Genomic DNA, 229,429 nt, shown 5'->3' on the forward strand with positions numbered 1-229,429 from the left:
TGCAGATCGGCGAACGCGACGAGGGCGGCCAGGTCGGGCAGGTGGTCGTCGCCGCGCCAGACCTCGGCAGTGGTGTTGACCAGCTCGGTCGCGACCCCAGCCGCCCAGACGTAATCGTCCAATGCCACTTGCATCCTTGACGAACCTCTCGCTACCTTCGACTAAAAGCGACTTTACCCCTTACGCATGCGAGCCGGTGGGCGGGGCGGGGGAGGGCGGTGATGCCGTCGCCCATGCCGCCCCCTGCCGTGGCTTCATCCAGGAGACCGCCCATGTCAGAGCTGGAGATCGATGCCCTCGTCTTTGACGTGCTCGGCACGCTCGTCGACGAACGCGCCGGTATCCGCGCCGGTATCCGCGAACTCGCCCCGTCAGCCCAGTCGCTCGACGATTCCAGGATCGAGCGACTCCTGTCGCTGTGGCAGCAGCACATCGACCGCGAGCAGCGTCGCGTCCTCGACGGCGACCGCCCGTACCTCACCAGCGACGCCCTCGACCAGGAGGCCGCCCGGCTCGTCGCCGACGCCGCCGGAGTCGACGACCCGGCCGCCGTAGCGGCGCTGGCCCTGTCCGGCCGCCGGCTCCCGCCGTGGCCCGACACGGTGGCGGGGCTCGCTCGACTCGCCGAACGGTTCCCGCTGATCGGGCTCTCCAACGCGAGCCGTACGGCACTGCTGGGACTCAACGCCCACGCCGGACTGCGCTGGCACCAGGCCCTGTCCGTCGAAGACGCCCGGACCTACAAGCCCGACCCGGCCGTCTACCAATTGGCCGTCACCGTTTCCGGACGACCGCCGGAGCGGCTGCTGATGGTCGCCGCCCACGCCTGGGACCTGCGTGGAGCGCAGCGCCTCGGCCTGCGCACCGCCTACGTCGCCCGTCCCGTAGGCGACCCGCCCACCGCCTCGGACCGCTTCGACGTGCACGCGGACGACCTGGCCGACCTGGCCGACCAACTCGACAAGCTCCAGGGCGCTTGATCCATGACGGGGCTCAGGCGATACCCCGCTTCGCGCGCTCGGCATCGATGAGCTCTTCCATGAGCTCCTCAGGATCCACCATCCATTCGGGATCGTAGAGGTCGTCATGGTCCTGCCCGCTGAGAGGGAGCCCCAACTCGGCCAGCCGGGCGGACAGTTGGGAGAATGCGGACGGGGCGTCGTCGGGCTCGTCGTGGTAATGGGCTCTGTCCGCGGCACACGCTTCGGCCAGCGTGCTGCCCGCCATGCTCCAGTACGAGAACTCGGTGTCCAGCTCGATGACGGGCCAAGGACCGTCCGTGGGCTCGTCGGGGTGCAGCCAATAGCCGATCCAGCCCTTGCCGCCTTCCGCGACGAGCTTGACGTACTTGGCCATCTCGGCGGCTCCGGCGTTGATGGCCTGCATCTCGGGGTCGGCGCGTTCCTTTTCGCTGAGATAGCTGGTGTCGAGGAGCGGATGGAGCTGATCGGATTCGAAGAACTTGAGGTCGAGAAGGGCACGGAATTCGGTGCGGTTCTCCCACTGCGCCACCAGCATCGTGCGCAGGTCGTCGGGGATCGGACGGCCGTCCAGCCGCTCACGGGAGAACGTCGCGAGCCGTTCTTCGAACATGGTCCCTCTTCACTCGTTCACTCGTCGAAGCAAGCTGATCCGATGACCTTAAGGGCACCCTCGGACAACTGACCTTCACGCCGTGAGGAGTGCTCAGTCCCGGAACGAACCGTCCTCCCTGCGCGAGTGCCGCGACAGCAGGTGCTTGCACTGCGGGCAGTGCCGCCTGAACCCCTTCTTGATCAGATAGCTGATGCCGATCGTCACCACATGCATCAGCCCCACCGCCGCGTTCTGGAACAGCCGCCCCAGCCACGACCTCGTACACGTCTCACAGTCCCGGCAACCGTCCGCCATGGCACGTTCCCCCCACTCGTCATCCGTTGTGCTCGTGCTGACCCGCTCTGTAGAACCAGTGTGCGCAACGGAGAACGCCGCCCGGGCGCCAACTGCCGCCCCACCGCCGGGTTGTGACCGCCCCAGATCGCGCCCAGCACACAGTTGTGACATCCCGGATCACTTCGGACGGCCCGCCCGTACATCCATGCCGTGCACACCAAATTCCGCACCATGCACGCCCCTTGACGTGGACGCGTCGCTACGCGTCACTGATAGGAACCTTTCCTATCAGTCTGTCCGGAGGAAACCCTGTGGCGCCCATCCCCCGCAGACCGCGCCGAGCGGTCGGTGCCTTCCTGGCCGCGGCCACCGCGGCCTTAACCATCACGCTGCCGAACATCAGCGCGGCCCAGCCCTCCGACGCGAAGGCCGCCGCCGCATCCGTGCGGTACGAGGCCGAGTCCGCGGTCATCTCCGAGGGCGCGGCCGAGTCCAACCACGCCGGCTACTCCGGCACCGGATTCGTCAACTTCGACGTCGTCACGGGCGCCTACGTCGAATTCACCGTCGACGCGGCACAAGCCGGCCCCGCCCGGCTCGACTTCCGCTACGCCAGCGCCTCCGCCGACCGCCCGCTCGACATCGCCGTCAACGGCGGCACCGTCGCCGACGACCTCTCCTTCCCGGCGACCGGCGCCTGGACCACCTGGAAGACGGTCAGCGTGAACGCCACGCTCAAGGCCGGCGGCAACACGGTCCGCGCGACCACCTCCGGCGCCGACGGCCCCAACCTCGACAAACTGACCGTCACCCCGACCGGCCCCGCCGACACCGAGCGGCCCACCGCCCCCGCGAATCTGCGCAAGGACAAGGAGCCGACGGCCACCACCGTCTCGCTGGCCTGGGACGCGGCCACCGACAACGTCGGCGTCACCGGCTACGACATCTATCAGCACGGCCAGTTGATGAAGAAGGTCGGCGCGGACGTCCTCGCGGCGACCGTCGAGAACCTCGACCCCGAGACCTCGTACGACTGGACCGTCTTCGCGCGGGACGCGGCCGGGAACGCCTCCGAGGCATCCAACGCCGTCACCATCGCGACCCTGCCCGCACCGCCCGACACCGAGCCGCCGACGGCCCCGGCCAACCTGACCTCCCCCTCGAAGACGGCCACGACCGTCGATCTGGGCTGGTCCGCGTCGAGCGACAACGTCAAAGTCACGGGCTACGAGATCTACCGCGACGGCGTGCTGTCCGGCACCTCGGAGACCACCTCCACCAGCGTCGCGGGCCTGACCCCGAACACCGCGTACGCCTTCAAGGTCAGGGCGTACGACCTCAAGGGCAACAAGTCCCCCTTCACGCCCGAGATCACGGTGACCACCTCCGGAAGCCAGCCGGGCGGCACCCCCGACCCCGGCACGGTCAGCACCATCGCGAGCGGCGTGGACGTGGCCTGGGGCCTGGGCTTCCTGCCCGACGGCACCGGCATCTTCACCGAGCGCAACACCTTCAACGTCTACAAGCTGACCAAGTCCGGCACGAAGACCCTGGTCGGCAAGGTGCCCAACTCCCAGACCACCGGCGGCGAGGGCGGTCTGCTGGGCCTCGAGATCTCCCCGACCTTCGCCACCGACCACTACCTCTACTTCGTGCACACCTCCAGTGAGGGCAACCGCATCGCCCGGATGACGCTGGAGAACAACACCCTCAGCGGCTACAAGGTGCTGCTCCAGGGCATGGAGAAGAGCCGCTTCCACAACGGCGGACGACTGCGTTTCGGCCCCGACGGCAAGCTGTACGCCTCCATGGGCGACGCCCAGACCGAGTCGCGGGCGCAGGACCGGAACTCGCTCAACGGCAAGATCCTCAGGATCAACCCCGACGGCTCGATCCCGTCCGACAACCCCTTCGGCAACGCCGTCTGGTCGCTGGGCCACCGCAACCCGCAGGGCCTGGACTTCGACTCCAAGGGCCGCCTGTGGGAGTCCGAGTTCGGCAACAGCGTCATGGACGAGGTCAACCTCATCCAGAAGGGCGGCAACTACGGCTGGCCCAACTGCGAGGGCACCAGCGGCGACTGCTCGGACTCCGACTACATCGCGCCGAAGAAGACCTGGTCGACCTCCTCGGCCTCACCCAGCGGGCTGACGATCATCAATGACCATGTCTTCGTCGCCACCACCGTGGGGAAGCGCGTCTACCGGATGCGCATCGACTCCTCCGCCAACCTCGTCGAGCAGAAGACGTACTTCCAGGGGACCTACGACCGGCTGCGTACGGTCGAGGTCGACCACGACGGCGACATCTGGCTCACCACCTCCACCGACAAGGACGGCACCGACGGCAACGACCGCATCCTGCGGATCGACATCGTCTACTCGGACGACGGCACCGCCGGTGAGTTCAAGCTGAGCAGCAGCGCCTTCAAGGACAACGCGACCATCCCGGAGCGCCACACCTGCGCCGGCGACGGAACCGCGGGCCAGGACCCCTCACCGCCGCTCGCCTGGGGCGCCGGAACCACCGGCGCACGCGGCTGGGCCATCGTCTTCGCCGACGTCGCGAACAGCGGCAACAAGCTCCACTGGGCGATCTGGGACATCCCGGCGGCCAAGCTCTCCCTGCCCGAGGCGCTGGGATCCGGATTCAACGTCCCCGGCCAGGACGGCGCCAAACAGAAGGCCATGGGCAGCGGCGCCAACGCCCAGCAGTACTTCGGCCCCTGCCCCGGCGGTTCGACCCATCCGTACACCTTCACGCTCTACGCCCTGAACAGCGCGACCGTGCCCGGGATCAACTCCGGCTCGTCGATGGCCCAGATCGAGACGGCGATCAAGAACGCGAGCACGGCGAACGTGAAACTGCGCGGCAACTCGGACGCGGGAACGTAGGTATTGGGGTGAGGCAGAGGTGGCCGGAGGGCCCGGACGTGGTCCGGTCCTCTCCGGCCCCTCGGCGCCGCAGCCGTGGCATGCCTGACACCTCATGTGTCATCCTTGAGATGATGGACAGTCAGTGACGCCGGGGCTACGGAGGGGATTGATGACCCGTCTTTGGGAGGCTGACCCGTCGGCGTTATTCGCCAAGCGTCTGGGAAAGTCGGCTGCAGAGCTTGGGAACTCTGAGGACGAAGAAAAGTGCCCGGATATCTGGCAGCTTGACAATGGTGATATCGCTGTCATTGGCCGTGACCTTACTGCCGTCTATGTCTCACGTTTACCCACTGGTGTGTCCATTGGGGCCGACGAGCGACTGGTTGTCATTCCCGGAAACATGCTCAGTGCGGCGAAGGTAGATATTCCCGATGCTTGACCTTCGCGCCCCGACGCTCCCGGCCAGCCAAGGCGAACCACTCGATGACGACGCCTACGTCACTGATTTCCGGGCGCGACGCAAGGCTATCCGTAATGGCGAGTCCTGGAAATTGGAACGGCTGCAGCACTTCGAAGAGGAGGGCAGTCTTGCCAGGGACGCGCTCCGTCGAGGCGACTGGGACGAAGCGCTCCGGCTCTTCGAAGCGAGGCGTGAGGCCACACAGAAGGCGGCTGAAGAGGACCGGCGGAACGGCTCCCCGTTCCATCGCTTGCGCGTGGTGGAAGAGCCGCTGACGCCATACATGCAATGGGAGCTGCACTCGCTTCACGTCCGCGCGGAGGTCGGGCACCCTACCCGTGTGCTGCCCGCGAAGGAAGTCGCCGCCGCTGAGACCGATTACCTTCTGCCCGAGTTCGTCATCCTCGACAATCTCACCCTTTATGAGATTCTCTACACCGAGACCGGAGCCTTCGAGAGCGCCCGCCGTTTCACCGACCCCGAGATCGTAAAACCTTGGGTGACCTACGTGAAACAGGCTTGGGCTGTAGCGGAGGATATCCGGACCTACTTCGAGCGCGCGGTGGTACACCTTCCGCCGCCCCCGGCGGCATGAGCGGAGCAGAATCCAACGCCCCGGCCGGAGACGAGGGAAGTCGCCCACAAGGCTCTCAGAATGACTTGTCAGGGTCGTCTCGGGACGTCGTACAGGCCGGCAACGTCTCGGGCGGCATCAACTTTTACCAGCGGATGCCGGGGGAGTCGGCCAGCCTCATACCGCGACAGCTCCCGGCGGATGTGCACGCCTTTGTCAACCGCACCGACGAACTGCATCAGCTTGATGCGATCCTGACCAGCTCAAGCGGCGACCGACTGGTTGTCTCGATCCATGTAGTGGCCGGCACGGCAGGTGCGGGGAAGACCTCGCTGGTGCTGCACTGGGCTCACCAAGTCAAGGACCGCTTTCCCGACGGTCAGCTCTTCGTCAATCTGCGTGGCTACGACCCCGGCGAACCCGTCACCGCGGACCAGGCACTACGCCGATTCTTGCGCGCGCTCGGCGTGCCTGCCGACCAAATCCCCCAGGACGTCGATGATGCCGCCGCTTTGTACCGCTCCCTGCTCGCCGAGCGACGCGTCCTGATTCTGCTCGACAACGCCGCCACGGTCAGCCAGGTGCGGCCGCTCCTCCCCGGGAGTGGTAACAGCCTGGTAGTGGTGACCAGCCGTAACCGGCTCGCCGGCCTCACCGTACGAGACGGGGCTCGCCGTCTGATGCTCGGCACGCTTCCCGAGCCTGAGGCGATTGCCTTACTGCGCGCGGTCACCAGCGGCTATCGGCCTGGAGACGATGAGGAAAAGCTGACTGAACTGGCCCGTCTGTGCGCTCGGCTGCCACTCGCCTTACGTATCGCGGCAGAGCGCGCTGCCAGTCATCCTCATATGAGGATCGACGATCTCATCTCTGACTTGCGGGACGAGTCGGCGTTGTGGGACGCGCTCAGTACCGGGATTGATGAGGAAGCGGAAGCGGTCCATTCGGTCTTCGCGTGGTCCTATCGCGCCTTGCCGGTATCCTCCGCGCGGCTCTTCCGCCTGCTGGGGATTCATCCGGGCCCCGAGTTCAGTCTCCATGCGGCTGCCGCTCTCTGTGAGCACAGCCTTAGCCGGACGAGGCAGCTTCTGGACGATCTCGTGAGCGCTCACCTGCTGGAACAGATCGCACCGGACCGACCGATTCCAGTTCCACGACTTACTGCGCGCCTTCGCCACTGGCCAGGCGCAGAGCGATGAGCCAGTAGAGCAACGGAACGCGGCCCTGCGCCGTGTCCTGGACTGGTATCTGCATACTGCTGACGCGGCGCAGAGTTGGCTCAGACCTTCCGAGGAGCATTCCCCCCTGGCGGCATCGACAGCTTCCGTGCCTCCCCTGGTCTTCGCCGATTACGACGCGGCGGCGGACTGGGCGGACCGCGAACACACGACTCTGCTCCGTTTGGTTCCGGCCGCCGTATCGGACGGGATCGACACTCTCGCCTGGCGCCTGGCCGAGGTGCTGTGGATTGCCCGCTACCCGTCAGCGCCAGACAGTGACTGGATCGACCCGATGCGTGCCGGTCTGGCGGCAGCCGAACGGGCGGACGAACCGGGCGCCCAAATCCGATTGGTCAACTACCTGGGCATGGCCTACCGGAAATACCGCCGCCTCGACGAGGGCATGGAATGTCACCGACGGGCCAGGGAACTCGCGCACAGGGCAGCCATGCCCCTCGAAGAGGCGCGCTCGCTGAATCTCATCGGCCTGATTCACCTTGAGAGCCGCCAACTTGACCCGGCCGCTGACCACTTTGAGCGCGCCGCTGCGATCTTCCGTGACGCGGATGAACCCCGCAGAGTGGCTATGGCCCTGTCCAACATCGCCAGCAGCCGTCTCGATGCGGGCCGCCTGCCCGAGGCCGAGGAGGCCGCCGAACAGGGGCTCGCCGCCCACCGAGCCCTGAACAATGAAAGAAGCGTGGGCAATGCCTTGTATATCGTCGCCGAGCTCCGCCGCGAGCAGGGCGAACTCACAGCGGCACGACATGCGATCGACGAGGCCCTCGACATCGCGCTCAACCTCAGGAGTCACGTCCTGGAAGGCTTTTGGCTGCTCACTCTGGGCGACATCCAGCGTGTCGCTGGGCAATACGGCGACGCGCTGATCTCGTACCAGCGGTCCGCCAAACTCCATCGCCGTCTCGGCGACCGCAGCCGAGAAGCCCTCGCTTGGCGGGGCACCGGGCAGACCTTTGCGGCGATGGACCGCTACGACGAGGCCACTGCGTTTCATCGTCAGGCCGCTGCCGTGCACGGACAGCTCGGCGATGCGTGGCAGCACGCCTTGGAACTCGACCACCTGGCCGCCGTCGTGGATATGGCGGACCCCCAAGCGGCCCGCGTCCACTGGGCCGAGGCCCTGTCCCACCTGGTCACGTACGCCGACCCCCGGGCCGTGGCCGTGCGGTCTCGCATTGAGGGGCATCTGGCCGATCCTCCAGCGTAGCTACTGTCATTCGGTGAGCGGTTCGCGCAGTTCGAACCAGATGTGCTTGCTGGTGGGGCGCAGCCCGTGCTCCCAGGTGACGCCCCACGCGTAGGCCAGCTCCTGCATCAGGAACAGCCCCCGGCCGCCCTCCTCGTCGGGCGCCGCGTCGCGGGGGTACGGGTGGCGGTCCGGGGAGCCGTCGCGTACGGCGATCGTCGCGATGCGGTCGCGGACGAGGGTGTCGATGTGGATCAGTTGGGTGTTCGTGTGCCGGTTGACGTTCGTCACGGCCTCGGAGACCAGGAGTTTCGCCGTGTCCGCGAGGTCGTGCAGGTCGTTGGCCTGGAGGAGGGCGGCGATGGCGTCCCGGCAGACCCTGGGGCTCTTGGGGGAGTTGGGGGCGCTGAACCGGTAGGCGTACGGGGGTTCGGCGGTTTCAGGCATGGTGGTGCTCCCAACGCGGTGCGTGATTGGTTCGATGCGCTGCGCTATCAGGACCATAGAGCATCTGAGTGCACGTGTGCACTACGCTTCCGGTAACCGTTAACTGAGTGGACGTGACTGAAGGGGAGGGTGTTGGTGTCACCCAGGTCAGGCCCGACCGCGAGGCAGCGGCGCCTCGGTACGGAACTGCGCAAGATGCGCGAGCACGCCGGAATGACCGTGGCCCGCGCCGGCGAGGAGCTGGGCGCGGATCGCACTCGGATCAGCAACATGGAGGCAGGCCGCCTCGGCATGAGCGAGGAGCGAGTGAGGACGCTGGCGGCGATCTACTCGTGCGCGGACCAGGCGTGCGTTGACGCGTTGGCGGCCATGGCCGTGGAACGGGTGCACGGCTGGTGGGAGGAGTACCGGGGCAAGCTGCCCGCAGGCGCGCTCGATCTGGCCGAACTGGAACACCACGCGGTGAACCTGAGGACGATGCAGCCGATGCACATCCCGGGGCTGCTGCAGACGGAGGACTATGCCAGAGCCGTGTTCGCTACGGCGGTACCCGATCTCACCGCGGCCGAGCACCGTCGCAGGCTGTCCCACCGGCTGAAGCGTCGGGACGTACTGGACAGGGACAATCCGCCGCAATGCACCTTCCTCGTCCATGAGGCCGCGTTGCGGATGCGGTTCGGCGGCGCCAAGGTGGCCCGTGGCCAGTTGGAGTACCTGCTGGAGGCGTCCGAGCGCGACAACGTGACCGTGCGCGTGATTCCATTCGCGGCCGGAGGTTTTCCCGGCGCGGGGGCTTCCGTACTCTATGCGGCTGGACCGGTGCCGCAGCTGGACACCGTTCAGCTCGACGTGGCGACCGGAGTCGCTTTGGTGGACGCGGAAACGCTCGTTGCCAACTACAGGGAAGTCCTGGACCGGACGCAGGGGCTGTCACTCAGCCCTGAGGACACGCGCGACTTCGTTCGCGACATCGCGCAACAGCTCTGAAGGCATGGAGATGTCTGACATACAACACTGGCGGAAGTCCTCGTACTCAGGTGACGCTGCCAACAACTGCGTCGAGCTGGCTCAGGTCCCGGACGCCGCCGCGATACTCCTCCGCGAGAGCGACGAGCCGCAGACCGTGATCGCCACCACCCCCGCCGCCCTCCGGGCGCTCACCCGGGCCGCCCGGGCCGGGCGGTTCGATCATCTGTCCCGCTAGGGGACAATGGGCGCCATGAGTCTGTTCCGCGACGACGGCATCGTGCTGCGCACCCAGAAGCTGGGGGAGGCGGACCGGATCATCACCCTGCTCACCCGCAACAACGGCCGCGTCCGCGCCGTCGCGCGAGGCGTGCGGCGGACGAAGTCGAAGTTCGGCGCGCGGCTCGAACCGTTCAGCCACGTCGACGTGCAGTTCTTCGCCCGCGGTGGTGGCGAGCTGATCGGGCGCGGGCTGCCGCTGTGCACGCAGAGTGAGACGATCGCGCCGTACGGTGGGGCGATCGTCACCGATTACGCCCGCTACACCGCCGGTACGGCCATGCTGGAGACGGCCGAGCGGTTCACCGATCACGAGGGCGAGCCCGCCGTACAGCAGTATCTGCTGCTCGTCGGCGCCCTGCGCACCCTGGCCGCCGGGGAGCACGAGCCGCATCTCGTCCTGGACGCGTTTCTGCTCCGCTCCCTCGCGGTCAACGGTTACGCACCGAGTTTCGATGACTGCGCCAAGTGCGGGATGCCCGGTCCGAACCGGTTCTTCTCGGTTGGCGCGGGCGGGGTCATCTGCGGAGAGTGCCGGGTGCCCGGAAGCGTCGTACCCTCGGCGGAGTCGCTGACGCTGCTGGGTGCGCTGCTGACCGGGGACTGGGAGACGGCGGACGCGTGTGAGGTGCGGCATGCCCGGGAGGGCAGCGGGCTCGTGGCGGCGTATTTGTCCTGGCACCTGGAGCGGGGACTTCGGTCGCTGCGGTACGTAGAGAAGTAGCAGCAGAAGCAGTAGCACAGAGAGCAAGAGCTGAGGGAGACGTGGCAGGCATGGCAGGACGCGGGTTTCTGGGCCGACAGCGGCGCGAGTACCGGACCCCGGAGCCGCACCCGTCCGGCGCCCGGCCGCCGAAGATCCCCGGTGAGCTGGTGCCGCAGCACGTGGCGTGCGTGATGGACGGGAACGGCCGCTGGGCCAAGGAGCGCGGGCTGCCGCGCACCGAGGGGCACAAGGTCGGCGAGGGCGTCGTGCTGGACGTGCTCAAGGGCTGCCTCGAGATGGGCGTGAAGAACCTCTCCCTCTACGCCTTCTCGACCGAGAACTGGAAGCGCTCGCCCGACGAGGTGCGCTTCCTGATGAACTTCAACCGCGATGTCATCCGCCGCCGCCGCGACGAGATGGACGCGATGGGCGTACGGATCCGCTGGGCGGGCCGGATGCCGAAGCTGTGGAAGTCGGTGGCGCAGGAGCTCCAGGTCGCTCAGGAGCAGACCAAGGACAACGACGCCATGACGATGTACTTCTGCATGAACTACGGCGGCCGGGCGGAGATCGCGGACGCGGCGAAGGCGCTGGCGGAGGACGTCCGGTCGGGTCGGCTCGATCCGTCGAAGGTGAACGAGAAGACGTTCGCGAAGTACCTCTACTACCCGGACATGCCGGATGTGGATCTCTTCCTGCGCCCTTCGGGCGAGCAGCGGACGTCCAACTACCTGATCTGGCAGAGCGCGTACGCCGAGATGGTGTACCAGGACGTGCTGTGGCCGGACTTCGACCGCCGCGACCTGTGGCGGGCGTGCCTGGAGTACGCCTCGCGGGACCGCCGCTTCGGCGGGGCGATCCCGAACGAGGACCAGTTGAAGAAGGACGACTCCCCGTCCGAGTAAGCGCGTAGGCGGCGTGAGCGGCGGCCGCTTGGTCCGCCGCCGCCACGCCTGTTCCGCCGCCATGCCTATTCCGCCGCCACGATGCGCTCCACCGCGGCCGCCACCAGCCGGTCACGCTCAGCCTCCGTGAAGACGTCCGGCAAGGTGAGCTGCTCGACGATCAGCCAGTTCAGAGCCAGTATCAGCAGCTTGACGGCAATGGCGTCGCCGGGGAGCCCCGACGCCTCGTGGTAGGCGACGTTGGCATCGACGTCGGCCCGCACCCGCTCGGTGAGGACCTTACGGAGCGCGGGGCGGCGGGTGGCCTCGAGGCGGAGCTCCAGCAGGGCCAGATAGCCGGTGCGGAACGAGGCCACGCGGCCGACGAGTTCACGCATCAGCTCCACGTAGGTCTCCCGGTCGCGGCCTGCCGCCCGCTGGCGGGCGATCGTGGCCTCGTCGGGCTGGAGCCGCTCATAGACACGGGCGCCGGCCTGGGTGAGCAGATCGTCGCGGTTGGCGAAGTAGTTGGATGCCGTACCGGCGGGGACGGCGGCCTCGGTGTCCACCGCCCGGAAGGTCAGGCCGCGTGCGCCTTCCCTGGCCAACACCTCGATCGCAGCGTCGACGAGTGCGGCGCGCCGCTCGTCGTTCCGTCTCACCATTGACACCACTCCGTCTGTAGTACTACGCTCAAACCACTTCAGTCAGAGTACTACAGGTGGAGCTGCCAACGATGCGAAAGCTCGTGTACTACGTCGCCGTCACGCTCGATGGCCGCATCGCCGGCCCCGGCGGCGAGTACGACTTCTTCCCCGGTGGCGACGAACAGCAGTCCGCCGCCTACTCGGCCTGGACCAACACACTGTTTCCCGAGACGGTCCCGACCGCCCACCGCGCCATGGTCGGCCTGACCGACGCGCCCAACCGCCACTTCGACACCGTCATCATGGGCCTCGGCACCTACCGCCCCGCCCTGGACGCGGGGATCGGCAGCCCCTACGCGCATCTGCGCCAGTACGTGGTGTCCAGCACCCTCAAGCCGGACATCGACCCGGCCGTCACCGTCGTCCCGGGCGACCCGCTCGCCCTCGTACGCGAGCTCAAGCGGGAGGAGGGCGCGGGGCTGGACGTATGGCTCTGCGGCGGTGGCAAGCTGGCGGGTGCCCTCCTGCCCGAGGTCGACGAACTGGTGATCAAGAACTACCCGGTCGTCGCCGGTGCCGGGGTCCCGGCCTTCGACGGCGCCTTCGACCCCACCGTCTTCGACGTCGCCGAGCGCACCGCCTTCCCCAACGGCGTCACCCTCACCCACCTCACGCGCCGCTAGCCATGGCGCTCAGCGCTCTTTACTCGTTGTAGGGCCCACATTGAACGGTCCATGATGATCGCCGCCCTAGCCTGGAAGCTTTGCACGGCAAACGCTCAACGGGGGGAGGCGTCGCATGGGGAGCGGCAGCAGCGGCGGCGGGCACGGCGGCGGCAAGGTCCTGGACATCAAGGTGGCGGACATCAAGTCCGTCGCGCCCACCTTCCACCACCAGTCGGTGAAGCTGAGTGAGGCGCTGACCAAGCTGATCACGACGCTGGACGGCTATGGGGAGGCGTGGGGGGACGACAAGCCCGGTAAGGACTTCGGCAAGCAGTACAAGCCGAACCAGAAGCACATCGAGTCGGCGGCCGGCATTCTCGTTCTCGGGCTGACCAGCATCTATGAGGCGATGAACGACATGGCCGACGGTCATGTCGACAACGACAAGCTCATCGAGGGCATGTTCACCAAGGCCAAGCACGGCTCCGGCCATGATCAGGGTCCGGGCGCGGGCGGCCATCGGTGAGTTTCGGCAGCGAGATCGAGGAGAAGGCCAAGGCCCTCCTCATGAAGCTCGGCATGTGGTGGCCGGACGCCAACTCCGGCACTCTGCGCCACGCGGCCGACGCCTGGCGGACGTTCGCCGACAGCGTGGACGATGTGCGGGTCGCGACCGACAAGGCGGCCACGACGCTCATCCACCACAACAAGGGCGAGGCGATCGACGCCTTCGAGACCTTCTGGGGGCGTTACGCCAAGGGCAAGGACGAGGGCTGGCTGAGCAACCTCGCCAAGTCCGCCCGGAACATGGCCAAGGCGCTGGACAAGTTCGCCGACACCGTCGATGACGCGATCGAGAAGCTGTGGACGCAGATCAGCATCGATGCCGTCGCGCTCGTCGGCGGTGGACTGCTGACCATCGTCACCGGGGGTGCCTCCGACGGGGTGGCGGCGGAGATCATCGCCATGGCCGCCGGTCTGGGCGTCGCCGTGGAGGAAGCGGTCGCTGTCATCGCCGCGGAGATGCTGACGGGCGCGGTCTTCACCAGCGTGCTGTCGGTGACGATCGACGCGGCGGTGGCTCAGCCGGTGAAGATCGCCCTGGGGCAGCAGAAGGGCTTCAGCCTGGACGAGGTCAACCAGGCCGAGCCACGTACAACGCGCTGTGCCTGCCGCTGGAGGTCACCGAGCCGGGCGGCGGGACGTGGCGCCACACGTACGACGACACGGGCAACCTGACCGCCACCACCGACCCGACGGGGTCGACCACCACCTACGCCTACACCGACCGGGGCCACCTCGCCCAGGTGATGGACGCACTGGGCCGCACCCGCCGCATCGCATGTGACCCGGCGGGACTGCCGGTGGCGGTCACGGACCCGCTGGGCCACACCACGAGCGTCCGCCGGGACACCTTCGGCCGGGTCGTCGAGGCGACGGACCCCCTGGGCCACACCACCCGTATGGGCTGGACGACCGAGGGCAAACCGGCGTGGCGGGAGGAACCGGACGGGGCACGGGAGACCTGGACCTGGGACGGCGAGGGCAACCTCCTCACCCACACGGACCCGGCGGGCCACACCACCCACCAGACCTCCACCCACTTCGACGTCCCCGCCAGCCGCACCGAGCCGGACGGCGCGACGTACGCCTTCGCCTACGACACCGAGCTGCGCCTGACCGAGGTCACCAACCCCCAGGGCCTGACCTGGACCTACACCTACGACCCGGCGGGCCGTGTCACCTCCGAGACTGACTTCAACGGCCGCACCCTCGCCTACACCCACGATGCGGCCGGCGACCTGCTGACCCGGACCAACGGCGCGGGCGAAACGATGCGTTTCACCCGGGACGCGCTGGGCCGTGCCGTCGAGCAGCGGGACGACGCGGGCGAGACCACGACCTTCGCCTACAACGCTGTCGGCCAACTGGCCCAAGCGACCAACGCGGACGCCGAGCTGACCATCGAACGCGATGCGCTGGGGCGCGTCCTGTCAGAAACGGTCAACGGCCGCACGACGACGTACGCGTACGACGCCGAGGGCCGTCGGACCCAGCGCACAACTCCCAGCGGCATCGTGAGCGAGTGGACGTACGACGCGGCAGGCCGCCCTACGTGCCTCGACAACGGCTCGGGAACCCTCTCCTTCACGTACGACGCGGCGGGACGGGAAACCGAACGCCGCCTGGGCGAGGGCGTGACCCTGACCCAGACCTGGGACAAGGCAGACCGCCTCACCACACAGACCCTCACCCGCGAACCGGGGGAGGCAGACCGCATCCTCCAACACCGGGCGTACGCCTACCGCCCGGACGGCTACCTCACCGAGATCCGCGAACTCACCTCGGGCACCCGCCGCTTCGACCTGGATCCGGTAGGCCGCGTGACGGGGGTCCACGCCCACGGCTGGACCGAGACGTACGCCTACGACACGGCAGGCAACCTCACCCACGCAACGGCCCCCGCGCACGCGTCACCCGGCGACCGGGAGTTCTCGGGGACGATCATCCACCGAGCGGGCCGCACGACGTACGAACATGACCCCCAGGGCCGCCTGACCCGCCGCACCCGGAAATTGTTGAACGGCCAGACCCGCACCTGGACCTACACCTGGAACGCCGAAGACCGCCTCACCGACGCGACGACGCCCGACGGCGACCACTGGCACTACACCCATGACCCGCTGGGCCGTCGCATATCCAAACAACGCCTGGCCGAGGACGGCACGGTCGCCGAATCGGTGGACTTCACGTGGGAAGACACCCGCCTGGCGGACAATCCACCCCCGAGGGCAAGCACACCACCTGGGACTACGTCCCAGACACCCACCGCCCCCTCACCCAAACCGACCACACCCCGCTGATCCGGGAGCCGGGCGCATCCCTCATCGAGAAATTCACGGGCGCGGACAACCCCGAAACGCACCCCCGCTTCCACGCCATCATCACGGACCTGGTCGGCACCCCAACAGAACTGGTCACCCCTGACGGAGACCTGTCCTGGCAACACCGCACCACCCTCTGGGGCACCCACTTCCCCTCCCGGGCGAGCACCTCAACGGTCGACTGCCCCCTCCGCTTCCCCGGCCAATACGCCGACCCCGAAACGGGCCTGCACTACAACTACTTCCGCCACTACGACCCGGAAACGGCCCACTACGTCACCCCGGACCCCCTGGGCCTCGATCCCGTCCCCAACCACCACGCCTATGTCGCCAATCCATTCGTGTGGCTTGATGCGCTTGGTTTGAAGTGTGGCATTGACCTGTCACAGGCCACTCCATACAGAGGACGGTTCCCGCAGACGGCAAACCCTGGCGAGGTCCTGGTCCGCCGCAAAGAGGATGGAAGCGTAACCGCATATGCTGTCTATGATGCTGACGGCAAGCCGGTGAAGCGTGTTGACATATCGGCGGACTCGAAGCCTCACAACGGTGTACCGCCACCACATGTGGTCGAGATGAAGAAGCATGTGAATCCGAAGACTGGTGAGGTGTATTACAACTGGGACAAGAACTCGACGCGGCCGGCCAGGCCAGACGAAATACCGCTCCCGGAGTGAAAATGGAGTGTCGTGAAACCTGAAGAGTACCCAGAAGTTCGATCCTGGATCGAAAGTCTTACCGGGGCTCCTGACTTTGTGGACTTCCTTACGCACAATTGCAGTGTCGGTATGTGGCTTGCCTTCTCCCGTCTAGTGAACCCTGAGTTCATTGAGATTCATGGCTGCATCCTCTGGGAGCGTAAATATAATCAGAACAGGTTCGAGGAATGGTGGCAACATCTGGACGGAAATGTTTACGCCATCGAGAATACGCTGAATCGGTTTGTCGTGGCCGATGTGGTTCCGTGTGAGGAGTCTCCCGAGAACGACAGTGCGCTCGCCGACATAGCCGATGCCATTGCTGGATCCTGGGATCATGTCCTGGCTCGCACTTTTCCAGATCGTGCTTTCAAGGTCCATGTCCTTTCTACCGACGACGGGCCAACGATCGTTTTCCATCAGGCGGGCGGCTGAACAACAGAGATCCGCGCTGCGGAAGTCCAGCTCCCGCAGCGCGGATTGACGACAGCGGCGAGGATGCGTCCGGTACGTCACCCCGAATCGCCGAAGTCAGTACCCGGCTTCCTCGACGCCCGCCCGGGCACCCCATGCCCGCGAAGCGGCGACAGCACCCACCGCCGTCGCGGCCAGCGCGGCGCTGACCCACACCGCCCCCCGGTAGTCGCCCGTCGTCTCCGTCGCGACGCCTGCGGCCAACGGGCCCAGGAAGGCACCCGTGTTCAGCGCGACCGTGGCGAACGAGCCGCCCAGCGAAGGGGCCTGGGAGGCCGTGTGCATGACGCGGGTGACGAGGGTTGAGCCGATGCCGAACGACAGGCCGCCCTGGAGTATCGTCGCGATGAAGAGCGGGGCCGTATAGGGGCTGGCCAGCGCCAGCAAAGCCCAGCCCACGGGCAGGGCGCACATGGCCAGGAACAGGCCCCTCCCGAACCCGCCGTCGGCCTTACGGCCGGCCGTGGTGACCCCCACGAAGGCGCCCACCCCGAACGCGGCGAGAAGGGCGGGGACGGCGGCCCCGGGGAGGTGGGTGATGTCCGTGGCGATGACGGCCAGGTAGGCGAAGGTCGCGAACGTCGCCCCGTTGACCACGGCCGCGAGGGCCATGGCCCACTGCACCGGGCGCGACGCCACCACACGCGCTTCCCGCCTGATCGACACATCCTCCCGACCAGCCGCGTCGGCGGGTGCCTGGCGGAAGACCAGAGCCAGCGCGGGCAGGCACAGGGCCGCCACGGCCCAGAACGCGGAACGCCAGCCGCACCACTCCCCGAGCAACGCCCCCGCGGGGACACCCGCGACGCACGACAGCGTGACCCCGGACAGCAGAACGGCGGTGGCCCTGGCGTGCTGCGCCGTCGGTACGAGGGCGGTCGCGACGGACATCGCGACCGCCAGGAAACCGGCGTTGGCGATCGCGGCGACGATACGAGTACCGAAGAGCACGGCGAAGTCCGTCGTCACCGCGCCGATCACATGCACAACCACGAACGCCGTCAGAAAGCCCGCCAGCGCCCTCCGCCGTGGCCATTGCGCGCTCAGCGCGGCCATCACCGGGGCGCCGACGATCATCCCGATCGCGTACGCGGACGTCAGGCTCGCCGCGGCTCCCACCGACACGGAGAGGTCTTGGGCGATGCCTGGTACGAGACCGGACAGCATGAACTCGGATGTTCCTTGCGCGAAGACAGCGAGCGCGAGGACGTAAAGGAAAACAGGCAAGAGGTCGACTCCAGCGAAGAGCGGATGCGGGCAAGAACAGCCGCGTGCTGGATGTCGGACTACGCCATGACGAGCCATGAATACGTCATGACTACGACGAGCCCGAGACGGAACCAGACACACGGAGTCGTGTCCGGTCGCTGGAAGCGAGATCGACCCAAACCAAAAGTCAGGTCAGCGGTTCAGACAACTGCTCGCCGCCGAACGACCGGCGGCTCCGTTCTGTCTGATTCAGGGCTCGTCATGTCGGGCACCGTATCCACAACCCCCGACAGAGATCAATCGGAGCGGGGCGGGGGCCAATCCCGCGAAGGGGAGATCAACCCTGCGAAGCCTTCGTCGCCGCGCAGTCGCCGCAGGTGCCGAAGATCTCGATCGTGTGGGCCACGTCCACGAAGCCGTGCTCGGCGGCGATCGCGTCGGCCCACTTCTCGACGGCGGGGCCCTCCACCTCCACCGCCTTGCCGCAGGCGCGGCAGACCAGGTGGTGGTGGTGCTCCTCGCTGTTGCAGCGGCGGTAGACCGCCTCGCCCTCCGTGGTGCGGAGGACGTCGACCTCGCCGGCGTCGGCGAGGGACTGGAGGGTGCGGTAGACGGTGGTCAGGCCCACCGAGTCGCCTCGGTGCTTGAGCATGTCGTGGAGCTCCTGCGCACTGCGGAACTCGTCCACCTCGTCCAGTGCTGCCGCCACCGCGGCGCGCTGCCTGGTGGACCGGCCGCGTACTGGGGGACCCGCGGTCACCACGGCTGCCTCCTCAACCTCACATGCTCCGTCGCTCTCGGGGCTCTCTCCGCGCCCACTGCGTCTTCTGCCCGGCCATTGTGCCAGTTATCGCTCGGGGGGCGGACGAGAGCGACAGACTGAGCGACGGAGCGAGCGGTGGACCGTGCGAGTGCGTGGACTCTACGAGTACATCGTCGTTAGTCGCTATACGAGTACATCGTCCCTCACCGTGCACCCTTCCCCGGCCGCGGCCACCCGTTGAGCGCGTCTTTTCGCCAGGGGCGCGGCCAGGGCCGTGATCACGGCGAAGACTCCGATGGCGAGGACGACGATGCTCGCGCCGGGCGGGACGTTCTTGTAGAAGGAGAAGACCGTGCCGGACAGGGTCACCACGACGCCGATGGTGATCGCCAGCGCGAGCGTCATCGCGAAGCCCCGGGTGGCCTGCTGGGCGGCGGCGACCGGGACCACCATCAGGGCGCTGACCAGGAGCAGGCCCACGACGCGCATGGCGACGGTGACCGTGACGGCCGCGGTGACGGCCAGCAGCAGGTTGAGCGTGCGCACCGGGAGGCCGGTCACCCGGGCGAACTCCTCGTCCTGGCACACCGCGAAGAGCTGGCGGCGCAGCCCCAAGGTGATCAGTACGACGAATGCGGCGAGGAGGGAGATCGCGACGACGTCCTCGGGGGAGACCGTGGTGATCGAGCCGAAGAGATAGGTGGTGAGGTTGGCGTTGGAGCCGGTCGGCGAGAGGTTGATCAGCAGCACACCGCCCGCCATCCCGCCGTAGAAGAGCATCGCGAGCGCGAGATCGCCGCGGGTCTTGCCGTACCAGCGGATCAGCTCCATGGCGATCGCGCCGAGGGCGGATACGGCGACGGCGGTCCACACGGGGTTGGCGCCGGTCAGGAAGCCGAGGGCGACGCCGGTAAGGGCGACATGGCCGATCCCGTCGCCCATGATCGCCTGGCGGCGCTGGACGAGGTAGATGCCGACGGCGGGCGCGGTGATGCCCACCAGGACGGCGGCGAGCAGGGCCCGCTGCATAAAGGCGTAGTCGAGGATCTCGAGCATCTCAGGTCAGCAACCCTGTCCGGATCGGTTCGGCGTCGGGCGCCGCATGGGGATGGACGTGATCGTGGCCGGGCAGCGCGTGCTGGCCCACGGCCTTGGGCGGCGGTCCGTCGTGGACCACGCAGCCGTCGCGGAGCACCACCGCGCGGTCGATCAGTGGCTCCAGCGGGCCGAGCTCATGGAGGACGAGGAGGACCGTGGCACCGGCGGCGACCTGCTCGCGGAGGGTGCCCGCGAGGATCTCCTGGCTGGCGAGGTCGACCCCGGCCATCGGCTCGTCCATGATCAGCAGTTCCGGTTCGCCCGCGAGGGCGCGGGCGATCAGCACGCGCTGGTGCTGACCGCCGGAGAGGGCGCTCACCGGGTCCCGGGCGCGGTCGGCCATGCCGACGAGCTCCAGGGCCCGCTGAACGGCCGCCCGGTCCGCCTTGCGCGGCGGGCCGAACCGGCGCCGGGCCAGCCGGCCCGCCGAGACGACCTCGCGCACGGTCGCGGGGACGCCGCTGGCGGCGGTGGTGCGCTGCGGTACGTACCCGATCCGGGCCCAGTCGCGGAAACGGCGGCGGGGGGTGCCGAAGAGGGCCAGCTCACCGCCGGTGAGCGGCACCTGGCCGACGATGGACCGTACGGCGGTGGACTTGCCGGAGCCGTTGGCGCCGAGCAGCGCCACGACCTCGCCGCGGCGGACGGTCAGATCGATACCGCGCAGCACGGGGCGGCCACCGAGGGTGGCGGTGGCGCCGCGCAGGGATATGGGGTCGGCGGCCGGGTCCGCGGTCCGAGCCGGATGTGTGGGTGCCTTGGGCCCCGGATGCGGGGGCGCGGTCGGGGCTATGTCCGGCTCCTCGGTTTCCATGGGTTCCTCGGTCGCCATCGTTTCCTCGACCTCCGTGGGGTGGTCCGTCACTTGGTGCCCAGTGCCTTCTGCAGGGCCTTCAGGTTGGATCGCATGACCTGGATGTAGTCGTCACCCTTGGACTTGTCGCCGATGCCCTCGATGGGATCGAGCACATCGGTCCGCAGATGGAGATCGCCCGCCAGCGTCTTCGCCGTCCGGTCGCTCACGAGGGTTTCGAAGAAGACGGTGTTGACCTTGTCCTTCTTGGCGACGCCGTGCAGCCCCTTGATCCGGGCCGGGCTGGGCTCGGATTCGGGGTCGAGGCCGGAGATCGCCTCCTGCCGCAGGCCGTAGCGCTCGGCGAGATAGCCGAAGGCGGCGTGGGTGGTGATGAAGGTGTCCGAAGAACGGTCCTTCAAACCGTTCCGGAAGTCCTGATCGAGTGTGGTCAGCTCCTTGACCAGGGCGGTGGTGTTCTTCTTGTACGTCGTGGCGTGATCGGGGTCGGCCGTCTCCAGCGCCTTGCCGACGCCCTTGGCGACCTGGGCGTAGCGCACCGGGTCCAGCCAGATGTGGGGGTCGGCGGCGGCGTCGCCGGAGTGGGCGTGGCCCTCGTGCCCTTCCTCGCCCTCGCTCCCGTGGCCGCCTTCGCCCGCGTCCGCGCTCCCGTGGTCATGGTCGCCCTCGACCTCGGTGCCGTGGTCCTCCATCGTGGTGTACGAGGCGGCGTCGGCGACGTGCTTCGGCTCGGCCTGTCCGATGGCCCGGTCGACGGAGGGCTGGAGCCCCTTGAGGTAGACCACCAGACCGGCCTTGCTGAGATCGGCGGTCTGCCGGGGGCTTATCTCCAGATCGTGCGGCTCGACGCCGGGCTTGGTCAGGGAGGACACATGGATGGCGTTCCCGCCGATCCGCTGGGCGAGGAACTGCAGGGGGTAGAACGACGCCACCACGTCCAGCTTGCCGTCCGTCCTTCCGTCGCCAACGTTGGAGGAGCAGGCTGTGAGGGTGGTCAGACCCAGTGCGGCGGCTCCGACGAGGGCGGTCGTGGGCCTGAGGCGGCGTATGTTCATGACTCTCATTTTCAACAAAGATGGAAACGATTGTCAACAACTGTCCTCTTGTTGATCGCTTCGACTACCGATTTGATCCGGGGGGTGCCGCCGCCGGTAACCTGAAGCATTCGCTTCGTCGTCAGTGTCGTCATCAATGAAGAGAGCACCGTGGCCGCCGACAAGATCGACACCATCGTCAGCCTCAGCAAGCGCCGTGGCTTCGTCTACCCGTGCAGCGAGATCTACGGCGGCCAGCGAGCCGCCTGGGACTACGGACCGCTCGGTGTGGAGCTGAAGGAGAACATCAAGCGGCAGTGGTGGCGTTCCATGGTCACCTCTCGTGACGACGTCGTCGGACTCGACTCGTCCGTGATCCTGGCCCGTGAGGTGTGGGAGGCGTCCGGCCACGTCGCCACCTTCACGGACCCGCTCACCGAGTGCACCTCCTGCCACAAGCGGTTCCGCGCCGACCACCTGGAGGAGGCGTACGAGGCCAAGCACGGCCGGCTCCCCGAGAACGGCCTGGCCGACGTCAACTGCCCGCACTGCGGCAACAAGGGCAGCTTCACCGAGCCCAAGCAGTTCTCCGGGCTGCTCGCCACCCACCTCGGCCCGACCCAGGACTCCGGCTCGATCGCCTATCTGCGCCCCGAGACCGCCCAGGGCATCTTCACCAACTTCCTCGCCGTCCAGCAGACCTCGCGCCGGAAGCCGCCGTTCGGTATCGCGCAGGTCGGCAAGTCGTTCCGCAACGAGATCACGCCGGGAAACTTCATCTTCCGGACGCGTGAATTCGAGCAGATGGAGATGGAGTTCTTCGTCAAGCCGGGCGAGGACGAGACGTGGCACGAGTACTGGATGGAGCAGCGCTGGAACTGGTACCGGGACCTCGGTCTCCAAGAGGCGAACATCCGGTGGTACGAGCACCCGAAGGAGAAGCTCTCCCACTACTCCAAGCGCACCGCTGACATCGAGTACCGCTTCAGCTTCGGCGGCTCGGAGTGGGGCGAGCTGGAGGGCCTGGCCAACCGCACCGACTTCGACCTGAAGGCGCACTCGGCGGCGTCCGGCCAGGACCTGTCGTACTTCGACCAGGAGGCCGGCGAGCGCTGGACTCCCTATGTCATCGAGCCGGCGGCGGGCGTGGGCCGCGCGATGCTGGCCTTCATGCTCGACGCGTACGTCGAGGACGAGGCGCCCAACGCCAAGGGCAAGATGGAGAAGCGCACCGTGATGCGGCTCGACCCGCGCCTGGCGCCGGTCAAGGTCGCGGTGCTGCCGCTGTCCCGCAACCCGCAGCTCTCGCCGAAGGCCAAGGGGCTCGCGGCGGACCTGCGCAAGCACTGGAACATCGAGTTCGACGACGCGGGCGCGATCGGCCGCCGCTACCGTCGCCAGGACGAGATCGGCACGCCCTTCTGCGTCACCGTGGACTTCGACACCCTCGACGACAACGCCGTGACCGTGCGCGAGCGCGACACGATGAAGCAGGAGCGGGTCTCCCTCGACCAGATCCAGTCCTACCTGGGCGGCCGTCTGATCGGCTGCTGACCTGGCCCGGGCCATCGCGCCCGGACCACGGGCACCGGACACATACCCGACGACGGGCTCCGGCGCCACGGACGCGATGTCCGTGGCGCCGGGGCCCGTCGGTTCGGCAGAACGGGGGGTTCACCAATCGTGCGAGGCGTGACACATCACATCACCGCCACCCGCGAGGACGGCACGGTCTTCGAGGTGAGCTACGGCTACGGTCCGGGGCAGCGGCGGCTGCTCGGCTGCCGGCACTGCGACTGGCAGGAGCGGATCACCTACGGCGGCGCCCGCCACAAGGGACTCGACCACCTCGCCCAGGCGCACGGAGCCCTCGGCTCCCCGCGGATGACGGCCGACGCGGCGGCGCGGCGGCAGGTCCTCCTGATCATGCTGGCCTGTTTCGCGGCGGCCGCGCTCATTCTGTGGTGGGCCGCCTCGCAGGGGTGAGCCGCGGGTTGTCGCGGACGGTCCGCTGTCCCCGGCCGAGCGCCAGTGCCGTGCACAGCGCCGCCAGCGGCAGCTCCGCGCAGGCCGCCATCGCGACCGCCACCGCCAGTTCCCCGCCCGGCGCGGCGGTCACCGTGTCGAACCACGCGTCCACCACGAGCAGCGCTCCCGTCGCCGCCGCGGTCAGGCGGTGGCGGTCGTCGCCGCGTCGGCGCAGCGCGGCGGTGGAGAGCAGCCCGAGCGCCTCGAGGGCGTCCAGGCCCACCCAGGCGGCGTTCCAGTGGCCGACCTGGGCCGTGGACGGCACCGTCCGGGCCAGTACGTACAGCCAGGGGACCAGCGCCGCCCCCGAGGCCAGCAGCACCGACTCCGGCCGTATCAGCCGCCCGCGCCGGGCGTGCCGCAGGAGCCGCGCACGCCGTACGGGCCGCGCACGCCGCAGGCGTGCGGATGGCGCTGTCCGTACGGTCGCCGGGCCGGTGGCCGGAGCGGTGGCCCGCGCGGCGGCCGGAGTGGCGGCTGGAGGGGTGGCGTACAGGGCGGTCATGGGGCGGATCTCCTTCCGGGCCCGCTCGTTGCCGGGCATGCCATCAGCCTTGTCGGCGCCGCCTCCGGTGTCGGTCACACCAGTTGCCGACTTGGGGTGGCACTAGATGCACCCCGATTACGGGCATGTGGTCCAGCGCGTGGCCGATCGGGACCGCTCTAAGGTCGTCGTATGAGCCTCCTCACCGCGATACGCCCCGCGTTCGGGCGTTCGCTGCACAGGCTGCGGCGCGACGCCCGGTTCGGCGTCGCGGGCATCGCGGTGCAGTTCGTGGCCTGGGCGGTGCCGATGAGCGTGCCGTGGCTGATCTACGACGACGCCTCGTCGCTGATGGACGTCCTGCTCGCGCTCACCATCCCGCTCGTCGCCCCGGCCGTGGCCACGCCGCTGCTGACGCGCGTGCAGCGGCGGCGGTTCGCGGCGTTGCTCGACATCGAGATCACCGGGCCCAAGAGGGCCCCGCGGCAACTGTGGTACCACCTGTTGGCCGGACCGGCGGTCGCCTGGGGAGGGGTGCTGGCCGTCACGATGGCCCTCGTCGGTCTCGCGGCCGCCACTGTGTACATCTGGATATGGGGCGTCCCGCTGTCCTGGCGGGTCGAACATGTCGGGTACTCGACCAAGGCCGCCTATGTCACGGCGGGCGGCCTGATCCTGCTGGCCCTCGCCTACGCGCTCATCGGTGCCCTCACGCGGCTCGACACCCGCGCCGCCACCACGCTGCTGGGCCCCGTCCCCGCCAAGGAGCTGGAACGGCGGGTCGAGGACCTGACCGAGAGCCGTGCGGGGGCGGTCGACGCGGCAGACGCCGAGCGCCGCCGTATCGAACGCGATCTGCACGACGGCGCTCAGCAGCGGCTGGTGTCCATGGCGGTCAACCTGGGGCTGGCGAAGGCCACTCTCAAGGATTTGCCGGACGAGGCGCGGCAGGTCATCGAGGAGGCGCACCGCGAGGCCAAGGGCGCCATCGAGGAGCTGAGCAGCCTGGTGCGCGGTCTGCACCCGGCCGTCCTCGACGAACTCGGCCTGGACGCCGCCCTCTCCGGCATCGCGGCGCGCGCCCCCCTGCCGGTGCGGCTGCATGTCCACGTGCCGGAGCGAGCCGCCCCGACCGTCGAGGCCGTCGCGTACTTCGTCGTGTCCGAGGCGCTCGCCAACGTCGCCAAGCACGCTCGGGCGGAGCGGGCCGACGTCACGGTCGTCCGCGCCGGGGGCACGCTGCGGATCGTCGTCGAGGACGACGGGGTGGGCGGCGCCGACCCCGCGCGGGGCAGCGGCCTCGGCGGGCTCGCCCAACGGGCGGGCTCGGTGGACGGCACCTTCGGCATCAGCAGCCCCCGCGGGGGCCCGACCGTCATCACTGTGGAGCTGCCGTGCGCGCTGTGATCGCCGAGGACTCGGTTCTGCTGCGGATCGGCCTGGTCAAGGTCGTACAGACCGCGGGCTTCGAGGTCGTGGCGGAGGCGGAGGACGCCGAGGGGCTGCTGGCGGCGGTCGAGGAACACCGTCCGGACATCGCGGTCGTGGACGTCCGGATGCCGCCGGGCTTCACGGACGAGGGCGTCCGGGCGGCGCTGCTGATCCGGCGGCAGTGGCCGGACACGGCCGTACTGCTGCTGTCGCAGTACGTCGAGGAGCGGTACGCGGCTGACCTGCTGACGTCCCACACCAGCGGGATCGGCTATCTGCTCAAGCAGCGGGTCGCGGATGTGGAGGAGTTCATCGACGCGCTGCGCCGGGTGGCGGGCGGCGGCACCGCCCTGGACCCGCAGGTCGTGGCCCAGTTGCTGGTGCGGCGGCACAGCGATCCGCTGGACCGGCTGACCTCGCGCGAGCGGGACGTACTGGAGCTGATGGCCGGCGGGCGGTCGAACGCGGGGATCGCCGGGGCGCTGGTGGTCAGCGAGAGCGCGGTGGCCAAGCACATCAACTCCATCTTCGGGAAGCTGGACCTGCCGGTCGCCGAGGCGGACCACCGCAGGGTGCTGGCCGTACTGCGGTTCCTGGGCGTGGGCTGAGGGGCCCCGGGCGCGGGCACCGGGCGCGGCACATCCCCAAAGGCTCCTCGCCGGGATCCCCGCGCTCGACCGCCCACCGGCCATCACCTCCTACGGCCGCCTACGCCACCGCGCGCGGCAGGCGCAGGCTCAGCAGCAAGGTCAGCGCGATCGCCGCAAGCTGGGCCGCGAGCGTGATGACCAGTGCGTCACCCATGCCCATCGAAGGCTCCAGGGACAGGAAGAGCGTGCCGAGCGTCGCCACGCCCAGTGCCAGCGCGGACTGCTGGGTGGTGACCATCACGCCGCTTCCCACCCCGGCCCGATCGTTCGGCACATCGGCGAGCACGATCCGGATCAGCACCGGAAGCTGCAGCCCCTGCCCGAACCCGGCCAGTGCGACTCCCGGCAGCAGCCCGGCCAGCGACAGACCCTGCCAGTCGCGCCATACGGCCAGCATCAGCACCGCGATGCCCACGGCCTGGATCAGCCCGCCCGCGGTCACTACACGGCTGCCGTACCGGCCCACCAGGCGCGGCCCCATCAGCGAGGCCACGAAGAACGTCGTGGCCATCGGCGCCAGCGCCAGTCCGGCCTCGACCGGTCCGTACCGCAGCCCCTGCTGCAGTGCGACCGCGATGACGAACATGAAGCCACCGAAGCCGATCGAGAACGGCACCACCATCGGCAGCCCGCGCCGCAGCCCGTTCAGCGCGAAAAGGCTCGGCGGCAGCAGCGGCGTCCGGCCGGCCCGGTCGGCGCGCCGCTCCACGACGTAGAACGCGGCGGCCACGAGGGGGAACGCGCCCAGCGTCAGCCAGGTCCACAGCGGCCAGCCCGCCGCCCGGCCCTCGGTCAGCGGCACCATCAGCGTGATCAGCGACAGCGCCAGCAGTACGGTGCCCGGCACGTCCACCGGCGCGGGCCGCTCCGAACGGGTCTCGGGGACCGTACGGACCGCGAGGATCAGGCCGATCACCGCGACCGGCACATTGACCAGGAAGACCGCGCGCCACCCGGTGCCCGCGATGTCCGCGGCCACCAGCACACCGCCCAGGATCTGGCCCGCCACCATGGACAGACCGGCCGTCGCGCCGTACATGCTGAGCGCGCGGGCGCGGCGCGTACCGCTGGTCGAGGAGTGGATCGTGGCCAGCACCTGGGGCAGCATCAGCGCCGCCGAGGCGCCCTGCGCCACCCGGGCGCCCACCAGGCTCCAGGCGTCCGGCGCGAGCCCGCAGGCCAGCGAGGTCAGCCCGAAGGCCGCCATCCCGGCGAGGAAGAGCCTGCGGCGTCCGAAGGTGTCGCCCAGCCGGCCGCCGAGGACCAGCAGTACCGCGTACGCCACGCCGTATCCGGCGACGACGAGCTCCAGTACGGCCGGACCGGCGTGGAGATCGTGGTCCATGGTGGGCAGGGCCACGTTGACGATGAAGAAGTCGATCAGCGGCAGCGCCGCGCCCAGCAGCACGGTGAACAGCCCGAGGGGGCTCAGCGCGGGGCCGGAGGAGGTGTGGGTCCGCCCGGTGGTCTTCCCGCCAGTGCTCTTCGCGCCGCTGACCTTCCCGCCGGTCGTCTTCGCTGCGTCCGGGGCGGGGGTTCTCGTTCGTATCGTGGAAATCTGCGTTTCGGTCACGCTTACGAAGATCCTGGGTCGCTCAGGCTGGTACCAGAGTGTCTTTATCCTGGTACAAGAAGTACCTGGCAACCGGCTGAGCCCTTCAGGCACCCTGGAGCCATGACCACGATGGTGCGGGAAGCCACGGCCGGTGCCACGACGGGTGCCACGGCCGAGAGCAGGAGCGCGGGGGCCGAGATACGGCGCCGGGAGCGAGCCGCAGGGCGCGCCGGTGTCGAAAGCGACGAGGAGCAGGGAGCGAGGAACGAGCGACCGTCGACGAGGAGTGTCGACACCGGATCAAAGCGCCTGGAGGCGAGCGACCCAAGAAGGGGCGAGCTGGCCGCGTTTCTGCGCAGTCGGCGGGAGCGGATCACCCCTGAGCAGGTGGGGCTGCCCCGGGGCCGCCGCCGGCGCACCCCCGGTCTGCGCCGCGAGGAGGTCGCGCAGCTCTCGACCGTCGGCGTGACCTGGTACACGTGGCTGGAGCAGGGCCGCGACATCCATGTCTCGGCGCAGGTCCTCGATGCCATCGCCCGCGCGCTGATCCTGGACCGCAGCGAGCGGGCCCATCTCTTCGCGCTCGCCGGGACCGTCGACCCGAGCCCGGCGAGCGAGTGCACGGGCGTTCCGCAGTCCCTGCGGCGCATGCTGGAGCAGTTGGAGCCGTTCCCCGCCTGCGTCCAGAACAGCCGCTTCGACCTGCTCGCCTACAACCGCACCTACCGGCTGATGATGTGCGACCTGGACCAGGTGCCACCGGAGGACCGCAACTGCCTGTGGCTGGCCTTCACCCATGACGAGTGGCGTTCGAGCCTGGTGGACCGGGACGAGACGATCCGGCTCATGGCGGCCAAGTTCCGTGCCGTCATGGCCGAGCATGTCGCCGAGCCCGCCTGGAAGGCGATGGTGAAGCGGCTGGAGGACGCCTCCGCGGAGTTCCGGGAGATCTGGGCGCGGCATGAGGTGGTCCGGCCCGGCGACAAGATCAAGGTCTACCGCCAGTCGCAGGTGGGCATCCTCCGGCTGGCCTCCACCAGCCTGTGGACCGGCCCGAGGCAGGGCCCCAAGCTGCTCACCTACACCCCGGCGGACGCGGAGACGCATGAGCGCCTGGAGCGGCTGCACGCCATGGGGCTCGCGGAGGGGGCCGGGGCGGGGGCGGAGGCCGCGCCGACGGCGGAGGTCGCCCGGGCGGCAGCAGTCTGACCCGACCGACGGCCCTGGGGCGGCCTCCTTACGGACCGGCCCCAGGGCCGTCGTTACGGACCGGCCCCAGGGCCGTCGTTACGCACCGACCCCAGCGCCGTCGTACGCATCACGCCTCGGCGTCGTCACACATCACGCCATGACGCCCCTCACGCCTTCGCGTTCGCCGATGCCCGTCCCGTCGGCGTGCTCTCTTCGAGCAGCGTGGCCGCGCGCCGGGTCGTCTTCTCGGCCCAGCGGCCCGTGGTCACGATCCCCAGCAGCAGGATGACGGCACCGCATCCGGCGATGATCCACCAGGCCGGACGGGCGGCGTCCACGAACGCGGCAGTGGCCGCGGGCGAGGCGGCGTGCCCCATCTGGCCCGCCGCCGCCGAGGCGGCGCCCGCCGCCAGCACCGCGCCGATGACCGCGACACCGAGCGACTGGCCCACCTGGCGGCTGGTGGAGGCGACGGCCGCGGCGACTCCGGCCTGGGAGCGGGGCATCCCGGAGACCGCCGTGTTGGTGATGGGCGCGTTGACCATGCCGAAGCCGAGGCCGAACATCGCATAGCCGAGCAGCAGCCCGATATCGGTCGTCTGGACGTCGAAAACGGCGAACATCACCCCGCTGGCCGTTATGGCCACCCCGGCCACCAGCATCGACGGGCGGGGCCCGCGGGCGCCCACCAGCCGCCCGGACAGCGGTGCGCAGACGAAGCACATGAACGCCATGGGCAGCATCCACAGCCCGGCGTGCAGCGCGTCGAGCCCTCGCACGTCCTGCAGATAGAGCGTGTTCATGAAGAGATAGCCGCCGAGCGCCGCGAAGGCGCACACCGCGACGACCGTCGCCCCGCTGAATGGCGCGCTGTGGAAGAACCGCACATCGATCAGCGGTTCCGCACGTCGTAGCTCGTAGCGGATCAGCGCGATGAGCCCCATGGCGGCGATGGCCGCGAAGGTCACGATGAGCGGCGAGTCCCAGCCGAGTTCGGGCGCCTCGATGATCGCGTAGGTGATGGTGCCCAGCACCGCGACGACGAGCAACTGGCCGACGGGGTCGGCCCGGCGCGGCTTGGGGGCACGCGACTCCGGTACGTAGCGGGCGGTGAGGAGCAGCGCCGCGATCCCGACCGGAAGGTTTATCCAGAAGATCGAGCGCCAGCCGACGGACTCCACCAGCACTCCGCCGACGATCGGCCCGGCCGCCATGCTGATGCCGACGACCCCGCCCCAGACCCCGATGGCGCGGGCCCGCTCCTTGGGCTCGGTGAAGACATTGGTGATGATCGACATGGCGACGGGGTTCAGCATCGAACCGCCGATCGCCTGCACCATGCGGAAGATGACCAGCGTCTCCAGGTTGGGCGCGAGGCTGCACAGCCCCGACCCGAGGGTGAAGATCACCAGCCCGGTCTGGAAGGTGCGCTTGCGTCCCACCCGGTCGGCCGTCGACCCCGAGAGCATCAAAAGCGCGGCGAGGACCAGGGTGTACGCGTCGATCGTCCACTGCATCCCGGAGACGGAGGCGTGCAGATCGCTTCGGATCGAGGGCAGGGCGACGTTGAGGACGGTGTTGTCGAGGCTGACGAGCAGCAGGCTCATGCAGCAAATCGCCAGCACGAGCATGCGCCGCCGATGGCTGAGCTCACGCATGGTTGAACGCTACATCGATACTGTCGGTGCGGCGGTCATCACCGCCCTGTCGGTCCCTCTGGCGGGTGCGGGACAATAAGAGATCGGCCCGTCCTCTCCACCGTAGTACGCACAAGGAAGCTGACCCCATGACGCAGACGCCGCAGCCGCCGCAGACTCCGCATCAGCCGCGGACGCGGCTGCGGATCGGACCGCATATGGTCCAGCCGCCGGTCGTGCTCGCACCGATGGCTGGGATCACCAACGCTCCGTTCCGCACCCTGTGCAGGGAGTTCTCCGGCGGTAAGGGGCTGTTTGTCAGCGAGATGATCACCACCCGGGCGCTGGTGGAGCGGGACGCCAAGACGATGCGGCTGATCCACTTCGACGGCAGCGAGAAGCCGCGCTCCATCCAGCTCTACGGGGTGGACCCGATGACCGTCGGCAAGGCCGTCCAGATGATCGTGTCCGAGGATCTCGCCGACCATATCGACCTCAACTTCGGCTGCCCGGTGCCCAAGGTGACCCGTAAGGGCGGCGGCTCGGCGCTTCCGTACAAGCGGCATCTGCTGCGCTCGATCCTGCGCGAGGCCGTGACCGCCGCGGGCCCGCTGCCGGTCACCATGAAGATGCGCAAGGGCATCGACGACGACCACATCACCTTCCTCGACGCGGGCCGGATCGCGGTCGAGGAGGGCGTGACCGCGATCGCCCTGCACGGCCGCACCGCGGCCCAGCACTACGGCGGCACCGCCGACTGGGACGCGATCGCCCGCCTGAAGGAGGCCGTCCCGGAGATCCCGGTGCTGGGCAACGGCGACATCTGGTCGGCCGACGACGCGGTCCGGATGATGCGCGAGACGGGCTGTGACGGCGTGGTCGTGGGGCGCGGCTGCCTCGGGCGGCCCTGGCTCTTCGGCGACCTGGTGGCCGCGTTCGAGCCCGGCCAGGAGGGGCCGGTGGACGGCTCCGAGGTGCCGGTGCCGGGCTACGAGGTGCCCGGCTACGAGGCGCCCGGCTCCGAGGCACCCGGCTACGCGCGGCCGACGCTCAAGGAGGTCGCGGCCGTGATGCGCCGCCACGCCGAGCTGCTCGCCGAGTGGCTGGAGGACGAGGAGCGCGGCGTGATCGACTTCCGTAAGCATGTCGCCTGGTACACCAAGGGCTTCTCGGTCGGCTCGGAGATGCGCAAGCGACTGGCGATCACCTCGTCCCTCGCCGAGCTGGACGCCCTGCTGGCCGAGCTGGACCTGGACCAGGAGTGGCCCCCCGGCGCCGACGGCCCGCGCGGCCGCACCTCGGGCCGCAACCGCGTGGTGCTGCCCGACGGCTGGCTGGACGACCCGTACGACTGCGCGGGGGTCGGCGCGGACGCGGAGCTGGACACCTCGGGCGGCTGAACCCCGCCAATCCAGCCTCCAGCAGTCCCGTAGTCCCGTAGTCCCGTAGTCCCGTAGTCCGGGGGTCACACGGGGTCATCACGGGTTAAAGTGATGGGCTCGTGGTCGCGGTGGGATCTGGACGATCTGGGGGGATCGGTGACAAGCGTCGTCTTCGTCCACGGCACGGGGGTCCGGGCCAAGTCGTACGAGAAGAGCTTCGCGCGGGTCGTGAGCGGCCTGGGGCGGGTGAGAGCCGAGGTCAGGGTCGCCCCCTGCTTCTGGGGCGAGGAGCACGGAGCCTCGCTGGGGCTCGGCGGGGCGTCGATCCCGGTGCGGACGAAGCACCGCGGCGTCGGCGGCGACGAGCTGCTGGACGAGGACGATCCGCTGGCCGTATGGGCGCTGCTGGAGGTGGATCCGCTCGCCGAGCTGCGGGAGTTCGCGGCGGCGGCGAAGGCGCGGCGCGGTGGAGGCGCGCGGGCCGGTTTCGCCCCCGGCCGTCAGGACCCCTGGCAGGTCGTCGCCGATACGGCGCGCGGGCTGAGCCTGGAGGCGGTGACCGGCGGCGGGGGGAGCCTGGACGAGTTGGTGTCCGACCTCGCGCCGCACCTCGGCACGGCCGGTGGCCGCGTCGCCCAGGAGATCTCCCGCGCTCTGGGCGGTACGCCGCCCGCCGACGGCATCGAGGCGATCGCGGCCCGCGCCGTGTACGCCCTGGCCGTCCAGCGGGCCGAGGGCCCGCACGGCGACGATGAGCCGCTCGCGGTGGACGGCGCCGACCGGGACACCGTCGTCGGCGCGCTCACCGATCAGCTCGGTGGCGCCGGCCGGGGCGGATTCGCGGCCCGTGCCGCGAAGGGCGTCGCCGTACGGGCGCTCAACTCCTACCTCTCGCCGCTGTCTTCACTGGCCCATACCTTCCGTGGCGGGATCACCAAGGGATCCGTCCCGGCCAGTGGCGACATCCTCCGCTACCAGGTGCGCGGCGCCGGGGTGCGTGCCGCGATCCGGGAGGCCGTGCGCGCTGAGATCGCGTCAGGGGGCGGCCCGGTGGTGCTGCTCGCCCACAGCCTCGGCGGTATCGCCTGCGTCGATCTGCTCGCCGAGCCCGATCCGCCCGCCGGGGTGGACCTGCTGGTGACGGTCGGCTCGCAGGCGCCGTTCCTCTACGAGCTGGACGCGCTCACCGCGCTGCGCCGCGGCGAGTCGCTGCCCGCCGGCTTCCCCCGCTGGATCAATGTCTACGACGAGCAGGATCTGCTCGGTTTCGTCGGGGAGAAGGTCTTCCCCGACCGGGTCATCGATCTGCGCGTCAACACCCGCCAGCCCTTCCCGCGCGCCCACACCTCGTACTTCGCCCACCAGCGGCTGTACGAACTGCTGGCCCCGGAGCTGCCGAAGTGACAGCGGTGGAGCACGACTGGCGCCGCACCCATGCCGTGATCGTGGCGGTCGAGCGGTACAACGGCAGCGACGCCCTGAACCTCGACGGCCCGGTGCACGACGCCATCGGCATGCGGAAGTGGCTGACCGGGCGGGGCGTACCGCCGGAGAACATCCGGTTACTGGCCTCGCCCATGGAGCACAACAGGGCGGCCCTGGAGGCGGAGCACCCTGGCTACCGCCCGGCGGAGCGCGCCGATGTGCGCAAGGTCTTCCGGGACGGGCTGCGCGAGATCGACGGCGAGTGGCTGTGGATCTACTGGGCCGGGCACGGAGTGCAGGCACCGGGCGGCCGGTGGAGCCTGCTGTATCCGGAGACCTCCGACACCGACCTCCAGGGGCTGGACGCCGACAGCCTGATGGACCTGGTGCGCACCGACCATGTGCACTGGGACGGAGCGGACCGGGTCACCGTGGTCATCGACGCCTGCCGGCGGGCCCTTCCCCTCGACATCCACGAGCTGGCCGACGTCCCGCAGCCGCTCACCAACGTGACCCAGACCAGATCCGAGCGGCCGGTCTTCTGGATGCGGGCCTGCCAGGCCGGGGCCGTCGCCATGGAGCAGGGCGGCGCCGGGCGCTTCACCTCCGCACTGCTGCGGCAGCTTGAGACGGCGGGCGCGGATGGGGCGGGGCTGGATCTGGACCGGGTCTGGAAGGGCGTACAGGACGAGTTCGCCCAGGTGCGTGCGACCGGGAGCAGTCGGCAGTACCCGACGATGCACGTCATCAACTGGGAGCAGGAGGAGCGGACGGTCCGGCTCGGCCCGCCCGCCCCGCCCCTCGACCCGGAGAAGCGGCGGTTCCGGGAGATGTTGGTCCTGGAGGCGTCCGGGCTGCTCGGGGCGGATGCGGCCGGATCGGCGGGGAGGGTCGCGGCCCGGCTGTGCGAGCAGTTCACCACCGCCCCGCCCGCCACGACGCCGCCCTCGGCCGAGGAACTGGTCGACTGGGCGCTGGAGAACCCGCACGGCACCATCACCCTCCTCGCCGAACTGAGCGCCCACGCCCCGGTCCGTACCGAGATCCGCAAGGCCTGCCATGTGCTGCAGGACCAGTGGCTGACCCGCGCCGAGTACACGGAGCTGGTCGCGCTGCTGGGGCGGCTGGACGAGCGGGGCCGGTACGACGTCGCCGAGGAGGCCCGCGCGCTGTTCGGCCTCGTCGATCTGTCGTGCCACGATCCGGCCGTGCTCGCCGACGCGCTGGAGGAGCTGATTCCCAAACCGGATCAGCTTCCCCAACTGCTCAGGGTCGTGGAGCGCTTCGCGGCCGTCGATGAGGGGGCGGTCGCGGCCGATCTGCGCGCCTGGTCGCTGCGGTGTGCCGAACGGCTGGGGCTGAAGGGCCAGTTGATGGAGCGGCGCGGCGAGGCCGAGGAGTACGCCGAGGGCGTCAAGGCCGCCGGTCTCGCACAGGATCAGCGCGTCCAGATCCGGCTCCACCCGTCCAACGGCTCAGGGCAGCGGCGTGCGTACGAGGTGTGGACGCGGCGCGGTGAGGACGTCACCTCCCTGGCCAAGGTGGACACCCCCGCCTCCCTGGAGGAGATACAGCGCGGCATCGATGAGCTCCTGAGGACACATGCCCGCACGCGGGACACCCTCGTGGAGTTCTTCGTGGCCCCCACCGACCTCGAACTGGCCGTGCACCGCTGGCAGCTCGACGCCGATGGGCCCCTGGAGCGCTCGCTCGGTACGGACTACCCGGTCGTGGTGCGCTGCACCGAACTCCGGGACAACCAGCGGCACGTCTGGAAGCAGCGGTGGGAGAGGGTCGACTCGGCGGGCACCGAGGATCTGGAGTGGCTGCCCGCTCACCTGGACACCTTCAAACAGGTCCACGGCGTCCTCCAGGGGCAGGAGGACGCTCCGGGCGTGGTGCTGACCACCCCCTTGCGGGCCCGGTCGGACGTCTTCAACGCCTGCCTGTTCGACGGAGTGCCCGTCCTCATATGGCATGGCGAGGCGGAAGCCGCCGCCGCGCGGGCCGAGTTGACGGCCCTGCTCGGCACCGAACGGCTGCGGTCCCTGCCCCAGCATCTGCGCAAGCTCCGGTCGGCGAGCGAGGCCGACGAAAGCCACCACGGCCGCCATATGGCGCTCCTGTGGGACGATCCGCACCGCCCGCTCCCCGACCAACTCGACCTGTCCGCACCCTGAGGAGAGACGAAGAAGATGGCACAGGACTGGAGGCTCTTCCAGGGCGGCGACACCGAGCCCCACGAGGTGGAGACCTGGCCCGCCGCCCCGCCGTGGCGGCGCTTCGGCGACGACGCGCGGCGCCGGGATCAGGAGCGGCCGCTGCCGTATCTGATCTCCGACGAGGACCGCGACGTCGTCAACATGGCGCTGCATCTGCACCGCCCGCTGCTGGTCACCGGCCGCCCCGGGACCGGCAAGTCGACCCTGGCCCACGCCATCGCCCGCGAGCTCAAGCTGGGCGAGGTGCTGCACTGGCCGGTCAACAGCCGCTCCACGCTCACCGAGGGCCTCTACTCGTACGACGCGGTGGGCCGGCTGCGCGAAGCCTCCCTCAAGCGGCGCGCCGACGAGACCGCCGAAGCCGAACCGGACATCGGCGACTATCTGCGGCTCGGCGCGCTCGGCACCGCGCTCCTCCCGGTGGCCAAGCCACGGGTTCTGCTCGTGGACGAGCTCGACAAGGGCGATGTCGACCTGCCCAATGACCTCCTTACGGTCTTCGAGGAGGGCGAGTTCGAGATTCCGGAACTGGCCCGGCTGGGGGAGGGCACGGGGATCCACGTGCAGTTCGCCGGCTCCCGGGACAAGGTCGAGATCACCGGCGGCTGGGTCAGTTGCCGCGTCTTCCCCGTCGTCGTCATCACCAGCAACGGCGAGCGCGAGTTCCCCCCGGCGTTTCTGCGCCGCTGCGTCCGGCTCGACCTCAAGCAGCCCGATGAGCAACAGCTCCAGAGAATCGTCACCATGCATCTGGGTGAGGAGATCGGCGCCCGGGCCCAGGAGCTGATCGCCGACTTCGTGGCCCGGCGCAACGAGCGGGAGCTGGCCACCGATCAACTCCTCAACGCGGTCCGGCTGCGGTCCTCCGGGGTGCGGGTCGACCAGGACGTCCTCGACAAGCTGTTCCGTTCGCTGAACGAAGTCGACGCGTAATGATCGAGCGGCTGTGCGCCCTGCTGGAGGACGCGGGCGTCGAGCTCTCCGAGGAGGAGCTGCGCGACGTCCTGTGGTTCGCCGCGACCACGGCCCCGGCGCGGAGCGAGGAAGGGGAACCCACGCCGTCCCCGGGTTCCGCCGGTCCCACCTCCGGCGCGGCCGACGGCGACGACGACGGTAAGGGCGACCAGCGGCAGCCCGCCGGGCCACCCACCGAAGGCGATCCCGAGCCCGGCCCCCTCGCCCCCGCCGGGCTCTACGCCCCTGGCGCCGCCCGCCCCGCCGCGGCCCGCCAGGCGCGCGCCGTCGGCGTCCGGGGCGTCCGGGCGCTCCCCGCGGCGCGCGGGCTCTCCCGCGCGCTGCGGCCGCTGCGGCGGAGCGTGCCGTCCCGCACGTCCTTCTGCGTCGATGAGACCGCCACCGCCGAGTGGATCGCCGAAACCGGTCTGCCGGACGTGGTGCTGCGCCCCCGCCCGGAGCGCTGGCTGAGCGTCGCGCTCATCGTGGACGACGGCCCGTCGATGGTCCTGTGGCAGCAGCTCGCCGCCGAGGTGCGCGGACTGCTGGAGCGGCAGGGCGCCTTCCGTTCCGTACGGACCTACGGCCTGGACAGCGCCCAGGACGCCGCACCGGTGCTCAGGGCGCGCCCGTACGCCCCCGGCGCCCCGCGCCGCACCGCGCGCCAGCTCACCGACACCTCCGGCCGCACCGTGATGCTGGTCCTCTCGGACGGGGTGGGCCCGGGTTGGCGCGGCGGCGCGATTCCGCGGCTGCTGCGCCGCTGGGCCCGCCACTCGCCGGTGGCGGTCCTCCAGCCGCTGCCCGCGCGGATGTGGCCGGAGCGCGGAATGCCCACGCAGCGGCTGCTGGTCGACTCCGGCGGCCGGGAGGGCAGCCCGGGCCGCGCGCTGTCCGTGCGCCATCCGGTGCTGCCGCGCGGCCTGGTGTCGTACGAGGGCAAGACGCCGGTGCCCGTGCTGGAGCTGGCCGAGGGCGAGCTGGGCGCGTGGGCGGCGCTCACCGGTACGGGCGGCAGCGGCGCGCCGCTGCCGGTGATGCTGCTCGACGGGGCGGAGAAGCCGGTGGCCGCGCGGGCCACGGCCCATGCCCCCGAGCCGACGGCCGAGGAGCGGTTGCGCCGCTTCAGGGGCGCCGCCTCGCCCGAGGCCCGGCGCCTGGCCGGGGCGCTGGCCACCGTCCATCCGCTGACGCTGCCGGTGATGCGGCTGATCCACCAGGCGGGCGCGGGGCGCGGGGAGCGGTTCCACCCGGCGCAGTTGGCCGAGGTGTTCCTGGGCGGGCTGCTGCGGAGGCGGGAGGGCGGCGCGGAGGAGTACGAGTTCCACCTCGGGGTCGCGGATCTGCTGCTGGACGCGGTCCGGACGTCGGACGCGCTGGAGACGGCGGCGCAGGTCACCGAGTTCCTGCTGCACCGCCAGGGCAGCGGCCCCGAGTTCCGCGCCCGGCTCTCCGGCGACCATGGGGACTCCCGCGTCGCCGAGGAGGCCCGCCCGTTCGCGGCGGCGTCCCCGGAGCTGCTGCAGCGGCTGGGGCTGCTGGAGGAGGGCCCGGACGACCCGGCGCCGCCGCCGGAGGTGCCCGAACGGCAGCCGGTGGCACCGGCCACCGCCGTCCCGCCTCGCTCCTACACCTCCGAGGAGGTTCAGCCGCCGGTGATGGCGGTGGTGCGGCGGATCGCGGCGGACGACGGGCTGCCGAAGTCGGTGCGTGACTACGTCGACAAAATGCTGGCCGAAGCCGACGAGCGCAACGAGGAAACCGGCTGGTGGGGAGTGCGGACCCTGCCCGATGTGGCCGAGCAGCTCATCGACGCCGGGTGGGCGGAGCACGTGGCCGAACTGCGGGAGGTGGCGCGGGAGCAGATCGAGGGGCTCAGGTCCCGGGACGACCTCGAATCCCGCAACCTCCGCGGGCATCTGGCCATCACCCTGAACAAGCTCGGGGAGCACGACGAGGCGGAGCGCGAGCTGCGCGCGGTGGTCGCGATCTCGGGGAGGGTGCACGGCGTGGAGGCCGACTACACGCTCTTCGCCCGCGGCTACCTCGTCGACCTGCTGAGCGACGCCGGGCGGGCGGACGCGGCGGAGGAGGAGTGCCGCACGCTGATCGAGGCGTGGGAGCGGCGGGACGACGACTCCCGGTCGCATGTCGAGGCCAAGCGCTTCAGGCGCGGGCGCCTGCTGCTGGACCTCGGGCGGGTGGCGGAGGCCGAGGAGGAAATCCGGGTCTCGCTGTCCATGGCGCGGGAACTGCACGGGCCCACGAACCACGAGACCGTCAACGCACGTGCCTGGCTGACCACCGCGCTGCGGCGGCAGAACCGGCTCGACGAGGCGGAGGCCGAGATGCGGTCGGCGGCCGAGGACTGCGCGGCGTCGGCGGAGTCGGAGGTGGACCCGGCCCTGATGACGGCGCTCTTCACGCTCGGCGACATCCTGGACCTCGGGCAGCGTCACGAAGAGGCGGAGTCGCTGTGGCACGACCTGGTCGACAGGACGTCGGCGGCTCTGAGCCCCACCCACTGGCGGGTGCGCCGGGCGCGCCGCAACCGCATCGACCGCTTGCGCAGCCTGCGGCAGTACACCGAGGCGGAGTCGGAGGCCGACGCGCTGGTGGCGGAGACGTTCGCCGCCGTCGGGGAGCGGCACGATGAGGCGTTGACCGCCCTGCGGATGCGAGCGCTGGTCCTGGACGATCAGGGGCGGCACGACGAGGCGCAGGCGGCCTACCGCGACCTTCTGGAACGGCAGACGGCCGTGCTCGGGGCCGAGCATCCCAGCGCTCTCACCACCCGGCACCATCTGGCGGTCAGCATAGGGATGGCCGGACGGCACGAGGAGGCGCTGGAGGCGTACACCCAGGTGCTCCAGGACCGGATCCGCATCGTGGGACCGGAGGCCCCGGGGACGCTGGTGGAGCGCTACAGCCGCGCCGGGGTCCTGTCGAGCCTCGGGCGCGTGGAGGAGGCCGAGCAGGAGTACCGCCTGACCATGGAGGGGGAGGCCCGGGTGCTGGGGCCGGACGACCCGAGCGCCCTGCTGACCCTCGTCCAACTGGCCGCTCTGCTGCGTGACCAGAAGCGTTACGAGGAGTCCGAATCCTTGTACCGCCGGGTGGCCGAGGGGCGCACGCGATCCATGGGAGCCGAGGCCAAGGAGACGCTGGCCGCCCGGCACAGCCTGGGCAATGTGCTCAACAAGATGGGCCGGTTCGCGGAGGCCGAGACGGAGATCCGGGAAACGCTCACGGCCCGGCAGCGCGTCCTGGGACCGGAGCATGCCAACACTCTGTGGACCCGGCACAACCTCGGCACCACGCTCAAGGGCCTCGGCCGCCTCGACGAGGCCGAGGCCGAGTGGCGGGCCGTGCTGGAGATCGGCGAGCGCGCCCTGGGCGAGGAGCACAACTGCACCGTCAAGACCCGCGAGGCCCTGGCCGGGCTGCGGGGGCCGGAGGACGACCTGCGGGGGGCGGAGGACGACCCGCTGTCCTGATGGGAACGGGCAGGCGTCCTGAGGGGGGATCCGCCCGCCGCCCCCCTCGGGCGGCGAGCAGGGCTTCCCGTTCCCGCTGGGCGCGCCGTGGCGAAATATGGCGCGATCCGATCGTCAGGCTGTTCCTCAGCACGCGCCGGGCACCGCTCGCCAGTTCGGTCGGCGCGGGCCGTGCGCTGGCTGGGGGCTCGGCCACCCCTCCTGGCGTGTCGCTCATCTGAGCAGCACCCCTCTCGTTGTATCCAAAAGGCGAGACAATGGGCTCTGACAAGGCGTGATTCTCGCCACTCTGATCGGGGCGTCGCTCATATGAGCAGTGATCGAGGGGTAATCCGGCGGTCCTCCGCTGCGCTCACCTCTCCAATGCGTGGCACTCAGTGCCACCCTATTGATGTTCGACACCTCGAACCAACGGTTACGTATAGTGAAATTCCAAGCGTCCGCCACGGGCGGAGGGTGGGTGTGTGTTCGAGACTTGAAGGCACTTCAAGCGAGTCTCGATCGGGCGCCGTACTTTCGAACACGTGGCAGGCGGGTGGTTACGGCCGTATGACGGTGGAGTGGACCTGCTCAGGGGCCTTTGATCTGGGTACGCTCCCCGCCGTCAGGGCAGCCGAGCCGAGGAGATCGAGTCCCGTGCCGGAAACACAAGATCAGCAGAAGTTCGTTTACGACTTCACCGAGGGCAACAAGGATCTCAAGGACCTGCTCGGCGGTAAGGGAGCCAATCTCGCCGAGATGACCAATCTCGGTCTCCCCGTGCCACCGGGCTTCACCATTACCACCGAGGCATGCAAGGTCTACCTCGACAGCGGTGAGGAACCCGCGGCCCTGCGCGACGAGGTGAGTGCGCACCTCGACGCCCTCGAAGCGAAGATGGGTAAGAAACTCGGCCAGGCGGACGACCCCCTCCTCGTATCCGTACGCTCCGGCGCCAAGTTCTCGATGCCCGGCATGATGGACACCGTCCTCAACATCGGCCTCTCGGACCAGTCCGTGGCCGGGCTCGCCGCGCAGGCGGGTGACGACCGGTTCGCCTGGGACTCCTACCGGCGCCTCATCCAGATGTTCGGCAAGACCGTGCTCGGCGTGGACGGCGACCTCTTCGAGGAGGCCATCGACGACGCCAAGCAGGCCAAGGGCGTCACGGTGGACGTCGACCTCGACGCCGCGGACCTGAAGAAGCTGGTCGGCGAGTTCAAGAACATCGTCGCCAAGGAGACCGGCCGGGGCTTCCCGCAGGAGCCGCGCGAGCAGATGGACCTCGCCGTACGGGCCGTGTTCGACTCCTGGAACGGCGACCGCGCCAAGCTCTACCGCCGCCAGGAGCGCATCCCCCACGACCTCGGCACCGCGGTCAACATCTGCTCCATGGTCTTCGGCAACCTCGGCCCCGACTCGGGCACCGGCGTCGCCTTCACCCGCGACCCGGCCAGCGGCCACCAGGGCGTCTACGGCGACTACCTGCAGAACGCCCAGGGCGAGGACGTGGTCGCGGGCATCCGCAACACGGTCCCGCTGGCCGACCTCGAGCGGATCGACCAGCAGTCCTACGGCCAGCTCATGCAGATCATGGAAACCCTCGAGACGCACTACAAGGACCTGTGCGACATCGAGTTCACCATCGAGCGCGGCAAGCTGTGGATGCTGCAGACCCGGGTCGGCAAGCGCACCGCCGGTGCCGCCTTCCGCATCGCCACCCAGCTCGTCGACCAGGGGCTCATCGACGAGGCCGAGGCGCTGCACCGGGTCACCGGGGCGCAGCTCGCGCAGCTCATGTTCCCGCGCTTCGACGACGAGGTGGCCTCCGGCGACACTGTCCAGAAGATCGGGCGGGGCATCGCCGCGTCCCCCGGCGCCGCCGTCGGCAAGGCCGTCTTCGACTCGTACACCGCCGTCAAGTGGTCGCGCTCGGGCGAGAAGGTCATCCTGATCCGCCGCGAGACCAACCCCGACGACCTCGACGGCATGATCGCCGCGGAGGGCATTCTGACCTCGCGCGGCGGCAAGACCTCACACGCCGCCGTCGTCGCCCGCGGCATGGGCAAGACCTGTGTGTGCGGCGCCGAGGAGCTCGAAGTCGACACCAAGCGGCGCCGGATGACGGTGCCCGGCCGGGACGGCAAGGACGGCATCGTCATCGAGGAGGGCGACGTCGTCTCGATCGACGGCTCCTCCGGCAAGGTCTACCTCGGCGAGGTCCCCGTGGTGCCCTCGCCGGTCGTGGAGTACTTCGAGGGCCGCATGCACGCGGGCGCCGACGACGCGGACGAACTGGTGGGCGCGGTGCACCGGATCATGGCGTACGCCGACCGGGTGCGCCGGCTGCGCGTACGGGCCAACGCGGACAACGCCGAGGACGCCGCCCGCGCCCGGCGGTTCGGCGCCCAGGGCATCGGGCTGTGCCGCACCGAGCACATGTTCCTCGGCGAGCGGCGCGAGATGGTCGAGCGGCTGATCCTCGCCCACACCGACGAGGAGCGGGACACGGCGCTCGATGGGCTGCTGCCGCTGCAGCGGGACGACTTCGTCGAGCTCTTCGAGGCGATGGACGGGCTGCCCGTCACCGTCCGGCTGCTCGACCCGCCGCTGCACGAGTTCCTGCCCGACATCACCGAGCTGTCGGTGCGCGTCGCGCTCGCCGAGTCCCGCAAGGACCACAACGAGAACGATCTGCGACTGCTGCAGGCCGTGCACCGGCTCCATGAGCAGAACCCGATGCTGGGCCTGCGCGGCGTGCGGCTCGGCCTGGTCATCCCCGGCCTGTTCGCCATGCAGGTACGCGCCATCGCCGAGGCCGCCGCCGAGCGCCGCAACGCGAAGGCCGACCCGCGGGCCGAGATCATGATTCCGCTGGTCGGCACGGTCCAGGAGCTGGAGATCGTCCGCGAGGAGGCCGAGCGGGTCATCGCGGAGGTCGAGCAGGCCCACGGCGTGGACCTCAAGCTCACCCTCGGCACCATGATCGAGCTGCCGCGCGCCGCGCTGACCGCCGCCCAGATCGCCGAGTCCGCCGACTTCTTCTCCTTCGGCACCAACGACCTCACCCAGACCGTCTGGGGCTTCTCCCGCGACGACGTCGAGGCCAGTTTCTTCACCGCCTACCTGGAGAAGGGCATCTTCGGCGTCAGCCCGTTCGAGACCATCGACAAGGACGGCGTCGGCGCCCTCGTCCGCGACGCCGCCCAAGCCGGCCGCGCCACCCGCCCCGACCTCAAGCTGGGCATCTGCGGTGAGCACGGCGGCGACCCGGAGTCCGTCCACTTCTTCCACGAGGTGGGCCTGGACTACGTCTCCTGCTCCCCGTTCCGCATCCCCGTGGCCCGCCTGGAGGCGGGCCGAGCGGCGGCGAACGGCCGGTAGGCCACCAGCCGATAAGGCCACCGGAGCCGGCGCCGGGAAACACCCACCCTCATCCCCGACAGCGGCTCCGGATCTCAAAGGGGGCGGCACCTTGTGCGGAGGTGCCGCCCCCTCTTTTGCTACCTGCTGACATGTGGCAGATGTGGTTGTGTCGCCATGCGTCAGGAGCGGTAGAACCGTTCGGTCGGCCGCCACGGTTCGGGCAGTGGGGGCAGCTTGTCGAACGAGGGGAGGGGGACCCGCTCGGCCCGGGACGTCGCGTCATCGCCGATCTCGCCGGTGGCAGCCGTAAGGTCCTCGGCGACTCCGGCCGGGGCCCACTGGTGCCCGTCCCACTCCTGGATGCCGCGAGGAGCGTCCGGGTCAACGTGGGAACCCTGCTCCGGCTGGTCGCCGAGCGGGGTGATCCGCCGCTCCCCGCGCGTGGGGCGACGCCGGTCACGGCGTGCCGCCCACTCCTCAAGGGACTCGTCGTCCATGCGGGACGCTCCGTTCTCGTCGGCTCCGCCCAGTCTGCCGCGTCGGCACGGTGGCCGGGAACCGGCCGCCTGACTCACAGCGTTGTCGCCCGGCCCCCGCGCGACAGGATCGCGGTGAGCGGCAGGCCCGGGCGGGCGGCCCGTACGGCGGGGGCTGCCGACGTTGCCTCATGCCGCACCTGCTGACCGGGCCTGCCGCGTGGCCGCCTCGTAGGCGCCTAGCAGCCGCTCGCCGGTTTCGCACTCGGCGCCGGGGGTGCGGCAGGCCGGGCAGCCCGCGGCGTGTTCGATGGCGGCACGCCAGGCTTCGTCGGAGAACGGGTCGGTGGTCTGCTCGGCGGCTGTCATCGGGTTCTGCCCTGGTCGAGGGTTCGGCGCATGGCGGCGGCCTGGGTTACCGCGTCGCGCGGGTAGTCCCGGGCGTGGGTGGGGCAGGCGTAGATGGTGGCGCCGGCGACGCTGCCGCTGTGCTCCATCGTTACCGGGACCGGTTCGTCGGTGGGTAACTGGCAGCGGTAGCAGAGCTGGCGGCCTTCCGGGACGGGGCCGAGTACGTCCTCGGTGGCCTGGCGCAGGGCGGGGGCCAGGTGGTCGGGGTCGGTGAGATACCGGTCGGGGCCGAGCGGGATCCGCCAGTACGTTTGGTGCTCGGGCCCCCATGTGGCTGGCGGTACGCCAAGGAGGGTGCTTTCGTCCGCGAGTTCGGTGAGCACGCGGAGCTGGCGCATGCACCAGCTCCGGGCGGCGCCGATGCCGATCAGCCAGTAGGTCTTGTCGTAGGTGCCGTCCTGGATCACGGCTCCGGACCGGCTGCCGAGCAGCTCCAGTGCGCGGTCCGCGACGGCGGTGGGCGCGGAGACTGCGTCCCACCATCTGCCCACCGGTAACGGCTCGATGTCCTCGGTGTTCGGCGGTGTCCACGGCAGGTTTCTGGTCGTCGTCATGGTCGGCTCCGTGCACGGTCTGTGTTCTGACCGTCACATCGTGCCGACCGGCAAGGTCCTCAGTGTTCCCAGATACGGAACAATGGGGCGCCTCGGCGCTGCTACATGCCCACCCACGCGGCCAACGACGACAGAGACTCAGGCGCCCGCCGCTGACGGCGCACCAGGACGCCGATGGTCTCGCGCACCAGCGGGTGATAGCGGGCCTGCTGCGGCGCTACCTTCCGTGCCCGTACCAGGAACCGCTCGGCAGGTTCCGTCTTGCCCATCTGCGCGTAGGCACGGGCCATCTCGATGTAGTACCGGCCGACCCGCATACGCGGGTGCGTCTCCGGGAAGTGCAGCTTCTTGGACAGCTTCACCGCTTCGCCGAGCTCACCGAGCTCCACGCTCGTCGCGACGTCGAAGTGCCGCACATTCGTCAGGCCGAACGACGACCAGTAGACGTCCGGCACATCCCGGCCGATCTTCTTGGCCATCTCGCGTGCCAGGCCCATGTACCCGGTGACGGCGTCAGCGTCCTTGGCTTGGGCTGCCGCGATAGCCGACGCGAGATGCAGGCTGCCGGTCACCGCGAGCGCCTTCACGGACTCGGGCTGATCGACCTGGCCGATGAGCCGATGGCCGCGCGTGATGACCTGTAGCGACATCTGGTTGTTCCCGCGTCGGAGCAGCATGCTCGACCGCTTGTTCAGGCGGATGGCGAGCAGCAGCGGGTCCTGTGCCTGCTCGGCCATCCACCCCATGCGCTCCAATGCGATGGTGGCAAGGTCGTGGTAGCCGACCCGGTAGGCGAACTCGTATGCGACCCAGTAGCACCAGCTCAGCGATGAGGCCGCGCGCCGGTAGTTCTCACCTGGCGACAGCAGGCTGATCATGGTGGTGAGTTCGCCGAGCAGGCCAGGCAGCTTCGATCCGATGTCCTTGTACTCGGTGGCGGAGGCCCCGGCGCACAGCGCCCGCACATCGCTCTCCACCTGGTCGATGGGCCGGGGGGTGATGTGGGGGTCCGGCCCGAGGTCGTACATGTCGAGCGCCTCGGACAGTGGGGAGATCAGGCGGTCGAGATGGTCCTGTCGCAACTCGGAGGTGTACGGCTGGCCGTTGAGCACAGCGATGTCCACCTGAAGGACCCGGGCGACGGCGGCTACGACGGAGGGTGTGGCCGGAGCCAGGCCGCGCTCGACCTTGGCGATGGTGCCGCGGGAGAGGAACGAACGTTGCGCGAGTGCGGTCTGGGTGAGTTGACGCAGTTTCCGATAGTCCGCGATGCGTGCGCCGGTGTGTTCCTCGATGCTCTGCGGCATGCTGAACTCCGTTCTGGCCTCGACACTCAGAACGGTACCCGCGACCCGCTTCGCCGGTACGGCTGATCCGCCCCCATTTCGGTGAGGGGCGTCGCGCCTCCTTGACACGACGGGACCGACGCGGGTGCGTCTCGCCCGTCACCGACGTCTCCGCACAGCGCAGCGTCATCGCGACCGCGGAACTTAAAGGGGGCGGCACCTTGTGCGGAGGTGCCGCCCCCTCTCACTCCCCCCACGGGAGCTGTTGCCGCGCGCATCGGCTACGTGCGGCAACACAAGTGCCCAGTCGCCGTAACGTACTCGTCACCCCCCACGGGAACGAGCAATCTGGCTCTGAGCACCGCCTGTTGAATTCCGGACAGCCCCTGGAAGTGTTTACCGGCGGCCCCCGGTTTTCCTGGAGAACAGCTTTCCTCTTCCGGCCTCCGCGCCGCTCCCCGTTTCACATCTGGCCAAAAGGGCGTGGTGACTGACCGTGCCAGCGTGCATACTCATCGGTGATCGGGGGGCGGTCGTAATGTCACGTGTGGGGGTCTGGTGCTCCGTGTTCATTTCAGTGAACTCGATCTGGCCCGGCTGCGGATGGCGGTCCGACCGGACGCGCTCTGGGAAACCGTTTTAAGTTTCCATCGGCTGCGGGAGAACCGGGCGGAGTCCGTATACGGAAAATGGCGTTCGGAGGCGCGAAACCGACTCAACGGCGAAGCGCGGCTGCTCGCGCCGCTCATTCCCTCGCGCGGCTATTTCCCGGACTTCCTGACCCCCGCCGAAGGGGTAATCGGTTGCGACGCCGCGATGTCCGCGCTGCGCGCCATCCCGGGGGAGCGGCTGAACGCGGAGCTCGCCGGGCTTCCGGCGGCCCGGGCGCTTCCGGGGTGGATACGGGATCTGGGGGAGGGCGAACGAAAGCCGCTGGACCGGCTGATCAGCACGCTGCGCGCCTACCACCAGGCCGCCGTCGCGCCGTACTGGCCGCATATACAGGCCCGGATCGAGGCCGACCGGGTGGCCCGGGGCCGTGCCCTGCTGGACGGGGGCGCCGATGGGCTGCTGGCCTCGCTGCCGGCGACGATGCGGTGGCGGGCGCCCGTGCTGGAGGTCGACTATCCGGTGGACCGCGATCTGCGGCTGCACGGGCGGGGGTTGCTGCTCCTGCCGTCGTTCTTCTGCCGGGGGACGCCGGTGACGTTCCGGAACCCGGATCTGACGCCCGTACTGGTCTACCCCGTCGAACACGCCCCGTGCGGCCTGCCGCTCCGCCCCGGGCAGCGGCCCGCCATCGCGTCGAGGCCCGGGGCCGGGGCCGGGTCGGCATCCGCGTCCGGGGCCGGGTCCGCCCGGACGCTCGGCAAGCTGGTCGGGCAGACCCGCTCGGCGGTGCTGCTGGAGGTCGGCGGCGGCTGTACGACCAGTGAACTCGCCCGCAGGGTGGGCGTATCGCTGGCCTCGGCCAGTCAGCACGCAAGTGTGCTGCGCGAGGCGGGCCTGGTACACACCCTGCGTCAGGGCAGTGCCGTCCTGCACACGCTGACGCCGCTGGGCGCGGCGCTGCTGCGCGGCGGGGCCCCCGGAGAGCGCGTCTTCGGCTCACCGGCGCAGCTCCCGCCGGTCGCCACGAGCGGGCGGGGGGCGTCCGGGCGCGGATGAGGCTTTCCGGCCCGACCGTACGGTGGGCTGTGCTCGGTGGGCTCAGGGGTGGTAGAGACCGGCCCGGAAGGTGAACGAGACGAGTTGCGCCCGATCACGTGCGCCGACCTTCGTCATGGCCCGCACCGCATGCGTCTTCACGGTGAACGGCGACACGGACATCTGGGCCGCGATCTCCTCGTTGCCGAGACCGCTTGCGACGAGAACGACCACGTCCCGCTCCCTGGGTGTCAGAGCGTCGAAGCGTCGCAGCAGTTCCTGGTCGATCACCGGGGGCGGACTGTCGGTCATATGACCGATGAGCGCGGCCGTCGCGGCGGCCGACAGCGCACCGCCACCGCGGACGACCTCACTGATTCCGGCGACGAGTTCAGCAGGGCTCACGGTCTTGCTCAGGAAGCCGTTGGCGCCCGCGCGAAGGGCGGCGAGAACGATGTCGTCCTGGTCAAAGGTGGTCAGCACGATCACCCGCAGCTCTTCGGGTGGGTGCTCTTTGCGGATCCGGCGGGTGGCTTCGACACCGTCGATGCCGGGCATCCGGATGTCCATCAAGACCAGGTCGACGGGGTGGTCCCGGAGGAAGGGGAGGACCTGGAGTCCATCGGAGAGATCACCCGTGACCACCAGACTCGGGTCGAGCGCAAGCATCGTTCGGATGCCGGCTCTCATGTCGTCCTGGTCGTCGACGATCAGAATCCGGGTCATCAGACGACGGCTCCCAGGGGGCTGAACTCCGCACGCACCCGGAATCGTCCGTCGTCACTGTCGATCGTCAGCCGCCCGCTGGAGGACTCGACGCGCTCGCGCATCCCGATGAGTCCGAGTCCGCTGCCGGAGCCGGTGCCGGTGCCGGTGCCGGTGCCGGTGCCGGTGCCGGTGCCGGAGTCTGTGCCCGAGCCCGAGCCGGAGCCGCGGAGTGAATGACCGACACGGTTCTCCACGGTGACGCAGATCCTGCCCTCGCGCTCGCGCACATCCACCGTTGCCGTCCCCTCCCCATGCCGGTAGGCATTCGTGAGTGCTTCCTGAACGACCCGGTAGACCGTCACGCCGACGCTGGGCTCCACGAAACCGGCGGGGATGTCGATGGAGGGTTGGACGTCGAGACCGATGCTCTCGAAAGAGGCGATCAGTCCTTCCAGGCCGCTCAGCGACGGAGTCGGCCGGAGCGCCTCGCCGTCGGAAGTGTCGTCTCCGACGCGGAGGAGCGCGAGGATCCGTTGCGTCTCGACGACGACGGTGCGAGCGCTGGACCTGGCCGAGACGAGGGCCTGCCGGGACGATTCGGCGTCCTCGGGCAGCCCGATTTCCGCGGCACCGAGATGCAGGCTCAGCATCGCCACCTGGTGGCCGATGACGTCGTGGAGGTCTCGGGCGATGCGGAGTCGTTCTTCGGTCACTCGTCGAGTGGCTTCGATCTCACGGGTGGCGATGGCGCTTTCGGCCCGCTCCTCCAAGATCCACCAGTGGTCTCGATGGATGCGGAGCGCGGCCCCTGTCGCACCTCCCGCTATGGCCGAGAAGAGGGCGGCGGCTCCCACGATCGCGCCGCCACGAAATCCTCCCAACGACATGAACGCCCCCAGGAAGAACGCCGCCACGATGCTGGTTCCGGCCAGCGGCTGCTTTCCCCTGAGAGTGACCGAGAACAGCACGAGCACTGCCATCATCCACACCGACAGGGGGTCCTGGCCCACCGCTGTGACGGCGAAGGACGCCGCGCTCGTGACGACCAGTCCTGCCCATGGCTTCCACCATGAGAGGGCGACACCGCCACCGGCGAGGAGGACCGAGAGGGCCGTCGGCCCATCCGAGCCCCTCACTATCACTGCCACGATCTGACCCGTGAAGACCAGCGCGGCCACCGCATAGGCGGCTCGGTGCAGCGCCTCGGGGCGGCGGACCCACAGGGGTGCTGCGGGCCCGTCCGGACTGTTCTGCGCCTTGACCATGCCCTGATTCTCGTTCACGTGTGCCGCGGCCGTGTACTTCGAACGATGTAGACGCCGAACCTGATTCGGCCGGTGGAGACGGCAGAACTCATTCGATCGAAGCGGATGGCAGAACTACTTCGTTCGAAGTACGTGGCCCTTCCCGAGACCGCTGAGACTCCTCATCGAGGCGACCGTCTCACATCATCACGATCACAACGGGACACCCGATGACTCAGACCACCGTAACTCCGACCACGACCACGACCACGACCACGACGGCGCCCTCCGGGCTCCGATCGCTCTACCTGATCCGAGTTGCCTTTTCCCTGATCTGGGTGGCACTCGTCCTCACGACCTCCGCCTCGCTCGTGTCGAGGGACAGGCCCACAGTGATCGCGGCCGTGCTGCTCATCAGCTACCCCCTGTGGGACGTCATCGCCACGCTCCTCGAGCGGCGGATGGCCGCCACCGGCTCCACGAACCGCGTCAGTACGATCAACGTGGCTCTCGGCCTCGCCACCACCACCGGAATGATCATCGCCGTCTTCTCCACCATCGGGACGGCCCTTCTCGTGTTCGGCATCTGGGCGCTCCTTTCCGGAGCGATCCAGCTCGTCGTGGCGATCCGACGCCGGCGCACCGTCGGCGCCCAGTGGCCCATGGTCATCAGCGGCGGACAGTCCGTCCTCGCCGGTGCCACCGTCGCCGCCACGTCCGCCTCGGCGACGAGCGGCCTGTCCACCGTCGCCGGATACTCGGCCTTCGGCGCCTTCTGGTTCCTTGTCTCCGTCATCGCCCTGAGCGTCCGCGGGCGACGCGACGCCGCCGCTCACAGCCGCTTGGCGTAGCCCCACTCCTGAGGGAGGCAGGGGAACACGCCGTTCAAGGTCAGCTAGGCTTTTCGGCCCTCGGCCATCGCGTGGTCCTCCGCCGTCCCCGGTGTGGCCCCGGTGGCGAGTTCGCCCGTGGCCACCTTGCTGTTCCGGCGGCCCCAGCACAGGTAGATCAGCAGTCCGGCCGCCATCCAGCCCAGGAACCGGGCCCAGGTGATCAGCGGCAGATTGCCCACCAGGAGCAGACACAGCAGCACCGCGACGGCGGGCACGACCGGCACCCACGGGGTGCGGAAGCCGCGCCGCAGGTCGGGGCGGGAGCGGCGCAGGTAGACCACGCCGACGCAGACGACGATGAAGGAGGTCAGCATGCCGATGTTGCCCAGCTCGGCGAGGTCCCCGATGGGCAGCACCGCCGTCATGAACGCGACCAGCAGCCCGAGGGTCCAGGTGATCCGGCGCGGGCTGCGGGTGACCGGGTGGACGTGGGAGAACCACTCGGGCAGCAGCCGGTCGCGGCTCATCGCGAGGAAGACCCGGCTCTGCCCCAGCAGCATGATCATTACGACCGTGGTCAGCCCGCAGATCGCGCCGATGCCCACGATCCGCACCGCCCAGTCCGCGCCCGCCGCCTTGAGGGCGCCGGTGATGGGGGCGGCGTTGTCCAGCTTGGAGTAGTGCTGCATCCCGGTCACGGTCAGGGCGACGGCGACGTAGAGCACGGCGCAGACGGCGACGGTGGACAGCAGCGCGATGGGCAGGGTGCGCTGCGGGCGCTTGGCCTCCTCGGCGTTGCTGGCCATGATGTCGAAGCCGGAGTACGCGCCGAAGATGATCGCGCCACCGGTCAGGATCCCGGCCATGCCGAACGTGGCGTCCGCGCCCACTCCGGCCCAGCCCAGCAGCGGCTGCTCCCACATGTCGCCGTTGCCGCCCACCGGTTGGGACGCCGGGATGAACGGCGACCAGTTGGCCGCGTCGATATGCGTCACCCCGATCGCGAGGAAGATGACGATGGCCACGAGCTTCACCATCGTCATCACCGTGTTGATCCGGGAGGTGGTGCGCACCCCGGAGGCCAGGACGGCGGTGAGCACCAGGATGACCAGCACGGCCGGGATGTTGACGGCGGCGTCCGGGCCGGAGACGGAGGCCGGGAGGTGGATATCGAAGGTCGCCAGGAAGTCGGTGACGTACTGCGACCAGCCACTGGCCACCGCGCCCGCGCCCATCGTCATGTCGAGGATGAGGTCCCAGCCGATGAGCCAGGCCACCAGTTCCCCGAGCGAGACGTAGGCGAAGGTGTAGGCGCTGCCCGCCACCGGGACGGTGCTGGCGAACTCCATGTAGCACAGCGCGACCAGGGCCGTGGCCACCGCGCCGATGCTGTAGGAGATCGCGATGCTCGGCCCGGCGTAGTTCGCGGCCGCGGTGCCGGTCAGCACGAAGATGCCCGCGCCGATGGTGACGCCGATGCCCATGAGGGTGAGCTGGAGCGGGCCCAGGGCGCGGGCCAGCCGCGTCTCGGGGCTCGCGGCGTCCTCGATGGTCGCTTCGATGGATTTGTTGCGCATGGCGGTGGTCACTCCTTCGCTGGGCCCGTGCGTAAGCGCTCCGCGGGAAGTGCCGCGAGGTGCGGTCGTTCATCCGCGGCTGTGTCGTGGCTGGTCGCGCAGTTCCCCGCGCCCCTTCGGGGCGCACCCGAACCGCACCGGACTTCATCGAGGCCGCTTAGGCCCTGAGCACTCCGGGGAGGCGCTCGGCCAGTCGCTCGTAGTCGGAGACGGTGTTGTAGAGATGGGCCGAGAGCCGCAGGAAGCCCCGCCCGTCCCACGAGGTGATCGCGGTCTCGCAGCCGGTGTCGGCCGCGATCGCGCGCTGCAGCACATGGGAGGCTTCGTGGTCGGCGGCGAAACCGGCGGGCAGCGGGACCAGCCGCATCGCCGGGGCCTCGCTGCCCCCGACGGCCGTCAGGTCCGCGCCCAGGGCGTCGGCCAGCAGCCCCTGGGCCACCTCGGCCAGCTTGGACATCCGCTCGCGGGCGGCGTCCCAGCCGTACGTCTCCTCGATGAACTCCAGCGAGCGCGGCGCCGCGAGCCAGGCGGTGAGGTCCAAGGTGCCCTGGACGTCGAAGCGCTGCGGGAACGGGTCCGGGGTGCCCCAGGAGTCGGTGAGCGGCCACAGGTCCTGGGCGTCGGGGCCGCGCGCGACCAGCGCCGCCGTACCGCGCGGCGCACAGCACCACTTGTGCAGATTGCCGACCCAGAAGTCGGCCGCCCCGGCCAGGCCGACCGGATCGGCCAGCATGCCGGGCGCGTGCGCGCCGTCGACCAGCACCTTCGCCCCGACGGCGTGGGCGAGCCGGGCGATCTCCGCCACGGGGAAGAGCCGGGCGGTGGCGGAGGTGATCTGGTCGACGACCACCAGCGCGGTGGCCTCGCTCAGCGCCCCCTCGACGGCGGCCGCGATCTCCTCGGCGGTCGCCTCCAGCGGGATGTGCAGCGTCCGCACCCGGGCCCCGGCCCGCTCGGCGGCCCGTGCCGTGCCCATCGCCACCGCGCCGTAGGTGTGATCGGTCAGCAGCACCTCGGCGCCGGGCGGTAGCGTCAGGCAGCCCAATACGGTGCTCACTCCGGCGCTGGCGTTGGCCACCAGGGCGGTGTGATCCGCGGGGACCCGCAGAAACCGCGCCACGGCGGCCCGCGCCCGGCCCACCCGCTCGGGCAGCTCGCGGAACCACGCGTCCGGGTTGGTCTCCATCTCCTCGCGCAGCGCCCGCTGGGCGTCCTGAACGGTGCGCGGCACGGCGCCGAACGAACCGTGGTTGAGATGGACGACCGAGGGATCGAGCGTCCAGTGCGACGGGGCGGCGGCCATGGGTCCCTTCCTGGTTGACTGGGGGGAGGTGAGCGAGTGGTCCGACGTGAGCGAGTGGTCCGACGAGTTGTCCGATGACTTCGTCGAGCTTCCGGGAACCGTAGAGGGATCGCGCCGGTCTGACCAGGCCCTTGACGTAAAATGGGCGTAACGAAGTCGACCGGTAGCGTGGAGTCATCTAATGACTCGGCCGGGTGGTCAGGAATGGCTGGCCATGAATGGATGGCCAGAAACGGGTGGTCAGGAAGGGGTGGCCGGATGGCCGCGACCGATGAGGCGGCGGACGGGCTGCGCGCCATGATCGCCAAGGGTGAGCTGGCGCCCGGCCGGCAGCTCCCCGCCGAGCCCGAGCTCTGCGCGCGGCTCGGCGTCTCGCGCGGCTCGCTGCGCGAGGCCGTGCGCTCGCTCGCGGCCCTCGGGATGCTGGAGTCCCGCCACGGCGCCGGCACCTTCGTATCGGCGCTGCGCCCCGGGCAGATGCTGGCCGGGTTCGCCGCCACCGTGGATGTCCTGCCGCTCGATGGGCTGCTGGAGCTGTTCGACGTACGCCGCCCCCTGGAGGCCCAGGCCGCCGCGCTGGCCGCCGCCCGCGCCGATGAGCAGGTTCTCGCCCGGCTGCGCGAGGTGCAGAAGCGGCTGGCCGCCTCCGAGGACGAGGCGGAACGGCATGCGCTGGACCGGGAGTTCCACTCCACCCTCTGCCAGGCCGGCGGCAATGAGGCGCTGGCCGCCCTCGCCGATGTGCTGCGCGCTCGGGGCAGTCACTACAGCATTTACGGGGCCCCCGAGGCCGACACCATCCGGCTGGCCAGCGACCTCGGCCATGAGGCCCTGATCAACGCCGTGGCCGCCCGCGATCCGGCGGCCGCCGCCGCGGCCGCCACCTCGCATCTGTCCCAGACCGAGGTCTGGCTGCGGCGGTACGGCCCGTCCCCGGACGGCGGCCCGGCCCACTGACCAGCGTCTAGTCGTCGATACCGCTGCGCTCGACGCCCGCGACGATATGCCGCTGGAGGACGAGAAAGACCACCAGCAGCGGCACGATCGACACCGCCGCCGCCACGAACAGCTCATGGATGTTGACGGTCTGGGCGGTGGTGAACGTCGACAGCGCCACCTGCACCGTCCACGCGTCCCGGTCCTGGCCGATGACCAGCGGCCACAGGAAGGAGTTCCAGGCGCCGATGAAGACGATCGTGCCGACCGCCGCGAAGACCGGCCGGGAGTTCGGCACCACGACCCGCCAGTACGTACGCCAGTAGCCCAGACCGTCCACCCGCGCCGCGTCCTCCAGCTCCCTCGGAAAGCCCAGGAAGTACTGGCGGAAGATGAACGCCGCGACCGCGCTGAACAGCGTCGGCACCACCAGACCGCGCAGGGTGGACACCCAGCCGAGCGAGCTGACCAGCACAAAGCTGGGCACGAAGGTGACCGCCGCCGGGACCATCAAGGTGCCCAGGATCCAGTAGAAGACCACATTGGCGTAGGCGTACGGGATGCGGGCCAGGCCGTATCCGGCGAGCGAGGCCAGCAGCAGGGTGCCCACGGTGGTGAGGACCGCGATCAGCGAGGAGTTGAGCAGTGCGTGCGCCATCGGCACGTTGGGGTCGTCGAACAACTCGCGGATGTTGGACCAGTGCAGCTCGCTGGGGAAGAACCGCCACTCCGGCGAGGTGATGTCCGCCTCGCTCGACAGACCGTTGCGCACCAGGAGGTAGAAGGGGATCAGGAAGAGCAGCGCGAGTGCGAGCAGCAGCACCAGCCGCACGGCGCGCCCCACGCCGACGAGGGCGTCCCGGACATCGCGCGTGTTCGGGGGGACGCCGGGGCGAGTGCTCGGGGAAGCGCTACGGGGAGTGCGCATCAGTCCTCCTTCCGGCCCAGGCCGAACCAGCGGGCCTGCACCACCGTCACCACGGCGATGATCAGCGCCAGGATCACCGCGCCCGCACTGCCCAGGCCCAGGTTCTGCCCCTGGCCCAGCGCCGTGTAGTAGAGGTAGACCAGCGGCGGACGGGCGTAGGGCGGATAGCCGCGCGAGTCCGACAGCAGGTTGTAGAACTCGTCGAACGCCTGGAACGCGTTGATCACCAGCAGCAGTACCACCGCGACCGAGGTCGCCCGCAACTGCGGAAAGGTGATGTACCGGAACACCTGCCACCCCGGCCGCGCCCCGTCCACGGCCGCCGCCTCGTAGAGCCGAGGCGAGATGCGCTGCAGCCCGGCGAGGAACAGCACCATGTAGAACCCGGCCTGCAGCCACAGCCGTACGGTCACGATGACCAGCCAGTACCAGGGCGGGTCTGTGGTCGACAGCCAGGCGATCTGATCGGCGCCGAACCAGTCCAGCACGGTGTTGGCCAGTCCGAAGCGCACCCCGTTGAAGATCGACATCTTCCAGATCAGCGCCGCCACCACATACGAGCACGCCACCGGCAGGAAGAACACCGACCGGAAGAACGCCTGCGCCCAGCGCAGCCGGTTGACCATCAGCGCGAGCGCGAGCGAGAGCACATAGGTCGCCGGGACGATGAACGCCGTGAAGACCAGGAAGGTCACCAGGCTGCCGGTGAACGCGTCGTCGCCCAGCATCGCCGTGTAGTTGTCGAAGCCGACGAAGTCCGTGGGCGAGACGGTGTTGTGCGCGTCGAAGAAGCTGAGATACACGCTCCAGGCCAGCGGGACATAGGTGAAGAGGGTCAGCCCCAGAACGAAGGGGCCGACGAATATCCAGAACCACAGATGGCGGTTCTGCGGGCCCAGCAGCTTGCGTGTCAGTTCGGTGGTCCGCACCCCCCGCATCAGTTCTTCTTCTGCACGCGCCGCAGCTCGGCCTCGGTCTTGCGGACCACCGACCGCAGCTCGCCGTCCGGGTCGGCGCCGCCCTTGATGATCCGGCTCAGCGCGTCCTGATAGGCCGTCCTGCTCGCCGAGGTCCACAGCAGCGGCTCGGCGTGGCCGTGGTCGGTGACGTAGCGCACCGCCTCACCGGCCGCGCCCTGCCGCAGCTTGGCCGCCTTCGTGGCCAGCGAGATCCGGGCGGGGATGTGGAAGCCGTAGCGGAGCGCGAAGTCCTCCTGGTAGTTGGTCCGCTCCACCCACAGCCACTTCACATACGCCTTCGCCACCGCCTTGTGCCGGGACCGGGCGCTGACCGCCGCCCCGTACGCGCCGACCGGCACCGCCGGCGCGCCGTGCGCCCCGTCCTGCGGGAACGGCAGCACCCCGAAGTCGTCCCCCAGCGCCTTCTTCACCTGCGGCAGCGCCCACAGCCCGGACCACTGCATGGCGGTGAGCCCCTGGGTGAACGCGGCCGGATCCGACCAGTCGGAGGGCGCCCCGAGCAGCAGCGACTTCTCGGCGTAGAGCTGACGCAGCTTGCCGAGCGTCCGGGCGGCGGCCGGGTCGTCGAAGCCGACCTTGCCGTCCTCGGTGACCAGCGTGAGCCCGGCGGCGTTGAGCGGGGTGCCGCCGAGGACGCCGGGCCCGCCGTCATTGCCCAGGAAGAGCCCCTTGACGTCCCTGGTGGTGAGCTTCTTCGCCGCGTCGATCAGCGCGTCGAGGGTGCGGGGCGGCTCCACCCCGGCGTCCTCCAGCATGCTTCTGCGGTAGTAGAGCAACTGGGTGTCGATGACCTGCGGAATGGCCCAGATCTTGCCCTGATACGTCTTCGGGGCGAGCACGGCCGGGTTGAAGTCGTCCTTGGCCTCGCTGAGGAGATCGGTGAGGTCCACCACCTGACCGCCCTGGATCTGGTCCAGCGTCGGGCCGTTGACCTCGAAGACATCCGGGCCGGACTTCGTGAGCAGCGCGGCGGCGGTCTGCTGGTCGTAGGCGCCCGGCCGCCACTGCACCTGGACGTTGGCCCGGTCGAACGCGTCGGCGTAGCGCCTGACGGCCTGTTCGGTGCCGGGCTCGCCGTACTGGTGGTACCACTGCTCGATCACGGGCTGGCCGGCGTGGTCATCGCCGTCCCGCCCGGTGTTCGACCCGCAGGCGGAGGCCAGCGCCCCCGTCAGGGCCAGCCCTCCGCTAGCACCCAGCAGCCTTCGGCGGCTCATGGACATTGGCGTGCGCCCCCTCGTCTCCCGGTCTCCGTACGACCCAACGATCAACGATGGAGGCGGATTACGACAGAGGTGTTGCGAAGGGATGTCACTTTTCGGTACCGGAATGTGACGCTGAGTCGACGTGGGGGGTGGAGGGTGGGGGCTGGAGCGGGGCGGGGCGTGCTAGTTGTCGGCGTCGAGATCGTCGAAGACGCGCTGGGCGGTGGCGAAGGCCGAGTTGGCCGCCGGGACACCGCAGTAGATCGCCGACTGCAGCAGCACCTCGCCGATCTCCTCCCGGGTCAGCCCGTTGGTGAGCGCCGCCCGGATGTGCATGGCCAGCTCGGCGTCATGGCCGTGGGCGATCAGCGCGGTGAGGGTGATACAGCTCCGGGTCCGCCGGTCCAGACCGTCGCCGGTCCAGATCTCGCCCCATGCGTAGCGGGTGATGAAGTCCTGGAAGCGGGCGGTGAACGAGGTCGTCCGGGCGACCGCGCGGTCCACATGCGCGTCCCCGAGGACGGCACGGCGTACCGCCATCCCGGCGGCGTGGCGGGAGGCGTCGTCGTGAGGCGTGTCGGCGTTGTGCGCCAGGTGCGCCAGCAGCGCCGCCGTCACCGGCTCCGGCCGCTCGACCCCCGCCAGATGGGCCGCCCCGGCGATCTCCAGCAGGCTCGCACCGGGCACCGCGTCCGCGATCCGGCGGGCGTGCGCGGGCGGGGTCGCGGGGTCGTCGCGACCGGCCACGACGAGGGTGGGCGCCGCGATCTTCTCCAGGTCGGCCGTCATGTCGTACGCCGCGAGAACGTCGCAGCAGGCGGCGTAGCCCGCACGGTCCGTGGCGCGCAGGTCCTCGATCAGCGCGGCGCCGACGGGCGATTGGGCGAAGCGGTGCGAGAACCACGTGCCCGGACGGCTCGCCACCATCGCCTCCGTCCCCTCGGCCCGCACCAGCGCGGCCCGCTCACGCCAGACGGCGGGGTCCCCGAAACGGGCCGAGGAGCAGACGACGGAGAGGCGGCTGACCCGGTCGGGGTGGTGGGCGGCGAGATGCAGCCCCACCGCGCCCCCGATCGAGATGCCCGCGTACGCGAACCGCTCCCACCCCTGATCGTCGGCGAGCCGCAGCACGAGGGCGGCGAGCGCGTCGATGGTGGCGGAGCCGTCGGCGGGCAGCAGCGCGGCGGGGGAGCCGCCGTGGCCTGGCAAATCCCAGCGCAGCACGCGGTGTTCGCGGGCGAGCGCGGGAAGCTGCGGCTCCCAGACGGCGAGGGAGGTGCCGATGGAGGGGCCGAGGATGAGAGGTGGGGCGGTGGCGGGCCCGGCGAGGTCGTGGTGAGGTCGGTTGTCGGTCACGTGGTGCTCCGGTCGGTGGGTGTGTGCGGGGGCGTGGGCGGCTGCGGCGGGGCGTTCTCCCCACCCCGCCCCTTCCCGAAGCTGGGGCTGCGCCCCAGCCCCCGCTTCAGGGGCTCCGCCCCTGGACCCCGGGGCGGAGGGGCGTCTTCTAGCCCCTCCGGCGATTGAGGAGCGGGGGTCCGGGGGCGGAGCCCCCGAAGTGGGGGGGCTGGGGGCGCAGCACCCAGTTTCGGGAAGGGGCGGGGTGGGGAACTTGCCGCCCGGGGACGTTAGGCATAACGCCCAAGCGCACGGTCGACCAGGGCCGGGGCCGCACCCACGTACGTGCCCGGGTCCGTCAGCTCGCGCAGACGGTCCGGCGGCAGCGCACCCGCCAGTGCCTCCGCCAGCCCCACGCCCCCTTCCGCGACACGCCGTGACGCCTCGGTCAGCAGTTCCTTCGCACGGGCGCGGCCGACCACCTCCGCAAGCTCGGCCGCGATCCGCTCGCTCACGATCAGACCGCCCGTCAGCCGCAGATGATCCGCCATCCGGTCGGGAAACACCTTCAGACCGGACGTCAGCTCCGCCGCGTCCCGGGCGGAGCCCCCCGCGAGCCGCAGCAACTCCCGTAGCGTCTGCCACTCGGCGTGCCAGGCCCCGCCCGGCCGTTCGTCCTCCGCGGCCAGCGCGCCCAGCAGGGTCGCGGCGAGCCCCGGGGCCTGACGGGCCGCGGCGGCCATCAGCGTGGCGCGCACGGGGTTCGACTTGTGCGGCATCGCGGACGATCCGCCACCCGCGCCCTCGGCCACCTCGCCGATCTCCGTCCGCGAGAGCACCAGCACATCCGCCGCCACCTTCCCCAGCGCCCCCACGGTGAAGGCGAGCGCGGAGCCCAGGTCGGCGACGGGGGTGCGCAGGGTGTGCCACGGGAGGTCGGGCTCGGCCAGCCCGGTCGCCTCGGCGAAGCGCGCCAGCAGCTCGATCCCTGCCCCGAAGGCGGCCAACGTGCCTGCCGCGCCGCCCAGTTGGGCGGGTGGCCGCAGCGGCGCCAGCCGGTCACGGGCGTCCAGGACCAGCGCCCGCCAGCCCGCCGCCTTCAGCCCGAAGGTGGTGGGCACCGCGTGCTGGGTGAGGGTACGGCCGGGCATCGGGGTGTCGCGATGCGCGGCGGCGAGCCGCGCCAGCTCCGCCGCCGTACGGTCCAGGTCGGCCACGATCAGCGGCAGCGCCCTGGCGGCCACCAGCATCGTGGCCGTGTCCACGATGTCCTGGCTGGTCGCGCCCCGGTGGACATACGGCGCGGCCTCGCCGTCCGTATGGGCCACCGCCGCCGTGAGATCGGCGACCAGCGGAATGACCGGGTTGCCCCCGGAGCGGGCGCGCAGCGCCAGATCGCGTACGTCGTACAGCTCGACGCGGGCCGCGCCCGCCACCGCCTCCGCCGCCCCGGCCGGTGCGACCACTCGCGCCAGCGCGGCCTCCGCGTCCAGCATGGCCTGCACAAACGCGGTGTCGCCCGTGGCGGTCTCCACCGCCGACCCGGCCCGCACCGGGGACAGCAGCCCCACGTCATGGCTGTCCGAATGACGAGAACTACCGGAACTCAAGGAAGACCGTCTCCCCTTCGCCCTGCAAACGGATGTCGAAGCGATACGTCCCCAGCGGGGATCCCGCCGTCGCCACCAGCGTCGCGCGGCGCGCCGGATCCAGCGAGGCGAGCAGCGGGTCGGCGGCGTTGGCCTCGGCGTTCCCGGGGAAGTACACGCGGGTGAAGAGGTGGTGCAGCAGCCCCCGGGCGAGGACGCACACGCTGATGTACGGGGCGGCGGGCGCGGCCGGGCCGCCCGGCGGCAGCGTGCGGGCCGTCCAGTGGCCGTCCGCGTCGGTGGCGATCCGGCCGAAACCGGTGAAGTCCACGCCGTTGCGCCCGAGGAAGCCGCCGGTCACCGGGTCGCGCCGCATGGACCCGCCCGCGCCGGTGAGGGAGCCGTCCGGGCCGGCCTGCCACAGCTCGATCAGCGCGTCCGGGACGGGCGCTCCCTCGCCGTCGTAGACGTAGCCGTGGAGCGTGATGGCGTCGGGGTGGCCCGCGGGGGCCATCTCGCCGCCGTCGGGGAAGGGCAGGGCGTAGCCGTAGAAGGGGCCCACGGTGTGGGACGGGGTGGGTGCGAGCCCCTGCTCGGGTACGAGCCTCTCGGCCATCAGCGGCCCTCCTCGATCCAGGTGGCGGACGGCCCGTCCAGCACGATGTCCCAGCGGTAGCCCAGCGACCACTCCGGCTGCGACAGCGCGTGGTCGTATGCCGCGACCAGCCGCCCCCGCGCCGACGGGTCCGTCACCGACTGCAGGATCGGGTCGTAGCCGAAGAGCGGATCGCCGGGGAAGTACATCTGGGTGACCAGGCGCTGGGTGAACGCCGAGCCGAAGACGGAGAAGTGCAGATGCGCGGGGCGCCACGCGTTCTCGTGGTTGCGCCACGGATAGGCGCCCGGCTTGATGGTGGTGAAGCGGTACGAACCGTCGTCGCCGGTCAACGTCCGCCCCACACCGGTGAAGTTGGGGTCGAGCGGCGCGGGGTGCTGATCGCGCAGATGGGCGTAGCGGCCCGACGCGTTGGCTTGCCACAGCTCGATGAGCTGGCCCCGGACGGGGCGGCCCCGGCTGTCCAGGAGCCGTCCGGAGACGGTGATGCGCTCGCCGAGCGGTTCGCCCTGGTGCTGTGCCGTGAGGTCGTTGTCGATCGCGGTGATGTCGGTGTGGCCGAAGACGGGGGTGTGCAGCTCCACGGTCTCCGGGTCGCCGTGGACCGCGACCAGCGGCTGTTTGGGGTGGCGCAGCACACTGCTGCGGTACGGGGGGAAGTCGCGCGGCGGATGGTCGGCGGCGGGGGCTCCTTCGGCGCGCGCCGTGTCGTACGACTCCCGTATGTGCGCGAGTTCGCGGTCGATGTCGGACTGGGTGAGAGCCATGTCTGCTGTCAGCCTTACCTTTCCGGCCTTACCAGCCGTGCCGTTCCGGTCCGGATTACCTCTCCAGGACGAGGGCCAGGCCCTGTCCGACGCCGATGCACAAGGTGGCCAGGCCCGTCCCCGAGCCGCGGGCGGCGAGCTGATGGGCGACGGCCCCGGCGAGCCGGGCCCCGGAGGCGCCGAGCGGGTGGCCGATGGCGATGGCGCCGCCGCGCGGGTTGACGATCGCGGGGTCGAAGCCGGGGTCCTGGGCGGACCATTCGGCGAGGCAGCCCAGCACCTGCGCGGCGAACGCCTCGTTGAGTTCGAGCGTGGCCAGGTCGGCGAAGGAGCGGCCCGCCTTGGCGAGGGCGCGGCGTACGGCCTCGACCGGGCCGAGCCCGAAGTACTGCGGCTCGATACCGGTGACGGCGGAGGCGCCGATCCGGGCCAGGGGTTCGCGTCCGGTGGCCTTCAGCCCCTCCTCGTCGACGAGGAGCAGCGCGGCCGCGCCGTCGTTGAGGGGCGAGGAGTTGCCCGCGGTGACGGTGCCGCCGGGCTTGCGGAAGGCGGGCTTGAGCTTGGCCAGGGCCTCGGTCGAGGTGGTGTCGCGGATGGACTCGTCGCGGACGAGGTCGCTGTCCGGATACGGCAGCACCTCGGCGTCGTACGCCCCCTCCTTCCACGCCCGCGCCGCCTTCTCATGGCTGCCGAACGCGAACGCGTCCTGCGCCTCGCGGGTGATGCCGTGCTTGTCGGCGATCAGTTCGGCGCCCTCGCCGAGGGCGACGGTCCACTCCGGCGGCATGTCCGGGTTGGTCATCCGCCAGCCCAGGGTCGTGGAGTACAGCTGCTGATGCCCGGCGGGGAAGGCGCGCTCGGGCTTGGGCAGCACCCAGGGGGCGCGGCTCATCGACTCCACCCCGCCCGCGAGGGCGATATGCGCGTCGCCGACCGCGATCGCGCGGGCGGCCTGCAGCACCGCCTCCAGGCCCGAGGCGCACAGCCGGTTGACGGTCGCGCCGGGCACGGTGACGGGCAGCCCGGCCAGCAGCACGGCCATACGGGCGACATCGCGGTTGTCCTCGCCCGCGCCGTTGGCGTTGCCGAAGTACACGTCGTCGATGCGTGCCGGGTCGAGGCCGGGGGTGCGGGCGAGCAGGCCGCGCACCACATGGGCGGCCAGGTCGTCGGGGCGTACTCCGGCCAGCGCGCCGCCGTATTTGCCGACGGGGGTGCGGACGGCGTCGACGATATAGACGTCACGCAGGGGGGTCATCGGGTCTCCTTCCCGGGCTTCCCGGCGGCTGCGGGCTTCTCGGCTGCTCCGGGCGCTCCGGCCGCTCCGGGCTTCCCGGCCGCTCCGGCCGCTCCGGGCTTCCCGGCCGCTCCGGCCGCTCCGGGCTTCCCTGCGGCCTTGAGGGCGCGCAGCGCCGCCAGCTCATCGGGGGTGGGTGGCTGGGTGGTGCCCACGGTGTCGGCGACGGCCAGCTCCCAGCCGGTGGCGGCCCGCACCTGCTCCACGGTGACGCCCGGGTGCAGTTCGGTCAGCACCAGCTCGGCGGTGGCCGGGTCGGGGCGGAGCACCCCGAGGTCGGTGATCACGGCGACGGGGCCGGCGCCCGGCATGCCGAGCTTCTTACGGTCGCCGGGGCCGCTGCCGTGGCCCAGGGTCGTCACGAAGTCCAGCCTTTGCACGAAGTTGCGGGTGGAGTGGCGCAGCACCATCAGCACCTTGCCGCAGTTGGAGGCGATCTCGGGGGCGCCGCCCGCGCCGGGGAGGCGGCCCTCGGGCTTGTCCGGGCCGCGGTCGACGATGGTGGTGTTGATGTTGGCGTAGCGGTCGACCTGGGCGGCGCCGAGGAAGCCGACGTCGATCCGGCCGCCCTGCAGCCAGTAGTTGAACACCTCCGGGACCGGGATCACCGCGTCGGCGGTGTCGGCGAGTTCGCCGTCACCGATGGACAGGGGGAGCCGGGTGGGCTTGGAGCCGATGGTGCCGGACTCGTAGATCAGGACGAGGCCGGGGTTGACGGTGGCGCGGGCGAGGTTGGCGGCGGTGCTGGGGAGCCCGATGCCGACGAAGCAGGTGGTGGCGTCGGCGAGCGCGCGGGCGGCGTTGACCTCCATCAGCTCATCGCTGGTGAAACCGGTCGGGCCGGCGGGGGTCGCGGTCATCGGGTGAGAGCTCCCTCGGTGTTGCGCACGTTGTCGTCGATCCACTGCGTGAACGCCTCGCGGTCGCGGGCGATCGGGTCCCATGCCTGGTAGAAGGCGTTGTCGCGGGTCGAATACCCGGCGGCGTAGGAGGGGTGGGCACCGCCGGGGACGACGGAGACGGCGTCGATCACCCAGGTCGGCAGGACGATCCCGCCAGGGCGTGGCTGAAGCTCCTCGACGATCTCCTCCACGGTCACCAGCACCCGGTCCGCCGCGAGCGCCGCCTCCTTCTGTACGCCGGTCAGCCCCCACAACTGCACATTTCCGGCGCGGTCGGCCTGCTGGGCGTGGATGACGGTGACGTCGGGGTTGAGCGCCGCGACGGCGGCCAGCTCCTCCCCCGTGAAGGGGCAGACGACGGTGGAGACGGTGTCCGTACGGGTCGGGATGTCGCTGCCGCGATAGCCGCGCAACACGGCGAACGGCAGCTTGGACGCGCCCGCCACATAGCGGTTCGCCATGCCCGCGTGGCTGTGCTCGTCCAGCTCCAGCGGCCGCGGCCAGCCGTTCTCGACGGCGTCACGGAAGCGGTGCAGCGAGCCGACGCCGGGGTTGCCACCCCAGGAGAACACCAGCTTGCGGACGAGTCCGGCGCCGATGAGCTGGTCGTAGATGACGTCCGGAGTCATCCGGACGAGGGTCAGATCGGTGATGCCCTGGCGGATGACCTCGTGCGCGGCGGCGTACGGGATCAGGTGGGTGAAGCCCTCCATCGCGATGGTGTCCCCGTCGTGGACGAGGTCCGCCACGGCGTCCTGCAGGCTTCGGATGTCGGCCATCGTCACTCCGCTCAGTCCGCGGTCAGGATGCTCAGTGTGCTGACTAATGTGGTGTCAGCTTCGCACGGTGCCATTGGCTAGTGCACTCGTCAAGGGAGTCTAGGGTGAATGTCGGCCTCTCGACATGGGGTCTTCCACAGGGCAGAATCACTCAGTACACGGACTAATAGACCAGCGGGCTGATCGAGCAGCGGGGAAGCCGGGAGGCACGGGATGGGCAGCGCGGTGGATCTGAACACGCACCCCGGGCATCTGGCCCGCCGCTTCCAGCAGGCACACTCCCTGCTGTGGGGCGCGATGGTCTCCGAGGAGATCACCTCGCCACAGTTCGCGGTGGTCAACGCGCTGACGGAGAAGCCGGAGATCGACCAGCGGACGCTGAGCGAACACGTCCACCTCGACCGCTCCACCATCGCCGACCTGGTCGCCCGACTGGCCCGCCGCGGCCTCCTGGAGCGGGTCCGCGACCCGAACGACGGCCGCCGCAATGTCCTGCGCCTGACGGAGGAGGGGGCCAGGGTCCACCGGAAACTGGTCACACGGACGGCCCGGATGAATCGCGTCTTCCTGTCCCCGCTGGACGAGACGGAGCGGGAAACGCTGCTGCGGCTGATCGCCCGGGTCACGGACGCGGCGGAGGAGCTGCGCGCCTAGGTGAATGAGTACCGAATCGCACGTGTGCGCCGAGCATGAGATCCGGGCCGTCGGACTGCGGCTGGAGAATGAGAGCGATTGTCTCCGGCGACAACAACCGCACCCCTTCGACCGCACCGCCACAGGCAACGACGGATTGAATTCTGGCAAGTGAGCGGGCGTTGCCGTGGCCGTTGGCCGCGCCGATCTCGGCACGACCAGCGGTACGCCGCCGACGTCGACCACAAGCGATGCCCCCAGCTCGTCGCCCGCGTCGATATTCTTGGCGAACAGTGCTCGCAGGTCGGCGAAGCGTTCGTCACACACCAAAGATGTCAGTCATCGTCAACCTCACGCCTCGGCTCGGGCTGTGGCAGCGGTCATCTCGCTTACGGTTCGACGGTTTCGTAGAAATGCACGTCCCGAGTCTCGAGGGCCGGAAAGGCCTGCCCGAATCCCCAGGTCTTGAAGTGATCGCTGGCCGCGTGGGCCTCGAACCCGGCGCGATCGGTGTAGATCTCGAGGATTCGGATCGTCCCGGGCTGCGCCGGATCCCGGTACGCGACGTAGCTCAGGCAGGCAGGTTCCTTCCTGCTCGCTGGAATCAGTCGCTCGACGGCCTGCTGCAGCGTCTTTTCCATTCCCTCGCGGGCAGTCCATACGATCGAGGCCACGAATGCCATTGCGTCATCCCTTTCTTTCGGGGGTGGCGGTGTGTATCGCGGTGGTGATCGCCTTGGTGAGTTCGGTCTGGATGCGGTCCAGCGCCTGGGTGTCCTGTTGGGCTTTGGCAAGCAACAGTGCGCCTTCGATGGAGGTGAGGATCATGGTGGCCAGAGATTGGGCGTGTTCCATCGTGAGTCCGCGTTGCCACAGGCCCTGGGTGATCAGCTCTTCCCAGGAGGAGAACGATTCGCCGGCAGCGGTCATCGCTTCGGGGTAGTTGTCGCCGTGTGTCACGCTCGCGGCGACGGGGCATCCGGCCCGGTAGTCGCTGGCCTGCAACTGCTGCCGGAACATGTCGATGATTTCGTCGACGATGCGGGTCGGGTCGTCGTCGGCCAGGAGGACAGCGAGTTGCTTGCTGCGCAGCGTCCCGGCCAAGCGGATCGCGTCGCGCAGCAACTCGGCCTTGCCTCCGGGAAAGTGGTGGTAGATCGAGCCGCGCGGCGCCTGGGCCCGGTCGGCGACCTCGGTCAGCGATGTCGCGTCGACACCGTTTTCCTGCACGGTCTCGATCCCGGCGAACAGCATCCGGCGGCGGACATCGGTCCGTGGCTTCGTGGGCACATCAGCCTCCTCGTAAGCTATAGCTAGAACCATAGCTCATCCGTGCAGCGATGCGACTGTCGTCTGTGTATGCCGGTCAGAGGTGCAGGAAAACCGGCTGGACCGCTACCTACTGCCGACGAGTCATAGCTACATACGACTGCAGTTGTGAACTAGATCACATCATCTACTATAGCTCCAGGTATAGTATCTGCGGAGCTGCCCGGCCGAGCGCTACCCGAACTCCAACCCATAGAGAGAACGTGGTTCACCATGGCTGATTCGATGCAGTCCCTCTGGTTCGTCGAGCCCGGTCGGCTCGAGTGGCGTGAAGTGCCCACACCGGTGCTGAAAGGCGATGCCGATGCGCTGGTACGGCCGGTGATCGCCGGACGCTGCCCGTTGGACGTGCCGATTCTGCAGGGCCGGCTTCCCGTACCGCCCGGATACGCGATCGGGCACAACGCGGTCGCCGAGGTCGTCGCCATCGGGGACACGGTCACCGGCGTCGCCGTCGGAGACCTGGTGGTCGTGCCGCCCGAGCTGTCCTGCGGGCAGTGCGCGCCATGTCTGCGCGGATGGACCGCCCACTGCACCACCGTGCCCTACGGCGCCACCTACGGAGTGGCGGTGAACGGACACTGGGGCGGCCTGTTCGACGACCTCGTGCGCATCCCCTACGCCGACGCGATGCTGCACCGCATCCCCGCCGGGGTCGATCCACTCGAGTGCGTCACCGTCGGCGACATCACCGGACACAACAACGAACTGGCACGCCGTCATGTCGTAAACGGCGCGCGTAAGCGGGTGCTCGTGCTCGCCCCGGGCGTGACGGGGCTCATCCAGGCCGCCTTGGCAATCGCCTACGGAGCCGAGTATGTCCTGTACGTCGATCCCGATCCCGGCAATCGAGCCCTCGCCGAACAGTGCGGCGCGCAGACCGCAGCCGAGCCCCCAGGCGAGGCCGATGGACTGTTCGACCTGACGGTCGAGGCATCCGGAAGCACCAAATGGTTCCACCGCGGCCTCAGCCTGCTCGCGGGGGAAGGTGTCTTCGAAAGCCTCGGCGGCCTGACGGGCGAGGTACCGATCCCCACCTGGCCTATGTTCCTAAAAGGCATCACCATGCACCTCGCGCGCCCCAACAGTGCCGCGAACATCCCCGGAGCACTCGACGCCATCGCCACCGCCAGGATCAAGCCCTCAGCCTTCTACTCCCCGATCGTGAAATGGGAGGATCTGCCCGAGGCGATGCTCGAACCGGCCCGAATGCTCGTAGCCACAAGATGAACCTGCCGCTTAGTTCTTCGGGGTTCTCCTTGGCGTGCCAACTTCCCCTGCCAACACCCGCGTTAGGCGGGTGTTAGTGGAGCGGCAGCCTCGCGGTAGTGACCCCGAGCAGAGTGGTTGACGTACCGAGGAGACAACGTCACCGACCGCCCTGGGGGCACCCAAAATGAGCTCGATCACCCTCCGTCGCCGCCGTACCCTGCGGGTCGCCGCCGCGGCCCTGACCGTGGCCGCCGGTCTGACCCTGACCGCCTGCAACGGCTCGGACACCGCCGGCGCGAAGACCTCGGGCAAGGCGGACTCGGCCGCGGCCGCCGCGGACCGCGAGGCCACGGGCTCCTCCAACGAGGTGCAGGGCTCCGGGTCGCAGGCGGACTCCGGATCCGGCGCGAAGTCGGAGACCGTGGGCAAGCAGTCCGGCAAGCAGGCCGCCGGGGGTGCGCAGTCGGGTGTTCAGCGCTGCCACACCTCCGGCCTGAAGGCGGCGTTCGCCACCGGCGGCGACGCGACCCCGGACCCCAACGCCGGCGGCTCGACGACCACCAGCATCGTGCTCACCAACACCAGCGGCAGCACCTGCAAGATCGGCGGCTTCCCCGGCGTGGACCTCAACACCGAGCACGGCAGTGCGGACTGGTCGCTGCAGCGCTCCTCGGCCAAGTACAGCTCCATCACCCTGAACCCCGGCGACAGCACCGACTTCACCATCAACCTCGCCCTGGCCGGGGAGAACGACGAGAACTCCTGGACGCCCGCCTTCGCGGTCATCACCCCGCCGAACGAGACCAGCTCGCTGACCCTGGACTGGCCCTGGGGCGGGCTCGTCGACCAGCGGGGTGCCACCCACCCCGCCACCTTCGTCAACCCCATCGGCTGAAACAGCCAAAAACCTCTCTGAGCAGGACCAGCTCAGAGCGTGAAAGACAAAGAGGCGGCCTCTGCGCGGGCAGCGTGCATGGGCAGCGCGCATGGGCGGCAGAGCCTTAAGGGGCCGATGGCCTGGTGGCGATGATGACCGTGGCGTCCAGTTCGTCGGATTCGGCCAGGCGCGGCTCCAGGCCGTCGCCGGACACGATGGCCATGGCCGAGGCCGCCTGCCGCCCGCTCGTCTCGAACAGCAGCGAGCCGCCCGGGGCCAGCCACCCGCCCGCCCCGGCGGTCACCCGGCGCAGGACGTCCAGCCCGTCCACGCCACCGTCCAGCGCCACCCGCGCCTCGTGCACCCGGGCCTCCGGCGGCAGCAGCCCGACCTCCTCCGTCGGCACATACGGGACGTTGGCCAGCAGGACGTCCACGCGGCCGCGCAGCGCGGCGGGCAGCGGCTCGTAGAGATCGCCCTCGTACACCGTGCCGCCCGCGGGCTCGACGTTGCGCCGCGCGCAGGCCACCGCGACGGGGTCGATATCGGCCGCGTACAGCTCCGCCTCGCCCAGGTCCGAGGCCAGCGCGGCGCCCAGCGCGCCCGAGCCGCAACACAGATCGACCACGACGGCCCCGGGCCGGGCCAGCGCCACGGCCCGCTCGACCAGGAACTCGGTGCGTCGGCGCGGTACGAAGACCCCGGCGTCGACGGATATCCGAAGCCCCCGGAACTCCGCCCAGCCGAGCACATGCTCCAGCGGAAGCCCGGCGGCGCGTTGGTCCACCATGGCGCGGAGCCCGGCCGGGGTACGGGCCGTGGCGAGGATCAGCCGCGCCTCGTCCTCGGCGAACACGCACCCGGCGGCGCGGAGCCTGGAGACGACGGCGGAAAAGGTGACAAGCGAAGGTGAAGCTGATGAAGCCGACATGGGAGCCTGGAAGCCTTTCGGAATCCCCGAGGGCGCTCCCGGCAGTCAGCTATCCCGTGTATCCCTGCGGCGAGAGCACCCAGCCTGAACTGGCATTGATGGGTCTCACCTCCTCGGTGCGTACGGGCGACGGCCACACTACCCGATCAGCGCCCGCCGGGCCTCGTGGATCAAGCGCTGGGCGTCGGCCCCGAAGACGGCGGATTCGCGGAGGGTGTTCCAGGCGCGCAGATCCTCGGCTGTCGCGGTCTGGCGCCCGTTCTCCAGCTTGTAGATCTTGGAGTGAGGCCAGCCCAGCCGTTCGGCGAGTTGTGTACCGGTGAGCCGACCTCCAGGGCATGACGCACGCAGCTCCCGAAGCCGCACTCCTAGGGCCACCCGTGCTTGCTGAAAGTCACCGCTCACCGGTCACACGGTACTTGCAACCTACGTAGTCGGTCCCGCCGCGAACGTGTCGTACCGGACGGCGTAGTGCCATGCCGCGTCACGGACTTGGAGATACCGGTTGACCGCCACCGGCTCCGTGATCAGCTCCACGTTGAACAGGTTGTCGTCGTCATCGAAGTTGAGGAGAGCGACGAGCCGGGAGTCGAAGATCCAGAAGTCCTCTGCAGGCAGCCGCAGCCGGTTGGCACCGGCACGCCACAGATTACGGATGTCCTCTCCCATGTCGCAGTTCCGCTTGGCGCTGTAGAGGAGGTAGCGCTGGCCGGTCGTGGGCGGATCGTCGACGATGCGCACTCGCTCGACCCGCTTGCCCTGCTGGGTTTGGTCGCGGATCGTGGTGAAGAACGACGCGTAGAGTTCCAGCGGAGCCTCACCTGTCTCGGCGAACGCCTGGTAGTCGGGCGCCGTTTCATCACTCGCGAACCGGCGCCGGGTCTCCAGCCGCCAGGCGGTGTGCTCGAAGTTCTCGAAGAGCTTGCCGAAGTCATCCAGATCGATGATGCGCGGCGTGCGAGTGATCTCCTTGGGGCCGTAGTCGACCAGCAGTTCGCGCGGCACCACGATCGGTGTCTCGCCCTCTCCAAGGTGTTGGAGCTGGGCAACGTCCTCGGGGTCGGTAAGCGGTGTTCCGTGGATGACGATCTCTCCGCTGTTCAAGTCCTCGTGTACGGCGGGGCAGCCCCCAACGCCAGAACCCGTGCCGTTGAAGCGCAGTCGACGCGCCATGATCACGTCCTTCCTTGTCGATCTGGACACCCCGAGCATGCCGCACCCACGAATGCGCTCGGTATGCCTTTCCTGACCCTACGTGAGATCAATCAAGAACATCTCACCCAGAAGCGAGAACATTCGAGAACATCGCCTCGCGCTCCCCGACTCCTTGTCTCTAACGTCCCGTTCACGCAGAAACGGCGGGAAAGGGTGACCGATGCGAATCCGCGAGACACGGCGTCAAGGGCGGGGAGCTGTACTGGCCGACCCTACGAGGCGAGCTCACGGTGTCCGGCTATCCGCTGGTGGCCCTCGGGCGCATTCCCCTCGACAGCGCGAATCGGCTCGCGGATGTCCTGATGCGGGCCGCGCTGGAGGAGCAGACGAAGAACGCCACCTCGGCGTAGGCGGTACGCGTCCCGCCGCCCCTTGAACCCCCGTACCGACTGGACCGGAGCCCTGGCAGGTCGAGCCCAGCCGGAACGGGTGCAGGTGCACGACGGCGCGAGGAGAGCCCCCGTGCCGACAGCGCAGAAGGGAATCATCCCGATGCGGTCGACAGGACACAAGGCCGTCTTACGGCAGGACCCGGACGACGGCGACACCATGCCCGACTCCGACGCACCATCGCCCCCTTCGGACGGCGACTGCGGTGGCGGTGACGGCTGCGGCCGTCGATAACCCCGGTAGGCAGGGCGGTCCCGGCCAACGCGGGGGCTGCCCTCTTCGGTCAGTGAAGGCGACATCTTGCACCACCACCACGGTTACACCTGGCTCGGCTCGGGTCACGACCTCCTCAAGGACGGCCCCAGACGCCCCATCCACCCGGAGTTCAAGGCTTCCAAAGTCGTCCCCCTCGAACTCGCCCACTGGCTGCTCAAGCCCCCCACCTTCATCCAAGGGACCTGGACCGACCCCACCCAAGCCGCCGACTGGTTCGGCACCCGGGCCCGCGAACACGCCGACTCCTTCGCCTCCGCCCACGACCGCGCGCCCGAAACACTGTCGGCGAAGGTCCAGGGCGCGGCCAAGGCGGTCGCTGGCGGGGAGGACGTCGCCGGAGGGTGGTATCTCACCGGGCAGCGGTTTCTCGCCGTATGCCTGATCGCCTGCGGTCCCCACCGCTTACGCCCCGAGATCGGCTGTCCGCAGCCACTGGCGTGAATCAGTTCGCGAGCGCCTCGTACCGCACCCCCGTCAGCCGCTCGGACGCGGCCCACAGCCCCCGCCCCGCCGTGTCGCTGCGCGTCCACCTGGCGCGGGCCGAGCGGACGGGGGAGCCGTGCCAGATTCCCTGAAACGGCGGGCCGAAGAAGTCGTCCTGGCGGACGTCCGGGCCGGTGGCCGCGTACAGGGTGGGGAGGGCGCCCTGGTCCGGGCTCTGGGCGAAGTAGCGGTTGCCGATTTCCATGAATCGCTCGGTCGCCCGGCGGCCCTCCATTTTCGGGGCGGCGGTCTGGAGGTTGGTCGAGGCATAGCCGGGGTGTGCGGCGGCTGCCACCAGGCGGGCGCCCGTCGCGCGCAGGCGGCGGGACAACTCGTGGATGAAGAGGAGATTGGCGGACTTGGAGCGGGCGTAGGCGGTCCAACGCCGGTATCCGCGCTCCATGTGCAGGTCGCGCGGATCGACCGTCCCCAGCATGTGCATAAAGCTGGACACGCTGACCACCCGTGCCCCCGGGCCCGCCTCCAGGAGCTTCGGCAGCAGCAGCCCGGTCAGCGCGAAGTGCCCCAGGTGGTTGACGCCGAACTGCATCTCGAAGCCATCGGCGGTCCTGCGGCGCGGAAGGGCCATCACGCCCGCGTTGTTGATGAGCAGATCGAGCCGGTCGCCCTGGTACTCGGCCGCGAAGGTGCGTACGGACTTCAGATCCGCGAGGTCCAGCGGCGCGACCCGCACATACACGCCCGGCGCCTGCGCCCGGATCCGCTGCGCGGCCTCGGCCCCGCGCGCCTCGCTGCGGCACGCGAGCACCACCTGCGCGCCGCGCCGTGCCAACTCCCGGGCGGTGACGAAGCCGAGGCCGCTGTTGGCGCCGGTGACCACGGCGGTGCGGCCCGTCTGATCGGGGATGTCGCTCGCGGTCCAGCCCTTCATCTCGCGCTCCTTCGCGGTGTGCGCTACGCGCCGGTAGCCCCTGTGTCCGGCGACAGCCTAAGGGTGGCGTGGTGAAGGTGCGAGGCGTGTGGATCGGGATTCGAATCGGCGGGATTCATGTGGGGATCACGTCCATGTCCATGAGCGGGGCGTACTGCTGCCCGGCGTAGCAGTCGGTGTCGCGGAGGTCGCCTTGGACGGTGGGGCGGGGGAGGGAGACCTTGACGGCGAGGGCGAGGGGGTGGTTGACGACGAGGATCTGGTCGGGGTCGGCGTCGTAGAGGGTGGCGAAGAGGCCGGGGTTGAGGAAGCCGGTGGCGACGAGGGCGTCGTAGGCGGCCTGGTCGTGGCACATGAAGTCGAAGGTGAGGGTGAAGGGGCCGGCGTTCTTGGAGCGGATCAGGGAGCAGTAGTCGAGCAGGGTGGTCATGGGGTTCACAGCTCCTCGGTGGTGGTGCGGAAGAGTTCGGTGGGGGTGACGCCCGTGGCGACGTGGTTGAGGGTGAAGCGGTAGAGCGGGCCCCTGTCCGTCTCGGGTGGGGAGTAGGGGTAGGCGAGGGTGGAGACCAGGCCGTCGTACTCGGCGACCGGCAGGTGGCTGCTGGCGTGGGCGACGAATGTGGCGATGGCGTGGGCGGTCGCCTGGTCGGGCGCGGTGACGGTGATGAGCACGCCGAGCTCGCGGGGGGTGAGCAGGTCGGGTTCGCTGCCGCCGAGGACCGCGCCGGCGCCGTAGAGGCGGTAGTCGATGTCGACGTCGGCGGGTTCGACCGCGCCGCCGAAGACGTCGAGGATCTTCGCCTCGAAGTACTCCTTGGCCATCGGCACCAGCCTGGGCAGGGCGGCGATGACGACGCGGTCGCGTACGCCGCCGAAGATGACGGTCTGGTAGCCGATGAGTTCGGCGCCCTCGAGCTTGTTGGTGTAGCCGTCGGCCGGCAGGTAGCGGGCGCCGCGGACGCGGACGGTCCGCTCGTCGATGGCCTCGTAGGTGGCCTCGGTGGTGTCGAGTACACCCGACGGTTCGGCGACACGGTACGGGTCGGCGTTCTCGTACAGCGTGTGGGCGGCGACGGAGCGGGGGGTCAGGCGGGTGCCGTCGGCGAGGGTGGTGACGTCGAAGTGGTCCTCGCGCAACGTGACGAGCAGGCCGCCCGCGGACGGCGGGATCGCGCAGGCGGCGCCGCATTCGATGGTCTTGGCCAGGTGCCAGGTCAGGCCCGGGTCGGCGCCCCGCAGGTGCGGGACGGCGGCGAACAGGGCGGTGTCGCTGGCCCGTCCGGCGAGGATCACCTCGCAGCCGTCGCGCAGGGCGTCCTGGATGGGTTCGACGCCCATCATGGCGACGGTGTGGCTGCGGTCGAACAGCTCGCGGTCGATGGCGGGCGCGTGGGGGAGCGGCCGGATCCTGCCCGCGTCGTACAGGTCCCGCAAGCGCTGGGCGGGCTGGTCGGAGTAGATCAGGCCGAGCTTGAAGCTCAGGTTCTCCTCCGCGGCGATGGAGCGGGCGATGTCGGCGACCCAGTCGACACCGTCATCGCGGCCCGAGGTGCCGCAGGAGCCGATGATCAGCGGCACGCCGAGCTCGTCGCGGGCCCTGAGCAGCAGGCGCAGATCGCGGGTGACGGCCTGGGCGGACAGCTTCGGGGTGCCGGAGCCCAGGGCGGCGGGGCCGGAGTCGGTGGAGCCGGCGTCGCAGGCGATCACGTCCGGCAGGGCGGCGACACCGCGAGCGAAGGCGTCGGCGTCGAACCCGGCGCCGAGCGCGCCGGTCGGGGCCAGGATGCGGAGTTCCATGAGGCTGGTGCCTTTCATCGTGCGGGAAGAGGGAATCTCGGCCGGTCAGGCGGCGGCGCGGTCGGCGGCGCGGTCGGGTGCGCGGCGGACCAGGCGGGTGAAGACGAGGAAGGTGACGCCGGCGAACACCGCGGCGTTCAGGTGCATATAGCGCCAGCGGGTCAGGTCGATCGTGGTGCCGAGGATCGCCGGGCCCAGCGCCATCCCGGACGCCGAGGCGATCGTGTACAGCGTGGTGTAGGTGCCCAGCACCTTCTGGGTTGGTGCCAGGTTCCACAGCGCGACCAGCGCGTTGACCGCGAACGAGGTGTACCCGAGCGAGCAGAGCACCATCGAGGTGATCGTGCCGGGCACGGTCGGCACCGTGAACCCGAGGAGCAGGCCCGCGATGAACAGCCCGACGCCGTACCGCATCGCGCGCAACTGCCCGAACCGGTTGGAGGCGTACGCGATCGGCAGCACACAGACGAGGAACGCGACCGCCCTCGGCAGCGCCAGACCGGCCGCCTCGCCGCGGGTCAGGCCGAGCACCTGCGTGCCGTAGGGCGTCATGAGCGAGCGCAGCGCGGACCACATGCCGGCGAAGCAGAAGATGCCGACCATCAGCAGCAGCGTCGGGCTGGACGGCGAACGCAGCGCGTCCTTCAGCACCGCCCACGGGGAGGCGAACTCCTGCTCGGGGGCAGCCTTCGCCCCCTCCCGCTCCCCCTCCTCCTCCGGCAGCAGCATGTTCGTGTGACGGCGGCCGAGGAACGCCCAGGACAGTCCCAGCATGATCAGCATCAGCAGCGGGGGGATGGCGAACGCGAGGCGCAGGGACCGGTCGACGACGAGAAGGCTGATCAGGGAGGACACGACGATGGTCAGACTGACGCCGGCCTTGATGAAGCCCTGCGCCTTGCTGCGGTTGGACGGCGCGACGTAGTCGGACACCAGGGTCTCGGTAACGCCCTTGAACGCGTTGGCGATCGCGGCGAAACCGACCACGCACACCAACAGGGTGGGAAGGTTCGTCGCCCAGGGGATGAGGACGAACGGCACGGTCGCGACCGCGGCGCCGATCAGCACGATCGGCCACCGGCCGGTGCGGCGGCGGGCGAGCTTGTCGGAGAGGAACCCGACCGACGGCTGCGTGAAGATGCCCCAGGAGTGGTCCAACCCCATGATCAGGCCGACTACGCCCGCGGAGCTGAAGTAGTGCCGCAACTGCTCGGGAACCTGGGTGTCGTAGAAGTTCCACACCGCTTCCTGCGCGAAGACGGCGAGGGTCACCCACAGCACGGCGCCGCGGTTCATATGGTCGCCGGGTGCCGGGCGGGGAAGGGCGCTCATGCTCACCGCGCCGGGCGGGGATATGGGGGGAGTTTCGGGCATGGTGATGGCTCCTGTGCTACATGCTATAGCAAGCGAGGGAGGAGTCTGCCCGCCGGAGCGCATACTGTGCGCCCCATGGCGGGCAGGTGGCGTTGCGGTCGGCCGCCGGAGCTCGGGGTCAGCTGCCGGAGAGCTGGACGAGCGCGGCGCGGTGGTGCCGCGCGGCGAGCTCCTCGGCGCGCTCCTCGTCCCGTTCGAGGAGAGCGTCCAGGAGCTGGCGGTGCTCGGAGTAACGGGCGCGGAACGCCTCGGCGTGCTCGGGCGCGAGCTTCATGGTGAGGTCGAGCCGCTCCTCGTAGCTGAAGGCCCTCGCCTGGCCGAGCAGCCCCTCCAGGACGGGGTTGCCCACGCACGACTCGACCTGCTGATGGAAGAGCCGCAGCTTGTGGAAGACGGCCGCGAGCTGCTCGGACACATCGGCGTCCAACCCCTCCTCGGCGACGGTCCGTTCGATGCCGGCGGTGATCTGGTCGGTCTGGGCCAGCAAGGCGACCAGGTCGGTGAGCTGCTGAGCGGTGGCGTTACGGGCGGCGAGGCGGGCCATCAGGGCGGACAGCCGGACCTCGGCCTCGACGATCTCGGAGCGGGCGGCCGAGGAATGGTCGGCGATCCGCAGGGCCCGGGGGCTGACGCGCTCGACGACCTTCTCGTGCACGAGCTGGCGCAGCGCCTCGCGGACGGGGGTGGGGCTCACGCCGAGCCGGGCGGCGAGATCGCGCTCGGTGATCTTCTCGCCCGGACGCAGGACGCCCTCACGGATCGCGTCCCTCAGCCGCCGGTATGCCTGGTCGGCCAGCGACACGGTCTCCACGGGGCCGAGGGTGTCAGTGCTCATGACCGCAAGAATGCTCTTGCTATAGCAAATAGTCAAGTGGGCGAGCGGTAGATCGTCGGTCCCATGAGCGATGATCTCCCCATGGCGTATCCGACGGGGGAGGACGGGGGACGTCCGATGGCGACCGGTGCATGGACGGCTGTGGATGACCGACGCGTGGTGCCCGCGCTGGGCGGGCTCATCGACGGCACGGGGATGTGGCGGCCCGGGGCGCTGGCCTGTATCGAGCGGACCGGCCGGTTTCTGAACGGGACTTGGGATCCCCAGGGCGCCGAGGGAGAGGGCGAGGGCGAGAGCGAAGACGGGCCCGGCATCGCCGGGGAAGGGTCGTGGCTGCGTTTCATCGGGCGGATCGGGGCCGTGGCGCTCCGGGCCGCCGTCGCGTCCACGCGTCCTGAGCGGCGCGAGCGGCTGCTGGCGCTGCTGGAGATGTGGGCGGAGAGCCCGTTCGCCGATCCGGCCGCCCGGCTGCGCACCGGGATCGTGGTCACCGAGCGAGCGGCGGTGCGGGATGAGCGCGGGGCGGCCGTCAGCGTGAGGTGGGGCCGTGAGGGGCGGCGCACGTTCGTCGAGTTGCGGACGGGGGACGCGGAGCCGCCGAGACTCGGTGAGATCGAAGAGGCGCAGGAGGTGCCGCACGGCTGGGGGAGCCCGGAGCAACTGCGGCGGCTGGTGGCGCTGGTGCGGGAGCGGGGGCCCGCACCGTGGGACAAGGAGGCCGTGGCCCTGCTGCGGGAGCGTACGGGCATGGGGCGCCCCGCCGCGTCCCTCGCGCTCGCCGGGCTCCTGCAGCGGATGTACGTCCCGTTCCTGGACGCCGACGAGCGGGCGACGCTGCGGCTGAAGGTCGCCGAGGCCGAGGACGGCGCGTCCGAACTGGCCCGGCTGACCACGCTGGAGCGGCTGGAGCTGCTGGCCGACGTGCTGCCCGAGGACCCGGCCGAGCTATGGGAGCCGGACGGGATGCGGGGCGTGGCGGAGCGGCTCGCCGAGGCGTGGCAGGCGCGGCGCGGCCGGCGGGCCGTGGTGCCCGAGCGCACGCTCAACGCGGTCGTCGAGCTGCAACTGCTCCGCGTATCGGCGGCCGAGTTCTGCGCGGCGTTCACCCACCCCGCCGCCGAACCCGGGCTCAGCGCGCCCCTCGACACCTGGATCAAGAACAGCGAGCACGGCCCGCTGCTCACCGATGCCCGGTGGGACATCATGAGGTTCCAGGACCGTCTGCACTCCGTCGTGCCGCACCTGTCCTGGGTCTACGCCGAACTCCCCGCCGGCGACCCGGTCCGCGAGGGTGTGCCCGGCCTGGTGCGGCTGCTCCTGGAGCGCCTGGACCACCCGGGGCTGCTGCTGCGCGCCGGACTCTCCGCCGGCGCCGGGCGTACGGTCGCCGATCTGCGGGAGCGGTTCGGGTTCCGGCCGTACGCGGGCCCGGAGCGGCTGGACGTCGCGAGCATCGACGACGGGCTCACCGTCATCACGGACGGCATGGTCAGCCGCAGGGGGGACCGATCCCCGCCCAGGGTGTACTTCCGCCCCGCGTTCTACGGCGACGACGAGCGTTCAAGGGCCCTGGCGGAGGTCACATCCGGCTACGGCCGTGAGGATTTCCCCCTCGTCGAGTGGCTGCGCGGCCCGGCCTGCGCGCGCATCGTCGAGCGGATCGAGAGCGTCTCGCTGCCGCCCGGCGCGTACGAGTCGAACCCGGCGGTCTCCACGCCCGACCTCGTGGCGCGGGTCGCCGACACACTCGGCCTCGACGAGGACGCGGCGGCGCTCTACCTCCAACTGCTGGCCCTGCCCGCGCCGACCGACCGGAACGTCCGCACCTGGAACGGCTGGCAGACCGCCCGGCACCAGACGGCCGCCGCCGCGCTGGCCGGGCGCGGCCTCGTCACCGAGGACAAGCGCCCCCGGGCGGGCCGCCAGGTCTTCCTGCCGGGCGAGTGGATCCACGCCAAGAAGCCGTACCAGCCCATGGAGGCGTGGAAGGCGGAGCTGATCGGGGTGCGGCGCTCGTACAACCGACGGCTGGAGAACCCCCTTCCGCTCCCCACCCGCACCCTGCCCGAACTGTTCGCCCACGCCTGGGCGCTGGTGGAGAAGGGCGAGGGGCCGGTCTGAACCGGCCCCGCCCCGCCCCTATTTCACCCGCGCCTCGCACACCATCCGCCGCCGGTGGCCCACCGTGCGCTCGGGTCCGGTGAGCGTCAGCGGGACCGTGTGCCGTACGCCGGAGTCGGCGCTGGAGGAGGCCAGCCGCAGCTCCAGCGCGCCCGGTTCCACCACCCTCGTGCCATCGGCCCGCAGCGGATACGAGGCGAGGTCGGCGTGGAAGGCGAAGTGGACCTCGGCCGACTCGCCCGGCCGCAGCGGCACCCGTGCGTAGCCGATCAGCCGGGACACCGGCCGGGCGATCCGCGCCACCGGGTCATGGAGATAGAGCTGTACGACCTCCGTCCCGGCCCGGTCCCCGGTGTTGCGCACGGTCAGCCGGACCGTGGTCTCCCCGTCGGTCGGCACCTCGGCGGCGTCGGCCTCCGGGCGCTCCCAGGCGAACGAGGTGTACGACAGCCCGTGGCCGAAGGGGAACAGCGGGGTCGGGTCGATCGAGCTGGAGTCGCCCCGCAGCCCGAGCGGCGGCTGTGCGTACGTCCAGGGCTGGCCGCCGGACGCGTACGGGACGCTCACCGGCAGCCGTCCCGAGGGGTTGACGCGGCCGCTCAGCACCCCGGCCACCGCCGGGCCGCCCTCCTCACCGGGGAAGAACGTCTGCACGGCGGCGGCCAGCAGCCTCGACCAGCGGCCGAGGGCGTACGGCCGACCCGTGAACAGCACCAGCACCACCGGAGTGCCGGTGGCCACCAGGGTGTCCAGCAACGCCCCCTGATCACCGGGGAGTTCGAGGTCGGCGGCGTCACAGCCCTCGCCCGAGGTGCCCCGGCCGAACAGGCCCGAGCGGTCGCCCAGCACGGCGACGCACACATCCGCGTCCGCCGCCGTCCTGGCCGCCTGCGCCAGCCGGCTCTCGGCGGTGAGCGCCGCCGCACCGGCCGAGGCCGCCGCGCCCGGGTCCCCGGCGGACCCGCCCGGGCCGGGCGCGGCGCACCCCTCGGCGTGGGTGATCCGCGCACCGGGCAGCTCGGCGCGCAGCGCGGCGAACAGCGTCGGCACCTCGATGCCCAGGGGCAGTTGGGGGTGTTCCACCCCCACATGGCGGGGGAAGGTGTAGCAGCCGAGCATGGCGGCCGGGTCGTCGGCGAGCGGGCCGACCACCGCGATCCGGGCGTCCGGCGCGAGCGGCAGCACATCGCCATCGTCGGCGAGCAGCACCACCGACTCCTCGGCCAGCTCGCGCGCCACGGCCCGCATCCCGGGCGGATCGAGATCGAGGCCGGGGGTTCCGGCGGGCCCGGCGGATTCCGTGGGCTCCGCGAGCGCCGACGGAATCGGCGACCAGTCCGCGTCCAGCAGCCCCAGCTCGCACTTCTGCCGCAGTACCCGCAGCGCCGCCCGGTCCACCAGCGCCTCGTCCACTTCCCCCGCCCGCACCGCGTCCCGCAGCGGGGTGCCGAAGCAGCGCACCGCGGGCAGCTCCACGTCCACCCCCGCCGCCAGGGCGAGCCCGGCCGCGTCGCCCCGGGTGGCGGCGACCCGGTGGGCCAGCTCCAGGAAGGACACCCCGAAGTAGTCGGCGACGACGGTGCCGGTGAAGCCCCAGGTGTCGCGGAGCAGTTCGGTCAGCAGCCAGGGGTTGGCGGCCGAGGGCACACCGTCGATGTCGTTGTAGGAGTGCATGACCGACCGCGCGCCCCCGTCCCGCACCGCCAGCTCGAAGGGCGGCAGGATCACATCGGCGAGTTCCCGCGGGCCGATGGAGACCGGTGCGTGGTTGCGGCCGCCCCGGGAGGCGGAGTAGCCCGCGAAATGCTTGAGGGTGGCGACGATCCCGGCGGACTCCAGGCCGCGGACATACGCGGTGCCGATGGTCGCGACCAGATAGGGGTCCTCGCCGATGGACTCCTCCGTACGGCCCCAGCGCGCGTCCCGCACCACGTCCAGCACCGGGGCCAGCCCCTGGTGGATACCGGCCGACCGCAGCGAACCGCCGATCAGCTCGGCGGCCCGCCCCACCAGCGCCGGGTCGAAGGACGCGCCCCAGGCGAGCGGAGTGGGAAAGACGGTGGCGCGCCAGGCGAAGAAGCCGGTCAGACACTCCTCATGGGCCAGTGCCGGGATCCCGAAGCGGTTCCCGGCGGCGATCCGGGTCTGGAGGCGGGCCAGCGCGGCGGCGCCCTCGGCCGCTTCGACGGGGGAGGTGCCGAAGGGGCGGGTGAGCTGACCGACGCCATGGGGGAGGAGGCCGTCGAGGTCCACGGCCTCGGACACCTCGTGCTGGAGCGGGGCGACGTCCTCGCCCTCCTCGGCCTCGGATCCCGGCCATACGCTGGAGAGTTGGGCGAGCTTCTCCTCCAGCGTCATCGAGGAGAGCAGGGCCGCCGCGCGGTCCTCGGCGGAGAGGGAGGTGTCCTGCCAGGGCTGAGGCATGAAGCTCCTTGTCGAGGTGGGGGAACGGCTTGCCTGCCGCCGGAGGCGGCCTATTTGCCGCCCATGCCCATCAGTCCGTTGATCAGCTGACGGCGGGCGACGAGATAGACGAGGAAGATCGGGAGGATGGAGAGCACCACGGCGGTGAGCAGCGCCGGGGTGTCCACCCGGAACTCGCCCACGTAGTCGTACAGCCCCAGGGTCAGCAGCCGGTTGCTCTTGGACTGGGTGAGCAGCAGCGGGAAGAGGAAGCCGTTCCAGGCGTGCAGGGCCGACATCACCCCGACCGTGGAGATCCCGGACCGCGACAGCGGCACGACGAGCTGGAGCAGCACCCGGGTCGGGCTCGCCCCGTCCAGCGCCATCGACTCGTACAGCTCCTCGTCGATATCGCGCATCGTGCCGACCAGGATCAGCACGCTGACCGGGAGGGAGAAGGCGGCCGTCGGCAGGATCACCGCGAGCAGGGTGTCGTACAGATGGAGCTTGGTGATGACCAGATAGACCGGGATCACCACCGCCTGGGAGGGGATCGCCAGCCCCAGCAGGAAGATCTGGAAGATCCGGCGGGAGGCCCGGCCGCGGGCGCGCACGACGGTGTAGCCGACGGTCACCGACAGCGTGATCACGATCGCCGCGCATACCGCCGTGACCAGCGCGGTGTTGAGGAGGTAGGAGAGGAAGTCGGAGCCCAGCACCCGCCGGTAGTTGGCGAGCGTGGGGTGGTCGGGCAGGGCCAGCGGCCCGTCGTCGATATAGCCGTCGCGGGTCTGGAAGGTGGCGGCCACCAGGACGTACAGCGGCAGTCCGACGATGCCGAGCCAGATCAGGGAGCCGAGCCCGGCAGGGTAATTGGGGGTCCGGGAGCCGCGTGCGACAAGGCGCGGGCGGCGGGACAGACCCCGGCGGCGGAAGCGGGGGCCAGGGGCCGCCGGGGTCTTGTTCGGCGTACGGACGCCGTCCGGGGGGTGGTTCGGTGAGCGGTTCGGGTGGCCGGGCAGGACGTCGGTCACATCCCCTCCCGGGTGCTGCGCATCGCGGCGAAGCCGGTGAGCCGCACCAGCAGCAGCGAGACGGTGGTGGCGACGACGACGAGGATGGTGGCGACCGCGCTGGCGTAGCCGAGGTCGAACGCCTGGAAGCCGTTCTTGTACATCAGATACGGCACGATCGTGGTGTCCGTGCCCGGCCCGCCCTTGGTGAGGATCAGGACGGTGTCGAAGAAGGTCAGCGCGCCCACCACCATGATCACCGAGGAGGTGACGATGGTGTTGCGCAACTGGGGCAGGGTGATCGAGAAGAACTGCCGTACGGTCCCGGCGCCGTCGATCGCGGCCGCGTCGTAGAGCGAGCGGGGGATGGCGCGGGCGCCGCCCTGGTAGATCAGTGTGTGCAGCGGGATGAACTGCCAGGCGGTGACGAAGAGGACCGCCCCGAAGGCGCCCTTGGAGCTGCCGAGCAGATCGCCGTCCGCGAAGCCCAGGGCGGGCCCGATGTCGGCGATCAGGCCGAAGTTGGGGTCCAGCAGCGACTTCCAGACCAGCGCGAGCGCGACGGAGGAGCCCAGCAGCGGCAGGAAGAAGATCGCCGACAGTACGGCCCGGTTGCGCTGCCGCCCGGCCGCCCATACGCCCAGCAGCAGGGCGAGCGGGGTCTGGAAGACCCAGGTCAGCACGGTCAGCACCAGGCTGAGCCAGATGGCCTGATGGGTTTCCGGGTCGTCCCACAGCCGGGACCAGTTGCTCATCCCGGTCCAGCTCGGGGTGCCGATGCCGTCCCAGTCGGTGAAGGCGAGGGCGCCGACCAGGACCATCGGCGCCACCGCGAAGAAGACGAAGAACAGCGCCCCGGGCAGGGCCCAGACGACGCCGGGCCGGCCGACCCCCGGCCGGCCGACCTGCGACCGGCCGACGCTCCGGCGGCGCTCGGGTGCCGGGCGCCGCTCGCGCGTCGCGGCGTCCGCCATCACATGCCCTTCAGGGCGTCGACGAAGTCGGCCGGGCTGAGCTGCCCGTTGAACAGCTTCTGCACGGTGGTGTGCAGCGGCGGGGTGTACTTGGCGGGCAGCGCCTGGTCCCAGGAGAGCGTGAAGTCGGGGGCCTGCTTGACCAGGTCGTACTGGAACCGCGCGTAGTCGGGGTTCTCGTGCTTCCCGAGCAGGGAGGTGGCGTCGGAGGTGGCGGGCACGTCCCCGTTGGCGATGAGGTCGCCGGAGTAGTCCTGCCGGGCCGCGAACTTCACGAATTCGAGCGCGGCCTTCTGCTTGTCGCCCTTGACCTTGGCGTTGATCGACCAGTAGTTGGTCGGGTTGCCGACGACGCTCTTGGGGTCACCGCTGCCACCGGGGACCGCCGGGAAGGTGGTCCAGCCCAGCCCCGACGTGGCGAACGCGGGCTGATTGGCCTTCTGGTTGGCGTACTCCCAGCTACCCATCAGATGCATGGCCGCCTTGCCCTTGGCGAAGAGCGTGGAGGCCCCGTCGGCGGTGTAGTTGACCGACTTGTAGTTCTTGCCGAACGCGCCCCGGTCCACCAGATCCTTGATCGTCTGCGCGGCCTTGAGCACCGCCGGGTCGTCCCACGCCGCCATGCCCTGGCTCTGGATCTTCTGGAACACCCCGGCCCCGCCGTAGCGGTCCACCAGGTACTCCACCCACATCAGCTCGGTCCAGGGATCGGTGCCGGCCAGCGCGAACGGGGTGACGCCCGCGCCCTTGAAGGTATCGATGAGCTTCAGCAGATCGTCCCAGGACTTCGGTGGCCGGGCCCCAGCGTCGGTGAAGACGTCCTTGTTGTAGAAGAGAATCACCGGCTGCATCCCGCGCATGGGGATGCCGTAGTGCTTCCCGTCGATCGCGCCCGCGTCGAGGATCGTGGGGATGAACGCCTTCTTCAGCTCCGGGTCCTTGGCCATGGCCGGGTCGAGGCCGAGCAGCATGTCCTTCTTGACGAAGTCGCTGATGCTGCCGCCGCCCCAGTTGAAGAAGACATCCGGTGCGTTGGGTGTGCCCATGGAGGTGCGCATCTTGTCCGAGTAGCCCTCACCGGGCACCTGGGTGAGCTTCGCCTTGATGTCGGAGGTCTTATTGAACCGCTTGACGACCTCGCGCTGCACCTTGGTCGAGGCGTCCTGGTAGACCCAGACGTCGAGGGACCCGCCATCCGAACCCCCGGGCCCGCCGCTCCCGCAGCCGGCGAGTGCCGTCCCGGTCAGCAGCAGGGCCGCCGCCAGGGTGGACGCACGAAGGGTGGACCTTGACCTTGACCATGATCTTGACCGAGGTATGCGCATCGTGTGCCTTCCGGAAGTAGCCCGATAATTCTCGGAAGCGGTTGCGTGGAAGGTATGGGGGTGCTGATGCGGTGTCAAGGGTTCTGGCGGCGGGCGGCTTTGTTCCCCACCCCGCCCCTTCCCGAACCGGGGGACACCCCCGGACCCCGCCGGGGGCCGCACTCTTGAGCGCCCTTCGGGCGTGTCCTCGAGCGCCGGACGGGCTGGAAAATCCAGCCCGTCCGGCGCTTGAGGACCGGGGTCCGGGGCGGAGCCCCGGCGGGGGCGGGGGCGCAGCCCCCGTTCGGGAAGGGGCGGGGTGGGGAATCAGCCCTCGGCCGGTGGCGCGGTGCTGGAGCGGACAACCAACTGCGTGGCCAGCTCCACCCTGGGCGACTCGATCTCCTCCCCCCGCGCCTGCCGCAACACCGTACGGGCAGCCAACTTCCCCATATCCGCCAGCGGTTGGCGGACCGTCGTCAACGGCGGCGCCGACCACCGCACCTCGGGCAGGTCATCGAAGCCGACGATGCTCACATCCTCCGGAACCCGTAGCCCCCGACGCCGCAGAGCCTCGATCGCACCCAGGGCCATCTGGTCGCTGGAGGCGAAGATGGCGGTCGGCGGGGTGGGCCCGGACATCAGCTGGTCGCAGCCGTGGAAACCGGACTCGTGGTAGAAGTCGCCCTGCGCCACCAGCGCCGGATCGAACGGCACGCCCGCCGCCTCCAGCGCCGCACGGTGGCCGTCCAGCCGGGCGCGGCTGCACAGCAGCCGCGGCGGACCGGCGATCAGACCGATCCGGCGGTGGCCAAGGCTCAGCAGATGTTCGGTGGCGGCCATGCCGCCCGCCCAGTTGGTCGCCCCCACGGTGGGCGCGTCCAGCGCCGGGGAGCCGGCCGGGTCGACGACCACGATCGGCACGTTCAGCCGCCGCAGCTCCTCGTGGACCACCGGCTCCAGCACGGACGTGACCAGGATCACCCCGTCCGAGGCGCGGGCCCGCAGGTTCTTCAGCCACTGCCGGGCCGAGCCCGCGCGGTCGTGGATGGCCGAGACCACCGTGCCCACCCCGTCCTGGTGGGCGACCTCCTCCACGCCGCGGATGATCTCCACCGCCCAGGGGCTGTCCAGGTCGTTGAAGACCAGGTCCACCAGGGCGGCGCGGTCGCCGGGCACGCGCTGGCGGCGGCGGTAGCCGTGGACCCGCAGCAGGTCCTCGACCCGGGCCCGGGTCTCGGGCGAGACATCCGAACGGCCGTTGACCACCCGGGAGACCGTGGGCACCGACACCCCGGCCTCCTGCGCGATGGCCGTGATCGTCACCTTGGGCCGGGCGCCGCCCTCGGTGCCCCTGCTCTCCGTAGCCATTCCGCCTCCTCGGTTGACGGGAGCCACCCCCGCCTCTCACTTTCCGGGGCGCACCCTCGGAACCTTGCAGAAGTCTTCCGGAAAACCGGATCGGACGTGAAGAGACGAGAGAGGGACGTCCCCATAAGCTTCTGAGCTTACGCAGCGCCGCGGGGCCGGCCTCCGCCGCCGTCACACCACCGTGCTGGGCGGCTTCCCCCTCGGCGGGGCCGCCTGCTCGACTGGCTGGGCGCCGTGGTCCGCGTGGTCGGTGGTCCCGTTCGACCGGCTGAGGTCGTGGTCTGCCTGGCTGTTGGTCCCGCGCGCCCGGCTGACCGCCCTCGTCCGCCCGGCCGTTGGCCCCAAGCGACCGGCTGAGGGCCGTCGTCTGCCTGGTCGTTGACCCGCTGCACCGGCCGTGCGTCCTCGTCTGTCTGGCCGTTGGCCCCGCGCGCTCGGCTGGGCGCCGTGGTCCGCGTGGTCGTTGGCGCCGTTCGGCCGGCTGGGCGCCGTCGTCTGCTTGGCCGTTGGCCCCGCACCACTTGGCCGGTGCCCCCGCACCACTTGGCCGGTGACCCCGCTCCAGCGTGTAGGCACCTCGCCGCCCAAACTTTCCTCTCCCCGGGTGTAAGAAAGCGCGGCGCTCGACCACTGCATGGTGAGAGAGCCGAGATGAGGAGACGGCGTGACCGACGCCCAACGCTTTCGGGACCTTTACGAGGAGTGCCACCCCCGTGTGCTGGCCTACGCGGCCAGCCTGGTGGGTCGGCAGGTCGGTGAGGACATCACCAGCGAGACCTTCACGGTCGCCTGGCGGCGGATGCGGGACATCCCGACGCCGCCGCTGCCGTGGCTGCTCGGCGTGGCCCGCAATCTGACCCGCGAGCTGCGGCGCAGAGACGGCAGGCAGTACGCCCTGGCCGCCCAGGAGGCTCAGCGCGTCATGACCTCCGGCGCCCAGGTCGAGGACGTGGCCGCGGGGGTGACCGAGCGCGCGGTGGCACTGCAGGCGCTGGCGGGGCTGTCCGCCGCCGACCGCGAGCTGCTGACGCTGGTCGCCTGGCACGGGCTCGGCCCGCGAGAGGCCGCGCGCGTCCTTGGCTGTTCCAGCGCCACGTTCGCGGTGCGGCTGCACCGGGCCAGACGGCGGCTGGAGCGGGCCGTGGACGCGGTCGGACCCTCCCCGGACCCCGGCCCCGGCCCTGGCCCCGGCCCCGAGCCCGACCTTGACCCTCGCCCCCGCCCTCGCGCCCCTCGCGCGAACGTGACAGTGAAGGAGACCTGAGATGGCACGCAAGCGGCACGATGTGATGAAGACCCTGGCGGACGCGCGGCCCCCGGAACTCGATCCGGACCACCTGGCCGGTTCCGCACGCGCCCGCCGCGACCTGGAGACCATCCTGGCCGGTACGGCCGGTACGGCCGGCACAGCCGAGGCGTCGGAACTCCGCCGGTCCCCCCGGATGTTCACCTGGCGCTGGGCGCTGCCCGTCGCGGCGACAGCGGCTGCCGCCGGAGTGCTCGTCGCCACCCTCCCTCAGGGCGGCTCGGGCGCCGAGGGCTCCCGGGCGTCCGTCGGCCCCACGACGGACGGCGCCCGGCACATCCCGGCCAACGGCCGTCTGGCGCTGCAACACGTCGCCGACCGGCTGGACCGGACGGCGGCGGACGAGGGCACCTACTGGCAGGTGACCACCCGGTCGGGCTGGATCGGCGTCGTCGACGCGTCCGGGGAGACCTTCGCGGTGTCCTCCTCCGAGAAGCAGCAGCGGTCCTTCGGGGTACGGCCCGGCACGGAAAGCCTCAACGTCATGGGGCTCGACGCCACCACCAAGCCCCGTACCGAGCGCGATACGGCGCGCTGGCGGGCCGCCGGCTCGCCGAAGGACCTGACGCTCGCCGACACCGGATCGGGCGGCAGGCTCGGTCTGCGGATCGAGACCGGGGCCGGGAAGCGGCCGACGGTGGACCGCATCAACTCGGGCGACCGGATCGCCGCCCTAGGCGCACGCAATGTGACCTACGAGGACCTACGGGAACTCCCGGGCGACAGCGCGAAGCTGAAGGAGGTGCTGTCGGACCTGTACCGGGAGGACGGCGGGAGCGAGGTCCGCGGCCGCACCGAGTGGATGTGGCGGCAGGCCGCCGGGCTGATCGGCCTGCCGGTGAAGGCCGAGGTACGGGCCGCCGCGTACCGCGTCATCGCGGGGCTGCCGGGCATCCGCGCGCTCGGCGAGGTGACCGATCCGCTGGGCCGCGAGGGCGTCGGCTTCGCCCTGCCCGCGTCCGACCGGCCCGGCTACGGGACCGGACGGTCCGAGCTGATCGTGGACCCGGCGACCGGGGCCCTGCTGTCCGAGCAGGAGGTCCTGACCGAGCCGGACGCGAAGGCCGCGAAGGCGGGGCTCACCTCGGGCACGGTGGTGAACTACACCGCCACCGTCAGGTCGGAGTGGACCGACCGGCAACTGAAGACCCCGGAAACCCCGGAATGACTGGCCGGGGCGGGCTGTAAGAACGGCCGGGCCGCGGCCATTTCCTTCTGAGAACCCCACCCGAGCAGAAGGAAGGTCATGGACAGAACCACAGGACGGCCCGGAACCCGCCGGATCTGGCTGCGCACGGCGGTCGCCGTGTGCGCGGTCGCGCTCGGCACCCTCGGCACCCCGGCGAACGCCACCCCGGCGAACGCCGCGCCGGGCGCCGTCCCCGCCGCCACGTCCACCACCGCGTCGGACCCGGCGGCCCGCGCCGCCACCCCGTGGAAGCTGCGGACGCCGATGGGCGAGACGGCTTCGAAGGAGTTCTGGGACGTCGCCTCGACCGGTGCCAAGGACGCGTGGATCGTGGGCCGGAACACGGACGGCGCCGCCGGATCCACCCCCCTGATCAGGCACTGGAACGGCACCACGTGGACGGATGTGCCCGCCGCCGCCACCGGCGGCAAGGCCACGTGGCTGCAGGAGATCGCCGCCTCCGCGCCCGACGACGCCTGGGCCGCCGGCACGCTGGACGACAACACCTCGGTCGTGCTGCAGCACTGGGACGGGAAGAAGTGGAACAAGGTCGACCATGCCGCCGCCCCCGAGGGGTCGCTGAGCTTCGTCCTCGACATCGCCACGTTCGGTGAGAAGTCGGCCTGGCTGACCGGCTTCGACTGGAATCCGGAGAGCGGCGCCGAGGTCTCCTATCTGGAGCGCTGGACCGGTTCCGGGTGGCAGAGGGTGTCCCTCCCCGCCGCACCCGGCGGCGGGGAGGTGCGTCCCTCGAGCATCACCGGCACCGGCCCGGACGATGTCTGGGTCACTTCCGACGCCGTCACCGGCGATGTGACAAAGCCGCTGCTCCACCACTGGAACGGCAGCGGCTGGACGGTCCGCGAGGTGCCCACCCCCGCCGAGTCCCCGACCGGCTGGACGGCCGGCCACGCCGTGGCCACCGGCCGTAACTCGGTCTACGTGGTCGGCAAGACCAACGAGGACACGCCCAAGGCCACCATGGCCACCCACTGGACCGGCAGCCGCTGGGAGTCGCTGCCCGCGCTCCCCGTCGGCGAGGCGAACGCCGTGGGCGCGGACGGCGCCGGGCGGCTGTGGATCGGCGGCTGGACCCCGGGCAACCGCCACTCCGTGCTGTCCCGCTGGACCGGTACGGAGTGGGCGACCGAGGAGTTGCCCGCCGACGTCACCGAGCACAGCGAGATGTCCACGGTGCTCGGCATCGCGGGCGTCCCAGGGACGAAGGGCGTGTTCGCCGCGGGGACGGCCGGCTGCGCGAGCGACCCCGTCCAGTGCGGGATGCTGGTCTCACGCGACCTGGGCTGACAGTCGCGTCAACTGCGTCAACTGACTTCACACGTCGCTGATGCGCGTGGCGTAAGCCTGGACGGCGACCGTCTCGTCGTCCAGGCACCGCCCCGTCTCCAGGTCGAAGCGCTGCTTCAGCAGCGGGGAGGCGGCGAACGGCCGTCCGCCCGCCGAGCCCAGCAGCCCCCGGGAGAGGACGTACGCCCCGGTGAACGGGTCGCGGTTGGCGATCGCGTACGCGCGTCCCGACCGGTCGAGGAAGACCGCCACCTGGGTGCCGTCCGGCAGCAGGGCGGCCACGCCGCGCCCGGGGGTGAGGTCGGTCAGCTCGCAGACCGCGAACCACCGCTGGTCGATGAGGAGTTCCACGCGGACGGCGGTCCGCTCGGGTGCCATGGTCATCGGCTGGCAGTCCCTTCGAGAGTACGGACGGGGAGGGTGGGGCCGGACAGGATCGTCAGGTCCGGCTTGACCTGGTCGCGTTCGGGCACGAACTTCACCGTCGGGTCCGGCGCGTCGGGCGCGTTGACGAAGGAGACGAAGCGCCGCAGCCGTTCCGGGTCGCCCAGGGTCTCGGCCCACTCGTCGCGGTAGCCGGTCACATGGTCGGCCATCATCGCCTCCAGCTCGGCGCACAGCCCCAGCGAGTCGTCGACCACCACATCGCGCACATGGTCCAGGCCGCCCTCGATCCGCTCCAGCCAGGCCGAGGTGCGCTCCAGACGGTCCGCGGTGCGGATGTAGAACATCAGGAACCGGTCGATGAGCCGGATCAGCTCCTCGTCGTCCAGGTCCTGGGCGAGCAGATCGGCGTGGCGCGGATCGGCTCCGCCGTTGCCGCCCACGTACAGGTTCCAGCCGGTGGAGGTGGCGATCACGCCGAAGTCCTTGCCGCGTGCCTCCGCGCATTCGCGGGCACACCCCGAGACGGCCGACTTCAGCTTGTGCGGTGAGCGCAGCCCCCGGTAGCGCAGCTCCAGGTCGATGGCCATCCGGACCGAGTCCTGCACTCCGTAGCGGCACCAGGTCTGCCCCACACACGACTTCACGGTGCGCAGCGCCTTGCCGTACGCGTGGCCCGACTCGAATCCGGCGTCCACCAGCCGCGCCCAGATCAGGGGGAGCTGGTCCACCCGGGCGCCGAAGAGGTCGATCCGCTGACCGCCGGTGATCTTCGTATAGAGCCCGAAGTCCCGGGCCACCTCGCCGATCACGATCAGCTTCTCCGGGGTGATCTCCCCGCCGGGGATCCGGGGCACGATCGAATACGACCCGTTGCGCTGCAGATTCGCCAGGAAGTGGTCGTTGGTGTCCTGCAGCGCTGCCTGCTCGCCGTCCAGGACATAGCCGCTCGCGCCCAGGGTCGGGGCCAGCGAGGCGATGATCGAGCCGACGGCGGGCTTGCACACCTCACAGCCGTCGCCCTGCCGGGCCTCGGCCCGGCCGTGGCTGTCCAGCAACTGGGCGTAGCTGGTGATGCGCAGGGTGCGGACGATCTCGTACAGCTCGGCGCGGGTGTACGCGAAGCAGCCGCACAGCCCCTTGTCGACGCTGACGCCGCTCGCCTCCAGTTCGTCGTTGACGAGTGAGGTGAGCGCCTTGACGCAACTGCCGCAGCCCGTGCCCGCCTTGGTGCACTTCTTCACCTCCGGGACGCTGGTGCAGTGGTGGTCGGCGACGGCCGAACGGATCGCGCCCTTGGTGACGTTGTGGCAGTTGCAGACGACCGCCTCGTCCGGCAGCGCCGACGGCCCGAGCGCGGCGGGCGCGCCCAGCCCCGCCGGGAGCACGAGCTGTTCGGGGGCGACGGGCGGTACGGAGCCGGTGAGCGGACGCAGCATGCCGTACGCCTCGGCGTCGCCGACCAGCACCCCACCGAGGAGGGTGCCGTCGGCGCCGACCACCAGCTTCTTGTAGACGCCCGTGCGGGAGTCGGAGTAGACGACGTCCAGGCAGCCGTCGGCGGTGCCGTGGGCATCGCCGAAGCTGGCCACGTCGACGCCGAGGAGCTTGAGCTTGGTGGAGGTGTCGGCGCCGCTGAAGCGCGCGGTGGCTTGGTCGGCGATGGTGCCGGCCGCGACCTCGGCCATCTCATAGCCCGGCGCGACCAGCCCGTACACCCGGCCGTCGGCGGCCAGCGCGCATTCGCCGATCGCGTACACCGCCGGATCGCTGGTGCGGCACCGCTCGTCCACCGCGATCCCGCCGCGCTCGCCGACCTCCAGGCCGCAGTCGCGGGCGAGCTGATCGCGGGGGCGTACGCCCGCCGAGAAGATGACGAGGTCGGTGTCGATGGACGAGCCGTCGGACAGCGCCATGGCGGTGACCGCGCCGTCGTCGTCCGCCGTGATCTCCTTGCCGCCGACGCCGGTGTGCACGATCAGGCCCATGTCCTCGACCGTGCGGCGCAGCGCGGCACCACCGCCCTCGTCCACCTGGATGGCCATCAGCCGCGGGTTGAACTCCACGATGTGCGTGGTCAGCCCGAGCCCCTTCAGCGCCCCCGCCGCCTCCAGGCCCAGCAGCCCCCCGCCCACGACGACGCCGGTGGTGCGGTGCTCGGCGTACTCCTCGATCGCGAGCAGATCCTCGACGGTGCGGTAGACGAAGCAGCCGTCGCTGTCCTTGCCGGGCACGGGCGGGACGAACGGATACGAGCCGGTGGCCAGCACGAGCGTGTCGTACGCCACCGTCAGCCCGGAGCGGGCGGTCACGGTGCGGGCGGCGCGGTCGATGGACTCGGCCGGGTCGCCGAGATGCAACTCGATGCCGTGCCGCGCCATGAAGCCGTCCTCGACGAGGGAGAGTTCGTCGGGGGTGCGGCCGGAGAAGTACGAGGTCAACTGGACGCGGTCGTAGGCGGGCCGGGGCTCCTCGCAGAACACGACGACGCGGGCGGCGATCTCGGTGACGTTCCGCTCGACGAGCGCTTCGAGAAACCGCTGGCCGACCATTCCGTGGCCGACCAGCACGATGGTGGGGGCGGCGGCGGTCTCGGGCTTCGGTGTGCTCGTCGTGATCGGTGCGCTCATCGTCAGGAGCCTCCATCGTTGGTCAGCAGGTGGAGCAGGGGGGTGGCCGGGAGCGGCTCATCGCCCTCCCAGGCGCGGGCGAGCGCGCCGACGGTGCCGAGATCGCCGAGAAGGATGCCGCCGAGGAGACGGTCGCCGCGGACCACGACTTTTCGGTACGTGTTGCGGGTGGCGTCGGTGAGGTGGATGACGTCGTCGCCGGGGGCGGGGGTGGGGTTGCCGAAGGCAGCGAGGTCGAGGGGGCGGTCGGACGCTGAGGTGAGGGTCAGGCGGGTGAGGGCACGGGTGCCTGTGTAGCGAAAATCCAGCCCCTCCGGCGATTGAGGAGCGGGGTCCGGGGCGGTGCCCCGGTGGGGGTCAAGGGGGCGGAGCCCCCTTGTTTCGGGAAGGGGCGAGGTGGGGGCCAGCAACCGCGCCAGGACGTCTGCTTGCTCCTGGGCGGGGCCCGCCAGGCCGTACACGACGCCGTCGTGTTCCGCGCAGTCGCCGATCGCGAACACCCACGGGTCACTCGTCCGTAGCTCGTCGTCGACGACGATGCCGTGTGCCACCTCCAGTCCGGCTGCCCGTGCCAGCCCGACCCGTGGCCGGACCCCGCACGCGAGCACGACCAGATCGGCCTCCAGGGCGTATCCGTCGGCCAGTTCGACGGCGCGGACTGCCCGCGCCGCCCGCCCGCCGCCCCCCGGCCCCGCGACGCGGGTGCGCAGGCCCCGGACCCGGCATTCGGTGTGCACCTCCACGCCCAGCGCCGTCATATGCTGCCGCAGCAGCCGTGACGCGCCCGGGTCCAGCTGGCGCTCCATCAGGTGTTCGCCCTGGTGCGCCAGGACCACCTGGGCACCTCGCTGGGCCAGCGCACGGGCGGCGGAGACGCCGAGGAGTCCGCCGCCGATGACGACGGCCCGCGTCCCGGGTCGTACGGCCGCGCCGAGGGCCAGGCAGTCGTCCATGGTGCGGAAGGCATGGACGCCCTCCGGGAGGCCGTGGAGGTCGCGGCCGTCCGGCTCGAACAGGCCGCGCAGCGGTGGCAGCACCGGGTTGGAGCCGGTGGCCAGCACCAGCGCGTCGTACGGCACGCGGCGGCCGTCGTCGCACAGCACCTCCGCCGTGGGGCGGTCGACGCGGACCACCCGCACCCCGCTGAGCCGCCGCACCCCGGCCCCGGCGGCGGGGGCGGAGAGGGCGCCGGGGAGGGCGATGACCTCCGGGGCGTACCGCCCGGCGAGGACCTCGGCGAGCAGCACCCGGTTGTACGCGGGGTGCGGCTCCTCGCCGATGATCGTGACGTCGAGGGCGACCGGGCCAGTACCCACACCCGCACTCACACCGGCACTCACGACTAGCTGCTGCGCCAGCCTCGTGCCCGCCATCCCGCCGCCGACGATCACCACCCGCCGCTGCTGCGGGCTCCCCGGCTCCCTGTTCGACTCCATGCCAGGAAGCGTGCGGGGTGCCTGTTACCCGACCGCATCACCTCCGTTTCCCGGAGGCAACGCTGCCCTCAGCGCACCGGCTCAGGCGCTGTGAGCCGCCCCGAGCCGGATGGGGAGCCGCTGCGGGCTGTTGCCGACGAAGCTGGGGTGGGGGACCAGCTCCTCGTCCGGGACGGCCAGATCGAGGCCGGGGAAGCGGGTGAAGAGCGCCTCGAGGGCGACCACGGCCTCCATCCGGGCCAGCGGGGCGCCCAGGCAGAAGTGGGCGCCGTGGCCGAAGGACAGATGGCGGGCGCCCCGGGTGACGTCGAAGCGACCCGCGTCCGGGCCGTACGCCCGCTCGTCGCGCCCGGCGGCGGTGTACGAGACGAGCACGGGCGCGCCCTTGGGGATGACCGTGTCCCCGACCGGGAGGTCCCTGGTGGGGTAGCGGAACGGGAAGTAGCTCACCGGGCCGTCGTACCGCAGCGTCTCCTCGACCACATCGCCCCAGGTCGCGGCACCGGAGCGAACAAGATCCAACTGGTCGCGGTGGTTGCACAGCGCCCGCACCGCGTTGGTGATCAGGTTGAGCGTGGTCTCGTGTCCGGCGATGATCGTCAGCATCAGGGTGCCGATCAGCTCTTCCTCGGCGAGCCGGTCGCCGTCCTCCTCACGGGCCGCTATCAGCGCGCTGGTCAGATCGTCGCCGGGGTCCTTCGCCCGGGCCGCCGCCACCTGGCCGAGGATCGCGACCATCTCTCGGTTGGCGGCCGGGACCCGCTCCGGGGCCGTGTGGGTGGAGACGATCTCGTTGGACAGCTCGTGCAGCCGGTCCTGGTACTGGTCGTCGACGCCCAGGAGCCGGCAGATCACGCTCATCGGCAGCGGCAGCGCGAAGTGGCGGCGCAGGTCGGCCACCCCGTCCGGATCCGCGGCGGCGGCCCCGGCCAGCCGGTCCAGCAGCGTGCCGGTCAGCTCGTGGACCACCGGGTGCAGCGCCTCCACCCGGCGCGGGGTGAACGCCCGGGTCACCAGGGACCGCAGCCGCTTGTGGTCCTCGCCGTCCGCGGTGATCATGCCCCGGACGGTGGCGAAGGTCCGCATCGGCCAGCCCGGCGGGAGCTCGTCCCGCTGCAGGGCGGCGAAGTGGCAGGCGTTCTTGGCCACGTCGGGGTGGGTGACGAAGTCCTTCAGTTCCTCGTGCCGGGTGATGGCGTATCCCGGTACGTCACCGGGCAGCAGGACCGGGACCGCGGCCCCGCGGGCGCGCAGCTCTTCGTTGACCGCGTGCTGGTGTGCCCCGGTGGGGTCCAGGCGGTGCGGTGCGAGGTCGGCGTGCGACACGGGGCATCGGCCGTCGGTCATCTGCGGTCTCCTGCGGGGGAGTCGGGGGCCGGGGAGGCGGGGGTCGTAGCCGGGGAGTGCGAGGTCGGAGGAGCCGTGGAGCCGGAGGACCGGGCCGCGGAGTGGGCGGACGTCCGGCCCGTGGAGCCGGAGGCCCGGCTCGTGGAGTCGGAGGCCCGGCCCGTGGTGTCGGCCGCGAGCTGCGGCGCGGAGAACCGCACCGGCAGCTTGGCCAGCCCCTTGGACCACGGCGAGGTGATCCACGGAAGCTGCTCCTCCGGCACCGCGATCTCCATATCGGGCAGCCGGTGGCGCAGGGTGTCCACGGCGGTACGGGTGATCAGCCGGGCCGGATCGCGCGCCGGGCAGGTGTGCGGGCCCGCGCCGAAGGCGAGGTACGAGCGGTTGCCGACCACCGGCCGCCCGTCCTCGGGCAGCACCTCCGGATCGGCGTTGGCGCCCGCGAGGCCCAGGATGAGCATGTCCCCGGTGCGGATGTCCTGGCCGCCGAAGCGCAGATCACGGGTGGCGTAGCGGCCGGGGAAGTTCTGGGTGGGCGGCTGGCGCCACAGCACCAGGTCCAGGGCGTCGTCGACGGTGAGATGGCCGTGGGTCAGCGAGGAGCGGAACGCGGGGTCGGTGAGCAGGATCTGGATCGTGGAGGCGATCCAGTTCACGGTGGTGTTGTTCCCCGCGACGATGATCACCACGAGGTTGTGCAGCACCTCCTCGTCGCTGAGCCCGACGGGGTGCTCCAGCAGCCAGGACGTCAGATCCGCGCCCGGCCGCCGCTTCTTCCCGGCGATCAGCTCCAGCAGGATCTGGCCCATCCGCTTGTTGGCGCCGGTGGCGGCCACGGTCGGGGCGACGATCGTGGTGAGCGTCTCGACCAGCCGCGCCCCGTTCTCCTCGTCGAGCCCCAGCAGTTCGGTGACGACCTGCAGCGGCAGGAGACGCGCGTAGCTCTCCACCAGATCCGCCGCGTGCCGGTCGGCGAACCCGGCGACCAGCCGCTCCGCGGTGGCCCGCACCGTACGGATCAGCTCATGGCCGTTGACCCGCCCCAGCGCGTCGGCCACCGCCGAGCGCATCCGGCGGTGCGCCGCGCCGTCGGCGAACAGCAGCGCCGGGCGCCAGCCGACCAGCGGCATCAGCGGTGAGTCGGCGGCCACCCGGCCCTCGCGCAGCGGGCTCCAGCGGCGCGGGTCATGGGAGAAGTACTGCTCGTCGCGGGTGAGATGGAGCAGCTCGCGGTGGCCGATGACCAGCCATGCCTCGACCCGGGGCGCGATCTCCACCGGGACCACCGGACCGTGGTCGCGCCGCATCCGCTCGTACAGGTCGGTCAGCGGACCGTCGAGCGCGGTTCCGTACAGCGGCACCCGGGTGGGGGCCGGGGCGGTCATGACGCCTCCGTGAGCGTCTCGATCAGATGCGAGACGAGCGAGATCAGCGCCTTGACCGAGGACTGGTGCTCACGGGCGTCACAGATGACCAGCGGGGTGTGCGGGAGCAGATCGAGCGCGGAGCGCAGATCGTCCTCGCTGTGCGGCTTGCTGTCCGGGAAGGCGTTGACCGCGACGGAGAACGGCACATCCAGGTCCTCCAGATGCCCGATGGCGTCGAAGGACGCCTCCAGATCGCGGGTGTCGACCAGTGCGAGCGCGCCCAGCGCGCCGCGCGCCAGGTCCTTCCAGGCGGGGAGGAATCGCTGCTGGCCGGGGGTGCCGAAGAGATAGAGCACCAGCTCGCCGCCCAGCGTGATCCGCCCGAAGTCCAGCGCGACGGTGGTCGTGGTCTTCGACGGCCGCACCTTGGTGTCGAGCCGGGCCCCGGCCTGGCTCATCGTCGCCTCGGTGGAGAGCGGCTTGATCTCCGACACCGTGCCGATCAGCGTGGTCTTGCCGACGCCCATCGGGCCGACCACCAGGATCTTGGCGGCCCCGGCCACGCTGGACTGCACGTACATGACGGGGGTGTCGTCCATGTCGTCCATGTCGTCCGTATCGCCCGTCTCGTCCGTCTCGCCTGTCTCGTTGGTGTGGTCTGTGCGGGTCGTGCGGTCCGCGTCGCCCTGGCGGGCCGTGGGGTTCGTCTGCGTTGTGCCGTCCGTACCGGCCATCGAGATCTCAGAGCTTGCTCTCAAGCCCATCGAGCACCTTCCTCAGCAAGTCCAAATCGGCACGTTTTCGCTTGACCACCCGGATCGGCGGACGCGCCACGATGTGCCCCCAGTCGATGAGATCCGCGAGCAGCACCTGCACCACGGCCGGCGGCTGACCGAGATGGGCGGCGACCTCCGCCACCGACAGCAGCCCCTGGCAGTGGTCGGCGATCCGCCGGTACTCGGGCTGCAGATGCGGCGGCAGCGCGCTCCCGGACGCCATGACGAGCGTTTCCAGCGGCAGAGCTTCCCGTGAGGAACCGGCGCGCCCCCGTGTGATCACGTAGGGGCGCACCGCGGCCGTCGTGCGTTCCTCGCCGGGCGAGCTCATGACGCCGGGCGGCCCATCGGGTCCCGCGGCTGACTGCTCAGATGGGCACCGATCTTCGCGACCAGTAACTGCATCTGCTGGGCCACCAGGCCGACATCCGTCTCGGTGTCGGTGGCCACCCCCAGCGAGGCGCCCTGACCGGCCGAGGTGAACAGCACGAACCCGCTGTCGGATTCGATCATCAGCTGCCGCACCCCCGCCTCCTCGCCGAACAGCAGCGACACGGTGGACTGGCTGGTCACCGTCAGCGCGGCGCAGGCGGCGGCCAGCGACTCGGCCTCGTCCACGCCGAGCCGGGACACCTCGCCGGACAGCCCCTCGGCGGAGTCGTGGCCCATGCGCAGACCGTCCTCCGAGACGACGACGGCATGCCGCACCCCGGGGATCCCTGTCAGCGGACGCAGCATCCATCCAACATCGGGCAATTTGGATATGGTTCCGGCCACTACCGGCCTCCTTCTCGGTCTTCTCGGTCCGGACTCTTTTCTTCCGTCAGTGGTACGGCCTTGTCCTCCGCCTCCGCTTCCACCCGTCCGCGGCGGGTGCCGGAGACGACGCTGGTGATGGAGGCGCGGGCGGCCTCGGGCGTCCAGGAGGCGCCGGCCCGCGGGGTGGGCGCGGCGCGGGCCGGGGCGCCGGAGGCGGTGGCCGTGTCGGCCAGGGCGGTTCCGGAGGCCGGGCGGCGGCGGTTGCGGCGCCGGGGCAGCCCGGTGCCGAGCGGCGCGGGGGCCTCGGGCGCGTCGGGGGTGTCGTCCGCGGACAGGCCGTTGAACGAGCCGCTCCCGGCCGGGTCCACGGCGGCCGGGCCGAGGCCGGTACCGCCCGCGTCGTGGCTCACCGTGCCGACGGTCACCGGCTCCACGACCACCGGCTTGTGGTCCGCCGCCCGGACCGTGCTCGCCGGCTCGGTCAGCAGCCGGTGCGGTACGAAGACCACCACCCGGGTACCGCCGTACGCCGAGGCCGTGGACAGCTCCACCCCGAAGCCCAGCTCCCGCGACCAGCGCCCGACACAGGCGAGCCCCAGCCGCGGCACGGCGCCGAGCTGGGCCAGGTCCAGACCGTCCCGCAGTTGGCCCACGGCCTTTTCCAGCACGTCCGGCGGCATGCCGAGCCCCGCGTCGTCGATCTCGATGACCGCGCCCGCCGCGACCTCCCGGACGGCGACCGCGACCTGGGTGCGGGAGGGGGAGAAGACCGTGGCGTTCTCCAGGAGTTCGGCCACCGCGTGCATCAGGCCCTCCACGGCGGGTGCCACCGCGTAGAGGGTCTGGCCGCCGTGGACGTCCACCCGGCCGAACTCCACGATGCGCGACTGCGCGCCGCGCACACAGTCGAAGAGCGACACCGGCCTGGTCTCCCGCCGGGCGGGCCAGATCCCGCACATCACCAGCAGCGTCTGGGCCTTGCGGGTCATCTGGGCGGCGGCGTGGTCCGCCTTCATCACCTCGCCCATCAGCCGCGCGTCCTCGACATGCTGCTCGAGGCCGTCGAGGACCTGCTGCTGCACCATCGACATGGCGTGCATATTGCGGGCCACGGACTCGAACGACGCCTGGACGGAGTCGCGCAGCCGCCGCTCCCGGCGCGCGGCCTCGTCCAGGTCGGTCTGTACGGCGGCCAGCCGCGTGACCTCTTCGCCGCGCTCGGCCGCCAGCGCGCGCTCGCGCGCGGTATTGGCTCGTTCCCGTTCGGAAACGGCTCGTTCTCGCTCGGTCGCCGTACGCGCGTCAGCAAGCGCGCGACGGAGTCTGACCACCCAGGTGAGGCACAGCGACAGCACCAGTACCAGCACCGCGGACGCGGCCACGACGACGGCCTCCGTCCCCGACAGCACCTTTGACACCTCCATCTGGGACACGGCCAGGAAAGGGCAGATACTACTGACCAACTGATCAGTCTGGTCCGGTAGTTGCCAAACTCTCACGAGTGAGACGGCGCGTCCGCACCGGGGTCAGGGTTGGGCGACGTCCGTTCGCGGCAGACACAACAGCAGACGAGCCCCGCCCCGCGGGCTGGTGAGCACCGTAAGGGTGCCACCGTGGGCGTGAGCGATGTCATTGGCGATGGCGAGTCCGAGACCGGTGCCGCCGTCCTGGCGGGCCCGGGCATCATCCAGCCGGGTGAACCGCTCGAATACGCGCTCGCGGTCGGCTTCGGGGATGCCCGGACCGTCGTCGTCCACGGCCAGTTCGACCTGGCCACCGCGGACCGCCACGGTGATCGAGACGGTGGTACGGGTGTGCCGGCGGGCGTTGTCGGCGAGGTTGGTGAGCAGCCGGGACAGCTGCACCCGGCTGCCGGTCACGACGGCCGCCCGCTCCCGCTCCCCGGCCAACGTGAGCGCGCCCGGGTGGCGTCGTACCTCCTCGGCCGCCAGCGCGCCAAGATCCACCGCCGCGGTGCGCGGCGCCTCCTGCGCGTCGAGCCGGGCGAGCAGCAGCAGATCGGACGCGACGGCCTGCAGCCGGTCGGTGTCCCGCAGCGCCTTGTGCACGGCGGCCGGCCAGTCGGTACGCGACGGGCGGGCCAGGACCAGTTCGAGCTGCGCGCGCACGGCCGCGATGGGGCTGCGCAGCTCATGCGAGGCGTCGGCCACGAACTGCCGCTGCCGGGTCATGGCCCGGTGCAGCCGGTCCAGCGTGGCGTTCATGGTCCGGGCCAGCCGGTGGATCTCGTCCCGCGCCCGGGGCACCGGCACCCGGCGATGCAGATCGCGCTCGGTGATCTCGGTGAACTCCTGCCGCATCGCGGCGACCGGGCGCAGGGCGCGCCCCACGAGCAGCCAGGTGAGCCCCGCCACGAACAGCACCAGACCGGCGGCCGCGGGGGCGGCCTGGCGCAGCAGCAGACCGGTGGCGTTGTCGACGGCGGTGGTCGAGGGGCTCACCTTCACGCTGTACGGCTGCCCGGCCTCGACGGGCTCGACGGGCTCGGCCGGAAGCATCGTGGAACCCGCCGAGTCCTGCGGGGTGGCCTCTGCCTGCTGCGAGCCGGTCTCTGTCGGCATGGTGGGGGTGACCGTCCGGCCGGAGACGTCCTTGATCGTCACCTGGCCGGGGGCGACGATGAACGCCCGCTGCGGCGCGGGGTGGGTCTGCGCCAGCTGACCCTTGATCGCCACGGCGGCGTTCCGGGCGTCCAGGTCGGCGCTGGCACGGAGGTTGTGCTGCAGGGCCAGCACCAGGGCCAGCATGCACAGCCCGATCGCGAAGGCCACGGTTCCGGCTGCCGCCAGCACGGCCTTGGCGCGCACGGTCAACCCGGACGTCAGGCGCGGGCGGCGGCGTTCCGTGTCCCCTGGGTCCTCACCGTCGGCCGTGTGCCCGATGTTCTGCCGGACGTCCTGGCCGACGTCCTGCCGCACGCCCTGGCCGACGTCCGCGATATGCCCCGTGTCCGCCGTGCGCCCCGCGTCCGCGCTGATGTGCCCCACCGTCTCACCCTCCGTCGCGGGCCAGCAGATAGCCCGCGCCCCGTATCGTGCGGATCGACTGCCGTCCGTACGGCACGTCGATCTTCCGGCGCAGGCTCCGGATGTAGACCTCGACCAGATTGGCCCCGCCGTCGTACGCGGTGTCCCACACGCTCTGCACGATCTCGGACTTGGAGACCACCTGGCCCGCGCGCCGGGCGAGGTACTCCAGCACGGCGAACTCCTTGGCCGTGAGCGTGACCTCCTCCTTCCCCCGCGCACAGGCCAACGCCGCGGGCTCCAGCCGCAGATCGCCCAGCTCCAGCACGTCGGGCCGGTCCAGCCCGCCGCGCCGCACCAGGGCCCGCACCCGTGCGATCAGGACGACGAAGGAGAACGGCTTGGTCAGATAGTCGTCCGCGCCCACGTCGAGCCCATCGGCCTCGTCGTACTCGCCGTCCTTGGCGGTGAGCATCAGGATCGGCGTCCAGTCGCCCTTCTCGCGCAGCCGCGAGCACAGCTGATAGCCGGAGCACCCGGGGAGCATCACATCCAGCACGATCGCCGCGTATCCGCCGGAGCGGGCGAGCGCCAGGCCGCTGAGCCCGTCCGCCGCCGTCTCGATGGTGAAACCCTCCTGCTCCAAGCCCTCGGTGAGCAGTTCGCGGAGCCGGGCGTCGTCTTCCACCACCAGTATGCGCACGCGGTCAGGATGGCATGGGCAAGCTGAGGCCCCGCTGAACCGGCACCGGTTTCAGCGGCGCCTCAGGCGGTTCAGCGAGGACTCAGCATCGGTGCGCCACGGTGAGTGCGCCGACGGATCAATGGTCCTTCGGCAGCCAGTTCCACTCCCCGAATGAAGGAGAGCTGTGCCCATGTCTCATTTCCTGCCTCGTGCCACGACCGCGAAGCGGCGCGGTGTCGTGCTCGCCATGGCGGCCGGTGCCCTGGCGCTGGGGGCCGCGGTCCCCGCCTCGGCTTCGTCCTCGTCTCACTCCTCGGCGTCGGCCTCCGCCTCCAACGCGAAGTCGAAGCCCAGCGACACGGCCATCTGCCGGGCGGTGCCGGGCGCCAAGGCCGTCAAGCCCGCCAAGCCCGCCAACTCCGCCAGCTCCGCCAAGTCGGTCGAGCTGACCGAGGTGGGCAAGGCCACCGCGGCGGTCAAGGCCGACGGTAAGACGGTCACCGTGGCGCCGAAGGACGGTGCCCGCGGGCACGGCGACGTCTGCGCCATCCCCACCATCCCCGCCTTCCCGGGAAAGCCCGGCAAGGTGTGCACGGTCGTCATCATCAAGGGCAAGGCCGGGACCAAGGACGACGACTCCGCCGTCCCCGCCCGCCCCACGACGCCGACCAAGCCGGGTAAGCCGACCAGGCCCAGTGAGCCGGCCAAGCCCGGTAAGCCGTCCAAGACCTGCAAGATCGTGGTGATCAAGGAGGGGCACCGCGCCGACGACCGGTCCGCGGACGTGACGAGCGCGGCGGTCGAGGCGACCCGCTCCTGAACCACCGGCCGGCCCGTGGGGGGATCGGCCGGCGGCCCGGCGCGCACGGCGCGCCGGGCCCTCGCGCGTTCCGTGGGAAGCACACGCCGGGGCAAGGCGTTCTCCCGTCATGTCGATCATTCACAAGACCACGATGAGTCCGACCAAGGTGGAGCTGCTCACGGCCTGGCTGCCCGGGCAGCCGTGGTACGCCGTCGCCCAGCGCGCGCCGGAGCTGTCCAGGGTCGGTGGCTTCCGGCTCGACGACCCCGAGGGCGAGGTGGGGATCGAGTTCATGGTGGTGCGGGACGACGCCGGTGATCGGCCCGCCTGGTACCACGTACCGATGACCTACCGCGCGGCGCCGCTCGCCGGAGCCGGGCAGGCCCTCATCGGCACGACCGAGCACGGGGTCCTGGGGCAGCGGTGGATCTACGACGGGGCGCACGACCCGGTGCTCGTGGGCCAGTTGCTCGCACTCCTCCAGGGCCGCGCCGAACCGCAGGCGCAGAGCCTGTCCGACACCCCCGACCCCTCCGTCACCGCCGAGGTGACCGGAGCCGGGTTCGAGGTCCCGGCCGGGGTCGCCGAGGCGTCGGCCGTCGCCAACGGGCCGGACGGCACCCGCCTGCTGGTCGGCGACGGGGTCGTTCTCCAGGTGACGCGCGTTCTGCGTCCGGAGTCCGGTGCGGAGACGGCCGGGGTCCGGGGCCATGTCAGCGCGGGCTGGCGGCTGTCGGAGGACGGCGAGGCCCGCGGCCGGTTCGCCGTCCTCTACGACACGGTGTCCTGACGCACCGTTGGGCGGTTGGGCGGTTGGGCGGTTGGGCGGTTGGGCGGGGGCGTCGGCGGTGGCCGGTGCTCCCGCCCCGCCCATGAGGCCAACACCAGGCCGATAGATCCAATGAATTGACGCCCTAGGGGCGAAGTAAGGCGGATTCTGCCGCCTATATTGACGTGTTCCTCTTATAGATCCTACCTTTCCCGGGGCCACTCCACGAGTTCCAGCAGGGTTCCAACAGGGTTCCAGCAAGGTTCCGCAGGGAGGGACATGTCGGAGTACGTACGCTCACGCACCCGGACCGCCCGCAAGGCCCCGAGATTCGCCGCCGTCGCGGCCGTCCTCGCCACCCTCGGCGCCGCCTTCGGCGGCACCGCCGACGCCGTCGCGCGGGCGCCTCGCCCCGCCCCCGATGTGTATGTCGCGCCGAGCGGCGACGACCGCGCGCCCGGCACCCGCACCGCCCCCGTCCGCACCCCCGAGCGCGCCCGCGACCTCGTACGGCAGCGCACCGACCGGCTCGCCGCCGACCTCACGGTGCACCTCGCGCCGGGTACGTACCGCCTCGCCCGCCCGCTCGTCCTCGACTCCCGTGACTCCGGGGGCAATGGGCACCGCGTCATCTGGCAGGGCAGCAAGGGCACCGTGTTCAGCGGCGGCCGGGCCGTCCAGCACTGGAAGCCGGTCAACGGCAGGTCCGGGCTGTGGTCGGCGCCCGCGCCCGCCGGGCTGGACAACACCCGGCAGCTCTACGTGAACGGCGTCCGCGCCCAGCGGGCGCGCGGGCCGATACCGGTGACGCTCAAGTCCACCGCCACCGGCTACACCGCGTCCGCCGACACCCTCGCCCGCTGGCGCAATCCGTCGGACATCGAGTTCGTCTACCCCAGCGGTGAGGCGCTGTGGAACATCCAGCAGTACGGCCTCGGCCCCTGGACCGAACCGCGCTGCCCGATCGGCTCGATGACCGGCACCACCGTCACCATGGCCCAGCCGTGCTGGGACAACTCCACCAAGCGCGTGGAGTTCCCCGACATCCCCGGCCGCAGCATCAACATGGTCGGCCCCGGCAAGCTCACCAGTGACGCACTGCCCGGCTATGTCGAGAACGCCTACGAGGTCCTCGACCAGCCCGGAGAGTGGTACCTCGACCGGCACACCCGCACCGTCTACTACCGCCCGCGCTCCGGGGAGAACCCGCGCACCGCGGATGTGGAGGCGCCGGTCCTGCAGAAGCTGGTCGACGGGCGGGGCACCGGAAGCGCGCCACTGCACGACATCGCCCTGCGGGGCATCCAGTTCTCGTACGCCACCTGGCTCACCCCCTCCTCACCCGAGGGCTTCTCCGAGGTGCAGGCGGGCTACACGGTGACCGGCGCGGAGGGCTGGAAGACCCAGGGGCTGTGCGAATACACCCCGGGCGGCACCTGCCCGTACGCGTCCTGGACCAGGATGCCCGGCAACGTGGCCATCAGCCACGGCCGCGACCTGGAGTTCTCCGACAACGCCTTCGTCCACCTCGGCGCGGCCGGGCTCGAACTCGGCACCGGAACACGGAACACCACCGTGCGCGGCAACGTCTTCACCGACATCTCCGGCAACGGCATGGAGATCGGCGGGGTCGATGCCCCCCGGCCCGGCAGCGACGCCGACCTCACCCGCAAGGTGTCGGTGACGAACAACCACCTCTACGCGCTGCCCCGCGAGTACCACGGCGGTGTCGCCATCCTCAACGGCTACACCCAGAACAACACCATCGCCCACAACCAGATCGACCATGTCGGCTACTCGGCGATCTCCATGGGCTGGGGCGGCTGGCCCGACAAGATCGGCAAACCGGCCACCGCCAATGTGTCGCACGACAACTCGGTGGCCAACAACCTCATCTTCGACTACATGCAGGCCCTCGACGACGGCGCGGGCGTCTACACCCAGGGCCTCACCGGTAGCTCCCTCGACAACGGCGAGAAGATCACCGGCAATGTCATCCACGACGGGTGGGGGCTGGGCCGGACCATCTACACCGATAACGGCTGCACCTACGTCACGGTAGAGGGCAACGTCCTCTACGGCGCCCAGGCCAACGTCCTCAGCGCACATGTCGACTACCGCGACAACCTCGGCAACAACGACCCGACCCGCATCGTCGGCAACTACTGGGAGCAGGGCGACCGCGACGGCAACGACAAGGGCGTGGTGACGTCCGGTAACCACATCCTGGCCGACCCCTCGAAGGCCCCGGCCGGCATCGTGGCCGCGGCCGGTCTCGAACCCCGCTACCGAGGGCTGCTCGGCCGCACGTTCGCCACCCGCTCCGTACCCGAAGCACCCACCCGCGTGGGCGACTTCGCGGCGGACGGCTCGGCGTACGTCACCTGGAACCCGTCGTACGTCGATGGCGGGTCCCCGGTCACCTCGTACACCGTCACCGCCACCAACGGCACCCACGCCGTCTCCACCACCGTCCCGGCGGCGCGCTTCAAGCGCACCGCGTACGCGGTGGTCGACGGGCTCACCAACGGCACGCCGTACACGGTGACCGTCACGGCCCAAAACCGGGTGGGGCAGAGCGAGAGGTCGCCGGCCGCCGCCCCCGTCACGCCCACCGCCGACGGCTCCGGCGCTCTGCCCGCCGTCTCCACCGGCGTGAAGGTCAACGCGGAGGCCACGGCCGCCAGGCTGTCCTGGACGCCGCCCAAGACCACCGGCGACACCCCGGTCATCGGCTACCGGATCACCGTCTCCGACGGCCGCACCGTCACCGTGACCGGCCGCGACGTCCTGGTCGCCCAGCCCCGGGCCAAGGGCATGCTGCGGGTGATCGGCAATCTGCGCCCATCCACCGCGTACACCTTCTCGATCGCGGCCCTCACGGCCACCGGCACCGGCCCGTCCGCCGAGGTGTCCGTCACGACCCCGTCCGGATAAGGGCGGGAAAGCTCAAATCCCGCTCTGAAACCACGTCGATCCGGGTTCATCACCGTTCAGAAGGACAAAACTGACGGTAAGTGAGTAGTTCGGATGGACGTGGATGGACGGGGGCATTCCGATGTGGGCCATATTCAGACGCCCCGCCTCGGCGGAGCCACAGGAGGCGGCGGGCCAGGCGCCGGACCTCTATGACCTCTATGACATCGCCTATCTGGTGGGCGGGCGGCGGTGGGTGATCCAGACCCTCCTGATAGCGCTTCAGGAGCGGGATGTGATCACCCTCCGGCGCTCCCGGATACACGCCAAGGCGGGGGAGGCCGGGCACCCGGTCGAGCGCGCGCTCATCGCGCTGTGCCCCCGCCCGAAGCCGGTGGACCATGTGGTCCCCACGCTGCTCCGCGGACCCGAGCTGGAGGCGATCCGGGACCGGCTCGCCTCCGGCGGTCTGCTCACCCGCCTCCGGGGCCGCCCCACCCGCACGGGCCGACGCCGCGTGGAAGCGGCCGTGCGGGCGGGGGCGCTCCCCTCGTACGTCTTCTACGGGCCCGTCGTCCTCCCGGAGCCGGTGCGGCGCAAGGCCGTCAGCGCGGCGATACCCATCCCGAACGGCGATCCGGCCTACTGGGAGCGGCACGTCCTCATCGCCTACGACCCCGGCTACCCCGACCACGAGTCCTTCTACGAGACGCACGCGTGGGGCGACGACCATGGCGGAGGCCACGGCGGTGGCTACGGTGGCGACCACGGTGGTAGCCACGGAGGCGGCCACCACTCCTGCGGCGGCGGTGGCGGCGGCGGGGGAAGCGACTAGGTTGCCGTCAGGCGGTGGCCGCGTCCTCGTAGGGGGTGGGGCAGCCCTGCGTGGCGGTCACGGCGGTCAGCAGCACCACCGAGTCCTCCAACGCCCGCAACCCGTGCCGCTCATGCGGGATCTCCTGCACCTGGCCCGCGATGAGATCCAACCGGTCACCGCCGCCGGTCAGCCGCACATGCCCGAGCAGCACCTGGAGACTGGCCGCCGGAGGAGCGTTGTGCTCATCGAGCTCGCAGCCGGAGACCATGGCGATCACGCTCTGCCGCAGCGGGCCGTCGTGCAGGAACAGATGTGCGCTGCGCCCGTGCGGATCGGCCTTGGCCTGGTCCAGATGGTGGCGCGCGAGCGTGGTGAGGTCATCCATGAGTGCCCCTCGATCGGTCCGGTCTGATCGTCGGCGGGTTCCCTCAATCCTCACCGGCTAGCGTGGTGGGCGCCAGTTCGCAGCCGCGCCGTACGACCGCGCCGTGGAGAGAGGTACCGCAGCAGTGGCCGACTACCTGACCGTATTGACCACCACCGACACCCCCGAGAAGGCCGAGGCGCTGGCCCGCGGGGCGATCGAGGCCCGGCTGGCGGCCTGTGCGCAGATCAGCCAGCCCGTGACATCCGTGTACCGGTGGGAGGGGGAGGTCGAGACGGCGGCCGAGTGGCAGGTGCTGTTCAAGACGACCGCCGCGCGCTACGACGAGCTGGAGGCCCATATCCGCGAGGCGCACGACTACGAGACGCCAGAGGTCATCGCGATGCCCATCGTGAACGGCAGCGAGGACTATCTGGCGTGGGTGGTGTCGGAGACGACGATCGGCTGACGGCGACCGGCGACCGGCGACCGGCGACCGGTGACAGGGGGCGAGGCTGGGCCGACCGCTCAGCGGGAGCCGTAGGCCCCCCGCCCCGCCAGCGCCTGCTCGATCCCCCGCTCCCGCGGCCCCAGGAAGTGCGGATCCGGCTCGAACGCCGCGTCCAGGGCCGCCTTGCCCGCCGCCACGACCTCCCGCGTCCCACCGAAGTACCAGGTCACATCGTGCGGCTCGTCGACCGCGACCCCATACGCGTCGATCCCCGCCGCCCCGCACAGCGCCAGCGCCCGCCGCACATGGAACCCCTGGCTCACCAGCACCGCCTTGTGCACCCCGAAGACCCGCCGGGCCCGGCTGCAGGAGTCCCAGGTGTCGAACCCCGCGAAGTCGCTCACGATCCGCCGGTCCGGCACCCCGCGCTTGACGAGATACCCGCGCATCGCGTCCGGTTCGTCGTAGTCATGGCGGCTGTTGTCCCCGGTGACCAGCAGCGCACGGACCCTGCCGTCCTTGTAGAGCCGCACGGCGGCGTCCAGCCGATGCGCCAGATACGGCGACGGCTCCCCGTTCCACAGCCCCGCCCCGAAGACCACCCCCACCGGGGCCGAGGGCACATCGGCGACCGTATGGATCCGGTCGTCCGTGCTCAGCCGCAGCCAGGTCGCGGGGAGCAGGGCCAGTACGCAGACGAGGACGCCCCCCTGCACCAGCCGCCGCCACCCCCGCCGCGTCCGCGGCAACCGCCCCCGCACCCACCCCAGCATGCGCTCCCCCTTCCGCATCACCGATCCGGTCGCGCTGTGGGACGCCGGAGAGGGGGTGGCGGTTGCCTCACCCGGCCCAGGTGACGTTAACCACCGCGATCAGTTGCTGGCTGGGCACCGGCAGGAAGTACAGCAGCCCCACATCCAGGAAGGGCAGATTGCGCAGCCGGTGACCGGCGCCCACCTCGGTGGCGTCTCTCCCCAGCACGGCCAGTTCATGGGCGAGTCGTTCCACTTCAGTGACGATATGCGGCGGAAGACCACCCACGACGTGTGCCGCGTCCGGGTCGTACTCCCACCTCCACGCATCGCTCATGCACCGATCTCCTCGCCCGCGGCCCGGAGGATGCGGCCGATCTCACTCGCCGCCGCGCGAGCCTCTTCCGGGTCGGCCAGCGGATCCGCGGCCAGGTCCTCACAGGCATGGAAGCGGGCGGCGCGCTGTGGCCAGCGTTCGATGTTGACGACGGTTCCCCAATGCGCGGTGAAGGCTCTCAGCGGCCCCACACTGCTGGTGCGCTGCGCGCTGGTTGCCGCGCTCGCCAGGTGTTCGTTCAGTTCTGGGAGGCGACTCGGAACGATCTGAGCGACTGCCGCCCGAAGCGCGTCCGGAGTCAGCGACGGCATGGGGATCAGCGGAGCGCTCGCCTCGGTCGGCTGACTGCTCACGGTGGCCTCCTGTGTCCCTGAGTGCACTGCTGGCGACGCCGAGCCTAGCGCTCGGGGCGGGTCCGCCGCCCGGATAGGCTGAGTGACTCCCCCCGTCAGCGAAACCAGCAGGTGATCCCCTCCATGCCCCCGATCCCCACCGCAGAGCTCCATCTCCACATCGAGGGCACCCTGGAGCCCGATCTGGCCTTCGCGCTCGCCGAGCGCAACGGGGTCGAGCTGCCGTACGCCACCCAGGAGGAGCTGCGGGCCGCGTACTCCTTCAGCGATCTGCAGGACTTCCTGAACCTGTACTACGCGCTGATGACCGTGCTGCGCACCGAGGACGACTTCGCCGACCTCACCAACGCGTATCTCGCCCGCGCCCGTGAGCAGGGTGTGCGCCATGCCGAGATCTTCTTCGACCCGCAGGCGCACACCGCCCGTGGCGTCGAGATCGATACGGTCATCCGCGGGATCGGCCGCGCGCTGGACGCGGCGCCGGGGACGTACGGCATCACCACGCGCCTGATCATGTGCTTCCTGCGCGACGAGAGCGCCGAATCGGCCCTGGCGACCTTCGAGGCGGCCCGCCCCCACCTGGACCGGATCGCCGCCGTCGGCCTGGACTCGGCGGAGGTCGGGAATCCGCCGTCGAAGTTCCGCGAGGTGTACGCGCTCGCGCGGGAGGCCGGGCTGAAGTGCGTCGCGCACGCGGGGGAGGAGGGGCCGCCCGCGTATGTGTGGGAGGCGCTGGACATCCTCGGCGTGGACCGCGTCGACCACGGGGTGCGCTGCCTGGAGGACGAGGCGCTGGTGGCCCGGCTGGTCGCGGACCGGACCCCGCTGACCGTCTGCCCCCTGTCGAACGTCCGGCTGCGCGTCGTGGACCGCCTGGAGGACCATCCGCTGCCCGCGATGCTGGACGCCGGTCTGCTGGTGACGGTCAACTCCGACGACCCCGCCTATTTCGGCGGCCACGTGGGCGACAACTTCACCGCCATACGGGACGCGCTCGGCCTCGACGAGACGACCCTGCGCACCCTGGCCCGCAACTCCTTCGAGGCCGCCTTCCTGGACGAGGAGACGCGGGCGGCGTACCTGAAGGAGGTCGACGGCTGGACCCGCTGAGCCCTGGGGCGATCAGCCCTCAGCGCTCGGCCCTCAGCCCTCGGCCAGCTCCAGCCGCACCGCGCACACCTTGAACTCCGGCATCCGCGACACCGGATCCAGCGCCGGGTTCGTCACCGTGTTGGCCCGCCCCGGCCCCGCCCAGTGGAACGGCATGAACACCGTGTCCGGCCGGATGTCCCGGCTGATGCGGGCCGGGGCCACGGCGCGGCCGCGCCGGGAGACCACCGCGATCGGCACGCCCTCGGCCGCCCCCAGCCGCTCGGCGAGCAGCGGGTGGAGCTGGACGTAGGGGCCGGGTGCGGCCTCGTTGAGTTCGGTGACGCGCCGGGTCTGGGCGCCGGACTGGTATTGAGCCAGCACCCGGCCTGTCGTCAGCAGGACCGGATACGCCGCGTCCGGCTCCTCGGCGGCCGGGCGATGGCTCACGGGGGCGAAGTGGGCCCGCCCGTCGTCGGTGGCGAAGCGGTCGAGGAACAGCCGTGGCGTACCGGGATGCGGACCGGGCCGCTCCGCGCCCTCCGAGTGGGTCCCCTCCGCCTCCTTGGAGGTGCCCTCCGCGTCCTCGGAGGCCCGCTCCGTCCCCTTGGCGGCCCGCTCCGTGCCTTCCGAGTCGGCACCCTCCGCGCCCTTACGGGCGGTCTCCTCCGCGCGCTCCGGACAGGGCCAGAACACCCCGTCCTCCTCCGCGATCCTCCGGTACGTGATGCCCGAGTAGTCCGCCGGGCCGCCGGCCGAGGCCCGCCGCAGCTCCTCGAAGACCTCCTCCGCGTCGGCCGGGAACCCCTTCTCCCAGCCGAGCCGGGCCGCGAGCCCGCTCAGCACCCACAGGTCCGTCCGGACGCCCGGCGGCGGGGTGAGGGCCGCCCGGCGGAGGATGACCCGGCCCTCCAGGTTGGTCATGGTCCCGGTCTCCTCGGCCCACTGCGCCACCGGCAGGACGACATCGGCGAGCGCGGCGGTCTCCGAGAGCACGACATCGGCGACCGCGAGGAAGTCCAGCGACCGCAGCCGGGATTCCACATGGGCCGCACGCGGGGCGGAGACCAGCGGGTTGGAGCCCATCAGCAGCAGCGCCCGGACGTCCCGCCCGAGCGCGTCCAGGAGCTCGTACGCGCTGCGCCCCGGCCCGGGGAGGGCGTCGGGTTCGACGCCCCATACGGCCGCCACATGGGCGCGCGCGGCCGGGTCGGCCAGCTTGCGGTAGCCGGGTAGCTGGTCGGCCTTCTGGCCGTGTTCGCGACCGCCCTGGCCGTTGCCCTGGCCGGTCAGGCAGCCGTAACCGGACAGCGGGCGGCCCGCGCGGCCGGTGGCCAGGCACAGGTTGATCCATGCGCCGACGGTGTCGGTGCCCTTGGACTGCTGCTCGGGGCCCCGGGCGGTCAGCACCATCGAGTTCTCGGCGTCGCAGAACATCGTGACCGCCTTACGGAGGTCAGGGACGGGGACGCCCGTGATCCGCTCCACCAGCTCCGGCCAGTGGGCCATCGCGGCGGCCCGCGCCTCGGGCCAGCCACTGGTACGCCGTTCGACGAACTCCTCGTCCACCCGGCCCTCCGCGACCACCAGGTGCAGCAGCCCCAGTGCGAGCGCGAGATCGGTGCCGGGCCGCGGCGCCAGATGCAGATCCGCCTGCTCCGCCGTACGGGTACGCCGGGGATCGACCACGATCAGCCGGCCGCCCGCCTCCTTCAGCTCGGTCAGATAGCGCAGCGCGGGCGGCATGGTCTCGGCCAGGTTCGAGCCGACGAGGACGACGCATCCGGTGCGGGCCACGTCCGCCAGCGGGAACGGCAGCCCGCGGTCCAGCCCGAAGGCCCGCTGATGGGCGGCGGCGGCCGAGGACATGCAGAACCGGCCGTTGTAGTCGATCTGCGAGGTGCCGAGCACCACCCGGGCGAACTTCCCCAGCGCGTACGCCTTCTCGTTCGTCAGCCCGCCGCCGCCGAAGACCCCCACCGCGTCGCGGCCGTACGCCCGGCCGGTCGCCTCCAGGCCCTCGGCGATCCGGTCGAGGGCCTCCTCCCAGGTGGCCGGTTCGAGCCGACCGGAGTCAGGGCGGCGGACCAGCGGCTCGGTCAGACGCACCCGGGAGGAGAGCACAGCGGGCGCGGTGCGGCCCTTACCGCAGAGCGCGCCGCGGTTGACGGGGAAGGCGGTGCGCTCGATGACCTCGACACCGCCCGGCCTCTCGTCCGATCCGCCGCCCGGCGGCAGCGGGCGCAGCGTCATCCCGCACTGGAGCGAACAGTAAGGGCAGTGCGTGTCGACGGGGGCGGGGTCGGGGGCGGGGGAGTGCTCCCCGGGAACGTGCGCCATGCCAAGGAGCGTGCTACGGCCGTGTTACGGCCCGTGTCGCCCCGGATTACGCCTGCGGGAAGCGGACCTCAGCACGGGGCCCGGCGGCCGGTGAAATCGGCGCAACCACCCGTCACGGCCGCGCAACGGCGGTGCAATCTGCCGCTGCCACGCTCTGGTCATGACGCCCCCTCCGGTTCTCCTGGCCCCGACGGCACGGCCGATATGGACAGCACGGCGGACTTCGACAGTGCCCAGCGGCTCATGACCCAGTTCACCGCACAGCTCACCACTCAGCTCGACCGGCTGGGCCACAGCAGCCGTCCTGGCAGCCGCCACGACGTCCGCCGGGGTGGCCGCGACCGCCCGCCGACGCTCGTCGCCGTCGCCCACGGCAGCCGGGACCCCGAGGCGCTGCGCACCGTGACCGCACTCCTGGACCGCGTCCGCGCGCTCCGCCCGGGACTGCCCGTACGTCTCGGCCATATCGAGCTCAACCGGCCGCTGCTGGCCGACACGCTGGCCGCGCTGCGCGGCGAGGCCGTGCTCGTCCCGCTGCTCCTGAGCCGCGGCTACCACACCAAACAAGACATCCCGGACGCCGTCGCCGCCGCGCCCCACCTCGCCGCCCGGATCGCCGCCCCGCTCGGCCCGGACCCGCTGCTCGCCGAGGCGCTGCACGCCCGGCTGGCGGAGGCAGGCCACCGGGCCGGGGTTCCGCACGGGGAGGGTGTCGCGGCTCCGCACGGGACAGGCGTCGCGGGCGTCGCGGCTCCGCACAGGACAGGCGTCGCGGGCGTACCGGCTTCGCACCGGGCGGGCGTCGTCCTGGCCGCGGCGGGCTCCCGCGACCCGGACGCGGCCGTCGACGTGGCCCGGACCGCCGCCCTGCTCAGCACCCGGCTCGGCGGTGTGCCCGTCCTGCCCGGCTACGCCTCCGGCTCCGGGCCCACCGTGCCCGAGGCCGTACGGGCCCTGGCCGCCCTCGGCCATGACCGGATCGCGATCGCCTCCTACTTCACCGCGCCCGGCCGCTTCGCCACCCAGTGCGCGAACGTCGCCCAGTCCGCGAATGCCGCCCAGTGCGCGCACGCCGCCCAGTGTGCGAACGCCGCCCAGGGCGCAAGCGCCACCCAGTGCGTGAACGCTGCCCGGTGTGCGAATGCCGCCCAAGGCGGCGCAGGCGTCACCCCATGCGCACCCGCCGCCCCCAGGATCGCGGCCGCCCCGCTCGGCGCCCACCCGGCGGTGGCGCGTCTCATACTGCGCCGGTACGAACAGACCCTCGCCTTTGCGCCCTTGTCACCACCGGCGGCTACCGTCGGTGTATGAGTCGCAGCGCACCTCCTGAACCGGATCCGGCCCCTCCGACCGGTGCCCCCGAGGCCGACACCGGCCACGTCCCCGGCTACGCCCCGGCGGACCTCGAGCGCTGGGCGCCAGAGCCCGACAAGCGGCCGGGCCGGACCGCCTTCCAGCGGGACCGGGCGCGGGTGCTGCACTCCGCCGCGCTGCGCAGACTGGCCGGGAAGACCCAGGTGGTGCCCGCCACACCGGCCGCCGACCCCGGACCGGCCGGGCGCGCCCTGGCCTACGACGCCACGCCCCGCACCCGGCTGACCCACTCCCTGGAGTGCGCCCAGGTGGGCCGTGAGCTGGGGGCCGCCCTCGGCTGCGACCCGGATCTGGTGGAGACGGCCTGCCTCGCCCATGACCTCGGCCATCCGCCGTTCGGGCACAACGGTGAGCGGGTGCTCAACGAGATCGCCGAGCCCTGCGGCGGTTTCGAGGGAAACGCGCAGTCGCTGCGGCTGCTGGCCCGGATCGAACCGAAGCGGTTCGTGCCCGGTCCGGAGGCCGGTGAGCCGGTGAGCGTCGGCCTCAACCTCACCCGCGCCGCGCTGGACGCCGCCACCAAGTACCCCTGGCCGCGCGGCGGCCATCCGTACAGCCCCCGCTCCCCGAAGTTCGGGGTCTACGAGGACGACCTCCCGATCTTCGCGTGGTACCGGCAGGGTGCCCCCGAGGGCCGTACGACCTTCGAGGCGCAGGTCATGGACTGGGCCGACGATGTCGCGTACTCCGTCCACGATGTCGAGGACGGGCTGCACGCGGGCCATCTCGACCCCGCGAGCCTGCTCTCCGAGCCCGAGCGCCGCGAGGTCTTCGCCGTCGCCGCCGACCGCTACGCCCCGGGGGCCGAGCCCGGAGAGCTGGCCGAGGCGCTGGACCGGCTGCTGGGCCAGGAGTGGTGGCCGCACCGCTACGACGGCTCGTCCGTCGCCCAGGCCCGCCTCAAGGACGCCACCAGCCAGCTCATCGGCCGCTTCTGCCTGGCCGCCGAGGGCGCCACCCGCGCGGCGTACGGCACGGGCCGCTTCACCCGCTACCACGCCGAGCTGGTCGTCCCCCGCGCCGCCCGTCTGGAGTGCGCGGTCCTCAAGGCGGTCGCCGACCGGTATGTCATCCAGCGCCCCGACCAGGAGCTGGTCCGGGCCGATCAGCGCGTCGTCATCGCCGAGCTGGGCGATGCCCTGATCGCCCGCGCCCCCGAGGGCCTGGACCCCCAGTTCCGCGCGCTCTTCGACGCGGCCGGGGACGACCGGGGCCGGCTGCGGGCGATCGTCGACCAGATCGGCTCCCTGACCGACACCTCGGCCCGGTGGCTCCACGCCCGGCTCACCGTGTGAACCGCCGCCCGCCGGATCCGGCTTGCGTGCACACGTCCGGCGTACGGGCCCTTCCGGACGCACTCGCCGTGCGGGAGGCTCCCCTGTGACACAGCTATCGGCACAGCATTCGGCACAGTGTGCCGCACAGCTTTCGGTACAGGTTTCGGGCACGGATTTTCAGCACAGCCTCTGGCACAGCCATGGGCACAGCATTTGGCGCCCCTTTCGGAGAGCACGACCTGACGCGACCGGGGTAAGGCACTCATAGAGGCACTGCTCGGCACTGCTCGGCAGCGAGGAGGACACAAGTGGTCGACGCACACCAGACATTCGTCATCGTCGGAGGGGGTCTGGCCGGGGCGAAAGCCGCGGAAACCCTGCGAGCGGAGGGCTTCACCGGGCGGGTGATCCTCATCGGTGACGAGCGCGACCACCCCTATGAGCGGCCCCCGCTGTCCAAGGGCTTCCTCACCGGCGGCCAGGAGCGCGACAGCGTCTTCGTCCACGAACCCGCCTGGTACGCCCAGGCCGACATCGAGCTCCACCTCGGCCTGCCCGCCGTCCACCTGGACCGCGCCGCCAAGGCGGTGACCCTGGGCGACGGCACCCGGGTCCACTACGACCGGCTGCTGCTGGCCACCGGCGCCGAGCCGCGCCGCCTCGACATCCCCGGCACCGATCTGGCCGGGGTCCACCATCTGCGCCGGCTCGCCCACGCGGAGCGGCTCAAGGGCGTCCTCACCACCCTCGGCCGGGACAACGGCCAGCTCGTCATCGCGGGCGCGGGCTGGATCGGCCTCGAAGTCGCCGCTGCCGCCCGCGGCTACGGCGCCGAGGTGACCATCGTCGAGCCCGAGCCCACCCCGCTCCACCCCGTCCTCGGCCCCGAGCTGGGCGCCCTCTTCGCCGACCTGCACGGCGAGCACGGCGTCCGCTTCCACTTCGGTGCCCGCCTTACCGAGATCACCGGCCAGGACGGCATGGTGCTGGCCGCCCTCACCGACGACGGCGAGGAGCACCCCGCCCACAGCGTCCTGGCCGCCATCGGCGCCGCCCCGCGCACCGCCCTCGCTGAGGCCGCGGGGCTGGAGGTGGTGGACCGCGCGGCGGGCGGCGGTATCGCGGTCGACACCTCGCTGCGCACCAGCGACCCGGACATCTTCGCGGCGGGCGACGTCGCCTCCGCCCCGCTCGGCTTCCTCGAGGGCACCCCCGTACGGGCCGCACTCCCGCAGAGCGCCCGGCTGCGCGTCGAGCACTGGGCCAACGCGCTGAACGGCGGCCCGGCGGCGGCCCGCGCCATGCTCGGCCAGGACGTCGCGTACGACCGGGTGCCGTACTTCTTCTCCGACCAGTACGACGTCGGCCTGGAGTACTCCGGCTACGCCCCGCCCGGCTCGTACGACCAGGTGCTGGTGCGCGGCGACGTCGGCAAGCGGCAGTTCATCGCCTTCTGGCTGAACGAGGGCCGGCTGCTCGCGGGCATGAACGTCAACGTCTGGGACGTCACCGAATCGATCCAACGGCTCATCCGCGGCGGCGACCAGCTCGACGTGGCGGCCCTGGCCGACCCGTCCGTCCCGCTGACCTCGCTGCTCCCGTAGGCCCTGGGGCACGTTCCCACCGGGGTCCGGCAGGCGACGGACAGCCGTGTCGGACCCCGGCCGTAGAATTCGGGCGTGGCAGGCAGGATCAATGATGACGACGTGAAGGCGGTCCGGGCAGCGGTCCCGATCGACGCCGTCGTGTCCGAATACCTCCAGCTGCGCAATGGGGGGGGTGGCAATCTCAAGGGCCTGTGCCCCTTCCATGACGAGAAATCCCCGTCCTTCCAGGTCAGCCCCAGTAAGGGGCTCTACTACTGCTTCGGCTGCCAGGAGGGCGGAGACACCGTCGACTTCGTCATGAAGATCGACCACCTCTCCTTCGCCGAGACCATCGAGCGGCTGGCCTCCCAGGCCGGCATCACCCTGCGCTACGAAGAGGGCGGCTACACCCCCGGCCGCCAGCAGGGCGAGCGCACCCGGCTGGTCGAGGCCCATAAGGCGGCCGCGCAGTTCTATGTCGAGCAGCTTGAGCGCCCCGAGGCGGAGATCGGCCGCACCTTCCTGGCCGAGCGCGGCTTCGACCAGGCCGCCGCGCAGCACTTCGGCGTCGGCTACAGCCCGGCCGGCTGGGACCATCTCGTCCGCTATCTGCGCGGCCGCGGATTCACCGACAAGGAGCTGATTCTCTCCGGGCTCGTCCAGGAGGGCCGTCGCGGCCCCATCGACCGCTTCCGGGGCCGGCTGATGTGGCCGATCCGGGACATCTCCGGTGAGGTCGTCGGCTTCGGCGCCCGGAAGCTGCGCGACGACGACAACGGACCGAAGTACCTCAACACCCCCGAGACCCCGCTCTACCGCAAGTCCCAGGTCCTCTACGGCATCGACCTCGCCAAGAAGGACATCGCCAAGGCCAGCCGGGCAGTGGTGGTCGAGGGCTATACGGACGTCATGGCCTGCCATCTCGCGGGAGTCACCACCGCCATCGCCACCTGCGGCACCGCCTTCGGCGGCGACCACATCAAGATCCTCCGACGGCTGCTGATGGACAACGCGGGCGCGGAGGTCGTCTTCACCTTCGACGGCGACGCGGCCGGGCAGAAGGCGGCCCTGCGCGCCTTCGAGGACGACCAGCGGTTCGCCGCCGAGACCTCCATCGCGATCACGCCCGACGGGATGGACCCGTGCGAACTGCGGCTGGCCCGCGGCGACGAGGCCGTGGCGTCCCTGGTCGACAGCCGTACGCCGCTGTTCGCCTTCGCGCTGAAGTCGATCGTCTCCCGGTACAACCTGGACACCGAGGAGGGGCGTATCGCCGCGGTCGACGAGGCGGTGCCGGTCGTCGCGGCGATCAAGAATCCCGGGCTGCGGGACCGCTATGCGATCCGGCTGATCGGGATGGTCGGCATCGCCACCCAGGCGGAGGAGCAGTCGATCATCCGCAGGGTGCGCGGGCTGGCCCGCAGCAGGCAGAACGGCGGCCCGGGCGGCCCGGAGCAGGGTGGCCGAGGCGATCAGCGGGGCGGCGGCCCGGGCGGGTCCCGGTACGGCGGACGGGGTGACCAGCGCGGCGGCGGTCCGGGCGGCCATGGCGGGCCTGGAGGCCATGGCGGGCCGGGCGGGCCCGGAGGCCCTGGTGCCGCGGGCGCGCCGCCGGTCCCGCGCGGTCCGGCGCTGAATCTGCGCAGTCCCGCCCACCGCGTCGAGCGTGAGCTGCTCAAGCTGGCGCTTCAGCATCCAGACCTGGTCTCCCCGGCCTTCGACGCCTACGGCATCGACGAGTTCACCGCCCCGCCGTACGCGGCGGTGCGCCGCACCATCGAGGACGCGGGCGGTACGGCCGCCGCGGACGCCGACTATCTCGCCCGGGTCCGGGAAGCGGCCCCCGACGACACGGTCCGGGCCATGGTCACCGAGCTCGCCGTCGAGCCGCCGCACACCCGCCGCGACCCGGACGAGGTGTACGCGGGCGTGCAGTTGGTGGCCGTACGGCTGGCCGCGGTGAATCAGCGCGTGACCGAGGTGCGGGGCGCCCTCCAGCGCCTGGGGCAGCACGCGGACCCCGCCCACCTCGCCGCCGTGCAGAACGAGCTGTGGGTGCTGCAGCAGTACGGCCAGTCCCTCCGGGACCGGGGCGCGGCGGCGCTGTAGGGCGAGCGGGGCAGAGGGGGGTCAGGGCCGGTGGATGGGTTCCGGCCAGCGCGTTCGTGCCTTGGCGGGCGAGCCGTAGGGGGCGCTGTAGCCGCCGGGTAGTCGTACGGTCACGGGCCGCTGAGCAAAAAATGCCCGCACGCCCCTCGTGGGGGGCCTGTGTCGTACCCCACACTGGGGTGTGGTGCCTGAGTCCTCGGAGCGCGGCGGTGTTGGTCAGGTAGGGCCGGAATCCCCCGCAGATCCGCTCATGATGTACGGGACGGACGGCGGCGCGGCCGCCGTGCCGTGCCCGATCGTTCTGCCCCCTCAGCAGCGATCACCCTGGAGGTCGCCCCCGTGCAGACCCAGACCCTCACCGACGCGGCCCTCGCGGCGTCGCCGCACCCCGTGTCCGCCCGCCCGCCCGGCGCCGCACCGGTAGCGCCGGCCGTGCCCGAGGACCCGGCGGACCTCGCCCCGGAGGGTGCACCGGAGACCGACCAGGACGCCGCACCGGACGCCATGGCCGACGTAGCTGCCGACCCCGACCCCGACGGCGCCCCCGAAGCGGAATCCGCCGAGCCCGCCGAGTCGGTCGAGTCGGTCGAGCCCGTCGATACCGTCGTAGAGCCCGTCGAACCGATCGAACCGATCGAGCCGCCCGCCCGCGCCGACACCAGCGGCCCCTCCGCCGACCTCTTCCGCCAGTACCTCCGCGAGATCGGGCGGATACCGCTGCTCTCCGCGGTCGAGGAGGTCGAGCTTGCCCGCCGGGTCGAGGCGGGTCTCTTCGCCGAGGAGAAACTCGGCAACACCCCCGACCTCGACTCCCAACTCGCCGTGGACCTCGACCGGTTGGTGGTCCTGGGCCGGATGGCCAAGCGCCGGCTGATCGAGGCCAACCTCCGGCTCGTCGTCTCCGTCGCCAAGCGTTATATCGGCCGCGGCCTGACCATGCTCGACCTGGTCCAGGAGGGCAACCTCGGCCTGATCCGCGCGGTCGAGAAGTTCGACTACGCCCGCGGGTACAAGTTCTCGACGTACGCGACCTGGTGGATCCGCCAGGCCATGTCCCGCGCCCTGGCCGACCAGGCCCGGACGATCCGGGTCCCGGTGCATGTCGTCGAGCTGATCAACCGGGTGGTCCGGGTCCAGCGCCGGATGCTCCAGGAGCGCGGCTACGAACCCACCCCCGAGGAGGTCGCCGCCCATCTCGACCTCCTCCCGGAGCGGGTGAGCGAGGTGCTGCGGCTGGCCCAGGAGCCGGTGTCGCTCCACGCCCCGGTGGGCGAGGAGGACGATGTGGCCCTCGGCGACCTCATCGAGGACGGCGACGCGGCCTCACCCGTGGAGTCCGCGGCCTTCCTGCTGCTCCGCGAGCACCTGGAGGCCGTGCTGTCGACGCTCGGCGAGCGCGAACGCAAGGTGGTGCAGTTGCGGTACGGACTGGCCGACGGCCGCCCCCGCACGCTGGAGGAGATCGGCCGGATCTTCGGGGTGACGCGGGAGCGGATCCGCCAGATCGAGTCGAAGACGCTCAACAAGCTCCGCGACCACGCCTTCGCCGATCAGCTCCGCGGCTATCTGGACTAGCGATCCGGGCACCGACCCCGCCCCAGGCAGGCCGAGCCCCACCCTGCCCAAAACCCACGGCTCACGCCTGGCCCGAACTCGGGGCTCATGCCCGGCCCAAAACCCACGGCTCACGCCCGGCCCAAACTCGGGGCTCACGCCTGGCCCAAAACCCAGGGCTCACGCCCGGCCCAAACCCACGGCTCACGCCCGGCCCAAAACACTCCAGGGCGGCTCATGCCCGGCCAAAACCCCAGGGGCCCTCACGCCCGCCCCGTCCCGAGACCCCAGGGCCTCACATCGCCCCGTACCCTCCGCTCGCCCCATGATCATGACCACCACCGGTCTCGAACCCCCCGGGCTCGTACCCACCGCCCGGCCCATGCCCCACGGCCTCCTGGGCTCCCGGCTCGACGGTCCCGGGCTCGAAGGCTTCGGGCTCGAAGGCACCGGGGTGGGTCTGCTCCCGCACCGCCACGTACTGCTGCCGCACCGCCTGCCCCACCGGCAGCTCCTCGCCCGGCTCGAAGACCTGGCTCGCCGCGGCCGGCCAGCGCGGCGGCTCGTGCGGCGACTGGGTGCCGTGCGAGACGCCCAGCGCCCACGCGGCCTGGCGGGCCGCGCCCAGGGCGGCGTAGTCGGCGGGTTGGGGCACCACGACCTGCACCCCCAGCAGCGCGGGCGCGATCGCGCGGACGGCCTGCAGATCGGCCGCGGGCCCGAGCAGGAAGACGCGCCGCACCTGGACGCCGCGCCCGCGCAGCACGTCCAGCGCGTCCGCGAGCCCGCACAGCATCCCCTCGAACGCGGCCCGCGCCAGATGTTCGGGCTTCATCGACTCGCGTCGCAGCCCGGTCAGCGTGCCGGCCGTATGCGGCAGATGCGGGGTCCGCTCACCCTCCAAATAGGGCAGCAGCACCAGCCCGTACGACCCCGGGGTGGACTTCATCGCGAGCGCGGAGAGCCCGTCGAGATTCGTACCGAGCAGCTCCGCCGTACCGCGCAGCGTCCGTACCGCGTTGAGCGTATGCACCACCGGCAGATGCATTCCGGTGGCGTCCGCGTACGAGAGGATCGTGCCGGTCGGATCGGCCAGCGCCTCATGGTGGACGGAGAAGACCGAGCCGGAGGCGCCCAGCGAGATCACCGCGTCGCCGACTCCGACCCCGAGCCCGAAGGCGGCGGCCATGGTCTCGCCCGTACCGGCGGAGATCAGCAGCCCCTCGGGGGTGTGCCCGGCGGCGTCGGCAGGGCCGATGACCTCGGGCAGCCGCACCTGGTGACCGAGGGCCAGCTGGACCAGGTCGGGGCGCCAGGATCCGTTCGCCGCCGACCAGTAGCCGCTGCTGGAGGCCGTGCCGCGGTCGGTCGTACGCCGCACCGGCCGCCCCAGCAACTGCCAGACCAGCCAGTCGTGCGGCTGCATCAGCTCGGCCACGCGGTGCGCCGAGTCCGGCTCGTTCCGCGCCAGCCAGCGCAGCTTGGCCACCGGCTGCGAGGCGGTCGGCACGGCGCCGACCGCCTGGGCCCACGCGGTGCGGCCGCCGAGCGCCTCGGTGAGGTCGGCGGCCGCGGACTGTGCGCGCTTGTCGTTGCCCATCAGCGCGGGGCGAACCAGCACCCCGCCCGCGTCCAGCGTCAGCAGCCCGTGCTGCTGCGCCGAGACGCCGATGGCCTGGACCCCTTCGAGCAGCCCGCCCTCGGCGGCCTCGCCGAGGGACATCAGCCACGCCTGCGGATCCACATCGCCACTGCCGCCGACCGGGTGCGGGGCGTACCCCTGTTTGATCACGGCACCCGTATCGGTGTCACAGACGACGATTCGTGTGCTCTCGGACGAACTGTCCAACCCGGCGACTATCCCCATGGATCAGATCATGCCACCGCCGCGGTCAGGTGTTGCTGGTGCCCCAGTCGTCCTCGCCCACCGCGCGGGCGTCGCGCTGCCCGATCTTCTCGCGCAGCGGCCGGACCTTGTCCAGCGCCCGCACGGCGGCCAGTCGGCCTCCCTGTGCGGCCGACTCGGCGGTATTGCGGACGGCCGGATTCCGCGCGAACTTCTGCGCACAGGCGCGCAACTGCTCGTACCGCTCATGGCCCGCTCGCGTGCCCAGCACGTAACCCACAGCCATCCCAGTGATGAACGTCAGCCGGTAGCGCATCGACCTGCCCTTCTCGCTGTCCTTCACGTCCGGACCCCGGGGTCGTGCTGCGCGCCTACCCGCCCGCGCCGCAGATCACCCACGATCACGTAGAAGATCATCCCTGGAACGGCCGCGGATCGCCCGAGGGCGGACGCGGCGAACCGATTGGCGGAGCACCCCCCTGCTTGCGCTAATGTATGTGTCGCAGCGAGCGCACGCCGTCCGGAAGCCCCGGGCGGGGTCACGGTCGCGGCACACGGAGCAATCCCCTGTAGCTCAATTGGCAGAGCAGCCGGCTGTTAACCGGCAGGTTACTGGTTCGAGTCCAGTCGGGGGAGCTCGGTCCCCTGTAGCTCAATTGGCAGAGCATTCGGCTGTTAACCGGAGGGTTACTGGTTCGAGTCCAGTCGGGGGAGCAGTGAGGAGGACCCCTTGAGGGGTCCTTTTTCATTTCCGGGCCCCTGTGGACGTGATCTACGCCATGATCGAAGCCAGGGGGGCTCCCATGACCGGCCCTTCGAAGCAGCAGATCGTATGAGCGGCTATGCTGCGGCAGACGGCGCGCGCAGATGTGTACGACGCGCCGTTACGGGGCGGTAGCTCAGCCGGTTAGAGCAGCGGACTCATAATCCGTCGGCCGTGGGTTCGAGTCCCACCCGCCCCACCACGCGCTACGCGGGCAGAACCCCTTCTACCTGCGAAGACGTAGAGACGGGGGTCGCCGCTCCGAGACGCCGGCCCCCTTCATCCGTTCAGACCAAGATCCAGGGGACACGCAGGGGGCGCGGTGCGCGCGATATGTGAGCCATGCCCGTAATCCGCCGTATCACCTGATCGGTGCCGCGGTCAGCGGCGCGGCGCCAGGGTGGCGGAGTCTGTGGGGCTCCATCGAACGGCGGGTGCGCCGATCCTCATCTTGTTTCCCGAAGAATGCCTGGCGCTGGGTGGACACGGCGCAGTACAAGCTCACGCAGCGCGGACAGCATCGCTCTGCGGGCGCTCTTGACCTCCTGGTGTGTGCGACGGCGGTCCACCACGGTCACACCGTGCTCCACGTGGACAACGACGTCGTAGCCGTTGCGGCTGCGGCGGTGCTGGCCGGTGCCGGCTCGCTCATCACGATCGGTGAGTGGATCGCCGACGCCCCGCAGCACGTCCTGGGTGTTCTCGGCTTCGCTGCGGACCCGCTCACCGGACAGCGGACCGCACCGCATGCCGCCACTGGATGCTCGCCGCAAATCTCGCGAGTGATCTCGACGCCTGGGTGCGCCTGCCGGCTCTGCACGACACCGAAGGCCTGGCCGACGCCGAGCCGGAGACCATGTGCTTCCGCCCCTACCACCTGCCCGCCCACCTCGCCGACCACGCCCGACGCCGATGGCTGCGTATCGATGCGACCTGGCCCTGGGCAGAAGCGTTCACCACCTGCTGGCAGCGGCTCACCGCCCTCCCGGCTGTCACCTGACGGCCGGGCACTGCCGCGACAAGGACCAGGAAGGAGAAGACAGGCACCACTCCGGGACCGTGGAACCCGGCGCACCCGCGGCGTCACGCGACGGCCCACCTCGAACGACCCGAGGATATTACGGGCGAACTGCCGAACAGATCAGCCACCGAATCCTGCTGACGAATCGAGGTTAGTCTTCGCATGCCAGGATCAGAGGTTTGCCTTCGGAGCTCGCATCAGGAGCCACGAGTGGGCATGGGGTATCGAAATCATTCAGTGCCAAGGCCCGGAGGAATTGCAATGTGACCTATTCCGCCTGTGCCTTACGCGCTGCGTCATCGTTGGCTGTCGCTGAGGAGGATGAAGGCTGCAATTCCCAGAAGAATCGGCACCATCACCGCATGGGCGATCCACGTGGCTTTGTTCCTCTTCGCGCCGGGTGTGGGGACCGGCGGCGCGTCGGTGTACTGCCTGATGGTGGTGGGGTAGCCCTCCCAGGTGGCCTGGGGGGAGTGAGTCGGCGGAGCCGGCAGCGTGCGCGGTGGTGTGGTCGTCGGTCTGGCAGTGGTGGTGTGGTCCTCACTCGTGGCCTGGTCCGGGTGGGCTGGTGTTGCTGTGGGTGGTGCTGTGGTGGCCGCGGTGGCGGTGGGCCGGATCAGGGCGCGGGCCTGGTCGCTGGTCATCCGGTCGGCGACGTCGCGGGTGAGGAGTCCGGTGATCAGTGTCGACAGCGGAGGACGGCAGTTCAGTGGCGGCAGGTCGTCATAGAGGATCGCATGCAAGGCCGCGGCCGGGGTCTGGCGGGCGAACGGATCGCATCCCTCGACGGCGTGGAACAAGGTCGCGCCGAGCGACCATAGATCCGCCGCGGGCGTGGGATCGGCGCCCTGGAACAGCTCCGGAGCCATATAGCCGGTCGAGCCGGCGACACCGTGGCGGGTCAGCCGAGTGTCGTCCATCGCGTGGGCGATGCCGAAGTCGACGAGCTTCACCTCGCCGCCGGGCAGCACCATGATGTTGCTGGGTTTGATGTCCCGGTGGACCAGCCCGATCGCGTGCGCGGCCTCCAACGCGCCGAGCAACTGCCCCGCCATGCCGGCCACTCTTCCGCCATCCAGGACTCCGTTCCGCTCCAGGAGCTCCGCCAGCGAAGGCGCCTCCACCAACTCCATCACGATGTAGACAGCGTCGTCCTCCGGAGTCGGCGGCACGAGATCATAGATCGCCACAACACCTGGATGGTTGAGCCGACCCGCCGTACGGGCCTCACGCAGCGCCCGCTCAGCGAACACCGATCGCTCCCGCTCCGACAGCCCTGGCGGAATACGTAACTCCTTGACTGCCACCGAACGCCCGATCAATTCATCGTGCGCCCTCCACACCACCCCCACCGCACCTCGACCCAGCACGCCAGCCAGGCGATACCGCCCCGCCACCAGCCGTTGTGGCGTTAGGGAGCTCGTCCCCTCCACTGGCCATACCCCCCACGGGAATTGCGTCAACAGCAATAATTCGTAAGCTATCTGACTCAGGTTATCCGGCGGTGCTATCGCGCGAGAATACGCTGGACAGAAAGGATCTTGAACTTGGTGGCCTACCCCGCTATCAGCCGTTGTGCCCCCTGGAAGTCAGTCCCCGGCAACCGCGCTCCTGTCAGAATCGCCCGCCGGCCGGCGCCCCGCGCACTGGTGTCTCGTGACCCTGATTGTGTTACTTCGAGTTGTTATTGACGAGTTTCTTCACGCTGGTCTGTGCGAGTCGGGCTTTGGCGAGGATCTCGTCGGCGGTCGCGGTCAAGGTGAAGGGCTTTCGGCGCGCTTGTCTCCGGCTTATTCGGGTGTGGCCAGTTGGAGGAGGGTGGGGGTCTGGCCGGTGGCGAGGTAGCTGCGGCCGGGCGGTGCGTTGAAGTATTGGTCGGGTTCGAGGGTGATGGTGTGGGCGATGGCGGTGGGGCGGCTGGTGGGGGTGAGGAGGATCCGGTGTCCCGTGGTGATGATGGTGTTGATCAGGCGTGCGAGGGGGTTGGGGAAGCCGGTGAGGATGGGGGTGGCGTCGGCGGTGAGGATGAGGGCGTGGTGGCCGCGGGCGGAGAGGCGGGTGATGTCGTCGAGGAGGGTGGGGGCGTCGGTGAAGCCTTGCTGGGTGGGCTGGAGGGTGATGTGGTCGGCGTCGTCGAGGATCACCGTGTAGGGGCAGTCGCCGAATGCCGCGGCTGCGTCGCGGAGGTCGGAGTCCTTGAGCGAGATGCCGGTGAGGACGCGCACGCCGGCGTCGTCGGGAAGCAGGTGGGGCAGGGGGGAGCGGGGCGGGGCGATGGCGAACACGCCGATGCCCGCTCGGCGCAGTGAGTGGGCGAGTGCGGCGGCGGTGGTGGTGCGGCCCGAGCCGTGGGGTCCGGAGAGCAGCAGCAGGTGGGGTCCTTGGACGAGGTCGACGCCGATGGTGGTGTGGTCGGGTCCGCCGACTCCGAGGGGGATCCAGCTGGGGGATTGCGGCGTCTCGGGCAAGGGCAGTTCGTCGAGGGTCACATAGGTGGGCAGGGCGGGGAACTGTCGCGGTAGACGTGTGGGGTCGGCATCGGGGAACTGGGAGGGGAGGTCGGCGGGGGGTGTGGTGGGGTGGCAGATGTGGAGGTGTCGGCCGGTGGCGGCGTCGATCGCCCGGCCGGGCAGGATGGGTGGGCTGGTCATCCGCGAGGTCAGGTGTGCGCGGCGGGTCTCTTCCTTCGGGAAGGGCAGGAGCAGGCGGCGGGTGTAGTAGGTGGGGAGCTTGTGGTTGAGCATGTCGTGTCCGCCCAGCGGCACGATGTGTACTCCCAGCGGGGCTCCTGCGGCGACGATGCCGCGCAGGGTGGTGAGCAGCGAGGTCTCGGTGAACGAGGGGTCGCTGTGGTCCTCGAAGTGCTCCCAGCCGTCGATGATGACCACGATGCGGGGGAGAGGCGCGGCCCGGGGTATGGACCTGGTGGTGGCGCGGCGGTGGACTTCCTGGTCGAGCCAGGTGATGAGGCGTCGGATGCGGTCGGGCTCGGCGGGGGAGAAGACGCCGCCGCAGTGCGGCAGGTGGCTGTAGTCGGACAGTCCGGCCGGGTGGCGTTCGATGATGTAGAGGTGGGCCTGGTCGGGGCGGAGCCTGGTGGCGAGGCTCGTGATCAGGGCGCGGGCGAAGGTGGTGCGGCCGGATTGAGGGCCGCCGGCGACCAGCAGCCTGTCTGTGCCGGCGAGGTCGAGGAACTCGGTGGGCTGGGCCTGCTCTTTTGGATCGTCGGCCAAGCCGAACGGCACGTCCGTGGCGGGAGGAGCGGCGGTCTGGCTGTTGGTGAGGCCCTCCAGCGCCATGGTGACGGGCAGTGGGGGCAGCAGGGGCCGGAACGGGGCGGCGAGCCCGCTGTGCCGGGCGGCTTCTTCGATGGCGGCGATGGCCAGGTCCTGATCGGTGGGCGCCTCGCCGTGCCTGGTGTGCTCCGGGGGGCGGGGCGCGCCGAAGTCCGCCCATCGCAGGGCGCGGACGGTAACGGGCTGGGCTGCGCCGGATGGTGGCGGGGCGCCGAGGTAGCCGGACTGGAACACCTGCGGGATACGGGTTTCGCCGGTGGTGCACAGGATCATGCCGCGGCCGCGCAGGGAGCCGGGGATGGCGGCGGCGTCGGGTGCGCCGAGGACTTCGGTGCTGTCGGCGGGCTCGTTCTGCCGCAGGCTGATCCGCAGTGAGATGTTGTTCTTGAGCTCGGGCGAGAGCTTGCCTTGCAGTGACTGGGTGGCCAGTACCAGGTGCATGCCGAGTGAGCGGCCTTTGGCGGCGACGTTGACCAGTTCCTTGAGGAAGTCGGGTGAGCTTTCCAGCACGCGGGCGAACTCGTCGAAGACCATCACCAGGCGCGGCAGCGGCGGCATGCCGGGGTCGGTGCGGCGCTTGCGCCAGTACCTGTCGATCTCTCCGTCGTACCGGGCGAGCAGAGATTCGCGGCGGCTGACCTCGGCGCGTACGGAGGCCAGCACGCGGTCCGCGGCGGCGGAGTCGAACACGTCGGCGGGTGTCTCGCCGGTGGAACGGATCAGCGCGACCACGTGGGGGCAGTGCTGGAACGGCAGGAACGCGCTGCCTCCTTTGAAGTCGACCAGGACGAGGTTGAGTTCGTCGGGCCGGTTGGCCAGCAGCAGGGAGGTCACCAGGGTCTGCAGCAGGATGCTCTTGCCTGCTCCGGTGGCCCCGCCGAGCATGGTGTGCGGGCCTTGGCGGGCCAGGTCGACGGTCACCGGGCCGCTGGCATCCGCACCCAGTACGACACGCGTCTGTGGTCCCTGCCCCCTGCTCCAGAGGCCGGCGACGTCATCGGCGGTCGGTATGCCAACGCCGAGCAGGTCGAGGAAGCGCATATGGTCGGGGACGGCGTTCAGCGTGGAGGCGAGGGTGAGCCGGTCGCGCATGGGGGCGAGGGCCCGGGCCAGTGGCTCGGCGGCCGCCTCGCCGAGCGCGTCGGGCTTGGCTGTGACGGGGTGGCCGTCCGGAGTGGTGGTGAGACGCAGAGTGTCATGGTCCGTCTCGCACAGGCCGCGGCACTCGTTCATGCCGCGCTGGTCGGCGCAGACCAGATAGATGCCAACCGAAGGTCCGTCGCGGAGCACCTCGTCCATACCGGGGAGTTCCCGCAGGGCCAAGGCGCCGTCCAGTACGACGACGACTTCCTCGGCGAAGCGGACCGTGGAGGAGGTGGCGCGCTCCGCCCGCCGCGCAGTGATGAGCCTTCTCAACTCCTGCACCGATGCCACGCGAGTGGCATCGGTATTGCCGATCGAGCAGGGAATGGCCGCGGCGTGGCCCGCGTCCACGTGCGGCAGCCATCGTGTCCAGGCCAAACCGTCGTGGCCGGCCGCCGTGATCACCATGATGCGCAAGTCATCGGGGCCACGCAGGGTACTCAGCTGAATCAACAGCCACCTCAGCAGTGACTGCACCGGCTTGCCAGGCCCGACCACCCCGAGCACGCCGGTGGCCCGCAGATCCACCGTGACCGGCACCATGCGCAACATCGGCACCTGGAACCCCTCCCAGGGCTCGCCGCGCAAGTCCACCGCTGCCCGCTGGTCGGCGACTCCCACCCGCAGTACCAGCCCGTGCGGGGAATCCATCCTTCGCGGCCAAAGGTCTGACCGCACCCCCGTGGCGGCCTCCGCGATCTGTACGGGGCCCGGGCCCAGCCGCCGCCGCACACGCTGCTCCTCGGCTACATGGGTATCGATCTTGTCCTGGGTGGTCTTCTTCGCCTTGGCGAAGGCAGCCTCGTTCTCCTGGTGCTGCTTGTCCTGGATGAATTGCATGACGAGGAAGCCCAGGACACCGAGCAGCCCGAACCACAGCATGGACATCCGATGCATCGTCAGGGCCATCAGCACAGCCCCGCCCACGGGCAGCAGGGCGGACAACGCCATCATGCCCGTGTTGCGCACAAGGACCTGCTGCACCGGTAGGGTCGCCTCAGTGCGCGGGATCGCCGGGGCAGCGGCGAAGGCCCGATCGAAGTCCAGTCGCCCATCCGCGCTGCGTGTCGCCCGCAGGGCCTCCGCCGAGTGGGGAGTCCACAGCAACTCGTCGGCGCCCACCTGCATCACGGTGCCCGGCTTCAACGCCGCTCTGCCGGTGACCCTGGCACTACCGACGAACGTGCCGTTGGTCGATCCCCCGTCCACGACGACGGCTCGGCCGTCTTCGGAGATCTCCAGCCTGGCATGCTCGTTGCGCGAGACGTCCAGATCCCGTAGACACACCGCTGCCTTTGAGTTCCTGGCCACGGTGTGCGTCCCCGGAGTCAACGGCACGATGAGGCCCGTGTCCGGCCCGGCGGCCACCGTGAGAACACCCGCCGTATGACCAGGCACAGGACGGAACACCGGCCCAGGAGCCCCCACTCTGATCACCGCGCCCGGTATCAGGGGACTCTCGGCCACGACAGCGCGGGGATCGAGTTCGACGGCCCCGACGAAACACCGCCTGCCGCCCACAGGAACCGGCAGTGACTCCAGCAACGAGCCCACCGTGCTGGTCGGCGTAGCCAGCACCTCGACATCCTGGAGTGTCGATGCTTGAGCGTCCTCAACGGTCAACCGCAGAATCATCGCCGATCCCCGTCCTCGACCATGGCAATACCCCATCCCAAAGCGGCTCAACGGGAATGCTGAGAGGAACATGCTTAGGGCCTCTGCAGCGCACAGAACCGGACCGTGGAGGGCCGCGAGGTTCGTCGAGTGGCTGGCAGGCATGTGTCTCGCGTCGGCGCCCGGCGGTCATCACTGAGGTTGGGGTCCCAGCCCCTCGACGAGCCAACTGTCGCCGCTCCGCCTCAACTGCCACTGCCTGTACTGTCCGTAACCGGCGAGGACAAGGGCTTTTGAGTCACCCTGCAGCTCGACGGACCTGACCTCAAAGCGCTTGATCGCGGCACGTGCCTCGTCGGTGATTTTCTCTTCTTCAGCTTCCTTGCGTTTCTCTGCGTCTTCGCATTCAGGAAACATAATATCGCCGTCGGAGCGCGCATGAGGAACCACGAGTCGGCATGCGGTATCGAAATCATTCAGAAAGTAGGCCCGGAGAAAATTCAATGTAACCTTTTTCGCCTGCGCTTTACGTTCTGCTTCGCCGTTGGAGCTGAGGAGGAAGAAGGCTCCACCTCCCAGAAGAATCGTCACCACCACCGCAAGGGTGATCCATGTGGCCTTTTTCCTCCTCGCGCCGGGTGTGGGGATCAGGGGGTCGACCGGTGGAAAGTCCGGCATGGGGCCGGGCGATTGGGCGTCGGTGTGCTGTCTGATGGTGGTGGGGTGGCCCTCCCAGCCAGCTTGGGAGGAGTGTGTCGGTGGAGCTGACGGTGTGTGCGGTGGTGTGGTCGTCGGTCTGGCAGTGGTGGTGTGGTTCTCACTTATGGCCTGGCTGGGGCGGGCTGGTTCTGTTGTGGGCGGTGGGGTGGTGGCCGCGGTGGTGGTGGAGGGGAGCAGGGCGCGGGCTTCGCCGCTGGTCATCCGGTGGGCGGTGTCGCGGGTCAGGAGTCCGGTGATCAGTGCCGAGAGCGGAGGGCGGCAGTTCAGCGGCGGCAGGTCGTCGTGGAGGATGGCGTGCAAGGTCGCGGCCGGGGTCTGGCGAGCGAACGGATCACATCCCTCGACGGCGTGAAACAACGTCGCGCCGAGCGACCATAGATCCGCCGCGGGCGACGGACCGTGACCATGGAACAGCTCCGGAGCCATGTAGCCGGTCGAGCCTGCGACACCGTGGCGGGTCAGCCGAGTGTCGTCCAATGCGTGCGCGATGCCGAAATCGACGAGCTTCACCTCATCGCCCGGCAGCACCATGATGTTGCTGGGTTTGATGTCCCGGTGGACCAGCCCGATCGAGTGTGCGGCCTCCAGCACCCCGAGCAACTGCCCCGCTATAACGGTCGCTCTCTCTTCTTCCAGGGTTCTGTTCCGCTCCAGGAGCTCCGCCAGCGAGGGCGTCTCCACCAACTCCATGACGATGTAGACAGCGTCGTCCTCGGGTGTCGCCGGCGCGAGATCGTGGATCGCCACGACACCTGGATGGTTGAGCTGTCCTGCCGTACGGGCCTCGCGCAGGGCCCGCTCGGCGAACAGCGACCGTTCCCGCTCCGACAGTCCCGGCGGGAGACGTAGTTCCTTGACTGCCACCGAACGCCGGATCAACTCATCGTCCGCTCTCCAGACCACGCCCATCGCGCCCCGGCCCAGTACGCTGATCAGCCGGTACCGGCCCGCCACCAGCCGTTGTGCCCCCTGGGAATCTGTCCCCACAACCGCGCTCCTATCGGAATCGCTCCCCGGCCGGCACCCCGCGGGCTAGCCTGAGAGCAGGTTATCCAGCGGTGCCGTCAAGTAAAGGTCTTGCGGGGGAGGTCACGGGCCGATGGCTGGGGAATTCGCCTGCGATCCGCAGGAAGCTGTGGTGGTCGCACGTGAGTTGACCCGCATAAGCTCCGATATGCGGCTCTCGCCGCCGCACCCTCTGGACGGTGCTACAGGAATAACGGATTCCGGGGCGGTCGAGGCGGCGCTGAGCGAATTCGTTCAAGCCGTCACCGCAACCCGAACCGCGTTGATCGCCGCGGTCGGCTCGGCAGCGGGGTTGTTCGCCGGGCTGGCGGAAGGCACCCTCGACCTGGACAAGGCATTCGCTGACCGAGCTACGGAGACATGAGGGGGCCCTGATGGCTGATGTGAATGTCGGCTACGACGGTGTGAACCGAGCAGCCGGGCAGTTGAAGAGCGGGCAGACCGAGATGAGCGGACAGCTCCAGTCCCTCAAGACCATGATCGACCAGTTGGTGACCAGCGAGTTCCGCACCCAGCTGGCCTCGAGCAAGTTCCAGGACTCCTACCAGCAGTGGACCACCGGCGCCCAGAACATGCTGCAGGGCCTGGAGGGCATGGCCGCCTATCTCAGCGACGTCGTACGGTCCCACCAGGAGTTGGACGCCCGGCTCGCCGGGGGCGCCGGCAGCTGACCTGACCTCGTATCAGAGATATGGAGGACTGGAGAGTTCTGGACCTGCCGGGAGATCCCGTCCCGGGCGACCCCACACAGATCCAGACCCTTGCGGCGCGGCTGAAACGTGAAGCCGAGTACGCCGAACAGCACGCCAACCGGCTCCACCAGATCGCCGCCAACAGCAGAGACCTCCGCATGCAAGGCGACTACGCCCCACGATTCCTGCGGAGGCTCGCCGAACTCCCACGCCAGGCAGCACGCTTGGGCCCAGCCCACCAAAGCTGCGGCAACGCCCTTGCCGCGTACGCGGAACAACTGGAACAGGCCAAGATCCAGTCCCGGACCGCACTGAGCCTGGGCCTGCAGGCGGACGCCCAGTACAGGGCCGCGTTACAGCAGTTCTGCTCGCTTGTGCCGATGACCTTCTCCGGAGGCGGCGTCTGGCGCGGCTTGAACGGGGCGACCGCGGGGCAGTACAGCCAGTACCAGCGACCTGAAATCCGCCAGATGGCTGTCCAGATCGGCAACTACGCCGGACAAGCCGAACAGGAACGCCAAACCGCGGCACAGATGGCCCGTGCCGCCGCGCGGGCCGCAAACGAAGCCGAGGCCGCATGCGCGCAGGCCATACGCGCAGCGGCACCGAGAGGAAGCGGGGGAAGTGGCGGAAGCGGGGGAAGTGGCGGAAGTGGCGGAAGCGGGGGAAGCGGGGGAAGCGGGGGAAGTGGCGGAAGCGGGGGAAGTGGCGGAAGTGGCGGAAGCGGGGGAAGTGGCGGAAGCGGGGGAAGCGGGGGAAGCGGCGGGAACGGGGGAAGCGGCTCATCCGGCGCGCAGCCGCTGAACCCGCAGCCGCAGTGGCACGGCCAGACGGCCGGAACCACACGCCACCACCGACTGGACGCGCTCAACGCGAACGGCCTGAGCCCGAAGGAGCAACTTGGTCTGTTGGAGGAGCAGACCAAGAAACTCGCCGATGACGCACTGAACACCAGAGGGAACGCGGGTATCGGCAAGGAACGGCTCAAGTCGGGCTGCTCCGGCAGTCTCCTTCATAACGGCGTGGTCACCTCGCACACCAGTATGCAGCACAATGTGCCCAAGAATGTGAGGGGAGAAGACCGGGAAAGGATGAAGGCTACCCAGGGGCCTCTTACGCATCCGGTCGTGAAGGACCTCTACCAGAAAATTGCGGATACTCAGGAGAAGATCGGCACCAGCCATGGGAAGTGTGCCGAGGTCGCCCTGATCTCGGACCGCCTGTACCAGCTCGACCCCACAGGACAGTCGATCAAGACCATCGAGGGCGCGAAGCGCGCGCTGGAGGGTGCGATGATCGATACGCGGACCATCGGCGACATGGTGCATCCGAGGACCGGCGAGGTGGCTCCGCACGGGCACCATCTGCCGGCCTGCGACTCGTGTAAACACGCGCTGCGGGCCTTGGGCATAAAGGTGCATCGTTAGCCGGACACCAGACGAAAGACAAGGAACGCATTCAGTGCCTCGCCAGCTCACGCACGAAGAGATCGACGCCCGACTTCGGACAGCCGGTTGGCATCCCGGGCGCGACGCGGGGGAGGAGGCCGTAGCCGCCCTCATGGCCTCAGCCGTGGGCCAGCTCCAGTCGCATGAATACGAGGCGGACCCTTTCCCGGCCGCGTTCTCCTTCCTCCAGGAATTTGCCTTCCTGGACCTGGAGTTCTCGGGAGATCCGCCGACTGAGCACCTGGTCTTCGAGGTCCGCTTCATCGATGCTGCCCGGGCCGAGGAGATTTCCGAGCTCTCCGCCGACCTCCAGCAGCCGCTGTTTCCCGTGGCCTTCGAGGAGAACGATCGCGGTATGGCCGTCATGGATCCCCTCGGTCGATTTTTCTATATTCACTGGTCGGGGTTCTATTATCTCGGAAAGGGACGCTACGATGTGCTCAACAACCTGCTGACCGGCGACAACCAGGGTGACGCGGCGGAATTCTATGTCTGATACCTCCTTTGGGGTCGCCTCCAGCGTGCTCATTCAGGGCAGCATCTACAGCCAGACCAATCTCACGGGCGAGGGCACCCCTCATCTCCATTCCGCCGTACGGGAGCTCTTCGACGCCCTCCCCGTTGGCCTCCGCGAGCCCTTCGTCGGCTACTGCGCCGAGTCCGCGCTGGTCTCAGACCAGTTGTGGGCCCTGGATAAGGGGCGCACCGGCGGCGGATGGGCCAGCCTTGACGAGGCGGTGCCGCACTTCACCGGTTCGGTGATTTTGTCCAAGCTGATCCGTGAGCCCGGCGACCCCGAGCACGGCCGTACCATCCTGCCCTGCCGTTCCTGCACCGCGCTCCTGGAGCGGCTTGGGGTGGAGATCACGCAACCGTGAGCGGTACGGGGGTGCTCATGCTGGAGACGGCGTTGCGGACGCTCGTGCCGGTGGGCCAGTCGCACGGGTCCACCCTGCTTGTAGGGCGGTGCCCCTTGGTCCCGCCGCCCACTTGTTGGCTCGCGGACCTCATCAACATCCAAGCCAGGGAGCGTGCTTGGTTGCCGGCCCACACGACGCTAACTCTGTGTCCCTGGCAGTCTGTCGGCGCAGAAGCGCAGCCGGGATCGACGGCAGCTTCTGCGGCACCGGATACGCCAGCGAGACATGTGCAGGGCGGCTTCTGGATGATCGCTATTAGGAGGGTCGACTCGGCTCGGGTACCTGCATCGATTCCCGGATGCCAGAATCCACTGGCGAGTCGCCGAGGCCGGCGCCTTCCTGGCATTCGATGGTCCATCCCGCGTGCGCCAGGGCGTCGACTGGCGCTTGCTGGACTCCCTCACCGCTCTGGCCGACGCCAGTCACGTCCACCAGGTCCTGCTCGGAGGCGACACGGTCACATCGACGGCCAGATCCACTGCGGATGGCCCGGGAGTGCCGTTCCTCCTGAGTAGCCTGCGCCCCCGGATCGAGAACGGACTGGGCCCCGACATTGCCTCTGCGATCTTCACTCAGAACCCGGCCTGCGCATTCGCGGTGCAGTGGCGGCACCCATAAGCCGCAAGCGGCCCTGGCTACCACACACGGTCACCGTCACCCCCGCCTCATCCAGGAACTGGCGACAATTGAATACGCGAGCTCACCAGTGCGAGGTCGGATTCCGGCGCCCTCGGCTCGATCGGCGCGGGGCGCTGGTGCCGTAGCCCCGGGGGCGGCGATCGGCTCGTGCTAGGTGCTGGTGGCAAAGCAGGTCGGACGCAGGCTGTCAGTATCCGTGAAGCGGAGCTGGGTGCCGGGTTCGTTCCTTGCGGGCGATCAGCCGCATCCACTTTTTGGCGGACCGCGCAGTACGTTACCGAAGGGTTTGGCCGCTCAGGCGTCGTCGCAGGCCTCGCCGTCCGGCTCTATGGGGGCGTCCACGCGGATGGCGGCGGGACCTTGGGCGCGGTACCGCCGTGAAGGTGCATGCCGCTCAGGCCGGCAAGTCCCTCCAGGCGTACGCGCTCGACCTCCTCGCCTGCGACGCGGCTCACCCCGCCCCGGTGGTCCGGGCGGGAGAGACGCGCGGGCAGCGTGCGGTACGACGAGCCCGTGGCACCGCGAACAACCCCGAGACCCGGGGCATGTCCACCGACGAACTCATGGAGCTTCTGCGCGGTGAGTGACGTCCCGACTCTGGTCGACTCCTGCGTCCTGCTCGACATGCTGGGTGACGACCCGAAGTGGGCCGAATGGTCCGTCGGGAAGATCGCCGAGGCCGTCGACGGCGGCGCGGTGATCAACCCACTCATCTACACCGAGGTGTCCATCCAGTACACCCGCTGTGAGGACCTGGACGCCGCCATCCCCGCCGAGGACTACGCACGCGAAGCCCTCCCCTGGGAAGCGGGGTTCCTCGCCGGTAAGGCGTTCTTGAAGTACCGGCGAGCCGGAGGAGTCAGGACGGCTCCGTTGCCCGACTTCTACATCGGTGCGCATGCGGCCGTGAAGGGGTATCGGCTCCTGACCCGGTACCGAAAAGACTTCCGCTCTTACTTCCCGAAACTGGAGATCATCTCCCCCGACGAGTAGCAGCAGCCAGTCTCCAGGAGCCCGGGGAACGGGCCCAGGGGCTGGCCAGGGGCCGGAACGACCGGGAAAGATCAGTAAAGGCCGGGTCCTTGCCGGACGGAAATGCGGCCCTGGCCTGCGAAAACGGGAAGCATAAGGCAGGATCGGGAAGATCACGGACGATCCTCAAAGGACTCATAATCCGTCGGCCGTGGGTTCGAGTCCCACCCGCCCCACCAGGGCACTACGCGGGCAGACCCATCCTGACCTGCGCAGGCGCAGATACGGGAGTCGCCGCGCTGACGCGGTGGCTCCCGTTCATTCGTTCAGACCAAGATCCAGGGGACACACAGGGGACACGGGGCCGGTTCAGTGGACAGATGGCCGTCACGCTGCCTTCCGACGCCCGTTCGGAGCTCGGCGAGTGGTCCGGGCTCCGGCTGGCGGCGGTCCCGCCAGTGGCGCCCAGCCGTCCAGGTCCGGGGTAGCACGCTTGTGTAGGTGTCGGAGGTGATCTGGCGCGAGGAGTGCCCCAGCTTCTCCTGGACCACCTTGATGTCGGTCCCGGCGAGCAGGGACAGAGCGGCTGCGAGGTGACGCAGGTCGTCCAGAGGAGCGGCTTCGGCCGGGTGACCGACGGCAGCTCCACGAGCTGTGCCCAGTTCTTGGCGAGCGCCTCCTCCGTTTTGATGCCCCAGGACAGGGCGGAGCTGATCGTGACGTTGACGCGGTGCCTGGGCCAAGCCCGACCTGGCGGACGTCACCGCAAGCGCCCGAGCCCTTGGCGCACCGGGTCCGTTGAGATCACTGACCGGGCCATCATCGTGGAGGGTCTGGACGAGCCGCCGCGCCACTACCTCCAGCACGGCTACGGCTACCAGTGCCACGACCGCGAGAAGCCTCACCACTACCGCCGGCACGGCCGTGCCCCCATCGGCTGGCCGGCGGAGAACGGAACACCCGCACCATGAACTTCGCGACCTGGCCCGCACTGTTCGTCGTGGACGTCGAAGGCAACGGCGCCAACCCGCCCGACCTGGTCGAGGTGGCCGCGCTACCCGTTCGCGACGGCGGGCCGGACACCAGCACGGCCGGGGCGTGGCTCATCCGCCCGCCCCGGCCCGTCACCCTCCGCGCCGCCAGCATCCACGGCCTGACCAACGGGCTATTGGCGCAGTCGCCCGGATGGGGGGAGATCGCCGCGCGGGTCCACGGGCTCCTGGGCAAGGCGTGGATCTGCGCCCACAACGCGCACACGGACTACCGAGTACTCAAGGCGCACCTGCCGGATTGGGAACCGGCCGGAGTCCTCGACACGCTCCGCCTGGCCAAGGCCACGTACAAGGACCTGCCCGGTTACAGCCTCGACGCCCTGATCAAGCACACCGCGCCGGACCTCAGGGCCGCTCCCGCCCAGCGGCACCGTGCCACCTACGACGCCTACGCCACCGCACAGCTCCTCATCGCCATGGCCAGCCACTACGACACCTGGGACCAGCTCGTCGCCGCGGCCGTGCCGCCCGGCCTGCCTGGCGCCCCTATGCCAGAAGAGGACCCCACCCTGTGGTGACCCACCAGCCACCCATCCGTATCGGCGTGCTCGGCACTCACTCCACCGGCAAGACGACACTGCTCAAGCGGATCCAGATGCAACTGCGCGGCCGCGGGCTCACCGTGGCCCGCACGGGCCGACTCGCCAAACGCGCCGCCGCCATCGGCCTGCCGAAGATGCGGCACCACACCGCTGCCTCCACCGAGTGGATCATCACGCAGGGCATCGCCGACGACATCGCCGCCGCAGCACAAGGCGCCGACGTCGTCCTCGTCGACCGCGCCTCCTTCGACGCCCTCGCGTACTACCACGCGTACTACCACGCGGCCCTTGAGCACCGCGGTGAGCACTCGCACCGGCTGGAGAGGGAACGCCTGCGGCTCCTTGCCTCGACGCAGGCGCCGAAGTACGACCTCCTTCTCGCGACCGTGCTGGACTTGACCAGCAACTTCAGCTTGGACAACGCTCACTGCACGGGCGTCCGGGGGCGCGGCACGAAGTGGAAGGGGCGGCCGCCGTCGTCAACAGTGAGCGTCCCGTGACGGCCGGCACTCGACCACTCCAATTCAAGGTGCCACTCGATTTCGAAGGCCGAGGCGGCGGGGTAGACCTCGAATAGTTCAGGGTCACTGCTGGTGACAGTGAATGGAAAGTCCGGGCCGTCCAGGGGCCGGAGAACCGGGTGATCTGCGTCCAGGTCGGTGGTGAACCCCCGCGTCTCCAGCATGCTCATGATCAGGCCCCAATGTTGCGCAGGACGCGGGACTTTACGGGAGAGCACGACAGGACGCATTCCCCTGAGCACCACGGCCTGTGTAGCAAGCCCTTCCACGAGGACGCTGGCCCCATCTTCTGGAGTCCACGTGCCTGCCCACGTATGGGGGGCGGCAGGTTCGTCTGCCCACCGATAGACGTCATTGGCCGTCCGGATACTTGAACCGGTCGCCATACAGGGGGTCTCGAGTCCTCGCGACTCATTGGCGTGGTGGATGGTGACGCCACCATGGATGACGCCCGCTTGGACAACTGGACCGTCCACGTGCGAACGGTCGGACAAGGAGTTCTCGGTGTGCAGTCGCTGCACCGGCTCTGTCGGTTCCTCAGGCACGCCTAACTCCCCCATGTGATCCCACCAGTGCCAACGGTTCCATCAGCGTGGCACAGGTCACCTGGGGCCGTCCGGATTTCTATGTTCTCGTGTGCTTCTCGTCGCCGAGTTCCTGTGATCCGTCCCGAACGAGCGGGCGCAGAGCAAAGCGGGGGCGGGCGTGCTGGAGAAGATCACGGCTCGGCGGCCTTCCCCGGACGCTCCTCGGAGATCACCACCGCCTGCCACAACAAGATCGTCGAACGGCTGCGGGAGGCCGATCTCGGCTTCGGTGACCGGGTGACCGGGTGACCAGGTGGACAGTGACGGTGGTCGGGGTGCTCGGTCTTGTGGGGTCACGAACGGCAGGTGCCGCAGCGGTGGGAGCGGGTCTCTTCGACGCCGCAGGTCCTCGCGATGCGATCGCGGATCGTGCCTTGCCCTTCTGATTAGTCAGCCTCTATCTTCCTTCACAGTCGATTCATCGGATATCGCGCTCGGTCCTTGGAAGGGACGCCATGAGATCCAGACATCCGTGGTCCGCCCGCACGTTGCGCCGTTTCAAGGTGCTCACCTGCGCTATCGCGGCATGCGGTGCTGCGGCACTGTGCTTCGTGGCCCCCGCTTCCGCGGCCGAACGGATCGCGGACGATACTCACCGGGCTTCAGTCATCGGACCTGTGGCCAGCCGAGCGTCGGTCGACAACTCCAAACGAACCGTCGTCGACGTCACGGACTTCGGCGCGGACCGCACCGGAAAGTCGGACTCCGCGGCCGGGATCGCGGCGGCCATCACGCACGCGAAGCGCCTCCACCGCCCCACGACGATCCGCTTCAAACCCGGCACGTACCAGATCTATCCCGAGCGCACTCCCAAGCGGGAGCTGTACGTCAGCAACACGGTCGGCACCGACCAGGCGTTCAAGACGAAGAACATCGGCATCCTCCTTGAGGACATGCACGACGTCGTGGTGGACGGCGGCGGCGCGACCATCCTCAATCACGGGTTCCAGACCATCTTCGCCACGATCCGCTCCACCGACGTACGGTTCACCAACTTCACTCAGGACTGGGTCACCCCAAAGACGGTCGACATCACGGTTGCCGAGACCGGCGTCAGGAACGGACGGGCCTACCGCGTCATCTCGGTGCCCCGGACCTACCACTACGCCGTGGAGGGCGCCTCGGTCCGCTGGACGGGGGAGCGGAGTCCGGTGACCGGGCAGCCGTACTGGACGGGCACGAACTCCTTCAACTACGCGCAGGTTCACGACCCTTCGTCCAACCGGACCTGGCGTACGTCGAACCCGGTCTTCGAGAACGTAGCCAAGATCACCGACCTGGGCAGTAACCGACTGGAGATCGTCTACAGGAGCGGCGCCGCACCGACGGACGACGGATACGTCTATGCCATGCGTGAGGACACACGGGACACGCCCGGTGCCCTGTTCTGGGAGTCGGCCCGGATCACCGTCGACCACATGCGGCTCGGCTACCTGCACGGCTTCGGACTTGTCGGCCAGTTCAGCGAGGACATCACCATCGACTCGGTCGTGTTCAAGACCGACCGCAGGACCGGCCGCGTCACGTCCTCCTTCGCCGACCACATTCAAATGTCGGGGGTCAAAGGCACCGTACGCATCACCAACTGCGTCTTCGACAACCCGCAGGACGACCCCATCAACGTCCACGGCACCTACCTCGAGGCAACCGGCCTGGACGCGGAGCGCAAGCAACTGGATCTGCGCTACATGCACAACGAGACGTCGGGCTTTCCCCAGTTCTACCCCGGCGACGTGATCGAGCTGGTCAACAGACGCACCATGCTGGCAGTGCCCGGCGCCACGGCAACCGTTGTCTCCGTGGACGGACCCACCGGCCGGAGTGTGCCTGCCGGCGCCGATCCGGAGACGTACCTGCGCAATATGACCGTGACGCTCGACCGAGCCCTGCCCAAGTCGGTCGCCGACACCCCCGGCGACTATGCCGCGGAGAACATCAGTTACACCCCGTCCGTCGTGATCAAGGGCAACACATTCCAGGCGGTCCCCACCCGGGGCATTCTCGTCACCACCCGCAAGCCGGTGCTGATCGAGAACAACCACTTCGACGGTATGACCATGTCCAGCATCTCCATCTCGTCCGACGCACGCTCCTGGTACGAGTCCGGGCCCGTACGGGACGTCGTCATCCGCGGCAACGTCTTCGACCGTCCGGCAAGCCCGGTGATCTTCTTCGACCCCACCAACCAGGACGCCGTCGCCGGACAGCCGGTGCACCGCAACGTCCGCATCGAGGACAACGACTTCAACCTCACCTCCGCGACGGTGATCTCCGGCCGCAGTGTCGGCGACCTCACCTTCCGCGGCAACAGGATCCAGCACTACGCCGGCCTGCACCTGACCGGGTCGGGCCGGCCGCTGTACGTCGGCAGCACCGCAACCCTCTCCACGGACGCGCCACCCGCGAACAACACCGCCCCGCTCTTCACCTTCGACGGTGCCGACGACATCACTCTCGCCGGCAACACCTACGACAAGGGCTTCAACAAGCGAGTCAACACCGCGGGTATGCCTGTCTCGGAGGTCACCGTCGTCCGTGACGATCTCGCCCTGAACGCCGACAACATCACGAGCGCACCCGTGTCGGTCACCTACACCAGCTCGGCCCCCTCCGTCGCCACCGTCGACAGCCACGGAGTGGTCACGGGAGTCGGCGTCGGTCGGTCCGTCATCACGGCCCAGGCCACGTACGACGGCAAACGGGTCCGCTCCAACCCCGTGACGGTGTCGGTGGCGGCTCCACCTGCCCCGCCGACCGGTGAGGCGTGGGTGAGCGACCTGACCTTCACCTCCCAGACCAATGGCTGGGGCCCGGTCGAAGCCGACCAGAGCAACGGCGATTTGGCCGTCGGAGACGGCCGCACCCTCACGATCGGCACCACGGCCTATGCCAAGGGCCTCGGCGTGCACGCTCCCTCCGAGGTCGGCCTCCACCTCGGCAAACAGTGCTCCAGGCTGACCGCTGCCGTCGGCGTGGACGCGGAGGTGGCACAGAACGGCAGTGTCGCTTTCGAAGTCTGGGCGGACGGCAAGCAAGTGTGGAAGAGCCCTGTTCTGAAGGGCGCCGACCCGGCGAGTCCCGTCGATGTCGATCTCACGGGCGCGACCAAACTCCAGTTGCGAGTCACCGACGGCGGTGACGGCAGCTCCTACGACCATGCCGACTGGGCAGACGCACGACTGACTTGCTGAACCGTCAGGCACCGCACTGTGCGCGGGAAACCGGTTGAGTCAACGGTCGGCGAACACCCCCTGGAGCATGCCGGTGGCCTGGCCGACCTCGATGAGGTAGCCATCGGGGTCGCGCAGATAGCAGCGCAGCTCGGCCTTGCGATCGAGGGGCTCCGTGAGGAACTCCGCGCCTTTGGCCACGGCATCGGCGTAGAAGGCGCCGATATCGGCGACACGGACGTTCAGGAAACTGGACACGGTGGCACCGTTCTCCGGCGGCACAAGCGTCACCTCGGGCTTGTCCGGGGTGGGCCCGCCTCCGGGGTTCATGATGATCCAGCTGTTGGCCACCTGCACGATGGCCGGGTTCTCCTCCAGTACGACCTCGCCGCCGAAGATGTCGGCGTAGAAGCGTCTCGATCTCACGACGTCGCGCACGGTCAGGAAGTGGGTGAGAACGAGCCCTTGCTCAGGTGTGGGCAGATTGCCGGGAGTCGTCATGGCCGTGGCCCTTTCTTCCCAGCGGGGAGTCGAGCCGAGCACACCGGACCGCACTCCGCTCACGCCCCGCTCGTCTCCTGTGGGTAACCCCGTGCGAGCGGGATATGCGCCCGAACGGACTACGCTGTTCAAAGGTGGCTGCACTTCGACCTTCGAGAGATGCGGGTCTTCGGACCGGGAGCGGGGACCGATGAGCGACGCACCACTGCCGGGCGCCCTTCGGCTCCCCGATGGCTCCTGGGTCCGTGGCCGGGGCCTGCGCCACCCACGACCGGACGGGCCGCTGCCCGGCTTCGGCCTCTACCTGGGGTCCACCCGGCTGCGCCAGCGGCATGACGGGGAGCTGGAGTGGGAGCGCGCGTGGATCGAGTGGCCCGATTTCCTGCTGCCGCGTGACCGTGACCTGGCCGTGCGGCAGATCCGCGCGCTGCACCAGCGGGCACGGGCGGGCACGCCCGTCGAAGTCGCCTGCGGAGGCGGCGTCGGGCGTACCGGGACCGTCATCGCCTGCCTGGCCATCATGGCGGGGGTGTCGTCCGCGGACGCGGTGGCCTGGACGCGCGTGCACCATCATCCCCGCGCCGTCGAGACCCCTTGGCAGCGGCGCTGGGTGGCTCGGTTCCCGGGCGGCTGACACCGACGACCCGGCGGCCCCCTTGGCCGCCGGGTCTTGGGCGCTCAGGCGTGGGAGACGGTCAGGCCGTAGAAGCCGACGCGCGCTCCGTTCGTGGTGCTGTCGGAGGACGACTGGTTGTAGGAGCCGGCCTTGAAGTACTGCTTGTAGGAGAAGAAGGACGACGGGATGTCGTAGTGCGTCGTGGCGCCGTTGACCGTCAGGTCGATGGTGTCGCCGCCGGAGACGCCGATCGTGTAGTTCCACGTCTTGCCGACCGACACATTGCCGACGTTGTGCAGCGTCTGGCCGCCCTCGGGCGAGTTCTCCGTACCGAGGACGATGTCGCCGTTGGCGCGGTAGTACAGCTCCACCAGCGGCTTCGTGGAGGATCCGCCCGAGCCGAGGTGGATCTGCCCGACGCAGACGTTCTTCGTCACCGACACCACGCGCAGCGTCGCCTGCAGCTTGTGGGAGCCGCTCAGCGACCAGTCCGCGGCGCCGCCGTTGCGGTTCATCTCGCGCAGTTCGGAGCGGGCGTAGTTGGAGTTCGGCGTGGTGACGCCCTTTTCCGGCGCCCAGAACGTCATCGCTCCGTCGCGTTTGTCGGTGTAGAAGTAGTCGTCCTGGAATCCGTTCGCGCCCTGGAGCCGGGACGAGGGGATGGTCGTCGGCTTGCCGGGGGAGCCGACCGGTTCCTGGAGCTGCCACACCGACAGGTCGAAGTTGCCGCCCGGCGCCTTCGACGGGTCGGCGAAGGTGGCCGTGGGGGAGGCGCCGGCGGGGGCCGCGAGGGCCAGGCCACCGATGACGGTGGTCACGGTCGCCACGGCGGTGAGCAGCGTACGGATGCGCATGGGAATTGCCTTCCCGTGGGGGGTTGGTATGGACCGCGCGTCCATGTACATGAAACGTGTGTTCCGTTATGAACGACGAGATCTGACGAGACGGTAGAGTCGTGGTGTGTCCGCGTCAATCCTCCGTGCGGAGAAAGGCCGCCCAAGGCCGCCCAAGGCCGCTGCGCGACCGTCTGGCAAGGTCGGTGAGAGGCCGGGCAATTGAGGCGCCGCCAAGCGGTGGGGCGGACTTACGCGCCGCCTCTCAAAAACCACGTGTCACTCGGCCACGCCGTGCGATACGTTCCGCATGGCGATTCCACCATCTGTCAAAGGACTGAAGCCCATGGACTCGGCGTCCCCCAGCGGCCGCCGTCGGCACTGAACGATCGGTGCCACACGCGTCTCCTCACGGCGGCCCCACGTATCCGCATACCGTTTCTTTCGCGGCGCCTTACGCCGCGTTTCTTCGTGAGGTCACATCACCATGGGCACTGACGTCCAGAGCTTCGCCGTAGCCAACCTCCGCCGCCGCCCCGTGCTCGTCGAGACCGGGGGCTTCGTGGCGGGGTTCGAGCCCGGTACCACCAGCCCGTACATCAACTACGCGACCCCTCTCCCCGGCACCCGGCCCACCGCCCGGGACGTCAAGGAGCTGATCGAGGCGTTCCGGGTACGCGATCTCAAGCCCCGGCTCGAGTTCGCGCCGGACGCCGCGCCCGCCGTGGAGCCCGCGCTGCGGGAGGCGGGGTTCAGCGTGGAGGCGGTGCACGCGTATCTGGTGTGCACCCCGGACAGGCTCACGCTTCCCCAGGACACGGAGTCCGGTCCGGTGGCCGTCCCGGTGGCGGTCCCGTCCACGGACGAGGACTACCGGGCGATCGACGCCGCGCTGTCCGAGGCGTTCGTTGGTGAGTTCGCCTCCTCTCCGGAGGGGGCGGCCCGGCTGCGCCGCATCCAGGAGGACGGGGGCGCGGTCCGGTTCGTCCGGGCACCCGATGGGGGCTGCGCCGGCGGGGCCACCTGCTCGGCACCCGCCGTGGGCACCGCGGAACTGGCGGGCGTGGGCACTCGGCCCGCCTTCCGCGGCCGGGGCATCGCCGCCGCGGTCACCGCCGCGCTGACCGAGACGATGTTCGCCCGAGGAGCCCAGTCGGTATGGCTGGAGTACTCGGGTGAGGGCTCCCGCCGCGTCTACGAACGCGTCGGCTACCAGCCCCTCGGCACCCGTCTGTACATGAGTCTCGAGCGCTGACAGAAGCTGACAGAAGGGGGGTTTGCTCTACGGTCGCGGCCGTAGAGCAAACCGCGCCCTACTGCTCAGGGTTCAGCGTGGGGCCGCCGCCTCCAGCTCGTCCACGCTTCCGGACATGATCGTGCGGATATGGGCGGTGAGGTGCTCGATCGGCCAGTCCCACCAGGCCAGGGCCAGCAGCCGGGCGATGTCCTCGTCGTCGTAGCGGCGGCGGATGAGCTTGGCCGGGTTGCCGCCGACGATGCCGTAGTCGGGGACGTCGTCCACCACCACGGAACCGGAGGCGATGACCGCGCCGTGGCCGATGCGGACGCCGGGCATCACCGTCGTCCGGTATCCGAACCAGACGTCGTGGCCGACCACGGTGTCGCCCCGGCCCGGCAGGCCGGTGATCAGGTCGAAGTGGTCGGCCCACGAACCGCCCATGATGGGGAAGGGGAAGGTGGAGGGTCCGTCCATACGGTGGTTGGCGCCGTTCATGATGAACCGCACCCCTTCGCCCAGCGCGCAGAACTTCCCGATGACCAGCCGCTCGGGCCCGTAGTGGTAGAGCACATTGCGGGTCTCGAACGCGGTGGGGTCATCCGGGTCGTCGTAGTACGTGAACTCCCCGGCCTCGATCAGCGGCGAGGTGATCAGCGGCTTCAGCAGCACCACCCGTGGCTGCTCGGGCATCGGGTGCAGCACTGTCGGGTCGGCGGGTATGGCCGGCATCGGGCATCGCCCTTCCTCGTCCGGAGAGGTTTTCTCGCCATGATCGCAACCTCGGCGCCCGGTGTCGCGTGCATTCCGCGGGGCGTCCGCGGGGTCGGCCGCGAAGCAACCCGAGCGTGCTTCCTGGAGTCCTTGAGCGGTGAAGCCTTCGTTCGCATCCGCGTTCGTGTCCGTAGCTGTACCCGCTGTCCGTGCCCGTTGTCCGTGCCCGCTGTCCGTGCCTCTTATCCGTGACCGCTCGATCCGCCTCGCGAGGTGCCGCCGTGCGTTCGTCCGTTCCCGTCGCCGCCGTGACCGTGTCCGTGCTGCTGCTCGCCGGGTGCAGCGAGGGCGGCCACGCGGGCCCGAAGCCGGTGGAGGGCGCCACGAAGGGGACGGCCGGTGCCTCGCTCGGGGACTTCAACGGCGACGGTTACGACGACTTCGCCACCGCCATCCGCCCCACCAGCGCCTCCCGGGGGCCGCTGCCCGCCCGGCTGGCGGTGGTCTACGGCTCGGCGCACGGCCTCGACCCGCGGCACCGCCTCGTCGTCGACGGCGCCGAGGACGACTACGTCGGGCCCCTGCTGCGGACCGATCTCGACGGCGACGGCCTCACCGACCTGGTGACGGCACGCTTCCGGCACGGGAGTTCGCCGCGGGGCGAGCGGACGGGTGAGACGGTGATGTTGCGCGGCGGACCCCGTGGGCTGGCCGCGCCGCGCCCGCTCCGGGGCGGCGCGGCCGGATTTCTGGCGCTGGCCGTGGGGGACTTCGACGGGGACGGCGCGGCCGACCTGCTGGCCTCGGCGGCCGACGGCCGGGGTGCGGTACGGGTGCTGTACGGGCCGTTCGGCGCCAAGGCCGGCCCCGCCCGTACCACCCCGCTCCCCACCGGCCGGTCCCACCGCGCGGCACCCGTGACCGCACCTGCCACCGCCACCGCCGGGGACTTCGACGGCGACCATCGCACCGATGTGGTGCTGACCTACCGCTACGGCGCGGTTCAGCCGGAACGGGCGGATCAGCCCGACCAGCCTGACAAGCCCGACCAGCCCGACCAGCCGAATCACCCGGAACCCGACGACACCGCCCCCCTCGACACCCCCGTCGCCCACTACCGCGGCAGCCCCAAGGGCCTGGTGCGGGACAAGCGGCCCGAGGCGCGCCTGGCCCACGCCCTCGGCACGGAGGACGGCCCGCGCGAGCCCGCGGCCGGGGACGCCGACCATGACGGGATCGACGATCTGCTCGCGCCCGGCCAGGGGACCCTCGGCCCCGGGCGGCACCGCGGCTCCGGGCGGCTGACCGTCGTCCACGGCGCCAGGTCCGGTCTGGGCCGGGGGCGTTCGGAGCTCACGGTCGATCCGTCCGGGCCGGGCCTGCCGGGCGACGCACGGCGCGGCGATGGCTTCGGCGGCTCCCCGGCCGTCGGCGACATCACCGGCGACGGCCGTCCCGACCTGGTGGTGGCCACCCCGGAGAAGAACTACGGCAACGGTCGGCTCACCCTGCTGCCCGGTTCACGGCGCGGGCACGGCGGCGAGTACGACCCGGCCGCGAGCGCGCACGAGGGGAACGGCGGGGAGCAGACCCTGGACCTGGACACCCCGGGGGTGCCCGGCCGGCACACTCCGTACGGCTTCGACGCCTTCGCCCCCCAGCCCCCACTCCTCGACGTCGACGGGGACGGACACGACGATGTAATCGCCGCCGCGCCCGGCTACGGTCACGGCAGGACGGGTGGCTTCTGGGTCTTCCGGGGGACCGATCGCGGGCTGTCCACCAGGGATGTACGCCGTTTCACCCCCGCCGACCTGGGCATACGCTTCCGGACGGCCTGACCTGCGGAGCAGCCGTAAGGGCGCCACGGCCCCGGAATAACGGCGGGCGGTGGCGGGGTTACCGTGCATGTGGCATCTGCCGACGTACGGAAGCGGGTAACGCAGGCATGAGCACTAGCACCGTTGAGCTCACCAAGGACAACTTCGACGAGATCGTGTCCGGGAGCGAATTCGTTCTGATCGATTTCTGGGCCTCCTGGTGCGGGCCGTGCCGGATGTTCGCGCCCATCTACGAGAAGGCCGCCGAGCGCCATCAGGATCTGCTGTTCGCCAAGGTGGACACCGAGGCCCAGCCCGAGCTGGCCGCCGCCTTCGACATCCAGTCCATCCCCACGCTGATGATCGTGCGGGAGAATATCGCGGTGTTCGCCCAGCCCGGCGCCCTCCCCGAGCCGGCCCTGGAGGACGTCATCGGCCAGGCCCGCGACCTCGACATGGACAGCGTGCGGGCCTCCATCGCCGCCGCGTCGAACGAGAAGCGGGCCATCGACGAGGAGAAGGAGCAGGCCGCCGCCGGCGACGAGAAGGCGTCCGGCAACCGTGGCTGAGCTGGTGCTGATCCGGCACGGCGAAACCGAGTGGAGCCGGTCGCGCAAGCACACGAGCTGGACCGATCTGCCCCTGACACCGCGCGGTGAGGAGCAGGCCCGCGCCCTGCGCCCGCCGCTCGCCGCGCGGAAGATCGGGCTCACCCTGGTCAGCCCGATGGCGCGGGCCATGCGCACCGCTCGGCTCGCCGGGCTCGAGGACCTCACGGTCGAGCCCGATCTGCACGAATGGGACTACGGCGGCTACGAGGGCATCACCACCACCGAGATCCACCGCACCCGCCCCGGCTGGAACCTGTGGACCGACGGCGTCCCGCCGGGCGGCCCCGACCACCCGGGGGAGTCGCCCGAGCGGGTCGGGGCCCGTGTGGACCGGGTGCTCGACCGGATCGCCGCCGAGCTGGAGGCGGCGGACGGCGCCGATGTGGTGCTGGTGGCGCACGCCCACGTCCTGCGGGTGCTCACCGCCCGCCGGCTGGGCCTGCCCCCGTCCGCCGGTGCGCTCTTCCGGCTGGACACCGCGACCGTGAGTCGACTCGGAACTGAGCATGGTCGCCCGGCCGTGGTCGCCTGGAACGTAGGCTCGGAGTCGATCTCCCGGCAGGGAGCCGCTGGCAGCGGTGGCACCCCCGCTGGGTGATCATCTCCACGCATATCTCACGTCCGACAGGAAGCAGGGAACAGCGAGCATGGCTACGACGCGTACCGCGCACACCGTCTGGCAGGGCAATCTGGCCCAGGGACAGGGGACCGTCACCTTCGACTCCTCCGGCATCGACCAGCAGCCGGTCTCCTGGCCGTCCCGCGCCGAGCAGGCCAACGGCAAGACCAGCCCCGAGGAGCTGATCGCGGCGGCCCACTCGAGCTGCTTCTCGATGGCGCTCTCGCACGGCCTCACCCAGGCGGGCAACCCGCCCACCCAGCTGACCACCCGGGCCGACGTCACCTTCCAGCCCGGCACCGGGATCACCGGCATCCACCTCACCGTCGAGGGCACGGTGGAGGGCCTGGACGAGGCCGCGTTCACCGCGGCGGCCGAGGACGCCAAGAAGAACTGCCCGGTGAGCCAGGCGCTCGCCGGTACGGAGATCACGCTGTCGGCGAAGCTGGCCTGACGTTCTCCATACGCTGCAGCAGACCCCAGGTGAACTCCGCCACATAGTGGCGGAGTTCACCGTTCTCCGCCTCCGGCGCGTCGAAGGCCAGCCGCCAGCGGGTGGGCGCCGAGCCCTCCATGGGCCGCGCGGGCGCGAAGGCGCGCGCCACCTCGTCCACCGTGCAGGACCAGGGCACGAGGTCGGCGGCCGTACGCAGCCGCGGGGCGGGTGCGCCCGGGGCGCGCACCAGCCACTCGTTCCACACCGCCCCGTTCGGCGCGGTGAGCACCTCGAACCGCAGATCCGGCCACAGCGGCACGGACCACCTCAGCGCCTCGCTCGTCAGATCGCCGATCCGGCGGGTGGAGGTGGACTCGGGCGGGCCCAGTACGGAGCGGTAGCGGGCGACCGCCGAGCGCCGCCGTGGTGAGCGCTGCATGGCCTGCCAGCGGCGGTTGGCCTCGCGCATCACCGCACGCCCGAAGCCCAGCTCGCGCAGCGCGTCCTCGACCAGCCCCGGCTGATGGTCGGCCATCCGCCGCAGCAGCACGAGGACGAAGGGGAAGGGAGTGGGGAACGAGTCGGGCTGGGGGAACGAGCCGGGTGCCGAATCCATGGCTCCTACTTTGCCGGACCATTGCCGGGGGAAGTCCCCTCCGCATAACCTGTGTTCGCGATACCGGCCACCGGCCGGAATCTCGAACGCTTGCCATCTGACCAGAAGGGGAGGGCGAGCACTATGGGACGCCTGGTGCCCGCGGTGACACGGGCTCTGGACATACTCGAGCTCTTCCTGGACGGAGACGGCACCCTCTCCGCACCCGAGATCACCCGTCGGCTCGGCCTGCCCCGTACGACCGTCCATGAGCTGGTGACCACTCTGGCCGCCCGTTCCTATCTGGTCCAGGTACCCGACCAGCCCGGCCGGTATCGGCTCGGGGTGCGGCCGTATCAGCTCGGCAGTCGCTACGCCGAGCAGCTCGACCTGGCCGCCGAGGGCCGGCAGGTGGCCCGGAGCGTCGCGGAGACCTGCGACGAGACCGTGCATGTCGCGATTCTCGAGGGCATGGACGTCATCTATATCGCCAAGGTCGACTCCACCCACGCCGTCCGCATGGTCTCCGCCGCGGGCCGCCGGCTGCCCGCCCACTGCACCTCGGTCGGCAAGATGCTGCTCGCCTCCCTGTCGGACGACGCCCTGGACGCGCGGCTGTCGAGCGAGCAGCCGCTGGCCGCGATGACGGACAACAGCATCACCTCCCCCGTCGAACTGCGCCGCCATCTCGTCACCGTGCGCGAGCGCGGCATCGCGGTCGAACAGCGGGAGTCCAACCCGGATGTGAGCTGCGTGGCGGCTCCCGTACGGGACTCCACGGGCAAGGTGGTCGCGGCGCTGTCGATCTCGGTGCCGACGATCCGCTGGAGCGAGGAGCGCCAGGCCGAGCTGACGGAGCTGGCGGCCAAGGGCGCGGGCGAGCTGTCGGTGCGGCTGGGATATCGGAGGCGGGACATATGAGCACACGGCCGTCGCTCGAAATAGCGGTGCGCGCGAGCGCCGTGCTCGGTGAGGGACCCACCTGGGACGCCGCCGCCCGGCGGCTGATCTGGGTGGACATCCTCTCCTCCCGCGTCCACACCTACGACCCCGCCACCGGCCGCCGCACCACCCTGGCCACCGAGCAGCATGTCGGCGCGGCCAAGCCCCGCGCGGGCGGCGGTTTTGTGGTCAACCTCCGCGACGGCATCGGGGTGTACGGGGCCGACGGCGGCTTCGACTGGCTGCTGCGCGAGGCGGTCCCCGGCCGCCGTGGCAACGACGCCGCGGTGGCGCCGGACGGCGCGCTCTGGGCGGGCACCATGCGCTACGACGAGACGGCCGGCGGCGGCACGCTCTCCCGGATCGGGGCTGACGGCTCCCCTACGGAGTTCCTGCCGGAGGTGACGGTCAGCAACGGCATCGGCTGGAGCCCGGACGGCCGCCTCATGTACTACATCGACACCCCCACCCGCCGTATCGACGTCTTCGACGTGGACGACGCGGGTGGGACGGCGGTTTCGGGCAGGAGGCCGTTCGCCGAGGTCGAGAAGGGCGCGGGCTTCCCGGACGGGCTGTGTGTGGACGCCGACGGCGCGGTGTGGGTCGCCCTGTGGGACGGCGCCGCGATTCGTCGCTACGCCCCCGACGGGACACTCGATCGGGTGGTGGAGCTTCCGTTCCCGCGCCCGACCGCGTGTGCCTTCGGCAGTGCGGACCTCACCGATCTGTATCTGACCTCGGCACGGGTCGGACTTGGCGCCGCCGCGCCGCCGCTCGCCGGGTCGCTGCTGGTCATCGAGGGTGCGGGGCAGGGTCTGGCGCAGCCCGCCTTCGCCGGCTGAGCGGGGCCGGGCGGGCATCGGCCGCCGGTGGGACAGGGCCTGACGAGGGCTTTCGTGCGGTTCTTTGCACAGGATCCTCACACCCCGCGTCCTGCTGACCTACCCGTTGGTCACATAACCTGCCCGGCGAAATGGATTACTGCTCTCCCTGCCGCCGCCATCTCAACGGTGCCGTCTCCTGCCCCGGTTGCGGGACGCCCGCTGGGGATCTCGGCCTGCCCTCCGCCACATCGGACACGGCACACGAGGGCGGGGCCGACACGCCCGCGCCCCGTGCGGAGCGGAGAGCCGACCGCCGTGCGGACCGGCGTGCGGGCGGACGTGCCGAGCGGCGTAGGGACGAGGGCGAGGACCGGCACACGGATCGACGTACGGACGAGCCCGAGGACGGACGTACGGGCGGGCGTGCGGATCGGCGTGCGGCGCAGGCGTCCCCCGCCTCAGGGGCCACCCGTGCCTCGCGCCGGAAGCCCAAGCCCCGCCTCTTCGGCAGCCGTGCCCGGCGGGCCCGCCGGGGGCGTGGCCGACGGGTGACGATCATGGCGGCGGTGCTCGGCCCGGTGCTGGCCGCGGTGTTCGTGGCCGAGCTGGCCACCGAGGGGCACTGGCGGGAGTCCTCGCCGTCGCCCAGTCGGCAGGAGCCGGTGGCCGACCGCAGCGGCGGGGTGTCGGACTCCGACGAGCCGGTCACCCAGGACACGACCGGCCCGAGCGAGCTCCCCTCGGCGTCGGACAGCGGCCAGGGAGAGGACGAGGACGCGTCCAAGGACAAGGGCAAGGGCGACGGGAAGTCCAAGGACGAGAAGGACGACACCTCGTCCGATCCGGATGGGGACTCGTCCTCGGACCCGTCCGACACCACCTCCTCGGCCCCGGGCGGCCCCGGTACGACCCAGCGGCCCACCACCCCGTCGCATCCGGGGCCCACCGCCCCGGCGACGGTCGCACCGACGCCGACCCCGTCGCCCTCGGAGACCTGCAATCGCTTCCTGTGGTGGTGCACCTAGCCGGGCATCACGGCGCGCTACGGCTCTGCTCTCGCTACGGTTCCGCCTTCGCTACGGCGCGACGCCCAGCATCCGCTTGAGCAGATCGCGCAGCACCGTACGCTCCTCGTCCGAGAGCTCCGCCAGCGGTTCGCGCGCGAAGTCGAGCGAGCCCCGGAGCCGCTCGGCGGTCTCCCGGCCCGCGTCGGTGGCGGCGGCCAGCTTGACCCGCCGGTCGGCCGGGTCGAGGCGGCGCTCGGCGAAGCCGCGCGACTCCAGGCGGTCCACGATCCCGGTGACGTTCGACGGCTCGCACTTCAACTGCTGGGCGAGCCGGCGCATCGGCGTCGGGCCGCCGGACAGCAGGCCCAGCACCCGGGCCTGTGCCCCGGTCAGGGAGTGCTTGGCCGCGGCCTCCTCGTATTCCTCGTGATAACGGGCCACGATGGTGCCGATGAGCTCGACGACCTCGAGGGTCAGCGGGTCGATGCGGGACGTCATGGCAACCAGAGTACCCATTTACTTGACAACATGAAATATCCAGCAGCATGATTGTTTCATCTACTGAAACGTATGAGAGGGCCCTTCCATGTCCGTCATCCCCACCACCGGCCGTGAATGGCACCTGGTCGCCCGCCCCCAGGGGTGGCCGAAGCCGGAAGACTTCGCGCTGCGCGAGGCCCCGATCTCCGAGCCGGGCCCCGGGCAGGCGCTGGTCCGCAATCTCTACATGTCGGTGGACCCGTACATGCGCGGGCGCATGAACGACGTGAAGTCGTATTCGCCGCCGTTCCAGCTCGACCAGCCGATGCAAGGCGGCGCGGTCGGCAAGGTCATCGCCTCCAACGCGGAGGGACTCTCCGTGGGCGACCACGTCCTGCACTTCGGCGGCTGGCGTGAGTACGCGACGGTGAGCGCCAAGAGCGCCGTCAAGGTCGACCCCGAGGTCGCCCCCCTCCCCGCCTACCTCGGCGTGCTCGGCATGCCCGGCCTCACCGCGTACGCGGGGCTGCTGGAGGTCGCGTCCTTCAAGGAGGGCGACGCGGTCTTCGTCTCGGGCGCGGCGGGCGCGGTCGGCAGCGAGGTCGGCCAGATCGCCAAGCTCAAGGGCGCCTCCCGGGTGATCGGCAGCGCCGGTTCGGACGAGAAGGTCCGGGTGCTGCTCGACGAGTACGGCTTCGACGCGGCCTTCAACTACAAGAAGGGCCCGGTCGCCGAGCAGCTCAAGGAGGCCGCGCCCGACGGGATCGACGTCTACTTCGACAACGTCGGCGGCGAGCACCTCGAGGCCGCCATCAGCCGCCTCAAGGTGCACGGCCGGATCACCGTCTGCGGCATGATCTCGCAGTACAACGTCACCGAGCCGCCCGCCGCCCCGCGCAACCTCACGATGGTCATCGGCAAGCGGCTGCGGATGCAGGGCATGCTGGTCCAGGACCACCAGGATCTGCAGGGGCAGTTCTTCGAGGAGGTCGGCGGCTGGATCCGCGAGGGCAAGCTGCACTACCGCGAGACCGTGATCAAGGGTGTGGAGAACGGGGTGGACGCCTTCCTCGGCATGCTCCGTGGGGAGAACACCGGCAAGATGATCGTCGCGTTCGAGGACTGACGAACCGAGGACCCGGCGAGGACCCGGGCCACGGATCCGACGCCCCCTGCCACCCGTTGGCAGGGGGCGTCGGCGGGTCGACTACGGCAGCACCGCCGTCGTCAGCGAACGCCCCGGCAACTCGACCGCCAGCCGTCCATCGCGCACCCGCGCGGCAACTGGATCAGGCTCCGGGTGGCGCCCACCAGCGCCCACCGAGGCGCCGAACCAGTACACATACGCACTCGCCCCCGCGTCCGCCGGCGTCGCCTCCGCGACCGCGAAACCGTCATCTCTTATGCGGTCGTTCCACGCCTCGTTCCACGTCGTGCCGTGGGGCTCCACTCCGACATCCAGGTGCGGCGGCTCGTCGGCAAGGGCTGGTCGGAGGGGGCGACATACGGATGGCCCGTGTGCACCGCCACCTGGTCCGCCGCCGCCTTGTCGGCCTCGATCGCGGCGGAGTACGACGCCTGCTCGTCCCATCCCGCCGCGTCGCAGTGGGTCAAGGGGCAAGGGTTCGCTCAAGAGGTGATGTGCCGGGGGCGGTGGGTACCCGAAGAGATCCGGCGTTCGCCGGAACCGTAAGAACCGGAAGAGCCGGAAGAGACCGAACGGAAAGGTGGCCCCATGTCCACGATGGCCGGTCCGGAACAGCCTCGGTCCGCCTCGCAGGTGCTGGTGGCGGTGAGCGGAATCTCGCGATACGACGCCGAGGCCGTCTTCGGTGTGCTGCGCATGTGCTACGAGTCCGACGAGGCGACCACGAATCTTCCGCAGGACGTGGGGGAGGGGCGGCCCACGGTGTGGACCTCCGTCTTCGAGGTGGCCGACCCACGCGAAGAGCCCCGCCCCGCATCACTGACGGCGCCCGTCACCGCCGACCTCCAGGGCGGCCCCCGCCAGGTGCAACAGGTGGCGGACGTCCTGGCCCACGCCTTCGAGGTGCGCGAGCAGGGCACGGTGGCGGGTGACCAGGAGCGGGAGCTCCGACTGAGGCTCTCCAGCACTGGTATCCGCCCGGAGTAGGGAGCGGACGGCTGCGGACCGCTGCGGCCGGGGGCGTTCGGTCGGGCGGCGCGGCCGGGGGGTGTGGCTGAGCGGTGTGGTCGTGTGCGGCGCCGTCTCGCGCCTTCGGCGCAATTGAGCAGCGGGGCAGGGGGTGCCGGGCCGGGCCCTCGCCGCCGGCCGCCGGGCCGGTGGGGCCGAGGGCCGGTGGCGGCCTCCCTGGCCGGGGGCCGAGGCCGATGCCGGACAGCAGGGGGGTGGGGTGCCCTCTAGAAATCGCTTGATGAATTAGTTGCGCTATATCAAGCGTTTTTTCAAGGGGTACCCGGACCCCCACCGGCCTGATGGTCGGCGATATGGCCGTGCCGGGCCGTGCCCGGACAACCCCCGCCTCCGGCAGTCCGGCATCGGGCCTCGGCCCCGGGCGGGGGTGGCCGCCACCGGGCGTCGCGCCCACCGGCCCGGCAGTCGGCGATGTGGCCGCGCCCTGGCACCTCCGCCGCCGCTGCTCAATTTGCGCCGTAGGCGCGAGACGAGAGCCGCACCCAACCAAGCCGCGCACCCCAAACAACGCACCCCCGCCCCGCCATTGACGCACGTGGCGGCGAGATCTTACGGTCGCGTTCGAAGAAACGAGCGCTGGTCGATATGCCGAATAGCCGCGAAACCGCGATGTCGCGCAGTCGCGGCACCCGAAGAGATGGGCCGCCATGCCGCAGATCCCTTCCGCTTCCGACTCCGCCTCCGCCTCCGCCCGGTTCACCCTCGACCCCGCCTTCGCCGTCGGCGAGGTCCACCCCCGCCTCTTCGGCTCGTTCGTCGAGCACCTCGGTCGTTGCGTCTACACCGGCATCCATGAGCCGGGCCACCCGGCCGCCGATGAGGCCGGGCTGCGGACAGACGTCCTCGCGCTCATCCGCGAGCTGGGCGTCAGCGTTATCCGGTATCCCGGTGGCAACTTCGTCTCCGGCTACAAGTGGGAGGACGGCGTCGGGCCGGTCGAGGAGCGTCCGCGCCGGCTCGATCTCGCGTGGCGTTCCACCGAGACCAACCGGTTCGGTCTCTCCGAGTACATCGACTTCGTCCGCAAGGTCGACGGCGAGCCCATGATGGCGCTCAACCTCGGCACACGCGGTGTCGCGGACGCCCTTGAGCTGCAGGAGTACGCGAACCATCCGTCCGGCACCGCCCTCGCCGAGCTCCGGATCGGCCACGGTGACAAGGATCCGTACGGCATCGGGCTGTGGTGTCTGGGCAATGAGATGGACGGCCCCTGGCAGACCGGGCACAAGACCGCCGAGGAGTACGGACGGCTCGCCGCCGAGACCGCCCGCGCGATGCGGCAGATCGACCCGGACGTGGAGCTCGTGGCCTGCGGCAGTTCCAACCAGTCGATGCCGACGTTCGCCACCTGGGAGGCGACGGTCCTGCAAGAGACCTACGACCTCGTGGACCACATCTCCCTGCACGCCTACTACGAGGAGCGCGACGGCGACCGCGACTCCTTCCTCGCCTCGGCCGTGGACATGGAGTCCTTCATCGAGAACGTCGTCGCCACCTGCGATCACATCGGCGCCCGGCTGAAGTCGAAGAAGAAGATCAACCTTTCCTTCGACGAGTGGAATGTCTGGTACCAGACCCACTATCACAATGCCGAGCCGCTCAACTGGGAAGAGGCCCCGCGCCTCCTGGAGGACAACTACTCCGTCACCGACGCCGTCGTGGTCGGCTCGCTGCTGATCGCCCTGCTCCGCCACGCCGACCGCGTCACCGTCGCCTGCCTCGCCCAACTGGTCAACGTCATTGCCCCGATCATGACCGAACCCGGCGGCCCCGCCTGGCGGCAGACCACCTTCTACCCCTTCGCACAGGCGTCGGCCCATGGGCGGGGGAGGGTGCTGCAGGTCAACGTCGACAGTCCGGCGTACGAGACGGCCGTCTACGGCGAGGTCCCGCTGCTCCACGCCACCGCCGTCCTCGACGAGTCCACCGGCGCGGTGACGGTCTTCGCGGTCAATCGAGACCAGCACCGCCCCCTCCCGCTGGAGATCGCCCTGCACGCCCTGCCGGTGACCCGTGTGGTCGAGCACACCGTCCTCGCCGACGCCGACCCCGAGGCCCGTAACACCCTCACGGACCCCGAGCGCGTCACCCCGCACCCCGGCGAGGGCACGGCACTCGCGGACGGCGCCCTGCGCACCACGCTCGAGCCGATGTCCTGGAACGTCATCCGTCTGGCCTGAGCACCTGGGCAGGGACGACGTCCGTGAAGGGCCCCGCCCGGGGGTGCCGGGCGGGGCGGACGGGGAGTCGGGTCAGGCGTCCGGGTCGACGCCGACCGTGAGCGTGCCGCGGTAACCGGCGGACGGGGTGCTGCCCAGCGCCGTCACGGCGAGCAGCCCGGCGGCGGTGCCGCCGTTGCCGTAGATGCCGTCGGCGGACAGGGGAGTGCGGGGAACGGTGTTGGTGGAGTACGGGGAGAGCTTGGCCACCGCCTCGGTGATCTTCTCGTCGAAGAAGAGCTGTCCAGTGTGGATCTCGTTGCCGCCGGTGAACGAGCCGTCCGAGGTGAGCGTGACGTCCGTGTGCACCTTGAGGTGGACGTGGATGCAGCGGCCGCGGTACCAGCCGGGGTAGATGCCGGTGAGGTTGGCAACCCCGTCGGCGCCGGTGAGCACGGCACCGCGCAGGAACTTGCCGTTGTCCGGCTCCTGGTGGCCGTTGTTGCCGACGAAGCCGGAGTACTCGCCGAGCGCGTCGCAGTACCAGATCTCCACCAGCGCCTTGTTGAGCGGTGCGCAGGTGGCGGTGTCCACGACGGTGAGGGTGAGCTGGAGCGGGACTCCCTTCTTGTCCTCGGCGACGTTGGAGCGTACGAGGGCGTGGTCGAGGTAGTACGGGCCCTCGGTGAGCTCCTTGGTGAGCGTGCAGATGGCGGCGGCATCGCGGGCCGGTGCAACACCAGTGCTTCTGGTGGCCGTGGAGGCCGTCTCGGGGCGGGCGGCGGCCGTGCCCGCGCCGATTCCGATGGCCGCGGCGGCCGCGCTTCCGGCGACCAGTACGCGTCGGCGCCCCATGGGGGCGGAGGATAAGTCTGTCATGAGCATGGAAAGGTAGCGGCGGCATCTGTGGGACGCCTGTGGATTCGGCAAAGTCCGTTCCCGTCAACTCTGCTTATGGACAACTCCCTTGCCGTGAAGGGGTGTTGACAGCGTCACAAGCGCTTACTAGCTTCTTCCGGGATGGCTGCTGTCCGCCGGGGCGGTCTTGACCGCACCGCCCGGCGTCAGGGCCCCGCACCCGTCAGAGCCGCACCTTTGGTGATCTCCACCGGCCTTTGTGATCAGCGTGCTTGCCCGCTCATCCGCGCTCATCCCGCAAGCGATTACCCCTCCCGTGTGGAGATCCTCCGAATGAGAGGACTCCCCCCATGCGCTCGACGCACGACCACGGCACCACGGACGACATCGGTGACCTCACCAGCGCCACCCGTGCCACCAGCGCCTTGAGTACCCCCGTCACCGCCCGCAACCGACGCCGACTGACGGCGGTCGCCGCGGGCGTCGCCGCGACGCTCGCCCTCGGCGGCCTTTCCACGGTCTCCGCCCATGACGCGGACTCGGCCGACTCCGCACGCTCCGAGAGCACACACGCCACCGCCGCGCGTCTCTTCGCCGAGACCACCCCCATCGGCTTCGGCGCCGGCACCACGGGCGGCGGAAACGCCACCGCCACCACCGTGACCTCCCTGGACGCCTTCAAAGCCGCCGTCACCGGCGACAAGGCCAAGGTGGTCAAGGTCTCGGGGCTGTTCTCCCTCACCGGCCAGGTGGACATCGGCTCCAACACCACCGTGCTGGGCGTGGGTTCGGGCTCCGGCTTCACCGGCGGTGGACTGCGGCTGAAGGAGGCGACGAACGTCATCGTCCGCAACCTCAACCTCAGCAAGCCCCGGAAGCCGTCCGATGCCATCACCGTGCAGAAGTCCACGAAGGTGTGGATCGACCACAACACCCTCTCCGCCGACCGCGACCACGACAAGGACTACTACGACGGTCTGCTGGACATCAGCCACGGCTCCGACAACATCACCGTCTCCTGGAACAGATTCGCCGACCACTTCAAGGGCAGCCTGGTCGGTCACAGCGACAACAACGCGAGCGAGGACACCGGCCACCTCAAGGTGACGTACCACCACAACTGGTTCACGAACGTCTACTCCCGCATCCCCAGCCTGCGCTTCGGCACCGGCCACTTCTACGACAACTACGTCCAGGGCGCGGAAACCGGTGTGCACTCCCGGATGGGCGCACAGACGCTGGTGGAGAACAACGTCTTCCGTGACACCAAGGTGGCCGTGACCACCAGCCGGGACAGCGACATCGACGGCTATGCGGTGTTGCGCGGCAACGACCTGGGCGGGGCGGCCACGGAGGTGTCCCAGACCGGCAGCTTCACCACCCCGCCGTACGCGTATACGGCGGAACCGGCGTCCTCCGTCGTGGCGACCGTCACCGCCCAGGCGGGCGCGGGCAAGCTCTGAGACGCGGATGCGCCCCGCCCAGCCGTCAAGACGGACGCACCCGGCCCCGTCGTCAGGACGGACGCACCCGGGCCCGTCGTCAGGAGGGCAGCACCCACATGGGGTTGGCGTAGAACCACAGATCGCGCCAGGGATCCGCATCGCCCGGCACATCCATCGCCGGGCCGTGCGGATCCACCGCCGCGCCCCGCGCGCCCACCGCCGTCCGGTTGCCGTCGGTCCCGCGCAGCCGTACATACAGCGGACGGTCCACGGTGCCGAGGTCGTAGGAGAGCCGCACCGACCCCGACGTGCGGCTGATCTCGAACGACTTGACCACTTGAGCGCGTGGCGCCGTGAACGTGTCGCGGTCGCCCAACGCCCCCGTGACCTCGCCCTGAATGACGTCCACCCGCGCCAATGTGGGTATGAATCCGGCCCAGTTGGGACCGTTCGCCAGCGCGATGTCCATATCGAGCCGCACCCGGGTGCCCCGCTCCACGTGCAGAGTGCCGCCGAGGGTGACCGAGCGGCCCCCGCCGGTGCTCCCGCCGCGACGTTCGCCGCCGCTGAGCCGCGCGTCGAGGCCGCTGATCAGGCCGCCGTGGTCCACCCAGACCCGGCCCGCCCGGATGCCGTCCATGACGGCGGCGTACGAGAAGTCCTCGGCGCCCACATGGGTGCGGCTGTACTGGCCCGGCCAGTAGTCGTTCTCCTCCAGGTCCAGCCCGCCCCGGTACACCGGGTCGTCCTGTCGCCCGTTGGTCTCGTAGTCGCTGCCGGGGCCGCGCATCGCGGTGTCGGCGTAGACGTTGTGGGAGTCGGAGTTGGCGGTGATCCACCACGGCTTGCCCTCGGCGAGCAGACTGTCCCACAGCCCGCCCACGGTCGCCGTCATCCAGTCGAAGCCGCCCCAAGTGCGGTACGACTCGGCCGGGTACGCGGCGAAGGACTGGGGGCCGGGGGCGTTTTCGTACAGCCCGCGCGCACCGCCCGGGCCGTGTGCGGAGGCCGGGATCCCGGCGGCCTGGTGGCCCGGCGCGCCCTCCATACCGACGGCGATGTGCGGCTGGGCGTCCCGCCAGCCGCGGATCTCGTGCGGGGAGTCGAGGCCCTTGCGGGCGGGGTGGTTGGCGAGCATCAGCGCGGCCTTGACGCGCCGTCGGCGCACCGCGTCGGAGAGGAAGTCAAGACCGGCGATGGCCAGGGCCTCGTTCTGCGGGGTGGAGTCGCCGGCGTTCTTGACCGACCCGTCGAAGGAGGTCTCGAACTCCTTGAGGACCGCCACCTCGTCACGGCCGGGGTGGACGAAGACCGTGCCGTGTTCGGCGCCGGGGATGTTCCACTCCAGCCCCTGGAAGACGAGTGCGTCCCGGTGGGTCTCGCGCGCTTCGCGGATATCGGGATTGACCTTCTCGACCCCGATCCGGGCGTGGGTGACGTTCCCGTGGTCGGTGATCACCATCCAGTCCAGGCCGTGCCGGGCACCCTGCCGCACCTGGTCGATGACCCGGTACTTGCCGTCGTTGCTGTACTGGGTGTGGATGTGATGGTCCCCGGCCAGCCACAGATAGCCGCCGCCGTGCTGCCGGGAGCCGGGCGCCGCGCGGGTCGCCGCGACGGCGCGCGCGGCGCCGCCGTCCAGCACGCTCACGGCACCGAGCCCCGCGCCCACCAGCCCCGCGCGGCGCAGCATCGAGCGCCGGGAGAGCTGGTCGGGGGTCAGCTCCTCGTCCCGTACGGACAGGTCGAGAGCCGGGGGAAGGCTGTGCACCGCGTGTTCATCATGAGGGTGGTGATGTCCAGGGGCCATGAGCGCGAAGGTAAGGAACGAGGTTGAACACCAGCCGAACACCGCACGCCCAACAGCCCCTCGTCACCGGTCATCAGCCGAGAGGATGTCTCCTTGAGAATCATCGGACGCTTAGCCGTCGCGGCCGCGACGGCGCTCACGCTCTGCGCTACCACATCCGGCGCCACGCCCGCGGTAGCGGATGCCAAAGCCCTCGGGGTTCCCCACAACGCCGTGGCCTCCGGCACGTTCAATGTGCTCACCTACAACGTGGCCGGGCTCCCCGAGGGCCTGTCCTCCGGCCACCCCGCCAAGAACACCCCGCTGATATCGCCCCGGCTCGGCGCGTACGACATCGTCAATGTCCAGGAGGACTTCAACTACCACGCCGCGCTCTACGCCGGTGACGACCACCCGTACCGCACCCCCACCAGCGGTGGCGCGGCCTTCGGTGACGGCCTCAACACCCTCTCGGACCTGCCGTACGACGACTTCGAGCGGGTGAAGTGGAACCGGTGCAACGGCACCGACTGCCTCACTCCGAAGGGCTTCACCCTCGCCCGGGTGCGGCTGGCCGAGGGCGCGTATCTCGACCTGTACAACGTGCACACCAACGCGGGGACGACGGACGCCGACCTCGCCGCGCGCCGCGCCAACGTTACCCAGCTCTCCGACTACATCGCCGCCAACTCCGCCGGCAACGCGGTGCTCGTCATGGGCGACACCAACACCCGCTACACCCGCGCCGCCGACAACATCCGCGACCTGGCCACCCGCAACGGCCTCACCGACGCGTGGGTGGACCTCGTCCGTGGCGGTTCGGCGCCGCCCGCCGGTTCCGACGCCCTCGTCTGCGACCCCGAGAACGTCACCGACACCTGCGAGGTCGTGGACAAGGTCCTCTACCGCTCCGGTCCGCTGCTCTCGCTCGCCGCCACCCGGTATCACAACGAGCACACGTCGTTCCTCGACGCCGACGGCAAGCCGCTGTCCGACCACTATCCGCACACCGTGGACCTGTCCTGGCGCACCTCCGGTGCCCTGCGCGCCAGTGACCAGTTCGGCGGTCCGCACGGCACCGCCTTCAACGACGCCGACGACCTGTCCGCCGCACCGCCCGCGCCCCGCACCCTCACCCTGCGCGGCGGCTCCCGGCTGGACGCGGTGTCCCTGGCCATGGACGGCGGGGCGGCCCTCACTCACGGCGGCACGGGCGGCACCCCGGTCTCCCTCACCCTCGGCCCCGCCGAACACCTCACCTCCGTGACCCTCACCCGGGGCCAGAAGGACGGCCGCACCCGTGTCTTCTCGGCGGCGTTCACCACCGACACGGGACGGACGGTGATGGCCGGATCGCCCACGTCGGACGCCTCCACTTATGCTGCCCCCGCGGGCTGGCGGATCGTGGGGTTCACCGGCCGCGCCGGTGACGAGATCGATAAACTCGGCGTCCTTTTCGCGCCACGTTAGGCCAGTAGGCTTCGGCCCATGCGTGATCTTGTGACTGGCTTCGGTTATCTGATGAAGGGGCAGCGCTGGGCGGCCCGGCACGGGAGATGGTGGGGGTTCGGGATGATTCCCGCCCTGATCACCCTCGTCGGCTACGCGGCGGCCCTTGTCGCCCTCTTCTTCTGGACCGATGACGTCATCGCATGGGCCACGCCCTTCGCCGACGACTGGTCCTCACCCTGGCTCGGCATCTTCCGCGGCGCCCTTACGATTCTCTTCGCCGCCACCTGCCTCTTCCTCGCCGTCCTCACCTTCACCGCGGTCACGCTCCTGGTCGGCCAGCCCTTCTACGAGTCGCTCTCCGAGCAGGTCGACCGCTCCGAGGGCGGCGCGGTCCCCGACTCCGGCCTGTCGATCTGGGCGGAGCTGTGGATAGGGCTGCGTGAGGCCATCGCCCTGCTCATCCGCGTCACCCTCTGGAGCGTGCTCTTCTTCGCGCTCGGCTTCATCCCGGGCGTCGGCCAGACCGTGATCCCCGCGCTGGCCTTCTGCGTGACCGGCTTCTTCCTCACCGAGGAGCTGACCTCGATCGCCCTGCTGCGCCGCGGAATCCTGCTGAAGGACCGCCGCCGCATGCTCCACTCCCGCCGCCTCCTCGCCCTCGGCTTCGGCGTCCCCCTGGCCCTCCTCTACCTCCTCCCCCTGGTCGCGGTCTTCCTGATGCCGGGCGCCGTCGCGGGCGCGACCCTGCTGGTCCGCGACCTGACGGGCGAGAACGAGGACGCGGCGCCGCAGGGCGAGACGGCGGGGGGCCCGGCGGGAGCCTTCAACGGCGCGCCGTAACGGGGTGTCGTAAGGGCCTACAGCGCGGTGGCTACCAGGCCGTCTTGGGCGCGGGCCACCAGCCGGCCCGCTCGGCCGGGGTCGCGGGCGAGCCGGTGATCCGCGGGACGACATCGGTCACCGCGGACAGCTCACCGCTCGCGATGGCCTGATACCACGAGATCCAGCTCTCGATCTGCACTCCGCTGACGCCCAGCCGCCACCGCCGCGCGAACGCTTCCTCCACGGTCTCGGGGACATAGCGGTAGGGCCGCCCGGTGGCCGCGGCGATCCGGGCGACCACTTCCTCAAGGGTGAGCGCCTCGGGCCCGGTGACCTCCAGGGTCGCCCCGTCGTGCTCGGAGCGGGGCCCCTCGTCGAGGGCGACGGCCGTGATCACATCGGCGATGTCGTCGTGGGTGACAAAGGCGGCCCGGCCATCTCCTCCGGGCCCGCTCACCACGAGTTCGTCGTCGGCGAGTGCGGCCGGTGTCGACGCGTAGAAGCCCGCCCTGAACACCGTGTGCCGGACCCCGGCCCCCGCCAGGTACTGCTCGGTCAGCCAGTGGTCGCGTGCGTTGCGATAGGTGGCCGTGGGCGCCGCCCCGAGGAGGGATACGTACAGCACCCGCTCCACCCCGACCGCCATCCCCGCCTCGACCGCGCCGGCGTGCTCCTCCAGCCGCCGCCCCGTGGGGTGCCCCGAGATCAGCACGAGCGTCGACGCCCCCGTGAGCGCGGTGCGCATCGCGCCCGCGTCGGCATACTCGGCCGGACCACGCCGCTGGGCACCCGGCAGTTCGGGGATGCGGCTGGGGTCGCGCCCCACGAGCAGTTGCGGAACACCACGCTCGGCGAGCCTGGCCGCGATCCGACTGCCCAGGGCCCCGGTGACGCCCGTGACCGCCACTGTGGCATGTGCCTGCTCAGACATGGGCCTTCCCTCCACCGTTCAAGGTACGATGTCTCTCGTACACGGCAGTGGATCACGCATGAAAGTACGACGCAAGTCGTACATGGGGGTGGTGGCGCATGACCAGAGAATCCGACGGCCCGGCGGTCGCCCAACTGGAGCTGGGCGCCGTACTCTCCGCACTCGCCGACCCCCACCGGCGCCGCATCGTCACGGAACTCGTGACCGCGCCCGAAGACGTCGAGCGCTCCTGCTCCTCGTTCCAGGCCCCGGTCAGCAAGTCCACCATGACCCACCACTTCAAGGTCCTGTCCGACTCCGGCCTCATCCGCACCACCGACTACGGCAACCGCAAGGGCGTGACCCTGCGCCGCACCGACCTGAACACCCGCTTCCCCGGCCTCCTCGCCCTCCTGGCCTCCGAAGCGACCCCTTAGTCCTACGGCGTCATCCTCCTGAGACCGGGCCGCTCGGACACGGTGCCGTACGCGGCGATGGTGCGTTGATGCCCGCTACGCTCGCCGGCCATGAGCGACGACATTCAGGACCATGGGCCGGTCCGTGACGCCTCTGTCGTGGTGGCCCGCGACGCCGATGGGCTGGTGGCCGTGTTGAGCGCGGATTTCCCCCGCCATGGCGGTGAGTACCTGTTCCTGCCGGGCGGGCGCAGGGAGGCGGGGGAAACGGCGGAAGGGTGTGCGCGGCGGGAGTTGCGGGAGGAGGCCGGGGTCATGGCCGAGACGTGGCGTTCGCTGGGGTCGTACGCGATGACCCTCGGCTCCACGGCGCGCGTGCATCTTTTCGAGGCCCGGCGGTTGACCGTCGGGCCTCAAAAACTCACCCCTACTGAGCGGGACTTCAAGCTTTCGTGGTGGTCGATGGGGGATGCGATCGACGCGGTCGGGCAGGGCCGCTTTCTGCTGCCGGCCGGGCCCTTGGCGCTGTTGCTCGCCGATCGAGGGCCCGGGGCCTCAACGGGTCGTGGTCGCGACCACGGTGAGGATTGAGCGGACCTGGGCGGTGATGGCTTCGCGGTTGTGGACGAAGTCGGGGTCGGTGATCTGGCCCGTGGTGGGGTCGGTGTTGTTCGGGCCGAACTGGAGGACCGGGGTGTGGAGATGGCCGCCCGGGGCCTTCAGGCCGACCGCGTCGCGCAGCAGGGTGGCGCGGTAGGCGATCTCGTTGGAGAGGTAGTCGCCGCCACCGCCCGCGCGGGCCGTCGAGCCGGGGGTCGGGCCGTTCGGCCGGACCACCGGGGTCGTGGCGCCCGCCGGGATCTCGGTGACCTCGGTGTGGTCGTAGACGGGGGTGGGGCCGGTGTCCGCCGTGACGATCTTCTCGTAGGGGAGGGTGGTCGTCGTCCACTGCGGCTGGGGGTTCGGGGTCGGCACATCGGACGGGATGGGGACGGTCTCGGTCCGGGAGATGTTCGCGTTGTCGGGGTAGCCACCCCGCCAGGCGCCGTTGGTGCGCTCGACGTCGAAGCGGCCCACCCGGCCCTGGCTCACCGTCATGAAGGCGTCCACCCGGCGCGGGCCGGACTGGAAGGCGGGCAGCAGCGTCCGCTCGACCGTGCCGTCCGCGAAGTCCGCCCAGCGGACGGGGAAGACGGCGGTCTCGACGCGGGCCGGACCGTTGTCCGTACGGATCGTCGTCCCGTCCAGCGCGAGCGCCGCCGCGCCCGACGGGTTGGAGCGGCGTACGTCGTCGTCCAGTTGGAACGGGTCGAAACCGGTGACCACGATGCGCTTGATGTGCTTGCCCGCCGGGAGGTCGAGCGAGTCCTCGCCGCGCGAGGTGCGCTCCAGGGTGTGCAGGAGCGCGGCGCGGCGGGCGTCGGGGAGCGGGAAGCCCGGCTGCCACTGCCCGAGCGCCCGCGTCATCCCGAGCCGCGCCCAGTACAGCGGCCGGTCGTCGTCCCTGCTCAGGTCCCCACCCGCGGGCCCCCGACCCTGTACGCGGTCCACCGCCCGCTGCCACAGGGCCCGGCCCTCGCGGCTGATCACGCGCTCGGCCTCCGTGGCGGAGTGCGTCTCCGCAAGGGCCCGGGCGAAGTCGGGTGCCACCTTGTCGAAACCGCTGCGGCGCAGGATCTCTTGGGGCGCGGCCCGGTCGAGCCGCTGCTCCTCGACCGTGGGGGTGGAAGTGGCGGTGGCTTTCGGCGCGGCCACGGCGGGGGTGGCGACGGCCAGGGAGACGGCGGCGAGGGCGACCAGGGCGCGTATCGGTCTCATGCGGGTCCTCTCAAGTGGCGGGAAAGGCGGCAGGAAAGCGGGTGTGAGTAGCTGGCGTACAGTACCCGGGCGGGCGCGGATGCCGGTTACGGTCCGGTCATGCGGGTGGAGTTTCTGACTGGGCACGGCCTTGCGGGCACCGGGGGGCTCGCCGGGAAGCACGTCGGCGAACCAGTCGAGTACCGCACGCTGTCGACGTCAGCGGGGGCGGATCCCGTCGAGCATCATGTGCAACAGCCGGGTACGTCGATCCGGGTCGGGCGGCAGTTCTCCGCCTACGCAGGCCACGGCTGTGACCAGTTGTCGTACTTCGTCGGCGTCGACGTCTGCGCGGAGAGCGCCGGCGTCGATCGCGCGGCGGATCAGGGCTGTGCCCGCGTCGGTGGCGAGCTGGCAATTGCCGCTCTCGTGGGCCGGTGGACGGACGAGGATCCGGAACAGGCCCTCGAACATCCCGCACTGTTCGACGTACGCGTCCAGCCAGCGGCTGACCGCTCTCAACGGGTCCGGCTCATCCAACAGCCGCACGCCGAGCCGGTGCAGGTCGGCGAAGCTGTTGTCGAGTACCGCGAGGATCAGGTCGTCCCTGGCCGGGAAGTGGCGGTACAGAGTGCCGGGGCCGACGCCGGCGGCGCGTGCTATGTCGTCCAGCGACGCGGTTGCGCCGTAGCGGTCGAACGCGTCACGGGCGGCGTCGATCACCGCACGGCGGTTGCGCGCTGCGTCGGCGCGCAGTGGACGCGCGCCCGTTCCGATAGCCACAGCACCCTCCTCAGCGCCCGTTCGGCGAGCGGGGACTGTCTCCACCTCAGAAATGGAGCCTATCTCCGAATAGTACGTGAGGAGCGTCGCCACGGGGGGTCGGCGCGGGGAGGGCGGTCGGACGCTACCCGGAGAGTGTCTCCGGATAGGTGTTAGGCTGGGTGTCAAGTGGAGACAGTCTCCGTTTAACTCGGGGCAGCAACGTCCGCCCCCAGAGGGCAGGGTCACGCCCCAGCGGCCAGACCTTCCCGGCTTCCGTCGACCAAGACCGCGTCTCAGCGGCGCCACACGCATGAGGTCATCAGGAGGAACAGCGATGAACAGGCAGTGGATCTACACAGCGGCGCCGGCAGGGAAGCTGACGACGGACATCTTCGAGCTGCGGAAACTCGACGTCCCCGAGCCGGGTCCCGGCGAAGTCCTGGTTCACAACCGGTACTTCAACGTCATGCCGGGCAATCGGGCCTACATGCACGCCAACCCCATTCACGGGCCGAACAGCCTCCACGCGGGGCAGCCGATGGTGAGCGTGGCGGTGGGCGAGGTCGTCGGTTCCAACGATCCGGGATTCGCGCCCGGAGATATGGTGCAGGCCATGTCGGCGTGGCAGGACTACGTCGCTGTGCCTGCCGAGAACCTCGTCAAGCGTGACGGCGCTCATTCCGCGGAGCATTACATCGGCCTACTGGGCCACACGGGCTACACGGCTTACTTCGGACTCCTCCACGTCGGCCGACCGCGCGCCGGTGAGACGCTGCTGGTCTCCGCGGCAGCGGGCGGCGTCGGATCCGCAGTCGTCCAGCTCGGCAAGATCTCGGGCTGCCGCGTGGTCGGCGTCGCCGGGGGACCGGAGAAGTGCGCGTGGCTGGAACAGGAAGTCGGGGCGGACGCGACCATCGACTATAAGGCCGGCGACCTGGCCGAGCGGCTGAAGCAGACCTGCCCCGAGGGTGTCGACCTGTTCTTCGACAACACGGGCGGACCCGTGCTCGAAGCCGCACTGGACGCCATGAAGAACGGGGGCCGCATCGTGCTCTGCGGCAACACGGCGCAGTACGACAGCGACAAGCCCATGAGCGGACCCAAGGGAGTGCCGCTCACCCTGATCCTGAAGGACCTCACCATGAAGGGGTTCGCCTGCAGCACCTACTGGGAGCAGTTCGGCGAAGCCGATCGCCACTACTCGTCCTGGCTCGAAGACGGACGGATCAAACCCTTCTACCACGTCATCGAGGGGCTGGAGCAGGCACCGAGTGCCCTCGTCGGTGTCCTGGGCGGCGCGAACCGCGGCATGACCATGGTCCGCGTCTGAGGTCCGTGGCTCCCGCCCCCGCATGTACGCGGGGGCGGGAGGGGAAACCGATACGCGACAGTGCCGCGCGCCCGCGGAGCGGCTCAGCGCGTCGAGAACGAGTGCACGGTCGTCGACCGGTAGGTCTGCCCCGGCCGCAGCACCGTCGACGGGAACGACGGCTGGTTGGGCGAGTCCGGGAAGTGCTGGGTCTCCAGGGCGAAGGCATCGCCTTGCCGGTAGACCTTCCCCGACGTGCCCGCGAACGTGCCGGTCAGGAAGTTGCCGGTGTAGAACTGCACTCCGGGCTCGGTCGTGGCGATCCGCATCACCCGGCCGGACTCCGGCTCGGTCACCGTCAGGAAGTGCTCGGGACGGCTGGTGATGCCCTTGTCCAGCACGAAGTTGTGGTCGATCCCCTGCCCGTAGAGCACCTGCTGGTGCGCCTCCCGGATGTCCCGGCCGATCTCCTTGGCGCGGCGGAAGTCGAACGGGGTCCCGGCCACCCTGGCGAGTTCGCCGGTGGGGATGAGGGTCTTGTCGACCGGGGTGTAGCGGGCGGCGGCGATCTCCAGCCGGTGGTTGTAGATGGAGCCGCTGCCCTCCCCGGCCAGGTTGTAGTACGTGTGGTTGGTGAGGTTCACGACCGTGGCCTTGTCGGTCGTGGCCTCGTAGTCGATGCGGAAGTCGCCCTCCGCCGTGAGCGTGTAGTCCACGCGCACGGTGAGCGTGCCGGGGTAGCCCATCTCGCCGTCGGGGCTGACCCGGCGCAGGGTGAGCCCCACGTCCGCGCCCTTGCGGAACGCCGCCACGGACCAGACGTGCTTGTCGAAGCCCTTGTCGCCGCCGTGCAGGCTGTTCGGCCCGTCGTTGATCGGGAGCTGGTACTTCTTGCCGTCCAGCGTGAAGGTGCCGCGGGCGATGCGGTTGCCGTAGCGGCCGATGAGGGCGCCGAAGTACGGGCTGTTGGCGACGTAGGAGTCCAGGTCGTCGAAGCCGAGCGACACATTGGCGCGGCGGCCGTGCCGGTCGGGGATCTCCAGGCTCTGGACGATGCCGCCGTAGCTGAGCACGCGCAGCCGGGTGCGGCCGTTCTCGATCGTCCAGCGGTCGACGTCCGTGCCGTCCGCGAGCGTGCCGAAGTGTTCCTTCACCGCGCCTCCCTTGCCCGCGGAGTCTCCCCCGCTGCCCGCGGAGTCTCCTCCGCTCTTCGCGTGGGCGGTGCCGGTCGTGGCGGCCGATGCCGCCAGTCCGGCCGCCGCCGCAGCCGTGATCACCGTGCGTCTGCTCGTGGTCATATGCGGCTCCCTAAGGCTAGATCCAAGAGGGACAGCTGACGGGGTACGACCCGGCAGCCGACGGGCCATGACCCCGCGGTCGAGGGGGCGTCACCCCGCGGTCGAGGGGTGACGATCCCGCGGTCGAGGGGTTACGACCCGACCTTGCGCTTGTTCCAGACATCGAAGCCGACCGCCGCCAGCAGCACCAGACCCTTGATCACCTGTTGGTAGTCGGTGCCGATGCCGACCAGCGACATGCCGTTGTTGAGCACGCCGAGCACCAGACCACCGATGATCGCGCCGAGCACCGTGCCCACACCGCCGCTGGCCGAGGCGCCGCCGATGAACGCGGCGGCGATGGCCTCGAGCTCGAAGTTGAGGCCCGCGCTGGGGGTGGCGGAGCCCAGCCGGGCGGCGAAGACCAGACCGGCGAGGGCGGACAGCACACCCATGTTGACGAAGACCATGAAGGTGACGCGCTTGTCCCGGACACCCGACAGCTTGGCCGCCGGCTGGTTGCCGCCGAGGGCGTACACATGCCGCCCGACCACGGTGTTGCGCATCACGAAGCTGAACAGGACGAAGAGCACGGCCAGGACCAGCAGCCCGTACGGCGCCCCGTGCCAGCTTGACAGCGTCATGGTGAAGGCCATCACGGCGGCCACGATCGCGGCGCACTTGACGAAGAACAGCCCCAGCGGCACCACGTCCAGCTCATAGGCCGCACGCTGCTGCCGGGCGCGCCACTCCTGCCAGACGGCGGCGGCGCAGACGACGAGGCCGATCACCATCGTCGGGTTGTGGTACTGCGTGTACGGGCCCATCTCCGGGATGAAGCCGGTGCTCATCTTCTCGAAGCCGTCGGGGAACGGCGACAGGGACTGACCGTCCAGCAGGATCTGGGTGCCGCCGCGGAAGGCCAGCATTCCGGCCAGGGTGACGATGAAGGACGGAATGCCTATGTAGGCGATCCAGAAGCCCTGCCAGGCCCCGGCCACCGCACCGAGCAGCAGACAGAGGACGACCGCGAGGCCCCACGGCATATCGTGCTTGATCATCATCACGCCGGCGGCCGCGCCGATGAAGGCGACCAGCGAGCCGACCGACAGATCGATATGCCCCGCGATGATCACGATCATCATGCCGATCGCGAGGATGAGGATGTAGCCGTTCTGCTGCACCAGGTTGGTGACGTTCAGCGGCCGCAGCAGGATGTCGTCCGACCAGATCTGGAAGATGACGATGATCAGGGCGAGCGCGACCAGCATCCCGTACTGCCGCATATTGGACCGCATGCTCTCCAGCAGCAGCGTCCCGACGCTGGGCGAGCCCTCGGCCGGCGGTGGGGCCGGGCTCTCGGTCTTCTGGGTGGCCGTGCTCATCCTTCGTCTCCTCTGTCCCTCGTCATGTGGCGCATCAGAACTTCCTGGGTCGCCTCGTCCCGGGGAACCTCCCCGGTCAGCCGCCCGGCCGCCATCGTGTAGATCCGGTCGCACATCCCCAGCAGCTCGCCCAGCTCGGAGGAGATGAAGATGACGGCCTTGCCCTGGGCCGCAAGGTCGTTGATGACCGTGTAGATCTCGTACTTGGCCCCGACGTCGATGCCACGGGTGGGCTCGTCGAGGATGAGCACCTCGGGACCGGCGAAGATCCACTTGCTGAGGACGACCTTCTGCTGGTTGCCGCCGCTGAGCCGGCCGACCCGCTCGAAGACCGTGGGGGCCTTGATGTTCATGGTCGTGCGGAACCGCTCGGCGACCCGTGACTCCTCGTGCTCGTTGACCACGCCGCGGCGTGCCACCTTCGTCAGCGAGGAGAGCGAGACATTGCGGCTGATGGTGTCATCGAGGTTGAGCCCGTACGTCTTGCGGTCCTCGGTGACATACGCGATGCCGTGGTCGATCGCCTCCGGCACGGTGCGGGTACGGACCTCCTGGCCGTCCCGGAACACCCGGCCGCCCGAGTAGCGCCCGTACGCCCGGCCGAAGACGCTCATGGCGAGCTCGGTGCGGCCGGCGCCCATCAGCCCGGCGATGCCGACGATCTCACCGCGCCGCACATTCAGCGACACCGCGTCCACGACCTTGCGCTGCTGGTCGATGGGGTGGTGGACGGTCCAGTCCTCGATGGCCAGGGCCACTTCGGAGGCGTCCTCGCCCTCGTACGGGGTGCGGTCGGGGAAGCGGTGGTCCAGGTCGCGGCCGACCATGCCGCGGATGATGCGGTCCTCGGAGACCTCGGGGTCGGCCTCGGGGGTCTCCCGGACGGTCAGGGTTTCGATGGTCTGGCCGTCGCGCAGGATGGTGACGGAGTCGGCGACGCGGCGGATCTCATTGAGCTTGTGGGAGATCAGGATGCAGGAGATGCCCTGCGCCTTGAATTCCAGCAGCAGATCGAGGAGTTTTCCGCTGTCCTCGTCGTTGAGCGCCGCGGTCGGCTCGTCCAGGATGAGCAGCTTGACTTCCTTGGAGAGCGCCTTGGCGATTTCCACCAACTGCTGTTTGCCCACGCCGATATCGGTGACGCGGGTCTGCGGCGAATCCGTCAGACCGACCCGCTTCAGCAGCGCGGTGGCGTGTCTGAGGGTTTCGTTCCAGCTGATGAGGCCGCGCCGGGAGTGCTCATTGCCGAGGAAGATGTTCTCGGCGATGGACAGATAGGGGATCAGGGCCAGTTCCTGATGGATGATGACGATGCCGCGCTGCTCGCTCGCGCGGATGTCCTTGAAGGCGCACGCCTCGCCCTCGAAGAGGATCTCGCCGTCGTAGCTGCCGTGCGGATGGACGCCGCTGACCACCTTCATCAGGGTGGACTTTCCCGCGCCGTTCTCCCCGCACAGGGCGTGGATCTCGCCCTTGCGGATATGGAGATTGACATCGGAGAGCGCTTTGACACCGGGGAAGGTCTTGGTGATGGAGCGCAATTCGAGAATGGTGCTCATAGCCCGGAACCGCCCTACTTCAGCTGCGACGCGGTGTAGTAACCCTGGTCGACCAGCACCTGTGTGTTGGACTTGTCGACGCTGACCGGGTTGAGCAGAAAGGTCGGCACGACCTTTTCGCCGTTGTCGTACGACTTGGTGTCGTTGACCGGGGGCTTGCCACCGGTCAGCTCCGCCTTGGCCATGTCCACCGTGGCCTTCGCCAGCTTGCGGGTGTCCTTGTAGATGGTCTGCGTCTGCTGGCCCCGGATGATGGACTTCACGGAGGCGAGCTCGGCGTCCTGCCCGGTCACCACCGGGTAGGGCTTGGCCTTGCTGCCGTAGCCGACGCCCTTGAGCGCCGAGAGGATGCCGATGGACATGCCGTCGTACGGTGAGAGCACGGCGTCGACATCGCGGCTGCTGTACGCCTTGTTGAGCAGGTCCTCCATGCGGTCCTGGGCGGCGCTTCCGCTCCACTTCTCGGTGTAGAGCTGGTTGAGACTGGTCTGCTTGGAGCGGACGACCAGCTCGCCCTTGTCCATGTACGGCTTGAGGACGCTCATCGCGCCGTTGAAGAAGTACTTGGTGTTGTTGTCGTCCGAGGATCCGGCGAACATCTCGATGGAGAACGGGCCCTTGCGGCCCTTGGACAGCCCCAGCTTGTCGGCGATGTACTGGCCCTGGAGCCGGCCGACCTTCTCGTTGTCGAAGGTCGCGTAGTAGTCGACGTTCGGGGTGCCCAGGAGCAGCCGGTCGTAGGAGATCACCGGGATCTTGGCCTCATGGGCCTGCTTCAGGACGTCGGAGAGCGCCCCGCCGTTGATCGGCGCGACCACCAGCAGCCGGTGGCCCTTGGTGATCATGTTTTCGAGCTGGGCCACCTGGGTGCGTACGTCGTCCTCGCCGTACTGCAGGTCCGTCTTGTAGCCCGCCGCCTGGAACTGCTTGGCCATGTTCCGGCCGTCGGCGATCCATCGCTCGGAGGACTTCGTCGGCATCGCGATGCCGATCGTTCCTCCCTCTTCCTTGCTCTTGTACCGGCTGCCGCCGACCGCCTCCTGGCCGCAGGCCGTGGCCGTCAGCGAGAGCGCGAGGAGGCCGGCGCCTATCGCCGCGGCTCGTGCTCCTCTTACCGTGCGCATGGTGTTGGGGTCCTTCCCTGGGGCGTCGTTGCGTCAGGAATTCAGGGGGGCCGCGTCGGCGGTGAAACGCCGCAGCGGACCCGGCAGCCGGGAGCCGAGCGGGGACATCCCGCCGTCCGCGCCCAGCCGGCCCAGCAGATCGAGCACGAGCCGCCCGCGGCGCACCCGCTCACGGGCGCTGCCCAGCGCCACGTCCCGTAGCTGGGCGCCGTACGGGTAGATCCCCGGGGATTTGCTGAGCCCGAACTTCAGATAGATGGGGGCACCGCGCCGGATCAGCTCCGCCGCGTCATAGAGCCGGACATAGCCACCGAGGTCGTCCGGGGCCTCGACATAGAAGTCCATCGGGGCGCGGGAGACCCGGCGGATCTCGGTGAGGTGCTCCAGCGTGAGGTCCGACGGGATGTTGATGGAGTCGGCCCCGAGCTGTTCGTACACCGCGAACGAGGCCGGGTTGACCGGGCCGACCAGCGCGGACAGCTTGAAGGTGGTGTCCGCGGGCAGCTCGCCGCGCTCCCGCAGCCGGTTCAGCAGCCACAGCACCCCCTCGTCGGCGACCAGCAGGCACTTCACGCCCAGCGAGACCGCGCGCAGCGCGTCCTCCACACATCCGGCCACCGCGTCATGGCCACGGGCGCGCAGGCCGCCGCCGCCGGAGTCGGAGCGGGTGGCGGCGCCGATGTCCCAGGTGCCGCGGGGGCCGGTGAACAGGCACAGCTCGGCGTTCCGCTCGGCGCAGGACTCCACCATCTCGGTGATCTCGGCATCGGTGAGCATCCAGACGCCGCTGCCCTGGCTGATCCGGTGGATCGGCACATCGAGCCGCCCGGCCTCCTTGAACACGGTGGCCAGCGCCTCCGGACCCTCGACGGACGGGATCTCGGTGCGCCAGGTGCCGCCGTCGGGGAAGGTGTGCGCGGAGGCGTCGGCGGGGTCGGGGGCGGGCGTGGCGTGGCCGAGCGAGGCGAGGGCCGCTTCGGCGGGCCGGCGGGGGCCGGGAGTGGTGGGTGAGGCGGCGGTCACGGTGCTCCCTGTGGAGTGATGGCCGGTGGTTCGGCGTCCGGCTGGTGCTGCCCAGGACATCGTTGTCCGGGTGGGGCTGGGTGGATGACTAGAGACGGTCCGGGAGGCTGGTGGGATGACGGGAGACGGGCGCGGGAGGCGTGCCACATGTGCTGATCGAGGCCCTTGCTAGTCGAGGTCCTGCGGACGCAGCAGCACCTTGCCGACGGCCGGATCGCCGCTGCCGACCAGCTCGATCGCGGAGGCGAAGTCGGTGAGCGGCAGCTCATGGGTGATCAGCGGCCGCAGGGTCAACAGCCCCGCGTCGAAGACCCGTACGGTATGCGACCAGGCGGCGGGCGGGGCGCCGAAGACGGTCTGCACCTCGATCTGGCGGACCACCAGATCGGTGGGGTCCAGCCCGTCGGCGCCCGCCGCCGGGATGCCGGTGAGCACCAGCCGGCCGCCCCGGCGCAGCAGCGAAGCGGAGCTACGGGCGGCGGAGGCCGATCCGGCGGTCTCGATGACCACGTCGTAGCCCGAGAGCTGGTCGGAGAGCTGGTCCCGGGTGCGGAAGTCGGTGGCGCCGAAGTCCAGCGACAGTTGCTCCCGGTCCGGGCGGGTGCCCACCACCAGCAGCCGCGCGGGGGAGACGGCGGCGAGGAACTGTACGGCGATCATGCCGAGCGTGCCGGTGCCGACCACCGCGACCCGCTCACCCGGCCGGGCGTGGGCCTTGAGCGCGGCGGCGGCGATACAGGCGGCGGGCTCCAGCAGGGCGGCCGCGCCCAGGTCGGCGTCGTCGGACAGCGGGTGCAGCAGCCGGGCCGGCAGGGTCAGGGTGTCGGCCATCGCCCCGGGCTGGGTGAAGCCGGTCTCCTCGTACCCGGCCGTGCACAAGGTGGTGTCCCCGGCGTGACAGCGGTCGCACACCTGGCAGTTGCGGAACCCCTCGCCGACGACCTTACGGCCGACGAGCGCCTCGGGGACGCCCGCGCCGACCGCCTCGACCGTGCCGGACCACTCATGGCCGGGGGTGACGGGGTAGCGGACGTACCCCTCGGGCCGGTTCCCCTGGTACAGCTCGCGGTCGCTGCCGCAGATCCCGGAGGCGTGGACGCGCACCCGCGCGTCACCGGCGCCGGGTTCGGCGATCGCCCGGCTCTCCAGCCGGTGGCTGCCGGGCTTGTCGAGTACCAGGACGTCTTCCATGCGGCTCATATGCATCGGCTCCCCTCGGCACCGTGCGTCTCCAGCCCGTTCGGACGTCGGCCCTTCGGCCCCTGAGCGAGGCGGGTGCCGACTGGGCGAAGCCGGGCGGCCCCGGCCACGGGCGGCCGTATCCCGGCGGCGCGATGTTCCACGGCGGTCATTCGCCTCGCCCCCCGGAGGGATTCCGCTTTTCCCAGCCCTCGGCCCACAGGTCGAAACGGGCCTGCTGCTGGGGGAATTCGGCCGCCGCGTCGGTGTCCAGCTCCACGCCGAGACCCGGCTCGTGGGAGAGCTGGAAGTAGCCGTCCACGACCTGCGGGGCGCCCTTGACCACCTTCTTGATCTCCGCGTCGGCGAAGTCGTTGAAGTGCTCCAGGATCTTGAAGTTCGGGGTGCAGCCGGCGAGTTGCAGCGATGCGGCGGTCAGCACCGAGCCGCCCACATTGTGCGGCGCGATCAGTACGTAGTGCGTCTCGGCCGTGGCGGCCAGCTTGCGCGCCTCGCCGATGCCGCCGATGTGGCCGACGTCGGGCTGGATGATGTCGGCGGCCTGCGACTCGAACAACTCGCGGAACTCGATGCGGTCGTGGATGCGCTCGCCCGTCGCGATCGGCAGACGCGTCTTCTCCGCGACCTTCGCCAGCGCCTTGAGGTTCTCCGGCGGCACCGGCTCCTCCAGCCACGAGGGATGGAACCGCTCCAGCTCCCCGGCGATGCGGACGGCGGTCGCCGGGCTGAACCGCCCGTGCATCTCCACCAGCAGCTCGGCCTCCGGCCCGATCGCGTCCCTTACGGCCTCCACGAGGGAGATCGAATGCAGGGTCTCCGCGTGGTCCAGCTCGAAGTGGCCGGTGCCGAACGGGTCCAGCTTCAGCGCCCGGTAGCCGCGCTCGACCACCGTGGAGGCCGCCTTGTGGAACGCCTCGGGGGTGCGCTCGACGGTGTACCAGCCGTTGGCGTACGCCTTGACCCGGTCCGTCACCTTCCCGCCGAGCAGCTGCCAGACGGGCACCCCGAGCGCCTTGCCCTTGATGTCCCAGCAGGCCATCTCCACACAGGCGATCCCGGACATCACGATCTCGCCCGCCCGGCCGTAGTCGCCGTACTTCATCCGCCGGACCAGGTCCTCCACCGCGAACGGGTCCGAGCCGGCGAGGTGGTTGAGCTCGGCCTCGCGCAGATAGCCCAGCAGCGCATCGGTCCGCCCGAGCATGCGGGTCTCGCCGACGCCGGTGATCCCCTCGTCCGTGTGGACCTGCACATAGGTGAGGTTGCGCCAGGGGGTGCCGACGACATGCGTACTGATACCGGTGATGCGCACAGCAATCGACCCTTCGCGATGTTCGATATTTCGTCACACGTTCGAAATCTTGGCGTGACCGTAGCCAGCCCTCGTCAGGGGTGTCAATGGTTGTGCGTCGAATGGCATTCGAACGTGACGAACCATCATGACCGATCAAGAACCATCATGACCGATCATCGCGGCATCAGGCCAGACGGGGGTCAGATCAGCCGGAAGTCGGTGAAGTCGGCGGTGAACGTCGCGTCGACCAGGTCGACGGCGTGCAGGCATACCATGGCCCCGGTGAAGCGCAGCCGGGCGCCGTGGTCGTCCGACAGGCGACTGAAGTCCAGTGGCGGACCGATCGGTGTGCGTACCCCGGCGTCGAGATACCAGAACCGGGCCTCGGCGCGGTCGACGGTGACGCCCAGGCAGAGCGGCCCTTCCGCGTCGACGGGGACGACGGCCGCCTGCCGTCTGGTGGCCTCGTCGCGTTCGGTGAGGCTGAGTACGGTGCGGCCGGTGCCTCGCCACTGCTGGCCGCGCTGCGCCTCGCCCTCGGGCTCCGCCCAGGTCAGATCCAGGCTGAGGTAGGCGTCCGTGGAGAAGTAGAGCACCAGCCCGGCCGCCTGGGTGAAGGTCGACGGCCGTGCCTCGACCGTGACGCGGGCCTCGAAACGGTGCTCGGTGATGCGCTGCCCGAGCAGGCTCTGCGCCCATGACGACTCCGGTCCGTGCCGTCCGCGCAGCCGGATCCAGCCCGGACGGCTGGTGGTGTCGGTCCAGCAGGGATCGGGGTGGCGGCGCAGGGTGCTCCACGGCCACGGCAGCGGGCCGTAAAGGTGGGAGGGGGCGGCCGGTGCCGGTGCCGGGCGGTCGCTCGGGTGCGCGGCCGGCACGGGATTCCCTGCCGGTACGGCCACTTCGGCCGCGGGGTGCCAACCCCCGTGCCGCAGCCGGGGCCAGCCGTCGGCGTCCCAGGTCACGGCCTGGATCGCGGTCTCCCGGCCGAGAGGACAGCGCGGTCCGTCCGGTGTGCGCAGCGGCCGGGCCGTCAGGTGACTGAGGAACCAGTCGCCGTGCGGCGTCTCGACCAGCTCGGCGTGCCCGGCCTTCTGCAGCGGCAGGGACGGGTCGTCGCGGGAGGTGAGAAGGGGGCGGTCGTCGAGTTCGTAGCCCCCGGTGAGACCGCGGCTGCGGGCCACGCGGACCCCGTGCTCATAGCCGGTGCCGCACTCGGCCAGCACCAGGTAGTACCAGCCGTCGCGTGCCAGCAGCTTGGGCCCCTCGATGAGCCGTTCATGCTGCAGCAGCAGGTGCGTGCCGCCGGCCGGCGCGAGCGTGGTGCGGTCCAGCTCCGTCAGCACGATCCCGGCGAAGCGCCGTCCGCCGGGGCGGTGGTCGTTCTGCACGTTGAGCAGCCACAACCGGCCCTCGTGGTGAAAGAGCGCGGGGTCGAACCCGTGGCTCGGGACCCGGCGCGGGGCGGTCCACTCCCCGGCGACATCGGTCGCGGTGGTGAGGTAGGTGTCCAGGTCGAAATAGGGCGTGCCGACCGACCGTACGACGGAATACACCGCCCAGAACCGCTCCCCGTCCCAGCTCAGCGACGGCGCCCAGACGCCACCCGAATCGGGCACCCCCGCCAGCGAGCCCCCGGGGACCGCGCCGCGCACATGGCCCGCGTACTCCCAGTGCGCCAGGTCCCGGGAGCGGTGGATCGGGATCGTGGGAAACCACTCGAAGGAGCTGGTGGCCAGGTAGTACCAGCCGCCCACGCGGATCAGGGACGGATCGGGGGCGAACCCCCGGATGACCGGGTTGCGCAGCACCGTCATTTGAGGGCCCCCAGGGTGACCCCGGTGCGCCAGTAGCGGCGCATGGCCACCATCATGACCGCCATCGGCGCGATGGACAGCAGCGCACCGGTCAGTACCAGACTGGTCAGGTCGACACCCGACTCCAGGCGTTTGCCGGTCCAGTTGTACAGGCCCAGATTGAGGGTCCAGTTCTCCTCGCCGCGCAGTACGGTCAGCGGCAGGAAGAAGGCGTTCCAGGTGTTGACGAACGCGAGCAGGAACACCGTGGCGCCGCCCGTGGTCATCATCCGCAGCACGACGCTGAAGAAGATCCGCAGCTCACCGGCGCCGTCCAGGCGGGCCGCCTCCAGTAGTTCGAACGGGACGGTGGCCTCGGTGTAGACCTTGGCCAGGTACACGCTGAACGGGTTGATCAGGCAGGGGATCAGCATCGCCCACACGGTGTCGACCAGGCCGATCGCCGAGAACATCAGATACAGCGGGAGCGTGAGCAGGGCGATCGGGATGAGGAACGAGCCCACCACACACGCGAACACCACCTTGCGGCCCGGGAAGTCGAAGCGGGCGAGGCCGTAGCCGGCGGCGAGGGCGATGAGGGTGCCCCCGAGGGAGCCGACGCCGGCGTACAGGAACGAGTTGGCGGTCCAGCGCAGGAAGATGCCGTCCTCGTAGGTGAACAGCTGACGCAGGTTGTCCCACAGGTGCATACCGGAGAACCACAGCCCGTTGCTCTGATAGAGGCCGGTGCGGTTCTTGGTGGCGGCGACGATCAGCCACCACACCGGGAACAGGCTGTACGCGCTCGCCAGGACCAGACCGATCAGCAGGAAGCGCTGTCCGCCACGGGACCGCGAGGCGCGGTCCGCGCGGGTGAACCGCCGCACGGTGCGGATGGAGGTCCGCGCCACCCCGTGCTCGGTCCGCTCGGTGTGCTTGGAGTTCCCGGTGTTCTGGGTCAGCGTCATCAGTCGGCCTCCCTCGAGGTCAGCCGGTAGAAGAGGAAGGAGGCGACGCCGAGGATGAGGGCGAGCAGCACCGACAGTGCCGCGGCGTAGTGGTAGTCACCGGCGTTGAACGCCTTGTTGTAAATGATCATGATCGGGGTGAAGCTGTCGTTCACCGTCTGCGGGGTGACGTTCCGGAACAGCGCGGGCTCGTTGAAGATCTGGAGCATCTGGATGACGGACAGCAGCCCGGTCAGCACGAGGGCACCGCGCACGTACGGGATCTTGATGGCGCGGGCGATACGGATTTCGGAGGCGCCGTCCAGCCGCGCCGCCTCGAACAGCTCGCGGGGTACGCCCTGGAGCGCCGAGTAGATGATCACCATGTTGTAGCCGATGCCGTGCCAGGTGAGCAGGTTGCCGATGGACGGCCAGACCATGGAGGGCGCGAAGAAGTTCCAGTCGAAGCCGAACACCGTGCCGAGCGGTGTCAGCGGGCCGACCTCGGGACTGTAGAGGTTGATCCAGACGATGGCGGCGACCACTCCCGGGATCATGTACGGCACCAGCAGGACGATCCGGAACCTGGCCGCGAGCCGTGCGGTCAGCGCGTCCAGGAACAGCGCCAGCAGCAGGCTGATGAACAGCATTACCGGGATCTGCGCACAGGCGAACAGCATCACCCGCAGGATGGAGCTCATGAACGCCGGATCGGTCAGCCCCTGCCGGTAGTTGTCCAGTCCGGAGAACGCCTCCGTCGCACCGCCGAGACCGAGCCCGGACTGCCGCGTGCGGAAGAGCGACTGGTGGACGGCGTAGCCGATCGGGAGCAGATACAGGAAGACGAAGCCGAGTTGGAAGGGCGCGGTGAACGCGGCGCCCTTCCACCGCAGGGAGCGAATCATCGGTGTCCTCAGCCCTTGACGCTGATACCGCGCGACTTCAGGTCCTTGACCGTCCACCGCTGCATATGCGCGAGCAGATCGGTGACCTTCTCCTTCTTGCTGACCACCTTGGCCCAGCCGTTCTGCAACTCGGTGAACATCGCGGTCCAGTTCGGGCCGAAGGTCCAGTCCGTGGTGACCGTCTTCAGGCTGTCGGTGACGACCTTCTTGCCGGGCCGGTAGTTCTTGCCGAGCAGCTTGGCGGAGATCGCTTTGTCGGCGTAGGTGCCGCCGTCGGCCAGGCCCGGCATCACGCCGTTGCCGGTTTCCGGGCCGGCCATGGTCTTGACCGCACCCCGGTCGGTGGACATCCACAGCGCCGCCTCGGCGGCCTGCTCCTGGTGCTCGCAACTCTTGGTCACCAGGGTCAGGCTGCCGGTGAGGTTGGTGCCGGCCGGGGTCTTCGCCGACTGGCCGCTGTACGCCGGCCAGGGGGACAGCGCCCACTTGCCGAAGGACTTGCTGAAGTTCTGCACCATCCCGGCCATCTGCCAGGTGGAGATCTGCCGGGTCGCGGTGGCGCCGTTGTCGTAGTTGCGCTGCACGGCCGCGTAGTCCGCGAAGGAGAGAGTGGAGTTGATGTCGTTGTCGATGATCTCCTGGATCACCTTGGCGGCCTCGAGGCTGCCCGCGTCCTGGAAATTCACCTTCCAGGAGTTGCCGTCGATGGCGTACCAGTGGGCCCCGGCCTGCATCGCGAGCACTTCCAGGGTGCTCGGGTCCTCACCGGCGAAGTTGGTGATCTTTATACCGTGCTTCTTCAGTACCTTGCCCGCGGCGATGAAGTCGTCCCAGGTCGCGGGCGGTTCGATGGCGTACTTCGCGAAGATGTCGGTGCGGTAGATGGTGAAGTTGGGGGCCGAGCTGGTGGGGACGCCGTAGACCTTGCCCTGCACCTGCGCTCCCGCCCAGGAGCCGGGGTTGAACTTGTCCTTGCTCGACTTCAGGTACGGGGTGATGTCGGCGAGCGCGTCCTGCGAGACCCAGCTCGTCAGGTACTCGGCGGTGTTCTGCACCAGACAGGGAGCGTTGCCGGCCTTGACCGCGTTCGTCAGCTGCTTCTGCATGGTCAGTTGATCGGTGACCTTGGTGTACGTGAGCTTGATGTCCTTGTGGCTCGCGTTGAACGCCTTGACGACGGCATCCTGGCCGTTGGCCCAGCCCCAGTAGGGGAGGGTGACCGGGCCCGAGGACGAGGTGTCGCCGGAGCCGGATCCGCCGCAGGCGGAGAGCAGACCTGTCAGCGCGAGACCTACGGCGGCGGCGCGGGCGAACCTTCTCCGAGGACTGGTGACATTCATCGGGAACCTCCGAGGAAACCCCCGCCTTCAGGCGGGGGAGGAATCGGACTCCTGCGGAGCAGGGCAGGGAAAGTCGAATCGCCGCCAAGGCGATTCGGCGCCCGCCGCTGACAACTCCTCAGGCAGTCACCATCTGATGCGCTAACTTGTGAGCCGTGGCCACTCACGTGAAGCGGGCGTATCGGTACCGCTTCTATCCGACCGATGCGCAGGCGGCCGAGCTGTCGCGCACGTTCGGGTGCGTGCGGAAGGTCTACAACATGGCGCTCGCGGCCCGTACGGAGGCGTGGGTGCTGCGGCAGGAGCGCATCAACTACAACGCCACCTCGGCGATGCTGACGGCGTGGAAGAAGACCGAGGAACTCGCCTACCTGAACGACGTCTCCTCGGTCCCGCTCCAGCAGACCCTGCGGCACCTGCAAGGGGCGTTCACCAACTTCTTCGCCAGGCGCGCGAAGTACCCGCGGTTCAAGTCGCGGAAGAGGTCCCGTAACAGTGCGGAGTACACCACCAGCGGGTTCCGGTTCCGGGCGGGGAAGCTGACGCTGGCGAAGATGGGCGAGCCGCACGACATCGTCTGGTCGCGTCCCCTCCCGGAAGCCGCTTCCCCCTCCACGGTGACCGTGTCGCAGGATGCCGCCGGGCGCTGGTTCGTCTCCCTCCTCGTCGAAGACCCCGACGTCCAGCCGCTTCCCGCCAGCGGCCGGGCGGTCGGCATCGACGCCGGACTCGACCACCTGCTCACCCTGTCGACCGGCGAGAAGATCGCCAACCCCCGGCACGAGCGGTGCGACCGCGCCCGCCTCGCCCGCGCGCAACGGGACCTCACCCGCAAGGCCAAGGGGAACGGCGCCAACCGCGTCAAGGCCCGCCGCAAGGTCGCCAAGGTCTACGCCCGCATCGCCGACCGCAGGCGTGACCACCTGCACAAGCTCACCACTCGACTCGTGCGTGACAACCAAACGCTCGTGATCGAGGACCTCACCGTCCGGAACCTGCTCAGGAACGGCAAGCTGTCCCGGGCGATCTCCGACGCGGCATGGTCTCAGTTCCGGAGCATGCTGGAGTACAAGGCCGTCTGGTACGGCCGCGAAGTGATCGCGGTCGACCGCTGGTTCCCCTCCTCCAAGCTGTGCTCCGTATGCGGCACCCTGCAAAGGAAGCTGCCGCTCAGCGTCCGCACCTGGACGTGCGACTGCGGCACGACCCACGACCGGGACGTGAACGCGGCGAAGAACCTTCTGGCCGCCGGGCTGGCGGTGTCGGCCTGTGGAGCCGGTGTAAGACCTCAACGGGAGTCCTCCCGGATGGGGCAGTCGGTGATGAAGCAGGAATCCCCACGGCGCGAGCCGTAGGAATCCCCCTCGTTCACGAGGGGGAAGAAGTCAACTGACGTGATCCTTCGGAGTGGAGGCATGGTGAGTGACGAACCGTCAGGGGGGCTCGGTGCGGGCCGGATACGCCGGGCCGGCAATGCGCGGGATTCCGCTGAGCAGAAGCGGTAGAAAGCGTTTCCCGAGACGGTAGGGCCTTCAGTCACGCCCCATCAAGAGATCGGACCGAACTTTGTTGCGAGGGGCCCGGTCTGGCTGGTGGAAGCGGTTACGAAAACCGGATCCCCGGAAACGTGAAACGTGGGAAACGAGGAAACGCCCGTGGAGCGGGGCTACGAGCGCGGAGCGGGAGGCTGGACGGAGTTGCGCACGACGACGTGCGTACCCAGCACATGGTGGTCGCCGTCGCCGCTTCCCCGGCGGCCGGCGTTCGCCTCGTGCCGGTCGGCCACGGCACGCAGCGCGACCCGGCCCATCTCCTCGTACGGCACGTGCACGGTGGTCAGTTGGGGAGTGAGCTGGGAGGCCAGCGGGATGTCGTCGAAGCCGACGATCGACACGTCCTCGGGCACCCTCAGGCCCGCCGCACGCAGCGCCTGCAAGGCGCCCGCGGCCACCACATCGGTTCCCGCGAGCACCGCCGTGAAGTCCAGGCCCTCGCGCAGACTCGCCTCCACGGCCCGGTGGCCGTGCCCGTCGTCGTACGGCCCGTGTCGCACCATGCCCGGGTCGAACGGCACGCCGTACGCCTCGAAGGCCCGCTGAGCGCCACGCAACCTGCCCTGTGCGGTGGTGAGTTCGGCCGGCCCCGGCAGTACCAGGATCCGGCGGTGTCCGGCCGACAGCAGGTGGCTGGCCATCGCGTAGGCGCCGCCCTCGTTGTCGTAGTCGACGGTGGTGGCCGGTACGTCGCCCTTGAGCGGCGGCCTGCCCACCAGCACCAGCTGCGAGCCGGCCGCGTTCAGGGAGCGGGCAAAGCGGGCCATGCGCAGTTGGTACTCGTCGAAGTCGTAGGCACCGCCGAGCAGCACCACCGCGGCCACGCCCTGCTGGCGCATCAGGTTCACCAGGGCGAGCTCCCGCTCGGGGTCGTCGCCCGTGGTGCCGACCAGGGAGAGCCAGCCACGCAGGGTGGCGGCGCCTTCGACGCCTTTGGCCACATGGGCGAAGGCGGCACCGGTGATGTTGTTGATGAGGATGGCCACCGTCGGCGTGCTGCCGCCGGCCAGGGAGCGGGCGTGGGCGTTGGTGACGTAGTCCAGGTCCTGTACGACCTTCATCACCCGACGGCGCAGATCGTCGGAGACCGGGTAGTTGCCGGACAGCACACGGGAGACGCTGGCCACGGACACCCCCGCGCGGTCCGCCACGTCGCGGATGGTCGCCCGGCCGGTGTCCCCCGGAGCCTTGCGCTGACTCACCGTTGCGGCTCCTTCACCGTAGCGTCTTCCGCGTGGCGGGCTGCCCCGCTCCCACCTGGTCGGAAACCGTATCCCATCGTCAATCGGGCGGGGCGTGGCATCCACGACGCGCTCACGCCACGCGGACCAGATCGGTGCGCCGCACCTCATGGACCGGCGGCAGGCCCGCGGCCAGGCGCTCCAGCTCGTCGACGACCGTGACACCCAGGCGCCGCAGCTCATTGCCGAGCGAGCCGGCGATATGCGGGGTGAGGAAGACGTTGGGCAGCGCATAGAGGGGGGAGCCGACGGGCAGCGGCTCCGGCTCCGTGACGTCCAGCACCGCGTGCAGCCGGCCCGAGATCAGCTCGTCGGAGAGTGCCACGGGGTCGACCAGGGCGCCGCGCGAGGTGTTGATCAGCATGCCACGGTCCCGGATGAGGGCCAGTCGGCGGCGGTCGAGCATGCGGAACGTCTCGGGGATATCGGGGGCGTGCAGGCTGACGATGTCGCTGCGGCGCAGCAGGTCCTCCAGCGGCAGGGCACGGGCGCCCAGCGCGGTGGCCTCATCCGGCGTCACATACGGGTCATGGAGGAGGACCTCGAAGTCGAACGGCCGCAGCAGTTCCAGCAGGCGGCGGCCCACGCGCGAGGCGCCGATGACGCCGACCCGGCGGCCGAGGTTGCCCGTGGCCGCGGTTTCGGCGGGGGAGGGGTGGGCGTGTGTGGCGCGGAAACGCTCGCGCTGTGCGAAGGCGTCCTTCCCGGCGAGAAGGATCATGGCGAGCGTGTATTCGGCGACCGGCAGCGCGTTGGCGGCCACCGCGCTGGACACGGTGACTCCGCGCTCCCAGAACGCCTCGCCGACCAGGGAGCGGACCGATCCGGCGGCGTGCAGGACGGTCCGTAGTCGCGGGGCGGCGGCCAGCACCTCCGCGCCCAGATGGGGACAGCCCCAGCCGGTGATCAGCACCTCGGCCCGGGCCAGCGCCGCGGCCGCTTTGGGCGCGGTGAAGCCCCGCAGCACGAGGGCGGTGTCGATGTCGGCGGTCTGTTTCAGCCGCGCCAGGAGAGGGTCGGGGAACAGCAGCGGAAGGTGCACCGGATCCATGGCGAACACGGCCCTGGGCGGCTGGGCGCTGGGCATGGGCCTCCTGACGAGGTGGCGTGAAACATTTTCAGAAACCGTCTTCTACGGTAGATCCGGTCTGGAGCACCGGTCAATCAGCGCGCGGCCAGGCGTCATGGAGGGTGCGAACTCCCCGGCTGTCGCCTTCTGTCGCGCTGTCGAGGCCGTCCGGAGTTTTCGAAAGTCGCCGGAGAGCTTGACGCGGGCCGCCTACAGGAAGAAGCTCAGGGCCACTCGGCTCAGCAACCGGTTGTCATGGGCCATGGGCGCCAGATGTCGTGCCACTGTCCCGGCGTCCCGGGGCCTTGGCGGTTCTCGTGGCGGTAGCGCACGGCCGCGCGTGCCCGCCCGTCCCCTTCCGTGTTTCTGACACGTTCGTTGAGGAGTCAGGTATGAACACGTCCCCGTCCCGCCGCACCACTCTCCAGGCGGCGGGTGCCACCGTGCTCGCGGGCAGCCTGTCCGGCCTGACGGCCACGGCGTCCCGGGCCGACGCGGCGTCCGAGCCGAAGCTGGTCACCTACCCGCGCCCGGTCACCATGCCGACCAACACCAGCTTCCGCGTGCGGGTTCGGGTCACCGGCGGCCAGTGGCGGACCCTCGACATCTACCGGCCCACCCTGGAAGAGATCGACGCGGCCACCGGATCGGGCAAGGTCCTCAACTCGTCGATGGTGTATTTCGACTTCCGCGGTTCGGCCGAGATCGAGGTCACCTACCTCAAGGGCGGTACCACCACCGCCCGTATCAGACCCGACGCCCTCGGCATCACCCCCCGACTCCGCGGCGACACGCTCCGCTTCACGCTCGACCGGCCGCGCGATGTCGTCGTCCAGATCAACGACGAGATCTTCGACTGTCTGCACCTGTTCACCAACCACGTCGATCCGCACCCGCCCGCCGACGGCGACCCGGACGTCATCTACTTCGGCCCCGGTGTGCACGCCGTCTCCGGTGGTGTCCTCACCGTCCCCAGCGGCAAGACCGTGCATCTGGCGGGCGGGGCGGTACTGACCGCCCAGGTGTCCTTCAAGAATGTGGAGCAGGCATCCCTCACCGGACACGGCATGCTCTACACCGGCCCCGGCGGCATTCTGTGCGAGGGAAGCAAGGACATCCGGGTGCGGGACATCATCGTCATGAACCCGAAGGGCTACGCGGCCACCATCGGCGAGAGCGAGAACGTCCACATCGAGGGGCTGCGCTCCTTCAGCTCACAGGGCTGGGGCGACGGCATCGACGTCTTCTCCAGCAGCGGTGTGGTCATCGACGGCTGCTTCATGCGCAACTCCGACGACTGCATCGCCATCTACGCCCATCGCTGGGAGTACTACGGCGACACCCGCGACATCACCGTCCGCAACTGCAGCCTGTGGGCCGATGTCGCCCACCCGATCAACGTCGGCACGCACGGCAACACCGACGACCCCGAGGTCATCGAGAACCTGGTGTTCACGAACATCGACATCCTCGACCACCGCGAGCCGCAGATGGGCTACCAGGGCTGCATCGCACTCAACCCCGGCGACTCCAACCTCATCAGACACGTCCGCGTGGAGGACGTCCGGGTGGAGGACGTCCGCTGGGGTCAGCTGATCCACATGCGGGTGATGTACAACACCAAGTACAACACCTCGGTCGGCCGCGGTATCGAGGACGTGTACATCAAGAACCTCACCTACACCGGTACGCGCGCCAACCCGTCGTTGTTCCTCGGCTACGACGCCGACCACGCCATCAAGAACATCACCTTCGAGAACCTGGTGGTGAACGGCGAGGTCATCGCCGACTCGATGAAGAAGCCCGGCTGGTACCTGACCACCGATGTGGTGCAGTGGCACTGCAATGAGCATGTGCGGAACCTGAGGTTCGTCACCACCGCCGAGGCCGAGGCGGCCGCCACGTCATGACGATTCCCGCCCCGAGCCGTCGGGGCTTCCTCGGCGGCGCCACGGCGCCGCTGCTGGCGTCGGGCGCGAGCGGACTGCTCGTGCCCGGCACCGCGCGGGCCGAGGACGACGAGACCGGTGCCGGCACCTTCACCCACCCGGGCATCCTGCACAGCGCCGCCGACCTGGCCCGTATGAAGGCCGCGGTCGCCGCGGAGGAATCCCCGGTCCACGACGGCTACCTGGCGCTCGCGACGCACCCCCGCTCCTCGCCCTCGTACGCCGTGCGGAACACGAGCCGGATCACCTCCTGGGGCCGCGGCCCCGCCGACCATATGAACGAGGCCGTCGCCGACTCCTCCGCCGCCTATCAGAACGCCCTGATGTGGGCCGTCACCGGCGACCGGGCGCACGCCGACAACGTCCGGGTGACCACCCCCTCCGGTGAGGTCTGGGCCGTGCCGCGCCCCGCCCGCACGGCCACCGACCTGCGGGCGACCGGCGGCGCCGACGCCATCGAGCTGACCTGGACCGACCCGGACCTCTCCGCCCGGTACACGGTGCTGCGGTCCACCCGCGCCGCGGGACCGTACCGGCCCATCGCCACCGGTGTCGGCCCGGTCGGCTTCGGCATCCGCATCCGGTACGCGGACGCCGGCGGCACACCGGGGACGAGGTACCACTACGCCGTCGCCAAGACCAACACCAGCGGACACGGTCCGCGGTCGGCGCCCGCACACGCCACGATGCCGACGCCCGCCGCACCCCGACTCACCTCGCCCGCGGACGCGTTCGCCCTGAAGGGCGCCGCCTTCCGCCATCTGCTGCGCGGCTCCCACGACCCCACCCGGTTCACCGCGGACGGACTCCCCGAAGGGCTGCGCATCGACCCGCGCACCGGTCTGATCCCGGGAACCCCCATCGCGGCCGGGCGGCACACCATCACCACAACCGTGGCCAACGCCGCGGGAACCGCCTCCGGGCCCCTGACCCTCACCGTCGGCACACCCGCGCCCGGCCCGTGGACGTACGGCGACCTCGGCGACCCGGTCCCCGACGACCGCGACGCCGGAACGCTCGGCGTGGCCGCCATCCGCACCCCTGGCAGCACGTCGTACGACGACGGCATCTTCACCGTGCGGGGCGCGGGCGTCGATCTGAGCGTCAACAACCAGGCGATGACGGGCCAGTTCGTACGACGGCCGGTCACCGGTGACCATGAGCTCACCGCCCGGCTGGTCTCCCGCGCCGGCGCCACCGCCGACCAGGTGGGTCTGCTGATGGCCAAGTCGCTGTCGCCGTTCGACCAGGCGGCCGGCGTCATCGTCACGGCCGGGACCACCGGCCGGCTCTTGCTGCGTACCACCGTGGCGGGCGCCTCGGTCTTCTCCGGCACCACGACCGTCCAACTCCCCCTGACGCTGCGGCTGAAGCGCACCGGGACCGCCTTCACCGCCGCCGTCTCCGCCGACGACGGGGCCACCTGGACCCCTCTCGCCTCCGGCCGGATCCCCGGCTTCGGAAACGCTCCGTACCACGTGGGCCTGGTGGTCTGCTCCCGCGACCCCCTCGCCCTGGTCACCGCCCGGTTCGAGTACGTGACCAGCACACCCGAATGATGTCCCCCCACCGGATTGGAGATGCACGCGATGAGCCGCCGCGAACACCCCCACACCCCAGCGCGCCACGGCGGGCTGAGCCGTCGCGGTCTGCTGAAGACCGCGGGCGGCCTGACCGCCGCCTTAGCCGCAGGCGCCACCGTGGCCGCGACGAACAGCAGCACCGCGGGCGCGGCCCCGGCCACCTTCACCCACCCCGGCATGCTCCACGCCTACGGCGAGCTCAATCGCGCCAAGGTGAGGGTCGCCGCCGGAAGCGAACCCTGGCTGTCGGGCTGGAACCGCCTGACCGCCAACTCCCACGCGGCATCCTCCTGGACGCCCAACCCCCAGGCCACGATCATCCGGGGCGGCACCGGCCAGAACTACGGCATCCTCTACAACGACATCCACGCCGCGTACCAGAACGCCCTGCGCTGGAAGGTCGCCGGTACCGCCGCGAACGGTGACTGCGCCGTCCGGATCCTCAACGCCTGGTCAGCCACGCTCACCAGCGTCACCGGCAACGCCGACCGCTTCCTCGCCGCGGGCCTCTACGGCTATCAGTTCGCCAACGCCGCCGAACTCATGCGCGGCTACGGCGGGTTCGACCTCGACCGGTTCAAGAAGATGATGCTCAACGTCTTCTACCCGCTCAACAACCAGTTCCTGGCCAACCACAACGACGCCTGCATCACCAACTACTGGGCCAACTGGGACCTGTGCACCATGAACTCGATCCTCGCGATCGGGATCCTGTGCGACGACGCCGCCAAGTACGACCAGGCCGTGAACTACTTCAAGAACGGCGCGGGCAACGGCTCCATCCGGCACGCCGTCCCCTTCGTGTACGACAACGTCGACGGCTATGCCCTGGGCCAGTGGCAGGAGTCCGGGCGCGACCAGGGCCACACCACCCTGGGCGTCGGCCTGATGGGCGCCTTCTGCGAAATGGCCTGGTCGCAGGGCGAAGACCTGTACGGCTACGACTCCAACCGGTTCATGAAGGGCGCCCAGTACGTCGCCAAGTACAACCTCGGCCAGGACGTCCCCTTCACCACCTACACCTGGGGCAGCGGACAGAACTGCGCCCAGCAGTCCCACACCGTGATCTCCTCCTCCGGCCGCGGGCAGCTCCGGCCGGCCTGGGACATCCTCTACTACCACTACGGCCGTCGGCGCGGCCTCGACGTCCCGTACATCAAGGCCATGGCCGAGAGCGTCCGTCCCGAGGGCGGTGGCGGCGACTACGGCTCCGCCAGCGGCGGCTACGACCAGCTGGGTTTCGGCACCCTGATGTACGCCAAGTAGCGATCACCCGCGGCCAGGTGCCGGGGGTGCCACGGAAGCCCGGACCACCACCCGGGTGCCCAGGAGGAGGTGTTCGTTCGGGGCATCCGGGGTCCGGCCGAGCACGGTGCGCACCGCGAGCCGGCCCAGTTCCTCGTAGGGGACGTGGACCGTGGTGAGGGCGGGGTGCAGGTCGCGGGCGAAGGGAATGTCGTCGTACCCGGCCAGCGACACATCGCCCGGCACGTCCAGACCCGCCTCGTGCAACGCGGTGAGCGCGCCCGCCGCGACCATGTCCGTGGCGCCGATCACGGCGGTGAACTCCAGCCGCTCGGCGAGTGCCGTGCGCATCAGGCGGTATCCCGCGTCCCGGGTGAAGTCGCCCGCCAGATGGAGTGCGGGGTCGGGCTCGATGCCGCGGGAGCGGAGCGCGGCGGCGTAGCCGCGCTCGCGCCCCTGGGCGGTGGTGTGCCCGGGCTCGCCCCCGAGGAACAGAATGCGCCGGTGCCCCTGAGCCAGGACGTGCACGCACAGGGCACGGGCCCCGCTCTCGTTGTCGTACTCGATCACCGTCACCGGCACGTCGGGGGCCAGCGGCGGCCGCCCGCACAGCACCAGCCGTGAACCGGCCGCGGCGAGTGCGTCGGCGATCCGGCCCGTGCGCTCGCGGTACTCGGGCGTGTCCGTGCCGCCGCCGACGAGGATGACGGCTGCGGCGCGCTGGGCCCGCATGGTCTCGATGAAGTCCAGCTCCCGGCCGACGTCCCCCTCGGTGCCGCACACCAGGCACAGATGGCCGAGTCGGGAAGCCTCCCGCTCCACGCCGTGTGCCATGAGCGCGAAGGACGGACCGGTGATGTCATCGAGACAGAACGCGAGCGTGGGTGTACCCATACCCGCTATCGCCCTGGCCCGGGCGTCGGCGACGTAGTCCAGCGCGCTGACCGCACGCATCACCCGGCCGCGGGTCGACGCGCTCACCGGGTAGACCCCGCCCAGGACCCGGGACACCGTGGAAGGGGACACACCCGCCATCGCGGCCACGTCCCGGACCGTGCTGCGGCTCGCCACCTCGCCTTCCCGTTTCCGCGTCATCGCCCCGCCTCGCCCCCACCCGTTCGTACGGCGCACACGCCGCACCCGACCCGTCGGCCGACCACTGAAGGGGACGGTACACCTGGGGGTCCGTCGGCCATCACACGAGCGGCCCTGCCATCACACGAGACGGCCCTGCCGTCCCCGCCGGACAGGGCCTAATCCTTCCGCTGCGCCTCCACCAGCACCTCGCCCGCCGTCGTCCGGTCGTACAGGACCGACCGTCCCGCCCGTCGCCGCCGGACCAGGCGGGCCTCGCGCAGGACGCGCAGATGGCGGCCGACCGAGCCCAGGGTCTGGCCGGTCAGGGCCACCAGGTGGGTGGTGCTCTTCGGGGTGTCGAGCAGGACCAGGACGCTCGCGCGGGCCGGGCCGAGGAGGCGGGCCAGGGAGTCCGGGGCCGGGGGAGGGCCGGGGGTGGTCAGGGCGCCGGCGCAGGGATAGATCACGGCGTAGCGGTGCGGCGCGTCCCAGGAGACCCATCCGGTGGCGGGGGTGACGGGGACGAGGAGCAACTGGGCGCCGTGGACCGCGCGGGGCGGGTTGTCGTGGGCGTTGATCTGCAGCCGGCTGCCGCCCAGCCACCGCATCCCCGGCCGCAGGTCGTCCAGCGTCGCCGCCCAGCCGCCCTGGCTCACCCGGCCGGTGCGCGCCACCACATCGGCCTCGATGATCCGGCGGCGGCGCGGCCAGGAGGGCCGTACGGTTTCCGTCCACACCCACTCCAGCAGATCCGCCAGCCGCCCCGGCAGATCGTCGCGGCGCAGCGCGGCAGGGAGCGGGGAGCGGCCGAGGGAGACCGTGAGGTCGCGGCGCGCGGCGGCGGGGGCCGTCGCGCGCATCCGGGCCAGCTCCGCCTCCAGGGACGGCTCGCCCTCGCCCGGCGTCTGGGTGAGGAAGTCCGCGAGCCAGGTCCGGCCGAGCGCGGCCCGGACGAGCAGCGCGGTGACCGGGTCATCGGCCAACCGCGCCCGGTAGGCGGGCAGATGGGCGTCGAGCCAGGCCCGCTCGCCCGGGTGCGCGGCGCTCGCCCGCTCCAGGGTGACCAGGGCCGCGGTGGTCTCGGCCAGGGCGGAGCGGACGAACCGGCTGCGCGCGAGCGTATCCGCGTCGACCAGCCACAGCCCCATCCGGTTCCCCCCCGCCGCCACCGCGTCGTTTCGCGTGGTTTCGCGTCCGCGCGAAACATTAACGCCACCGCGCGGAGACTCCCGAGCCTGAAGGCCATGCGCACCTATCGAGAAGTGTTCCGGACGCCGGAGTTCACCCCGCTGTTCCTGATCTCCGCCACCCAGGTGGCCGCCTCGACCGCGAGCGGGCTCGCCCTGGGCACCCTGGTCTACGCGGCGACCGGCTCACCGCTGCTCTCGGCGCTCAGCATGTTCGGCCCCTCGCTCGCCCAAGTGGCGGGCGCGCTGGCGCTGCTGTCGGCGGCCGACCGGCTGCCGCCGCGCGCCGCGCTGTCCGGCCTGGCGGTGCTCTTCGCTCTGGGGACCGCCGCGTTGGCCCTCCCCGGGCTGCCCGTGGCGGCCGTCTTCGCCCTCGTGTTCGGGCTGGGTGCCGCGGCCGCACTCGGCGGCGCCGTCCGCTACGGACTGCTCACCGAGATCCTGCCCAAGGAGGGCTATCTGCTGGGCCGTTCGGTGATCAACATGTCGGGCGGCACGATGCAGATCGGCGGCTACGCGGCCGGTGGCCTCCTCGTGACCGCCCTCTCGGCACGCGGCACCCTGCTCGCCGCCGCCGCGCTGTATCTGCTGGCCGCGGCCGCCGCCCGGTTCGGCCTGAGCGGGCGTCCGGCCCGGGCCGGCGGACGGCCCTCGGTCACCGAGACCTGGCGCGTCAACGCGCGGCTGTGGTCCTCCGCGCCCCGCCGCCACGTCTATTACGCGCTGTGGGTGCCCAACGGGCTGATCGTCGGCTGTGAATCCCTCTTCGTGCCCTACGCGCCCCGGCACGCCGGACTGCTCTTCGCCGTCGGCTCCCTCGGCATGCTGATGGGGGACCTCCTTACCGGACGGCTGCTGCCACCGCACCGGCGGGAGCGGCTCGCGGCGCCCCTGAGGCTGCTGCTCGCCGTGCCGTATCTGGTCTTCGCCCTGCATCCGCCGCTGCCCCTCGCGCTGGCCGCCGTCGCCCTCGCCTCGATCGGCTTCTCGGCCACGCTGCCGCTCCAGCAGCGGCTGATGGCCCTGACCCCGGACGCGATGAGCGGCCAGGCCCTGGGGCTGCACTCCTCCGGCATGCTCACCATGCAGGGCGTGTCCGCCGCCCTCGCGGGCGCGCTGGCCCAGCCCACCTCGCCGGCCGTGGCGATGGCCACGATGGCGGCGGTCTCGGTCGCCGTCACACTGGCCCTGGCCCCGGGGCTGCGGGGCGATCCGGCGGCGCCGCGCCAAGTGGTGTCGTCGGCGGGGAGGTTCGAGGAGGCGGCCCCGGAGGAACGAGCACCGTAAGGGCGCCGCGCGAGGGCGGTAAGGGCGCGCGCGAACACGGTAGGCGCGCTTCGCGAGCACCGTGAGGGTGCCTCATGAGCACCGTAAGGGCGCCACGAGCACCGTAAGGGCGCCACGAGCACCGTGAGGGGGCTGCGCGAGGGCGGTAAGGGCGCGCGCGAGCACGGTAGGCGCGCTCCACGAGCACCGTAAGGGCGCCGCGGGGTCAACCGGGCGCCCGGTGGCCACCCGTTGGGCGGTGCCGGACACGCCGCCCGGGGGTGAGGTTCCCCCGGGCGGGTTCGGGCGCCCGGTAGCTGTACGGAGAAATGAGCACCCGCTCACGGGCATCCGGCCCCCGACTCCCCTCGGGAGGACGCGACGGAGTCCGTGGCGGGCCTCCGCTCCCCGCCCCAGGAGGTATGTACGTCCATGCGCAACCGCCGCGCCCTCGGCGCCCTCACCGTTCTCCTCATGGCGGCCCCGGCCGCCCACGCCGCGCCCGCCGGGCCCGACCGCCCGGAGCTGCGCCCCGGCTCGGGTCTGGCCGGCCGGGGAGAGCGGCTCGACCGGCCGCGTCTGCCCCTGCCCTGGACCGACGATCTGGCCATCGACCGCACCGGGGACGTCACCCCGGACGGGTCCGTCACGCTGTACGGCAGCTACCGGTGTGTCCGGGAAGGGGCGGAGAACCCTCGGGCCAGCGTGCTCGTCACCCTCACCCAGGGCCGGGAGCGGCATGGCCTCGGCGGCCACAGCGCGGTCTGCGACGGCCAGCGGCACCGCTGGGTGATCGACGCGGTGGACGTAGGGGCGTACGAGCCAGGCTCGGCGCAGGCCGAGGGCACGCTGCTGAGGTTCGACGCCGTCGGCGCCCCCGCCGCTGCCGACGCCGCCTTCGTACCGCTGCCGAGGAACGCGGTCGGGGTCGAGCAGGACGTCAGGCTGGTGGCGGACCACGGCTGAGCCGCCGTCACGAGACGGCCCGCACCGGACGTCCGCATGGCGAGGTCACTCCTCGGCCTCTTCGTCTCCCTGTCCCAGCAGGGAGACGAAGGCCCGGAAGAGGGCGGGCATGTCCACCGCGTCCCGGTCGTGCAGCCATTGGAACTGCAGTCCGTCCATCACCGCCACCACCAGCGGCGCGGCGGCCTCGGGGGTGAGCCCGCCGGGGAGCCGGTCGCCGAACTCGCCGCGCAGGGTGGCCGCCATGTCGGCGCGCACGTTCTCATAGCGCTGGGTGAAGAAGCCGCGTGCGGGGTGCTCGTCGGTGACGCTCTCGCCGAGGAGCGCGGAGAAGGTCTGGACGATACCGGGGCGCATCGCGTTGTACTCCACCAGCGAGGCGAGCAGGTCCAGCGGCCATACGTCGCCGCCGTCGCGCCGCGCGGAGCCGGTGTCCCACTGGTCGCGCTCCTTGAGCACGGCGATGAGCAGGGAGTCCTTGGTGGGGAAGTAGTGGAGCAGCCCCTGTTGGGTGAGTCCCACCCGCTCGGCGACCGCGCCGAGGGTCGCGCCCCGGTAGCCGCGCTCGGCGATCACTTCGAGCGCGGAACGGACGATCTCCGCCCGTCGTTCCGCACCGCGTCGCGTACCGCGCTCCATCGCCCTGTCCATGCTCGTACCGTAGAGCATGTTTGATAACGAGTCGGTAACGGTACCTACCTGGTGACAGGTACTCGGGTCCAGGATGGCCCCGGACGAGGACCGGGCAGGACCCGCACCGGGAGGGGCGAGCGATGGCGGACGCGATCGACGACGAGGGCACGGCCGAGGCCGTGGAGAAGGCCCTCGGCCTGCTGGATCTGGACACCAAGGCGCGGCTGTTGTCCGGGCAGGACATGTGGAGCCTGCCCGCCGTTCCGGCGATCGGGCTGCGCTCGCTGGTGATGTCGGACGGCCCGATCGGCGTCCGCGGCGTCCACTGGACCGCCGACGACCCCTCCATCGCCCTGCCCAGCCCCACCGCGCTCGCCGCGACCTGGGACCCGGAGCTGGCCCGGCGGGCGGGCCGGCTGCTCGCACAGGAGGCGCGGCGCAAGGGCGTCCATGTGCTGCTCGCGCCCACGGTCAATCTGCACCGCTCCCCGCTGGGCGGGCGGCACTTCGAGGCGTACAGCGAGGATCCGTATCTCACCGGCGAGATCGGCACCGGCTATGTGACGGGTGTGCAGGACGGCGGAGTGGGCACCACCGTCAAGCACTTCGTGGCCAACGACGCCGAGACCGAGCGCTTCACCGTCGACAACGAGGTCGGTGCGCGGGCGCTGCGGGAGCTGTATCTCGCGCCCTTCGAAGCCATCGTCAAGAACGCGCGCCCCTGGGGCATCATGGCCGCCTACAACGGGGTCAACGGCTCGACCATGACCGAGCACCGCGAGCTGCAGCAGGGAGTGCTGCGCGAGGAGTGGGGCTTCGACGGCTTCATCGTCTCCGACTGGCTGGCGGCCCGTGACACCGTGCGCGGGCTCAAGGGCGGGCTCGATGTCGCGATGCCCGGCCCGCGGACCGTTTACGGCGAGGCGCTGGCCGCCGCGGTGCGCGACGGCCGGGTGACCGAGGCGGAGCTGGACGAGGCGGTGCGGCGGCTGCTCACCCTGGCCGCCCGGGTCGGCGTCCTGGACGGCGCGGCCCCGGCCGTCGCCCCCGCCGACCGGCCCGGCTCGATCGATGGGGACGCGCTGGCCCGCGAGATCGCCCGGCGGTCCTTCGTGCTGCTGCGCAACGAGGGCACGGGCGGCCGGGGCGCGGTGCTGCCCCTCGACGCCGGGGCCCCCGGCGGGGTGCGGTCGCTGGCCCTGATCGGGGCGGCAGCACGCGACGCCCGGGTGCTGGGCGGCGGCTCGGCGGTGGTCTTCCCCGACCACGTGGTCTCACCGCTCGACGGATTGCGGGCCGCCCTGCCGCCGGAGGTCCAGTTCAGCTACGCGGTGGGCGCCGACCCCACCGACGAACTCACCCCCGCCGCCCAGGGGTTCGAGCTGCGCGCCGTGGTCCGGGCCGCCGACGGGCGAGTGCTCGGCGAGTCCCGGCTGCCCGGCGGGCAGGTGCAGTGGATCAGCGACTTCCCCGAGGGCGTGAGCTACGAGGAGCTGCACACCGTCGAGACCGTCGGCACCTTCACCCCGCGCGAAAGCGGTGCGCACTCCTTCGGCACCAGGGGGCTGGGCGGCCTCCGGCTGGTCGTGGACGGAAAGGTGCTCTTCGAGGGGGAGCAGCTCCCGCCGGACGTCGACGACCCCTTCGAGGCGTTCATGGGCTCACCGGTGCCCCGGGGCCAGGTGGAGCTCACGGCGGGCGCACCGGTGGAGGTCAGCCTCACCTGTGCGGTGGCCCGCCCCGAGGAGGCCCTTCTCGACGCCGTCTGCTTCAGCCTGCTGCACCGGGCGCCGGAGCGGGACGCGGAGGAGCTGCTCCAGGAGGCCGTCGCCGCGGCCTCGGCGGCCGAGGTGGCCGTGGTGGTGGCCGCCACCACCGAGAGGGTCGAGAGCGAGGGGTTCGACCGCGGGCATCTGCGGCTGCCGGGCCGTCAGGACGAGCTTGTGCGGCGGGTCGCCGCCACCGGCACCCCCACCGTGGTGGTGGTCAACGCGGGCTCGCCCGTCGAGATGGCCTGGCGGGAGGAGGTCGCCGCGGTGCTGCTGAGCTGGTTCCCGGGCCAGGAGGCGGGCGCCGCGCTCGCCGATGTCCTGCTGGGCGCGGAGGAGCCCGGCGGACGGCTGCCCACGACCTGGCCCGAGCGGCTCGAGGACGCCCCGGTCAGCGCGGTGACGCCGAGCGAGGGCCGACTGGTCTACGACGAGGGCGTGTTCATCGGCTACCGCGCGTGGGCGCGGCGGGAGGGGATCGCTCCGGCGTACTGGTTCGGACATGGCCTCGGATACACCGACTGGGCCTACGAGGCGATGGACTTCACCGCTGGGGAGACCCCCGCGCAGGCCGCCGACGGCGCGCTGGGAACCGTGACCGTGCGGGTCCGCAACACCGGATCCCGGGCGGGGCGCGAGGTCGTGCAGCTCTATCTCACCGTGCCCGAGGACGACGGCGAGGAGCGGCCGGTGCGGCGCCTCGCGGGCTTCGCCTCGGCCACGGCGGGCCCGGGGGAGACGGCGGAGGTGTCCATCCCCCTGCCCCGCCGGGCGGCGGAGATCTGGGACGAGACGCAGAACACCTGGCGCCTGATCCCCGGCACCTATGCGGCAGAAGCGGGCCGCAGCGTAGCCGACCGCCGCCTATCGGTCCCGGCGCCGGTGCGGACGACGGCGGTCTGAGCCTGCCCAACGTACGCTGCCCATGCGACCTGTGGGTCGCGAGGGGCGTGCCCCGCCCGCGTAGGCCCGCGTCCCAGCTCCACCGCACGCCGTGCGGGTGCGGGCACTCCGCACGGCGTGTGGTGGAGCTGCTCCGGCGCGGTTCCGTGGGGCGGTCTTCGCCCGACAGGGTGGGGGTGGGGGCACCCCTTGCGTGGCGTGGGGCCGTGCCACGCCACGTGGGCAGCTCCCGCCCCGTGCTCGGCGGGGCTGCTCCCGTGCGCTCGGCGGGTCTGCTTTCGTGGCCGCCGGTCGATCGAACCTTGCTCGGCGCCCGGTCGGGGCGCCCCCTTGCCCCGTCGCGCAGGCCGTTCCACGCCCGGCTCCCGGCCACTGGCCGGGAGCCGGGCTGCGGCTCGGGGTCAGGACGCGGAAGCGGTGATGCGGCGGTAGGCCATTTCGGCGAGTTGCTGCTGGCCTGCCTTGCTGGGGTGGAACCAGTCCCACTTGCTCAGCTGGGACGTGGTGAAGCGGTATTCGTGCACCGCCGGGTCGTACCGGCACAGCACATCGCGCCCACAGACGTCCTTCAGCACCTTGTTGTACTCCGTCACCCGGTCCGCCACCCGCTGCCGGCGGTCGTTGGAGGCGGCGTCCAGGTGCTCGGAGTTCTTCAGCATCGACGGGCAGATGCCCAGCTTCCAGATCTGCCTGCCGAAGACGTTCTTCCGCCCCTCCGACCACAGCCGCTTCAGATCCGGCACGCTGGCCACATACACCTGGGTCTTCGGCAGGTCACGGCGGAGCCGGGTGAGCGCCGAGGTGAAGGTGGAGCGGAACTGCTCGGTGGCGGTCATCTCGTCGACCGAATCCCGGCAGGCGTCATTGGCGCCGATCATCACGGTGATCAGCTTCGGCTTGCGGGCCGCGGCCGCCTCGATCTGGCCGGGGAGGTCGGCCACGACCGCGCCGGTCTTGGCGAAGTTCCAGCTATGGGTGCCCGAGCGGGCGGTGGTGGCGGGCAGCAGCCGCTGGGCGAGGCTCTCCACATCGGTGCCCGTGGACCAGGACACTTCGGGGCAGTCGGAGAGCACCGAACAGGCGTCGAAGCCGCGGGTGATGGAGTCGCCCAGGGAGGCGATCGAGCTCGGCCGGGTGTTCCAGACGATGGTCCGCTTGGCGCCGGGGGTCTTCCCGGCGCGGGTCGGACCGTGCCGGGAAGGGTCGTCCGAGCTGCCGAAGCAGCCTGCCGAGCTCAGCACGGCGGCGGTGGTGAACAGCACCACGCCGGCGCGCCCGGCAGTGCGCCCGGCCGTGCGGCGGCCAGTGCGCGAAGTGGTGCGCGGGGTCGGGCGCACGACCGTACGCGTGGTCGAGGAAGCGGCCGCCGATCGCTTCCGGCGTGTCGCGCTGACCCGCATGGCTGTTCCCCCTCCGGCTGTTGGGTGATATCTATCCGGACCGACGGTACGTCACTCCTCCGGCTGGCTCGCACGGTACGTTTTTCTTGTGTCTGATGAGCGTCGTCCCGGCGACATGACGCGCTATGCGGTATCAGCACATTACGCCCCGTCACATCCTGTCCACTTTCTAGAGAATTCTGCACGATAAATTTCACTGAAGGTGACGTCGAGACTGGTGTGGGAGTGATCACTAGGGCAGAATGTGATCCGATGTCCCGGGCGGGACCGGTACGGGCGCGAGGCCGCTGGGGAAGGCGCACCTCGAACCGCACAGGAGGCACCGGTGACGACACGTGGAGTTCTGTATGTGCACTCCGCTCCGCGCGCGCTGTGCCCGCACGTCGAATGGGCCATCGCGGGCGTCCTCGGCGTGCGTGTCACCCTCGACTGGATCAAGCAACCCGCGGCGAACGGCACCTGGCGGGCCGAGTTCTCCTGGCAGGGTGAGGTCGGCACGGCCTCCAAAATGGCGTCCGCCCTCCGCGGCTGGCATCTGCTGCGCTTCGAGGTGACCGCCGAGCCCTGCGCCACCGCCGAGGGCGAGCGCTACAGCTCCACCCCCGAGCTGGGCATCTTCCACGCCGTCACCGGAATGCACGGCGACATCCTGATCCCCGAGGACCGGCTGCGCGCCGCCCTCGCCCGCTCCGTCCGCGGCGAGAGCGACCTCGGGGCGGAGATCGCCAAGCTGCTCGGCAAGCCCTGGGACGACGAGCTGGAGCCGTTCCGCTACGCGGGTGAGGGCGCCCCCGTCCGCTGGCTGCACCAGGTGGTCTGAGTGCCTGACGCGCCGCCACCCCTTTGTCCTGGAGCGCACTTCAGGTCTTAGCGTGGCGGCATGACCGAACAACTCCCGGCAACGTCCGTCGCGGTCCTCGGCACCGGCATCATGGGCTCCGGCATGGCCCGCAACCTCGCCCGCTCCGGGCTCGACGTCCGTGCGTGGAACCGCACCCGGTCCAAGGCCGAGCCGCTCGGCCAGGACGGCGTACGCGTCACCGACACCCCGGCCGAGGCCGTGGACGGCGCCGATGTCGTCCTGACGATCCTCTACGACGGCGCCGCGGCCCTCGAGACGATGCGGCAGGCCGCCTCCGCGCTGCGCCCCGGGACCGTATGGGCCCAGGCCACCACGGCGGGGCTGGAGGCGATGGAATCGCTCGCCGCGTTCGCCCGTGAGAAGGATCTCGTCCTCATCGACTCGCCCGTCCTCGGCACCAAGCAGCCCGCGGAGAGCGGACAGCTTCTGGTGCTGGCCGCCGGCCCTCGCCCCGTCCGCCCGGCCGTCCGGCCGGTCTTCGACGCCATCGGCAGCCGTACGGTGTGGGTCGGCGACAGCGCGGAGGGCGCCGCCGCCACCCGGCTCAAGCTGGTGCTCAACAGCTGGGTCCTCAATATCACCCACGCCACCGCCGAGGCGGCCGCCCTCGCCAAGGGGCTGGGCGTGGACTTTCAGGGCTTCCTGGACGGGGTGGAGGGCGGACCGCTGGACAACGGCTATATGCGGGTCAAGTCGGGCCAGCTTTTCCGGGGCGACCTCGAGCCCAGCTTCGCGACCAAGACCGCCGAGAAGGACGCCCGGCTGATCGTGGAGGCCGGGGAGCGCGCCGGAGTGCGGCTGGACCTGGCGACGGCGGGCCAGGAGCGGTTCCGCCGCGCCATCGAGGCGGGCCACGGCGACGAGGACATGGTGGCCTCGTACTTCGCCAGCTTCGACGGTGAGGCCCCCTGACACACGAACGGCCCGCCCCCGGCCGGAGCCGGAGGCGGGCCGCACCCGCGTATCAGCGCGTTGGGCAATGCATCAAACCGTAAGGCCGTCAGGCCGTTCGCGCGTCAGACCGTGCGGAAGGCCAGCACCACATTGTGGCCGCCGAAGCCGAACGAGTCGTTCAGCGCGACGAGCGGGCCCTGGCCCGGCAGCGACCGGGGCTCGCCGGTCACGAAGTCCGCGTCCGCCTCCGGGTCCGGGGAGACGAGGTTGATCGTCGGCGGGGCGATCCGGTGGTACAGCGCGAGCACGCTGGCCACCGTCTCCACACCGCCGGCGCCGCCCAGCAGATGCCCCGTCATGGACTTGGTGGCGGAGATCGCCATCTGGTCCACATCGTCGCCGAAGACCTTGCGCAGCGCCTTGATCTCGGCCACGTCGCCCTGCGGCGTCGAGGTCGCGTGCGCGTTGACATGCACGATCTCGGTGCCGTTCAGGCCGGTGTTCTGCACCAGGTTCTGCAGCGCGTGCGCGATGCCGTTGCCCGACGGCTCCGGCTGGGTGATGTGGTGGGCGTCGGCCGAGATGCCCTGGCCGACCGCCTGCGCGTACACCCGGGCGCCGCGCGCGGCGGCGTGCTCCGCCGACTCCAGGACGATGGCGCCCGAGCCCTCGCCCATCACGAAGCCGTTGCGGTCGACGTCGAACGGGCGCGAGGCGCCCTGCGGGTCGTCGTTGTTCTTGGACATCGCCATCATGTTGCCGAAGGCGACCATGGGGAGCGGGTGGATGGACGCCTCGGTGCCGCCCGCGACGACCACATCGGCGCGGCCGGTGCGGATCATCTCGATGGCGTAGCCGATGGCCTCCGCGCCGGACGCGCACGCGCTGACCGGCGTATGGACGCCGGCGCGGGCGCCGACCTCCAGGCCCACATTGGCCGCCGGGCCGTTGGGCATCAGCATCGGCACGGTGTGCGGGGAGACCTTGCGGACACCCTTCTCGCGCAGCACGTCGTACTGGTCGAGCAGGGTGGTCACCCCGCCGATGCCGGAGGCCACGACCGCGCCGAGGCGGTCGGGGTCGACCGACGGGTCCTCGCCCGCCTTGGCGGTGAAGCCCGCGTCCGCCCATGCCTCACGGGCCGCGATCAGGGCGAACTGCGCCGACCGGTCGAGCTTGCGGGCCTGCGGGCGAGGGATGATGGTGCCCGGCTCCACCGCGATCTTCGCGGCGATGCGGACCGGCAACTCGGCCGACCATTCCTCCTCCAGGAGGTTCACGCCGGACCGGCCGGCCAGCAGGGCCTCCCAGGTCGTTGAGGCGTCGCCACCCAGCGGCGTCGTGGCACCAACACCGGTGACGACCACGGTGCGATTGGTCGAGTTCACAGGAATTCCTACTCCACGTGTAGAAGGTGCTGGACCCGCCACCGCATGGGTGGCGACAACGGCCTTAAGGGGCTCAGCCCTGGTGCTTGAGGATGTAGTCGACGGCGTCGCCGACGGTCTTGAGGTTCTTGACGTCGTCGTCCGGGATCTTCACGTCGAAGCGCTCCTCGGCGGCGACGACCACCTCGACCATGGACAGCGAGTCGACGTCCAGGTCGTCGGTGAAGGACTTGTCCAGCAGGACGTCCTCGGTCGGGATACCGGCGATCTCGTTGACGATCTCGGCGAGACCCTCGAGGATCTCTTCCTGAGTGGCGGCCATTGCGGCGCTCCTTCTTCGGTGTGTTGCGGTGGTGGCGCAGCGTCCGACTTCTGCCGAGCTGCGTGGATATGGACTATGGAGCCTAAGGGAGGGTAACGACCGTCGCTGCGTAGACGAGACCCGCTCCGAATCCGATGACGAGCGCGGTGTCGCCGCTCTTCGCCTGCCCCGTCGCCAACAGCCGCTCCATGGCGAGCGGAATGGAGGCGGCCGAGGTGTTGCCGGTGGTCTCCACATCACGGGCGACCGTGACGTGCTCCGGCAGCTTGAGGGTTTTGATCATCGAGTCGATGATCCGCATATTGGCCTGGTGGGGGATGAACGCGTCGAGGTCGTCCGGGGCGACCCCGGCCTCGTCCAGGGCCTGCTGGGCGACCTTCGCCATCTCGTAGACGGCCCAGCGGAAGACCGCCTGGCCCTCCTGGCGCAGCGCCGGATAGCGCACCTCGGCGGCGTCCTGGTCGCGGTAGACGTCCCAGGGCAGCGTCTGGGTGATGGTGTCGGACTTGTCGCCCTCCGAGCCCCAGACGGTGGGGCCGATGGCGGGCTCCTTGGAGGGGCCGACCACCACGGCGCCGGCGCCGTCGCCGAACAGGAAGGCCGTCGCGCGGTCCTCCAGATCGGTCAGGTCCGAAAGCCGCTCGACCCCGATGACCAGCACATGCTCCGCGGTGCCGTCGGTGACCATGCCCTTGGCGAGGGCCAGCCCGTAGCCGAAGCCGGCACAGCCCGCCGAGATGTCGAACGCGGCCGGCTTGCCGGTGCCCAGCAGATGCGCGATCTCGGTCGCGACCGCCGGGGTCTGCTTGAAATGCGAGACCGTCGAGACGATCACGGCGCCGATCTGTTCCGGGCTCAGGCCGGCATCGGCGATGGCCTTGCCGCCCGCCTCCACGGACATGGCGGCGACCGTCTCATCCGGACCGGCCCAGTGCCGGGTGGCGATGCCCGAGCGGGAGCGGATCCACTCGTCGGAGGAGTCGATGTGCTTGAGGATCTCCTCGTTCGGCACCACCCGGGTCGGACGGTAGCCACCGACGCCGAGAATGCGCGCGTACGGGGCGCCCTTACTGGGCTTGATCTTCGCGGTCATGCTTCTCGGAGCTCCTCTTCGGCCGGTGTGGCGACGGCGGGAATGGCGTGCTCCTCGATCAGCGCACGGGCCGCGTCGAGATCGTCCGGAGTCTTCAGCGCCAGGTTGGTGACGCCCGGCAGGGCACGCTTGGCGAGGCCGGTGAGCGTGCCGCCCGGGGCCACCTCGATCAGCGCGGTGACGCCCAGCTCCTGGAAGGTCTCCATGCACAGGTCCCAGCGCACCGGGTTGGACACCTGGGCGACCATTCGCTCGATCACCCCGGCCCCGGACGTCACGACCCCGCCGTCACGGTTGGAGACGTAAGCGGTGCGCGGATCGGCCACCGGAACGCCCGCGACCAGGGCCTCGAGGGCGGCGACCGCCGGGGCCATATGGTCGGTGTGGAACGCGCCGGCCACCTTGAGCGGTACGACGCGGCGCACCCCCTCGGGCTTGTCCTCGGCCAGCGCCGCAAGCTGCTCGGCGGTGCCCGCGGCCACGATCTGTCCGGCGCCGTTGACGTTCGCCGGGGTCAGCCCGTGCTTGTCCAGATGGGCGACGACATCGTCCTGCTCACCACCCAGTATGGCGGCCATTCCGGTCTCGGTGCGGCTCGCGGCCTCCGCCATGGCGAGCCCGCGCCGGCGGACCAGCACCATGGCCGCCTCATCGGTGAGCACACCGGCGGCCACGGCCGCGGTGATCTCGCCGACGCTGTGGCCCGCGACCGCGCCGATACGGCTCGGCAGCCCCGCGAGACCGGTCGCGCCCTCGATGCCCTCGCCGAACAGCGCGTGGGCGGAGACCAGACCGGCGGCCACCAGCAGCGGCTGGGCCACCGCGGTGTCGCGGATCTCCTCCTCGTCGGCCTTGGTGCCGTAGTGGATGAGGTCCAGCCCGGACACGGCCGACCACCACGTCAGACGTTCGGTGACGCCGGGCAGGTCGAGCCAGGGGGTGAGGAAGCCGGGCTTTTGAGCGCCCTGGCCGGGAGCGACGAGTACGAGCACTCTCACACTCTCTCTTGTGGACGGTCCGACTCGCCCGTGAGGACAAGGACGAAGAACCGTCAGGGGAATTGTGGAGGTCCAACAAACGGTCAGGGCAATATGTTCGCGTCGGCGAGACGGCCCAGGATCAGGGCTATGCGCAGAGTAAACGCTGACCTGACGTCGGAAGGTGACCATCCGGTGACGTCCGTCACACGTCGTAGCCGGTAGCGGACGGTGTTCGGGTGAACGAAGAGCATCCGGGCCGCCCCCTCCAGACTGCTCGCCTGTTCGAGGTACACACTCAGTGTCTCGAGCAGTGCCGAACCGGCTTCCTCCAGCGGTCTGTAGATCTCCTCCACCAACTGCTCACGGGCAGCAGGGTCCCCGGCCATCGCGCGCTCGGGCAGCAGATCGTCCGCGAGCACCGGACGGGGCGCGTCCGGCCAGGCGGTGCACGCCTTCAGCCCGGCCGCCGCCGCCCCCGCCGAGCGGGTCGCGGCCAGCAGGTCGGAGACCACCGGACCGGCCACCACCGGGCCGGGGGCGTACGGCCCGATCAGCGCCTTCGCCGCCTGCAGCGGATTGTCCGAGCCGCCCGCGACCACCACCAGCCGGTCGCCCAGCACCCCGGTGAGGACCTGCAGCTTGGCGTGGCGGGCGGCCCGGCGGATCGCCTCGACCGTCAGCTCGCTGTCCCCGTCGGGGGCGGTGCCCAGCACCACGCACACATGCTCGGGGGAGTTCCAGCCGAGCGCCGCGGCGCGGGACAGCGCCCCCTCGTCCGCCTCCCCGGACAGCACCGCGTTGACCACCAGCGACTCCAGCCGGGCGTCCCAGGCGCCGCGCGCCTCGGCGGCCTGCGCGTACACCTGGGCGGTGGCGAAGGCGATTTCCCGCGCGTACACCAGCAGCGCCTCGCGCAGCACCGACTCATCGCCCGGGGCCGCCACGTCGTCGATCGCCGACTCCATGACCTCGATGGTCGTGCGGACCATCTCCACGGTCTGCCGCAGCGTGATCGCCCGGGTCAGCTCGCGCGGGGCGGTGCCGAACACATCGGTGCTGATCGCCTGGGGCGCCTCGGGGTGGCGAAACCATTCGGTGAAGGCCGCGATGCCCGCCTGTGCCACCAGCCCGATCCAGGAGCGGTTCTCGGGCGGCATCGCGCGGTACCACGACAGCTGCTCGTCCATGCGCGCGATGGCGTTGGCGGCGAGCTTCCCGGAGGACTTCTCCAGGCGGCGCAGGGTGGCACTGTGCGGATGCGGGGTGTTCGAGGCTGGTTCAGGCACGAGGACAAGACTGCCTTATCGGGTGGTGAGCGCTGGGGGCGGGAGGCTACGCGGGGGTAGGGGCGGGGCCGGGGCGGACGGGTCGGGGCGCACTACCGTGGACCGGGTGATGTGGATACAGCGGTCCGGTGCACGGTATCCGGGTGGGGAGGGCGCGGGCATCGAGACGCGCCACGCCTTTTCCTTCTCTGGGTACTACGACCCCGGCAACGTGCGGTTCGGGTCCCTCGTCGCCTGCAACGAGGAGCGGCTCGCCCCTGGTGCGGGCTTCGCCGAGCATCCGCACCGCGATCTGGAGATCGTCACCTGGGTCGTCGAGGGCGAGCTCACGCACGAGGACTCCACCGGCGCGCGGACCGTGGTGCGCCCCGGCGATGTGCAGCGGCTCAGCGCCGGAAGCGGAGTGCGTCACACCGAGCGCAACGCGGGCGCGGAACCCCTCACCTTCGTCCAGATGTGGCTGGTGCCGGGCGCAGGCGCCGCGACGGACCCCGGGTACGAGGTGGTGCGCGGCATCGCCGACGGCACCCCGTACGCACTGGAGCGCACCGAGGTGGTGCTGCATGTGCGTCGGCTGGCGGACGGCGAGCGCACCGCGCTGCCGGACGCGCCGTGGGTGTACGTGCATGCGGTGCGCGGCGCGGCGCGGATCGAGGGGGAGACCCTCGGGCCCGGCGACGCGGCCCGGATCTCGGGTGCGGAGGGTCTGGAGGCGCGCGCCGAGGGCCCCGCCGAGCTGCTGATCTGGGAGATGCACGCGGAGCCGGTCTACGGCTGAGGGGCTTATGGCTGAGAGGTCTATGCGCTCAGCTCGGCCAGGATCGCGTCGGTGAGCGGAGGCCAGACCTCGACCGCCCAGGGGCCGAAGGCCCGGTCGGTCAGGGTGACGCAGGCGGCGCGGGCGTCCGGGTCGACCCACAGGAACGTCCCGGACTGGCCGAAATGTCCAAAGGTGCGGGGCGAGGAGGAGGCGCCGGTCCAGTGCGGCGACTTGCCGTCGCGTATCTCGAAGCCGAGCCCCCAGTCGTTGGGCCGCTGATGGCCGTAGCCGGGCAGCACACCCGTGAGACCCGGGTGGACCACGGAGGTGGCCTCGGCCAGCGTCTCGGCCGCCAGCAGCCGCGGGGCCTGCAGCTCCGCCGCGAAGCGGACCAGGTCGTCCACGGTCGAGACGCCGTCCTTGGCGGGCGAGCCGGTCAGCTCGGTGGCGGTCATGCCGAGCGGCTCCAGCACCGCCTGGCGCAGATACTCCGGGAACGGGATGTCCGTGGCCTTGGCGATGTGATCGCCCAGCACTTCGAACCCGGCGTTGGAGTAGAGCCGGCGGTTGCCGGGCGCGGCGACCGAGCGGTGCTCGTCGAAGGCGAGCCCGGAGGTGTGCGCCAGCAGATGGCGCACCGTGGAGCCCTCGGGCCCGGCCGGTTCGTCCAGCTCCACCGCGCCCTCCTCGACGGCGAGCAGCGCGGCGTAGGCGGCGAGCGGCTTGGTGACCGAGGCGAGGGGGAAGCGATGGCCGGTCGGGCCGTACGATCCGGCCAGGGTGCCGTCCGCGCGTACGACGGCCGCCGCCGCCGTCGGGACCGGCCAGTTCTCGATCATCCGCAGGCTCTCCATGCCCCTGAGCCTAGTGGCGGGCACCGCGCGGACTCACGGCACCCAAGGTTCCGCCAAATCTTCGCTTGCTTGGAGTGCACTCCAAGTCAATAGCGTTGAAGACGTCGATGAGGTGTGCGGATCGGCGACCTGCGAGAGGTGAATCGGCATGACCCTGATGGAGAGCGCCCCGGTGAAGGTCCGCGCCTGCGCGGGGAGGGGCGGGCACCCCCGGCCCAGCGGGCAGGACGGCTACACGATCAGTGAGGTGGTCGCCCATACCGGGCTGACGGCGCACACCCTGCGCTGGTACGAGCGGATCGGGCTGATGCCGCATGTGGACCGTACGCACACCGGCCAGCGCCGCTTCACCAACCGCGACCTGGACTGGCTCGATCTCGTCGGCAAGCTGCGGCTGACCGGGATGCCGGTCGCGGACATGGTCCGCTACGCCGAGCTGGTGCGCGAGGGCGAGCACACCTTCGCCGAGCGTGAGGAGCTGCTGACCACGCACCGCGCGAATGTGCGGGAGCGGATCGCCGAGCTGCAGAGCACGCTCGAAGTCCTCGACTTCAAGATCGATGTCTACGCTGACGCCCGGAGGGTGTCGGAGAGGTTTGACCCGGTATGAGCAACAGCACCAACGAGACCATCGCGACCGTCGGCCTGGGGGCCGGCGGACCGGAGGTCGGCGTCCAGGGCCTGGGCTGCATGGGCATGAGCTGGGGCTACGGACCGACCCACGACGAGGCGGAGGCGCGGGCCACGCTGGAGCGGGCCCTGGAGCTGGGCGTCACGCTCTTCGACACCGCCGATGTCTACGGCTTCGGGCGGAACGAGGAGTTCATCTCCCCCTTCGTCCGGGCCCACCGCGACCGGATCACCCTGGCCACCAAGTTCGCCATCGAGCGCGACGAGAGCGATCCGTTCGGCAACCAGCAAATCCGCAACGACCGCCCGTACATCCGCCAGGCCATCGAGGGCAGTCTGCGCCGGCTGGCGGTCGACCATGTCGATCTGTACTACATGCACCGGCGCAACCCCGAGGTGCCGCTGGAGGAGAGCGTCGGCGCCATGGCCGAGCTGGTGGCCGAGGGGAAGGTCAAGCACCTCGGGCTGAGCGAGGTCACGGCCAAGGAGCTGCGCGCGGCGCACGCGGTGCATCCGATCGCGGCGGTGCAGTCGGAGTGGTCGCTGTTCAGCCGCGATGTGGAGGGCGGCGGAGCGAACAGCGTCGCGGCCACCGCCGCCGAGCTGGGTGTCGCCCTCGTCCCGTACTCTCCGCTCGGCCGAGGCTTCCTCACCGGCTCCTTCGTCCAGGCCGAGCAGGAGCTGAGCGAGGGCGACTTCCGCCGCCTGCAGCCCCGCTTCACCGGCGACAACGCGGCCACCAACGCCGCGCTGCTGGAGCCGATCCGGAAGATCGCCGAGGCGCGCGGCGCCACGCTCGCCCAGATCGCGCTGGCCTGGGTGCAGCAGCAGGCCCAGGTCTACGGGCTCGCCGTGGTGCCGATCCCCGGCACCCGCACCCGCGCCCGGATCGAGCAGAACACCGGCGCGACCCGGATCGAGCTGAGCGCGGACGAGCTGGCCGCGCTGGAGCCGATCGCGGGACAGGTGGCGGGCGCCCGCTACGCCGATATGAGCGCGACGAGCGCGGGCCGGGAGTAGCGGGCGGCGTCGGGCCGCGGCGGGGCGGCAGCCGGTGCGCGGTGCTGCCGGCCCCGGGCAGCCCCTGGGCTTGTGCAGAGCGAAGGGGCGGCGGGCCGGGTGCGGCGTACCGCGCATGGTGCTGCCGGGTGCCGGGTGCCGGGTGCCGGGCGCGACCGGTCAGACGCTTCAGGTAGGCGGCCGGGGCGCGGCGGGGCGGCCGCCGGGAGGCGATGGCGGGCGTCGGGCCGTAACGGCGGGCGCCAGGGCGCGACGGGTGGCCGACGGCACCCGGCACCGCCCGGTGCCGGGCGGGACGGCGGTCAGATGAGACCTTGGCGGCAGTCCGGCCCCGTGCCCGGACTGCCGCCGTCCTCCTCGGCGCATCGCACCTCGTGGAAGTCCCCGAGCGCGATCCGCGAGAAGTTGCGCAGCGAGTCGGTCCCCGGCGCGAAGTAGCCGGTGTGGCCCTGGGCGCTTTCGGAGGAGACCACCCGGGCGCCGAAGGACGGATCGGTCGGGTCGTCGCCGTGGCCCAGGCCCAGGAAGTCATAGCCGGTCACCCGCCGGATCCAGTCGGTGCGGTCCCGCGCCGCCCAGACCCGGGCCCCGGTGCGCAAGGCCCCGGCGCTGTCCGCGCGCATCCCCGGGCTGCCCAGCACCACCAGGTCGGAGACGCGGGCGCGGTCCATCGCGGAGGCGGCCAGCCCGCAGACCACCGAGCCGTAGCTGTGGCAGAAGACGGCGGGCGGGGCGTCGGCGGTGGCCGCGGTGGTCACGGCGAGCCCCGCGAGGAACCGGTCCAGGCGGGGCGCGCCCGCCTTGGCCAGCCGGCTGGTGGCGGCGTCCGGGCCCAGCCCGACCGGGGTCGTGTAGCCGACCCAGGCGATGACGGCGGTCGGGGTGGCGGGCGCGTCCTTCGCCATCTGCGCCCGCAGCGACCGCGCCATCCCGGCCGGGGCGCCGTACGGGTCGCCCGTGCGGTCGAAGGCGTTCAGGTCGATGTCCGAGCCCGGCACGATCACGGCCGTGCGCCGCGCCGTCGCCAAGTCCCCGTACACCTCGGCCACTTGGCCGCGCCCGCGCGGATCGAAGGCGAGGATCTGGCGGCCGGGCGCGAGCAGCGCCGCGTACCGCTCGACGAGCGGGCTCCCGGGGTCGGCCGTCCGCTCCTTGTGCCAGGCGGCCCGGATCGCCCGGGAGTTGGCCTCGTACCGCAGGCTCAGCGGCGCGCCGTCCAGATTGCCCACCACCTCGGGATGCCGGATGACCAGCGCCTTTCGCTGGACGTCGGTGAGCCGGTCGAAGAACCGGGCGATCTCGGCGGGCGAGGTGGTGGCCGGATCGGGCAGTTCGCGCCCGGCCCCGCCCAGCGAATGGTCCGACAGCCATGCGGCGGTGCCGGGCGGCGGGCCGGTGATGGCCTGCTCCTCGTGGGCCACGGTCCAGCCGGCCGTCCCCGCCATGACGGTGACGGTGAGCGCCGCGGTGATCAGGCGTCGCGCGTAGTGCCTGGTGCGTACCGTCTGGGACATGGCCGGGGCTTCCCTCTTCCGTCGGTGACGGAGGGAAAGGTAGAGAGCCGTCGGGTGGCGGTACGTCACCCCCCGGTGCCAAGTGGGATGTCATACCCCAGTAGGGGGTCGCGGGCCGGCCCGGGTCACTGGCCCGGCGTCACCAGGCCCGATTCGTAAGCGAAGATCACCGCCTGGGCGCGGTCGCGGAGCCCCAGCTTGGCCAGCACCCGGCCGATATGCGTCTTCACCGTCTGCTCCGCGAGCACCAGCGACTCGGCGATCTCCTGGTTGGACAGGCCCCGCGCGATCAGCTCCAGCACCTCGGTCTCACGCGGCGTCAGCCCGCTGCGCCGCGCGGACGGGCCGTCGCGGCGCGGGGCGGGGCGCTGGCGGGCGAAGTCGGCGATCAGCCGGCGGGTGACGGACGGGGCGAGCAGCGCCTCGCCCGCCGCGACCACCCGCACCGCGGAGATCAGATCGGCCGGCGGGGCGTCCTTGAGCAGAAAGCCGCTGGCCCCGGCGCGCAGCGCCTCGTAGACGTAGTCGTCCACATCGAAGGTGGTGAGCATCAGGACCTTGGGCCGGTGGATGACCCCGCGCGGCGGGTCCAGCAGTTGCCGGGCCGCCTCGAGCCCGTCCATCTCGGGCATCCGGACGTCCATCAGCACCACATCGGGGTGGGCGCGACGGCTGACCTCCACGCCCTCCCGCCCGTCGGGTGCCTCGCCGACGACGTCGATATCGCTCTGCGCGGCGAGCAGGGCGGCGAACCCGGCCCGCACCATCGCCTGGTCGTCGACGATGATCACCTTGATGGTCATGAAGGGTCCGTCTCTTCGAGGTCTACCAGGGGGAGCCGGGCCGCGACGCGGAAGCCGCCGTCGGGGAGTGGACCGGTGTCGAGCATGCCGCCGACGAGCCGTACGCGCTCGACCATGCCGACGAGGCCATGGCCGGTGCCGCTGGTCTCCAGGGGCTTGGTGGGCGCGCTGTCGGGCGGGCCGTTGACCACCAGCAGGGTCAGCGCCGAGCGGTCGTCGGCCGCCGAGATGGCCACCCGGGTGGCGGCGCCCGGCGCGTGCCGCACCACATTGGCCAGCGCCTCCTGCACGATGCGGTACGCGGACAGCCCCACGGCCTGCGGCAGCGGTTCGAGCTCGGCCACCTCGTCCGCGATGGTCAGCGTGGTCGGTATGCCGGCCCGTACCGTCGCCTCGACCAGTTGCGGCACCTGCCGCAGCCCCGGCTGCGGCGCCCGTTCACCGCGGGTCTCCTCGCTGCGCAACACGCCCAGCAGCCGCCGCATTTCGGCGAGGGATTCCCGGGCGGTGGCGGCGATGGTGGAGAACTCCCGCTCCGCCTCGGACGGCAGCCCGCCGATCCGGTACGGGGCGCTGTCGGCCTGCACGGTGATCACGGACATGTGGTGGGCGACCACGTCGTGCAGCTCGCGGGCGATCCGGGTGCGCTCCTCCAGCAGGGTGCGATGGGCCCGTTCGGCCTCGCTGATCGTCTCCTGCTCGGCCAGCCGCCGCTGGGCGTCGCCGCGCTCCCGCAGCGCCCCGGCGACCAGCAGCACCACTCCGCTGAGCACGAACAGCACCACATTGCTGCCGTTGCTCTTGTCCGGGAAGGCCATACCGAGTGACAGTCCGGCGGTGCCGGTGACCAGCCACACCGCCACCAGGGTGCGGCGCGGTTCGCGCAGCGCCAGGGCGAGCAGCAGGAAGAGATAGCCGATGATGGGGCCCGGCAGCCAGGGCCACACCCGGTTCTCCAGGTGCTCGGCGGTGCCGAGCACCACCAGGGCGCAGACGATGTCGGAGAGGAAGACGATCCACCACGCCTGCAGGGGACGGGTGACGGACAGCAGCAGCGGGGTGGTCTGGACGATGCCGATCAGCGTGGCCACGCCGCCGCCCACCCCGTAGTCGCCTGACAGGACTTGGGCGGAGGTGGGGACCAGGATCGTGGTGAGGATCATCGCCACGCCGTACGGCACCCGGCGCAGCCAGCGCCGGGGCGACTGGGCGAACAGCGGTGTCGCCGGATAGCTGGGGGTGACCAGGGCCCGGGCGAGGGCGCCCGCCTGGCGCCGGGCGGCCTTGGGCAGGCTCTCGTGCGCGGTGGAGGAGGCGGCGGTGGACGCCGGACCGGCGGCCCCGTCGGCCGGTGCGGAGGAGGGACCGGACACTTACAGCTCCGCCAGCAGCTCGGCCTTCTTCGCGCTGAACTCGTCGTCGGTCAGCAGCCCGGCTGTGTGCAGCTCGCCCAGATGACGGATGCGCTCGGCGATGTCGGCGGGGTCGCGGCGCGGGGCCCCGGCCCGGTTCGAGGACGGGGCGCCCTCGGTGCACGGCACCGGGGAGGAGGCCCGTATCGCCTCCAGGACGGCCGCGGCGAACGGCAGCGACTGGTGGACGAGGCCGTAGCCCATCCCGAACACGACGGCCGCCGGGTCCTGGTCGGGGCGGCCGAGGGGCTCGTCCTCGGCGGAGCGCCGCAGCAGCCGCAGATAGCCGTGGCCACCGCCCTTGGGGGCGGCCTTGCCGGTGCCGTTCCTGGCCGTGCCGTCCTTGGCGGAGGCGCCTTTGGCCGAAGCGCCCTTGGCGGAGGCGCCCTTGGCAGAGCCCTCCTTGGGGGCGGTGCCCGCCGAGCCCCGGCTCTCCGGGGACCGCCACTCCACACCGGTCAGCTCGTCGATCCGGAAGCGCTGGTCCCCGACCTTCCACTTCTCCGAGGAGGCGCCGGTCCAGAACCAGCGGAAGGAGATCGCCTTGCCGTCGAAGGACGCCTTGCCGTCGTACGCCTTGAAGGACAGCGGCGCCGGGGGCGCGGTCACCAGATGCGCCTCGGCGGGGACGTCCGCGTCCGGGCACAGGGACTCGCGTATCCGCTCGGCGTAGTAGTCCGCGAGCGTCTCCCGCTCGGCGGGCAGCACCAGGCGGTACGGGTCGTACGCCTCCTTGAGCTGGCCGCCCGCGGCGTCCATCAGGGGGTCGGCGCCTGGTCTGGGCACGGCGCGCAGCACCACCGTTCCCCGTTTGCCGACAGCGAGCTCCACTCCGGACAGCGCCTCGAAGGGGATGCGGCGTTCGCCGAGCGCCTGGAGCAGCTTCGGCGTGCGAATCCCCCGTTCGAAGCGGATGAGCATGGAGTCGGTGTCGAACTCCCAGACGGTCTGAAAACCGGCCAGCACATCACCCATGCGGCTCATCGTATGCGGCGGCGGCCCGCCCGTCCCCCTTTGAAGCTACGCGCGTCACTAGAGTTTCCGGTGTATGCGCCGGGCGTCAGCGTAGCCCCGCGGTGCAGTCGTCGCCGTCGCCGCAGCTCACGGACTGGACAGCACCGATTCCCACCCGCGCGAAGTTGTCCAGGCTGGTCGTGCCCGGTTCGAAGTATCCGGCGTGTCCATCCGCCCCGTCCGCGGACAGCAGCCGGGCGCCGAAGCCCGAGGAGACCGGGTCCGCGCCATGGCCGAGCCCGCCGACCTCCAGATGCGGAATGTCCCCGATCCAGTCGCCGGAGTCCCGCATCGCCCACACCCGGGCGCTGGTCCCCAGGTCGGAGACGTGGTCGGCGCGCATCCCGGGGCTGCCGGCCACCGCGATATCGGTGACCTTGGGCGGCAGATCGCGGGCGGCGACCCCGCACACCACCGAGCCGTAGCTGTGGCACATCAGCGAGACCCGGGAGAGCGCGGGCAGCGCGTCGACCAGCGCGCGCAGCCGCACCGCGCCCTGGGCGGCCAGCTTGCCGGTGGCCGCGTCCATGCCGATCCCGGCGGGGGAGGTGTAGTCGGCCCAGGCGATGACGGCAGTCTTGGTGTCCGGGGCGTCGGCCCGCTCGTTCTCGTAGAGCGCGTGGGCCATCCCGACCGTGGCGGTGTACGGGCGCCCGGACTTCTGGAACGTCAGGATGTCGGTGTCCACACCCGGCACCACGATCGAGACCCGGTTGGCGTGGGCGAGGTCGCCGAAGACCTCGGCGGCCCGTCCGGCGCCCGACGGATCGAAGGAGAGGATCTGCCGCCCCGCGCCCAGCAGGTCCTGGTAGCGGTTCATCCGGCGGGTCGCGTCCGAGCGGCCCATCGGGGTGAGCCGGGCGTCGTGCATCCGCTTGCGCTCATCGGCGCGCGCCTGGGTCAGGGCGACGCGGTTGGCCCGGAACCGCAGGTCCACCGGCGCGCCGTTGAGATTGCCCACGGCCAGCGGATAGCGCCGCACCAGGCGGTCCGTCTGGGCCTTGGTGAGCGAGTCGAACCAGCGGCCGAGGACGCGCGGCGAGCCGTACGGATCGGGCAGCGCGCGGCCGCCGAGCGATCCGTGGCGCCAGGCGCTGATCGACGCGGAGAGCGCGTCCGGGGCTCCTCTGTGGCTCCGTACGGCCGTCCACCCGGTGGTGGCGAGGAGGACGAACACCACCGCCAGCGCGAGCAGGGCGCGCCAAGCGGTGGAACCGGGGGAGGGGGAGCCGAGCTCCGAGAAGGAAGTCACCGCGGCACACCCTAGGAGAAGCGTGGTGCCAGGTGCCAAATGCCGTGATTCATCTCACGTTTGACAGCGGGAATCCTTGGGAGCTATGTCGGAATTGATGCTATTTATCCCATTGTCCGGCGAGGGTAGGGCCCACGTAATCAAGATGGAACGCGGTGAGGTCTCGCAACGTGACCATGCTGTCCTCCTCGCCCTCGCCCCACAGCTTCCCGGACACCCGGATCACTCCGCTGAACATCGCGACCACCAGCCGCGGCCGCGGGTCGGCGTCGATGTCCAGCCCCTCGCGGCGGGCGATCTCGCTCGCCAGCCGCTCCTCCATCTCGGCGGTGCGGCGCAGATGCACGGCGAGCAGGCTCGGCGTCGACTCGATCACCCGGTACATCCGCATATGGAGCTCGGGCGGCACCATCTGCTCGATCGCGTCCCCGATGCTCCCCCAGGCGTCGAGCACCGCGCCGCGCAGCGCCGCCAGCGGTGCCTCGTCCGCGGGGCGCCCGCACAGGGCGGCGAAGAAGTGGCACTCGGCCGACTCCTGGCTGGCGAAGGCGACCTCCTCCTTGTTGGCGAAGTACCGGAAGAAGGTGCGCTGGGAGACCTCGACCGCCTCGGCGATCTCGTCGACCGTCGTGTGCTCGTATCCCTGACGGGTGAACAACTCCAGCGCGGAGCGCACCAGGGCGTTCCGCGTCCGCTGCTTCTTGCGCTCGCGCAGCCCGGGCGGTGGTGGCGTCTTCGGGTCCGCCACTGCCTCGTCCGTTGTCACCTATCGGCTCGCTTTCTGTCGGCTCGGGGGCCGCGTTGCGGCTGCTCAGGATACCTGTGACAGAAACGTCAGTTACCGGCGGATGAATCGGTTTGTCAATTGTCAGACGCTGACATTAGTGTCCGGTCATGACCTCTTCGACCACCGTCGCCGGTTCGGCGCCGGAACCTCCCATAACCGAGGCCCCCAAGGGGCTTCGGGGTCATCCATGGCTGACGCTCCTCACCGTCGCCCTCGGCGTGACGATGGTCGCCCTCGACGGCACGATCGTCGCCATCGCCAACCCGGCCATCCAGAAGGACCTCGGCGCCTCGCTCGCCGATGTTCAGTGGATCACCAACGGCTATCTGCTGGCCCTCGCCGTCGCGCTGATCACGGCGGGCAAGCTGGGCGACCGCTTCGGCCACCGCCAGACCTTCCTGATCGGCGTCATCGGCTTCGCCATCTCCTCGGCCGCCATCGGCTTCTCCGGCGAGGTGTCGCTCGTCGTGGTGTTCCGGGTGCTGCAGGGCCTGTGCGGCGCGCTGCTGATGCCCGCGGCGCTCGGACTGCTGCGCGCCACCTTCCCCGCCGAGAAGCTCAACATGGCGATCGGCATCTGGGGCGCGGTGATCGGCGCCTCCACCGCCGCCGGACCCATCGTCGGCGGACTGCTCGTCGAGCACGTCAACTGGCAGTCGGTCTTCTTCATCAACGCGCCCGTCGGCGTGCTGGCGCTGGTCCTCGGCCTGCTGCTGCTGGTCGACCACCGCGCCGAGAAGGCCCCGCGCTCCTTCGACCTCCCCGGCATCGTGCTGCTGTCCGGTGCGATGTTCTGCCTCATCTGGGCGCTGATCAACGCCGCCGACTGGCACTGGACCGACCAGCGCACGCTGCTCTTCCTGGGCCTGTCGGTGGTCTGCTTCGTCGCCTTCGTCTTCTGGGAGAGCCGGACGCGGGAGCCGCTGCTGCCGCTCAGCATGTTCCGTTCGGTGGCGCTGAGCGCGGGCACCGTGCTGATGGTGCTGATGGCCTTCGGCTTCATGGGCGGGCTGTTCTTCGTCACCTTCTATCTGCAGAACGTGCACGGGCTGAGCCCCGTCGACAGCGGACTGCGGCTGCTGCCGCTCACCGCGATGATGATCGTCGCCTCGCCGCTGGCCGGTGCGCTGATCACCAAGTTCGGGCCGCGGATGCCGCTGGTGACCTCCATGGTGATCACCGCCGTCTCGATGTTCGGCCTCTCCCGGCTGGACGTGAACAGCGGCGGCCTCGAGATGTCCATCTGGTTCGCCCTGCTGGGCCTCGGCCTCGGCCCGGTGATGGTCGGCGCCACCGAGGTCATCGTCGGCAACGCCCCGATCCAGCACGCCGGTGTCGCCGGCGGCCTCCAGCAGGCCGCGATGCAGGTCGGCGGCAGCCTCGGTACGGCCGTCCTGGGCGCGGTCATGGCGGGCAGGGTGGACAACACGCTGCCGCAGAAGTGGGCCGACGCCGGACTGCCGCCGATGCCCGAGGGCGCGGAGTCCAAGGCGTCGGACGCCGTGGAGGTCGGCATCGCCCCGGTCGCCAAGGGCACTCCGCCGGAGATCGTGGGGAAGATCACGGCCGTCGCGCATGACACCTTCGTGTCAGGGATGGGCCTCGCCTTCACCGTGGCCGCTGTCGTCTCGGTGGTCGCGGCCCTGGTCGCGAGCTTCACCAAGCGCGGCGAGAACGCGGACGCGGCCGGCGGGAGCGTCCACATCTGACCCCTCGCGGTCAACCCCCTATCAGGGTGGACCTTGATCGACCCCATGGTGGCGAACGGGAGCCGGCGGACACGCTGGCTCCCGTTCTGTTCTTTCCACACGGGGAGCGAAGCGCTATGCGCAAGATCATTACGGCTGCCGTCTCGGCTCTGGCCCTCACCGCAGCCCTCACCGCCACCCTCGCCCCGGCCGCGACGGCCCGGGCCGCCGGTGCGCCACCGCGCCTGGGGAACTGCGCCGCCGGTCAACTCTGCCTGTGGCGGAGCGGCGGCTTCACGGGGGCGCGCCAGACCCATGAACTGGCCGGCGTCGACATCGAAAGCTGTGTCCCCCTGCCGTCCGGCACGACCGCGGCCTCGCTGGCGAACCGGACGGGCCGTCCGGTGACGGCGTATCAGAGCGGCGAGTGCGCCGAGACGGCCGAGTTCCGCACCTACCCGACGGGCTCCTGGGCCCCCGAAACCCCGTACCAGGTACGGGCCTTCAAAATCTGGGAACGCTGACCTGGCAGGGGCCCGCACCGGATCCCGGGCCCGAGGCCTGGATGTTTCCCCTACCCGCCCCTTCCCGAACCGGGGGCTTCGCCCCGGGGCCCCGGGGGCCCTGCGGGCGTGTGCTCACGCGCCTTTCGGACGGCGGTGGGTGGTCCCATCACCGTCCGTCGGGCGGCCACCCCGGTGCGGTTCCGCCGCCCGCGGGGGCCGGCCGGAGTGCCAGGCCGGGCTCCGGGGTCGAGGTCCGGGGCGGAGCCTCTGGGTTCGGGGGTGCAGGGCGGAGCCCCTGACCCGGGTGGGGTGCGGGGGTGCCGCCCCCGCGCTCAACCGCCCTGTTCACCCGGGGCGGAGCCCAATGCGGACAGGGGCGCCGGGGCACACGAAAACGCGGGGGCGGGCTGGGAAACCAGCTCGCCCCCGCGTCGGGGTCACTGCCGTCGCAGACGGGTTGCGCGTCGGGGTCGCTGCCGTCGTGGACGGCTACCGCGTCACGGCTCCCCGCCGTCGCAGACGGCTACGCGTCGCCGCCCGCCGGGCCCGGGTCCGCTGCGGCCACGTCCAGGAGCTGGTAGCGGTCGATCGCCTGCTTCAGGGCCGAGCGGTCGATCTTGCCGTCACGGGCCAGCTCCGTCAGCACACCGAGCACGATCGACTCGGCGTCGATGTGGAAGAAGCGCCGCGCGGCGCCACGCGTGTCGGCGAAGCCGAAGCCGTCCGCGCCCAGCGACTGGTACGTGCCGGGCACCCAGCGCGCGATCTGGTCGGGAACCGCACGCATCCAGTCGGAGACGGCCACCTTCGGGCCCTCCGCGTCCGCCAGCTTCCGGGTGACGTACGGGACGCGCTGCTCCTCCTCCGGGTGGAGCAGGTTGTGCTCCTCCGTCTCGACGGCGTCCCGGCGCAGCTCGTTCCAGGACGTGGCCGACCAGACGTCCGCCTTGACGTTCCAGTCCTCGGCCAGGATGCGCTGGGCCTCGATGGCCCACGGCACCGCGACACCGGAGGCGAGGATCTGCGCCGGGATGGCGCCCTTCTCGCCCTGCCGGTAGCGGTAGAGGCCCTTGAGGATGCCCTCGCGGTCCACGTTCTCCGGCTCGGCCGGGTGCTGGATCGGCTCGTTGTAGACGGTGAGGTAGTAGAAGACGTCCTCACTGTTCTCGCCGTACATCCGGCGCAGACCGTCCTGGACGATATGGGCGATCTCGAAGCCGTACGCCGGGTCGTACGCGACGACCGCCGGGTTGGTCGAGGCCAGCAGCTGGGAGTGGCCGTCCGCGTGCTGCAGACCCTCGCCGGTCAGGGTCGTACGACCGGCGGTCGCGCCCAGGACGAACCCGCGCGCCAGCTGGTCGGCCATCTGCCAGAACTGGTCACCGGTGCGCTGGAAGCCGAACATCGAGTAGAAGACGTAGACCGGGATCAGCGGCTCGCCATGCGTGGCGTACGCGGAGCCCGCCGCGATCAGCGAGGCCGTACAGCCGGCCTCGGAGATGCCGTCGTGCAGCATCTGCCCGGTCGGCGACTCCTTGTAGGCCAGCAGCAGCTCACGGTCGACCGACTCGTAGGTCTGGCCCAGCGGGGAGTAGATCTTCGCCGAGGGGAAGAGCGAGTCCATGCCGAAGGTGCGGTACTCGTCGGGCGCGATCGGCACGAACCGCTTGCCGATCTCCTTGTCCCGCATCAGGTCCTTCAGCAGCCGCACGAACGCCATGGTGGTGGCGATCTGCTGCTGGCCGGTGCCCTTCTTGAGGGTGGCGTAGGTCTTGTCGCCCGGCAGCTGCAGCGGTTTGGCGCGCACGACACGGGTCGGCGCGTAGCCGCCCAGCGCCTTGCGGCGGTCGTGCATGTACTGGATCTCCTCCGAGTCCCGGCCCGGGTGGTAGTACGGCGGCAGGCCGGACTCCAGCTCCTGGTCCGGGATCGGCAGGTGCAGCCGGTCGCGGAAGCGCTTGAGGTCGTCGACCGTCAGCTTCTTCATCTGGTGGGTCGCGTTGCGGCCCTCGAAGTTCGGGCCGAGCGTCCAGCCCTTGACGGTCTGCGCCAGGATCACCGTCGGCTGGCCCTTGTGGGCCTTGGCCGCCGCGTACGCCGCGTAGATCTTCTTGTGGTCGTGACCGCCGCGGCCCAGGTGCAGGATCTGGTCGTCGGTCATGCCCTCGACCATCTTGCGCAGCCGCTGGTCCTCGCCGAAGAAGTGGTCCCGGATGTAGCCACCGGTCTCGGTCGCGTACGTCTGGAACTGACCGTCCGGGGTGGTGTTCAGCTTGTTGACCAGGATCCCGTCCCGGTCCTGCGCCAGCAGCGGGTCCCAGGTGCGGTCCCACACCAGCTTGATCACATTCCAGCCGGCGCCGCGGAACTGCGACTCCAGCTCCTGAATGATCTTGCCGTTGCCGCGCACCGGGCCGTCGAGCCGCTGCAGGTTGCAGTTGACCACGAAGGTCAGGTTGTCCAGGCCCTCACGCGCGGCCAGGGAGAGCTGACCGAGCGACTCCGGCTCGTCCATCTCGCCGTCGCCCAGGAACGCCCAGACGTGGGAGCTGGAGGTGTCGGCGACGCCGCGCGCCTCCATATAGCGGTTCATCCGCGCCTGGAAGATCGCGCCGAGCGGGCCCAGGCCCATGGAGACCGTGGGGAACTCCCAGAAGTCCGGCATCGACCGCGGGTGCGGATAGCTGGACAGCGCGTGACCGAGCTTGGACTTCTCCTGACGGAACCCGTCCAGATGGTCCTCGGTCAGGCGGTCCAGCAGGAAGGCCCGGGCGTAGATGCCGGGAGAGGCATGGCCCTGGAAGAAGATCTGGTCGCCACTGTCGTGGTCCTTGCCGCGGAAGAAGTGGTTGAAGCCCACGTCGTACAGCGAGGCGGACGAGGCGAAGGTGGCGATGTGGCCACCGACCCCGATCCCCGGACGCTGCGCCCGGGAGACCATCACCGCCGCGTTCCAGCGGGTCGCGTTGAGGACCTTGCGCTCGATCTCCTCGTTGCCGGGGAAGAACGGCTCGCTCTTGGTGGCGATGGTGTTGACGTAGTCCGTGCTGCGCATCTCGGGCACGGCGACACGCTTCTCGCGGGCGCGCTCGATCAGGCGAAGCATCAGGTAGCGGGCACGTTCCCGGCCTCGCTCATCGACGGCTGCGTCGAGCGAGTCGAGCCATTCCTGGGTCTCTTCGGGATCGAAGTCCGGGACCTGGCTGGGAAGGCCGCCAATGATGATCGGGTTGCGATCGGATCCGGAAGCCACGCTATTCCTTCGCTTTTCGGTCGTGCTGTGCACGCACATGGATTCGTGCTCTGCTGCTGTAGCGCCGTTGTCCATCGTGTACCTCGGGTACGGGATACGTCACCTCTACCGAGTGGTAACCATCACCAGGTGAGACGGGCGCTCCGGCGGCCGTTCGGCGTGCGACGGCCGAATCGCAACCTTACGCCCACGACCGGGGTCGTCTGCGTACGGCCGTTCGGCGCCGGGGCGGCGTAAGGTGGCTAGACACACACGTAAGCCGGACATCCTCGGGCAATCCGGTCGGCCGCGCGCCGTTGCGTGTCGTTCCTCCATGATGGGAGTTGCGGCGACACGTCAACGTTTGGGCGGGATCGCTGGCCGGGTACTTGCGCGATCCGCCCGGCCCGTGTGGACTACGCCCAAAGCCCTCGCGTACGCGCGCGGGGCCCCACAGACTCGAAGAGTGAATGCAAGATGACAGGAGGCAATCCGTGAGCGCGACCGCGGACCACGCGGAGGAGCGGACCAACCCTGCCGCGAGGCTGGGTTTTCAGCCCGAACAGGTGGTCCAGGAGATCGGCTACGACGACGATGTCGACCAGGAGCTCCGCGAGTCCATCGAGGAGATCACCGGCCAGGAGCTCGTCGACGAGGAGTACGACGATGTGGCCGATGCCGTTGTGCTGTGGTTCCGAGAGGACGACGGCGATCTGACGGACGCGCTGGTGGACGCCATCCAGATGATCGACGACGGCGCACCGGTCTGGCTGCTGACGCCCAAGACCGGCCGTGACGGCTATGTCGAGCCGAGCGACATCAATGAGGCCGCGACCACCGCAGGCCTGTCCCAGACCAAGAGCTTCAACGCGGGCAAGGACTGGACGGGCAGCCGTCTGGTCACGCCGAAGGCCGCTCGCAGCGGCAAGCGCTGAGGCTTGGCGGATCCACACCTCAGAGCCCCCCTCCGTTCCCTTTCGGAGGGGGGCTCTGCACGTAGGGTGGACGCGCACCACATGATCATTCGAACGTGATCTTTCAAACGTGAGCGAAGGGATGTCCCCATGGCGATAGAGGTCGGTGCGAAGGCCCCCGACTTTCAGCTGAAGAACCAGCACGGCGAGTCGGTCAAGCTCTCCGACTTCCGGGGCGAGAAGAACGTCGTGCTCCTCTTCTACCCGTTCGCCTTCACCGGCGTCTGCACCGGCGAGCTGTGCGCGCTCCGCGACGAGCTGCCGACGTTCGTCAACGACGAGGTCCAGCTGCTGGCGGTCTCCAATGACTCGCCCTTCAGCCTGCGGGTCTTCGCCGAGCAGGAGGGGCTGGAGTACCCCCTGCTGTCGGACTTCTGGCCGCACGGCGAGACCAGCCGCGCCTACGGCGTCTTCGACGAGGACAAGGGCTGCGCGGTGCGCGGCACCTTCGTGATCGACAAGGAGGGCGTGGTGCGCTGGACGATCGTCAACGGCCTGCCCGACGCGCGGGACCTGAACGACTACGTCAAGGCCCTCGAAACCCTGTAGCAGCTGGGAACCGCTCACTAGGATCGACGCGTTGATCCTGATGGGAAACCTTTGATGAAGGGGCACGCAGTGCTCCTGACGAACCTTTTTGGGAGGACTCGTGGGAGTCAGCCTCAGCAAGGGCGGCAATGTCTCGCTGACCAAGGAAGCCCCGAACCTGACCGCGGTCGTCGTGGGTCTGGGCTGGGACGCCCGCACCACCACGGGCACGGACTTCGACCTCGACGCCAGCGCCCTGCTGACCAACGCCGAGGGCAAGGTCGGCAACGACCAGAACTTCGTCTTCTTCAACAACCTCAAGAGCCCCGACGGCTCCGTGGAGCACACCGGTGACAACATCACCGGTGAGGGCGAGGGCGACGACGAGCAGATCAAGGTGAACCTGGCGGGCGTCCCCGCCGATGTCGCCAAGATCGTCTTCCCGGTGTCGATCTACGACGCCGAGACCCGGCAGCAGAGCTTCGGCCAGGTGCGCAACGCCTTCATCCGCGTGGTGAACCAGGCCGACGGCAATGAGCTGGCCCGCTACGACCTCTCCGAGGACGCCTCGACCGAGACCGCCATGGTCTTCGGCGAGCTGTACCGGAACGGGGCGGAGTGGAAGTTCCGCGCCATCGGCCAGGGGTACGCCTCGGGTCTGCGCGGTATCGCGCAGGACTTCGGCGTCAACGTCTGAGCGAGCCGTCGAGCGCCATTGAGGGCCGTCACAGGTCGTCCAAGGCTGTTCAAGGGCCCGTACGAGGCCGTATTCGGCCCCCGCGCGAGGCCATTCCGGCGCCGCACCCCCGCGCCCCAGAGGCAGGGGTGCGGCGCCGGACGCGCATCACCCACGCACCACCCCGGGGAGGAATCAGCATCATGGGCGTCACACTCGCCAAGGGGGGCAATGTCTCCCTCTCCAAAGCCGCTCCGAATCTCACGCACGTGCTCATCGGCCTGGGCTGGGACGCGCGCTCCACCACCGGAGCGCCGTTCGACCTCGACGCCAGCGCGCTGCTGTGCCAGTCGGGGCGGGTGCTCGGCGATGAGTACTTCATCTTCTACAACAACCTCAAGAGCCCCGAAGGCTCCGTCGAGCACACCGGCGACAACCTCACCGGTGAGGGCGAGGGCGACGACGAGTCCCTGCTGATCGATCTGGTCAAGGTCCCGGCCGAGGTCGACAAGATCGTCTTCCCGGTCTCAATCCATGACGCCGATGCCAGGCGCCAGACGTTCGGGCAGGTCAGCAACGCCTTCATTCGGGTGGTGAACCAGGCGGACGGACAGGAGCTGGCCCGCTACGACCTCTCCGAGGACGCCTCCGGCGAGACCGCGATGATTTTTGGCGAGGTCTATCGCTATGGGGGCGAGTGGAAGTTCAGGGCAGTGGGGCAGGGGTACGCGTCGGGTCTGCGCGGCATCGCTCTAGACTTCGGAGTCAACGTTTCGTAAAGCCGCGTAATAGTGCGCGGGGGAGACCTTACGACGAAGGATTGGGTAGGCAGTGCTCCTCAAAACCTTTGGTTGGTCGTTCGCCGTCACGGTGATCGGTCTGGCCCTGGCCGGCGTCCTCTGGGGGTGGAAGGGGCTCGCAATCGTCGGGATCCTCTCGATCCTGGAGATCTCGCTCTCATTCGACAACGCGGTCATCAACGCGGGCATTCTGCGCAAGATGAACGCCTTCTGGCAGAAGATCTTCCTGACGGTCGGCATTCTGATCGCCGTCTTCGGCATGCGTCTGGTCTTCCCGGTGATCATCGTCGCCATTACGGCGAAGCTGAGTCCCGTCGAGGCCGTCGATCTCGCGATCAACGACAAGGGCGAGTACGAGCACTTGGTCACGGCGGCGCATCCGGCGATCGCGGCCTTCGGCGGGATCTTCCTGCTGATGATCTTCCTCGACTTCATCTTCGAGGAGCGGGACATCAGGTGGCTGGGGTGGCTGGAGAAGCCGCTCGCCAAGCTGGGCCGGCTGGACACGTTCTCGGTCGTCGTCGCCCTGGTCGTGCTGCTGGTCTCCGCCACCACCGTGGCCACCGACGTGGCCCACGGCGGCGGTGACAAGAGCGCCACCGTCCTACTGGCAGGCGTCGCCGGTCTGGTCACCTACTTGATCGTCGGCGGCATCTCCAGCTACTTCGAGGACAAGCTCGAAGAGGAGGAGGAAGACGACGACGAGGCCGACGAGGCCAAGGGTGCGAACGAGAGCGGCGAGGAGACGAAGAGCGCCGCGAACGCCCAGCTCAACGGCAGCGGCGCCCGTGGCTCCAGCGGTGCCAGCGTGGCCGGCCTCGCCGGCAAGGCCGCGTTCTTCCTGTTCCTCTACCTCGAGGTCATCGACGCGTCCTTCTCCTTCGACGGGGTCATCGGCGCCTTCGCGATCACCAACGACATCTTCGAGATGGCGCTGGGTCTGGGTATCGGCGCCATGTACATCCGGTCGCTGACCGTCTACCTGGTCCGCAGGGGCACCCTGGACGACTACGTCTACCTGGAGCATGGCGCGCACTACGCGATCGGCGCGCTCGCCGTCATCCTGCTGGTCACGATCAAGTACGAGATCAACGAGGTCATCACCGGCTTGGTGGGCGTGGTGCTGATCGCCGCCTCGTACTGGTCCTCGGTCGTGCGCAACCGCCGGGAGGCGGCCGGGGGCGAGGGCTCGGAGACCAAGACGGAAGTCACCTCCGGAGTCTGAGTCCGGAGTCTGAGTCCGGAGTCCGAGTCCGGAGTCCGAGCCCGACCGAAGTCACCTCCGGAGTCCGACCTCCGGGAGTGTGACGCGGCGGTGTTTGAGGAACGCTCTGAGCGGGGCGGCCGAGGTCTTCCGACCTCCCGGCCGCCCCGCGGCAGTTGATCGGCTTTGAGGCAGCGGAGCCACGAAGGGTGGGGGTGCGCACCATGGCGTTCTGGAGCAACTGGGGACGGTCCGCGTGGCGTGAGTTCGAGAGCGGCGACGCGTCCGGTGTGGTCGAGCTGACCAAGCGGCAATCGACGATCTCGCTGACCAAGCAGGGGGCCGCCAGCGGCAATCTGCGGATCAATCTCTCCTGGCAGATGCGCACCTCGGACTTCAACAGCAGGGCGGGGCGCGGCTCGCTGCGCCACCCCCTGCGGATGTTCAAGCCCGAGCCGGTGCAGGCGCAGGGGCCCGCGATGGTCAATGTCGACCTCGACCTCGCGGTGATGTACGAGCTGAAGAGCGGCTCCAAGGGCGTGGTGCAGCCGCTCGGCGAGTTCTTCGGCAACCTCAACGAAGCGCCGTACGTCAAGCTCAGCGGGGACGACCGGTTCGGCTCCGGATCCGGCGAGACGGTCTACGTCAACATGGACCACAAGGACGACATCAAGCGACTGCTCGTCTTCGTCTACATCTACGACGGCA

General features: G+C 70.4%; 203 protein-coding genes, 3 tRNA genes and 4 pseudogenes (2 of these 210 cut by a window edge). 102 read left to right on the forward strand and 108 right to left on the reverse strand.

From position 1 onward, the window contains the following. A protein-coding gene (locus tag J5X86_RS09425) for a CGNR zinc finger domain-containing protein (RefSeq protein ID WP_208516279.1) crosses the window boundary here: on the reverse strand, window positions 1–128 show its beginning. It extends 517 nt beyond the left edge of the window; the window shows 128 of its 645 coding nt (coding positions 1–128); its start codon is at window positions 126–128; the stop codon falls past the left edge of the window. Window positions 129–272: 144 nt separating this feature from the next. On the opposite strand from J5X86_RS09425, the gene J5X86_RS09430 reads away from it, so the two are divergent. Beyond that, entirely contained in the window at window positions 273–980 is a 708-nt protein-coding gene (locus tag J5X86_RS09430; protein WP_208516280.1) for a haloacid dehalogenase type II, read from the forward strand. A gap of 13 nt (window positions 981–993) precedes the next feature. Here the strand turns inward: J5X86_RS09430 and J5X86_RS09435 are convergent, their stop codons facing one another. Further along, a complete protein-coding gene (locus tag J5X86_RS09435; protein ID WP_208516281.1) occupies window positions 994–1,593 on the reverse strand; it encodes a hypothetical protein in 600 nt (199 codons plus the stop codon). A 93-nt stretch (window positions 1,594–1,686) separates the two neighbouring features. After that, complete coding sequence (locus tag J5X86_RS09440) at window positions 1,687–1,890, reverse strand: hypothetical protein (protein WP_208516282.1); 204 nt, start codon at window positions 1,888–1,890, stop codon at window positions 1,687–1,689. A 293-nt stretch (window positions 1,891–2,183) separates the two neighbouring features. Here J5X86_RS09440 and J5X86_RS09445 point away from each other — a divergent pair, with 293 nt between their 5' ends. The 5 genes from J5X86_RS09445 to J5X86_RS52415 all read left to right on the forward strand — a co-directional run bounded on the left by J5X86_RS09445 (window position 2,184) and on the right by J5X86_RS52415 (window position 8,230). Beyond that, complete coding sequence (locus J5X86_RS09445; RefSeq protein ID WP_208516283.1) at window positions 2,184–4,766, forward strand: PQQ-dependent sugar dehydrogenase; 2,583 nt, start codon at window positions 2,184–2,186, stop codon at window positions 4,764–4,766. 151 nt (window positions 4,767–4,917) lie between these two features. Next, on the forward strand, window positions 4,918–5,187 hold the full coding sequence (locus J5X86_RS09450) for a hypothetical protein (RefSeq protein WP_208516284.1): 270 nt from the start codon (window positions 4,918–4,920) through the stop codon (window positions 5,185–5,187). Further along, window positions 5,180–5,803 (forward strand): DUF6879 family protein, encoded by a 624-nt coding sequence (locus J5X86_RS09455; RefSeq protein WP_208516285.1) that lies wholly within the window; start codon window positions 5,180–5,182, stop codon window positions 5,801–5,803. Before J5X86_RS09450 ends, J5X86_RS09455 begins: the two co-directional genes overlap by 8 nt. Continuing rightward, window positions 5,800–6,981: an AAA family ATPase gene (locus tag J5X86_RS52410; protein WP_308124481.1), complete on the forward strand. Its 1,182-nt coding sequence runs from the start codon at window positions 5,800–5,802 to the stop codon at window positions 6,979–6,981. The genes J5X86_RS09455 and J5X86_RS52410 overlap by 4 nt, the downstream gene beginning before the upstream one ends. Window positions 6,982–7,108: 127 nt before the next feature. Then, window positions 7,109–8,230: a tetratricopeptide repeat protein gene (locus tag J5X86_RS52415; RefSeq protein WP_308124482.1), complete on the forward strand. Its 1,122-nt coding sequence runs from the start codon at window positions 7,109–7,111 to the stop codon at window positions 8,228–8,230. Window positions 8,231–8,236: 6 nt separating this feature from the next. Here J5X86_RS52415 and J5X86_RS09465 read toward each other — a convergent pair whose 3' ends face one another. Further along, the gene (locus tag J5X86_RS09465) at window positions 8,237–8,656 is read right to left on the reverse strand and encodes an ATP-binding protein (RefSeq protein WP_208516286.1); all 420 of its coding nucleotides are present in this window, start codon (window positions 8,654–8,656) and stop codon (window positions 8,237–8,239) included. A gap of 135 nt (window positions 8,657–8,791) precedes the next feature. Between J5X86_RS09465 and J5X86_RS09470 the strand changes: the two genes are divergently transcribed. The 4 genes from J5X86_RS09470 to J5X86_RS09485 are packed head-to-tail and all read left to right on the forward strand — an operon-like array spanning window position 8,792 to window position 11,512. Beyond that, window positions 8,792–9,643, forward strand: coding sequence for a helix-turn-helix transcriptional regulator (locus J5X86_RS09470; protein WP_208516558.1), 852 nt, complete (start codon window positions 8,792–8,794; stop codon window positions 9,641–9,643). Window positions 9,644–9,653: 10 nt separating this feature from the next. Then, window positions 9,654–9,860 (forward strand): DUF397 domain-containing protein, encoded by a 207-nt coding sequence (locus J5X86_RS09475; protein ID WP_208516287.1) that lies wholly within the window; start codon window positions 9,654–9,656, stop codon window positions 9,858–9,860. A gap of 15 nt (window positions 9,861–9,875) precedes the next feature. After that, window positions 9,876–10,625, forward strand: a complete 750-nt coding sequence (recO, locus tag J5X86_RS09480; RefSeq protein ID WP_208516288.1) for a DNA repair protein RecO — start codon at window positions 9,876–9,878, stop codon at window positions 10,623–10,625. Between the two features lie 50 nt (window positions 10,626–10,675). Continuing rightward, window positions 10,676–11,512, forward strand: coding sequence for an isoprenyl transferase (locus J5X86_RS09485; RefSeq protein ID WP_208516289.1), 837 nt, complete (start codon window positions 10,676–10,678; stop codon window positions 11,510–11,512). Between the two features lie 65 nt (window positions 11,513–11,577). Here the strand turns inward: J5X86_RS09485 and J5X86_RS09490 are convergent, their stop codons facing one another. Continuing rightward, on the reverse strand, window positions 11,578–12,156 hold the full coding sequence (locus tag J5X86_RS09490; protein ID WP_208516290.1) for a TetR/AcrR family transcriptional regulator: 579 nt from the start codon (window positions 12,154–12,156) through the stop codon (window positions 11,578–11,580). 71 nt (window positions 12,157–12,227) lie between these two features. On the opposite strand from J5X86_RS09490, the gene J5X86_RS09495 reads away from it, so the two are divergent. From J5X86_RS09495 to J5X86_RS09510, 5 genes and pseudogenes are all read left to right on the forward strand, one after another. Further along, a complete protein-coding gene (locus tag J5X86_RS09495) occupies window positions 12,228–12,821 on the forward strand; it encodes a dihydrofolate reductase family protein (protein WP_208516291.1) in 594 nt (197 codons plus the stop codon). Between the two features lie 115 nt (window positions 12,822–12,936). After that, window positions 12,937–13,329 carry a hypothetical protein gene (locus tag J5X86_RS09500; protein WP_208516292.1) on the forward strand — a complete coding sequence of 131 codons (393 nt, stop codon included), beginning with the start codon at window positions 12,937–12,939 and terminating at the stop codon, window positions 13,327–13,329. Then, entirely contained in the window at window positions 13,326–14,042 is a 717-nt protein-coding gene (locus J5X86_RS50510) for a hypothetical protein (protein WP_243979939.1), read from the forward strand. Before J5X86_RS09500 ends, J5X86_RS50510 begins: the two co-directional genes overlap by 4 nt. After that, window positions 13,937–16,365, forward strand: a pseudogene (locus tag J5X86_RS09505) (RHS repeat-associated core domain-containing protein); the annotation flags it as partial. The gene J5X86_RS50510 and the pseudogene J5X86_RS09505, both read left to right, overlap by 106 nt. Window positions 16,366–16,377: 12 nt before the next feature. Next, on the forward strand, window positions 16,378–16,821 hold the full coding sequence (locus J5X86_RS09510) for a hypothetical protein (RefSeq protein ID WP_208516293.1): 444 nt from the start codon (window positions 16,378–16,380) through the stop codon (window positions 16,819–16,821). Window positions 16,822–16,917: 96 nt separating this feature from the next. Here the strand turns inward: J5X86_RS09510 and J5X86_RS09515 are convergent, their stop codons facing one another. The 5 genes from J5X86_RS09515 to J5X86_RS09535 form a co-directional block, all read right to left on the reverse strand. Then, a complete protein-coding gene (locus tag J5X86_RS09515; RefSeq protein ID WP_208516294.1) occupies window positions 16,918–18,087 on the reverse strand; it encodes a Cmx/CmrA family chloramphenicol efflux MFS transporter in 1,170 nt (389 codons plus the stop codon). Between the two features lie 319 nt (window positions 18,088–18,406). Beyond that, complete coding sequence (locus J5X86_RS09520; protein WP_208516295.1) at window positions 18,407–18,832, reverse strand: Fur family transcriptional regulator; 426 nt, start codon at window positions 18,830–18,832, stop codon at window positions 18,407–18,409. Between the two features lie 183 nt (window positions 18,833–19,015). Next, complete coding sequence (locus J5X86_RS09525; RefSeq protein WP_078641318.1) at window positions 19,016–19,888, reverse strand: metal ABC transporter permease; 873 nt, start codon at window positions 19,886–19,888, stop codon at window positions 19,016–19,018. Window position 19,889: 1 nt separating this feature from the next. Further along, window positions 19,890–20,744 (reverse strand): metal ABC transporter ATP-binding protein, encoded by an 855-nt coding sequence (locus J5X86_RS09530; RefSeq protein ID WP_374229239.1) that lies wholly within the window; start codon window positions 20,742–20,744, stop codon window positions 19,890–19,892. 47 nt (window positions 20,745–20,791) lie between these two features. Beyond that, window positions 20,792–21,799, reverse strand: coding sequence for a metal ABC transporter substrate-binding protein (locus tag J5X86_RS09535; RefSeq protein ID WP_208516296.1), 1,008 nt, complete (start codon window positions 21,797–21,799; stop codon window positions 20,792–20,794). A gap of 150 nt (window positions 21,800–21,949) precedes the next feature. Here J5X86_RS09535 and J5X86_RS09540 point away from each other — a divergent pair, with 150 nt between their 5' ends. Together J5X86_RS09540 and J5X86_RS09545 are read left to right on the forward strand one after the other, a co-directional pair. After that, window positions 21,950–23,332: a glycine--tRNA ligase gene (locus tag J5X86_RS09540; protein ID WP_014060587.1), complete on the forward strand. Its 1,383-nt coding sequence runs from the start codon at window positions 21,950–21,952 to the stop codon at window positions 23,330–23,332. 138 nt (window positions 23,333–23,470) lie between these two features. Further along, complete coding sequence (locus J5X86_RS09545) at window positions 23,471–23,764, forward strand: hypothetical protein (RefSeq protein ID WP_243979943.1); 294 nt, start codon at window positions 23,471–23,473, stop codon at window positions 23,762–23,764. Here the strand turns inward: J5X86_RS09545 and J5X86_RS09550 are convergent. Then, window positions 23,733–24,389 (reverse strand): hypothetical protein, encoded by a 657-nt coding sequence (locus tag J5X86_RS09550; protein WP_208516298.1) that lies wholly within the window; start codon window positions 24,387–24,389, stop codon window positions 23,733–23,735. The two genes, J5X86_RS09545 and J5X86_RS09550, sit on opposite strands and share 32 nt — an antisense overlap. Before the next feature lie 93 nt (window positions 24,390–24,482). On the opposite strand from J5X86_RS09550, the gene J5X86_RS09555 reads away from it, so the two are divergent. Then, a complete protein-coding gene (locus J5X86_RS09555) occupies window positions 24,483–25,697 on the forward strand; it encodes a sensor histidine kinase (protein WP_208516299.1) in 1,215 nt (404 codons plus the stop codon). Continuing rightward, complete coding sequence (locus J5X86_RS09560) at window positions 25,685–26,329, forward strand: response regulator transcription factor (protein ID WP_208516300.1); 645 nt, start codon at window positions 25,685–25,687, stop codon at window positions 26,327–26,329. The genes J5X86_RS09555 and J5X86_RS09560 overlap by 13 nt, the downstream gene beginning before the upstream one ends. Before the next feature lie 100 nt (window positions 26,330–26,429). On the opposite strand, the gene J5X86_RS09565 is transcribed toward J5X86_RS09560, so the two are convergent. Then, a complete protein-coding gene (locus J5X86_RS09565; RefSeq protein ID WP_208516301.1) occupies window positions 26,430–27,944 on the reverse strand; it encodes an MFS transporter in 1,515 nt (504 codons plus the stop codon). A 111-nt stretch (window positions 27,945–28,055) separates the two neighbouring features. On the opposite strand from J5X86_RS09565, the gene J5X86_RS09570 reads away from it, so the two are divergent. Continuing rightward, on the forward strand, window positions 28,056–29,135 hold the full coding sequence (locus J5X86_RS09570; protein ID WP_208516560.1) for a helix-turn-helix transcriptional regulator: 1,080 nt from the start codon (window positions 28,056–28,058) through the stop codon (window positions 29,133–29,135). 149 nt (window positions 29,136–29,284) lie between these two features. Here the strand turns inward: J5X86_RS09570 and J5X86_RS09575 are convergent, their stop codons facing one another. Further along, the gene (locus J5X86_RS09575) at window positions 29,285–30,775 is read right to left on the reverse strand and encodes an MFS transporter (protein ID WP_208516302.1); all 1,491 of its coding nucleotides are present in this window, start codon (window positions 30,773–30,775) and stop codon (window positions 29,285–29,287) included. 128 nt (window positions 30,776–30,903) lie between these two features. Here J5X86_RS09575 and dusB point away from each other — a divergent pair, with 128 nt between their 5' ends. The 6 genes from dusB to ppdK all read left to right on the forward strand — a co-directional run bounded on the left by dusB (window position 30,904) and on the right by ppdK (window position 43,597). Next, the gene (gene dusB / locus J5X86_RS09580) at window positions 30,904–32,154 is read left to right on the forward strand and encodes a tRNA dihydrouridine synthase DusB (RefSeq protein WP_208516303.1); all 1,251 of its coding nucleotides are present in this window, start codon (window positions 30,904–30,906) and stop codon (window positions 32,152–32,154) included. Window positions 32,155–32,292: 138 nt separating this feature from the next. After that, complete coding sequence (locus tag J5X86_RS52420) at window positions 32,293–33,540, forward strand: hypothetical protein (protein WP_208516304.1); 1,248 nt, start codon at window positions 32,293–32,295, stop codon at window positions 33,538–33,540. After that, window positions 33,537–35,741, forward strand: a complete 2,205-nt coding sequence (locus J5X86_RS09590; RefSeq protein WP_208516305.1) for a caspase family protein — start codon at window positions 33,537–33,539, stop codon at window positions 35,739–35,741. Before J5X86_RS52420 ends, J5X86_RS09590 begins: the two co-directional genes overlap by 4 nt. A 15-nt stretch (window positions 35,742–35,756) precedes the next feature. Continuing rightward, window positions 35,757–36,716 (forward strand): MoxR family ATPase, encoded by a 960-nt coding sequence (locus J5X86_RS09595; protein WP_208516306.1) that lies wholly within the window; start codon window positions 35,757–35,759, stop codon window positions 36,714–36,716. Beyond that, window positions 36,716–40,234: a tetratricopeptide repeat protein gene (locus tag J5X86_RS09600; RefSeq protein ID WP_208516307.1), complete on the forward strand. Its 3,519-nt coding sequence runs from the start codon at window positions 36,716–36,718 to the stop codon at window positions 40,232–40,234. The genes J5X86_RS09595 and J5X86_RS09600 overlap by 1 nt, the downstream gene beginning before the upstream one ends. Before the next feature lie 636 nt (window positions 40,235–40,870). After that, window positions 40,871–43,597 (forward strand): pyruvate, phosphate dikinase, encoded by a 2,727-nt coding sequence (gene ppdK, locus J5X86_RS09605; protein WP_208516308.1) that lies wholly within the window; start codon window positions 40,871–40,873, stop codon window positions 43,595–43,597. Between the two features lie 161 nt (window positions 43,598–43,758). Here ppdK and J5X86_RS09610 read toward each other — a convergent pair whose 3' ends face one another. The 4 genes from J5X86_RS09610 to J5X86_RS09625 all read right to left on the reverse strand — a co-directional run bounded on the left by J5X86_RS09610 (window position 43,759) and on the right by J5X86_RS09625 (window position 46,327). Continuing rightward, on the reverse strand, window positions 43,759–44,076 hold the full coding sequence (locus J5X86_RS09610) for a DUF6087 family protein (RefSeq protein ID WP_208516309.1): 318 nt from the start codon (window positions 44,074–44,076) through the stop codon (window positions 43,759–43,761). 168 nt (window positions 44,077–44,244) lie between these two features. After that, on the reverse strand, window positions 44,245–44,424 hold the full coding sequence (locus tag J5X86_RS09615; protein ID WP_208516310.1) for a hypothetical protein: 180 nt from the start codon (window positions 44,422–44,424) through the stop codon (window positions 44,245–44,247). Next, window positions 44,421–45,020: a hypothetical protein gene (locus tag J5X86_RS09620; protein WP_208516311.1), complete on the reverse strand. Its 600-nt coding sequence runs from the start codon at window positions 45,018–45,020 to the stop codon at window positions 44,421–44,423. The genes J5X86_RS09615 and J5X86_RS09620 overlap by 4 nt, the downstream gene beginning before the upstream one ends. A 101-nt stretch (window positions 45,021–45,121) precedes the next feature. Then, on the reverse strand, window positions 45,122–46,327 hold the full coding sequence (locus J5X86_RS09625) for a helix-turn-helix domain-containing protein (RefSeq protein WP_208516312.1): 1,206 nt from the start codon (window positions 46,325–46,327) through the stop codon (window positions 45,122–45,124). 537 nt (window positions 46,328–46,864) lie between these two features. Between J5X86_RS09625 and J5X86_RS09630 the strand changes: the two genes are divergently transcribed. Then, window positions 46,865–47,974 carry a helix-turn-helix transcriptional regulator gene (locus J5X86_RS09630; protein ID WP_208516313.1) on the forward strand — a complete coding sequence of 370 codons (1,110 nt, stop codon included), beginning with the start codon at window positions 46,865–46,867 and terminating at the stop codon, window positions 47,972–47,974. Between the two features lie 42 nt (window positions 47,975–48,016). Here the strand turns inward: J5X86_RS09630 and J5X86_RS09635 are convergent, their stop codons facing one another. Further along, the gene (locus J5X86_RS09635; RefSeq protein WP_208516314.1) at window positions 48,017–48,679 is read right to left on the reverse strand and encodes a response regulator transcription factor; all 663 of its coding nucleotides are present in this window, start codon (window positions 48,677–48,679) and stop codon (window positions 48,017–48,019) included. Then, the gene (locus J5X86_RS09640) at window positions 48,679–49,926 is read right to left on the reverse strand and encodes a histidine kinase (RefSeq protein WP_208516561.1); all 1,248 of its coding nucleotides are present in this window, start codon (window positions 49,924–49,926) and stop codon (window positions 48,679–48,681) included. The genes J5X86_RS09635 and J5X86_RS09640 overlap by 1 nt, the downstream gene beginning before the upstream one ends. Window positions 49,927–50,135: 209 nt before the next feature. Here J5X86_RS09640 and J5X86_RS09645 point away from each other — a divergent pair, with 209 nt between their 5' ends. After that, window positions 50,136–50,756, forward strand: a complete 621-nt coding sequence (locus J5X86_RS09645; protein ID WP_208516315.1) for a DUF308 domain-containing protein — start codon at window positions 50,136–50,138, stop codon at window positions 50,754–50,756. Between the two features lie 44 nt (window positions 50,757–50,800). On the opposite strand, the gene J5X86_RS09650 is transcribed toward J5X86_RS09645, so the two are convergent. Further along, the gene (locus tag J5X86_RS09650; RefSeq protein ID WP_208516316.1) at window positions 50,801–52,315 is read right to left on the reverse strand and encodes an APC family permease; all 1,515 of its coding nucleotides are present in this window, start codon (window positions 52,313–52,315) and stop codon (window positions 50,801–50,803) included. Between the two features lie 157 nt (window positions 52,316–52,472). Continuing rightward, window positions 52,473–53,618, reverse strand: a complete 1,146-nt coding sequence (locus J5X86_RS09655; RefSeq protein ID WP_208516317.1) for an aminotransferase class V-fold PLP-dependent enzyme — start codon at window positions 53,616–53,618, stop codon at window positions 52,473–52,475. Window positions 53,619–53,876: 258 nt separating this feature from the next. Between J5X86_RS09655 and J5X86_RS09660 the strand changes: the two genes are divergently transcribed. Further along, window positions 53,877–54,575: a FadR/GntR family transcriptional regulator gene (locus tag J5X86_RS09660; RefSeq protein WP_208516318.1), complete on the forward strand. Its 699-nt coding sequence runs from the start codon at window positions 53,877–53,879 to the stop codon at window positions 54,573–54,575. Window positions 54,576–54,582: 7 nt separating this feature from the next. Here J5X86_RS09660 and J5X86_RS09665 read toward each other — a convergent pair whose 3' ends face one another. From J5X86_RS09665 to J5X86_RS09710, 10 genes are all read right to left on the reverse strand, one after another. Further along, entirely contained in the window at window positions 54,583–55,482 is a 900-nt protein-coding gene (locus J5X86_RS09665; protein ID WP_243979945.1) for a carbohydrate ABC transporter permease, read from the reverse strand. Further along, entirely contained in the window at window positions 55,482–56,420 is a 939-nt protein-coding gene (locus tag J5X86_RS09670; RefSeq protein WP_208516319.1) for a carbohydrate ABC transporter permease, read from the reverse strand. The genes J5X86_RS09665 and J5X86_RS09670 overlap by 1 nt, the downstream gene beginning before the upstream one ends. Continuing rightward, a complete protein-coding gene (locus J5X86_RS09675) occupies window positions 56,420–57,685 on the reverse strand; it encodes a sugar ABC transporter substrate-binding protein (protein WP_208516320.1) in 1,266 nt (421 codons plus the stop codon). Before J5X86_RS09675 ends, J5X86_RS09670 begins: the two co-directional genes overlap by 1 nt. A gap of 165 nt (window positions 57,686–57,850) precedes the next feature. Then, window positions 57,851–59,023, reverse strand: coding sequence for a 3-oxoadipate enol-lactonase (gene pcaD / locus J5X86_RS09680; RefSeq protein ID WP_208516321.1), 1,173 nt, complete (start codon window positions 59,021–59,023; stop codon window positions 57,851–57,853). A 269-nt stretch (window positions 59,024–59,292) separates the two neighbouring features. Continuing rightward, window positions 59,293–60,573: a 3-carboxy-cis,cis-muconate cycloisomerase gene (gene pcaB / locus J5X86_RS09685; RefSeq protein ID WP_208516562.1), complete on the reverse strand. Its 1,281-nt coding sequence runs from the start codon at window positions 60,571–60,573 to the stop codon at window positions 59,293–59,295. 25 nt (window positions 60,574–60,598) lie between these two features. Further along, entirely contained in the window at window positions 60,599–61,207 is a 609-nt protein-coding gene (gene pcaG, locus J5X86_RS09690) for a protocatechuate 3,4-dioxygenase subunit alpha (protein WP_208516322.1), read from the reverse strand. Beyond that, window positions 61,207–61,974: a protocatechuate 3,4-dioxygenase subunit beta gene (gene pcaH / locus J5X86_RS09695; protein ID WP_208516323.1), complete on the reverse strand. Its 768-nt coding sequence runs from the start codon at window positions 61,972–61,974 to the stop codon at window positions 61,207–61,209. The genes pcaG and pcaH overlap by 1 nt, the downstream gene beginning before the upstream one ends. 55 nt (window positions 61,975–62,029) lie before the next feature. Further along, window positions 62,030–63,232 carry a thiolase family protein gene (locus tag J5X86_RS09700; protein WP_208516324.1) on the reverse strand — a complete coding sequence of 401 codons (1,203 nt, stop codon included), beginning with the start codon at window positions 63,230–63,232 and terminating at the stop codon, window positions 62,030–62,032. Then, the gene (locus J5X86_RS09705) at window positions 63,229–64,131 is read right to left on the reverse strand and encodes a CoA-transferase subunit beta (protein WP_208516325.1); all 903 of its coding nucleotides are present in this window, start codon (window positions 64,129–64,131) and stop codon (window positions 63,229–63,231) included. Before J5X86_RS09705 ends, J5X86_RS09700 begins: the two co-directional genes overlap by 4 nt. Beyond that, window positions 64,128–64,952: a CoA transferase subunit A gene (locus J5X86_RS09710; RefSeq protein WP_078641285.1), complete on the reverse strand. Its 825-nt coding sequence runs from the start codon at window positions 64,950–64,952 to the stop codon at window positions 64,128–64,130. Before J5X86_RS09710 ends, J5X86_RS09705 begins: the two co-directional genes overlap by 4 nt. Window positions 64,953–65,165: 213 nt before the next feature. On the opposite strand from J5X86_RS09710, the gene J5X86_RS09715 reads away from it, so the two are divergent. Beyond that, window positions 65,166–65,606 carry a MarR family winged helix-turn-helix transcriptional regulator gene (locus tag J5X86_RS09715; protein WP_208516326.1) on the forward strand — a complete coding sequence of 147 codons (441 nt, stop codon included), beginning with the start codon at window positions 65,166–65,168 and terminating at the stop codon, window positions 65,604–65,606. 368 nt (window positions 65,607–65,974) lie between these two features. Here J5X86_RS09715 and J5X86_RS09720 read toward each other — a convergent pair whose 3' ends face one another. Both J5X86_RS09720 and J5X86_RS09725 read right to left on the reverse strand, forming a co-directional pair. Further along, window positions 65,975–66,268 (reverse strand): putative quinol monooxygenase, encoded by a 294-nt coding sequence (locus tag J5X86_RS09720; protein WP_208516327.1) that lies wholly within the window; start codon window positions 66,266–66,268, stop codon window positions 65,975–65,977. A gap of 4 nt (window positions 66,269–66,272) precedes the next feature. Next, entirely contained in the window at window positions 66,273–66,839 is a 567-nt protein-coding gene (locus J5X86_RS09725) for a TetR/AcrR family transcriptional regulator (RefSeq protein WP_208516328.1), read from the reverse strand. A gap of 288 nt (window positions 66,840–67,127) precedes the next feature. Between J5X86_RS09725 and J5X86_RS09730 the strand changes: the two genes are divergently transcribed. After that, complete coding sequence (locus J5X86_RS09730; RefSeq protein WP_208516329.1) at window positions 67,128–68,144, forward strand: zinc-binding dehydrogenase; 1,017 nt, start codon at window positions 67,128–67,130, stop codon at window positions 68,142–68,144. Window positions 68,145–68,310: 166 nt separating this feature from the next. After that, a complete protein-coding gene (locus tag J5X86_RS09735) occupies window positions 68,311–69,021 on the forward strand; it encodes a DUF4232 domain-containing protein (RefSeq protein ID WP_208516330.1) in 711 nt (236 codons plus the stop codon). 106 nt (window positions 69,022–69,127) lie between these two features. Here J5X86_RS09735 and J5X86_RS09740 read toward each other — a convergent pair whose 3' ends face one another. From J5X86_RS09740 to J5X86_RS09750, 3 genes and pseudogenes are all read right to left on the reverse strand, one after another. Then, window positions 69,128–69,934, reverse strand: a complete 807-nt coding sequence (locus J5X86_RS09740; RefSeq protein ID WP_208516331.1) for a putative protein N(5)-glutamine methyltransferase — start codon at window positions 69,932–69,934, stop codon at window positions 69,128–69,130. A 219-nt stretch (window positions 69,935–70,153) separates the two neighbouring features. After that, window positions 70,154–70,339 (reverse strand): annotated as a pseudogene (locus J5X86_RS09745) (helix-turn-helix domain-containing protein); the annotation flags it as partial. A gap of 21 nt (window positions 70,340–70,360) precedes the next feature. Beyond that, on the reverse strand, window positions 70,361–71,107 hold the full coding sequence (locus J5X86_RS09750) for a DUF6879 family protein (protein ID WP_208516332.1): 747 nt from the start codon (window positions 71,105–71,107) through the stop codon (window positions 70,361–70,363). 732 nt (window positions 71,108–71,839) lie between these two features. On the opposite strand from J5X86_RS09750, the gene J5X86_RS09755 reads away from it, so the two are divergent. Then, complete coding sequence (locus J5X86_RS09755; RefSeq protein ID WP_208516333.1) at window positions 71,840–72,256, forward strand: hypothetical protein; 417 nt, start codon at window positions 71,840–71,842, stop codon at window positions 72,254–72,256. Between the two features lies 1 nt (window position 72,257). Here J5X86_RS09755 and J5X86_RS09760 read toward each other — a convergent pair whose 3' ends face one another. The 5 genes from J5X86_RS09760 to J5X86_RS09780 form a co-directional block, all read right to left on the reverse strand. After that, a complete protein-coding gene (locus J5X86_RS09760) occupies window positions 72,258–73,190 on the reverse strand; it encodes an oxidoreductase (protein WP_208516334.1) in 933 nt (310 codons plus the stop codon). A gap of 115 nt (window positions 73,191–73,305) precedes the next feature. Further along, window positions 73,306–73,620 (reverse strand): DUF4387 domain-containing protein, encoded by a 315-nt coding sequence (locus J5X86_RS09765; protein ID WP_208516335.1) that lies wholly within the window; start codon window positions 73,618–73,620, stop codon window positions 73,306–73,308. A 5-nt stretch (window positions 73,621–73,625) separates the two neighbouring features. Continuing rightward, a complete protein-coding gene (locus J5X86_RS09770; protein WP_208516336.1) occupies window positions 73,626–74,987 on the reverse strand; it encodes an acyclic terpene utilization AtuA family protein in 1,362 nt (453 codons plus the stop codon). Window positions 74,988–75,032: 45 nt separating this feature from the next. Further along, a complete protein-coding gene (locus tag J5X86_RS09775; RefSeq protein WP_208516337.1) occupies window positions 75,033–76,361 on the reverse strand; it encodes an MFS transporter in 1,329 nt (442 codons plus the stop codon). Window positions 76,362–76,479: 118 nt separating this feature from the next. Beyond that, entirely contained in the window at window positions 76,480–77,196 is a 717-nt protein-coding gene (locus tag J5X86_RS09780; RefSeq protein WP_208516338.1) for a GntR family transcriptional regulator, read from the reverse strand. 63 nt (window positions 77,197–77,259) lie between these two features. On the opposite strand from J5X86_RS09780, the gene J5X86_RS09785 reads away from it, so the two are divergent. Then, window positions 77,260–79,317, forward strand: a complete 2,058-nt coding sequence (locus J5X86_RS09785) for a hypothetical protein (protein ID WP_208516339.1) — start codon at window positions 77,260–77,262, stop codon at window positions 79,315–79,317. Between the two features lie 18 nt (window positions 79,318–79,335). On the opposite strand, the gene J5X86_RS09790 is transcribed toward J5X86_RS09785, so the two are convergent. The 5 genes from J5X86_RS09790 to J5X86_RS09810 all read right to left on the reverse strand — a co-directional run bounded on the left by J5X86_RS09790 (window position 79,336) and on the right by J5X86_RS09810 (window position 86,382). Then, window positions 79,336–81,741, reverse strand: a complete 2,406-nt coding sequence (locus J5X86_RS09790) for a glycoside hydrolase family 3 N-terminal domain-containing protein (protein ID WP_208516340.1) — start codon at window positions 81,739–81,741, stop codon at window positions 79,336–79,338. 50 nt (window positions 81,742–81,791) lie between these two features. Continuing rightward, window positions 81,792–82,640 carry a carbohydrate ABC transporter permease gene (locus J5X86_RS09795; RefSeq protein ID WP_208516563.1) on the reverse strand — a complete coding sequence of 283 codons (849 nt, stop codon included), beginning with the start codon at window positions 82,638–82,640 and terminating at the stop codon, window positions 81,792–81,794. 110 nt (window positions 82,641–82,750) lie between these two features. Then, window positions 82,751–83,707: a carbohydrate ABC transporter permease gene (locus tag J5X86_RS09800; RefSeq protein WP_208516341.1), complete on the reverse strand. Its 957-nt coding sequence runs from the start codon at window positions 83,705–83,707 to the stop codon at window positions 82,751–82,753. Continuing rightward, complete coding sequence (locus J5X86_RS09805) at window positions 83,707–85,032, reverse strand: extracellular solute-binding protein (protein WP_208516342.1); 1,326 nt, start codon at window positions 85,030–85,032, stop codon at window positions 83,707–83,709. The genes J5X86_RS09800 and J5X86_RS09805 overlap by 1 nt, the downstream gene beginning before the upstream one ends. Window positions 85,033–85,338: 306 nt before the next feature. Further along, entirely contained in the window at window positions 85,339–86,382 is a 1,044-nt protein-coding gene (locus J5X86_RS09810; protein WP_208516343.1) for a LacI family DNA-binding transcriptional regulator, read from the reverse strand. 664 nt (window positions 86,383–87,046) lie between these two features. Between J5X86_RS09810 and J5X86_RS09815 the strand changes: the two genes are divergently transcribed. The 3 genes from J5X86_RS09815 (at window position 87,047) to J5X86_RS09825 (ending at window position 90,185) form a co-directional block, all read left to right on the forward strand. Next, window positions 87,047–87,646, forward strand: a complete 600-nt coding sequence (locus J5X86_RS09815) for an RNA polymerase sigma factor (protein ID WP_208516344.1) — start codon at window positions 87,047–87,049, stop codon at window positions 87,644–87,646. A gap of 1 nt (window position 87,647) precedes the next feature. Continuing rightward, window positions 87,648–88,856 carry a CU044_5270 family protein gene (locus tag J5X86_RS09820; protein WP_208516345.1) on the forward strand — a complete coding sequence of 403 codons (1,209 nt, stop codon included), beginning with the start codon at window positions 87,648–87,650 and terminating at the stop codon, window positions 88,854–88,856. A gap of 78 nt (window positions 88,857–88,934) precedes the next feature. Beyond that, a complete protein-coding gene (locus J5X86_RS09825; RefSeq protein ID WP_243979947.1) occupies window positions 88,935–90,185 on the forward strand; it encodes a hypothetical protein in 1,251 nt (416 codons plus the stop codon). 27 nt (window positions 90,186–90,212) lie between these two features. Here J5X86_RS09825 and nirD read toward each other — a convergent pair whose 3' ends face one another. From nirD to J5X86_RS09880, 11 genes are all read right to left on the reverse strand, one after another. After that, entirely contained in the window at window positions 90,213–90,569 is a 357-nt protein-coding gene (gene nirD / locus J5X86_RS09830) for a nitrite reductase small subunit NirD (protein ID WP_208516346.1), read from the reverse strand. Then, window positions 90,566–93,199, reverse strand: a complete 2,634-nt coding sequence (gene nirB, locus J5X86_RS09835; protein ID WP_208516347.1) for a nitrite reductase large subunit NirB — start codon at window positions 93,197–93,199, stop codon at window positions 90,566–90,568. Before nirB ends, nirD begins: the two co-directional genes overlap by 4 nt. A gap of 2 nt (window positions 93,200–93,201) precedes the next feature. Continuing rightward, window positions 93,202–94,635 carry an NAD(P)/FAD-dependent oxidoreductase gene (locus J5X86_RS09840; protein WP_208516348.1) on the reverse strand — a complete coding sequence of 478 codons (1,434 nt, stop codon included), beginning with the start codon at window positions 94,633–94,635 and terminating at the stop codon, window positions 93,202–93,204. Between the two features lie 81 nt (window positions 94,636–94,716). Then, window positions 94,717–95,982, reverse strand: a complete 1,266-nt coding sequence (locus J5X86_RS09845; RefSeq protein WP_208516349.1) for a cytochrome P450 — start codon at window positions 95,980–95,982, stop codon at window positions 94,717–94,719. After that, the gene (locus tag J5X86_RS09850) at window positions 95,979–97,367 is read right to left on the reverse strand and encodes a cytochrome P450 (protein WP_208516350.1); all 1,389 of its coding nucleotides are present in this window, start codon (window positions 97,365–97,367) and stop codon (window positions 95,979–95,981) included. Before J5X86_RS09850 ends, J5X86_RS09845 begins: the two co-directional genes overlap by 4 nt. Further along, window positions 97,364–98,107: an ATP/GTP-binding protein gene (locus J5X86_RS09855; RefSeq protein ID WP_243979948.1), complete on the reverse strand. Its 744-nt coding sequence runs from the start codon at window positions 98,105–98,107 to the stop codon at window positions 97,364–97,366. Before J5X86_RS09855 ends, J5X86_RS09850 begins: the two co-directional genes overlap by 4 nt. After that, window positions 98,091–98,456, reverse strand: a complete 366-nt coding sequence (locus J5X86_RS09860; RefSeq protein WP_119988110.1) for a DUF742 domain-containing protein — start codon at window positions 98,454–98,456, stop codon at window positions 98,091–98,093. Before J5X86_RS09860 ends, J5X86_RS09855 begins: the two co-directional genes overlap by 17 nt. Next, window positions 98,453–98,902, reverse strand: a complete 450-nt coding sequence (locus J5X86_RS09865; protein WP_078641264.1) for a roadblock/LC7 domain-containing protein — start codon at window positions 98,900–98,902, stop codon at window positions 98,453–98,455. Before J5X86_RS09865 ends, J5X86_RS09860 begins: the two co-directional genes overlap by 4 nt. Beyond that, window positions 98,902–100,293, reverse strand: coding sequence for an ATP-binding protein (locus J5X86_RS09870; RefSeq protein WP_208516351.1), 1,392 nt, complete (start codon window positions 100,291–100,293; stop codon window positions 98,902–98,904). The genes J5X86_RS09865 and J5X86_RS09870 overlap by 1 nt, the downstream gene beginning before the upstream one ends. Window positions 100,294–100,410: 117 nt before the next feature. Next, window positions 100,411–101,892 carry a HAMP domain-containing sensor histidine kinase gene (locus tag J5X86_RS09875; RefSeq protein WP_308124485.1) on the reverse strand — a complete coding sequence of 494 codons (1,482 nt, stop codon included), beginning with the start codon at window positions 101,890–101,892 and terminating at the stop codon, window positions 100,411–100,413. A 4-nt stretch (window positions 101,893–101,896) separates the two neighbouring features. Next, complete coding sequence (locus J5X86_RS09880; RefSeq protein ID WP_014060459.1) at window positions 101,897–102,574, reverse strand: response regulator transcription factor; 678 nt, start codon at window positions 102,572–102,574, stop codon at window positions 101,897–101,899. A 172-nt stretch (window positions 102,575–102,746) separates the two neighbouring features. On the opposite strand from J5X86_RS09880, the gene J5X86_RS09885 reads away from it, so the two are divergent. The 4 genes from J5X86_RS09885 (at window position 102,747) to J5X86_RS51925 (ending at window position 107,878) form a co-directional block, all read left to right on the forward strand. Continuing rightward, complete coding sequence (locus J5X86_RS09885) at window positions 102,747–103,376, forward strand: hypothetical protein (protein WP_208516352.1); 630 nt, start codon at window positions 102,747–102,749, stop codon at window positions 103,374–103,376. 109 nt (window positions 103,377–103,485) lie between these two features. Then, window positions 103,486–104,148, forward strand: a complete 663-nt coding sequence (locus J5X86_RS09890; RefSeq protein ID WP_208516353.1) for a 1,4-alpha-glucan branching protein — start codon at window positions 103,486–103,488, stop codon at window positions 104,146–104,148. Window positions 104,149–104,406: 258 nt separating this feature from the next. Continuing rightward, window positions 104,407–107,064, forward strand: coding sequence for a fibronectin type III domain-containing protein (locus J5X86_RS51920; protein ID WP_208516354.1), 2,658 nt, complete (start codon window positions 104,407–104,409; stop codon window positions 107,062–107,064). A 121-nt stretch (window positions 107,065–107,185) separates the two neighbouring features. Beyond that, window positions 107,186–107,878, forward strand: a complete 693-nt coding sequence (locus tag J5X86_RS51925) for a TIGR04222 domain-containing membrane protein (protein WP_208516355.1) — start codon at window positions 107,186–107,188, stop codon at window positions 107,876–107,878. Between the two features lie 7 nt (window positions 107,879–107,885). Here the strand turns inward: J5X86_RS51925 and J5X86_RS09905 are convergent, their stop codons facing one another. Next, a complete protein-coding gene (locus J5X86_RS09905; RefSeq protein ID WP_208516356.1) occupies window positions 107,886–108,245 on the reverse strand; it encodes a cupin in 360 nt (119 codons plus the stop codon). A 124-nt stretch (window positions 108,246–108,369) separates the two neighbouring features. Here J5X86_RS09905 and cutA point away from each other — a divergent pair, with 124 nt between their 5' ends. Beyond that, complete coding sequence (cutA, locus tag J5X86_RS09910) at window positions 108,370–108,693, forward strand: divalent-cation tolerance protein CutA (RefSeq protein ID WP_078641256.1); 324 nt, start codon at window positions 108,370–108,372, stop codon at window positions 108,691–108,693. A 59-nt stretch (window positions 108,694–108,752) separates the two neighbouring features. On the opposite strand, the gene J5X86_RS09915 is transcribed toward cutA, so the two are convergent. The 3 genes from J5X86_RS09915 to J5X86_RS09925 form a co-directional block, all read right to left on the reverse strand. Further along, window positions 108,753–109,448, reverse strand: a complete 696-nt coding sequence (locus J5X86_RS09915; RefSeq protein WP_208516357.1) for a vancomycin high temperature exclusion protein — start codon at window positions 109,446–109,448, stop codon at window positions 108,753–108,755. A gap of 67 nt (window positions 109,449–109,515) precedes the next feature. Beyond that, window positions 109,516–109,764, reverse strand: a complete 249-nt coding sequence (locus J5X86_RS09920; RefSeq protein ID WP_208516358.1) for a hypothetical protein — start codon at window positions 109,762–109,764, stop codon at window positions 109,516–109,518. After that, window positions 109,761–110,117 (reverse strand): hypothetical protein, encoded by a 357-nt coding sequence (locus J5X86_RS09925; protein WP_308124486.1) that lies wholly within the window; start codon window positions 110,115–110,117, stop codon window positions 109,761–109,763. The genes J5X86_RS09920 and J5X86_RS09925 overlap by 4 nt, the downstream gene beginning before the upstream one ends. A gap of 123 nt (window positions 110,118–110,240) precedes the next feature. On the opposite strand from J5X86_RS09925, the gene J5X86_RS09930 reads away from it, so the two are divergent. After that, on the forward strand, window positions 110,241–111,227 hold the full coding sequence (locus J5X86_RS09930; RefSeq protein ID WP_208516359.1) for an adenosine deaminase: 987 nt from the start codon (window positions 110,241–110,243) through the stop codon (window positions 111,225–111,227). A 33-nt stretch (window positions 111,228–111,260) separates the two neighbouring features. Here J5X86_RS09930 and J5X86_RS09935 read toward each other — a convergent pair whose 3' ends face one another. Further along, entirely contained in the window at window positions 111,261–113,546 is a 2,286-nt protein-coding gene (locus tag J5X86_RS09935; RefSeq protein WP_208516360.1) for a molybdopterin oxidoreductase family protein, read from the reverse strand. Window positions 113,547–113,750: 204 nt separating this feature from the next. On the opposite strand from J5X86_RS09935, the gene J5X86_RS09940 reads away from it, so the two are divergent. From J5X86_RS09940 to J5X86_RS09960, 5 genes are all read left to right on the forward strand, one after another. After that, a complete protein-coding gene (locus tag J5X86_RS09940; RefSeq protein WP_243979952.1) occupies window positions 113,751–114,857 on the forward strand; it encodes a CbiX/SirB N-terminal domain-containing protein in 1,107 nt (368 codons plus the stop codon). After that, the gene (locus J5X86_RS09945) at window positions 114,854–116,215 is read left to right on the forward strand and encodes a deoxyguanosinetriphosphate triphosphohydrolase (protein WP_208516361.1); all 1,362 of its coding nucleotides are present in this window, start codon (window positions 114,854–114,856) and stop codon (window positions 116,213–116,215) included. Before J5X86_RS09940 ends, J5X86_RS09945 begins: the two co-directional genes overlap by 4 nt. 290 nt (window positions 116,216–116,505) lie before the next feature. Continuing rightward, complete coding sequence (locus J5X86_RS09950; RefSeq protein ID WP_208516362.1) at window positions 116,506–117,801, forward strand: FAD-dependent oxidoreductase; 1,296 nt, start codon at window positions 116,506–116,508, stop codon at window positions 117,799–117,801. 75 nt (window positions 117,802–117,876) lie between these two features. Then, window positions 117,877–119,892, forward strand: a complete 2,016-nt coding sequence (dnaG, locus tag J5X86_RS09955) for a DNA primase (protein WP_208516363.1) — start codon at window positions 117,877–117,879, stop codon at window positions 119,890–119,892. A gap of 339 nt (window positions 119,893–120,231) precedes the next feature. After that, window positions 120,232–121,467: an RNA polymerase sigma factor gene (locus J5X86_RS09960; RefSeq protein ID WP_208516364.1), complete on the forward strand. Its 1,236-nt coding sequence runs from the start codon at window positions 120,232–120,234 to the stop codon at window positions 121,465–121,467. A gap of 274 nt (window positions 121,468–121,741) precedes the next feature. Here the strand turns inward: J5X86_RS09960 and J5X86_RS09965 are convergent, their stop codons facing one another. Continuing rightward, the gene (locus tag J5X86_RS09965) at window positions 121,742–123,313 is read right to left on the reverse strand and encodes an FGGY family carbohydrate kinase (RefSeq protein ID WP_208516365.1); all 1,572 of its coding nucleotides are present in this window, start codon (window positions 123,311–123,313) and stop codon (window positions 121,742–121,744) included. Between the two features lie 25 nt (window positions 123,314–123,338). Next, window positions 123,339–123,608 carry a hypothetical protein gene (locus J5X86_RS09970; RefSeq protein ID WP_014060441.1) on the reverse strand — a complete coding sequence of 90 codons (270 nt, stop codon included), beginning with the start codon at window positions 123,606–123,608 and terminating at the stop codon, window positions 123,339–123,341. 247 nt (window positions 123,609–123,855) lie between these two features. Between J5X86_RS09970 and J5X86_RS09975 the strand changes: the two genes are divergently transcribed. The 5 genes and pseudogenes from J5X86_RS09975 (at window position 123,856) to J5X86_RS50535 (ending at window position 125,055) form a co-directional block, all read left to right on the forward strand. Further along, window positions 123,856–123,928, forward strand: a tRNA-Asn gene (locus J5X86_RS09975). 5 nt (window positions 123,929–123,933) lie between these two features. After that, window positions 123,934–124,006: transfer RNA gene (locus tag J5X86_RS09980), tRNA-Asn, on the forward strand. Between the two features lie 174 nt (window positions 124,007–124,180). Then, window positions 124,181–124,257, forward strand: a tRNA-Ile gene (locus J5X86_RS09985). Window positions 124,258–124,513: 256 nt separating this feature from the next. Beyond that, window positions 124,514–124,672 (forward strand): annotated as a pseudogene (locus J5X86_RS50530) (VapC toxin family PIN domain ribonuclease); the annotation flags it as partial. A gap of 143 nt (window positions 124,673–124,815) precedes the next feature. Continuing rightward, window positions 124,816–125,055 carry a transposase gene (locus J5X86_RS50535; RefSeq protein ID WP_243980112.1) on the forward strand — a complete coding sequence of 80 codons (240 nt, stop codon included), beginning with the start codon at window positions 124,816–124,818 and terminating at the stop codon, window positions 125,053–125,055. Window positions 125,056–125,372: 317 nt separating this feature from the next. Here the strand turns inward: J5X86_RS50535 and J5X86_RS10000 are convergent, their stop codons facing one another. From J5X86_RS10000 to J5X86_RS10010, 3 genes are all read right to left on the reverse strand, one after another. Next, window positions 125,373–126,509, reverse strand: a complete 1,137-nt coding sequence (locus tag J5X86_RS10000; RefSeq protein ID WP_208516367.1) for a serine/threonine-protein kinase — start codon at window positions 126,507–126,509, stop codon at window positions 125,373–125,375. 357 nt (window positions 126,510–126,866) lie between these two features. Then, on the reverse strand, window positions 126,867–131,294 hold the full coding sequence (locus J5X86_RS10005) for an FtsK/SpoIIIE domain-containing protein (protein ID WP_308124487.1): 4,428 nt from the start codon (window positions 131,292–131,294) through the stop codon (window positions 126,867–126,869). A gap of 27 nt (window positions 131,295–131,321) precedes the next feature. Further along, on the reverse strand, window positions 131,322–132,836 hold the full coding sequence (locus tag J5X86_RS10010; protein ID WP_208516369.1) for a serine/threonine-protein kinase: 1,515 nt from the start codon (window positions 132,834–132,836) through the stop codon (window positions 131,322–131,324). 112 nt (window positions 132,837–132,948) lie between these two features. Here J5X86_RS10010 and J5X86_RS10015 point away from each other — a divergent pair, with 112 nt between their 5' ends. The 11 genes from J5X86_RS10015 to J5X86_RS52430 all read left to right on the forward strand — a co-directional run bounded on the left by J5X86_RS10015 (window position 132,949) and on the right by J5X86_RS52430 (window position 143,439). Beyond that, entirely contained in the window at window positions 132,949–133,239 is a 291-nt protein-coding gene (locus J5X86_RS10015) for a hypothetical protein (RefSeq protein WP_208516370.1), read from the forward strand. A gap of 10 nt (window positions 133,240–133,249) precedes the next feature. Beyond that, the gene (locus tag J5X86_RS10020; RefSeq protein ID WP_208516371.1) at window positions 133,250–133,546 is read left to right on the forward strand and encodes a WXG100 family type VII secretion target; all 297 of its coding nucleotides are present in this window, start codon (window positions 133,250–133,252) and stop codon (window positions 133,544–133,546) included. 20 nt (window positions 133,547–133,566) lie between these two features. After that, window positions 133,567–134,994: a YwqJ-related putative deaminase gene (locus tag J5X86_RS10025; RefSeq protein WP_208516372.1), complete on the forward strand. Its 1,428-nt coding sequence runs from the start codon at window positions 133,567–133,569 to the stop codon at window positions 134,992–134,994. A 34-nt stretch (window positions 134,995–135,028) separates the two neighbouring features. Continuing rightward, complete coding sequence (locus J5X86_RS10030; RefSeq protein ID WP_208516373.1) at window positions 135,029–135,511, forward strand: SUKH-3 domain-containing protein; 483 nt, start codon at window positions 135,029–135,031, stop codon at window positions 135,509–135,511. Next, on the forward strand, window positions 135,504–135,893 hold the full coding sequence (locus J5X86_RS10035; protein WP_208516374.1) for a YwqJ-related putative deaminase: 390 nt from the start codon (window positions 135,504–135,506) through the stop codon (window positions 135,891–135,893). Before J5X86_RS10030 ends, J5X86_RS10035 begins: the two co-directional genes overlap by 8 nt. A 1,064-nt stretch (window positions 135,894–136,957) precedes the next feature. Beyond that, on the forward strand, window positions 136,958–137,161 hold the full coding sequence (locus J5X86_RS10040; RefSeq protein WP_208516375.1) for a hypothetical protein: 204 nt from the start codon (window positions 136,958–136,960) through the stop codon (window positions 137,159–137,161). Next, a complete protein-coding gene (locus tag J5X86_RS10045; RefSeq protein ID WP_208516376.1) occupies window positions 137,154–137,567 on the forward strand; it encodes a type II toxin-antitoxin system VapC family toxin in 414 nt (137 codons plus the stop codon). Before J5X86_RS10040 ends, J5X86_RS10045 begins: the two co-directional genes overlap by 8 nt. Window positions 137,568–138,073: 506 nt before the next feature. Continuing rightward, window positions 138,074–138,517 (forward strand): hypothetical protein, encoded by a 444-nt coding sequence (locus tag J5X86_RS52425; protein WP_308124488.1) that lies wholly within the window; start codon window positions 138,074–138,076, stop codon window positions 138,515–138,517. Next, window positions 138,514–139,116, forward strand: coding sequence for a 3'-5' exonuclease (locus J5X86_RS10055; protein ID WP_208516377.1), 603 nt, complete (start codon window positions 138,514–138,516; stop codon window positions 139,114–139,116). The genes J5X86_RS52425 and J5X86_RS10055 overlap by 4 nt, the downstream gene beginning before the upstream one ends. Continuing rightward, window positions 139,113–139,640, forward strand: a complete 528-nt coding sequence (locus J5X86_RS10060; RefSeq protein WP_308124489.1) for an AAA family ATPase — start codon at window positions 139,113–139,115, stop codon at window positions 139,638–139,640. The genes J5X86_RS10055 and J5X86_RS10060 overlap by 4 nt, the downstream gene beginning before the upstream one ends. Window positions 139,641–140,865: 1,225 nt before the next feature. Beyond that, window positions 140,866–143,439: an NPCBM/NEW2 domain-containing protein gene (locus tag J5X86_RS52430; protein ID WP_308124490.1), complete on the forward strand. Its 2,574-nt coding sequence runs from the start codon at window positions 140,866–140,868 to the stop codon at window positions 143,437–143,439. Window positions 143,440–143,478: 39 nt separating this feature from the next. Here the strand turns inward: J5X86_RS52430 and J5X86_RS10070 are convergent, their stop codons facing one another. After that, window positions 143,479–143,919 carry a VOC family protein gene (locus J5X86_RS10070; RefSeq protein WP_208516568.1) on the reverse strand — a complete coding sequence of 147 codons (441 nt, stop codon included), beginning with the start codon at window positions 143,917–143,919 and terminating at the stop codon, window positions 143,479–143,481. A 190-nt stretch (window positions 143,920–144,109) separates the two neighbouring features. On the opposite strand from J5X86_RS10070, the gene J5X86_RS10075 reads away from it, so the two are divergent. Beyond that, a complete protein-coding gene (locus tag J5X86_RS10075; RefSeq protein ID WP_208516380.1) occupies window positions 144,110–144,553 on the forward strand; it encodes a protein-tyrosine phosphatase family protein in 444 nt (147 codons plus the stop codon). Window positions 144,554–144,597: 44 nt separating this feature from the next. On the opposite strand, the gene J5X86_RS10080 is transcribed toward J5X86_RS10075, so the two are convergent. Continuing rightward, window positions 144,598–145,389, reverse strand: a complete 792-nt coding sequence (locus tag J5X86_RS10080) for a polysaccharide lyase family 7 protein (RefSeq protein ID WP_208516381.1) — start codon at window positions 145,387–145,389, stop codon at window positions 144,598–144,600. A 466-nt stretch (window positions 145,390–145,855) separates the two neighbouring features. Between J5X86_RS10080 and J5X86_RS10085 the strand changes: the two genes are divergently transcribed. Continuing rightward, entirely contained in the window at window positions 145,856–146,623 is a 768-nt protein-coding gene (locus tag J5X86_RS10085; RefSeq protein ID WP_208516382.1) for a GNAT family N-acetyltransferase, read from the forward strand. 72 nt (window positions 146,624–146,695) lie between these two features. Here J5X86_RS10085 and J5X86_RS10090 read toward each other — a convergent pair whose 3' ends face one another. Continuing rightward, window positions 146,696–147,337 (reverse strand): CatB-related O-acetyltransferase, encoded by a 642-nt coding sequence (locus J5X86_RS10090; RefSeq protein WP_208516383.1) that lies wholly within the window; start codon window positions 147,335–147,337, stop codon window positions 146,696–146,698. A 263-nt stretch (window positions 147,338–147,600) separates the two neighbouring features. On the opposite strand from J5X86_RS10090, the gene J5X86_RS10095 reads away from it, so the two are divergent. The 4 genes from J5X86_RS10095 (at window position 147,601) to J5X86_RS10110 (ending at window position 150,823) form a co-directional block, all read left to right on the forward strand. Further along, on the forward strand, window positions 147,601–149,160 hold the full coding sequence (locus J5X86_RS10095) for an FG-GAP and VCBS repeat-containing protein (RefSeq protein WP_208516384.1): 1,560 nt from the start codon (window positions 147,601–147,603) through the stop codon (window positions 149,158–149,160). A gap of 107 nt (window positions 149,161–149,267) precedes the next feature. Beyond that, complete coding sequence (gene trxA, locus J5X86_RS10100; protein ID WP_078641234.1) at window positions 149,268–149,708, forward strand: thioredoxin; 441 nt, start codon at window positions 149,268–149,270, stop codon at window positions 149,706–149,708. Then, window positions 149,701–150,348 carry a histidine phosphatase family protein gene (locus tag J5X86_RS10105; protein ID WP_208516385.1) on the forward strand — a complete coding sequence of 216 codons (648 nt, stop codon included), beginning with the start codon at window positions 149,701–149,703 and terminating at the stop codon, window positions 150,346–150,348. Before trxA ends, J5X86_RS10105 begins: the two co-directional genes overlap by 8 nt. 49 nt (window positions 150,349–150,397) lie before the next feature. After that, the gene (locus tag J5X86_RS10110; RefSeq protein ID WP_208516386.1) at window positions 150,398–150,823 is read left to right on the forward strand and encodes an OsmC family peroxiredoxin; all 426 of its coding nucleotides are present in this window, start codon (window positions 150,398–150,400) and stop codon (window positions 150,821–150,823) included. Here J5X86_RS10110 and J5X86_RS10115 read toward each other — a convergent pair. Next, entirely contained in the window at window positions 150,798–151,421 is a 624-nt protein-coding gene (locus tag J5X86_RS10115; protein WP_208516387.1) for a hypothetical protein, read from the reverse strand. The genes J5X86_RS10110 and J5X86_RS10115 overlap by 26 nt on opposite strands. Before the next feature lie 123 nt (window positions 151,422–151,544). On the opposite strand from J5X86_RS10115, the gene J5X86_RS10120 reads away from it, so the two are divergent. The 3 genes from J5X86_RS10120 (at window position 151,545) to J5X86_RS10130 (ending at window position 154,191) form a co-directional block, all read left to right on the forward strand. Continuing rightward, entirely contained in the window at window positions 151,545–152,321 is a 777-nt protein-coding gene (locus J5X86_RS10120; protein ID WP_208516388.1) for an IclR family transcriptional regulator, read from the forward strand. After that, window positions 152,318–153,184 carry an SMP-30/gluconolactonase/LRE family protein gene (locus tag J5X86_RS10125; protein ID WP_208516389.1) on the forward strand — a complete coding sequence of 289 codons (867 nt, stop codon included), beginning with the start codon at window positions 152,318–152,320 and terminating at the stop codon, window positions 153,182–153,184. The genes J5X86_RS10120 and J5X86_RS10125 overlap by 4 nt, the downstream gene beginning before the upstream one ends. A gap of 530 nt (window positions 153,185–153,714) precedes the next feature. After that, on the forward strand, window positions 153,715–154,191 hold the full coding sequence (locus tag J5X86_RS10130; RefSeq protein WP_208516390.1) for a hypothetical protein: 477 nt from the start codon (window positions 153,715–153,717) through the stop codon (window positions 154,189–154,191). 51 nt (window positions 154,192–154,242) lie between these two features. On the opposite strand, the gene J5X86_RS10135 is transcribed toward J5X86_RS10130, so the two are convergent. Next, window positions 154,243–154,671 carry a MarR family winged helix-turn-helix transcriptional regulator gene (locus J5X86_RS10135; protein ID WP_208516391.1) on the reverse strand — a complete coding sequence of 143 codons (429 nt, stop codon included), beginning with the start codon at window positions 154,669–154,671 and terminating at the stop codon, window positions 154,243–154,245. An 88-nt stretch (window positions 154,672–154,759) separates the two neighbouring features. Here J5X86_RS10135 and J5X86_RS10140 point away from each other — a divergent pair, with 88 nt between their 5' ends. Next, a complete protein-coding gene (locus J5X86_RS10140; RefSeq protein ID WP_208516392.1) occupies window positions 154,760–155,779 on the forward strand; it encodes an NADP-dependent oxidoreductase in 1,020 nt (339 codons plus the stop codon). Window positions 155,780–156,054: 275 nt separating this feature from the next. Here J5X86_RS10140 and J5X86_RS10145 read toward each other — a convergent pair whose 3' ends face one another. Then, window positions 156,055–156,267 (reverse strand): hypothetical protein, encoded by a 213-nt coding sequence (locus J5X86_RS10145; RefSeq protein ID WP_243979958.1) that lies wholly within the window; start codon window positions 156,265–156,267, stop codon window positions 156,055–156,057. Window positions 156,268–156,388: 121 nt separating this feature from the next. On the opposite strand from J5X86_RS10145, the gene J5X86_RS10150 reads away from it, so the two are divergent. Further along, window positions 156,389–156,787: a hypothetical protein gene (locus J5X86_RS10150; RefSeq protein ID WP_208516393.1), complete on the forward strand. Its 399-nt coding sequence runs from the start codon at window positions 156,389–156,391 to the stop codon at window positions 156,785–156,787. A 689-nt stretch (window positions 156,788–157,476) separates the two neighbouring features. Beyond that, window positions 157,477–159,009: an alpha-N-arabinofuranosidase gene (locus tag J5X86_RS10155; protein ID WP_208516394.1), complete on the forward strand. Its 1,533-nt coding sequence runs from the start codon at window positions 157,477–157,479 to the stop codon at window positions 159,007–159,009. Between the two features lie 72 nt (window positions 159,010–159,081). On the opposite strand, the gene J5X86_RS10160 is transcribed toward J5X86_RS10155, so the two are convergent. After that, window positions 159,082–159,867 carry an intradiol ring-cleavage dioxygenase gene (locus J5X86_RS10160; protein ID WP_374229236.1) on the reverse strand — a complete coding sequence of 262 codons (786 nt, stop codon included), beginning with the start codon at window positions 159,865–159,867 and terminating at the stop codon, window positions 159,082–159,084. A gap of 329 nt (window positions 159,868–160,196) precedes the next feature. Here J5X86_RS10160 and J5X86_RS10165 point away from each other — a divergent pair, with 329 nt between their 5' ends. After that, the gene (locus tag J5X86_RS10165) at window positions 160,197–161,309 is read left to right on the forward strand and encodes a polysaccharide lyase family 1 protein (protein WP_208516396.1); all 1,113 of its coding nucleotides are present in this window, start codon (window positions 160,197–160,199) and stop codon (window positions 161,307–161,309) included. Window positions 161,310–161,388: 79 nt separating this feature from the next. Here J5X86_RS10165 and J5X86_RS10170 read toward each other — a convergent pair whose 3' ends face one another. Next, window positions 161,389–163,101, reverse strand: coding sequence for a PHP domain-containing protein (locus J5X86_RS10170; protein WP_243979960.1), 1,713 nt, complete (start codon window positions 163,099–163,101; stop codon window positions 161,389–161,391). A 93-nt stretch (window positions 163,102–163,194) separates the two neighbouring features. On the opposite strand from J5X86_RS10170, the gene J5X86_RS10175 reads away from it, so the two are divergent. Together J5X86_RS10175 and J5X86_RS10180 are read left to right on the forward strand one after the other, a co-directional pair. Next, window positions 163,195–164,550, forward strand: a complete 1,356-nt coding sequence (locus tag J5X86_RS10175; protein ID WP_208516398.1) for a jacalin-like lectin — start codon at window positions 163,195–163,197, stop codon at window positions 164,548–164,550. An 18-nt stretch (window positions 164,551–164,568) separates the two neighbouring features. Beyond that, on the forward strand, window positions 164,569–165,372 hold the full coding sequence (locus J5X86_RS10180) for an EI24 domain-containing protein (protein ID WP_208516399.1): 804 nt from the start codon (window positions 164,569–164,571) through the stop codon (window positions 165,370–165,372). Window positions 165,373–165,403: 31 nt separating this feature from the next. Here the strand turns inward: J5X86_RS10180 and J5X86_RS10185 are convergent, their stop codons facing one another. Beyond that, window positions 165,404–166,285: an NAD(P)H-binding protein gene (locus J5X86_RS10185; protein WP_208516400.1), complete on the reverse strand. Its 882-nt coding sequence runs from the start codon at window positions 166,283–166,285 to the stop codon at window positions 165,404–165,406. 98 nt (window positions 166,286–166,383) lie between these two features. Here J5X86_RS10185 and J5X86_RS10190 point away from each other — a divergent pair, with 98 nt between their 5' ends. Both J5X86_RS10190 and J5X86_RS10195 read left to right on the forward strand, forming a co-directional pair. Further along, window positions 166,384–166,701: a helix-turn-helix transcriptional regulator gene (locus J5X86_RS10190; RefSeq protein WP_208516401.1), complete on the forward strand. Its 318-nt coding sequence runs from the start codon at window positions 166,384–166,386 to the stop codon at window positions 166,699–166,701. A 90-nt stretch (window positions 166,702–166,791) separates the two neighbouring features. Further along, entirely contained in the window at window positions 166,792–167,271 is a 480-nt protein-coding gene (locus J5X86_RS10195; protein ID WP_208516402.1) for an NUDIX hydrolase, read from the forward strand. Here the strand turns inward: J5X86_RS10195 and J5X86_RS10200 are convergent. Then, entirely contained in the window at window positions 167,236–168,498 is a 1,263-nt protein-coding gene (locus J5X86_RS10200; protein WP_208516403.1) for a pyroglutamyl peptidase, read from the reverse strand. The genes J5X86_RS10195 and J5X86_RS10200 overlap by 36 nt on opposite strands. Window positions 168,499–168,696: 198 nt before the next feature. Then, window positions 168,697–169,260 (reverse strand): TetR/AcrR family transcriptional regulator, encoded by a 564-nt coding sequence (locus tag J5X86_RS10205; RefSeq protein WP_208516404.1) that lies wholly within the window; start codon window positions 169,258–169,260, stop codon window positions 168,697–168,699. 316 nt (window positions 169,261–169,576) lie between these two features. Here J5X86_RS10205 and J5X86_RS10210 point away from each other — a divergent pair, with 316 nt between their 5' ends. After that, complete coding sequence (locus J5X86_RS10210) at window positions 169,577–170,572, forward strand: NADP-dependent oxidoreductase (RefSeq protein ID WP_208516405.1); 996 nt, start codon at window positions 169,577–169,579, stop codon at window positions 170,570–170,572. 83 nt (window positions 170,573–170,655) lie between these two features. On the opposite strand, the gene J5X86_RS10215 is transcribed toward J5X86_RS10210, so the two are convergent. From J5X86_RS10215 to J5X86_RS10265, 11 genes are all read right to left on the reverse strand, one after another. Next, window positions 170,656–171,849 (reverse strand): aldose epimerase family protein, encoded by a 1,194-nt coding sequence (locus tag J5X86_RS10215; RefSeq protein WP_208516406.1) that lies wholly within the window; start codon window positions 171,847–171,849, stop codon window positions 170,656–170,658. Window positions 171,850–171,980: 131 nt separating this feature from the next. Beyond that, window positions 171,981–173,213, reverse strand: coding sequence for a multiple monosaccharide ABC transporter permease (gene mmsB / locus J5X86_RS10220; RefSeq protein ID WP_078641216.1), 1,233 nt, complete (start codon window positions 173,211–173,213; stop codon window positions 171,981–171,983). Continuing rightward, window positions 173,210–174,772, reverse strand: a complete 1,563-nt coding sequence (gene mmsA / locus J5X86_RS10225; protein WP_208516407.1) for a multiple monosaccharide ABC transporter ATP-binding protein — start codon at window positions 174,770–174,772, stop codon at window positions 173,210–173,212. The genes mmsB and mmsA overlap by 4 nt, the downstream gene beginning before the upstream one ends. Window positions 174,773–174,786: 14 nt before the next feature. Then, complete coding sequence (gene chvE, locus J5X86_RS10230) at window positions 174,787–175,896, reverse strand: multiple monosaccharide ABC transporter substrate-binding protein (protein ID WP_208516408.1); 1,110 nt, start codon at window positions 175,894–175,896, stop codon at window positions 174,787–174,789. 33 nt (window positions 175,897–175,929) lie between these two features. After that, window positions 175,930–176,919 (reverse strand): hypothetical protein, encoded by a 990-nt coding sequence (locus J5X86_RS10235; RefSeq protein ID WP_208516409.1) that lies wholly within the window; start codon window positions 176,917–176,919, stop codon window positions 175,930–175,932. A 168-nt stretch (window positions 176,920–177,087) separates the two neighbouring features. Beyond that, on the reverse strand, window positions 177,088–178,110 hold the full coding sequence (locus tag J5X86_RS10240; RefSeq protein ID WP_208516569.1) for a zinc-binding dehydrogenase: 1,023 nt from the start codon (window positions 178,108–178,110) through the stop codon (window positions 177,088–177,090). A 157-nt stretch (window positions 178,111–178,267) separates the two neighbouring features. Continuing rightward, window positions 178,268–179,431 carry a mandelate racemase/muconate lactonizing enzyme family protein gene (locus tag J5X86_RS10245; RefSeq protein WP_093461502.1) on the reverse strand — a complete coding sequence of 388 codons (1,164 nt, stop codon included), beginning with the start codon at window positions 179,429–179,431 and terminating at the stop codon, window positions 178,268–178,270. A gap of 182 nt (window positions 179,432–179,613) precedes the next feature. Continuing rightward, window positions 179,614–181,230: a family 43 glycosylhydrolase gene (locus J5X86_RS10250; RefSeq protein WP_208516410.1), complete on the reverse strand. Its 1,617-nt coding sequence runs from the start codon at window positions 181,228–181,230 to the stop codon at window positions 179,614–179,616. Continuing rightward, entirely contained in the window at window positions 181,227–182,177 is a 951-nt protein-coding gene (locus tag J5X86_RS10255; RefSeq protein WP_243979964.1) for a carbohydrate ABC transporter permease, read from the reverse strand. Before J5X86_RS10255 ends, J5X86_RS10250 begins: the two co-directional genes overlap by 4 nt. Continuing rightward, entirely contained in the window at window positions 182,177–183,061 is an 885-nt protein-coding gene (locus J5X86_RS10260) for a carbohydrate ABC transporter permease (protein ID WP_208516411.1), read from the reverse strand. Before J5X86_RS10260 ends, J5X86_RS10255 begins: the two co-directional genes overlap by 1 nt. Before the next feature lie 8 nt (window positions 183,062–183,069). Then, window positions 183,070–184,401: an ABC transporter substrate-binding protein gene (locus J5X86_RS10265; RefSeq protein WP_208516412.1), complete on the reverse strand. Its 1,332-nt coding sequence runs from the start codon at window positions 184,399–184,401 to the stop codon at window positions 183,070–183,072. Between the two features lie 155 nt (window positions 184,402–184,556). Between J5X86_RS10265 and J5X86_RS10270 the strand changes: the two genes are divergently transcribed. Continuing rightward, entirely contained in the window at window positions 184,557–185,756 is a 1,200-nt protein-coding gene (locus tag J5X86_RS10270; protein WP_208516413.1) for an RNA-guided endonuclease TnpB family protein, read from the forward strand. A 311-nt stretch (window positions 185,757–186,067) separates the two neighbouring features. On the opposite strand, the gene J5X86_RS10275 is transcribed toward J5X86_RS10270, so the two are convergent. Next, entirely contained in the window at window positions 186,068–187,156 is a 1,089-nt protein-coding gene (locus J5X86_RS10275) for a LacI family DNA-binding transcriptional regulator (protein WP_208516414.1), read from the reverse strand. Between the two features lie 112 nt (window positions 187,157–187,268). Continuing rightward, complete coding sequence (locus J5X86_RS10280) at window positions 187,269–188,282, reverse strand: hydroxyacid dehydrogenase (RefSeq protein WP_208516415.1); 1,014 nt, start codon at window positions 188,280–188,282, stop codon at window positions 187,269–187,271. A 374-nt stretch (window positions 188,283–188,656) separates the two neighbouring features. On the opposite strand from J5X86_RS10280, the gene J5X86_RS10285 reads away from it, so the two are divergent. The 3 genes and pseudogenes from J5X86_RS10285 to J5X86_RS10295 all read left to right on the forward strand — a co-directional run bounded on the left by J5X86_RS10285 (window position 188,657) and on the right by J5X86_RS10295 (window position 193,062). Next, window positions 188,657–190,174: a glycosyl hydrolase family 28 protein gene (locus J5X86_RS10285; protein ID WP_208516416.1), complete on the forward strand. Its 1,518-nt coding sequence runs from the start codon at window positions 188,657–188,659 to the stop codon at window positions 190,172–190,174. A gap of 365 nt (window positions 190,175–190,539) precedes the next feature. Next, window positions 190,540–191,772, forward strand: a pseudogene (locus J5X86_RS10290) (putative Ig domain-containing protein); the annotation flags it as partial. Between the two features lie 30 nt (window positions 191,773–191,802). Continuing rightward, window positions 191,803–193,062, forward strand: coding sequence for an alginate lyase family protein (locus J5X86_RS10295; protein ID WP_208516417.1), 1,260 nt, complete (start codon window positions 191,803–191,805; stop codon window positions 193,060–193,062). Window positions 193,063–193,065: 3 nt separating this feature from the next. Here the strand turns inward: J5X86_RS10295 and J5X86_RS10300 are convergent, their stop codons facing one another. Together J5X86_RS10300 and J5X86_RS10305 are read right to left on the reverse strand one after the other, a co-directional pair. Next, complete coding sequence (locus tag J5X86_RS10300; protein WP_208516418.1) at window positions 193,066–194,136, reverse strand: LacI family DNA-binding transcriptional regulator; 1,071 nt, start codon at window positions 194,134–194,136, stop codon at window positions 193,066–193,068. Window positions 194,137–194,294: 158 nt separating this feature from the next. Then, window positions 194,295–195,266 carry an ArsR family transcriptional regulator gene (locus J5X86_RS10305; protein WP_208516419.1) on the reverse strand — a complete coding sequence of 324 codons (972 nt, stop codon included), beginning with the start codon at window positions 195,264–195,266 and terminating at the stop codon, window positions 194,295–194,297. Between the two features lie 96 nt (window positions 195,267–195,362). Between J5X86_RS10305 and J5X86_RS10310 the strand changes: the two genes are divergently transcribed. Together J5X86_RS10310 and J5X86_RS10315 are read left to right on the forward strand one after the other, a co-directional pair. Then, window positions 195,363–196,592, forward strand: a complete 1,230-nt coding sequence (locus J5X86_RS10310) for an MFS transporter (RefSeq protein ID WP_208516420.1) — start codon at window positions 195,363–195,365, stop codon at window positions 196,590–196,592. A 411-nt stretch (window positions 196,593–197,003) separates the two neighbouring features. Further along, window positions 197,004–197,537, forward strand: a complete 534-nt coding sequence (locus J5X86_RS10315) for a DUF6299 family protein (protein ID WP_208516421.1) — start codon at window positions 197,004–197,006, stop codon at window positions 197,535–197,537. Between the two features lie 45 nt (window positions 197,538–197,582). On the opposite strand, the gene J5X86_RS10320 is transcribed toward J5X86_RS10315, so the two are convergent. Next, a complete protein-coding gene (locus J5X86_RS10320) occupies window positions 197,583–198,188 on the reverse strand; it encodes a TetR/AcrR family transcriptional regulator (protein WP_237298864.1) in 606 nt (201 codons plus the stop codon). Between the two features lie 122 nt (window positions 198,189–198,310). Here J5X86_RS10320 and J5X86_RS10325 point away from each other — a divergent pair, with 122 nt between their 5' ends. After that, on the forward strand, window positions 198,311–200,842 hold the full coding sequence (locus J5X86_RS10325) for a glycoside hydrolase family 3 protein (protein WP_208516422.1): 2,532 nt from the start codon (window positions 198,311–198,313) through the stop codon (window positions 200,840–200,842). A 401-nt stretch (window positions 200,843–201,243) separates the two neighbouring features. Here J5X86_RS10325 and J5X86_RS10330 read toward each other — a convergent pair whose 3' ends face one another. Next, complete coding sequence (locus J5X86_RS10330) at window positions 201,244–202,242, reverse strand: SGNH/GDSL hydrolase family protein (protein ID WP_208516423.1); 999 nt, start codon at window positions 202,240–202,242, stop codon at window positions 201,244–201,246. Window positions 202,243–202,567: 325 nt separating this feature from the next. On the opposite strand from J5X86_RS10330, the gene J5X86_RS10335 reads away from it, so the two are divergent. Together J5X86_RS10335 and J5X86_RS10340 are read left to right on the forward strand one after the other, a co-directional pair. Next, window positions 202,568–203,062, forward strand: coding sequence for a DUF3145 domain-containing protein (locus tag J5X86_RS10335; RefSeq protein WP_208516424.1), 495 nt, complete (start codon window positions 202,568–202,570; stop codon window positions 203,060–203,062). Window positions 203,063–203,122: 60 nt separating this feature from the next. Further along, on the forward strand, window positions 203,123–204,016 hold the full coding sequence (locus tag J5X86_RS10340) for an NAD(P)-dependent oxidoreductase (protein ID WP_208516425.1): 894 nt from the start codon (window positions 203,123–203,125) through the stop codon (window positions 204,014–204,016). Between the two features lie 104 nt (window positions 204,017–204,120). Here J5X86_RS10340 and fabF read toward each other — a convergent pair whose 3' ends face one another. The 5 genes from fabF to J5X86_RS10365 form a co-directional block, all read right to left on the reverse strand. Further along, window positions 204,121–205,386, reverse strand: a complete 1,266-nt coding sequence (gene fabF, locus J5X86_RS10345; protein ID WP_208516426.1) for a beta-ketoacyl-ACP synthase II — start codon at window positions 205,384–205,386, stop codon at window positions 204,121–204,123. A 73-nt stretch (window positions 205,387–205,459) separates the two neighbouring features. Next, complete coding sequence (locus J5X86_RS10350; RefSeq protein ID WP_020871568.1) at window positions 205,460–205,708, reverse strand: acyl carrier protein; 249 nt, start codon at window positions 205,706–205,708, stop codon at window positions 205,460–205,462. 82 nt (window positions 205,709–205,790) lie between these two features. Continuing rightward, entirely contained in the window at window positions 205,791–206,801 is a 1,011-nt protein-coding gene (locus J5X86_RS10355) for a ketoacyl-ACP synthase III (protein ID WP_208516427.1), read from the reverse strand. Next, complete coding sequence (locus tag J5X86_RS10360) at window positions 206,798–207,793, reverse strand: ACP S-malonyltransferase (protein ID WP_208516428.1); 996 nt, start codon at window positions 207,791–207,793, stop codon at window positions 206,798–206,800. Before J5X86_RS10360 ends, J5X86_RS10355 begins: the two co-directional genes overlap by 4 nt. 89 nt (window positions 207,794–207,882) lie before the next feature. Continuing rightward, entirely contained in the window at window positions 207,883–209,067 is a 1,185-nt protein-coding gene (locus J5X86_RS10365) for a CdaR family transcriptional regulator (protein ID WP_208516429.1), read from the reverse strand. A 109-nt stretch (window positions 209,068–209,176) separates the two neighbouring features. Between J5X86_RS10365 and J5X86_RS10370 the strand changes: the two genes are divergently transcribed. Beyond that, a complete protein-coding gene (locus J5X86_RS10370; protein WP_208516571.1) occupies window positions 209,177–209,845 on the forward strand; it encodes a pirin family protein in 669 nt (222 codons plus the stop codon). Between the two features lie 20 nt (window positions 209,846–209,865). On the opposite strand, the gene J5X86_RS10375 is transcribed toward J5X86_RS10370, so the two are convergent. Further along, window positions 209,866–210,681, reverse strand: a complete 816-nt coding sequence (locus J5X86_RS10375) for a serine hydrolase (RefSeq protein ID WP_208516430.1) — start codon at window positions 210,679–210,681, stop codon at window positions 209,866–209,868. A 148-nt stretch (window positions 210,682–210,829) separates the two neighbouring features. Here J5X86_RS10375 and J5X86_RS10380 point away from each other — a divergent pair, with 148 nt between their 5' ends. Then, entirely contained in the window at window positions 210,830–211,291 is a 462-nt protein-coding gene (locus J5X86_RS10380) for a MerR family transcriptional regulator (RefSeq protein WP_208516431.1), read from the forward strand. Next, on the forward strand, window positions 211,288–212,331 hold the full coding sequence (locus J5X86_RS10385; protein WP_208516432.1) for an aldo/keto reductase: 1,044 nt from the start codon (window positions 211,288–211,290) through the stop codon (window positions 212,329–212,331). The genes J5X86_RS10380 and J5X86_RS10385 overlap by 4 nt, the downstream gene beginning before the upstream one ends. Window positions 212,332–212,633: 302 nt before the next feature. Here the strand turns inward: J5X86_RS10385 and J5X86_RS10390 are convergent, their stop codons facing one another. The 6 genes from J5X86_RS10390 to J5X86_RS10415 form a co-directional block, all read right to left on the reverse strand. Beyond that, a complete protein-coding gene (locus J5X86_RS10390) occupies window positions 212,634–213,845 on the reverse strand; it encodes an alpha/beta hydrolase (protein WP_208516433.1) in 1,212 nt (403 codons plus the stop codon). 125 nt (window positions 213,846–213,970) lie between these two features. Further along, complete coding sequence (locus tag J5X86_RS10395; RefSeq protein ID WP_078641194.1) at window positions 213,971–214,648, reverse strand: response regulator transcription factor; 678 nt, start codon at window positions 214,646–214,648, stop codon at window positions 213,971–213,973. Next, the gene (locus tag J5X86_RS10400) at window positions 214,645–216,021 is read right to left on the reverse strand and encodes a sensor histidine kinase (RefSeq protein WP_208516434.1); all 1,377 of its coding nucleotides are present in this window, start codon (window positions 216,019–216,021) and stop codon (window positions 214,645–214,647) included. The genes J5X86_RS10395 and J5X86_RS10400 overlap by 4 nt, the downstream gene beginning before the upstream one ends. Continuing rightward, the gene (locus J5X86_RS10405) at window positions 216,022–217,035 is read right to left on the reverse strand and encodes a DUF4429 domain-containing protein (RefSeq protein WP_208516435.1); all 1,014 of its coding nucleotides are present in this window, start codon (window positions 217,033–217,035) and stop codon (window positions 216,022–216,024) included. It abuts the gene before it with no gap. A gap of 85 nt (window positions 217,036–217,120) precedes the next feature. After that, a complete protein-coding gene (locus J5X86_RS10410; RefSeq protein ID WP_208516436.1) occupies window positions 217,121–218,326 on the reverse strand; it encodes an alpha/beta hydrolase in 1,206 nt (401 codons plus the stop codon). A 100-nt stretch (window positions 218,327–218,426) separates the two neighbouring features. Continuing rightward, entirely contained in the window at window positions 218,427–219,092 is a 666-nt protein-coding gene (locus J5X86_RS10415) for a TetR family transcriptional regulator (RefSeq protein ID WP_208516437.1), read from the reverse strand. Between the two features lie 128 nt (window positions 219,093–219,220). On the opposite strand from J5X86_RS10415, the gene J5X86_RS10420 reads away from it, so the two are divergent. Continuing rightward, window positions 219,221–220,822 carry an MFS transporter gene (locus J5X86_RS10420; protein ID WP_208516438.1) on the forward strand — a complete coding sequence of 534 codons (1,602 nt, stop codon included), beginning with the start codon at window positions 219,221–219,223 and terminating at the stop codon, window positions 220,820–220,822. A 116-nt stretch (window positions 220,823–220,938) separates the two neighbouring features. After that, on the forward strand, window positions 220,939–221,325 hold the full coding sequence (locus J5X86_RS10425; RefSeq protein WP_208516439.1) for a peptidase inhibitor family I36 protein: 387 nt from the start codon (window positions 220,939–220,941) through the stop codon (window positions 221,323–221,325). 505 nt (window positions 221,326–221,830) lie between these two features. On the opposite strand, the gene aceE is transcribed toward J5X86_RS10425, so the two are convergent. After that, complete coding sequence (aceE, locus tag J5X86_RS10430; protein ID WP_208516440.1) at window positions 221,831–224,560, reverse strand: pyruvate dehydrogenase (acetyl-transferring), homodimeric type; 2,730 nt, start codon at window positions 224,558–224,560, stop codon at window positions 221,831–221,833. 473 nt (window positions 224,561–225,033) lie between these two features. Here aceE and J5X86_RS10435 point away from each other — a divergent pair, with 473 nt between their 5' ends. The 6 genes from J5X86_RS10435 to J5X86_RS10460 form a co-directional block, all read left to right on the forward strand. Next, window positions 225,034–225,474 (forward strand): DUF3052 domain-containing protein, encoded by a 441-nt coding sequence (locus tag J5X86_RS10435; protein ID WP_014060347.1) that lies wholly within the window; start codon window positions 225,034–225,036, stop codon window positions 225,472–225,474. A gap of 129 nt (window positions 225,475–225,603) precedes the next feature. After that, window positions 225,604–226,062, forward strand: a complete 459-nt coding sequence (locus tag J5X86_RS10440) for a peroxiredoxin (RefSeq protein ID WP_119987734.1) — start codon at window positions 225,604–225,606, stop codon at window positions 226,060–226,062. 100 nt (window positions 226,063–226,162) lie between these two features. Continuing rightward, window positions 226,163–226,738 carry a TerD family protein gene (locus tag J5X86_RS10445; protein WP_009718272.1) on the forward strand — a complete coding sequence of 192 codons (576 nt, stop codon included), beginning with the start codon at window positions 226,163–226,165 and terminating at the stop codon, window positions 226,736–226,738. A gap of 182 nt (window positions 226,739–226,920) precedes the next feature. Further along, window positions 226,921–227,496, forward strand: coding sequence for a TerD family protein (locus J5X86_RS10450; protein WP_078641185.1), 576 nt, complete (start codon window positions 226,921–226,923; stop codon window positions 227,494–227,496). 52 nt (window positions 227,497–227,548) lie between these two features. Then, window positions 227,549–228,742, forward strand: a complete 1,194-nt coding sequence (locus tag J5X86_RS10455) for a DUF475 domain-containing protein (RefSeq protein ID WP_208516441.1) — start codon at window positions 227,549–227,551, stop codon at window positions 228,740–228,742. A 203-nt stretch (window positions 228,743–228,945) separates the two neighbouring features. Continuing rightward, window positions 228,946–229,429, forward strand: partial view of a Tellurium resistance gene (locus J5X86_RS10460; RefSeq protein ID WP_137965592.1) — the 5' portion only. It continues 245 nt past the right edge of the window; the window shows 484 of its 729 coding nt (coding positions 1–484); the start codon lies at window positions 228,946–228,948; the stop codon falls past the right edge of the window.

Origin of the sequence: Streptomyces sp. NEAU-YJ-81, assembly GCF_017592595.1 — a bacterium.
GTDB lineage: Bacteria > Actinomycetota > Actinomycetes > Streptomycetales > Streptomycetaceae > Streptomyces > Streptomyces hygroscopicus_B.

Coding starts and splice junctions, on each gene's coding strand:
- J5X86_RS09620 (WP_208516311.1), bottom strand. CDS start 45,020: ATGACGACGACCAGAAACCTGCCGTGGACACCGCCGAACACCGAGGAC.
- J5X86_RS09845 (WP_208516349.1), bottom strand. CDS start 95,982: ATGACCGACGGCCGATGCCCCGTGTCGCACGCCGACCTCGCACCGCAC.
- J5X86_RS10135 (WP_208516391.1), bottom strand. CDS start 154,671: ATGACGTCCCGCATCGACCCGCTGACCCTCGAGGTCGTCGAGCTCATC.
- J5X86_RS10075 (WP_208516380.1), top strand. CDS start 144,110: ATGAGCGACGCACCACTGCCGGGCGCCCTTCGGCTCCCCGATGGCTCC.
- J5X86_RS10120 (WP_208516388.1), top strand. CDS start 151,545: ATGGGACGCCTGGTGCCCGCGGTGACACGGGCTCTGGACATACTCGAG.
- J5X86_RS09485 (WP_208516289.1), top strand. CDS start 10,676: ATGGCAGGACGCGGGTTTCTGGGCCGACAGCGGCGCGAGTACCGGACC.
- J5X86_RS10025 (WP_208516372.1), top strand. CDS start 133,567: ATGGAGGACTGGAGAGTTCTGGACCTGCCGGGAGATCCCGTCCCGGGC.
- J5X86_RS09430 (WP_208516280.1), top strand. CDS start 273: ATGTCAGAGCTGGAGATCGATGCCCTCGTCTTTGACGTGCTCGGCACG.
- nirB (WP_208516347.1), bottom strand. CDS start 93,199: ATGAGCGCACCGATCACGACGAGCACACCGAAGCCCGAGACCGCCGCC.
- J5X86_RS10035 (WP_208516374.1), top strand. CDS start 135,504: ATGTCTGATACCTCCTTTGGGGTCGCCTCCAGCGTGCTCATTCAGGGC.
- J5X86_RS10090 (WP_208516383.1), bottom strand. CDS start 147,337: ATGCCGGCCATACCCGCCGACCCGACAGTGCTGCACCCGATGCCCGAG.
- J5X86_RS10140 (WP_208516392.1), top strand. CDS start 154,760: ATGTCCGTCATCCCCACCACCGGCCGTGAATGGCACCTGGTCGCCCGC.
- mmsA (WP_208516407.1), bottom strand. CDS start 174,772: ATGAGCACCATTCTCGAATTGCGCTCCATCACCAAGACCTTCCCCGGT.
- J5X86_RS10085 (WP_208516382.1), top strand. CDS start 145,856: ATGGGCACTGACGTCCAGAGCTTCGCCGTAGCCAACCTCCGCCGCCGC.
- J5X86_RS09935 (WP_208516360.1), bottom strand. CDS start 113,546: ATGGCGCACGTTCCCGGGGAGCACTCCCCCGCCCCCGACCCCGCCCCC.
- J5X86_RS09945 (WP_208516361.1), top strand. CDS start 114,854: ATGAGTCGCAGCGCACCTCCTGAACCGGATCCGGCCCCTCCGACCGGT.
- J5X86_RS10395 (WP_078641194.1), bottom strand. CDS start 214,648: ATGACCATCAAGGTGATCATCGTCGACGACCAGGCGATGGTGCGGGCC.
- J5X86_RS10200 (WP_208516403.1), bottom strand. CDS start 168,498: ATGAGACCGATACGCGCCCTGGTCGCCCTCGCCGCCGTCTCCCTGGCC.
- J5X86_RS10165 (WP_208516396.1), top strand. CDS start 160,197: ATGCGCTCGACGCACGACCACGGCACCACGGACGACATCGGTGACCTC.
- J5X86_RS09530 (WP_374229239.1), bottom strand. CDS start 20,744: ATGGAAACCGAGGAGCCGGACATAGCCCCGACCGCGCCCCCGCATCCG.
- J5X86_RS09435 (WP_208516281.1), bottom strand. CDS start 1,593: ATGTTCGAAGAACGGCTCGCGACGTTCTCCCGTGAGCGGCTGGACGGC.
- J5X86_RS09740 (WP_208516331.1), bottom strand. CDS start 69,934: ATGTCGGCTTCATCAGCTTCACCTTCGCTTGTCACCTTTTCCGCCGTC.
- J5X86_RS09850 (WP_208516350.1), bottom strand. CDS start 97,367: ATGACCGCCCCGGCCCCCACCCGGGTGCCGCTGTACGGAACCGCGCTC.
- J5X86_RS09555 (WP_208516299.1), top strand. CDS start 24,483: ATGAGCCTCCTCACCGCGATACGCCCCGCGTTCGGGCGTTCGCTGCAC.
- J5X86_RS10150 (WP_208516393.1), top strand. CDS start 156,389: ATGTCCACGATGGCCGGTCCGGAACAGCCTCGGTCCGCCTCGCAGGTG.
- J5X86_RS09670 (WP_208516319.1), bottom strand. CDS start 56,420: ATGCGGGGGGTGCGGACCACCGAACTGACACGCAAGCTGCTGGGCCCG.
- dusB (WP_208516303.1), top strand. CDS start 30,904: ATGACGCAGACGCCGCAGCCGCCGCAGACTCCGCATCAGCCGCGGACG.
- J5X86_RS09760 (WP_208516334.1), bottom strand. CDS start 73,190: ATGAAGGGCTGGACCGCGAGCGACATCCCCGATCAGACGGGCCGCACC.
- J5X86_RS10265 (WP_208516412.1), bottom strand. CDS start 184,401: ATGAATGTCACCAGTCCTCGGAGAAGGTTCGCCCGCGCCGCCGCCGTA.
- J5X86_RS10240 (WP_208516569.1), bottom strand. CDS start 178,110: ATGGAAGACGTCCTGGTACTCGACAAGCCCGGCAGCCACCGGCTGGAG.
- J5X86_RS09720 (WP_208516327.1), bottom strand. CDS start 66,268: ATGGCATTCGTGGCCTCGATCGTATGGACTGCCCGCGAGGGAATGGAA.
- J5X86_RS09660 (WP_208516318.1), top strand. CDS start 53,877: ATGGCCGCGACCGATGAGGCGGCGGACGGGCTGCGCGCCATGATCGCC.
- J5X86_RS09920 (WP_208516358.1), bottom strand. CDS start 109,764: ATGAGCGATGCGTGGAGGTGGGAGTACGACCCGGACGCGGCACACGTC.
- J5X86_RS09675 (WP_208516320.1), bottom strand. CDS start 57,685: ATGTCCATGAGCCGCCGAAGGCTGCTGGGTGCTAGCGGAGGGCTGGCC.
- J5X86_RS09650 (WP_208516316.1), bottom strand. CDS start 52,315: ATGCGCAACAAATCCATCGAAGCGACCATCGAGGACGCCGCGAGCCCC.
- J5X86_RS10020 (WP_208516371.1), top strand. CDS start 133,250: ATGGCTGATGTGAATGTCGGCTACGACGGTGTGAACCGAGCAGCCGGG.
- J5X86_RS09735 (WP_208516330.1), top strand. CDS start 68,311: ATGAGCTCGATCACCCTCCGTCGCCGCCGTACCCTGCGGGTCGCCGCC.
- nirD (WP_208516346.1), bottom strand. CDS start 90,569: ATGACCATGGCACCCGAGCGGACCGCCGTCCGCGTGGAACTCCTCATC.
- pcaH (WP_208516323.1), bottom strand. CDS start 61,974: ATGGCTCTCACCCAGTCCGACATCGACCGCGAACTCGCGCACATACGG.
- J5X86_RS10190 (WP_208516401.1), top strand. CDS start 166,384: ATGACCAGAGAATCCGACGGCCCGGCGGTCGCCCAACTGGAGCTGGGC.
- J5X86_RS10330 (WP_208516423.1), bottom strand. CDS start 202,242: ATGCGGGTCAGCGCGACACGCCGGAAGCGATCGGCGGCCGCTTCCTCG.
- J5X86_RS09495 (WP_208516291.1), top strand. CDS start 12,228: ATGCGAAAGCTCGTGTACTACGTCGCCGTCACGCTCGATGGCCGCATC.
- J5X86_RS09570 (WP_208516560.1), top strand. CDS start 28,056: ATGGTGCGGGAAGCCACGGCCGGTGCCACGACGGGTGCCACGGCCGAG.
- J5X86_RS09765 (WP_208516335.1), bottom strand. CDS start 73,620: ATGACCACCCTGCTCGACTACTGCTCCCTGATCCGCTCCAAGAACGCC.
- J5X86_RS09820 (WP_208516345.1), top strand. CDS start 87,648: ATGGCACGCAAGCGGCACGATGTGATGAAGACCCTGGCGGACGCGCGG.
- J5X86_RS09635 (WP_208516314.1), bottom strand. CDS start 48,679: ATGACCCGGATTCTGATCGTCGACGACCAGGACGACATGAGAGCCGGC.
- J5X86_RS09595 (WP_208516306.1), top strand. CDS start 35,757: ATGGCACAGGACTGGAGGCTCTTCCAGGGCGGCGACACCGAGCCCCAC.
- J5X86_RS09525 (WP_078641318.1), bottom strand. CDS start 19,888: ATGCTCGAGATCCTCGACTACGCCTTTATGCAGCGGGCCCTGCTCGCC.
- J5X86_RS10370 (WP_208516571.1), top strand. CDS start 209,177: ATGTGGATACAGCGGTCCGGTGCACGGTATCCGGGTGGGGAGGGCGCG.
- J5X86_RS10180 (WP_208516399.1), top strand. CDS start 164,569: ATGCGTGATCTTGTGACTGGCTTCGGTTATCTGATGAAGGGGCAGCGC.
- J5X86_RS10385 (WP_208516432.1), top strand. CDS start 211,288: ATGAGCAACAGCACCAACGAGACCATCGCGACCGTCGGCCTGGGGGCC.
- J5X86_RS10215 (WP_208516406.1), bottom strand. CDS start 171,849: ATGACCACGAGCAGACGCACGGTGATCACGGCTGCGGCGGCGGCCGGA.
- J5X86_RS10055 (WP_208516377.1), top strand. CDS start 138,514: ATGAACTTCGCGACCTGGCCCGCACTGTTCGTCGTGGACGTCGAAGGC.
- J5X86_RS09700 (WP_208516324.1), bottom strand. CDS start 63,232: ATGACCCCCCTGCGTGACGTCTATATCGTCGACGCCGTCCGCACCCCC.
- J5X86_RS09610 (WP_208516309.1), bottom strand. CDS start 44,076: ATGGACGACGAGTCCCTTGAGGAGTGGGCGGCACGCCGTGACCGGCGT.
- J5X86_RS09825 (WP_243979947.1), top strand. CDS start 88,935: ATGGACAGAACCACAGGACGGCCCGGAACCCGCCGGATCTGGCTGCGC.
- mmsB (WP_078641216.1), bottom strand. CDS start 173,213: ATGAGCACGGCCACCCAGAAGACCGAGAGCCCGGCCCCACCGCCGGCC.
- J5X86_RS09785 (WP_208516339.1), top strand. CDS start 77,260: ATGAGCGATGATCTCCCCATGGCGTATCCGACGGGGGAGGACGGGGGA.
- J5X86_RS09800 (WP_208516341.1), bottom strand. CDS start 83,707: ATGGCGGACGCCGCGACGCGCGAGCGGCGCCCGGCACCCGAGCGCCGC.
- J5X86_RS09905 (WP_208516356.1), bottom strand. CDS start 108,245: ATGGATGACCTCACCACGCTCGCGCGCCACCATCTGGACCAGGCCAAG.
- J5X86_RS09930 (WP_208516359.1), top strand. CDS start 110,241: ATGCCCCCGATCCCCACCGCAGAGCTCCATCTCCACATCGAGGGCACC.
- J5X86_RS09710 (WP_078641285.1), bottom strand. CDS start 64,952: ATGGCCGACATCCGAAGCCTGCAGGACGCCGTGGCGGACCTCGTCCAC.
- J5X86_RS09730 (WP_208516329.1), top strand. CDS start 67,128: ATGGCTGATTCGATGCAGTCCCTCTGGTTCGTCGAGCCCGGTCGGCTC.
- J5X86_RS09750 (WP_208516332.1), bottom strand. CDS start 71,107: ATGGCGCGTCGACTGCGCTTCAACGGCACGGGTTCTGGCGTTGGGGGC.
- J5X86_RS10170 (WP_243979960.1), bottom strand. CDS start 163,101: ATGGCCCCTGGACATCACCACCCTCATGATGAACACGCGGTGCACAGC.
- J5X86_RS10320 (WP_237298864.1), bottom strand. CDS start 198,188: ATGGACAGGGCGATGGAGCGCGGTACGCGACGCGGTGCGGAACGACGG.
- J5X86_RS09575 (WP_208516302.1), bottom strand. CDS start 30,775: ATGCGTGAGCTCAGCCATCGGCGGCGCATGCTCGTGCTGGCGATTTGC.
- J5X86_RS10425 (WP_208516439.1), top strand. CDS start 220,939: ATGCGCAAGATCATTACGGCTGCCGTCTCGGCTCTGGCCCTCACCGCA.
- J5X86_RS50535 (WP_243980112.1), top strand. CDS start 124,816: ATGCTCGCCGCAAATCTCGCGAGTGATCTCGACGCCTGGGTGCGCCTG.
- J5X86_RS10080 (WP_208516381.1), bottom strand. CDS start 145,389: ATGCGCATCCGTACGCTGCTCACCGCCGTGGCGACCGTGACCACCGTC.
- J5X86_RS10405 (WP_208516435.1), bottom strand. CDS start 217,035: ATGGGTGATGTGCTGGCCGGTTTTCAGACCGTCTGGGAGTTCGACACC.
- J5X86_RS10315 (WP_208516421.1), top strand. CDS start 197,004: ATGCGCAACCGCCGCGCCCTCGGCGCCCTCACCGTTCTCCTCATGGCG.
- J5X86_RS52410 (WP_308124481.1), top strand. CDS start 5,800: ATGAGCGGAGCAGAATCCAACGCCCCGGCCGGAGACGAGGGAAGTCGC.
- J5X86_RS10185 (WP_208516400.1), bottom strand. CDS start 166,285: ATGTCTGAGCAGGCACATGCCACAGTGGCGGTCACGGGCGTCACCGGG.
- J5X86_RS10305 (WP_208516419.1), bottom strand. CDS start 195,266: ATGGGGCTGTGGCTGGTCGACGCGGATACGCTCGCGCGCAGCCGGTTC.
- J5X86_RS09600 (WP_208516307.1), top strand. CDS start 36,716: ATGATCGAGCGGCTGTGCGCCCTGCTGGAGGACGCGGGCGTCGAGCTC.
- J5X86_RS09810 (WP_208516343.1), bottom strand. CDS start 86,382: ATGGCTACGGAGAGCAGGGGCACCGAGGGCGGCGCCCGGCCCAAGGTG.
- J5X86_RS10260 (WP_208516411.1), bottom strand. CDS start 183,061: ATGATTCGCTCCCTGCGGTGGAAGGGCGCCGCGTTCACCGCGCCCTTC.
- J5X86_RS09455 (WP_208516285.1), top strand. CDS start 5,180: ATGCTTGACCTTCGCGCCCCGACGCTCCCGGCCAGCCAAGGCGAACCA.
- J5X86_RS10390 (WP_208516433.1), bottom strand. CDS start 213,845: ATGTCCCAGACGGTACGCACCAGGCACTACGCGCGACGCCTGATCACC.
- J5X86_RS10285 (WP_208516416.1), top strand. CDS start 188,657: ATGAACACGTCCCCGTCCCGCCGCACCACTCTCCAGGCGGCGGGTGCC.
- J5X86_RS09475 (WP_208516287.1), top strand. CDS start 9,654: ATGTCTGACATACAACACTGGCGGAAGTCCTCGTACTCAGGTGACGCT.
- J5X86_RS09915 (WP_208516357.1), bottom strand. CDS start 109,448: ATGCTGGGGTGGGTGCGGGGGCGGTTGCCGCGGACGCGGCGGGGGTGG.
- J5X86_RS09615 (WP_208516310.1), bottom strand. CDS start 44,424: ATGACAGCCGCCGAGCAGACCACCGACCCGTTCTCCGACGAAGCCTGG.
- J5X86_RS09790 (WP_208516340.1), bottom strand. CDS start 81,741: ATGCCTCAGCCCTGGCAGGACACCTCCCTCTCCGCCGAGGACCGCGCG.
- J5X86_RS10070 (WP_208516568.1), bottom strand. CDS start 143,919: ATGACGACTCCCGGCAATCTGCCCACACCTGAGCAAGGGCTCGTTCTC.
- chvE (WP_208516408.1), bottom strand. CDS start 175,896: ATGCGCACGGTAAGAGGAGCACGAGCCGCGGCGATAGGCGCCGGCCTC.
- J5X86_RS10450 (WP_078641185.1), top strand. CDS start 226,921: ATGGGCGTCACACTCGCCAAGGGGGGCAATGTCTCCCTCTCCAAAGCC.
- J5X86_RS09715 (WP_208516326.1), top strand. CDS start 65,166: ATGGGCAGCGCGGTGGATCTGAACACGCACCCCGGGCATCTGGCCCGC.
- J5X86_RS10295 (WP_208516417.1), top strand. CDS start 191,803: ATGAGCCGCCGCGAACACCCCCACACCCCAGCGCGCCACGGCGGGCTG.
- J5X86_RS09970 (WP_014060441.1), bottom strand. CDS start 123,608: ATGCGCTACCGGCTGACGTTCATCACTGGGATGGCTGTGGGTTACGTG.
- J5X86_RS09965 (WP_208516365.1), bottom strand. CDS start 123,313: ATGGGGATAGTCGCCGGGTTGGACAGTTCGTCCGAGAGCACACGAATC.
- J5X86_RS09640 (WP_208516561.1), bottom strand. CDS start 49,926: ATGGTCAAGGCGCAGAACAGTCCGGACGGGCCCGCAGCACCCCTGTGG.
- J5X86_RS09450 (WP_208516284.1), top strand. CDS start 4,918: ATGACCCGTCTTTGGGAGGCTGACCCGTCGGCGTTATTCGCCAAGCGT.
- recO (WP_208516288.1), top strand. CDS start 9,876: ATGAGTCTGTTCCGCGACGACGGCATCGTGCTGCGCACCCAGAAGCTG.
- J5X86_RS51925 (WP_208516355.1), top strand. CDS start 107,186: ATGTGGGCCATATTCAGACGCCCCGCCTCGGCGGAGCCACAGGAGGCG.
- J5X86_RS10015 (WP_208516370.1), top strand. CDS start 132,949: ATGGCTGGGGAATTCGCCTGCGATCCGCAGGAAGCTGTGGTGGTCGCA.
- J5X86_RS10440 (WP_119987734.1), top strand. CDS start 225,604: ATGGCGATAGAGGTCGGTGCGAAGGCCCCCGACTTTCAGCTGAAGAAC.
- J5X86_RS09665 (WP_243979945.1), bottom strand. CDS start 55,482: ATGCGCACTCCCCGTAGCGCTTCCCCGAGCACTCGCCCCGGCGTCCCC.
- J5X86_RS10125 (WP_208516389.1), top strand. CDS start 152,318: ATGAGCACACGGCCGTCGCTCGAAATAGCGGTGCGCGCGAGCGCCGTG.
- J5X86_RS10110 (WP_208516386.1), top strand. CDS start 150,398: ATGGCTACGACGCGTACCGCGCACACCGTCTGGCAGGGCAATCTGGCC.
- J5X86_RS09490 (WP_208516290.1), bottom strand. CDS start 12,156: ATGGTGAGACGGAACGACGAGCGGCGCGCCGCACTCGTCGACGCTGCG.
- J5X86_RS10255 (WP_243979964.1), bottom strand. CDS start 182,177: ATGACGCTGACCCAGAACACCGGGAACTCCAAGCACACCGAGCGGACC.
- J5X86_RS09535 (WP_208516296.1), bottom strand. CDS start 21,799: ATGAACATACGCCGCCTCAGGCCCACGACCGCCCTCGTCGGAGCCGCC.
- J5X86_RS09860 (WP_119988110.1), bottom strand. CDS start 98,456: ATGAGCTCGCCCGGCGAGGAACGCACGACGGCCGCGGTGCGCCCCTAC.
- pcaG (WP_208516322.1), bottom strand. CDS start 61,207: ATGGCCGAGAGGCTCGTACCCGAGCAGGGGCTCGCACCCACCCCGTCC.
- J5X86_RS10195 (WP_208516402.1), top strand. CDS start 166,792: ATGAGCGACGACATTCAGGACCATGGGCCGGTCCGTGACGCCTCTGTC.
- J5X86_RS10375 (WP_208516430.1), bottom strand. CDS start 210,681: ATGGAGAGCCTGCGGATGATCGAGAACTGGCCGGTCCCGACGGCGGCG.
- J5X86_RS10300 (WP_208516418.1), bottom strand. CDS start 194,136: ATGACGCGGAAACGGGAAGGCGAGGTGGCGAGCCGCAGCACGGTCCGG.
- J5X86_RS10420 (WP_208516438.1), top strand. CDS start 219,221: ATGACCTCTTCGACCACCGTCGCCGGTTCGGCGCCGGAACCTCCCATA.
- J5X86_RS10155 (WP_208516394.1), top strand. CDS start 157,477: ATGCCGCAGATCCCTTCCGCTTCCGACTCCGCCTCCGCCTCCGCCCGG.
- J5X86_RS10250 (WP_208516410.1), bottom strand. CDS start 181,230: ATGACGGTGCTGCGCAACCCGGTCATCCGGGGGTTCGCCCCCGATCCG.
- J5X86_RS10160 (WP_374229236.1), bottom strand. CDS start 159,867: ATGACAGACTTATCCTCCGCCCCCATGGGGCGCCGACGCGTACTGGTC.
- J5X86_RS10350 (WP_020871568.1), bottom strand. CDS start 205,708: ATGGCCGCCACTCAGGAAGAGATCCTCGAGGGTCTCGCCGAGATCGTC.
- J5X86_RS10380 (WP_208516431.1), top strand. CDS start 210,830: ATGACCCTGATGGAGAGCGCCCCGGTGAAGGTCCGCGCCTGCGCGGGG.
- J5X86_RS09440 (WP_208516282.1), bottom strand. CDS start 1,890: ATGGCGGACGGTTGCCGGGACTGTGAGACGTGTACGAGGTCGTGGCTG.
- J5X86_RS09645 (WP_208516315.1), top strand. CDS start 50,136: ATGACTCAGACCACCGTAACTCCGACCACGACCACGACCACGACCACG.
- J5X86_RS10355 (WP_208516427.1), bottom strand. CDS start 206,801: ATGACCGCGAAGATCAAGCCCAGTAAGGGCGCCCCGTACGCGCGCATT.
- J5X86_RS09465 (WP_208516286.1), bottom strand. CDS start 8,656: ATGCCTGAAACCGCCGAACCCCCGTACGCCTACCGGTTCAGCGCCCCC.
- J5X86_RS10325 (WP_208516422.1), top strand. CDS start 198,311: ATGGCGGACGCGATCGACGACGAGGGCACGGCCGAGGCCGTGGAGAAG.
- J5X86_RS09625 (WP_208516312.1), bottom strand. CDS start 46,327: ATGCCGCAGAGCATCGAGGAACACACCGGCGCACGCATCGCGGACTAT.
- J5X86_RS10115 (WP_208516387.1), bottom strand. CDS start 151,421: ATGGATTCGGCACCCGGCTCGTTCCCCCAGCCCGACTCGTTCCCCACT.
- trxA (WP_078641234.1), top strand. CDS start 149,268: ATGAGCACTAGCACCGTTGAGCTCACCAAGGACAACTTCGACGAGATC.
- J5X86_RS09885 (WP_208516352.1), top strand. CDS start 102,747: ATGTCTCATTTCCTGCCTCGTGCCACGACCGCGAAGCGGCGCGGTGTC.
- J5X86_RS10210 (WP_208516405.1), top strand. CDS start 169,577: ATGAACAGGCAGTGGATCTACACAGCGGCGCCGGCAGGGAAGCTGACG.
- J5X86_RS10340 (WP_208516425.1), top strand. CDS start 203,123: ATGACCGAACAACTCCCGGCAACGTCCGTCGCGGTCCTCGGCACCGGC.
- J5X86_RS09840 (WP_208516348.1), bottom strand. CDS start 94,635: ATGGAGTCGAACAGGGAGCCGGGGAGCCCGCAGCAGCGGCGGGTGGTG.
- J5X86_RS09805 (WP_208516342.1), bottom strand. CDS start 85,032: ATGCGCATACCTCGGTCAAGATCATGGTCAAGGTCAAGGTCCACCCTT.
- J5X86_RS09890 (WP_208516353.1), top strand. CDS start 103,486: ATGTCGATCATTCACAAGACCACGATGAGTCCGACCAAGGTGGAGCTG.
- J5X86_RS09940 (WP_243979952.1), top strand. CDS start 113,751: ATGGACAGCACGGCGGACTTCGACAGTGCCCAGCGGCTCATGACCCAG.
- J5X86_RS09725 (WP_208516328.1), bottom strand. CDS start 66,839: ATGCTGTTCGCCGGGATCGAGACCGTGCAGGAAAACGGTGTCGACGCG.
- J5X86_RS09705 (WP_208516325.1), bottom strand. CDS start 64,131: ATGACCGCGACCCCCGCCGGCCCGACCGGTTTCACCAGCGATGAGCTG.
- J5X86_RS09770 (WP_208516336.1), bottom strand. CDS start 74,987: ATGGAACTCCGCATCCTGGCCCCGACCGGCGCGCTCGGCGCCGGGTTC.
- J5X86_RS51920 (WP_208516354.1), top strand. CDS start 104,407: ATGTCGGAGTACGTACGCTCACGCACCCGGACCGCCCGCAAGGCCCCG.
- J5X86_RS10280 (WP_208516415.1), bottom strand. CDS start 188,282: ATGCCCAGCGCCCAGCCGCCCAGGGCCGTGTTCGCCATGGATCCGGTG.
- J5X86_RS09500 (WP_208516292.1), top strand. CDS start 12,937: ATGGGGAGCGGCAGCAGCGGCGGCGGGCACGGCGGCGGCAAGGTCCTG.
- J5X86_RS10005 (WP_308124487.1), bottom strand. CDS start 131,294: ATGCCTGCCAGCCACTCGACGAACCTCGCGGCCCTCCACGGTCCGGTT.
- J5X86_RS10310 (WP_208516420.1), top strand. CDS start 195,363: ATGCGCACCTATCGAGAAGTGTTCCGGACGCCGGAGTTCACCCCGCTG.
- J5X86_RS09780 (WP_208516338.1), bottom strand. CDS start 77,196: ATGAGCACTGACACCCTCGGCCCCGTGGAGACCGTGTCGCTGGCCGAC.
- J5X86_RS09655 (WP_208516317.1), bottom strand. CDS start 53,618: ATGGCCGCCGCCCCGTCGCACTGGACGCTCGATCCCTCGGTCGTCCAT.
- J5X86_RS09775 (WP_208516337.1), bottom strand. CDS start 76,361: ATGCCCGAAACTCCCCCCATATCCCCGCCCGGCGCGGTGAGCATGAGC.